Raw genomic sequence first — 193,835 nt, 5'->3', positions numbered from 1 at the left:
CGCGTAGACCGATGCCGGGCGTGGCGGGCGTCGTACGCACCACCGCGCGCGACGGTGCGGACGACGCCGTCTCGACGCCGGCGGTGGGGATCGCCCGGGTGGTGACCGTGTGGCGCAGCGCACCGCGACCGTGTCCTGGGGCGTGGCGCGCCACGTCACGGGGCGGCACGTCACGGTCGCGCCGGGGCGGAGGCCGCCCTCGGGCAGGACGCAGGCGGGATCGATGCCGGTGAACATTGGGTCGTCGACGACGATGCGGGTGTACGTGGCGGGCTCCCCGGTGCGGTGGCTCACGTTCGTCACGGAGACGGTGAACGTCGCGCGTTCGCCGGCGTCGAGGAACCCGTTGCCGTTGCTGTCGACGAGCGTCGTGCGCTGGCGCACGGCGAGGGGGCTCCGCGCGGAGAGGAGCACCGTGTGACCGCTGCGGGCCGCGGCGGTGCGGCGGCCGGCGCGGACCCCGACGACGCTGGCGGTCGTGAGGCGACCGGCGCGGACGTCCGCGGCGCTCAGGGTGCGGGTGAGTCGGCACTCGACGGACTCTCCCGGTTCGATCGCGTCGCTCGGGCAGGGGCGCCCGGTGCTGCGGAACGCGCGGTCGGTGAGCGAGGTGGCGACGACGGGCAGGTCGCCCGTGTTCGTCACGGTGAAGCGGTGCTCGAGCAGATCACCTGCGCCGGTACGTCCGTCGCCGTCGACGTCGGTGATCGACGCGCCGGAGGGGACGAGCCGTGCGGAGACGCTCGGGGCGGCGGTGGGGACGACGTCGGTCGCGGAGGCCCGGACGATGCCGAGCCCGGCGGCGGCGACGACCTCGGCGTCGTTCTGGACGCGTCCGCCGGCGACGTCCTCGCGGGTGACGGTGTGCCCGCCGGTGAGGGTGCACACGAGGCGACGCCCGGGGCCGGTGGAGGGCACCGTCGCCTGCGCGGTCGTACACGGCGCGTCGATGCCGAGGCGGGGGTCGACGATGCGGACCGAGGAGAGCGTCCCGGCGCCGGTGTTCGTCACCGTGTAGCGGTAGCGGATGCGGTCACCGACACGCCGTGCGCGGGAACCGCCGTCGTGCGTGAGGGTGAGCGCGACACCGGGTCGCGGCGTGAGGGTCGTCGTCACGGGCTTCGACCGCGTCGTGCGGTCCTTGCCGTCGGGGCCGGCGACGGTCACCGTGGACGTGCGGACGATGCGGCGGGCGTCGACGTCCCGTCGGGTGAGGACGTACGCGGTCGCGACGCCGCAGCGGCGGGTGGCACCGGGACGGAGCGGGGCGGCCGGTCCGGCGATGCCGGTGGCGCACGGCGTGGCGTCGAGTCCGAGGGCGGGATCGGTGAGGCGGATGTCGGTGACGGGCGTGCCGCCGACGTTGCGGACGAGGTAGTGGTAGCCGAGCGTGTCGCCCGCACTGTCCCCGGGGCGGGTGCCGTGGGCGTCGACGACGGAGCCGGGGACGACCTCGAGGACGACGCGCGGGGCGTTCGGGATGGTCTTGCGGCTGCGGGCGGTCGCGGAGGCGACGACCTTGCCGCGCGGGTCGCGGGCGGTGGCGACGGCCGCGTTGGTGAACGCCCCGGCGCGGAGGTCCGCGGCGGTGATGGCGTGACCGAGCTTGGACAGGCACGTCGTGCTCTCGCCGGGGGCGAGGGTGCCCTGGGTGCACGTGCCCTCGGCGCGGTTGAGCGCGTTGGGGAGTCCGGCGTCGCGAACCTGGAGGAGGTCGAGGGTCTGGGTGCCGGTGTTGCGGATGTCGAAGGCGTACCGGATGAGGTCACCGGGGTCGACGGTGCCGGAGGCGTTGGCGTCGATGATGCCGCCGGGCAGGCTCGTGAGGCTCAGCGCGTTGCGCACGGCAGGTTTCGACCTGAGGAGGTCGAACCGCACGCCGGTACGGGTGGTGACCGGGCGACCGGCGTGGCGGGCGGTGATCGTCGCGGTGCCGCGGAGGACGCCTGCGTCGACGGCCCGCTGGCCGAGCGGCACGACGACGCGGCACGTCGTGCGGGCAGCGGGGCGGAGGTCGGCGTTCGTGCAGGAGAAACCGGTGAGGCCGAGGCCGGGGGCGTCGACGGAGAGGGCACGTACGGTCGCTGTCCCCGTGTTCTGCACGGTGAACGTGTGGGTGGCGAGATCCCCTGCGCCGGCGGAACCGTCACGGTCGGTGTCGGCGAGCGCGACGGTGCGGGTGACGCGCACTCGTGGCGTCCCCGTGGCGGATCCGAGGCCGGGGCGGACGCCGGTCGTCGTGGGGATGCGGGTCGTCGTCGAGGCGCGGGCCGTGCGGGCGGGGAGCCCGGGCGGGGTCGCCGAGACGCGGGCGGTCGAGGTGATCGAGCCGCGGGCGAGGTCGGCGACGGTGAGCCGGTGGGGTTCACTTCGGCACATCGTGCGGGCCCCGACGGCGAGCCGGTCGGCGGCGCACGTCACCGTGCCCGCGAGCGGCGCGTCGACGCGAATGTCGGAGAGCGTGAGTGTGCGGCTGTGGTTCGTCACGACGAACGCGTGGGAGACGGTGTCGCCGACCCCGATGCGTCCGTCGCCGTCGGCGTCGACGACGCCGCCGGAGGTCTGGGTGAGGGCGACGCGCGGCGCCGGCGGCGCAGGCGGGGTGAGACACGTCGCGTTGTTGCGCCGCGTGCCCTTCTCGACGCCGTCGGCGAGGTCGACGGAGGCGTACAGACCGCCGCCCGCACGACCCGAGCAGGGTGCTGCGGGAGTCGTGCTCGTCCACATGAGGGCGACGGCGACCTTGTAGTCGTGGGTGCGCTCGGCGCCGATGGGCCGCTCACCCTCCCCGAGGGTGAACGAGCCGTCCGCGGCGAGCAGCGCCTGCAGGGGGCGGTCCGGCGCGTCGGGCGTCATGTAACGGGCGCCGACGACGCGGAGCCCGCGGGCGAACTGCGGGCGGAACGTCGGGGCCGCGTATGTCGTGCCCTTCTGCCCGGAGTTCCGCACGCGCACGGTGTACGTCGCCTCGAGTCGGCCGGTGGCGGAGTCGGGGCCGACGACGGTGGCGCGTTCGGTGGACGCGTCGAGGGCGGCGGGGGCGACGCGGACGACGGTCTCGACCGGGTCGGCGTTCGCGTCGACGACGTCGGAGGAGACGCCGCCGGCGGCAGTCGTCGACGCGGTGCGGCCGACCGTCCACGAGTCGGGGTCGCCGGGGCCCCAGCGGATGGGTTGGGTGCACGTGTAGACCCAGACCTCGCCGACGTCGAGGAGGCCGTCGCCGGCGGCGTCGCTGCTGCGCCGGAGCATGGGGTGGGCGCACGTGTCGTCGTCGACGGGGCCGGTGGCGTCGCCACGCTTGGCGGTCGTCGTCCCGTCGAGGGAGACGCCGGCGAGCGGCTCGGTGCCGACGTTGCGGACGACGGCGACGTACGTCGCCGCACCCGTGCCCGTCACCGACGAGGAGTCGACGGACTGCGTCACCTGGATGCGGGGGCGGGCGACGAGCGTCGCGGTGGCGTCCTCGCGGCCGGGGCGCGTCGGGTCGTCGGAGACGAACGTGCGGGACTTGTCGACGACGACGGGGCGGTGGGTGATCTCGTCGACGCCCTTGACGTCGCCCACCTGGACGGTGAACCGGACGACGGCGCTCTTGCCGGCGGCGACGACGCCGCGGCGGGCACCGGGACTGTGGATCTCCGTGCGGCCGTGGCCCTCGGCGTCGCGGGCGGTGTACGGCATCGCGCCGTCGACGTCGGCGACGGCGATGCCGTTGAGGGTCGTGGAGCGGGGGACATAGCGGGTGTGGGCGGGGATGGTGTCGAGGAGACGGCTGCGCACGGAGGCGACGCGGCCGATGCTCGCGACGCGCACGGTGTACGTGATGCGGTCGCCCGTGGTCACGGACGACGTCTCGGCGGAGGTCGTCGTCGTCACGGAGAGGTCGGAACGGGGCAGAGCGCAGGAGCCGACGTCGGCGACGGAACCGACGCCAGCCGTCGGCGCGGTGCCGACGACGGTGCGGGAGCCCGTGGCCGGGTCGATGCGGAAGAGCTGGTTGGTGCCCGCGGTGGCGCCGTCGCCGGCGGCGTTCGGGCCGGTCGTCGAGTAGAGGTGCCCGTCGGCGCCGAAGTCGAGGCCGTTGTCGTACCCGCCGTTCGGGGGACTCGCGACGCGTCCGACGACGGTCGCCTCCAGGGCCGCCGTGCTCGACACGTCGGAGGGGAGGGTGAGGACGTAGGTGCGGCGGCTGATCTGGTCGCCGGCGATCATCCACAGTCCGCCGTTGCCGCCGACGGCGATGTCACCGGCCTGGAAGGAGGAGACGTCGAGCTGTCGGCCGTCGACGTCGGTGATCGAGGCGAGGCGGCGTTCCGTCCAGGTGGAGGAGCCGGGTTCGAGGGTGTAGAGGTGACCGTCGACGGCCCAGCTCCATACGCGGCCGACCTTGTCGGCGGCGAGGCGCAGGGTCGACGTCGCCGGGGAGACGCCCGTGACCTGCATCGTCGCGCCGGTGCGGAGGTCGAGGCGGAACAGTCCGCGGGAGACACCGGCGCTGTCACCGACGAAGTAGGCCGAGTGCGGGCGGCTCGCGTCGACGGCGAAGGCCGGGCTGCCGGTGCCGGCACGTCCTCCGGCGAGCGCGCCCAAGCGGAACACGGGGGTGAAGGTGCGCTTGCCCTTGCGGGTGTCGATGCGGCCGATCGTGCCGGGCGAGGTGGGGACGGGGGCGCCGAGCGGCGTCGGAGTCGAGGAGTACCACATCGTGTCGCAGGGGTGCGTCGCCATGCTGATCGGCGTACGCACGGTCGCGACGGACGCCGTGGGGGCGGCGGTGTCCTCGAGGCTCGTGTCGAACGTCGCCGTCGCGACCGCCGTTCCGGCCTCCGTGACGAGGACGTCGCACGAGAACGTCGCGGTTCCGCGGGCAGGGACCCACCAGCGCACACCGTCGGATGCCAGCCCGCCGTGGTTCGGGTCGTCGGGGTCGATGCCGGGGGTGCTGCAGCCGGTGTCGCTGAGGCCGCGGTAGTAGGCGGGGTTGGCCGTCGTGTTCGTCACGCGGTACGTGACCTCGACGGCGGTTCCGCTGATGGGCACGGCGCGCGTGTCGACCGACGGAGTGACGGTGAGCGTGAGACGTCCGTCGGCGCTGCGGCCCGTGCGCGTGAGGCCGGGTGAGGCCGTGGTGCGGGAGGGTGCCGATGTCGTCGGCGAGGCGGGAGCGGTGGCGGGGGTGGCGGCGCGAGCTGCCTCGCCCGTGAGGGGGGCGGCGAGTCCGGCCGCGGCGAGCACCGTCGCCGTGCCGGCGGCGAGGAGGCGCAGGATGCCGGAGCCGCCGGGTCGGGCGACGCTCCTTCGTGCAGGACGTCGATCGACGATCACTCGGGACTCCCTCGGGCGTGGACATGGAACGTCTTTTCATCGGCCCCGCCCGAGGGGTCCTGAGCGGCGTCAGGGGCGGCGTGCCTGTGCGACAACCGAAGAGGCGCGGGCCAGTCGTTGGCGGCGGCGCGCGGTGAGGAACACCGCGAGTGAGGCGGGAAGCACGAGCCCGACTCCGACGAGTCCGGTGGCCTCGCCGCGGAGCAGACGCGGACGCACCGGGGTCGCGGGGGCAGCCTGCGGGCCTGCGGCCTGCGCGTTCCCGGTCGACGGCGCCGGGGCGGCGTCGGCGACGGTGGGCAGCGTCGCGAACGGGTCGCCGGGGCCGTCGGGAGGCACCGGCGGGCCGTCACCGACGGCGACGCCCTTGCCCTTGACGCCCGTCGTTCCTGGGCGCGTGGGTCCCCACGGCGACGCCGGATCGCACGTCCGGCACGTCGTCCTGCCCGGGACTCCGGGGGTGTGGGAGGAGCCGGGCCACGGCGACGGTCGACCGGAGCCCGGCCACGTCACCGTCGGGCGGGTCGACCCCGGGCGCGTGGAACCGGGCCGGGTCGAACCGGGCCGCGTCGAACCGGGCCGCGTCGCGTCGGGCCGAGGCGTACCGGGCGTGTGGGTCGCCGGGGACTTCGGACGGTTCGGACGGGGGGGCGCGCCGGGGCGTACCGGGACCGTCACGGTGTCCTTCGAGGAGGACGGCTTCGTCGGTCCGGCGCCCACGGTGCCGCCGGGGCTCGTCGCCTGGGCGACGGCGGTGTTGAGCACGCTCCCCCGTCGCGCGTCGGCCTCGGTGATCCGGTACGGCGCCGAGGCCCGGCACGTCACGGAGTCGCCGGGGCGGACGTCGCCGCGTGGGCACGCCACGGAGATCCCGAGCGCGGCGAGGCGGGGGTCGTTCACGGTGACGTCGCGGACGGTCGTCGTTCCGCTGTTGACGACCGTGAACGTGTAGAGGATGCCGTCGCCGACGTTCGCCGTCGTGCGGGAGCCGCCGTCGGCCCAGGCGAACGACTTCGTCATGTCGACGCGGGCGACGGGCTTGGGCGCGACGGGGACGGTGACCGTCGCGGAGTCGTCGACGGGGTCGGGGGTGGTGGGCCCCGTCGGCGTCCCCGTGGGTTCGCCGGTGGGCGACGGTGCCGGGCCGGGGGACGTCGTGGGCGGGGTCGTGGGCGGGGTCGTGGCGGGCGGGGTGCCCGTCGCCGTCGCCGTGTTGGAGAGGGCGGTGCCGGCGTCGACGTCGGCCTTCGTCACGGTGCGGGTCGGGCCGGCGCACCGCATCGACTCGCCCACGGCCAGGTCGGTCTTGGGGCACGTGACGGCGCCGAGCGTCGGGTCGGAGACGCGCACGCCGGTGAGCGGCACGTTGCCCGGGTTCGTCACGGTGAAGCCGTAGGTGATGACGTCACCGGTGTCGGCGGCGCCACGCACTCCGGTGTCGGTGGTGAGGGTGGCGGTCTTGACGAGGTCGATGCGGGGGGCCGGGCGCCCGAGGACGGCCGTGTCGGTGGCGTCGACCTTCACCCCGCCGGGGCCGGTGGCGGCGACGGTGGCGGTGTTGGTGACGGCTCCGGCGGCGACGTCGGCCGCGGTGACGGTGTGGGCGGGTGCCGCACACGTCATCGACTCACCGCGGGCGAGCTCGGTCTTCGGGCAGGTCGTCGCCCCAGCGGTCGGGTCGCTGAGCGCGACGCCGGTGAGCGGCGTGGGACCGGTGTTCGTCACGACGAAGGAGTACGTGATGACATCGCCCGCGTCGAGGACCCCCGCGGTGCCGCGGTCGGTGCTCAGGGACGCGGTCTTGCGGAGCGCGATCGCCGGGGTCGGCGCCGCGGGCACGGAGGCCGACGCGGGCGGTGAGGTCACCTCTCCCCCGCTCGCCGTGGCGGTGTTCGTGATGCGGCCGTCGCCCGCCACAGCGGCCGCGAGGTCGGCCGCGGTCACGGTGTAGGGCGCGGCCGAGCACGTCGTCGACGCGCCCGGCGCGAGGGGGCCGCTCGGGCACGTGACGGAGATCCCCGCCGCGGTCAGTCGCGCATCCGACACCGACACCGACGGCACCTCCACACCCGACGGGTTCGTCACGACGAACCCGTACGTGATGACGTCACCGACGTCCGCGACGCCCTGCGCCCCCTTGTCCGTCGTGAGCCGCGCCGTCTTCGTCAGACCCAACGCCCCCGGCTCGGGGGTGGGGGTGGGATCGGTGGGCGGGGACGGAGGCGTGGGCTCCTGAGGACGTGGCGCGTCGGTCGTGGGGACGTCGTCGTCGTCCTCGGCGGTAAGGGTCGCGCCCGCGACGGTGAGCGCCGTCGCCGTCGCCGTGTTGGCGACGCGTCCCCCTGCGACGTCCTCGTCGGTCACCACGTACCGGCCGACGAGGCTGCAGGTGAGGCCGTACGCCGAGTCCGGGGCGTCGTCACCGGTACCCACCGAGGGGATTGTCGTTCCCTCGCTCCCGCAGAAGCCGTCGAGCCCAAGGCGTGGGTCGTTGATGCGGAGGTCCTTCACCGTGCCGGCGCCGTCGTTGCGGACGGTGAAGCGGTACGTGACCACGTCGCCGACACGGCGCGGCTCGTCTCCTCCGTCGTGACTCTTGACGAGGGTCAGGGACGGCATGGGGACCAGTGTCGTGCGCACCTCCGCCGTGTCCGTGGCATCACCCGCGGTGGCCGTCGCGGTGTTCACCACCTCGCCCGCGTTCACGTCGGCGCGGGTCAGGGTGTACGTCGCCGACGACGCCGGGATCGCACAGTCGAGCGTCGCGCCCGGCGCGATGGTGCCGCCGCCGCAGGCCACACCGTCGAGCTTGAGCTTGGCGTCCGTGATCGTCGCGCCCGTCACGGGTACGCCGCCGGTGTTCGTCACCCGGAACGTGTAGGCGATCGTGTCGCCGCGGCTGTCACCGGCAGGGGTGCCCGCGACGTCCGTGACCGGCCCAGCGATCTTCTCGAGCTTGATCGTCGGGGTGTTGGGGATGGTCGACGTCGCCGACGCCTCGTTCGACGTCACGACCGTGCCCTGCGGGGTCTTCGCCTGGGCCGTGGCCTTGTTCGTGTAGGTGCCGGCGATGACCTCGGCCTCTTCCAACACGTGCCCCGTCTTGGAGATGCAGATCGTCGTCTCCGACGGCCGGATGATCGCGTACTCGCAGGTGAGGTGCTTAGTGACGAGCCCGGGGTCGTTCACCTCGAGCAGGTTCAGGGTCTGCGACCCGGTGTTCTTCACCTCGAAGGCGTAGCCGATGGCGTCGCCCTCGTCGGTGATGCCGTTGCCGTTGGCGTCGACGATCTGGCCCGACTTCTTCGTCAACTGCAGGGCGTTCTTGAATCGCGAGTCGGCCGTGAGGTCGAGGGTGGCCGTGTCGCTCGCCGAGACGGTGGTCTTGCTCACCGGGCCGTAGGCGTAGGCCGTGGCGGAGTTGCTCAGCTTCCCCGCGTCCAGCGCCACCTGACCGATGGGGAGGGTGAGCGTCTTGCTGCCCGTGCCGTCGCCGGTGTCGACGCCACACGTCGTGCTCTCCCCCGGCGCGAGGAGTTCGTTCCGACACGAGATGCCGAAGATGTTGAGCCCGGTGTCGTCGGCGTAGATGGTGCGCACCGGGACGTTGCCCGTATTCGTCACGGTGAGGCTGTAGGTGACGAGGTCACCCGCGTCGAGGCCGACCGGCGCAGAATCGGTGATCTCCACGATCTTCTTGGTCAGGGAGATCTCGGGGTTCGCCGGTGCGATCAGCACGGTCGCCAAGGCGTCGGCCGACACGGTCTTTCCGCCCGACGTGGCGGTCGCCGAGGCGATGTTGACCACGCTGCCCGCCGAGACGTCCGCGGATGTCACTGCGTACGTCTTCGAGGCCGTGCACGCGGTCGAGGCCCCCGGGCTCAGGGTGGTGTCGCTACATGCGACCCGTCCGACCTCAGGGTCGGTGACGGCAACGTTCGTGAGGGTCGTGGCCCCTGTGTTCTTCACCGTGAAGGAGTAGGAGATCTGATCGCCCGTATTGGGCGTCGCCCCGGCATGGGTGGTGTTCGTCGCCGTCTTCGTCAGCGTCAGCCCACCGTTCGACGGCAGCGGGGTGGTGGTGGAGTCGCTGGCGGTGACGCGGTCGAGGCCGCCGGGCGGCAGACCGCTCGCCGTGGCCTCGTTGGTGATCGACCCCGCGGCGACGTCCCCCTGGGTCAGGGCGTATTTCGCGGCGGTGCAGGTCGTCGAGGCCTCGACGGCTAGCTCGTCCTGCGCGCAGGTCACCGTGCCGACCGTCGGGTCGTTGACCTTGATGTCCTTGAGCGTCAGCGTCTTGCTCTTGTTCGTGACGACGAACGTATACGTCATCGTGTCGCCCTCGGACACCCCGCCGCTGTGGTCGGCGTCGACCGGTCCGGAGGCGTACTTCTTGAGGTCGATACCGGGATCGGGCTGCGGGCTCGGGGCCGAGCAGGCGGCGTTGTTGCTCGTGTCGGTCTCCTGGCCGGCGGGCAGGGACGTGACGTTGTAGAGGCCCTGTCCCGGGGTGGGCTCAGCGGCGCAGTCGGCCGCCTTCGATTGCGTGGCGGTCTTCGTCCACTCGTAGCGAATGACGACGCGGTACTCGTGGCTCGCGCCCGCGGCGAGCGTCGTCGGGCCACTCGTCAACGCGAACGGCCCAGTTCCCGCAATCGTCGTGTAGTCGGTGGCCCCGGGTGCCATGACCTTCGCCTCGACGACGTTCGCCTCCGCGGGGAAGGCGGGTGCGTCGGTGAGGGGGCCGTAGGTGCCGTCCCTCTGCCCGGAGTTCGTCACCGTTACGGTGTACCGGGCATCCACGATGCCGTTCTCGGAGTCGGGACCGACGACGGGACCCGCGTCCTTGCGGACGTCGATCGTGGCCGGTTTCCGGTCGACCGCGACGTCGACCCCGTTCGACGGAGCCTGGACGGTGACGCCGCTGACGGTGCCGACGCCGGAGGCGGTGGCCATGTCGTGCACGGTCCAGGAGTCGGGGTCACCGGTGGTCCAGGCGAGGGGTTCGGTGCACGTGTAGACCCAGCGTTCCCCGAAGTCGAGAGCCCGTTCCCGTTCCCGTCGGACCCCGCGTTGAGGGTGGGGGCGGCACAGGCGGTCCCGGCGAGCGGCGCGTAGGAGCGTCCCGTGCCGTCCCCGCGGTTGCTCGTCACGGCGTCGGTGAGACGGACGCGCGCCAGGGGCTCGTTGCCGGTGTTGGTCACGACGAACGTGTACGTCACGTCACCCGAGCCGGTGATCCTCGTCGTGTCGGCGGATTTCGTCACCGCGATGCCCGCCTCGGCGATGGGGACCGTCGTCGCGTCACCGTCACCCGGCACGTTGGGGTCGTCCGATCTCACCCTCTCGCTCACGTCGACGACCGTCGCCTGGTTCGAGATCCGCGTGACCGCGGGATCCAACGGGTCGTTCACCTTGACCGTGAACCGCACGGTGGCGGTCGCGCCGGCGGCGACGACGCCGGGATTCGCCCCCGCGCTGTGGACCTCCGTCGCCGGAGAGACCGAGTACGGCATCGCACCCGCCGCGTCGGCGACGGCCACACCGTTGAGGGTCGTCGAGTTCGCCACGTACGTCGTGTTCGCGGGGATCGCATCCGTGAGCGTCGCCCCGACCGAGGCGAGCTTGCCCAGGTTCGCCACCCGCACCGTGTACGTGACGAGGTCGCCCGCCTTCACCGACGGCGTCGCCGTCGACACCGTCTTGAGCACACGCAACTCCGAACGGGGCAGCGCACACGAGCCGAGGTCGCCGACCGAGCCCACGTTCGCCGGCGACGCCGACGACACGAGCATGCTCTTCCCCGTCGCCATGTCCACGTCGTAGAGCTGGTTCGTGCTCGTCGATGCCGCAGGGTTGCTCGTCGCGTTCGGGCCCGTCGAGGCGTACAGATGGCCGTCGGAGCCGAAGTCGATGCCGTTGTAGAACCCGCCGTTGCTCGGGCTCGTCATCTGACCGACGAGCGTGGCCCTGATGCCCGACGTCGAGGCGGTCTGGGCGGCCGGGATGACGATGAGGTAGGTCCTCCTGGTCGTCTGATCCGCGCCGAGGAGCCACAGGTTGCCGTTGCCGCCGACGGCGAGGTCGCCCGACTGGAGGGAGGCCGTACTGAGCGTCTGACCCCTGACGTCGGTGATCGCGGAGATCGGGTGTCGGACCCACTGCGTCGAGCCCTTGGCGAGCGAGTAGAGCGAGTTGTCCGTCGCCCAGCTCCAGACGGTGCCGGACTTGTCGGCGGTGAGGCGGTAGGTCGTCGTGGCAGGGGAGGACGAGGCCACCTTCCTCGCGGTCCTGGTCCCGAGATCGAGCGAGTACAGCCCCAGCAGGGTGCCGTTGCGCTGCCCGATGAAGTAGGCCCTGTTCGGTGTCGTCGAGGAACTCGCCGAACTCGGATCGATCGCGAACGCGGAACTTCCTGTGCTGCCATCGGCCCCCGTGATCTCGCCGAACTTCATGGCCTGGGCGTAGGGCGGGGTCCCCGCCGTCGTGGAGACGGTGCCGATCGTGCCGCCGATCGGGATGCTCGTCTGCGTGTTCTCGGCGGAGTACCAGATCGTCTTGCACGGGTCGTCGGCCACGGCGATCGTCGTCGTCGCGACGGCCGTCGACTGCGTGTAAGCACTCGTCGCGTCGGTGGCGGTGTCGAAGACGGCCGTCGCTGTGGAGGTGGTGTCCTGCGTGACGAGGAATCCGCACGTGAACGTCGCCGTGCCGCCTGCCGGTATCCACCACCGGCTGCCGTCGTTCTGAAGTCCCGACTGCGGCGTGTATCCGGGGGTACTGCAGGCGGAGTCGGTGAGGCTGCGGTAGTACGCGGGCTCAAACGTGGGGTTGTTCACGACGTACGTGAGCGTCACCGTCGATCCCGTTGCGGGCAGCGCGTTCGCCGAGGACGTCACCGTCAGCGTGATCCTGTCGTCGGTGGACGTCCCCCTCCCGGCGACGGGAGTGGCGGCCTGGGCGGGTGCCCCGGAGGAGAGCACGCCGATCCCGACCTGCACCGTCAGCGCGACGAGCACGAGGGCCAGCAGGAACGCACCCCACCGGGGAAGCACACGAGGCACGACGAAGCGACCACGCTGCGTCCACGGACGACCCGACATGCACGACCCCCGGCTTGACGACACGACGCTCCCCTATCGACAGGAACGCGCCGGGTCGGAGAACGCCGGGAGGACGAATCGAGAGCCCTCGGGAGGCAAAACCGTTGCGAAGGGAGTGGATTCGCGAGGGAGGGACGGCACACCCCGGGGCTGCGGGGGGCGACGAGGGGCTCAGTTGAGCCGAGGGTCCTCGGGGTAGGTGGCGAGCCAGGCGAGGGTGCCACCGGCGCGGCGGAGCACCATACTCCACACGATCTCGGGGACGGGCACGAACGGGTCCCCCGGCCGGGCGTCGACGACGAACCAGGCACCGGCCTCGAGTTCGTCCTCGAGCTGCCCGGACGACCAGCCGGAGTAGCCGGCGAAGACGCGGACGGCACTCACGTGGGGCACGACGATCTCCGGCGGCGCGTCGAGGTCGATGACACCGATCCGGTCGAACAGCGGCAGGATCCCGAGGGCCTCCCCCGCATCGTCATGCTCGAGCCGCACGAGGCCGAGGGCCGTGTCGAGCCCGACCGGTCCACCCTGGAACAACCGCCCCGGCGCGACGACGTGCTCCTGCCACGCGGGCAGCACCGTCGACACGTCGGCCTCGATGGGCTTGTTGAGGACGAGTCCGTGGGCGCCGTCCTCGTCGTGGTGGAGCACCAGGACGACGCCGCGGTGGAACACGTCACCGCCGGTCCCGGGCGCGGCGACGAGGAGTCGACCTGCGAGGTTCGTCGAGGGGTTCATGGTCTCCCCATTGTGCCGCCCGGAGCACGACGAACGCCGGTCGCCCCTCCGAAGGGAGTCGACCGGCGTTCGTCACAGTCGTGGAGCACGAGGCTCGACACCGCACGCGTCACGCGCAGCGATCACACGTCCGTCAGTAGCGGGGGCCGCGATCGTCGCGGCCGCGGCCGCCCTGGCCGCCTCCGTGACCGCCCTGGCCGCGGTAACCGCCGCCGCGACCACCCTGGCCACGGCCGCCCTGACGACCACCCTGGCCACGACCGCCGGGACGGAACCCGCCGCGACGCGGGCGGGGCGGCGGCTCCATGAGACGACGCAGACGCTCCTCGGGGATCGGCGCGCCGCTCGGCCGGTGCGCACCCGTGAGCTCACGGAGACGCTCGTCGTTCGGCGCGACACGCTCCGGCGTGATGTCGAGTCCGGCCTGGTCGGCGATGCGCTGCATGAGTCGCTTCTGGTGCGGCAGCGCGAGCGTCACGACCGTGCCCTTCTCCCCCGCTCGGGCCGTACGGCCGGCGCGGTGGAGGTAGTCCTTGTGATCGGCGGGCGGGTCGACCTGCATGACGACGCCCACGTCGTCGACGTGGATGCCGCGCGCGGCGACGTCGGTCGCGACGAGAACGGGCAGCTCACCGTCGCGGAACGCGGCGAGGACCCGGTTACGGGCCGCCTGCGAGAGGCCGCCGTGGAGCGCGGCGGCGAAGACGCCCTGCTCCCGGAGCTGCAGCGCGATGCGGTCGGCGCCGAGCTTGGTGCGCGCGAAGACGATCGTGTGCCCGCCGCGGTTGGCGACGTGGGCGGTGACGACCTTCTTGTGCGCGGGGTCGACGAGGAGGATGTGGTGGTCCATCGTCGCGACGCTCGCCTGCGCGTCGTCGGTGGAGTGCGTCACCGGGTCGACGAGGTAGGACTCCACGAGGGTGTCGATGCCCTTGTCGAGCGTCGCCGAGAAGAGGAGTCGCTGCCCGCCCGCGGGAACCTTGTCCATGATTTCGGTGACCTCGGGGAGGAACCCCATGTCGGCCATGTGGTCGGCCTCGTCGAGGACGACGATCTCGACCGCGTCGAGGGTGCAGGCGCCTCGCTCGATGAGGTCGTTGAGGCGGCCCGGCGTGGCGACGAGGACGTCGACGCCCCGGTCGAGCGCGTCGAACTGCGGCGGGTACGGCATGCCGCCGGCGACGAGCTTGTGGCGCAGGCCCGCCACGTGGACGAGCGGCTGCAGCGCGTCGCCGATCTGCATGGCGAGCTCACGCGTCGGCGAGAGGACGAGCGCACGCGGCAGGTTGGGCTTCGCGCGCCCCCCCTCGGCGAGACGCGCGAGCAGCGGCAGACCGAACGCGTACGTCTTGCCCGAACCCGTGCGGCCGCGTCCGAGGACGTCGCGGCCCGCGAGCGCGTCGGGGATCGTCGCCTGCTGGATCGGGAACGGGGTCGTGATGCCCTCCCGCGCAAGCCGGTCCGCGAGGACCTTCGGGACTCCGAGGTCGACGAACGTGGGCGCCGGGGTGTCCTTTCGGTCCTTCTGGGTCTCGTCCGCGTCCTCGGCCGCCGGGGTGGTCGGCGCGGCGTGGGCGGTGCCGGCCTGCACGACGACCGAGTCCGTGGGCTCGGAGGCGTGGTCGCCGGAGACGTCGCCGCTCGCATCGATGGCGGCGGCATCCGCCGTCGCCGCGGGGGCGGCGTCGGTCAGGTGCCCGGCGTCGCCGGACGGGGTCGCTGCGGACGCCTCCGAGGCGTCCGGCGCGCTGTCGGTGACGACGGTCTCGACGACCGTCTCACGCCGGGGCTCCGGGGCGTCGGGGGCGGCGACGACGTCGACCTCGCGACGTTCCGCGGGACGCGCCTCGGCCGGGGCATCCGACCGGACCGTGTCGACGGGGGCGACGGTCTCGTCACGCTCGGGGCGTTCGACGACGGGCAGCTCCTTGCGGCGGAGACGCTCCGCCTGGGCCGCAGGAGCATCGGCAGGACGCACGTAGGCCGGACGCTCACGGCGCCAACCGCGGGCGTCGCGATCCCCGCGACGGTCGTCACGGCGGTCGAAGCCGCGGTCGTCCCGACGGGGGTAGCGGTCCTCACGACGGTCCGAGTCACGCGCACGGTCGTCACGACGGGGGTACCGGTCCTCGCGACGGTCGAAGCCGCGATCGAAGCCACGGTCGTCACGGCGATCGAAGCCGCGGTCGTCCCGTCGCCCGTAGCCACGGTCGTTACGGCGTTCGTCGCCCCGGTCGTTCCTCGCGTCGCGTGCCGGACCGCGGTCGAAACCACGGTCGTTGCGGCGGTCGTCACGACCCTGGTAGCGGCGGTCGTCACGGCCCTGGTGGCCGCGGTCGTCGTTGCGCTGGAACCCGCGGTCGTCACGGCGCGTGTCGCCGCGGTAGCCGCGGTCGTCGCGACGGTCGCCGCCACGGAAGGAGTCGCGGTCGTCGCGACGCCCCGTCGAGCGGCGGCCGTCGTAGCGTCCGCTCGAACGCTGGTCGTCGTAGCGGCCACCGGAGCGACGGTCGTCCCGCCCCTGTCCGCCGCGGTAACCACCGCGGTCGTCGCTGCGCCGGTCGGTACCGGCACGGTTGCCGTAACGGTCGTCGGTGCGGTCGTCACGACGCCCGTAGGGCCGGTCCTGGGAGCCGCGACGGTCGTCGCGGGCGTCACGACGGGGGCCGCGGTCCTCCCAGCGGGAGCCACGGCGGTCGCCGCCGCGGGGGCCGCGTGCACCGCGGTCGTCGTCGCGACGCCGCGGGGCACGGTCGTCGCGGCCGCGGTCGGTCCAGCCGCGCTGGTCGTCGCGGCGGGTGTCGTCACGACGGTCGTCCCGGTCGAACCGGCGACCCGCACGAGCGGGCGCCCGGTCGGGCCGGACGGAGGTGGTGGGGGTGCGCTTCGCGGCCTTCTTCGCCGCGGACCAGCGCGGCTTCTTGGACGCGTCGGGGTTCTTCGGGCTCATCTCTTGCTTCCTTCTTCAGTCGGATCGAAGGCACGCTCCAGGTATCCGACGTGGTGCGGAGATGAACGAGCCTCGTGTCCCGGCAGCGATGCCGGGGCGACCCCGGTGGTGGCCGGGACGCGGACGGATGCCCGCGCGGGGGCGTGGTGGAGCCCCTCGTCATGTCGTGGTGGTCGCCTCGGACCGAGATGGTCGGGCGGTCGTACGGGCGGCACGTCCGCACCGTGACCGGGGGACCGGAGACGAAGGCGCGCTCGCCGAGGCGAGGCGGGACGGACGTACGAGAGAACAGGCTAGCAGGCATGCGTCGCCGCCTTCGCCGCCGGACCCCACGGGGCCCCTCCTCCTCGTGGCTGCCACCGGCGGCGGAGGCGGTGACGGTGCCCGACGCGACGCCGCGCCCGGGTACCCGATCAGCGTAACGGCATCGTCGTGGAATGCGACGGCACGTCCGAGCGTTGAACGACGCATGACGACCACCGCACTGACCACCGCCAACTTCGACGAGACCATGCAGTCGTCCGAGATCGTCCTCATCGACTTCTGGGCCTCGTGGTGCGGCCCGTGCCGCAACTTCGCGCCCATCTTCGAGGCGGCGAGCGAGAAGCACCCCGACGTCACGTTCGCAAAGGTCGACACCGACGCCGAGCAGGAGCTCGCGGCGGCCGCGAACATCTCGTCGATCCCCACGATCATGGCGATCCGCCAGGGCATCCCCGTCTTCGCGCAGCCCGGTGCGCTGCCCGCCGAGGCCCTCGAGGACATCATCGGCCAGGTCCGCGCCCTCGACATGGAGGACGTGCGCCGTCAGATGGAGGCGGCGACGAAGGAGGCCCAGGTCACGCAGGGCTCGGCCGACCCGACCTCGGTCCCCGGCGGCACGCAGGGCACCCCCGGGGTCGACCACCCCGACGCCAACGGCGCCATCGTCTGACACCTGCCGCCCGACGCCTCGGGCGTCCCTCGGACTCGGCCCCCGTCGCCTCGTGCGTCGGGGGCCGTCCCCTGCCGAGGCGGTCGAGCCGCGCGGCCACCCGTGAGGGCGCGGTCTCCTCGTCGGGGTGCGGTTCGACGTCGACCTGACCGGTGACGTCCTGGTACGGCCACTCGAGCGTCTCCGGCGCGGAGAGGGTGACGTAGTTCGGCCGCTCGTCGAGCGGATGTTCGTCATGATTCCGACCGCGGTCCACCGGAGCACCCCGGTCGCGACGATCGACGCGGGCTGCCACGCAGAAGCGAGGACGAGGTCGTCCGGATCGATCATCCCGGGCGTCGTCGAGGTGCGGAGGACACCGGGCAGCCACGTGTTCAGGCGTCGACGACCCGACTCTGCAGGGCGGGGTCGTCGCCGAGGGTCGCCATGAACACCGTCCATGCGATCGTCAGCGCCGCCGCGATGCCGAAGAGCGCGGAGAACGCGATCCCCCGGCGAGCATCCCCGCCTTCGTCACCGAGTACCGCCGCCAGGCTTGATAGGGCCGCCACTGCTGCACGCGGTCGACGACCGCTCCCGCCTGGTCCACGCGCATGACCACCGATCCCATGCACTCACCCTAGGGTTGCGTCGAGGCCGCGGTCGGCGGCTCGACCGGGCCTCCGGTGTTCCGGCCGGCCCGCGGCCCGCCTCTCCCCCGCCGGTCCTCGCCGGAAGGTCCAGGCATGACTCCTCCGTCCGTCCCGATGATCGTCGCGCGCCTCGTCGCCACCCTCGAGCTGTCCCTCGTCGTCGGGCAGGCGGGGTGGGCGTCGGCCTTCCTCGCCGGGGAGTCGCAGTGCCGACCTCACCACGCGGTCGGCGCGATCCTCACCCTCGTGACGTGCCTGGTCGGAGCTCTCGTCTACATCGTGCTCCGGCAGTGGGTCGGCCGCGTGAACCTCGTCCTCGCCGTCACGATGGCCGTGCTCGCGGGGGTCCAGTACGCCCTCGGAGAGGCGGCGGCCGTCGCCGCGCACATCTTCCTCGGCGTGCTCGTCGCGATGACGGCGACGGCGCTCACCTCCTGGACGTACCGCCACGAACCGACGCCCTCCCCTTCCCGCCAGGTCTCCACGCCCTCGGCGTGAGCACCGTCGCCCGGGCTCACACGACCGAATCCACGACGACACCGGCGGACTGCGCCACGTGCGCACCCTGCCGGCATGTCGGTTCCACCCGCCTCGCAGGCGCGTGGCCGCTCAGGCGAGCGGACCGGTGGCCTTCTCGACGGCGTCGAGGACACGGCCGGTGGCGATGAGTTCGACGGCCGCCTCGATCTCGGGCGCGAGGTAGCGGTCGCGGCCGGGGCCGGGCCACCCGGACGAGCGGAGGAGGTCGACGACGGCACCGGTGGCGGGCGACGGCTCGAGCGGCGCCCGGAGGGCGATGCCACGCGCGGCGGTGAGCATCTCGACGGCGAGGACCCGCCGCAGCCCGTCGACGGCGCGACGGAGCTTGCGCGCGGCGGACCACCCCATGGAGACGTGGTCCTCCTGCATCGCGCTGCTCGGGATGGAATCGACGGAGGCCGGGACGGCGATCCGCTTGAGCTCGGAGACGATCGCGGCCTGCGTGTACTGGGCGATCATGTGGCCCGAGTCGACGCCGGGGTCGTCGGCGAGGAACGGCGGGAGGCCGTTGTTGCGGGCACGGTCAAGGAACCGGTCGGTGCGGCGTTCGCTCATCGAGGCGACGTCGGCGAGGGGGATCGCGAGGAAGTCGAGGACGTAGGCGACCGGGGCACCGTGGAAGTTTCCGTTGGATTCGACGCGGCCGTCGGGGGTGACGACGGGGTTGTCGACGGCGGCGGACAGCTCGTGGCCGGCGACGAGGCGCGCGTGCGCGAGGGTGTCGCGGGCGCCGCCGTGCACCTGCGGGGTGCAGCGGAGGGAGTAGGCGTCCTGCACGCGGGTGCACGAGGCGGGGTCGCGGTGACTCTCGCGGATGGGGCTGTGCGCGAGGACGGCCCCCAGGTTGGCGGCGGAGTCGGCCTGGCCGGGGTGGGGTCGGAGGTTCTGGAGGTCGGCGGCGAACACGTCGTCGGTGCCGAGGAGACCCTCGACGCTCATCGCGGCGGTGACGTCGGCGACCTTGAGGAGGTCGGTGAGGTCGGTGATGGCGAGAGCGAGCTGGCCGAGCATGCCGTCGGTGCCGTTGATGAGGGCCAGACCCTCCTTCTCCCGCAGCGATATCGGTTCGATGCCGGCGGCGGCGAGGGCGTCGGCGGCGGGCATGAGCTCGCCGGAGGCGTCGCGGACCTCCCCCTCGCCGAGGCAGGCGAGGGCGCAGTGCGCGAGGGGGGCGAGGTCGCCGGAGCAGCCGAGGGAGCCGTACTCGCGGACGACGGGCGTGATGCCGGCGTTGAGGAGGGAGGCGTAGGCGCGGGCGGTGGACTCCTGCACGCCGGTGCGGCCGGTGGCGAGGGTGGAAAGGCGCAGGAGCATGAGGGCGCGGACGACCTCCCGCTCGACCTCGGGGCCGGATCCGGCGGCGTGGCTGCGGATGAGTCCGAGCTGCAGCTGCGTGCGCTGTTCGAGGGGGATGTGTTTGGTGGCGAGGGCGCCGAACCCGGTGGAGATGCCGTAGTGCGGGACGGTGTCGTCGGCGAGGGCGTCGACGATCTGGCGGCTGCGGCGGATCTCGGCGAGCGCGGCCTCCTCGATCTCGACACGGGCGTCGTGGCGGGCGACCGCGACGACGTCGGCGATGGTGAGAGGTCCGGTTCCGACCGTGACGGTGGGGTGGGTGTCGTTCATGTGCCGTGGTGCTCCTGACGGGAGGTGGTTCAGAGGACGGGGGCGACGACCTGCTGTCCGGCGCGCCAGACACCCCAGGTGAGGGGCATGCCGGGCCGGTAGGCGAGGTGGATCGCCGCGGGGGCGTCGAGGACGTGGAGGTCGGCGCGGGCACCGACGGTGATCGAGCCGACGGCGGGGGCACCGTCGCGGGCGACCTCACGGCGCAGGGCACGGGCCCCGCCCCACGTCGCGGCGCGGACGGCCTCGACGATCGTCAGCCCCATCTGCAGCACGGCCGTGCCGACGCAGAAGTTCATCGAACTCGTGTAGCTCGTGCCGGGATTGCAGTTGCTCGCGATCGCGACCGTCGCCCCGGCATCGAGCAACCGGCGCGCCGGCGCCAGCGGAGCCCGGGTCGACAGGTCGCAGGCGGGCAGCACGGTCGCGACCGTGTCGGCCCCGGCGAGGGCGTCGACGTCGACGTCGGAGACGAAGTTGACGTGGTCGACGCTCGCGGCGCCGAGCTCGACGGCGAGTGCCACACCGCCCGACTCCCCGAGCTGGTTGCCGTGCACCCGCAGCCCGAGCCCGGCGTCGCGACAGGCCTCGAGCACGCGACGCGACTGCTCGGGCGTGAACGCGCCCTCCTCGCAGAACACGTCGGCCCAGCTCACGTACGGCCGCACCGCCTCGAGCATCGGCCCGCAGACGAGGTCGACGTACTCCTCGGCGTCGACGGGCTCGCCGTCGTCGCCCCGCGGCACGAGGTGCGCCCCGAGGAACGACACCTCGTCGACCGACGCGGCGGCGATGCGCGCAGCACGGGCCTCCTCCTCGACGGTGAGCCCGTACCCGGTCTTCGTCTCGAGGTACGTCGTGCCGCCCTTGACGGCCTCGTGCACGCGGTCACCGACGAGCGCGGTGAGCGTCGCATCGCTCGCCGCACGCGTCGCGCCCGTCGTCACCCCGATGCCGCCCGCGGCGTAGGACTCCCCCGCCATCCGGGCCCCGAACTCCGCCGAGCGGTCGCCCGCGAAGACGAGGTGGGTGTGGGAGTCGACCCAGCCGGGCAGCATCGCGCGGCCCTGGAGGAACGTACGACGGTCGGCCGCGGGCGCCTGCGACGCCTCACCGACCCACGCGATCGTCTCCCCCTCGACGACGACCGCCGCGTCCGCGATCTTGGGACGCTCGGGGTCATTGGTGAGGAGTTCGCCGATGCCGGTGAGGAGTTCGCTCACTTGTGCTCCCCCATGGGGATGCGCACGCCGCGCTCCTTCGCGACCTCGACGGCCCGCTCGTAGCCGGCGTCGGCGTGGCGGAGGACGCCCATGCCGGGGTCGTTCGTGAGGAGACGCTCGAGCTTGCTCGCGGCGAGGTCGGTGCCGTCGGCGACGCCCACCTGACCGGCGTGGATGGACCGGCCGATACCGACACCGCCGCCGTGATGGATCGACACCCACGTCGCGCCCGAGCTCGTGGCGGTGAGGGCGTTGAGGAGTGGCCAGTCGGCGATGGCGTCCGAGCCGTCCTTCATCCCCTCGGTCTCGCGGTACGGGGAGGCGACGGAGCCGGAGTCGAGGTGGTCGCGGCCGATGACGATCGGCGCCTTGACCTTGCCCTCGCGCACGAGGTCGTTGAAGAGCAGACCGGCCTTGTGGCGCTCGCCGTAGCCGAGCCAGCAGATGCGCGCCGGGAGGCCCTCGAACTCGACGTGTTCCTCGGCCGCGTCGAGCCACCTGTGGAGGTGCTCGTTCTCGGGAAACAGCTCCTTGAGCGCGGCGTCGGTGACGCGGATGTCCTCCGGATCGCCCGAGAGCGCGACCCACCGAAACGGGCCGAGCCCCTCGCAGAACAGCGGCCGGATGTAGGCGGGCACGAAGCCGGGGAACTCGAACGCACGGGTGTACCCGGCGTGCCGGGCCTCGTCGCGGATCGAGTTGCCGTAGTCGAACACCTCGGCACCCTCGTCCTGGAACTCGACCATGGCCTGCACCTGCGCGGCCATCGACTCACGGGCCTTCTTCGTGAAGCCCTCCGGGTCGACCTTCGCCTCGGCGTCCCAGTTCTCGAGGTCGACCTCGACGGGCAGGTAGCTCAGCGGGTCGTGGGCGCTCGTCTGGTCGGTGACGACGTCGACGTGCACCTCGCCCGCGCGGTGGCGACGCAGCATCTCGGGGAACACCTCGGCCGCGTTGCCGACGAGCCCGACGGAGAGCGGACGCCGCTCCTCCTTGGCCTTCGTGAGCTGCGCGAGCGCGTCGTCGAGGGAGTCGGTGACCTCGTCGAGGTACCGCTTGCCCTTGCGCCGCTCGAGGCGCGCCCGGTCGACGTCGACGACGAGCACGGCGCCGCCGTTGAGGGTGACGGCGAGCGGCTGCGCGCCACCCATGCCGCCGCACCCACCGGTGATCGTCAAGGTGCCCGCGAGCGTCGGCTCGGGGATCCGGCCGTCGGCGTGCATCCTCGTCGCCACCGCCGCGAACGTCTCGAACGTGCCCTGGAGGATGCCCTGCGTCGCGATGTAGATCCACGACCCGGCCGTCATCTGGCCGTACATCATGAGCCCCTCGGCCTCGAGCCTGCGGAACTCCGGCCACGTGGCCCAGTCACCGACGAGGTTGGAGTTGGCGATGAGCACCCGCGGCGCCCACACGTTCGTGCGGAACACGCCGACCGGCTTGCCCGACTGGACGAGAAGCGTCTCGTCGTCCTCGAGGGTCGTGAGGGTCTCGACGATCGCGTCGAACGCCTCCCACGAACGGGCTGCGCGGCCGGTGCCGCCATAGACGACGAGGTCGTCGGGCCGCTCGGCCACCTCGGGATCGAGGTTGTTCTGGATCATCCGCAGCGGCGCCTCGGTCTGCCAGCTCTTCGCGGTGGTCTCCGTGCCGCGCGGGGCGCGGACCTCTCGGGCTCCGGGCAGTGCCATTCCTGACTCCTTCGTCGGCGTGGTCGTTCGGACGGTCGGCGACGTGTCGCCTGTTCTCGCCCACCATGACACCTCCCGCCGACGATCCGTGCCAGTACCCGCACGGCCATCGGCGTCTGAGATCCCGGACGCCGTGCCGCCGATCAGCCCGTGCGCAGCCGCGCGGCGAGACGGCGCGCCACCGCGGTGAGCTCGGCCGCGAGGCGGGGGTGCCCCTCGGGGCCGACGCGACGGTCCTCGAACGTGAGGGCGAGAGCGGCGGCGGGCCAGCCGAGGTGGTCGTGGACGGGCACCGCGACCGAGGACAACCCGGGCGTGACGTCCCCGGTCTCGACGGCCCATCCACGCGTTCGTGCCTTCCGCAGCTCCGCGCGCAGGCGGGTGGGAGTCCACGGTTCGCCGCCGACCCCCGCGAACGACTCCTTCCCCGGGAAGAGCGCCCTCACCTGCGCCGCGGACAGATCGGCGAGGATCGCCCGACCGCTCGCGGTGAGGTGCGCGGGCAGGCGCACACCGACGTCGGAGACGAGGACGGGGCGGCCGGCGGCACGCATCTCGATGACGTAGACGACGTCGCGCCCGTGGAGCACGGACAGGTGGGCGCTCTCCCCCACCGCGTCGACGAGGGTCGCGAGCGCCGTGTGGGCGAGGCGCGCGAGTGGGGCCTGACGCACGTAGGCGAAGGACAGCTCCGAGGCCGCGGGGCCGAGTCCGTAGAGACGTTCCTCCTCGAGATGGACGACGAAGCCGGCCTCGGTCATCACGGCGAGGAGGTGGTAGACGCTCGAGCGCGGCAGGTCGAGGGCCGCGGCGATCGACATCGCCGTCACCGGGCCACGCCTGCTCGCGAGGTGACGGAGGATCCGCAGCGTGTTCGTCGCCGCGGGCACCTTGGACACGCGCACCTCCCCCTCCCTCCCGCGCCGGTCTCGCGGGGTCCGTCACGACGTCCGTGATCGCTCGACCATCGTGGCATCCGGGAGGGGGTCCTCCGCGGGGCCGGGTCCGTTCCGGCGTCGGGCCCGTCGACGGACGGCCCGACGACGAGGGGGGGCCTGCGGTGTCGCCGCCCGGAGTCGGGCCCCGAGCCGCCGAATCGTCGGGTGCGGTATCTCGGAGACGTGCCCGGCGACCGCCCGTAGAGTCGGGCCATGAGCACGAGGACGTACGAGGACAGCACCTGGCAGGGCCGCGACGACGGGGACGGGGCCGAGCACCGCCGCTGGCACCAGCAGGTACGCCGCACGATGTCGTCCTCGTCGGCGGACGCCGCGGAGCCCCTCGACGGTGCCGTCACGGTGATCGGCTTCGCGAGCGACGAGGGCGTGCGTCGCAACGGCGGGCGACAGGGCGCCGCCGAGGCGCCCGACGCCCTCCGCCGTGCACTCGCCCCGCTCGCCCTCCACACCGACGTACCCCTCCGCGACGCGGGCACGGTCGTCGTCGACGGGGAGGACCTCGAGTCGGGCCATGACGCCCTCGGCGACGCGATCGCGCGTGAACTCGACACGGCCGGCACGCGGTTCGTCGTCGTCCTCGGCGGTGGGCACGAGACCGCCTATGCCTCCTACCTCGGACGCACCCGCGCCGCACGCCTCGAAGGTGCGCGCGTCGGCGTGCTCAACCTCGACGCCCACTTCGACCTCCGGGAGGCCGACCGGCCCACCTCCGGCACCCCGTTCCTCCAGATGGCCGAGGGCGATGCGAGGGCCGACCGGACCTTCGACTACACCGTCGTCGGCATCGCCGAACCCTCGAACACCCGGGTCCTCTTCGACACCGCCGACAGACTCGGCGTCCCCTACGTCGTCGACACCGACGCCCAGCCGTCACGTCTCGACGGGGTGCTCCGCACCGTCGACGAGATGCTCGAGCGCGTCGACGCGGTCCACCTCTCGATCGACCTCGACGTCCTCCCCGCCGCCGTCGCGCCGGGTGTGAGCGCTCCCGCCGCCTACGGCGTGCCGGTCGAGGTCCTCGACGCGATCTGCCGCCGCGTAGCGGGCAGCGGCAAGCTCGCCATCCTCGACATCGTCGAGCTCTGTCCCCGTCTCGACGTCGACGGACGCACCGCGAAGACCGCGGCCCGCCTCGTCACGACGTGCGTCCACGCGGCAGCGGACTGACCCGCTCGCCGGTGGGACGCGCCGGTCGCGGGGCGGGCACGCCCCCTCGACGCGTCCTGCCGGGCCGCCGCCGTGTTCCGACGCGCCGAGCGGCGGGTGTGGAGACACGACGACGGCCCCGACACCGTGAGGTGCCGAGGCCGTCTCTGCAGGATCAGTGATGACATGCCCTCGCCGGGAGTGGAGGTGGCGGGAATCGAACCCGCGTCCGCCGACGCAGAACCAGGGCTTCTCCGGGCGCAGTGCGCTATGGATTTTCTCGGCCTCAGGGCTCGCACGCACACGTCCCCTGACAGGCCCAGTCGAGAAAAAGTCCCACGCAGCGTCCCGACACCGCTGCGTAGCAAGATCTCTAGCTGATGCCAGACACTAGGCCGAGATCACACCTAGGCTGACAGACTTCAGGCTCGCTCAGGCGGCGAGGGCGAAGTCGGTGCGCTTGGAATCGGCACCTATTGGTTTACCGGGAGCGTTAACGAGATAACCCGATATCCTCGGCCCGCTTCCCCTGATCGCACGATCGACGTCGAAACCGATCACCCCCGCGGATGCGAGGGGCATGTCATCACTGTGCAGTTCTCATCGCCGGGCTCGGCCGGCACGATCCGCACTGCTGCGGAAGGACGAGCATACGAGTCAACGCCCTCCGACGTCGAACTCATTCCCGCCCATCCCCGAGCCGACGTGACGGCGACGACCCAGCGGAACGGGACGCGCGGACGGCCGGGTCAGTCGGCGGTGTCGGGTTCCATGTGGAACTGGCGGCCCGTGACCTCGTCGACGTCGATGCGCACGTAGTTGAACTTGTCGGTGGGCATCCACGGCCGCAGCGGCAGGGTCTCCGCCTTCTCGATCTCCTCGGAGGCCTCGAGACGGCGGGCGGTACCGCGCACGATGACGCTGCGGGCGACCTCACCGCGGATCTCGTCGATCTCGAACGCGACGTTCTGGTTGATGGTCACTCCGAAGAGCTTACCGCCGGAGGCAGTGCGGAAGTAGATGGCGCGATCTGCCGCGCAGTAGTTGATCGGCACGATCTCGGGGTGGGTCCCCACCGCGTAGGCGAGGCGACCGAAGTCACGCGCCCCGAGCAGCTCCCAGGTCTCGTCGAGGTCCAGCTCGCGTACGGCTCCGGTCGTGTTCTCCATCGCTGCTCCTCGTGTCGCGGCTCGTCCGTCCGGTCGAGGCCCACCCTAGTCCCCGACCCCCCGGAGGCGTCCCGGGACGGAGGTCACCGATTCATGCGCAGCGACATCGCGCGCTCGGCCTCGCGGCGGTCCTGCCGTTCGCGGAGCGCGTGACGCTTGTCGTACTCCCGCTTGCCCTTGGCGAGGGCGATCTCGACCTTGGCGTGCCCGTCCTTGAAGTAGAGCTGCAGCGGCACGAGGGTGTGCCCCGCCTCACGGCTCTTGATCGCGAGCTTGTCGATCTCCTGCCGGTGCAGGAGAAGCTTGCGCTTGCGGCGGGCGGCGTGGTTGGTCCAGGTGCCCTGGTGGTACTCGGGGATGTGAACGCCCTCGAGCCAGGCCTCGCCGTGGTCGACCGTGGCCCACCCGTCGACGAGCGACGCCCGGCCCTGCCGCAACGACTTGACCTCGGTACCGGTGAGGACGAGGCCGGCCTCGTACGTGTCCTCGATGATGTAGTCGTGACGCGCCTTGCGATTGCGCGCGACGACGTTCGTGCCCTTCTCCTTGGCCATGCGTCCTCACCTCCCCGCCCGGGGTCTCCTCGTTGTCGACGTGACGTCCCAGGATAGAGGACGGGTCCGCGGCCTCACCAACGGATATGGCGCACCGCCGACCGGACGTCGCGAGGAGCGCCGCGCGATGCCCGCCTCAGACCCGGACGTGACGGGAGAGGGCGGTCCACGAGACGACGACGGAGACGACCGCCGCGACGATCACGAGCGGCCCCGCAATCATCCACACGTCGGAGACCCCCACCCACGCGAAGTCCGCGTAACGATCGGCGAAGGAGGCGACGCCGACGTGCACGGCGGCCCACAGCGCGCCGACGGCGACACCGGCGCCGACGAGGGAGGCGAGGAGGATCTCGAGGACGAACGGCGCCCGGATCGCGCCGCGGGAGGCTCCGACCATCCGCTTGATCCCCACCTCCCGGCGCCGCGACCACGCCACCTGTCGGATCGTCGTCGACGTGAGGAGCACCGCGGCGACGAGCATCACCCCGGCGACCCCGAGAGCGCCGGTACGGAGGACGTCGAGGACCCGGATGAGCGGGTCGAGGACCTCCCGGATGTCGTTGACCTTCGCGACCCCGGGCATGGGCGAGAACGTCTGTTCCACGAGGGGGTACTGGGCCGGGTCGGACAGCTTGACGCGGAACGCCGCGGGGATCGCCGACTCGGGGGTGTCGGCGAACGTCGGGTTGTCCTTGAACTGTTCCTGGAACCGCGCGTACGCCTCGTCCTGCGACTCGTAGTAGACGGAGGCGACCGTCGGTTTCATCGAGTCGAGCATGAGCTTCACGGCGTCACGTTGTTGCGCCGTCACGGGCCCCTTCGCGCACGTCGGTTCGTTCGACTTCTCAGGGCAGAGGAAGATCGACACCTCGACCTTGTCGTACCAGTAACCCTTGGCGGCCGAGACCTGTCGGTCGGCGAGGAGACCGACGCCGAGGAAGAAGAGGGACGTGGCCGTGACGATGACGACGGCGAGCGCCATCGAGACGCTGCGGCGGAGTCCGGTCCACACCTCGCCGAGAAGAAAACCGGGGCGGATCATCGTGTGTGTCCTTCGACGGGTGCGGGGCTGGGCATGGCGACGGCGGAACCGCCCGCGCAGGGCGACCCCGTCTCGGGCGCGCGGAGGTACCCGCCGGTGGCCTCGTCGCGGACGATGCGGCCCGCGTCGAGCTGGACGACGCGCCGACGCAACGCGTCGACGATGCGGTCGTCGTGAGTGGCCATGACGACGGTGGTGCCTCCGGCGTTGATGCGTTCGAGGAGTCGGACGATCTCGAGGCTCGCGTCGGGGTCGAGGTTGCCCGTCGGCTCGTCCGCCAGCAGCAGCGGCGGACGCCGCACGAGCGCACGGGCGATGGCGACGCGCTGCTGCTCCCCACCCGACAGCTGGTGCGGCAGGCGTCGTGCGAGGTCGGAGAGCCCGACGGTCTCGAGGGCCTCGGGCACCGCCTTGCGCACCTCCACGGGGGGGGTGCCGAGGACGTGGAGCACGTAGGCGACGTTGTCCTCGACCGTCTTGTCGGGCAGCAGGCGGAAGTCCTGGAACACCGTGCCCACCTGACGACGCAGGTGCGGGATACGCCGCCGAGGGATCCTGCGGAGATCGTGTCCGGCGACCTCGAGCTCGCCGGAGGTGATCCCCTCCTCCCGCAACGCGAGCCGGACGATCGTCGACTTGCCGGAGCCGGAGGGGCCGACGAGGAAGACGAACTCACCCGGCTCGACGACGAGGTCGACGTCGTCGAGCGCGGGCCGCGTCGACCGCGGATAGGTCTTGGCGACGAGCTGGAAGCGGATCATCGGCTGAGGCGTCCTCGACGAGCGGTGGGTGGGCAGGGGGCGCCGACCGCGTCACGCGGGTGACGTCCACGGCCCCCGCTCCCGGGCGTCCGCGTCGGCAGCCCTGCCAGCGTACGGCCGCCCGCCGAGTGCGAGCTGGACGCGAGGGCCCTTGCGGCGCACCTTGACCGAGACCTGACCGCCCCATGGCGCCGAGCATGCCCGCACCCGACCTCCGGGCGCCCCCGCTCCCCCCGCCCCGGTCTTCCTCGGGCCGTGTCCCGCGTGTGCCCTCACCTCCCGACGGCCTCACGCCCACCCCGACGACCATGGATCGGAAGACCTCACCCCGACATCCGCGCAGGCCCGGTGACCTAGGTCCCCTAGTTCTGCGGAGGGTCTGTCAACGGAGGCCACCCTCTGCGAGCATGGGGACATGACCTCAGAGCGTGAGATTGGTGTCACAGAGCTCGCCCTCCGGGACGCGCACCAGAGCCTCATGGCCACACGAATGGCCATGGAGGACATGGTCGATGCGTGCGCGGACATCGACAAGGCGGGGTACTGGAGCGTCGAGTGCTGGGGAGGTGCGACGTTCGATGCCTGCATCCGCTTCCTCAACGAGGATCCGTGGGAGCGTCTGCGCACCTTCCGCAAGCTTCTCCCGAACAGCCGCCTGCAGATGCTGCTGCGTGGCCAGAACCTCCTCGGCTACCGCCACTACGGTGACGACGTCGTCGACCATTTCGTCGAGAAGGCCGCCGAGAACGGCATGGACGTGTTCCGTGTCTTCGACGCCCTCAACGACCCCCGCAACCTCGAGCATGCCATGGCGGCCGTGAAGAAGACGGGCAAGCACGCCCAGGGCACGGTCTGTTACACGACCTCCCCCCTCCACACCGTCGAGGGCTACGTCAAGCTCGCCAAGCAGCTGCAGGACATGGGCGCCGACTCGATCGCCCTCAAGGACATGGCGGCGCTCCTCAAGCCGCAGCCGGCCTACGACATCGTCAAGGCCATCAAGGAGGAGACCGGCATGCAGGTCAACGTGCACTGCCACTCGACCACGGGTGTCACGCTCGTCTCCCTCATGAAGGCGATCGAGGGCGGCGCCGACGTCGTCGACACCGCCATCAGCTCGATGTCGCTCGGCCCGGGCCACAACCCCACCGAGTCCCTCCAGGAGATGCTCGAGGGCACCGGCTTCGTCGCCGACCTCGACAAGACGCTCCTCAACAACATCAAGCACCACTTCGCCGAGGTGAAGCCGCGGTACGCCAAGTTCATGTCGTCCTACACGGTCGACACGGCGATCTTCGACAGCCAGATCCCCGGCGGCATGATCTCCAACATGGAGTCCCAGCTCAAGCAGCAGGGCGCCGGTGACAAGCTCACCGAGGTGCTCGAGGAGGTGCCGCGCGTGCGCAAGGACGCCGGCTACCCGCCGCTGGTGACCCCGTCCAGCCAGATCGTCGGCACGCAGGCCGTGTTCAACGTCCTCATGGGCCGCTACAAGGTCCTCACGGCCGAGTTCGCCGACCTCATGCTCGGCTACTACGGCCTCACGATCGGCGAGATGAACCCCGAGATCATCGCCAAGGCCAAGGAGCAGACCGGCAAGGAGCCGATCACCGACCGCCCGGCCGACCACATCGAGCCCGAGTGGGACAACCTCCGCGCCGAGGCCGAGAAGGTCGAGGGCTTCGACGGCAGCGACGAGGACATCCTCACCTACGCGATGTTCCCGAAGGTGGCTCCCGGCTTCTTCAAGACCCGCCCCGAAGGCCCGAAGAACGTGGGCCAGGACCCGGCCGAGATCGAGGCCGAGAAGGCAGCGAAGGCCGGTGACACGGGCACCGGCCCGGTGCGCAGCCCGATCAAGTACGAGATCACCCTCAACGGCCACAAGCACTCCGTCGCAGTCAAGCCTGCCTGAGTGCGACAAGGAGATACGTACCGATGACCCAGATCGACAAGCCCAAGACCATGCAGGAGCGCATCGAAGAGCTCCGTGCACGTCGCACCGAGGTCGAGGCCGGCGGCGGTGAGGCCCGTCACGAGAAGCAGCACGCCCAGGGCAAGCTCACCGCGCGTGAACGTGTCGCAGAGCTGTGCGACTCCGACTCCTTCGAGGAGGTCGGACTGTTCGCCGAGCACCGCACGACGCTGTTCGGCATGGACAAGGCCGTCATGCCGGCCGACGGTGTCGTCACCGGCACCGGCACCGTGTTCGGTCGCCCCGTCCACATCGCCAGCCAGGACTTCTCCGTCGCCGGTGGTTCCGCCGGTGAGATGCACTCCATCAAGGTCGCGAACGCCCTTCGGTCGGCGCTGCAGACGGGCACCCCGTTCGTCTTCGTCAACGACTCCGGCGGTGCCCGCGTCCAGGAGGGCATCGACAGCCTCTCCGGCTACGGCAAGGTCTTCTACCAGAACGTCGCCCTGTCGGGTGTCGTGCCGCAGATCTCGATCATCGCCGGCCCCTGCGCCGGTGGCGCGGTCTACTCCCCGGCCCTCACCGACTTCATCATCCAGACCAAGGCCTCCCGCATGTTCATCACGGGACCGGACGTCATCAAGCAGGTCACCGGCGAGCAGGTCACCGCCGAGGACCTCGGTGGCCCCGCCGCCCACATGGGTCGGTCCGGTGTCACGCACTTCGTCGCGGACGACGACGAGCAGGCCATCCTCATCGCCAAGAAGCTCCTCAGCTTCCTGCCGAGCAACAACACCGAGGAGGCCCCGTACGTCGAGGGTCACGACGACGTCGAGGACATCCCGGCACTCAACGAGATCATCCCGGACGACGGCAAGAAGGGTTACGACGTCCGCGAGATCATCGGGCAGATCGTCGACGCCGGCGACTTCCTCGAGGTCCAGGCCGGGTACGCGATGAACATCGTCGTCGGCTTCGGCCGCATCACCGGGCGCACGGTCGGCTTCATCGCCAACCAGAGCAACCACATGTCCGGCGTGCTCGACATCGACGCCTCCGACAAGGGCGCGAAGTTCATCCGCTTCTGCAACGCCTTCAACATCCCGGTCGTCAACCTCGTCGACGTCCCCGGCTTCCTCCCGGGTACGGCGCAGGAGTACGGCGGCATCATCCGTCACGGCGCAAAGATGCTGTACGCGTACAGCTCGGCCACGGTCCCGAAGATCACGGTCGTGCTCCGCAAGGCCTACGGCGGCTCCTACCTCGCCATGTGCAACAAGGACCTCGGCGCCGACCGCGTGTTCGCGTGGCCGACCGCGGAGATCGCCGTCATGGGCGCCGAGGGTGCCGCAGGTGTCGTGTTCCGCAAGGAGATCGCGAACGCCGAGGACCCGGCCGCCAAGCGTGCCGAACTCGTCCAGCACTACCGCGACGCGTTCTCGACGCCGTACGTGGCCGCCGCCCGCGGTCAGGTCGACGCCATCATCGAGCCGGCCGAGACGCGGCGCTACATCGCCCGTGCTCTCGAGATGCTCGCGGGCAAGCGTGAGCTGCGCCCGGCCAAGAAGCACGGCCTCATCCCGCTGTGATCGACCCGACGACCAGGAGAAACGCATGAGCAACGAACAGGCGACCATCGAGTCGCTGACCGAGCTCGTCTCCCAGATGTCGGCCCGGATCGACACCCTGGAGAAGAAGTTCAACCACTACCACCCGTACGACGAGGCACCCGAGGAGGTCGTGCTCGCGATCTCAGCGGCCTGCGCGGCGTACCTGGGCAAGCGCGCAGTCGTCAAGAAGGTGCGCGTCCGCCGCGGCAGCACGTGGGCGGCTCAGGCACGGTCCGACATCCACCACTCGCACGCCGCGTTCGGTACGCGGTGACGCGCCCGACGATCACGAGGTCGAGAAGATGAAGCTCAAGGTTACGGTCGACGGCACGGTGTACGACGTGGACGTCGAGGTCGAAGAAGAGAAGGCGCCCTCCCTCGGTGCCGTCCTCGTGGGCAGCATGAGCGCCCACGGGGTCACCCCCACCGCCACGACGAAGTCCCCGGCGAGCGCCTCCAATGCGCTCACCGCCAACCTCGCGGGCACCGTCGTCAAGGTGCTCGTCGGGGCGGGCCAGGACGTCAAGGCGGGTGACACCCTCCTCGTCCTCGAGGCGATGAAGATGGAGACCGAGGTCACCGCCCCCAAGGACGGCAAGATCGGCGCGGTCGAGGTGGCCGTCGGCGACGCCGTCCAGGGTGGTCAGGTGCTCATCGAGTGGGCCGACGAGTAGAGCTGACCTCTCCCCCGCTCCACCGACACGAGGGGCGACACCTGCGAGGAATCGGGGGTGCCGCCCCTCGTCGTGCCCGAGCGTGTGAGGACCGCCGTCCGTGCGAGAGCAGTGAGATTTCCGCTTGGGAGTGCATCGCCCAGGAAGTTCGCCGCGCGCGGCAATCGTCGCGAGGAAAAGTCGTCGCGCGCAGGGGTCGACGTCCATGGAGGGGTCGACGTCCGAGGAGGCCGTCCGTGGAAGTGATCGGCCGACACCCGCGCCGGTCCGGATCTCGAGGCGCCCGTCCCCTTCGGCGTGGGGTGCAGGCTCAGCGGTGGAGGAGCTGCTCGAGCACGGTGACGACGCCCGCCTCGGTGTGGGCGGGCGCAACGTACCGGGCACGGGCGTGCACGTCGGGATGGCCGTTCGCCATCGCGAAGGAGTGCCCGGCGGCGTCGAGGAGTTCGAGGTCGTTGTGGTAGTCGCCGAACGCGACGACCTGCTCGCGGGCGAGACCGAGACGGGCACGTAGGCGATCGAGTCCGGCGCCCTTGTGGACTCCGGCGTTCATCACGTCGATCCAGTGAGGGCCGGAGACGACGACCTGATGCGTGTCGCGGAACCGTGCGAACGCCGGTGCGGCGCCGGCCGAGGAGTCGAAGTCGAAGAACGACACCTTGAGCGCGGCGTCCTCGACGTCGAGGAGGTCGTCCACGACCGCGAGGTCCGCGTAGTAGATCGCCGCCTCGTCGTGGAACGGGGCGTCGTCGCGTTCGATGTACGCCGACCGCACGCCGCAGAGGACGACGCCGAGATCACGGTCCGCAGCGGCGGCACGGGCGGCCTGGACGAATTCGACGACCGCGGCCGGGTCGAGCGAGTCGGTGGTGAGGATCTTGCCGCGGTGGGCGACGAGCGTGCCGTTCTCGGCGATGAAACCCATGCCGGCGGCAGCGTCCCCGAAGAGCGCCCGCAGGGTCGCGAACTGGCGTCCGCTGGCGGGGACGACGACGATCCCCCGCGACGTCATCTCGTCGAGGAGCGGCCAGAACCCGGCGGGCACACGGCCGTCACCGTCGAGGAGAGTGCCGTCCATGTCGAGGGCGACGAGGCGCACGTCGACCGGTTCGTCGGGCATCGTGGGCGACGGCGCTCCGGAGGCGACGCCCACCACCCGGCTCAGTCCTCCTCGCGCTGCTGCGAGAGCTTCCAGCGGATGCCGGCCTCCATGAACCCGTCGATGTCGCCGTCGAACACCGCGCTCGTGTTGCCGACCTCGTACTCCGTGCGCAGGTCCTTGACCATCTGGTAGGGGTGCAGCACGTAGGAGCGCATCTGGTCGCCCCAGCTCGCCTTGACGTCACCCGCGAGCTCCTTGTTGAGCGCGGCCTCCTCGGCACGCTTGAGGAGCAGCAGGCGGGACTGCATGACGCGTAGCGCCGCGGCGCGGTTCTGGATCTGGCTCTTCTCGTTCTGCATCGACACGACGGTGCCCGTGGGGATGTGCGTCATGCGCACGGCGGAGTCGGTGGTGTTGACGCTTTGACCACCGGGGCCCGAGGAGCGGAAGACGTCGATCTTGAGCTCGTTCTCGGGGATGTCGATGTGGTCGGTCTGCTCGATGAGCGGGACCACCTCGACCGCCGCGAACGACGTCTGACGACGTCCCTGGTTGTCGAACGGGCTGATACGGACGAGGCGGTGCGTACCGGCCTCGACCGACATGTTGCCGTAGGCGTACGGCACGTTGATCTCGAACGTTGCGGACTTGATGCCCGCCTCTTCCGCGTAGGAGGTGTCCATGACCTTCGTGGGGTACTCGTGACGTTCGGCCCAACGCAGGTACATGCGCAGGAGCATCTCGGCGAAGTCGGCGGCGTCGACGCCACCGGCACCGGCGCGGATCGTGACGACGGCCTCACGCTGGTCGTACTCCCCCGACAGCAGCGTGCGCACCTCCAGCTCGCCGACGGCCTTTTTGACGGCCGCGAGCTCGGTCTCGGCCTCGGCGAGGGTCTCGGCGTCGCCGCCGTCCTCGGTGCCCATCTCGACGAGGGCCTCGAGGTCGTCGATGCGTGAGTCCATGCCCTCGATGCGTTCGAGCTCGGCGTTGGCCCGCGACAGGCTGCTCGTCACGTGCTGGGCGTTCTCCTGGTCGTCCCACAGGTCGGGGGCGACGGACTGCTTCTCCAGGTCCGTGATCCGCGCTCGCAGGGCATCGAGATCGGAGACCTGCCGCACCGACTCCATGGTCGAGCGGAGGTTCTTGAGTTCTTGCGCGAAATCGATAGCCACGATGCCGAAGCCTACGCGAGACAACCGCGGCGGAGGGCACCCGGTCGAGGAACCTCCTCGTGTCGACGGGGCCCCGTCCGGGGCTCAGAGAAGGGGCCGGAGGGGCTTGAGCACCCGTTCCACGACGCGGGCGAGACGATGACGGCGGGCCCACTCCTCATAGGTGAGCCGTCGGCAGTTCTCGAGGTCCATCTCGAAGATGCGTTCCATCTCGGCGGCCTGGTCGTCGCTGTACATCTCGAGGTTGACCTCGTAGTTGCCGGTGAGGGACAGACGGTCGATGTTCGCGGTGCCGATCGTGCTCCAGCGTCCGTCGACCGTCGCCGTCTTCGCGTGGACCATCGCGTTGCGGTAGAACCAGATGGAGACTCCTCCCTCGAGGAGGCGCCCGAAGTAGCCGCGGGCCACCCAGTCGGCGACGACGTGGTTGCTGTACTCGGGGACGATGACGCGGACGTCGACGCCCCGACGCGCGGCGGCGAGGAGTCCGGCGAGGATCTCCTCGTCCGGGATGAAATAGGCCTGGGTGATGTAGATGCGTTGCGAGGCCCGGTCGATGGCCTTGAGGTAGAGCCCCCGGACGGGGAAGAGCAACCGGCTGGGGGCGTTGCGGGCGGCCTCGGTGCGGGCGTCCCACGAGGCGGCACCCTGGTCGGGCAGCGCGGGGAGGCGACGTCCGCGGTACTGGTTCCAGAAGTCGCAGAAGGCGTTGTCGAGCTCCCAGACCGACGGGCCCTCGACGCGGAGGTGAGTGTCGCGCCAGTGGTCGGCGTAGAGGCGACCGATGTTGTATCCGCCGACGAACCCGATCGCGGAGTCGACGACGAGGATCTTGCGGTGGTCGCGGCCGAGGCTGCGGATGCCCGGGCGGGTGATCATCGAGGAGCGGAACACCGGGAACCGCAGCACGTGGATGGGCTCGGGCAACCGGTAGAACGACGGCGGCACGACGAGGTTCGCGAGCGCGTCGTAGACGACGTAGACGTCGACCCCCCGCTCGGAGGCCGCGACGAGGGCGTCCTTGAAACGCTGGCCGACGTCGTCGCCCTTCCAGATGTAGGACTCGAAGTAGACGGTGTGCCGGGCGCCCTCGATGGCCGTGAGCATCGCGTCGTAGAGGTCGCGACCGGAGGTGAAGGTCGTGATGCGTGACCCGGCGACGTCGACGCTCACCGGCGGCACCGACGGGTAGCCCCCCGGCGGCGGGTTGCGTCGTTTACGGATCTCGTCGACGGCGACGACCCCCACGACGGCCGCGACCTGCGCCGTCGACATCGCCGCCGTGTACCACCCCGCGGCCCGGACGAGCGCACCCGCGCGGCGGCGGAGACGCCCCCCAGTCATGACGCAGACCTCATGGACCCAACGTAACCGACGCCCCCGCACCGTCTGGGAGACCATGGTTCGGCGACCCGGCGAGTCGCCGCCCGCGGCGAGTCAGGCGGGTGTCGGAGGGCGCCGGCGAGTCAGGCGGGTGTCGGAGGGCGCCGGCGAGTCATCGAGCGGAACAGGGGACCACCGTGGGGGTACGAGTGACGCGACGCGACGGGCACGTCGAGGAGTTCGGCCTGCCCGGCGACGGCCTGTGGACCGCGGACCGCGACCCGTACAGCGGCACGCTCAAGGTGTCGTTCCTCCGCGCGGGGCACTGGGAGGAGGTCCGCCGGTTCTACCGGACCGAGGAGTGGTCGCGCGTCGAGATCCGCTGACCCCGCGGCGCAACCCCGCGCTGCCTCGGCCATGCGACGACTCAGCCGAGGGCCGGCTCACGCACCCGGCTGCACAACCACTCCACGGCCTCGCGTGCGGTCCACCCGCCGGGGTGCTCGGCGAGGAGACGACGCGCACCGGCGAGATCCTGCCCGAGCGTCACCGCCGGGGGTTCCACGTAGCCGTCCTTGCGCTCCTGCCCCAGCCCGATGTCCGCCATGAGCCCGTTGCACAGGCACATCCGCCCCACGGTGTCCTCGAGCACGCCGCCCTTCTTGAGGTACGCGTCGACCGGCTCCGAGGCACAGCGGTAGCCGAGGCCGCCACCGGGGCGCTCGTACGGCGTGCGGAGGTAGGACAGGTCGCACAGCCGCGGACGCTCCTCGTGGACGCGGGGGTCGCTCGTCGAGCCGGCCACGTCGGCGATCTTGAACGGGAAACCCGTCGGCGAGGCGCGCGGATCGTTGCGCACGTCGAGCCGGCCCTGGCCCAGCGCCTCGAGAAGCGCCCCACGGACGCTCGGCGCGAGACCCGACGCCGCGCAGAGGGCGAAGACCGTCCCGGCCTGCACCCCGGCTGCCCCGGCCGCCCGCGCGGCCTCCACGCCTTCCGGCGTACCGTAGGCGCCGGCGAGCCAGAACGGCAGACCGAGCCTGCCGATGGCGGCGAGATCGGCGGCGTCACGCGGGCCGTAGACGGGTTCCCCCCGGTCGTCGAGCGTCATGCGCCCCCGCGGGGGCGCCGAGTGCCCGCCTGCGGGCGGCCCCTCGACGACGAACCCGTCGGGGCGGATCTCGGGGTCACGGTGGAGGTAGGTCGCGAGGGAGTGGAGCGAGACGATCGCATAGAACTGCGGTCGACGCAGGGTCGGCAGGGCCGCCCCCATGACGGCGACGGGGTCGATCGTGCTCACGTGACGGCGAGTCGCGCCGGCGACGTCGATCGTCACGCCGGCCTCGCGTCCAGCCTCGAGATCCCGCAGCAGACGCGGGATCTCGCGCGGGATGCCCGCCCCCATGAGGACGCGGTCGACGCCTGCGATCATGGCGCCGAGCGCGGCGATGGGAGTGCCCATCTGGATCTTCTCGAGGAAGTTGATGCCGACGATCCCGTCGTGCCCCTCCTTGGCGAGCCACACCTCGACGAAGTTGCCGAGGACGCCGAGCTCGATCGCGGCCGTCGTCGGCGTCACCGTGAGCGTGGGCGTCGGGCGGTAGGGCCGTCCCTCGCGCCCCTCGGGCCGGTGGTACCGCTCGAGGACGCGGGCCACCATGTCCTGGTCGGGGAAGTGTTCCAGCGCGCGCCGACGGTGGCCGCCGGGGTCGCCGTCCTGGAGCGCGCGGGCGAGGACGGCGTCGAGCGCGGTGCCCGAGACCACGCCGAGATGCCCTGCTCGGGACACCTCGCGGGCGAGCTGCCAGGAGGACACCGCGACACCCATCCCGCCCTGGATGACGAGGGGGTGTGGGCCGCCGAGGGGGGTCGTCTCGGGTGCGTTCATCGTCGAACCTCCGGAACCGTAACTTACGTGAACGTAGGTAACGTAGGAGATGCCGAGCCGCCGGGCGCCCCGGATATCGCGATACGGACCGGTCACTTGGGGCGTCGACCCTGAACAGCGGGTTCGCCGAGGTGCCCTATACTTCCTGTGATGCGCTTGTGCGCCACGTCACCTTGCCCTTTGTGCGCAAAAAGACCGAGCACCCTTGTGTCCAGACGACTTCTCTGTGACGCTTGAGGGAACGAACACCGGACTCGGGACGTTGATCCGTGTGTCACCGACGGGGGGTCGGAGAGCCGACGAGGGCTCCACGACTCCCTTCTTCGTGTCATCACCCCGATACACCCGGCCCCGCCGCTCCCGGCAGGGGCCTCGCGGCCGAGGACGTCGGCCATCAGCAGAGCAAGGAGCATTCCGCATGGACTGGCGTAACCGGGCTGCATGCTTGGACGAGGACCCCGAACTCTTCTTCCCCATCGGCAACACCGGTCCTGCGCTCATGCAGATCGAGGAGGCCAAGGCGGTCTGTCGTCGCTGCGAGGTGCAGGACACCTGCCTCAAGTGGGCTCTCGAGTCCGGCCAGGACGCCGGCGTGTGGGGCGGCCTCTCCGAGGACGAGCGTCGCGCACTCAAGCGTCGCAACGCCCGGGCCCGTCGCGCGGGCTGAGCACGTCGCTGCGACCTCTCGGCCGCCACGAGGCGCACACAGGACACCGCCCGCACCTCACCGCCCCTCCGGGGCCTCCCCGATGACCGGCTGCACCCGCAGACCGGTCATCGTTCGTCTCGGGACCCGCTCGGCCGGTTCGCGCCCGCGCATCCCTCGCACCCGCGGACGACGTCACCCGCCTCAGAGGGTGGCCGCCCGCTCCGCGCCGGAGATCGGCCGCAGCCGCGCCTCGAACGTGGCACGCGTCCCCCCTCCGGGGCGCGCCTCCCAGCGGATGGTCCCGCGCAGATCCTGAACGAGGGCACTGACGATCCGCGTCCCGAGGCCCGACCGCCCGGGGCGGAACCCCTCCGGCAGCCCCGTCCCGTTGTCTTCGACGTCGACGGTGAGGCGCTGCTCCTCCCCCATCCGGCGACGGTCGGCGCGGATCCGCACGATTCCGCCCTCCACACCGGCGAGGCCGTGCTCGACCGCGTTGTGGACGAGTTCGGTGACGACCATCGCGAGCGCGTTGGCGTCCTCCGCGGCGACCATGCCGAAGCTGCCCTCGAACTCCCACACGACCGATTCACCTCGCCCCGTCACCTCGACGATCGACGTGAACGCCTTCGAGACGATCCCGTCGAAGTCGACCGCCTCGTCGATCGTGCGGCTCAGCGTGTCGTGGACGAGCGCGATCGTGCCGATGCGCCGCTCCGCCTCCGCGAGCGCGTCGCGGGCCCGGTCGTCCTCGACCCGGCGGGACTGCAGCCGGAGCAGCGCGGCGACCGTCTGTAGGTTGTTCTTCACGCGGTGATGGATCTCGCGGATCGTCGCGTCCTTGGTGAGGAGCTCCCGCTCCCGTCGTCGCAGCTCGCTCACGTCCCGCACGAGGACGAGCGCGCCCACGCGTTCGCCGCTGTCGCTCAACGGAACCGACCGGAGCGCGAGGTTGGTGCCGCCGCCCTCGACCTCGGCGCGTATGGCCGCCTTGCCCGTGAGGACGAGCGGCAGGGACTCCTCGACGACGCTGCGGTCCTCGAGACCATCGGTGACGATCCGGCTGAGGTAGTCGCCGACGACGCGGCCGTGCTCCCCGAACCGGTGCAGGGAGGAGATGACGTTGGGGCTCGCGTACGTGATGATGCCGTCGAGGTCGAGCCGCACGACGCCGTCCCCGACGCGCGGTGTTCCGCGTCGGTGGTCGGTCGTCACCCCCACCTGGGGAAAGTCGCCGGTGGCGATCATGCCGACGATCGTGTCGGCCGTGGAGCGGTAGGTGAGCTCGAGCCGGCTCGGGCTGCGCATCGTCATGAGGTTCGTGTGGCGCGTCATCACGGCCAGACATCGACCCTCGCGGACGACGGGGATCGCCTCCTCCTGGAGCGGCATGTCGTCCATCCACTCGGCGCGGTCCTCCGCGACGACGCGGCGTTCCGCCACGCACCGGACGAGGAGGCGGGCGCGGCCGGGCTCGGCCTCCCGCCCGACGAGGTCGTCGTAGAACACGAGACGGCCGGTGTTGGGGCGCACGTGGGTGACGCACCGCCACGTGCCGAGGCCCCCCTCGGGCACCCAGAGCACGAGGTCGGCGAACGACAGGTCGGAGACGAGCTGCCAGTCCCCCACGAGGTGGTGGAGCCATTCGGCGTCGAGGGCGGGCATCCCCACCCGTTCGAGGCTGCTGCTCAACGAGGGCATGCGTCCACCCTAGCCAGGACCTGCGGGCGGCCTCGCACGGCTCGTATGCCTCGGCGTGGCACCCTCCGAGGGACACGCGCCGGGCGGGGGCCTGCGATGGGGCGCCGCGGCCTTCACCCGGCCCGGCGCGGGCTCCGTGCGGGGCTCACCGCAGCCCGCCCCCGGAGGCCCGACGAGGCTCGCTCGCGCGGGACGGCCTGGGACGGCGCAGGACGCCCGGGGACGGCCCGAGGGCCCCCGCCGACGACCGGCGAGGGCCCTCGGGGTAGGGCGTCAGTTGCTGGCGCTGCCCGAGCGGACGAGGCTGCGCAGGGTGCGCAGGCCGACCGAGAGGGGCGCGACGCCGGGGTCGTCCAGTTCGGTGATGCCGGAGAGTGCCGTACCGCTGCGCCGCAGGGCGGTGGCGTTGGCGGCGCACCACTCGTCGAGACGCTCGGTCGGGGACTTCCCCGGGTCCGTGCTCTCGTCGACGACCCTCGTGAGGCCCTCGAGGACGGCGTAGAGGTCGTCCCGCATGGCGCCTCGGGCGAGGGCGTCCCAACGGTCCTCGTGCGGGAGGCGGGCCACCCGCGACAGGAGCACGTCGATGTCGAACCGCTCGGACGTCGCGAGGTACAGGGCGGCGATGTCCTCGGGGGACTTCCCGCGTTCCTGGGCCAGCTCGACGATGTCGAGGATGCTGAACTGGTCGAGGAGCGAGGCCGTGAGGGTCGCGAGGTCCTCGGGTACCCCTGCGTCGACGTAGCCCTGGGCGTTGCGCTCGAGGCGCTCCTTCTCCGTCCCGACGAGCAACTCGCCCAGGCGCGGCGCGATCTGTTCGACGGCCCCACGGAACCGCTCGATCTCGGCGCCCACGTCGAGCGGTGAGGGACGGCTCTGGAGGAACCACCGCACCGCCCGGTCCATGAGCCGGCGGAACTCGAGGTAGAGCGTCGTCTGCGTGTCAGTCGAGACCTTGTTGTCGAGGGCCTCGACCTGCCGGACGAACGAGCGCAGACCGAAGACCTCGCGGGCGATGACGAATGCCCGCGCGATCTGCTCGATGGAGGCGTTCGTCTCCTCGATCGTGCGGTAGACGAACGTGATGCCACCGCGGTTGACGATCGAGTTCGCCACTGAGTTGACGATGATCTCGCGGTGCAGCGGGTGCGAGGCGAGACGGTCGCCGAACCGCTCCTGGATGGGCTCCGGGAAGTACTCGGCGAGGGTGCGTTGGAACCACGGCTCGTCGGGCAGGTCACTCTCGAGGAGGTCGGCCTTGAGCGCCAGCTTGGCGTAGGCGACGAGGACGGCGAACTCCGGCGACGTGAGACCGCGGCCCTCGGCGACGCGCTTCTCGATGCGGGCGTCGCTCGGGAGGAACTCGAGCTCGCGGTCGAGCTCACCCCGTTCGGTGAGCCACTGCATGAACCGCTGGTGCATGCCGACCATCTGGTACTCCTGGCGCCGGGCGTTGCCGAGGAGCACGTTCTGCTCGTAGTTGTCGCGGAGCACCTTGGCGGCGACGTCGTCGGTCATCGACGCGAGCAGCTCGTTGCGCTGCTTGAGCGTGAGGTCGTCCTCCCGCATGAGGCCGGTGAGGAGGATCTTGATGTTGACCTCGTGGTCGGAGGTGTCGACGCCGGCGGAGTTGTCGATCGCGTCGGTGTTGATGCGCACCCCGTGAAGGGCTGCCTCGATGCGACCGAGCTGGCTCGCGCCGAGGTTGCCGCCCTCGCCGACGACGCGGCACCGCAGGTCCCGGCCGTCGACGCGGATCGCGTCGTTGGCGCGGTCGCCGATCTGGTCGTTGCTCTCGATCGACGCCTTGATGTAGGTGCCGATGCCGCCGTTCCACACGAGGTCGACCGGTGCGAGGAGCGCCGCGTGGATGAGCTCGTTCGGGGTGAGGGTGGTGACCCCCTCGTCCAGCCCGAGGACCTCCCGCATCTGCAGACTCACGGGGACGGACTTCGCGGTGCGCGGGAACACGCCGCCCCCCTCGCTGATGAGCTCGGGGTCGTAGTCGGCCCACGAGGACCGCGGCAGCTCGAACAGACGACGACGCTCGGCGTGGCTGCGCGCCGCGTCGGGGTCCGGGTCGACGAACACGTGCCGGTGGTCGAACGCGCAGACGAGACGGATGTGCTCCGAGAGAAGCATGCCGTTGCCGAACACGTCGCCGCTCATGTCGCCGATGCCGACGGCGGTGAAGTCCTCCGTCTGCGTGTCGTGACCGAGCTCGCGGAAGTGTCGCTTGACGCTCTCCCACGCGCCGCGTGCGGTGATGCCCATGCCCTTGTGGTCGTAGCCCGCGGAACCGCCCGAGGCGAACGCGTCGTCGAGCCAGAACCCGTACGACTGGGCCACGCCGTTGGCGATGTCGGAGAACTTGGCCGTGCCCTTGTCGGCCGCGACGACGAGGTAGGTGTCGTCGGGGTCGTGGCGGACGACGCGCTCCGGCGGGACGACCTCGCCCTTGACGAGGTTGTCGGTGACGTCGAGAAGGCTCGAGATGAACAGCTTGTACGCCTCGATGCCCTCGGCGAGCCAGGCGTCGCGGTCGCTCGGGTCGGGCAGCTGCTTGGCGACGAAGCCGCCCTTGCTGCCGGTGGGGACGATGACGGCGTTCTTGACCATCTGCGCCTTGACGAGGCCGAGGACCTCGGTGCGGAAGTCCTCACGCCGGTCGCTCCACCGCAGGCCACCACGGGCGACCTTGCCGAACCGCAGGTGGACGCCCTCGACGCGCGGCCCGTAGACCCAGATCTCGAACATCGGCCGCGGCTCGGGCAGGCCCGGGATGGAGCGCGGGTCGAGCTTGAGGCACACGGTCTGCTTGAACGTCGACGTGCCGTCCGCGGCCGGGACCTGCTGGTAGAAGTTCGTGCGCAGCGCACCCCGGAGCACGTCGAGGAAGGACCGGACGATGCGGTCCATGTCGAGGCTCGTGACGTCCTCGAGGGCCTCCATGATCGCGGAGACGACGTCGTCCTGCGCCTTCTGACGGGCCTCGGTGTCGGTACCGCTCGGGTGGTCCGGGTCGAACCGTGCCGCGAAGAACTCGACGAGCAGCCGCGCGATGTGCGAGTTGGACCGCAGCGTGTCCTCGATGTAGCTCTGGCTGAAGGTCGTCCCCGCCTGACGCAGGTACTTCGCGACCGTGCGGAGGATGACGACCTGGCGCCACGTGAGGCCGGCCGCGAGGACGAGCGCGTTGAGCCCGTCGCTCTCGGCGAGTCCGGTCCACACCGCCTCGAACGCGTCCTGGAACGCCGCACGCATGCCCTCCGGGCCCTGGGTCCAGAAGGTCTCGCTCGGGGCCCGGAGACCGAAGTCGTAGATGTGCCAGGTCTCCTCGGCGTCCCGCACCTCGTAGGGGCGCTCGTCGGTGACCTCGAGACCCATGTCGGCGAACACGGGCAGGACGGTGCTCAGGGTGAGCCGACCGCGGCGGTACAGCTTGAGACGACGCTCGCCCTGCGGGGCGGACGTGGGCCGGTAGAGGTTGAGGCGGAAGTCGCCGGCGTTCGTCAACTGCTCGAGATGGCGGATGTCGGAGACCGCGACCCGGGCGGAGAAGTCGGCCTTGTACCCCTCCGGGAACCCCTGACGGTAGCGACCGACGAGCCGGCTGCCCTGCTCCTCGCCGTACTCGGCGCGAGCGGACTCGACGAGGTCCTCGTCCCAGGAGCGCGTCGCGTCGATGAGGCGACGCTCGAGGTCGTCGACGTCGACGTCGGGGAGCTCCTGCCCCGGCTCGACGCGCACGACGAAGTGGAGGCGGGCGAGGTTGGACTCCGACACGCGCGTCGTGTACTCGACGCCGGCGCCGTGGAAGGCCTCCTTGAGCAGCGACTCGATGCGGAGACGGACGGGGGTCGTGTACCGGTCGCGCGGGATGTAGACGAGGCACGACATGAAGCGGTTGTACTCGTCCTTGCGGAGGAACAGCCGGGTGCGGCGCTGCTCACGCATGTGGACGACACCGACGGCTGTGTCGGTGAGGGTCTCGACGTCGGCCTGGAACAGCTCGTCGCGCGGGTAGGTCTCGAGGACACCGAGGAGGTCCTTGCCGAGGTGGGAGTCGGGCGAGAACCCGCTCGCCTCCATGACGGCCTCGACCTTCTCGGCGAGGTAGGGCACGGTGCGGACCGACCACGTGTAGGCGCTGGCCGTGAAGAGGCCGAGGAACCGGTGCTCCCCGGTGACCTCGCCGGACGCGTCGAACGTCTTGATGCCGACGTAGTCGAGGTAGGCGGGGCGGTGGACCGTGCTGCGCGAGTTGGCCTTCGTGAGGATCTCGAGGGTCTTCTCCGGCGCCTTCTGCGCGACCGGCCCGTCGGGCAGGACACTCGCCCGCCCCAGGAGGTCCTCGTTCTCCGTGTCGTCCTGGCGGAGGAGGCCGAGGCCGGTGCCGGGGACGGGCGACTGCGCCAGCCGGCCGTCCTGCTCGGTGAGGCGGTACTCGCGGTAACCGAGGAAGGTGAACTGCCCCGAGGCCATCCAGTCGAGGAGCCCACGGACCTGCTCGACGCGGTGGGGGTCGATCCCGGCGGGCGGCTCGTCGCGCAACGCGGCGGCGACCTCCGCGGCTTTCTCGGCCATGCGGGGCCAGTCCTCCACCGACATGCGCACGTCGTGGAGGACCTTGAGAATGGCCTGACGGAGGCGCTCGCGTGCCTCCACGTCGCTCTCGCGCCCGATCTCGAGGTGCATCCAGGACTCCGCGCCCACGCCCGGCTCGTCCCGGGGGGCGTCCACGTCCTTGTCGAGCACCTCCACGAGGACGCCGTCGGCGTCGCGCCGCACGACCATCTGCGGGTGGACGAGCAGGTTCGTCGCCCGGCCGTGACGCGCGAGCTCGGACGTGACCGAGTCGACGAGGAACGGCATGTCGTCGGTGACGATCTCCACGACCGTGTTGCCCGTCGACCAGCCCTCCTGCTCGACCGACGGCGTGAACACCCGGACCTGCGGGAGACCCGCCTCCCGCCGGTGCGCGAGGTCCCGGTGCGACAGCGCCGCGCCCGCGAGATCCTCGGACCTACGCGTGAGGAGGTCCTCGGTGAGCATGTGCCGGTAGTACCGGGTCAACAACAAGGAGGAGGACTCTCCCCCCTGACGCTCGACCAGCGCAGCGGCCGAGTCGAGCAGTTGCTGCCGAGATTCCTCCATCGAGGTCGCCATCGTCCTCTTCCCTTCGATCACACGTCGTCGTCGTCGTGCCTGTTCCTCGATGCTAGGAGCGGCATCGCCCTCCCGCCCGAGGTTCGGCGGAAACCGGCGGGGCCCTCCCCCCGGCCGGCACGTACGCTGATGACGTGGAGAGCTCAGACGTGCCGGCGGACCCGGCCTCGGCGGCGCGTGCCGCCCTCGAGATGCTCGCCTCGGCCGCGCCCGACGCAGGTGACGACACCACCCAGCTCGTCCTCGACGACGCCCTCGACGCGATCGAGGACCGGCTCCGCGCGCTCGCCTCGACCGGTGGCGGTACCGTCGCCCGGCCGACCTCCGACGGGGAGGGCTGCCCGTGAATGCCTCCCACGACGCTCAGGACCCACCGCGCCCCGTCGCGGCGGGATCCCCAGGGACGGGACACGCGGTCGACGCCGCCTCCTGCGCCGCCCTCGCCTCCGACCTCCTCCACGGCGCCCATCTCCTCCGCCGGTCCCTCACCCCCCACCCCGACGACGCCGCATCCACCGGTGGGGCCCCCTCCCCGCAGGACGCGGCAGAGATCACCGAGCTCGCCGACGCCATGGAGACCTTCGGCCACGCGCTCCGTGACTTCGCCGCCGACGTCAGACGCGACCGGCCGCCACGCCCCGGCCTGCCGCTGCCCCGCACCGCCCTGCGCACGGCGGCCCGCGACATCCTCACCCGACTCGACGCCTCGCCGGACGACACCGGGTCCGCTCCCTCAGCCACCCCGCCGTTACCGTGAGACCCATGCTGCGCAAGACGATGCACTACGACGCCGACCCCGCCACGGTCTACGCGATGCTCACCGACCAGGCCTTCCAGGAGAAGGCCATGGCCGCCACCCACGCGTTCGACCACGAGGTCGAGATCGTCGACCTCGACACCTCCGGCGCCCCCGGCGCATCGCGTCGCGTGACCACCCGCCGCAGCCTCCCGACGACGAGCGCCCCCGACGCGGTCCGGCGTTTCGTCGGCGGATCCGTCGTCGTCGCCCAGGTCGTCGAGTGGGGCGCCGCGGGCGCCGACGGTTCGCGCGAGGGCCGCACCCACGCCGACATCGAGGGAGTCCCCGCGGAGGCCTCCGGCACGATGCACCTGCGCCCCGCCGACGGGGGCACCGACCACGTCGTCGACCTCACGCTCACCTCACGGGTCCCCCTCGTCGGCGGGCGCATCGTCGCCGCGGCCGAACCGCTCGTCGGCGAGGCCCTGGAGGCCGAGCACCGTGTCGGCGCGCGGCATCTCGCCGAGCGCGGCTGACCCGACCCTCGCCCTGGCGACCCGCCGGGACGACGACGACTCCACGCCGGGGTCCGCCGGAGCACCACGCCGCCAACCCCGACGGCCTACTGCTCGGCGCCCTCGTCGAGGTAACGCAGCACGTCGTCGATCTCCGTCGCGTCGTACCAGAGGAGCTCCTCGTCGGCGGGTGCGCCGTGCTCCGCGACGTGGAACGACACGACGGCGGAGGCGGGGACGGGCCCCGGCTCGATGCGGGACGAATCCCCCTGTGGCTCGAACGCGTCGGGCACGTCAGCCGCGACGACGAGGACCGGCTCCCCCGCCTCCCGCAGCGCCTCCTCGGCGAGGAGCGCCGCCTCGTACTCGAGGTCGTCCACGTCGGCCTTCGGATCGGCCGCCCGCATCGCCGCGGTGACGACGTACCCGGGCGCCTCGAGCGTGCCCGTCTCGCGGAGCGCTCGGACCCCGTCGGGGCCTGCTGCCAGATACACGCGCATCGTTCACGTCTCCTGTATCGGGTTCGAGATGGTCCGGCCGGGCCGTGGCCCGCGGCCGAGGGGATCGACGTCGACGAGGGTCGCCGCGAGTTCGGCGAGCGCCTCGGGGATGCCCGCGGCGAGAACGTCGAGGTCGGGCATCGCGGCCCGGTCGGCGTTGAGGCCGACGAAGACCTCGCCGTCGTAGGAGGTGAGCCCGATCGCCACGGTCTGGCCGCCGAGGAGGGGCATGACCGGGTACGTCGCGACCATCCGGGCACCCGCGACGTACAACGGCCGCTGGGGGCCGGGCACGTTCGTCACGACGAGGTTGAACATGCGCCGCGAGACGGCCCCGGCGACCCGCGCGCCGAGGTGGTGCAACGTCGGTGGTGCGAACCCGGCGATGCCCGCGAGCGTCTCCGCCGACAATGCCCGTGAGCTCCGCGCCTGGTGACGCGTCTGATAGGCGATCCGCTCGAGGCGCAGGCGCGCACTCGGCTCCCCCACCGGCAGGTCGACGAAGCAGGGCACGACCTCGCTCGAGCCGACGCTCGGACCGTCGGTGTCCGCGTCGGTGCCGCCCTCCGCGATGCTCACCGGAACCATCGCACGCACGGTCGTCGCCGAGTGAACGGGTTCGCCGCGGGCCTGCAGCCACATGCGCAGCCCTCCCGTCACGGCGGTGAGGGCCACGTCGGTGACCGTCACGTCCACGGGGCGTCGCGCTGCGCCCATCGCCTCCCGGATCGCCCGGTACTCGGCGAGATCGCTACGCACGGTACGGAACCGGCGCGGTGCGCGGACCCGGGACGTCGCGAGCGCCGTCGTCGGGGTGGCGCTGGAGGCGGTACGCGCGAGTCCCGCGACGATCCCACCGAGACCGTCGATCGCACGCTGCGCGAGGTCGCTCGCCCCGTCGACCACCCCGTCGCGCACCCGGTCGACGACCGCGACGGGCCGACGCACGGCCTCGGAGGCGGCGGCGAGGAGCAGGTGCAGATCTCCCGGTTCCGGACGCGGCGTCCACTCGCGAGGTGCGGGGAGGCGGCCGAGCGGTTCGGTGTCGAGAAGCAGATGGGTGAGATCGACGGCCGTGACACCGTCGACGAGCGCCTCGTGCGTCTTCGTCACGAGCGCCTGCCGCCCTCCTTCGAGACCCTCGACGACGTACACCTCCCACAGGGGGTGCTCGCGGTCGAGAGGACGACTCTGGATGCGCGCGACGAACTCGGCGAGCTGCTCCTCCGTGCCCGGCGACGGCAACGCCGAACGCCGCACGTGGTAGCTGATGTCGAAGTCGACGTCGTCCACCCACACGGGACCCGAGAGGCGGCCGGGGAGTTCCCGCACCCGCTGCCGGTACCGGGAGTTCTCCCCGATGCGGTCGGACACGAGGGCGACGAGCTCGTCGTGATCGAGCGCCTGGGCCCGCCGGCGGGTGGGGTGCTCGAGGATCATCACGGAGCCGACGTGCATCGGCGTCGACGGATCCTCCAGGTAGAGGAACGAGGCGTCGAGAGGACTGAGGCGATCGAGCACGACGCCATCGTCGCACGGTTCGCCACGTTGCGGTGGGCCCGCACGGACCGGTCACCCACAGGCCCGCTCCGTGGGCCCGGTGTGGGCACACCACCCGACCCATACTTGACGCAAGCAGCGCTCAGCTGTTCCCTCCCCCTCCAGGAGACCCGCATGCCCCTCGCCGCCACCCGTCCCGACGACGACGACCTCGACTCCCCGGCGTTCACGCCGATCCTCGTCCGCCCGCTCGGCGACCCCTCCTCCCCGATCCCGGCGCCCGGCCCCCAGGGTTCGTATGGTTCCCATGGCGAGAAGACGGTCGCCGCGCCGGCCCCACCCCGCCTGCGTCTCGTCGACGACTTCGGCCCCGTCCACACCGAACTCGCCGCGCTCCCCGACCCCCAACGGTGGCTCCACGGGGTCGCGCTCGCCGTGTACGAGGCGGCCACGGGAGCCCGCCCCGCCACCCAGGTCATGCGATTCCTCGCCCCCGACGTCTACGACTCGATCGTCCGCCGCTCCGGCCGCGCCGCACGGCATGGGCTGGTCACGCGGCGCCCCGTCCGGTTGCGTCGGGTGCGCGCGTCCGTCGTCCCCGGGCACACGTCCGTCGTCGAGGGGTGCGCCGTCGTCGACGACCACCGGCGCGTGCGTGTCATGGCGGTGCGGCTCGAAGGGCTCGACGGACGGTGGCTCCTCACCGCCTGCGAGATCGGCTGAGCCGACGCCCCCTCGGCCGGGGACGCCGGCTCGGCGGTCGTCGGTGAGGATCCTCGCCGGGGATGTCCCCGGGCGGATCGGTGTCGCTCAGCGGCCCTTCTTGCGCTGCGACCGCTTGGCCGCGCGGCGGGTGCGGCGGTCCTGACGGCTGAGGTCGTCGCGCTCCTCGACGGAGCCGTCCTCCGACGGCGCCGAGTAGTGCAACCGTTCCTTGCGCGGGCCGTCGAGGTCGGCCCCGCGGATCGCGACGTCGGAGTCGTCGAACTCCTCGTCCTCCGGCGGGAGCTGACTCTCGTCGACCTGCACGTCGACGTTGAAGAAGTAGCCGACCGACTCCTCCTTGATGCCGTCGAGCATCGCGTTGAACATCTGGTAGCCCTCGCGGGCGTACTCGACGACCGGGTCGCGCTGCGCCATCGCGCGCAGGCCGATGCCCTCCTGGAGGTAGTCCATCTCGTAGAGGTGCTCCCGCCACTTGCGGTCGAGCACCGAGAGGATGACGCGTCGCTGCACCTCGCGGGTGCCACGCGGGCCGAGCTCCGCCTCTCGGGCGTCGAAGGCCCGGTGGGCGTCGCTCAGCAGCTCGTCCTTGAGGACCTGGGCGTCGATGCCGGAGAGTCCGCCCGCCGAGTGGAGCACCTCGTCGAGGGTGACGCCCATCGGGTAGAGCGTGCCGCAGGCCGTCCACAACTCCTCGAGGTCCCAGTCCTCGGCGAACCCCTCGACCGTCGCGGCCGTCACGTACCCCTCGACGACGTCGGTGAGGAAGTCACGCATCTGCTCGGTGAGGTCCTCACCCTCGAGCACGCGGAGCCGGTCGGCGTAGATCACCTTGCGCTGCGTGTTGAGGACGTCGTCGTACTTGAGGACGTTCTTGCGGATCTCGAAGTTGCGTCCCTCGATCTGCGTCTGCGCGCTCTGGATCGACCGCGTGACGAGCTTGGACTCGATCGCCTCGGAGTCGTCCATGCCGGAGGACGCCATGAACCGGTCGACGAGGCCGGCGTTGAACATCCGCATGAGGTCGTCCTGGAGCGACAGGTAGAACCGGGACTCGCCCGGGTCGCCCTGACGGCCCGACCGGCCACGGAGCTGGTTGTCGATACGGCGCGACTCGTGACGCTCGGTGCCGAGGACGTACAGGCCACCGAGCTCCTTGACCTCGTCGTGCTCCTGCGCGACGGCCCGCTCGGCCGCGGCGAGCGCGTCGTCCCACGCCGCCTCGTACTCCTCGGGGGTCTCCTCCGGGGAGAGGCCACGCGCCTTGAGGGCGGCGACGGCCCGGAACTCGGGGTTGCCACCGAGCATGATGTCAGTGCCTCGACCGGCCATGTTCGTCGCGACGGTGACGGCTCCCTTACGCCCCGCGTCGGCGACGATGCTCGCCTCGAGCTCGTGATGCTTGGCGTTGAGGACGGCGTGGACCACTCCGCGCTGCTCGAGCTGGTGGCTGAGGTACTCGCTCTTCTCGACGCTCGTCGTCCCGACGAGGACGGGCTGGCCCGTCCCGTGGTGGGCGACGATGTCCTCGACGACGGCGTCGAACTTGGCCTTCTCCGTGCGGTACACGAGGTCCGGCTGATCGCGGCGGATCATGGGCCGGTTCGTGCGGATGGGCACGACGCCCACCTTGTAGATCTGGTGCAGCTCGGCGGCCTCCGTCTGGGCCGTACCGGTCATGCCGGAGATCTTCTCGTAGAGGCGGAAGTAGTTCTGGAGGGTGATCGTCGCGAGGGTCTGGTTCTCGTTCTGGATCTCCACCCCCTCCTTGGCCTCGATGGCCTGGTGCATGCCCTCGTTGTAGCGGCGGCCCTTGAGGATGCGGCCCGTGTGCTCGTCGACGATGAGGATCTCGCCGTCCATGACGACGTAGTCCTTGTCGCGCTTGAAGAGCTCCTTGGCCTTGATCGCGTTGTTGAGGTACCCGATGAGGGGCGTGTTGACGGCCTCGTAGAGGTTGTCGATACCGAGGAGGTCCTCGATCTTCTCGATGCCCGGCTCGAGGATGCCGACGGTCTTCTTCTTCTCGTCGACCTCGTAGTCGCCCGTCGAGGGGATGCCGCGCATGCGGTCGGCGGCGGTGCCGCGCTCGAGGTGCTTCACGAGCCGCGCGAACTGGGTGTACCACTTCGTCGCCGCGTCGGAGGGTCCCGAGATGATGAGCGGGGTGCGCGCCTCGTCGATGAGGATCGAGTCGACCTCGTCGACGATGGCGAAGTTGTGGCCGCGCTGGACGAGGTCGGAGACCTGCCAGGCCATGTTGTCGCGGAGGTAGTCGAAGCCGAACTCGTTGTTCGTGCCGTACGTGATGTCCTTCGCATACTCCGCGCGCCGCTGGGCCGGGGTCATCTGCGAGAGGATGCAGCCCGTCTCCATGCCGAGCATGCGGTGCACGCGGCCCATGAGCTCGGACTGATACTCGGCGAGGTAGTCGTTGACGGTGACGACGTGGACGCCCTTGCCCGAAAGGGCGTTGAGGTAGCTCGGGAGGGTCGCGACGAGCGTCTTGCCCTCACCGGTCTTCATCTCGGCGACGTTGCCCTGGTGGAGGGCCGCGCCGCCCATGATCTGCACGTCGAAGTGGCGCTTGCCGAGGGTGCGCTTGCTCGCCTCCCGCACGGCGGCGAACGCCTCGGGAAGGAGCGAATCGAGCGACTCCCCGTCGGCGACGCGCTTGCGGAAGACGTCGGTCTCCTCGCGCAGCTGGGCGTCGGTCAGCCTCTCGAAGTCCTCTTCGATGGCGTTGACCTGCGCCGCGATGCCTTCGAGGCGCCGGACGACGGCACCTTCCCCGGCACGCAGGATTCGGTCGACGATCTTCGGCACGTGCTGACTCCTTGCGCAGACGAACGGCGTCCGGACCCCCACCCGTTGTCCGGTGCCGTACTCGGTGGTCTCTCCAGCCTAAACGCATCGCGGCCCCGATCAGGTCACCCCCGGGGCGCGGCGAGACGCATCCGCCCACCTCAGCAGCGTTGTGGGGCGGGCGGATCCGGCGTTCGGCGCCGATCGGCGGCGCCCCCTCACCCGGCCCGGCACGCGGCCGGGGCGGGCAGGGGAACGCTCGCGATCAGCGCTGGACGAGCTCGGCGTAGTCGGGGTGCTTCTCGATCCACCCGGCGTAGAACGAGCACGACGGGATGACGCGAAGGCCCTGCTCACGGGCTTCGTCGAGGCTCGTGCGCGCGAGGGCGGACGCGACCCCGCGGCCACCGAACTCCGGCTCGGTGACCGTGTGGGGGAACTCGATCGTGCCGTCGCCGCGACGGAACTCGGCGAACCCCGCGAGGGCGCCCTCGAGGTACGCCTCGTACCGGTTGCGGTCGTCGTTCCTGCTCACCTGAACATCACTCATGGCTCCACCCTGTCACGTCCCCACGGACTCCCGTCGCGGGAACGGCCCCCACTCCCCCTCGGCCAGGCACCGCCTGGACCACCCTGCGGATGCCCGTCGTCCCGCCCGGACCGCCGGGCACCACACTGGCCCCATGACCGGACCCTCGTCCCTCACCACTCCACGCCTCGTCGGAGAGCGCGTCGTCCTGCGGGCGTGGCGGGAGGACGACGCGCTGCCGCCCGAACGCGACGCCGTGGCCGAACGCTTCCTCGGTGACCTCGTACCCACCGCGGAGGAGTTCCCCACCTGGCGGCAGGAACGCCGGGAGCGCACGGCCACGGGCGAGGGCGTGTTCTGGTGCCTCTCCGAACCCCGCGACGACCGCGTGCTCGGCGCGATCCACGTGTTCCGGCTCGGTCGTCCGCGGCGGCCGGCCGGACGTGCCGGCTACTGGGTGCTCCCCGCAGCACGGGGACGCGGGGTGCTCGCCGAGGCCCTCGACCTGCTCGTCGCCCACGCCTTCACGCCCGCGGCCGAGGGCGGCCTCGGACTGGACCTGCTCGACGCCGACGCCGACACGGCGAACCTCCCGTCGATCGCACGCCTCCGCGGAGCGGGGTTCACCCCCGTCGGGGTGCATCGCCGCGCCCTGCGTGACGGGGGCGGGGCGCACGACATGCTCGAGGTCGAGCTCCACCGCGACCTCGAGCTGCCGGCGTGGCGGTGCCTCCGCGGTGTCGTCCTCACCGCACCGCGAGGACGGACGATGTGTTCCCCGTTCACCGACGACGACCTGGGCGCGATGGTGGAGCTTCTCCGCGAGCCGGACGGGTGGACGCAGGGCCGCCCGGACGCCGACGAGCGTCACGCGCGGGCGTGGCTCGACGAGCTCCGGGCCGACCACGTCCTCGGCCGTCAGACGTGCTGGGCCGTGCGCACGGACGCCGGGCCGGTCGGGACGGTCCGGGCCGTCACCACCGGAGCACCCGAGGACACCGCCGAGGTGGGCGTGTGGATCCGGGCCCGCCACCGGCGGCGGGGCCTCGCCCTCGAGGCGCTCCGGCTGCTCACCGACCATCTGCTCTCGGCGGATCCCGGGGGCGCGGCCCTCGCCCGCGTCCTCGCGACGAGCGACGTGACGAACACCGCCTCCCGGGCGCTCCTCGCCGCGGTCGGGTTCACGAGGTGCGGCGCGGTCGTCTCGCCTCGCGGCGAGACGCACCACTATGCGCTGACGACCCGACCCACCTCGACGGAGTCGAGCCCGAGGAACGAGGCGAGAGAGGAGAACTGACCGTCGAGACGCTCACGATGGTCGCCTCCGCCCGCACCCGGCTCCCAGTGGATCGCGTGCGCGCAGAGGATCCCCGCGGCCCGGTCGGCCTTGAGGTCGACGCGGGCGACGAGGGCGTCGTCGAGGAGGAACGGCAGCACGTAGTAACCGTGGACGCGTTGCGCGGCGGGCACGTAGATCTCGAGACGGAAGTCGAACCCGAAGAGCGCGCGGGTGCGGTCCCGTTGCCACACGAGGGAGTCGAACGGGCTGAGGAGCGCGGCGACGTCGGGACGTCGTCGCGGCACGACGGCGTCGCGGTGGAGGTAGCACGGCCTGCGCCACCCTTCGACGCGGACGGGGAGCAGGGTCCCCTCCTCGACGAGCCGCGTGATCGCGGGAGCGGCCTGGGCGGGCGAGAGCCGGAAGTGGTCGCGGAGGCACTGGGCGCTGCCGACCCCGATCGCGCGGGCGGAGATCTCGACGAGGGCAGCGAGCGCATCGTCCTCCGACACAGGGGTCGCACCGTGGGGTCCGGCGTCGACGACCTCCCGCGGCAGCACCGCCTCCGGCACGGCGTATCGACGTTCGAACTGGGTCGTGCGGCCCGCGCTCGTGACGCGTCCCGTCCAGAAGAGGTGCTCCAGCGCCGCCTTCACGATCGACCAGTTCCACCCCCAGTGGCCCTCCCGTCGCGGGACGTCGTGGGCAAGCCGCGCGTCGAGGGCGCGGGCCGTGATCGGCCCCGAGCGGGCAACCTCGGCAAGCACCGCCTCGACGACCTCGGGATGCTGGTCCGCGGCCCGTTGCATGCTCCCCCACGACTCCTCCGCCCGCCGCATGCGGACCCCGAGGAGCGGCCACGTCGACACGGGCACAAGGGAGGCCTCGTGCGCCCAGTACTCGACGAGGTGGCGTGGCCCACGGTCACGCAACCGGTCGAGCCGTGCGGTGTCGTACGGGCCGAGCCGCGAGAAGAAGGGGAGGTACTGGCTGCGGGTCACGACGTTGACGGAGTCGATCTGGATCACCCCGAGCCGATCCGCGACCGAGCGCAGGTGGGAGGCACGTACGTCGCCGCGGGGCCGGAACCGCGCGCCGAACCCTTGAGCGGTGAGCGCGGCCCGACGCGCCTCGCGCAGCGACAACGTCTCCACCGGCGCGAGGACGGCCTTCGTGCTCACGGCGCCCGGCGCCCCTGACGCACCGCGAACAGGGCCGCCTCCGTGCGGGAGTGGAGACCGAGCTTCTCCAGGAGGTTGTGGACGTGGTTCTTCACCGTGTTCTCGCTGATGAAGAGTCTGCCGGCGATCTCCTTGTTCGTGAGCCCCTCACCGAGCACGGCGAGCACCTCCCGCTCGCGCTCCGTGAGCATCGTCCGCGGGTCCCGCCGCTCCTCCGCGCCGACGAGCGCCGAGAACTCCTCGAGGAGGGCCGACGTGAGCGCCGGGGACAGCAGCGACTCCCCCGCGTGGACGGCGCGGATGCCGTCGATGATCTGCTCGGCCGGAGCGTCCTTGAGGAGGTAGCCCTTCGCGCCGGCACGTAACGCCTCGACGAGGTCCCTTTCGTCCTCCGACGTCGTGATCATGACGACCCGGGCGTCGAGCCCGAGGTCACGGATGCGACGGCAGGCCTCGATGCCGTCCCCGCCCGGCATGCGGACGTCCATGAGGACGACGTCGGGTCGCGTCCCGGCGACGACCTCGACCGCCGCCACGCCGTCCGCGGCCTCCCCGACGATGCGTAGGTCGTCCTCCGTGCCGAGCACCATCTCGAGGCCCCGCCGGTAGAGGACGTGGTCGTCGACGACGACGACGCGGACGACGGCCCCGGCGACCTCCCCATCCTCGGGTTCCGAGGTCTTTTCGCTGGTCACGCCGCCATCATGACATGCGCCCACGAACACGTCCCTATCCCCTTCGGGCGTGCGGGCGGCCGGCGCACGGATCGGGTGGGCCGGCCCTCGCGGTCGACCCACCCGATCCCTCACGGCGCCCGGGGCGGACGCGTCAGGCCTTCGTTCCCTCGCCGTCGGCCCACGGGGGCTCGACCTCGAGGTGGATGACGCCGTACGACCAACCGCGGCGGCGGTACACGACGCTCGGCCGGTCGGTGTCGACGTCATGGAAGAGGTAGAAGTCGTGGCCGACGAGTTCCATCTCGGAGAGCGCCTGCTCGAGGGTCATCGGCGGCGACGAGTGCGTCTTCTCGCGGACCCCGATCGGGGAGTCGCCCTCGGCGGGGATGCGGTGGCTCACGTCGCCCGGCTCGGGCGGCGACGTCTGCTCCTCCTCACCGGCAGCGGGTTCGGGGCCGCCCATCTGGGCGATCTGGAGTCCCGAGACGGCCTCGGCGAAGTCGGGGCCGCCGCGGCGACGGGCGACCTTGCGCCGGTCGCCGACGCGACGCAGCCGCTCCGCGAGCTTGTCGAGGGCCATGTCGAGGGCGACGTACTTGTCCTCGTCGAAGGCCTCGGCGCGCACGACGGGCCCCTTGGCGAGGCAGGTGATCTCGACCCGTTCGCTCCCCTTGGGTGCGCCGCGGGTGGTCTCGTGACTGAGGACGACCTCGACGCGCTGGGTGCGGGGGGCGAGCTGCTCGACCTTCGCGAGCTTCTCCTCGAGCACCTCACGGAAGCGGTCGGAGACTTTGATCTGGCGGCCGGTGACGACGATTTCCACGGGATTCCTCCTGTGCTGGGTGGTGACGGGCCTCTGCAGGCCCCGGTGGGCTGTGCCTCATCACCCCCTTCGTCGAACGACTCCGGCGTGCTCGTGAACGTCGTTGCGCGACAGGGCCGCCGCGACGATCACGGTGGACGCCCCACGATGGGCGTCTGTCTGAACCGTAGACGACGAACCCGTGCCGGAGAAGGATCATCGCCGTCCTTCCTCGTCGTCCATGTGCGCATCCCCCGATTGCCGACCACCCCGAAGGTGCCGGGCGCCGGAGGCGGAGGACGGGCGTCGACACACGAGCGCGCGACGCCGCGCGCGGCACGCGGCCCGGCACCTGCGCTCCGGGCCCCTCGCCGACGCCACCCACGGACGGGGCGACAGTGCCACGGGCCGGGGCGTCGCCCTCACGCCGATCAGGTTCCCCTCTGGGCGGCGGGCGTCGCGGCGAGGGCGACGACGGCCACCGGGCGGGCCCCGATCTCGCGGAGCGCGCGGACGCACTCCCGGGCGGTCGCGCCCGTCGTCACGACGTCGTCGACGACGACCACGTCCCGCCCGACGAGCGGATGGGGCCCCGGCCTCCCCCTGGGACGTCCTCGCCACAGCCGCCCCGTCGACGGGTCGACGACGACGAAGGCGTGGTCGGTGTTGCGGGCGCGCTGCCATCGCGAGAGGCCCGCCTGGTCGTCGACGGCGCGGACGTGGCGGAGCAGTGGCGCCCACACCCAGGTGCGGCCGGTGAGGACGTCGGCCCCGGAGAGGGCCCGCCGCGCGAGAAGGGCGGTAGGGACGTCACCCCGGCGACGCCGGGAGCGGACCGAGGACGGCGCGGGCACGACGACCGGCGTCCGGCCGAGCTCGGGCCGCAGGGCGACCGCTGCGACGAAGGAACTCCGCAACGGCGTGGCGAGGACGTCGAGCAGGTCGCGTCGGCCGTGGTCCTTGTAGGCGACGAGCGCAGAGCGCAGCACTCCCTCGTACCGGCCGGCGGCGAAGACCGCTCCGTCGGGGGCGGCCGCGGTGCCTGCCCGCCCGGCGACGATGCGGGGGTAGGCGGTGGCGTGCGCAAGGGCGTGCGCGCACTCGGGACACCACGGGGTGCCGGCTGTGGCGCATCCGCCGCAGAGGAGCGGGAGGGCGAGATCGGCCACAGCGGCCAGCGCCGACGCCACGGCCCCGAGGCATCGGACACCGATCGCGGACGGGCGTCGTGGCGGCCGGGGGTCCGACGACGCCAGGCGTGGCTGCGGGGTGGGGCGGTCCACGACGCCCATAGTGCCCCGGGGGCGGCCGTCGCCGGGACGCGGTCCCGGCCCTTGTGGACGGAGGCGGTGGCAAGGACCCGGCGGTGGACGCCGGGACGGGGCACGGCCCGAGGACCCGTCTCAGGACCCCGGGACGATGAGGTCGTCGGCCGTGGCGTGCTGCTGCCAGGTGCCGTTGACGCGACGCCACACCCCACCGTCACCGGTGAGGACGATGACGCCGCGGATCCCCCCGGAGGTGATGATCTCGTCGATGTCCTGCACGGGGGGGAGGAATTCGACGGGGCCGCCGAGGGGCAGCATGATCGGACGGACGTCGCTGCCCTCCCACGACGCGACGGCCGCGAGCGAGGCGTCGTCGGCCCACGTGAGGTCGCGCATCGTCGACAGGCCGGTGGCGATCCGCCACGGCTTGCCGAGCGCGTGCGGGGTGCCGTTCTGCCCCAGGGCGATCCCGGTGACGTAGACGGACGTGATCCCCGCGCCGTCGGTGACCGCGACGGCGAGGCGGCGGCTGCCCGGCGAGGTGAGGACCGCGGCGATCGTCCCGGTGATCCACGGCGCGGAGAGCGCCGTGGGCGGTGACGTGGGCGACGACCCGCCCTCGAACCACCAGATGCGTGGACGTCCCCGCGTGTCGGCGCCGCCGACCCAGGTGCGACCGCGCCGGTCGATCGCCGGTTGGGTGAGCGAGGAGCCGAAGGCCGTGGGTGAGCCGGAGCCGCCCCCCGTCCAGCGGCGCAACGACGCCCGGTCACGGCCGACGGCGGCGACCTCGCGCAGGTCCGGGGAGACGGCGACCGACTCCCACCGTTCCGGCACCTGCGGCAGCGTCGCGTCGACCGCCCGCTGGTTCTCCCCACCCCGGAGCCATCCGGTGAAATCGACGGCCTGGAGCCGCTCCCCGTCGCGGATGACGAGGGCGGGTGCCGCCGCGGCCGGGGACTCGTAGCCGAGCTGCGCGAGACTCTTGGGGGCGCCGTCGATCCCGAGGATCTTGAGGGGCGCGCCGGCGACGGTGATCGACACCCCGCTCACGCCGGGGACCTGACGCATCGTCGTGAGCATCTGCGCCCATGCGGCCCGGCGTCCTTCCGTCGAGGCGTCGAGGGCCGCGGAGGTGAGTTCGATGTGGGCGACCTGGTCGATGATCGCGACGGCGTCCACGGCAAGGTCGGTGCCGGGCGGGAACGCGGTGACCGCGGCGCCCTCGAGGTAGGAGGGGACGGGCGCGAGCTGCGCCCGGGCGAGGCTCGTCGCCAGTCCCGTCCATGTGCGTGACGACACCGCGTCGGGACGCATCGGGAACCACCGGTAGTCGGTGAGGAGGGTCCGGTCGAGGGGGTCGGTGTAGGTGAGCGTCATCTGCCGGAACGACCGCTCGAAGTAGAACGAGCTCAACCACGTGCCGAACCCCCGCGGGAGGCGTGAGATCCGCCATTCCCCACCGACCTTGGTAAGCCCGATGGTCGCGGCCGTGACGGCCCCCGGCGAGGAGGCGAGATACCGTCCGGACTTGTCGACGCGGGCGGCGACGGGGACGTTGAGGGAGACGGTGTCCCCCCGGACCTGGACGGTGAGCTTACGGGAGTCGGTGAAGACGGTGACCTGGCGTCGCGGCTCCCACGCTGCCGAGGCGGCCCCGGTGAGGTAGGCACGGGACGCCGCGTAGTCGTCGTCGGGGGACCCCCCGGCGGCGAGGAAGCCCTGGACGATCTGGGCGGGTGAGGCGCCCGGGGTGGGCGGCTCGAACTGGAGCCGGATGGGTTGGTACTCGGGGGCGCGGACCTCGAGCCCCTGCTGCACCCCGCTCTTGTCGGGGAGGCCACCGCATCCGGCGAGCGCGAGGACGGTCGCGGCGGCGAGCAGGCGCCGGACGAGACGGGCTCGGATCATCGATCCTCCTCCGGGAGATCGGCAGGCGGGCCGGAAGGCGTGGGCTCCTCGGGTGGCGCCACGGCCTCCACCTCGGGCGGGGCTGCCTCCGGGACCGCGTCGGCATCCACCGGCGCGTCCATCCCGTCGGGCGTGGGCGCTGAGGGTTCCAGGGGCAGCGGCGAGTCGTCGACGACAGCGCCGGAGACCCTCGGGAGGGTGAGGCGAAAGCGCGATCCCGCCCCCGGCTTGCCCCAGGCCTGCAGACGCCCGTGGTGGAGATGCGCGTCCTCGAGGGAGATCGCGAGCCCGAGACCCGTGCCGCCCGTGGTGCGCTTGCGTGAGGGGTCGGCCCGCCAGAACCGGTTGAAGACCAGATCGGCCTCCCCCGGCTTGAGCCCGATCCCCTGATCGGCGACGACGACGGCGACGGCGTCCTCGTCGGACCCGAGCTCGATCGTCACCGGCCGCCCCTCACCGTGCTCGACGGCGTTGACGAGGAGGTTGCGGAGGATGCGCTCGACTCGGCGGGAGTCGACCGCCGCGACGCGGGGCTCGTCGTCGCCGACGAGGACGATCTCGCTCCCCTTCGCCTCGGAGAGCTGGTCCGTCGCCGACGCGACCCGGGCGACGATCACACGGAGGTCGACGGGGTCGGCCTCGAGCGCCGCACCGCCCGCGTCGAACCGACTGATCTCGAGGAGGTCGCCGAGCAGCGCCTCGAACCGTTCGACCTGCGTGTGGAGGAGCTCGGCGGTGCGTTCCACCATCGGCTCGAAGTCGTGCCGCTGGTCGTAGATGAGCGCCGAGGCCATGTGGATCGTCGTGAGCGGGGTGCGCAGCTCGTGGGAGACGTCGGAGACGAACCGTTGCTGCACTCGCGACAGCGTCTCGAGTTGCTGGATCTGCCCCTGCAGGTGCTCGGCCATGTCGTTGAACGCCGTCGCGAGGCGCGCGATGTCGTCCTCGCCGCGGACGAGCATGCGCTCGTTGAGGTGGCCGTCGCTGAGCCGCGTGGCGACCTCGGAGGCCTGCCGGAGGGGTTCGACGACGAGGCGGGTGACGATGAACGCGAGGAGACCCAGCGCACCGACGAGGGCGATCGCCCCGGCGACGAACACCCGCCACACCATCGCCATGATGTCCTGCTCGCGCTGCATGGGGAACAGGTAGTAGAGCTCGTACGGCCCCGCGTCGGGAATCTGGATCTGCGTGCCGACGACGACCGCGGGCACGCTCCCCGCCCCCTTCGGGTAGGGGACGATCTGCACCTGTTGGTGCGTGGGATCGGCAGCGATGGCCTTGCGCAGATGGGTGGGGACGACGTCGAGGGACACCCCGAAGTGGGCCGTCGGATCGCTCGTCGGCGCGTGGGTGTTGTCGATGGCCCGCGTGAGGATGAGCGTGCGCGTCTGGTCGGGGTTCTGCGACTCCTGCTGGGTGACGACGTCGAACGCGATCTGCTGTGTGCTCACGTCGGTCTCGCCGTTGGGGGCGAGCTTGGCGCGGAGTTCGTGCGCCCCGTTCGCGGCCTCCACCTCGGCGGCGGCGATCCGCGTCTGGACGAGGCCGTCGGCGATCCGCCCGTAGAGGAACGACTGGAGCGCGACGACGACGACGGTGCCGACGAGCAGCGTCGTGAGCACGACGCGGAACTGCAGGCTGGTCCGCCACTGACGGCGGCCGTCGGCGACGAGACCCGCCGTCCGCTCCCGGAGCCGCGCCCACCGGGACGGGGACGTGACGGCCGTCGCGCCCCCGTCATCCTCCCCCGCCGTGTCGGCGTCGGGGACGTCTCGGAGGGAATCCGTGTCGGTGGCGGCCTGTGGAGCGACGACGGACGTGGCGTCGGACGGGATGGGCTCGTCGACCACCGACGGATCGCGCGGGGCGGAGGACGCGACGATGCCCGACGGGTCGGAGGCCGACCAGCCGGACGAGGACGCGTGGGGGCTCAGGCCGGGCCTGCCTTGTAGCCGACGCCGCGGACGGTGAGGACGATCTGCGGGCGCTCCGGGTCCTTCTCGATCTTGCTGCGGAGCCGCTGGACGTGGACGTTGACGAGTCGGGTGTCGCCGGCGTGGCGGTAGCCCCACACCTGTTCGAGGAGGACCTCGCGGGTGAACACCTGCCACGGCTTTCGGGCCAGGGCGACGAGGAGGTCGAACTCGAGCGGGGTGAGCGACAGCGGCACCCCGTCGCGCTTGACGGAGTGACCGGCGACGTCGATGGTGAGGTCGCCGATGACGAGACGCTCGGGCGCCGGGTCGTCGCCGCGCCGCAGCCGCGCGCGCACGCGGGCGATGAGTTCCTGCGGCTTGAACGGCTTGCTGACGTAGTCGTCGGCACCCGACTCCAGTCCGACGACGACGTCGACGGTATCGGTGCGTGCGGTGAGCATGATGATCGGCACGCTCGACTCGGCACGGAGCCGCTTGCAGACCTCGATGCCGTCCATGCCGGGAAGCATGACATCGAGGAGGACGACGTCGGGTCGGGTCTCACGGAAGACGCGGAGCACCTCGGATCCGTCGTCGACGTGGTCGACGTCGAATCCCTCGTTGCGCAGGACGATGCCGAGCATCTCTGCGAGGGCAAGGTCGTCGTCGACGACGAGCACGCGCGCCTTCATGTGGTCCTCCGATTCCCCGTGGCCGGACCCCCTGTGTCCGGCTCTGTCCGGCCCGGCCAAGCCTACCGCCGTCGGGAGAAGCCGAACGGCCGCCCACGCTGTGGTGGGCGGCCGTTCGGAACCGTGCGACCGGCCGGGCACGACGCCCGGAGGCCGATCGGCGCCGCTCGATCAAGAGCGGTGCTCGATCAGTAGCGGTAGTGGTCGGGCTTGTAGGGGCCGGCGACGTCGACGCCGATGTACTCCGCCTGGGCCTTGGTGAGCTCGGTGAGCTCGACGCCGAGGGCGGCGAGGTGGGCGCGGGCGACCTTCTCGTCGAGGTGCTTGGGGAGCACGTAGACGCCGATGGGGTACTGCCCGTCCTTGCCGGCCTTCGTGAAGAGCTCGATCTGGGCGATCGTCTGGTCGGCGAACGAGTTCGACATGACGAAGCTCGGGTGACCGGTGGCGTTGCCGAGATTGAGCAGGCGCCCCTCGGACAGGACGATGATCGAGCTGCCGTTCTCGAACGTCCACTCGTGGACCTGCGGCTTGATCTCGGTCTTCGTGATGCCGGGCGTCTTGGCGAGGCCGGCCATGTCGATCTCGTTGTCGAAGTGGCCGATGTTGCCGACGATGGCCTTGTTCTTCATCGCACGCATGTGCTCGGCGCGGATGACGTCGAAGTTGCCGGTGGTGGTGATGAAGATGTCGGCGGTCTCGACGACGGACTCGAGGCGGGCCACCTGGTAACCGTCCATCGCGGCCTGGAGGGCGCAGATGGGGTCGATCTCGGTGACGATGACGCGGGCGCCCTGGCCGCGGAGGGACTCGGCGCAGCCCTTGCCGACGTCGCCGTAGCCGCAGACGACGGCCGTCTTGCCGCCGATGAGGACGTCGGTGGCGCGGTTGATGCCGTCGATGAGGGAGTGGCGGCAGCCGTACTTGTTGTCGAACTTGGACTTGGTGACGGCGTCGTTGACGTTCATCGCCGGGAAGAGCAGTTCGCCGTCGCGGTGCAGCTCGTAGAGGCGGTGGACACCGGTCGTGGTCTCCTCGGTGACGCCCTTGATGTGGGTGGCGACCTCGGTCCACTTGTTCGGGTTCTCGGCCATCGTGCGGCGCACGAGCTCCTTGAACACGGAGAACTCCTCGGAGTCCTCGTCGGTGGTGGGGGGCACGCCACCGGCCTGCTCCCACTCGCGACCCTTGTGGACGAGCATCGTGGCGTCGCCGCCGTCGTCGAGGATCATGTTGGCGAACTCGTCGTTCGGCCAGGAGAGGATCTTGTTGGTGCAGTTCCAGTACTCCTCGAGCGTCTCGCCCTTCCAGGCGAACACCGGGACGCCCTGAGGGTCCTCGGGGGTGCCGTTCGGGCCGACGACGACGGCCGCGGCCGCCTCGTCCTGCGTGGAGTAGATGTTGCAGGAGGCCCAGCGGACCTCCGCGCCCAGGGCCACGAGCGTCTCGATGAGGACGGCGGTCTGCACGGTCATGTGCAGCGAGCCGGCGATGTTGGCGCCGGCGAGGGGGTTCTTGCCTTCGTACTCCTCGCGCAGGGCCATGAGGCCGGGCATCTCGTGCTCGGCGAGACGGATCTGGTGGCGGCCGGCCTCGGCCAGCTGCAGGTCGCGGACCTGGTGTTCCACAGTCATGTGCACTCTTTCGTGGGTCGACGTCGGCGGGTCGGTGAGATCCACCACCCGCCATGTGCAATCGGCCCCGGCGACGCCCTTCTGGGCCGGGAGACGTGACGGACCCGTCGGGCCCGGTCGTCTCGCGCAGCGGGTCATCACCCACGCCGGAACGCAGGCCCCAGGGTATCGCGTGGCGACGGTGCGGGCGCGGGCGGCCGAGCGTGGCGGGGCTCTGCACCCCGAGTGGTGCGTCGTGGGAGTGGAACGGCAGGGCCCCGTGAGTCCCCCGCGTGCGGGTGGACCGTGACGACGTCCCCTGCGGTCCACCCGAGGTCAGGGCGAGGCGGTAGAGGACGTGGACGCGGCGTCGGCCGGTGCGGAGGGTGCGGTGGCGACGGGTGCGGCTGCGGCGGCGGGCGCCGCCCACACCATGACGTTGTCGCGGTAGCCGCGGCCGTGGGCGGTGTGGACGACGGGTCCGCCGCACGTGACGAGGGCGAGGCGTCGGGGCCCGTCGGAGGGGAACGACGGCAGCGCGTCCTTGTGGCGTACCTTGAGGGCCTCGACCCGCCACGACTCGGTGCGTCCCGCGGCGCCGACGAGGTCGACGACGGCCCCGGGGCCTCTCTTGCGAGCACGGGCCCCCCTCCGGCGGCCCTGACGGGTCGCCTGACGGCCCATTCGGGGCCACGAGAACGAGACTATGAACCGACCTCACGACAGTGGGGCGCGAATAGCCTGGCAGCGTTACGGATTCAGTCAATTCTCAGGATCGACGACGCCGAGGAGCGCGTTCTCGAGCACCTCGGGCAGGGCGGGGTGGATCCACATCTGCCCCCGCGCCGTCTCGGCCGCCGTGAGGCCGAGGTTGAGTGCGAGGATCGCGGGCTGGACGACGATCGAGGCCTCGTGCCCCATGACGTGGACGCCGAGGAGGCGCCCGTCCGGCGCGGCGAGCACCTTGCAGAACCCGACGGTGTCCTCCATCGCCCAGCCGTAGGCGACGTCGGCGTACTCCTGGACCTTGACGCGGTACTCCGTCCCGGCCTCGTCGAGCTCCTCCTGGGTGGCGCCGACCGCGGCGATCTGCGGACGCGTGAACACCGCCGCGGGGACGAACCGCTCGTCGAACGACCGCAGGTCGTCGCCGTGGACGAGGTTGTGGGCGACGACCCGCGCCTCGTGGTTGGCGACGTGCTTGAGCTGGTGCTCGGAGGAGACGTCGCCGAGGGCCCACACGCCGGGGACGCTCGTGCGGCCGTGCTCGTCGACGACGATGCGGCTGTCGTCGTGCTGGGCGATGCCGGCCGCGGGCAGGTCGAGATCGGCGACGCTCGGGGCGCGGCCGGTGCACACGAGGAGGAGCGCGCCCTCGACGCGCGTGGAGTCCGAGAGACGGGCGTCGACGAGCCCCTCCCCCGCCTCGCTCGGAGTGAGCTCCTCGACCCGGGTCTCCAGGCGCACGTCCCACTGCGTCCGTGCGGCCTCCGTGAAACGACGGGCGACGTCGCCGTCGAGGTGCCGGAGCAGGCGCGGGCCGCGTGCGACGAGGGTGACCTCGACGCCGAGGTCGGCGAAGACGTGGGCGAACTCCGTCGCGATGTACCCACCGCCGATGATGAGGACCCGCGGCGGGAGGTCGTCGATGCGCATCACCGTGTCGGAGGTGTGGAACGGGACACCGGACTCCCGGACGACGTCCGGGACCACCGCGTGCGACCCGGTCGCGACGACGATCTGGTCGGCCTCGACGCGGGCCGTGCCGCCGTCGTTCAGCGCCACCTCCAGGGTGCGCTCCCCCGTGAACCGGGCCCGTCCGAGGTAGGCCGTCGTGTTCTCGCCCTCGAGGCGATAGCGCTTGCCGCCCTCCGAGATCGGGTCGATCCGGCCGAAGACGCGGTCGCGGATGTCGCGCCACCGCACCCCGTCGACGTGGGCGTCAACGCCGTACCGGGACGCCTCCCGCACGGCCGCGGCGACCTCGGCGGGGTAGACGAACATCTTCGTCGGGATGCAGCCGACGTTGAGGCACGTGCCGCCGAACGCGCCGGACTCGATGATCGCGACCCGCTTGCCTTCCCAGTCGGGGGTGACGAGCGAGTTGCCCGAGCCCGAGCCGATGACGGCGAGATCGACGTGGTCGGTGGTTCCGGCGTCCACGGTGGTCCTTTCGGCGGCGGGGGGGCGGGATCGGGCCCCCGGTCAGCGGGTCTGGTCGCGAAGGTGGAGGAGGTGACGGGACCGGGCAGGGTCGAGGCCTGCGCCGATCGCGAGGTAGGTGGCGGCGAAGTCGACCCGGGCCATCTGACCGGCGAGCCGCGCGATGGGCGGCCCCGGCTCGGCGACGACCGTCGAGATCCGCACGCCGGCGTCCTCGGCGGTGGCGAGGACCGCGTCGGTGAGGGCCGCGACGTCGGCCTCCTCGGGCCTCGTCGGGTCGACGGGGGCGTCCCGGAGCATGAGGAGGGAGAGGCGCGGCATCGACGGCCCGTCGAGGAACGGGTCGGCGAAGATGTCGGCGACCGCGGGCGTGTCGACGCCCTGGCCGCCGCCGGCGGTGAAGGGCCCGTCGAACGTCGCGACGATCTGGGACGCCGCGTCGGGCAGTTCGCCGTGGGTGGCGGGCACGCGCGCGGTGCGGGTGAGCATCGCGGCCGCCCGGGCGGCCGCCACCCCGCTGAGGGGGCCGTCGCCGAGGACGACGGGGACGGTGCCGCCGAGGCCGAGCGCGAGGAGCTTGGCGGGGTTGACGAACGCCTCCGAGGAGGGTCGGCACGCCTCCGCCTCGGCATCGAGACGGGCCGCGGCTTCGCGCAGCGCGGACTCGGGCACGTCGACGAGCCCGAGGGCGTCCGCCCCGACGAGGACGGGCGTGAGGAGCGACCACAACGCCGTCCGCGACGACACGCGTCCGCTTCCGACGTCGACGTGGACGCCACGGGCCCGTGCGGAGATCGCTGCGAGCGGTGAGTCGGACGCGCCCACGGTGAGGAGCGAGGCGCCGCGCCGGGCGGCCTCGGCCGCGACCGCGAGCGGCCCACGGGCGCGCCCCGAGAGCGACACCGCGACGACGAGGTCGAGCGGACCGACCCACCCGGGCAGCGGCACGTTGCGTCGCGTCGTCACCGGCACGGGCGAGCCCGGCTCGGCGAGCATGCCGAGCACGTCGGCGACGACGGCCGACCCACCGAGGGAGGCGACGAGGACCGACCGGGGCCGGTCGCCGCGCGTGAGGCGCTCCATGTCGGCCTCCGCCGACAACGTCAACGCCTCCCGCACCTGCGCACCCGCCGTCGCGAACGCACGCACCGTCTGTCTGCTGTCACAGGCGGCGAGGTGGGCCTCGTCGTCGAGCAGGGCCTCGTCGACGTAGACCATGTCAGGCGTCGATCGTGCGTGCTTCGTCGGCGAGGAGCACCGGGATCGTGCCCTCGACGCGGTAGGCACGGCGCACGCCGGAGGCGTCCGCCTGCGTGGCCTGCAGCTCGGGCGTACCGTCGGGGCCGACGCCGTCGACGAGCTCGGAGCCGGTGACGGGGCAACGGAGGATCTCGCGCAGCCAGGGGGCGATGCGGGGGGTGGATCCGGCGGGGGCGGTCATGGTCTCTCCTTGGGGTGAGGGGTGAAGAGGTCGGGCAGAGGCGGCGGGGACGGGGACGTCCCCGGTGGTCAGGAGTCCTGACGGATGAGGGCGAGCACCTCGTCGCGCACCCGGCTCATCGTCTCGACGTCCTGCGCCTCGACGTTGAGTCGCAGGAGCGGCTCGGTGTTGCTCTTGCGGAGGTTGAGCCACCACATCGGACCGGTCGACGATCCGAGGGTGAGCCCGTCGAGGTGGTCCTGCGTGGCGTCGTCGGATGCCCAGGCGAGGACGCGGTCGACGGCGGCGGTTACATCCTCGACGCGGGAGTTGATCTCCCCGGAGGCCGGGTAGCGGTCGAACTCGGCGACGAGCTCCGAGAACGGCCGCTCCTGCTCGCCGAGCGCCGCGAGGACGTGCATCGCGGCGAGCATGCCGGTGTCGGCGAACCAGAAGTCGCGGAAGTAGTAGTGCGCGGAGTGCTCGCCGCCGAACACGGCGTCCTCCCGGGCCATCTCGGCCTTGATGAACGAGTGGCCGACGCGGGTGCGCACCGGGTGGGCGCCGTGCTCGGTGACGATCTCGGGCACGGCACGACTGCTGATGACGTTGTGGACGATCGCGACGTCGGCCGCAGGCGTTCCGGCGGCGACCTCCTTGGCGATCTCGCGCGTGGCGACGAGCGCGGTGATGGCCGAGGGGCTCACCGGTTCGCCGCGCTCGTCGACGACGAAGCACCGGTCGGCGTCGCCGTCGAAGGCGAGACCGATGTCGGCGCCGTGCTCGACGACGGCCTTCTGGAGGTCGCGGAGGTTCTCCGGCTCGAGGGGGTTGGCCTCGTGGTTGGGGAACGTGCCGTCGAGCTCGAAGTAGAGCGGGACGCTGTCGAGGGGGAGGTCGGCGAGGACGCTCGGCACCGTGTGACCGCCCATGCCGTTGCCGGCGTCGACGACGACCTTGAGGGGCCGGGAGCCCGACAGGTCGACGAGACCGCGGAGGAACGCGCCGTAGTCGGCGAGGAGGTCCTCCTCGTGGAGGGACCCGGGCGTCACGTCGGTAGCGGCGGGGACCTCCGGCTCGAGACCGTCGAGGATCGACTGCGCCACCGCGGTGATCTCGCCGAGGCCGGAGTCCTGACCCACCGGACGCGCACCCGCCCGGCACATCTTGATGCCGTTGTACTGCGCCGGGTTGTGGCTCGCGGTGAACATCGCGCCGGGCCGGTCGAGGGCGCCGCTCGCGTAGTAGAGGCCGTCGGTCGAGCAGAGCCCGATGAGGGTGACGTCGAGACCGTTGGCCGCCGCCCCCTCGGCGAAGGCACGGGAGAGCTCCGGGGACGAGGGGCGCATGTCGTGCCCGACGACGACGCCGGTGGCATCCTCCGGCAGGGCCACGACGCGCGCGAACGCCGCGCCGATGGCACGCGCCACGGGGGCGTTCAGCTGCTGCGGCACGAGGCCCCGCACGTCGTAGGCCTTGATGAACTCGGACAGAGGTGACTCGTTCACGCAGGCCAGCCTAGTCGGTGGGGCCGTGGACCCCCGCCCCACGTGGATGCGAGGGCGGGTGGTCAGCGCCGCCCTCGGCGTTCGCGCATGACGCGCAGGTGCGCGACCCGGGAACCCGCGGCCCCGTCGGTGCCGTCCGCGGCCATGTCGGAGTGGGACTCCTCGTACGGCTCGACGGCGGGCTTCCGTGAGGCGGGGTCGGGCCGCTCACGGACGGCCTCGGCCACCGCGAGCAGGTCATCACCGGGCGTCGGCTCCTCGAAGTGCGTCGCGAGCCGGACCAGCTCCCACCCCTGCGGCGCGGTGAGTCGCTCGGCATGGAAGGCACACAGGTCGTAGGTGTGCGGCTCGGCGAACGTGGCGAGGGGGCCGAGGACCGCGGTCTGCTCCGCGTACACGTAGGTGAGGGTCGCCACGGCGGGTCGCCCGCAGGCCGTTCGAGAACACCGTCGCATGAGACTCACGAGTGAGAGGGTAGCGCCCTCCACGCCGCCCGGGCCGAGCTGCCACGCCGACATCGGGCCGTGTCGGCGGAGGCTCGCAGCGTGTCGGGACCGGTCCCACGGCGGCGGTTCGAGGATTTGTTCGCCGGTCACACGGCCTGTGGGACGCGCCACCCCCGGCACGCGGGAGATCCCGTTGCGGCATCGACGCGGACGTCGACACGCCCGGATCGTGGACGGTCGACCGTCGCCGGAGCGGCGCGCGGACCGGGAGCGGAGGGCCGAGCCTCGGCGGGTGACGCGTCGTACAGTGGCGGCCATGAGCCGCCGACCCCCCGCCCTCCGCCGCCGAGACCGGCACGGTCGTGGCGTTCGCGGCCCGCTCGTGTGGCCGCCGGTGCCGTCGATGACGTCACGGTCGGAGACGTTCGACGACCTCGTCCTCGACGCCGTCGAGCGCGTGGAGCGCCGCGTCGGTCAGGGCATCGGCGACATCGAGTTCGCCGTCGAGCTGGTCCCCCCGTCGGACCCGACGCCGTTCGAGCCGGAACGGGTGCCGTTGAGCAGGTTGTTCCCGGCCGAGCGGGGCGTCCCCGCCCGCATCGTCCTCTTCCGACGCCCCATCGAGACGCGCGTCGAGGATCCCCGGGATCTCGCCGTCACGGTCAACGACATCGTCGTCGAACAGATCGCCGCCGCCCTCGGCGTCGAACCGACGACGCTCGACCCCGGCTACCAGGGCGACCTCGACCTCTGACTCGTCCCGTCGCCGTGCCGTCCCGACACCTCGCCGACGCGCCCACGGTCTCCGTCCCCACACGCGGCGACGGCGCGGACCCGTGGAGGGGTCCGCGCCGTCGTGCGTGGAAAGTGGAGGGGCTCAGACGGCCTGACGGCGGAGCTTGCGACGCTCACGCTCGGAGAGGCCACCCCAGATGCCGAACCGCTCGTCGTGCTCGAGGGCGTACTCGAGGCATTCGGAGCGCACGTCGCACCCGGTGCAGACGCGCTTCGCCTCGCGGGTGGAGCCGCCCTTCTCGGGGAAGAACGCCTCCGGGTCGGTCTGCGCGCAGAGCGCTCGGTCCTGCCAGGAGAGTGCGGTCTCCTCGACGACGTCCGAACCCGCGATCAGCAGTAGTTCGTTCATGACCCCTCCTGGTTCCTGGTCTGCTGCTAGGCCGTGCCGCCGATCGGCGGCCATCGGCGCCCGACCCCTCCCCCAGGGGTGCCACGGCGAAGGCGGAAACCGGGCCGGATGACTCCGGCCGGCGGCTTCGTCGCGGGACGACGACACGCTGAATTACACGCGTGTGATCCAGGTAAGTCAAGCCGAGTTCTCTTATCCCGTAAGGCTCGTCGAATTGAACGAATGACCTGGTCGAGCGACCTAAACGTCCGCCGCGAACAGATATCCAGGTCGCTGCGGACCGCCAACTGCTCACCCCTCCGTCCGCGTGGATCTCCGCGGTGACGACCTGGACCGTCACCCCCTCCCGTCGACGACACGAGAAAGCGGCCGGCGCGGGCGGAAGCCCGCGCCGGCCGCCGGGCCGTGCCTGATGGACGCAGGACGCCTACTCGATGCTCTCCGCCTTGATCATGTACCCCATCACCTCACCGACATCGGTGACCTCACCGGTGACGGTGACCTTCTGCCTCGGGGAGAACTTGCTGACGATCCCCTTCTGGGAGTCGTCGATGTCGATGCGCACGCCCGCCAGGTCGAACTCGTCGGCCCCCTGGAGGTTGAAGTAGTCACCCGAGGCGTCGATGCTGGACACCGGCCCGGTCACGGTGACCCGCTTCCCCTTGTAGGTCTCGGCCGCCTTGAGCGCGTTGGCGCGCAGGTCCGAACCGAGCTTGGCAGATGTCACGACGATGGGCTTTTCCTGAGACGTGGCCTCGCCGTCGCCCCCCTTCGTCGAGGTGGTGGTGGCGCTCTTGTCGCCCGTCCCCTTCCGAGCGTCGCCACCCCCGCGCGGCAGGAGTGTCGCCAGGAGGAGCAGAGCGAGCAACCCCAACGCCCAGAAGCGCTTCTTCTTGTATCAGGGCCGGGTCGCCTTGGCGTATGCCTTGTCGGCCTTCAGCCGAGCTTTCGCGTCATGATGTTCGGTGGCACCCATGGGATACCATCCCCTCCAACTATTCTTGAACGGTCGACCGAGGAAAACCGGAGGCAGTTCAGGAACCCCCGTCGGCACAGCCATCTCAGAATAGGCGAAATCGCCCGAAGTTCCCCTTCCGACGCATTACCGAGAGGTCTGCCCGGAGATCCATACGAAGTTTTTACTCTACTTTGTCGATCACTGACCTCGGTCGAGCCCCTACCGCCGGGCTTCGGCCTTCCGGACGGTCGCCCTGGAGAGCCCGCTTCGGCCGGCAGGCCGGCCGGCCACCATCGAAGAGGAATCAGGAAGCCCTTTCGAGTCGTCCGGCAGTCGATATGAGAGGCCACCCATCGGCCGGGGATCCATGCCCCCCTCCTCTCCCGTCGCCACCTGCCCCGCCCCGGCGGCGGCTCGCCACGGGGCTGCTCACCACAGGTGCCAGACTGACCGGCATGCACGCCGTTCTCGCCTGCGGTCCCGGGGGCCGCGCCCTCGCCGCCGACCTCGCCCACCTCCTCGCCATCGACACGGACACCCCGCACGGTGGCGACGCCACCCCCGAGGCCGCGGAGATCGCGCTCACGATCGTCGCGGGCGGCGCCGAGGACATCACCCTCTGCGGGTTGCGCTTCTGCCCCGACCTCGACGCCCTCGCCCGCATCCCCGCCCTCGACGACGACACCCCCGGCCACGACGGCCACACGCTCACCACCGCGCTCACGGGATGGGGTGCCCTCCCCTCCTGGTTCACCCCCGACGACCGCGACGTCGCCCGCGCCGTCGCCCGGAGCCGATGGCTCGCCGGTGGCGCCACCCCCGGTGAGATCGCTACCCGCCTCACCCCGCCGCGCCACGGCGTGCAACTCCTCCCCATGAGCGACCGCCCCGTCGAGGCCCACGTCGTCCTCGAACAGGGTGACGACCGCTACGCCCTCCACGCCCTCGAGTGGGCGAGCACCGCCGCCGGCATCACCGACGGCGCCCCCACCCCTGTCCACGTGAGCGCCGCGGGCCTCACCGACGCGACCCCGGCCCCCGGCGTCCTCGACGCCGTGCGACAGGCCACGTCGATCGCGCTGCCCCTCACCTCCCCCGTCACCGGCCTCGGCGTCATGCTCGGCCTCCCGGGCCTCCGCGACGCGCTCCGCGGCACATCCGCCCGGGTCGTCGGCCTCGGCCCGCACCTTCTTCCCGCCCGTGGCGACGAGGAGGCCACCCTCCGTTCCCTCGACCTCCCGTTCACGTCCAGGGACGTGGGAGCCCTTTTCGAGGACGTCCTCGACGTCTACCTCGTCCCCGAGACCGAGCTCGAGGAGACGCGGCGCCGACTGCGCGAGGTCGACGTCCGCCCCGCGCCGGCCGACCCCACCGAGCTCGCCCGCGCCGTCCTCGCCGCGTCGGAACATCCCACGCGATGACCCTCGACGAGAGCCGCCTCCCGGGCGGGTGCGTCATCCATCCGCTCGACCTCGGGGCACGCCCGTTCGAGGACGAGCCGGACGACGTCCTGTCACGGATCCGGGCACGCGTCGCCGACGTCGGTGAGGACTCCGCGGACCCCGTCCTCGTGCTCGACGCGGCACTCCTCGGCCCTCGCGTGCCCGCCGAGCGACGCGTCGTCGAGGTCCTCGCCCGTGCCGACGAGGTCGTCGCCGAACGGTTCGAGGCGGACGGGCTGCGACGTCTCGTCACGGTGGTGTTCCCGGGCCGCCCGGATCCCGTCACGCTGTGCGATGCCGGTGCCCGCACCACATCGGTCGAGCCCGATCACGCACCGGCCGGGGCCCCGGCCCACCGCACGGCGGGTCCGACGGGCGCGGTCGTCGCGTTCCCGCCGAGCGACCCCGCCACGTGCGCCACCGAGCTGGGGGCGGCGCTCGGCCTCGCCGTCGTCCTCGCCTCCCGCGCGGCCACGTCGACCGTCACGCTCGCACGGTCCCCCGCCGTCGGCAGCGACGACCTGGCCCGCCGCGCCACCGCAGCACTCGACGTCGTCGGTGCCGACGCGGCGCTCCTCCTCCCGCCCACCTCCACGACGACCACGGACGAAGGGACCGCCGTGCTCGGGGCCCTCGAGTGGGAGAGCCACGACGGCCGTGGCCGGTACGAGGCGGCGCGACGACTCTTCGGGCTGCGCCCCGGCACGGCCGAGGCCCTCGAGGTCGGACTCCCCCACGCGACACACGACCCGGTCGACGAACGCATCGACCGGGCCTGCCGCCTCGCCCGGCTGCCCCTGCCCGAGGTGGACCGGTGGCATCCCGTCCGTCGCCACGTGCGGACGCACGTCGTCCTCGACGGCGTCGTCATGACGGTGCGGCAGCTCGGTGTCCTCGTCGAGGCGCCCGACGAGTTCGTCCTCGGTGTCGCCGTGGGCCGCCTCGTCCTCGCGCTCGCCGCCGAGGGCGTGCCGGCGACGCCCGTGCAGCACGAGATCGCGATGCGCGATTCCACCGCCGTGCCCACCGTGCTCGTCGCGTTCCTCGGCGACGATCGACCTGCCTGACCCCTCGCCCAAGGCGAGGCCGCCGATCCGACCGCCCTGCGCCGACCCTCATCGACGGGCTCGGCCAGGGCGGCCGGATTCTCGGCACACCGGACGACGTGGTTCGCCCCCTCGGCCCGCTCAGGACACCGATCCGCGCGCGGCCCGTCAGCGGCGTCGCGTCACCGAGGGGGTATGGGTGCGGATCGACATGCGGGGCCCGTGGCGCGGGCGCCGGTGGCCGCCGAGACCGAGGAGACGTTGGACGCGGAACCGGTGCCCCGCGTACGGCTCGAGCAGTTCGGCGAGCGCGTCGTCGTCGATCGGCTCCCCCGTGAGGGCCCAGCCGATGTCGGCGGCGACGTGGTAGTCGCCGAAGCTCACCGCGTCGGCGTCGCCGAGGGATCGCTGGGCGACCTCGGCCGACGTCCACACACCGATCCCCCGGATCGCCCGGAGACGCCGATGCGCCTCCTCGAGGGGCAGGTCGACGCACTCCTCGAGGCGACCGGCGTGACCGACGGCGCGGAGGACCGTCTCGGCGCGGGTGCCGTCGACTCCCGCCCGGGCCCATTCCCACGAGGGGACGAACCGCCACTGCCGCGGCGTCGGTGCGAGGCGGAGGTCGAACGGTCCCGGCGCGGGCTCGCCGTGCCGACGCACGAGGTAGCGATACCCGGCGTAGGCCTCGACGCCGGTGACGAGCTGTTCGAGGATCGCGGGCACGAGCGACTCGACGACGAGCCCCGTGGCGGGCACCCGCCAGCCGGGGAAGCGTCGGAGCTCCTGCGCGACGAGACCGTGACGGGGCACGAACGAGTCGATGTCGTCGTCCTCCCCGAGGATGCGCGGGAGCCGGTCGCACACCCACTCCGCCCCGGGCCCCCAGGCCTCGACGACGACCGCACCCTCGCGAGGCCGCGACGCGAACCGCGCGGTGGCCTCACCCGCGGGGGTGCGCCACGCCGTCGCGAACCCGTCGGGCAGTCGACGCCACGTGGGGTCCCCCGGCCCGCGGCGGAGGCTCCCGAGGGTCGCGAGGAGATCGACGGGCCGTCCCGGCGCCCAGACCCGGGTGCGTCGCGGCCGCGCCTCGGCCCGGCCACCGTCGCGTGCCGTACGTGACTCGGCGCCCCCTCCACGTCGCGCACGCCCGACGACGGGCGGCGCGGGACGCGCGGCGCGTGCGGGGCGGGGACGGGGGTACTCGTTCATCGCCTCGCACCGTAGGTGGTGCGACCGACAGCCCTTCGGTGCGGGTGCGCGATCCGCATCGTCAGTCGACCGCTCCGACCCTCGCCCGCCGCCGACGCGGCCGTGACGCCCACCGCCGCGGACGACGGCGAGGCGTCATGCCCCTCCGGGCGTGCGCCCCGGCCGGGGAGAGGACGACGACGGCGCCCCTGTCGCCCGCCTCCGGCCGTCGCGGTTGCCGAGCCGTGCGGCCCTGGCGTACGAATGCAGGCATGACGCGCCCCGACGACCTCGCCCGGATCCTCCGCAGCGGTGAATCCGCCCTCCCCCGGCTCATCTGGCACGCCCCCGGGGAACGCATCGAGCTCTCGGGGCGGGTGCTCGCGACGTGGACGGCCAAGGCCGCCGACCTCCTCCAGGAGGATCTCGACGGCGGCGTCGGCACGCGGGTCCGTCTCGAGGGCGACCCGCACTGGCGGCTCCTCGTGTGGGCGCTCGCGACGTGGACGGTCGGCGGCACTGTCGTCGTCGGCGGCGGTGCACCCTCCGCAGAAAACCCGGTCGACGTCGTCGTGATCGACGGCGAGCGCCTGGGCGAGACGTGGGAGCCGGGCGCGGCCGAGACACAAGGTGCCGACTGGGTCGTCGCCCTCACCCGCGCCGCCCTCGCACGTCGGAGCCCGGTGCCGCTGCCGGCCGGGGTCGTCGACGAGGCGGCGGTGCTCCTCTCCCACCCCGACGAGATGGACCCCTACGACACGGCGCCCGCGACCGCACCGGCACTCGTCGGGGATGCCGCGAGCGTGACGTACGACGATCTCGTCACCCCCGGCGTCGAGGGGCGCCTCCACGTGTCCGGCACGGCACCGCTCGCCGAGGTCCTCCGCACGGCCGCGTCCGCGTGGGCGGGCGGCGGGTCGATCCTCCTCACCGATCCGCGGTGGGAGGAGGAGCACGGGGGCGACCCGACGCAGGGGTCGTTCGCGCGGATCCTCGAGTCGGAGGGCGTCACCGGGCCTGCTGCGTGATCCCCCGCCACGTCGCCGCGTCGACGACCCCGGTCGTCGGGAGTCCGTAGCGGGCCTGGATCGCCCGCACGGCACGCTCGGTGGCCGGGCCGAAGCTCCCGTCGGCCCGCACCCGCAGCACCTTCTGCAGCGCGACGACGCCGGGTCCGCTCGCACCGCGACGCCACGTCGTCGTCGTGTACCCGAGCCACGGGTACCGGGTGAGCTCGGCACGGTTCCACGTCCGCAGATCGACGGCACCCGTCGGTCGCAGCGCCCACCGGGTCTGGAGCCGCTTCACCGCCGCGGTCGTCGGGGCGTCCATGCGTCCGGTGAGACGCAGGCCGAGCGTTCGCTGGAGCGCCTTCACCGCCGACCCCGTGGATCCGGCGCGGAGCACGGTCTTCTTCCAGGGCGCGAGGGGCCGGACGATCGAGGCGGGGAGCACGGCCGTCGCCGTGGGGCGGGGACGGGTCGTCGTCACGCCGTCGGACCGGCCCGAGGTGGGTGCCGGGGTCGGCGCGGGAGCAGGTGCGGGCGCCGAGGTCGTCGTGCCACCGGGCACGAGCCGGTTCCACGTCGCCTTGTCGAGGACACCGCTCGTGGGGAGGCCCCGCGACCGCTGGTAGGCGAGGACGGACTGCTGCGTACCGCGGCCGAAGACGCCGTCGGCGGTGATGCCGAGCGCCTGCTGGCCGCGGGCGACGTTCGCGCGGTCGCGGGAGCCGATCGCGACGTTCGGGAACGGGGAGGCCGGCGCGGCGGGCAGCGACGACGGGCAGGGCGTCGTCCGGCGTCCGGCGTAGATCGGCGCCGGTTGCCCCGCGTACACGCGGCAGGTGCCGACGTCCTGGGTGTGCACGACCTGGCCGCTCCACCACGAGGTGCGCCCCATCGCGCCGTCCCACGTGAGGGAGAGGTGGATGTGGTCGGTGTGCGGGTTGGGGCCGGAGTAGGGGGCGAACCCGCGCTCGGGGGCGTAGGCGCGCCACATCGTCCGGTTCCAGATGACGTACTGCACGCCGAGCCGCCGGGCCCGCTCGCCGGAGTTCGCCGTGAGCCACGCGAGGAAGGACTCGGCGACGGCCTTCTGGGTGGGGTCGTTCGCGGAGAGCATCCAGTCGACGGCGCGGCCCTCGTGGTGCTCGCTCTGGCTGCCGTCGCAGAACCGGGAGACGCCGAAGACGCCGGTGCCGTACGTGTCGACGAGGAGGCGGCCGAGCGCGGTCGTCCCGGGGCGGTCGACGGGGTCGCAGGAGACGCCCGCCTGGTACCTGGGGCGGGCGTCGAGCGTCGAGGGGAGGGCACGGGTCGGAGCCGGGGCGGGGAGCCGGGCCCCGAGGACGACGGCCCGCACGCCCTCCGACGGGCCGCGGAGGACGACGGAGCCGCTCGTGTGGTCGTCGCCGGCCGCCGGGGCGTGACCGCCCGCGAGGGTGTCGGCCGGGGCGCCCTCGGTGGACGAGACCCCCGACGCGGGTGCGGTGGCGCGGTCCCCCTCGCCCGCGGCGGTGGCGGTCGGGGCTGCGACGCCGAGGAGCGTGAGACCGGCGAGGCAGGTGGCGAGGGCACGGCGCGGGGTCGTGGTGGATGCGGTCATGGCGACCTCCGGGGGCGGTGGCGCTCCGCAGGAGGAGTCGGACCACGGGGTGACGGCGTCGCCGTCGGGCAGGGACGCCCTCCTCGTCGGCGGCTCGCCCGGCCGCCTTGAGCAAAGGTGTGCCCGCGCCGGTCCCCCGTTGTGCACGACGGGCGGCCTCCGACACCGGCACGGTGGCCGCGGTCGACATGCGTCGGCGCCGATCGCGAGCGCACACACGCCCGTTCGGTCCCGCCGACGGCGCGTCCTCCGCCGGTAGAGTCCGCCGCATGGACAAAGTCGTCAGCAGTGCGGCCGACGCGGTCGCCGACATCCCGAGGGGGGCGTCGTTGTCGGTCGGGGGCTTCGGCCTCTGCGGCATCCCCTCCGCCCTCATCCAGGCCCTCCACGAGAGCGGCGTCGACGACCTCTCCGTCGTCTCGAACAACTGTGGCGTCGACGACTGGGGGCTCGGCATCCTCCTTTGCGACAAGCGGATCTCCCGCATCCAGGCGTCCTACGTCGGGGAGAACAAGGAGTTCGAGCGGCAGTACCTCTCCGGGGAGCTCGAGGTGGAGCTCACGCCGCAGGGCACGCTCGCCGAGAAGATGCGCGCCGGGGGCTCCGGCATCGCCGCGTTCTACACGCAGACGGGCGTCGGCACCCAGGTCGCCAAGGGCGGCCTGCCGCTGCGGTACGGCTCCGACGGCAGCGTCGTGAAGGCGTCCCCGAAGAAGGACACGCGTGAGTTCGAGGTCGACGGGCAGACGCGCACGTTCGTGCTCGAGGAGGCCATCCGTGCCGACTTCGGCCTCGTGCGCGCCTGGAAGGGCGACCGGCACGGCAACCTCGTCTTCCACCGCTCGGCCCGCAACTTCAACCCGCTCGCCGCGATGGCCGGCACGGTGACGATCGCGGAGGTCGAGCACCTCTACGAGCCCGGCGAACTCGACCCCGACGAGATCCACCTGCCCGGCATCTTCGTCCAGCGGGTCGTCGCCCTCACGCCCGACCAGGTGCACGACAAGCGCATCGAGAAGCGCACCGTGCAGAGGAAACAGCACACGACCGGGGCGGGCGCCGGCAGCGAGGGCGTCGAGTCCACCGAGAGCAAGGAGTCCTGACATGCCGCTCACCCGGGAGGAGATGGCCGCCCGCGCGGCGCGCGAACTCTCCGACGGCGACTACGTCAACCTCGGCATCGGGCTGCCCACGCTCGTGCCCAACTACGTCGACGACGATGTCGAGCTCGTCCTCCAGAGCGAGAACGGCATCCTCGGTGTCGGCCCGTACCCGCCGGAGGACCTCGTCGACCCCGACCTCATCAACGCGGGCAAGGAGACCGTCACCGTCCGCCGCGGCGCGAGCTTCTTCGACTCGGCGACGAGCTTCGGCATGATCCGCTCCGGCAAGGTCGACGCCGCGATCCTCGGCGCGATGCAGGTGAGCGAGCGGGGCGACATCGCGAACTGGATGATCCCCGGCAAGATGGTCAAGGGCATGGGTGGGGCGATGGACCTCGTCCACGGCGCGAAGAAGGTCATCGTGCTCATGGAGCACAACGACCGCAAGGGCGGCCCCAAGATCGTGCCCGAGTGCACGCTGCCCGTCACGGGCCTCGGCGTCGTGCAGCGCATCATCACCGACCTCGCGGTCTTCGACGTCACCGACTCCGGTCTCGTGCTGCGGGAACTCGCCGACGGGGTCACCGAGGACGAGGTGCGCTCGCGCACGGGTGTCGACTTCGAGGTGGAGCTGCAGGAAACCCCCTGACCCCCTCCCCCGCCCGACGGGCCCCACGGACACCTCGTCCGTGGGGCCCGTCGACGTTCGGGGCTCGTCCCGACCCGGCGGGGCGGGTCAGCGTCCGGCGGAGGTGCCCACCCGGACGACGCGGGCGGTCGACGTCCCCGCGTAGACGACGCGGCGGCCGTTCGAGGTCGTCGCGACGACGTCGGCGTGGTGGTCCTTCGTCACGTCGCGCACCTCGAGGCGGGTGAAGGCGCCCCAGCCCGGGCCGAGCGTCACGGTCTTCACCACGCGGGCGCTGCCGTTCCCGCGGAGGACGACCAGCCGGTCCCGGTCGTCGACGGCGACGACGTCGGCGCGGCGGTCGTGGTCGACGTCACCGACGCCGACGACGCGGGTGAGGGTGCGGGGCGAGCCGGGCACGACGGTCGCGCGGGCGTATCGGCCTCGGCCGAGGCCGCGTTCCATGACGAGCCGACCGTTGCTCACCCGGAGTCGGTCGGGCGTGCGGTCCCCGGTCCACTCCGCGACGACGGCCACGGATCCCCCGGACGGGCGCGGCCCGGCGACGACCGAACCCGACGGGGCGGTGCCGCCACCGGCGGCGGTGACGGTGAACAGCGAGGAGCGCAGACCGAGGACCTGGCGCATCCGGTCGCCGCTCACGTCGACAGTGCGGGTCGTGCCGGTGAGGCGAAGCGAGGTCACCCGGCCACCCCACGGTCCCCGGCCGTCACGGGCGACGACCTGGGCGGAGGTGAGGCGACCGAGACCGAACGCCTTCGCGAAGGTCGCGGCGGGGATGCTCCGGTTCCATGCCCACGAGGGGTTCTTCATCCGCGCGTCGTAGGGGTCGGGCTTGGCGACCTGGGCGAACGCACCGCCGTCGACGGTGTGCCCGCCGTTGGAGGCGGAGAACTCGGCGTGGAGGAAGTTGCCCCCGGGCGTCTCGAGGACGGTGCCGGAGGTGAGGGCGATCGCCGCCGTCGCGCGGGCGTCGTCGAGGACGACCCGACCTGCACCGGACGTCGTGGCGGTCGCGGTGCCGCGGTAGACCTGGCAGCGCACGGTGTCGCAGATGTCCCACACCGACCCGGCGCGGCGCCGCTGGGCACGGTAGGAGGACGCGTAGGTGCGTGCGGCGACGGACTGGGCGGCGACGGCCTGCGGGTGCCAGGAGGCGGGCATCTCGTTGGGGACGACGCCGCGCAGGTACCGCTCGGTGCTCGTCGCGACGACGGTGACGGTGCGCCCACCCTCGGTGAGGGCCATGACCCGGCCGGGGAACTCCTCGACGCGGCCGCCGGGCATCGTCACGCCGATCGTGTCGGTGGGCGAGCTGAAGACGACGGACGCGGTGCGGGCGATCGGCTGGGCGCGCCACGTGCCGTGAGCGTCGCGGTACTGGAGGACGACCGTGTCGCCGGAGCGGAACGCGCGCCAGGCCGTGTGCCCCGCGTCGGCGGGCAGGCCGATGGTGCGCCGGCCGACGGTCGCGCGCAGACCGGGGCGGGCGGGCAGCTCGGTGACGCCGTCACCGTCGCGGGAGATCCACACGCGCATCTCGGAGTCCGGCTGCGACGCTCGGCGCGCCCCCGGGTAGTAGAAGTCGAGGATCCCGGGCCAGGCGAGGCCGGCGTCGGCGGCGCCGTAGGCACCCCACTGGCTCATGCCGCGGCCGTGTCCGAACCCACGGCCGTCGACGACGAGATCCCCGTTTCCCGGCGTCACGACCGGGTCGGCGGAGGCGGCGGGAGCCCCCGTGGCGAGGAGCGCGAGGGCAAGGGCAGGGGCGCTGGAGCGTCTGGCGAGACGGGCGGCAGGAGTGGACATCACGCCGTTCCCATCGGCGCGGTCCGGCAGCTCCTGACCGGCGGCGGGCGCGCCGCGACCGACACCCGGGGGTGGCGCGGCCCGCGCAAAACGCGGGATCCCCGCGGTCCCACGGGAGTTCGCCCAGACGACACGGCGCCCGGAACACGGGCGCCCGTGTCTCAGCCTGCGAGCGACTCCTCGCCGAAGAGGGGCTTGAGCGATCCGGCGGGCAGGTCGCCCTGCACCGTGCTGAGGCGCCACTGGTCGCGGAACACGGCCACCGGGGTGCCGTCGGTGCGGTGGAGGACCTCGGCGCCCATCGTGCGGTTGATCGTGTCGACGATCTCGGGTTCGGGACGCCGGGCGATCGAGTAGGGCAGCGGCTCGAGGCGGATGGGCGCGTTGAACTCGTGCGCCATGCGGTCACTCACGACCTCGAACTGCATCGGCCCCACGGCGGCGAGCACCGGGGAGGCGGTGCCCCGCCGGTCGGAGACGCAGACCTGGACGACGCCCTCCTCGTCGAGCTGGGCGATGCCCTTGCGGAACTGCTTGGAGCGGCCGGCGTCGGCGACGCGGGCGATGCTGAAGTGCTCCGGGGAGAACCGCGGCACCGGGGGGAAGAGCGCGGGCGGGCCGTCGTAGAGGGTGTCGCCGACGCGCAGCGCCGCCGCGTTGACGAGGCCGACGATGTCGCCGGGGAACGCCTCGTCGACGGTGCGCCGGTCGCGACCGAACACGCTCTGGGCGTACTTGGAGACGAACGAGCGGCCGCTCGCCGCGTGGACGAGGGGCATGCCGCGCTCGAACCGTCCCGAGCACACGCGGACGAACGCGAGCCGGTCGCGGTGGGCGGCGTCCATGCCGGCCTGCACCTTGAAGACGAAGCCCGAGAACGGCGCGTCGAGCGGGCGCTCGCCACCGTCCGCGAGCGGCCACGGGGCCGGGGACGGGGCGGCCTCGACGAGGAGGTCGAGCAGCGCGCCGACGCCCATGTTCGCGACGGCGGCGCCGAAGAGCACCGGGGAGGTCTCACCGCGGAGGAACGCCTCGTGGGCGTCCTCGTCCCACGGCTCGACGAGCTCGTGCTCCTCCTCCGCCCGCACCCAGTCCTCGCCGAACCGGTCCAGGGCCCCCTCGGGCGAGAGGTCGTGCTCCTGCGCGAGGGTCGCCCCGCCCGCGGCGCGCGCGTACTCGATCATGCGACCGGTCCGGCGGTCGACGACGCCGTGGAACTCCCCGCCCGGGCCGACGGGCCACGTCACGGGCACGGTGGCGAGGCCGAGGCGCGTGTCGATCTCGTCGAGGATCGCGAGCGGCTCGAGCGCAGGCCGATCCCACTTGTTGACGAACGTGATGATCGGGATGCGCCGGGCGCGGCACACCTCGAACAGCTTGAGCGTCTGCGGTTCGAGCCCCTTGGCGGCGTCGATGAGCATGACTGCGCAGTCGACCGCGGAGAGCACGCGGTAGGTGTCCTCGGAGAAGTCGGCGTGGCCCGGCGTGTCGAGCATGTTGATCCGCACGTCCCCGACCCGGAACTGCAGCGCCGACGATGTGATCGAGATGCCGCGCTCCTTCTCCATGTCGAGCCAGTCGGACGTCACGCCCTTGCGGTCGCCCTTGCCGTGCACCGCGCCGGCGCGCCCGATGGCCGCGGCATGGAGGGCGAGGGCCTCGGTCGTCGTCGACTTACCGGCGTCCGGGTGGGAGATGATCGCGAACGTCCGCCGGCGCGAGGCTTCCTCGAGCACCCTCGCTGGTCGGCCCGCCCCGCCCGTGCTCGTCGTCGAGTCGTTCGTCGTCATGTCGTTCCTCTCCCGTGTCCCGTCCGCCCTTGCGCGGCGGCGACGAGGACGGGGCGCGACCCGGCTCGCCTCCGCGGAGGGCAACCTCGCCCCGCGGGCGTCGTCCACCTCCGCGTCCTCGGCGCGGGTGACGATACCCTCCGCCTCCCCGCTGCCGTCGACGCGTCCGGGCCCGGCCCGCTCACCACGACCGATCCACGCCCGACGGCGACACCCGCCGGCGACACCCGACGGCCACGCCGCCCGCACACGACGAGGCCCCCGCCCGCAGCCGGTGACGGCGCGGACGGGGGCCTCCTCGGAGGCGAGGTGCGTCAGAGTTCGATCGTGCGTCCCGTGCTCGCGGACTCGAGGACGGCCTCGGCGACCCGGACGACCTGGAGACCCTGCTCGAGGGTGACGATGTCGGATTCCTTGCCGAGCACCGCGTCGCGGAAGTTCTCGTGCTCGACGAGGAGCGGTTCGCGCTTGCTGATCGCGTAACGCACGACGTCGCCCTCGGACACCCCGCGGAAGTTCGCGACGTCGTCCCACTCGGTGCGGATGTTGCCGTTGGCGTGGAACGTGAGGTCGGCGGTGAGGGTGTCGGCGATGAACGCGCCCTTCTCACCGGTGATGACCGTGACGCGCTCCTTGAACGGCGACAGCCAGTTGACGAGGTGGCTCGTGATCGTGCCGTCGGCGAGTTGTCCGGTGACGGAGACCATGTCCTCGAACTCACGACCGCTGCGGAACGCCGTGCGGGCCGCGACGGAGGAGAACGGCTGCTGCCGCACCCAGCTCGTGAGGTCGATGTCGTGGGTGGCGAGGTCCTTGACGACGCCGACGTCGGCGATGCGCGCCGGGAACGGGCCCTGGCGCCGCGTGACGATCTGGTACACGTCGCCGAGGTCGCCGTTCTCGATGCGGGCCCGCGCCTGCTGCAACGCCGGGTTGTACCGCTCGATGTGGCCGACCGCGCCGACGAGACCCTTCTCGGCGAACGCGTCGGCGATCTTCTGCGCGCCGGGCGTGTCGGTGGCGAGCGGCTTCTCGATCATCGCGTGGACGCCGGCCTCCGCGAGTGCGAGGGCGACGTCGACGTGGAACGCCGTGGGCACGGCGACCATGCAGTAGTCGAGGTTCTGCTCGATGAGTTCGTCGACGCTGGAGAGGAGCGGACGACCCTTGGCGACGCCGTGGGGGTCCTGCCCGCTCACGTCGGCGACGGCGACGAGGTCGACGCCCTCGAGCCCGGCGAGGACGCGGCCGTGGTGGCGGCCCATCATGCCGAGGCCGATGAGGCCTGCGCGGAGGTTCGCCATCACGCACCCGCCTTCGCGAGCGCGTTGACGGCCTCGACGATGCGCTCGAGGCCGGCCTGGTCGACGCTCGGGTGGACGGGGAGCGACAGGCACTCCTTCGCCGCCCGCTGCGTCTCGGGGAGGTCGGCGTGCGCGTTGTTCGCGAACGGCGCGAGCTCGTGGTTGGGCACGGGGTAGAACATGCCGGAGCCGATGTTGTACTCGTCCTTGAGCGCGCGGGCGAACTCGTCCCGCCCCTCGGGAACGCGGACCGTGTACTGGTGGTAGACGTGCACGGCACCCTCGGCGACCGGCGGCGTGGTGACGCCGGCGATGTTGGCCGAGAGGAACGCGGCGTTCTCCTGACGCGTGCGCGTCCAGGCGTCGACCTTCGTGAGCTGCACGCGGCCGATGGCGGCGTGGATGTCGGTCATGCGGTTGTTCAGGCCGACGACCTCGTTGTGGTACTGCTTCTCCATGCCCTGGTTGCGGTAGAGCCGCACCTTGCGCGCCACCTCGGCGTCCTCGCAGGAGACCATGCCGCCCTCGCCCGAGGTCATGTTCTTCGTCGGGTAGAGGCTGAACATCGCGAACGTGCCGAACGCGCCGACGGGCGTGCCGTTCAGCGACGCGCCGTGGGCCTGGGCGGCGTCCTCGAAGACCATGAGCCCGTGCTTCGTCGCGACCTCGAAGAGGCCGGGCATGTTCGCCGGGTGGCCGTAGAGGTGCACCGGCATGATGCCGACGGTGCGCTCGGTGATCGCGGCCTCGACGCTCTTCGGGTCGAGGCAGAAGCTGTCGGGCTCGATGTCGGCGAACACCGGCGTCGCACCCGTGAGCGCGACCGAGTTGGCCGTCGCGGCGAACGTGAAGGAGGGGACGATGACCTCGTCGCCCGCCTTGACTCCGGAGGACAGGAGGCCGAGGTGCTGGCCGGAGGTGCCGGAGTTGACGGCCACGCACTCGCGGCCGAGGCCGAAGTGCGCCGAGAACTCCTCCTCGAACGCCTTGACCTCAGGACCCTGTGCGAGCATCCCGCTGCGCAGCACCCGGTCGACGGCGGCGCGCTCCTCGTCACCGATGAGCGGTTTGGCGGGTGGGATGAAGTCGGTCATGTCGAGCAAGCCCCTTCCAGGCGTCCTGCAGTTCGTCGACGGCCACGCTCCGCGCGACCTTCCGTCATGCGGGCGACCGGCCCGACACCCCGATCGTCGGAGGCGTCGGGGACTCCGACACGAACCGACCGCTCGACGCCCGTGAGGGCGCTCGGGGCAGAATGGGCGGCGTCAGGCACGACCGTCACCTCGGTCAGCCTACCGTCGCCGCAACTCCACTCGTGAAAGGTCACCCCTATGAAGGTCCTGAGTGTCGTGGGCGCACGCCCGCAGTTCGTCAAGCTCGGGCCCGTGGCCCACGCGCTCACCGACGCCGACGTCGAGCACGTCATCGTCCACACGGGGCAGCACTACGACGCGGTGATGTCGGACGTGTTCTTCGAGGACCTGCGCATCCCCGCCCCCGACGTCCACCTCGGCGTGGGCTCCGGCAGCCACGGGGTGCAGACGGGCGCGATGCTCGCGGGCCTCGACCCGGTGCTCGAGGAGCACCGCCCCGACTGGGTCCTCGTCTACGGCGACACGAACTCCACCCTCGCCGCGGCCGTGTCGGCGGTGAAGATGCACCTGCCCGTCGCGCACCTCGAGGCCGGGCTGCGCAGCTTCAACCGTCGGATGCCGGAGGAGCACAACCGTGTCCTCACCGACCACGCGGCCGATCTCCTCCTCGCGCCCACCGACGAGGCGATGCGTCACCTCTCCCACGAGGGTCTCGCCGAGCGCAGCGTCATGGTCGGCGACGTCATGACGGACGTGTGCCACATGGTGCGTGACCAGGTCGCCGACACCCCGCTCACCGATGCGCTCGACGTCTCCGGCGTCGGCGACATCGACCTCGAGGCACCATTCCTCCTCGCGACGATCCACCGCCCCGACAACACCGACACCAAGGAACGGCTCGGCGCGATCCTCGACGCCCTGCGCGCCGCACCCGCGCCGGTGGTCCTCCTCGCCCACCCGCGACTCGTCGCCAAGGCGAAGGAACACGGGCTGGCCCTCGAGGGCGGGTCGCTCTTCGGCACCTCTCCCCTCGCCTATCCCCAGATGGTCCGCGCCGTCATGGGCTCCGCGGGCGTCGTCACCGACTCGGGTGGCCTGCAGAAGGAGGCGTACCTCCTCGGCGCGCCCTGCACGACGATCCGGCCCGAGACCGAATGGGTGGAGACCCTCCAGGGGGGATGGAACATCCTGGACGACGACCTCTCCCAGGTCGCCGACGTCGCCCTGCGCCCCGCCCCCGAGGCCGACCGCGGCACGCCCTACGGCGACGGCCACACCGCCGACCGCGTCGCGAAGGTCCTCGTCGACCGCGCCCGCTGAGTTCCCCGGCCGCGCACCACGACCGCACCGGCGCGGAGTCACACCGGCCGTCCGTCGACGGCGTGTCGCAGCCCCGAGGCTCCGGCGCGCGTCAACGGGCGGTCGGTGTCGTCTCCGGATCCCGTTCGGGGCCGGGCCCCGACGGTGACGGCACCACGGCCGCGTCGCTACGGTCGAGAGCATGAGCGCCGACCTCGTCATCCTCCACTCCGCGTACGGGCAGACGCGAGGCGTCCGCGCCGTCGCCGAGGCCCTCGCCGCCACGGGACGGCGCGTCCACGTCCCCGACTTCTACCGGGGGCGGGTGTTCACGACGGAGGCGCAGGGCATCGCCCACCGCGACGCCATCGGCTATCAGGCCCTCCTCGACCGGGTCCGGGGCGACATCGCCGGTCTCGACCCGACGACGTCGTTCCTCGGGTTCTCTCTCGGCGCCTCGTTCGCCCACCGCCTCGCCGCGGAACGCCCTGCGATGGGGCATCTCGTCCTCGTCGGCAACACGAACCCCGTCTCCGGGTCATGGCCGGGGATCCCCGTGCAGGTGCACCGCTTCGAGGAGGACCACTGGGTGCGCCCCTCCGACGTCGCCGACCTCCGTGAGGCCGTCGAGGTCTCCGGTGGGATGTTCGAGGACCACGTCCTACCCGGCCACGGGCACCTCTTCACCGAGCCTCACCTGCCCGAGTACGACCCGGCCCGCGTCGACACGTTCGTCGCGCAGGTCCACGAGTTCCTCGACTGGGCCTGACGCGTCTCGTTCCTGCCCGCCCGACCCGGCCCCGACACGCCGACGCCCCACCGGCACCGGGTGCGGGCGGGGCGTCGGGGCAGTGCGTCCCGGGGTGGGCGGCGGCTCAGAAGACGGGCTTGCCGCCGGTGACGCCGACGACCGTGCCGGAGACGTAGCTCGCCTCCTCGGGCGAGGCGAGGAACACGTAGGCGCCGGCCATCTCGGCGGGCTGACCGGGGCGGCCGAGCGGGGTGTCGGCACCGAAGGTCTCGACGTCGGACGCCTTGCGCGTCGCGGGCTGCAGCGGGGTCCAGATCGGGCCGGGGGCCACGGCGTTGACGCGGATGCCCTTCGGCCCGAGGTCGGCGGCGAGGTTGACCGTGAGGTTGTTGATCGCGGCCTTCGTGGCGGCGTAGTCGATGAGGGCCGTGGAGGGGTCGTAGGCCTGCACCGAACTCGTGTTGATGATGCAGGACCCCTCCCCCAGGTGCGGCAGGGCGGCCTTGCACAGCCAGATGACGGCGTGGAGGTTCGTCCTCAGCGTGCGCTCGACGTCGTCGAGGTCGAGCCCCGCGAGACCCTCCTCACCACGGGACCAGTGGAACCCGGCGTTGTTGACGAGGACGTCGAGTCTGCCAAGGCCCTCGACGGCCTCGGTGATCGACCGCTCGCACTCGGCGTGCGTGCGCAGGTCGGCGGGGACGAGCACGGCGGTACGTCCGGCCTCGCGGACGAGGCGCGCGGTCTCCTCGGCGTCGACCTGTTCCTCCGGCATGTACCCGAGGGCGACGTCCGCGCCCTCACGGGCGAACGCGATGGCGACGGCCCGACCGATGCCGGAGTCGCCGCCGGTGATGAACGCCTTGAGCCCGGTGAGGCGGTCACGGCCGGTCCAGGTGGTCTCGCCGTGGTCGGGCACGGGGGTCATCTCGCCGGTGAGGCCGGGCGGGGTCTGCTCCTGCGGAGGGAAGCTCTTGCCTTCCTGGTCGCTGACGAGCTTCTGCGCGTTGCGGACGACGTCGGGGGTGTTCATGAATGCTCCTCGGTGACGGCAGGTCTCGGGCTCACGGTACGACCCCGGCCGAGGCGGCGCCCGTCGGAGTCGAGGAGCGGGGTCACTGCGTGAGCGTGTCGACGATGACCTTCTTGACGAGGTCGGCGTCGTTGCCGATGTCCATGACGTGGCGGTCGGCGTCGCGGAGGTAGGCGTAGGCGTCGGGGATCTCGGGTTCGCGGCCGACGGCCTCGACGATGGTCGAGGCGAACTTGACGGGGAGGGCGGTCTCGAGGACGACGAGGGGGGTGTCGACGTCGCCGCCGTCGAGGACGTCGAAGGCGACCTTGAGGGCGTCGGCGGTGTGGGGGTCGACGAGGACGCCGTACTTCTTCTCGACGGCGGCGATCGTCGAGACACGGTCGGCGTGCGTGGACGTGCCGGAGGCGAATCCGAAGCGGTCCCGGACGTCTCCGAAGACGGGGTCGCCGGAGAGGTCGAAGCCCTCGCCGGTGGAGAGGCCGGCGAAGAGCTCGGCCGTGCGGGCGCCGTCGCGGTGCAGGAGGTCGAAGACGAACCGCTCGAGGTTGCTCGCCTTGGAGATGTCCATGGACGGCGAACTCGTCTCGTGCGTCTCGGTGCTCGTGCGCACGCGGTAGACGCCGGTGCGGAAGAACTCGTCGAGGACGTCGTTCTCGTTCGTCGCGACGACGAGGGTGTCGATCGGCACCCCCATCTGACGGGCGACGTGCCCGGCGCAGACGTTGCCGAAGTTGCCGGTGGGGACGACGAACGAGACCTCACGCGCGTCGGCGTCCTCGAGCCCGTCGGTCGCGCGCAGCCAGCAGGCGACGTAGTAGACGACCTGGGCGAGGAGCCGTGCCCAGTTGATCGAGTTGACCGCGCCGAGGCGGTGGAGCTCCTTGAAGTCGAGGTCCGAGGACACCTTCTTGACGATGTCCTGGCAGTCGTCGAAGACGCCGTCGACGGCCATGTTGACGACGTGGGGGTCGTCGACACTGAACATCTGCGCCTGCTGGAACGGGGTCATACGTCCGGCGGGGCTGAGCATGAAGACGTGGATGTTCGGCCGGCCCTTCATCGCGAAGATCGCGGCGCTCCCCGTGTCGCCGCTCGTCGCGCCGAGGATCGCGAGGGAGGAGTCGCGGCGCCGCAGTTCGTACTCGAAGAGCTCCCCGAGGAGCTGCATCGCCATGTCCTTGAACGCGGCGGTGGGCCCGTTGGAGAGGTGCCCGAGGAAGAGACTCCCGTCGAGCCGGGCGACCGGGACGATCTCCTTCGTGCCGAACTTCTCCGCGGTGTACGCGCGCTCGCAGATGCCCCTCAGGTCTGCATCCGGGATGTCGTCGACGTACAGCGAGAGGATCGCGTGGGCGAGGGCGGCGTATCCCTCCTCCTCGAGCAGCCGTCGCCAGCGGGCGAGGGTGTCGGCGTCCACCTGCGGGTAGGACTCGGGCAGGTAGAGCCCGCCGTCGGGCGCGAGGCCGCCGATGAGGATGTCGCAGAACGAGAGGGTGGCCTCGCCCTGGGGGTCACGGGTGGAGAGATAGCGCACACCTCCCAGGTTACGGGCGAACCGGCCTGCGCCGGTGCATCGTCCGCGCCGGTGCGGTGTCCGGGACACCCGGCCCCGTCCCGCCGTCTGCACGAGGCGACCGATCACCTCCGTCACCCGCCCGGTTTCCTTCCCCGCAGTGGCCCCCGCGACAGCGTCGGAGACGGCGGCAGGGAGGGGCCCGGTCGCGACCGGGACGTGGGCGTCATGGCTGGGACGCTCGACGGCAGAACGGCTCTCGTCACCGGGGGCACGAGATGCATCGGGCTCGGCATCGCCACCGTGCTCCTGCAGGAGGGGCCCCGGGTCCTCGACACGGGGCTCACCGAGCAGGCGTGCGAGGAGGCACGGGCGGCGACGGGTCGTCCTCACGTCGTCGATCACGGGGCCGTTCACCGGCTGTCCCGGGTGGTCGCACCACGGCGCGCCGGACGCCGTGCAGCTCGGGCACATGCGGACGACGGCGATGGAGCTCGCCCCGCACGGCGTCGCGGTCGACGCCGTCCTGCCGGGCGACGTCGTCTGCGAGGGCCTGCGCGCCCTCGGCGAGGAGTACCTCGACCGCATGGCGGTGGCCGCCCCCAGGGGCACCCTCGGCGCCCCGAAGGACATCGGCCACGCAGCGGCGTTCTTCGCCTCCGACGGGGCGCGGTACGTCACCGGTCAGGTGCTCGTCGTGGACGGCGACCAGCTCCTGCCGGAATCGCCCGAGGCCCTGGCCGACCTGCGCGCCCGAGTCCCCCCACCCCGCCACACGCGACGACGCCTGCCCCTCGAGGTGAGGGGCGGGCGTCGTCGTGGGGAACCGGGGTTCCCGGGTGGAGCCGTCAGGCGCGGCCCACGGTGCGGAACGTCACGCCCTCGAACTCGTCGGCGTCGAGGAAGTTGCGGCCGTCGACGACGACGGAGACGCCGGGCAGGTCGGCCTTCGTGAGCTGTGCGTACTCGGCGTGGTCGGCCTGGACGATGGCGACGTCGACGTCCTCGCCCGCGTGGTAGGCGTCCCAGCCGAACTTCGCGAGCTCCTCGTCGGAGTACATCGGGTCGTGGACGAGCACCTGCGCACCCTCGGCCTTCAGCGCGTCGACCGTCGGGAAGACGCCGGAGAACGCCGTCTCCTTGACGCCGCCGCGGTAGGAGGCGCCGAGCACGACGACCTTCTTTCCCGAGAGGTCACCGGCGGCCCCCTTGGCCAGGCCCACGGTGTAGGCGGGCATGTCGGCGTTCGCTTCGCGGGCGGCGCGGACGACGGTGGCCTCCGGGTCGTTCCACAGGTACAGGCGCGGGTAGACGGGGATGCAGTGGCCGCCGACGGCGATGCCGGGGCGGTGGATGTGGCTGTACGGCTGGGAGTTGCTCGCCTCGATGACCTGGTAGACGTCGATGCCGTTGTCGGCGGCGAACCGGCCGAACTGATTGGCGAGGCCGATGTTGACGTCGCGGTACGTCGTCTCGGCGAGCTTGGCCATCTCGGCGGCCTCGGCGGAGCCGAGGTCCCACACGCCGTTGCCGCGCTCGAGGTCGGGGCGCTCGTCGAAGTCGAGGACCGACTCGTAGAACTCGATGCCGCGCTGCACGCCCGCCCCGCGGAGGCCGTCGAGTCCACCGATGAGCTTGGGGTATTTGCGGAGGTCGGCGAACACACGACCGGTGAGGACGCGCTCCGGGGAGAACACGAGGTGGAAATCCTTGCCCTCCACCAGTCCCGAGCCCTCCTCGAGCATCGGCTTCCAGCGACCGCGGGTCGTGCCGACCGGCAGGGTGGTCTCGTAGGAGACGAGGGTGTCGGGCTTGAGGCCGCGGGCGATGTCCTTCGTCGCCGACTCCATCCAGCCGAAGTCGGGCTTGCCGTCCGCGTCGACGAACAGGGGGACGACGATGACGACGGCGTCGGACTGGGAGACGGCCGAGGCGGTGTCCGTCGTCGCCTCGATGAGCCCGGCGTCGACGGCCTCGACGAGCTTCTCCTGGAGGTGCGCCTCGCCCGGGAACGGCTCGGTGCCGGCGTTGACCGACTCGACGACGGCCGGGTTGACGTCCGCCCCGAGGACACGATGGCCCTTCGAGGCGAACTGCACGGCGAGGGGGAGGCCGATCTTGCCGAGGCCCACGACGGTGATGTTCACGCGAGAATTCCTCACTTCGGCGTCGCCGCCGAGATGTTCGATGGTCGAGTCCTCCCTGATCTTAAGTCCTCACCTGCTCGACCGAGCTGCCTCCCTGGCCCGACACCCCGTGGACGAGCGCGTCGAGCACGTCGACGACGCGCGGGTCGTACTCGTGGCCGAGGCCGAGGTAGAGGCGTTCGAGCGCCGCGTCCGGCCCCGGCAGGGGCAACCCGGCGGAGGCCCCGGTGAGGAGGTCGTCGTAGGCGTTCGCGACCTTGATGACGCGGCTCGCGAGAGGCTGCGCCCGGCGGTGGGAGACGTGGTGCCGGTAGGGCACGGCCTGCGCCTCGATGATCGCCGCCTCCTCGTCGAGCACCCCCGAGGCCCGGGCGATCTCCGCACCGTCGAGGGCGATCTCCTCCTGGTCGGCGGGCGCCGCGAGCACGGTGGCGCCCGACGGGACGGGGCGCACGAGACGCACCTGTCCGAGGTCGTGGAGCAGCGCGGCACGCTCGGTCTCGGCGAGGTCGCGACGCCCCATGCCGAGCTCCCGGCCGATCTCCGTCGAGAGGTGCGCGACGCGCGCGGCGTGACCGGGGCGGACGACCCCCATCGCCTCCGGGAGGTGCGAGAGGGCGACGACGCTCTGGCGGGCGTGTTCGCGCATCTCGTCGTGGCGGCGCACGGCGATCTGATTGAAGACGAGGGGCAGGAGGATGAGTGGAAGCGCCGGCGGGCCGAGCAGCGGCTGCGCCACCGCGACGAGCACGGCCGTCGCCGCCGGCACGACACCGAGCGTGAGGCTCTCCTCCAACGCGTCGGCATAGGCGTCCCGACGGCTTCCCACGCGGGGCGTGGAGAACTCCATCCGCAGCGGCACTTCGAGGATGAGCGCCCCGTAGATCATCGCGAGGAGTACGACGGCCCCCGCCTGCGGCGGCGCCTCGAGGAGCGCGGCGCGCAGGGGGCGGGCGGCGCCGAGGTCACGGAGCAGGACCACGAGGCCCGCCACCGTGACGATGCGCGGCAGATACCGCCGGAGGACCGCCGCGAGCGCGCGTCCGGAGAAGGACCGTGCGGCGAGGAGGCCCCCGACGACGAGACCGACCGCCGCCACCGCGACGACGAGGACGGTCGACGGCGCGGCGTGGTGGTCGGTGAGTCCGTGGTCGACGGTGAGCGCGAGCGCCGCCGTGGCCCCGACGTCGATCGTGCGGGAGGGCTCGGCGGGTCCGGGGCCGCGCCCCGGTAGGACCGGCGTCTGCATCGATGCCCCGGCCGTGATCGTCGCGAGGAAGAGCGCGAGCATGAGCCACTCCTGGGCGACGTCGAACGTGTCCGGTCGCGCCACGCCGACCACTGCAGCGCCGACGACGGCCACGAGTAGGAGCCAGATCCCGCCGGTGGCGATGCGGAACCCACGCTCGCGGCGTTCGTGCGCGAAGACGGACGGGTGCGCCTCGATGCCGTGGGACGCCTCCGCGGTGATGTCGACGGCCGGAGGCGGTGTGGTCGCGGAGGTCATCGCCGCCTCCCCCCGACCGTCCCCTCACGCAGACCCGACCCGCGCGAGGCGCGGGCCCCGCGGATCGGCCGCGTCGTACGCCCCGCGGGAAGCGTGCGCGCCACCGGCGCTCCCGCCCCGGCCGCCGCGGAATCGTCTCCGCCGTGGTGTTGCGGGACACCGGCGTCGCCGGCCCCGGCGGACGCGCCCGCGCCGGGCTCGGGGGGTCCGTCGAACTCGTCGACGTCCTCCGCCACGTCGAGGACGGCCGCGAGCGCGGCGACGCCCGCCGGATCGAAGCGACGACCCGCCATCGACCGTAGGCGCCGCACGAGCTCGGCGTCGGCGCGGGACGCGTCCGACGTCGTGACGAGGACGTCCGCCGCATCGGCCACCGCGAGGATCCGTGCATGGACGGGGATCGCGTCGGCCCGCAACCCATCCGGACCCCCCGTACCGTCGAACCACTCTCCCTCGAGCCGGACGGCCCGGGCGGCGTCGGCGAGGAAGTCGATGCGGCCGAGCACCTGGTCGGCCGCCACCGCCGAGGCGACCGCGAGATCGCGCCGCTCACCGACGCGGTGTGCCGCCGTGCACGGGCCCGACATGCCGACGGTGTGGAGGCGCGCCGCGTCGTGCACCGCCGCACGGTCCGCGGGCCGCAGCCCCATCTCGAGGGCGAGGGCGTCGGCGTACCGGACGACCCGCTCGTCGTGGGCGCGGACGCCGTCGTCGCGCCCCGCACCCGCGATCGCCCGGATGAGACCCGTCCGGGTTCGCCGCTCCGCGGAGAACAGGCCGTGCATGTGTCGCGTGAGGACGAGAGGCGCGGTGACGAGGAGCAACGCGATGGCGTCGAGTCCCCCGGGCCCCCACAGGACGACGACGACGAACGCGACGAGCGCCCAGGCGAGGAAGGTGGGGACGGTGCGGAGCATCCCTCCGACGAGGGCGAGACGGCTCGGCGTCGTCGGGTCCCGTGGGGTGACGGTGAGGAGGACGACGAGGTTCGTCGCGAGGAAGGCCGCGTCGGCGAGGAGGAGCGGCACGCCGACGGAGGCGGTGAGCACCCCGGCGGGTTCTTCGCCGAGGAGGAGGGGGCGCCCGTCCACGGTGAGCACCCCCTCGATCATCACGGCACCGTGGGCGAGCTTGTAGACCGACGACGCGACGGCCGCCGACAGCCCGAACATGAGGCCGTTGAAGACCCATGCCTGCCACCACCCCTGGCGGGCGTCGAGCACCGCGGCGCCGATGCCGAGGAGCACCGCCCCGAGGGGACCGACGAGAGGGATCGCGGCGAGGAGCACGACGGCCGTGAACGAGAACGACACGCGCTCCTCCGACCGGTCGAACCGCAGACCCGCGCTCGCCGCGGCGGCGACGAGCAGGAGGGTGAACGTGAAGGCGTCGGAGAGCCCCATGGGGCGCATGTCCGTGGCCCACGACGTGATGACCGCGGTGAGCGCCCCGGCGAGGAGGAGCGGGACGAGCATGCCAGGACGCCCGCTCCGGCGAGGGCCGGAACGGGCGTCCTGTGCGCCTGCGGCCGTTCCGGCCGGATCACCCGTGGGGAACGGCTGATCGGCCGGAGGCGGCGACGTGAGGCTGTTCATTCCCCGATCGTAATCGAGGAATACCGATATTCAGAGGAGGGCCGCCCTCAGAAGGACGGGGTCCACCACCAGCAACGGGAGGCACGCATCGCAATCAACTCCATCCGTGTGGTTCGCCGCCGCACCTCTCCCCCAGGGACTCTCGTGCTGAGCGTCGGAGCGGCCGACGGTGATGACTAATCGAGATTTACTTCTTAGAACCGACCCCCATCGGTTCTTCGAAGTGCTCTGAACATAGCCACCCAGCAAGGTCCGGAGCACGCATCCAGGCCTTTATTTGCCCACTCTTTGCCACTTTTACCGAGTCCAATGAATAGGTCGGACGTCCATTCCGTGACCTGGACGCGCGCCCGTTCCACCCATTCCGTTCCACCCATTTCGACGATGTTGGACACTCCCCCTCGGAGTCGTCGACCCGCGGCGCGAGGCGACGGGGCTCCCCCATCCCCGGCGCACCGCCACGCACCCCTCGCGCCGCGCCGCTTGGGCGCCTCCGGACGCATGTGGGAAGATGCTCCGACGGCACGACACTGCCTCGAAGGAGCACACCATGAGCAAGCGAGCACGCAAGCGCCGCGCCCGCAAGGGCAACAAGGCCAACCACGGCCGCAAGCCCAACGCCTGAGCGTCGGCACGAACGAAGGCCCCGACCACCCTGTGGTGGTCGGGGCCTTCGTTCGTCGTGGAGCCTTGAGACCTCAGTCGGCCCGGGGCGCATCCTCGCGGGTGAGCCCGAACGTCGTGATGCGGGCCATGATCTGCATGCGTAGGGTGCGCGGCGCCGGCTGGCACGCGCAGGACCGCCGCACGAGCGCCTTGAGCACGAGATCACGCTCGTACTCGCTCATGCAGGCCCCGCACTCGTCCAGGTGCGTCTTGAGACGTTCGCAGTCCCCCGCGTCCATCTCGGCGTCGATGTACTCGAAGACCCGCAGCCGGACCTCGGAACAGTCGGTGGGGTGGGTGTCCGCGTCGGCCATCACTTCACCCCCGAGTAGCCGCGCTCGGCGGCGTAGTCGTTGAGGAGCTCACGGAGCTGACGGCGCCCGCGGTGGAGACGCGACATCACGGTGCCGATCGGCGTGTCCATGATCTCGGCGATCTCCTTGTAGGCGAAGCCCTCGACGTCGGCGAGGTACACGGCGAGGCGGAAGTCCTCCCCGAGCTGCGCCAGCGCGCGGGTCACGTCGCTGTCGGGCAGGTGGTCGAGCGCCTCGACCTCCGCCGAGCGCAGACCGGTCGAGCTGTGCGACTCGGCCCGGGCGAGTTGGTAGTCCTCGACCTCCGCCGCGTCGGACTGCAACGGCTGCCGCTGCTTCTTGCGGTAGGAATTGATGTACGTGTTCGTGAGGATCCGGTACAGCCACGCCTTGAGGTTCGTGCCCGGCTTGTACTGGTGGAACGCGGCGAACGCCTTGGCGTATGTCTCCTGGACGAGGTCCTCGGCGTCGGAGGGGTTGCGCGTCGTGCGCAGCGCCGCACTGTAGAGCTGGTCGAGGTAGGGCATCGCGTCGCGCTCGAAGCGGGCGGCGCGTTCCGCCGGGGTCTCCGCGGCGACGTCGATGCCGGGCTCGTCGGCGCCGGGGCGGGCCGCGGCGCCGTCCCGCCCGGAGGCGGTCGTGGCGGCACCCTGCTCGGGGCGTGTCGGGGCGGTGTCTAGGGGATCGGGTGTGGGCCGAGGGGCCGGTGGGGCGGACGACTCGTTCATCACGCTCCAGGATAGAGCCCCGACGTCGAAACCGCGCGTCCCCACCGCGTCGGTGAGACCGAGGAAGCCGGTCTCCGGTGGCGCGGGATGGGTCTGGACGAGCACGTTGTCCTCCTTGGGCCTGGCGTGCGGACTCCGGGGTCAACGACATCGGGGCCGCCGTCCATTCCCGCCGCCGCACGGATCCCGGCCGGCGGCGCCGGACCCGCGGCTGCACGACCACACCCCTCGCCCCGCGGTGGTGTGTCGCCACCGGAGCTGCACGGAAGGGGCGGCCCGACCGCGGGGGTCAGCCGATGATCTCGCCGGTCGTCGGGTCGACGACACCCTCGAGCTCCTCGACGGGCGCCGGGATGCGCAGATCGGGACCGTTGACGCGGGAGGAGCCGACGGCCCGACCCACGGGGCGGGCCTCGAAGCGGCCGGGCCGGGCGAACGCGAGCATCGCGGCGATCTCGTCGCGGTCGTCGACGCGTGGGTCGAGCCAACGCCCCCAGTCCTCCGGTTCGAGGACGAGCGGTTGCCGGTCGTGGACGCGGTCGAGCCCCGGTTCGGCGGCCGTCGTGACGATGGAGACGCTCGCGAGCCACGTCCTCGGGTCGGCGGGATCGCCCGCCGGGTCCTTCCAGAACTCGTAGAGCCCGGCGAAGGCGAGCGGCACGTCGTCGCCCCGGTGGATGAAGAACGGCTGCCGACGCGGCTTTCCCCGCACCGTCACCGTGGGACTCCGCTGCCACTCGTACCAGCCGTCAGCGGGGACGAGCGCACGCCGACGGAGCCCGGCGGCGCGGAACGCGGGCTTCTCGAGCACGGTTTCGGCGCGGGCGTTGAACATCCGGGAGCCGACGGAGGGATCCTTCGACCACGAGGGGACGAGACCCCACGTGAGCAGCCGCAACTGACGTACGGGCTCCTCCGACGCCTCGTCGTCGCCGTCGACGCCCTCCTCAGGACGCGGCGGACGCTCGAGGACGACCCGGACGTTCTTGCTCGGGGCGATGTTGTGGTCGGCCGTGCCCGCGGGCGGGTCCTGCGGTGCCGCGAGGATCGACCGGACGGGCGCGTCGGTCCGGTCGAGTGCGACGTCGAACTCCTCGAGCAGATCGGCGTTGCTCGCCGACGAGGCGTATCTGCCGCACATCGCTCCTCCGTCCCGCACGGCCCACGCCGTCGCGTCTCACGAGCACTCCGCGCCGACTCCCGTCGACGCCCTGGTCGCCCGATCGTCGCCCCTGCACGGGCGCGGGCGCCACTCGGTGCGCGGGCTCGAGCACGATTCGTCGCGCCTCGTGCAGCGACCAGGACACCGACCCTCCCCGTGCGGATGCGGGTCCGCGGGGCGCGCACGGAGGTCGCGCACGAAGACCGTGAGGCCCGTCACCCCTGCGGGTGCGATCGCCACCCCGGACGGACGTGTCCCACTGCCCGCCGGCGCCGGGGCCTCCGACACCGCTCGCCGCCCGCCCACCCCCGGGCGCGAGACGCACCGCCACCGCGACGCGCGGGTGTCGGCGGCGGCCATTACGGTAGGAGCGGGCGCCCTCCCCTCGCGGAGACACGCCCACGACTCGATCCTTCGAAGGAGACACGATGATCCGCCGACTCGCCCGCCCCATGCTCGCTGCCGTGTTCGTCACCGGAGGGATCGACGCGCTGCGTCACCCGGGCGGCCGCGTCGAGCTCGCCGCTCCGCTCACCGAGAAGGCCTCCGAGCTCGCGGGCACCCCGAACGACCCCGAGATGATGGTCCGCGCGAACGGTGCCCTCATGGCGCTCTCCGGCGCGATGCTCGCCACCGGCCGCATGCCGCGCGTCGCGAGCACGATGCTCGCCGCGTCCCTCGTTCCGACGACGCTCGTCGGCCACACGTTCTGGACCGAGCGCGAGCCCGGCGCCCGCAAGATGCAGGAGATCCAGTTCATGAAGAACCTCGGCCTCCTCGGCGGCGTCATGCTCGCCGCGGTCGACACCGAGGGCAAGCCGGGTCTCGCCTGGCGCGCACAGAACGTCGCCAAGAGCGCCCGCCGCGAGGCCCGCCTCGCCAAGGCGCAGGCCAAGCTCGCCGTCTCCTGATCGACGAGGTCTCCCGACCGGTGGCTCCCCATCCCGATCCCTGGCCCGCGCCGTCGCGTCCGACCCCGGTCGACGCGACGGTGCGGTTGCCGGGCAGCAAGTCCCTCACGAACCGCTACCTCGTCCTCGCGGCGCTCGCCGACGGCCCTTCGCGCCTGCGGCTGCCGCTCCGCAGCCGTGACACCGAACTCATGGCCGCCGCGCTGCGGGCTCTCGGCACCCGGGTGATCGACGCCCCCGACGGCGACTGGATCGTCGAGCCGGGCCCGATCCGCGGTGGCGTCGACGTCGACTGCGGCCTCGCCGGCACCGTGATGCGGTTCGTCCCCCCGGTCGCCGCCCTCGCCGACGGCCCCGTGCGCTTCGACGGCGACCCCGGAGCGCGCACCCGCCCCGTCGCGACCGGCCTGCGCGCCCTGCGCGACCTCGGCGTCGAGATCAGCGACGACGGCGACGGCCGCATGCCGTTCACCGTCCACGGCCGGGGTGAGATCCCCGGCGGCCGCGTCGAGATGGACGCCTCGGCGAGCTCCCAGTTCGTCTCCGGTCTGCTGCTCGCGGCCCCCCGCTTCGACCGCGGCGTCACCGTCGTCCACCGCGGCGACCCCCTGCCCAGCGCGCCCCACGTCGTCATGACGGTCGAGGCGCTCCGCGACGCCGGCGTCACCGTCGACGACTGCGAACCCGACCGGTGGACCGTCGACCCCGGCCCGATCCTCCCCCTCGACGTCGTCGTCGAACCCGACCTCTCCAACGCCGCCGCGTTCCTCGCCGGCGCGATGGTCACCGGCGGGCGCATCCACGTCCCCGACTGGCCGCACCACACGACTCAGGCGGGCGATCACATCCGCGACGTCTTCGACGCGATGGGCGGCGACGTCGCCCTCGACCGCGACGGGCTCACCGTCACCGGCCCCGACCGCCCGAGCGGTCTCGACGTCGACCTTCACGACGCGGGCGAGCTCACCCCGGTCGTCGCCGCGGTCGCCGCCGTCGCGGACTCCCCCAGCTGGCTGCGGGGCATCTCCCACCTCCGCGGACACGAGACCGATCGGCTCGCCGCCCTCGCCCGCGAGATCGAGAAGGTCGGCGGCCGCGTCGAGGTCACCGAGGACGCCCTGCACGTCGTTCCCGGCCCGCCGCGCCCCGCGACGATCCACACGTACGCCGACCACCGCATGGCGATGGCCGCCGCCGTCCTCGGGCTCGCCATCCCCGGCGTCCTCGTCGAGGACGTCGCGACGACGGGCAAGACCCTCCCCGACTTCCCCGGCATGTGGGAGGCCATGGTCGCCGGGACGGCCCCCGCGTGAGCCGTCTCGCCGACCGCTACGACGAGAGCGACGTCCGCGTCCGCCCCGGACGCCGCGGCTCCCGCCCCCGCACCAAGGAACGGCCCCGCCACGAGGACGCGGTGATCGGCACCGTCATCACCGTCGACCGCGGGCGCTACACCGTCCGTGTCGAGGGCCACCTCGTCATCGCGATGCGCGCACGCGAACTCGGCCGCAAGGCCGCCGTCGTCGGCGACGACGTCGCGCTCGTCGGCGACATCCGCGGCGGCCCCGACCGGCTCGCCCGCATCGTCCGCATCGAGCCCCGACGCTCCGTCCTGCGACGCACGGCCGACGACACCGACCCCGTCGAGCGGGTCATCGTCGCCAACGCCGACCAGCTCGTCGTCGTCACCGCCCTCGCCGACCCCGAGCCACGACCGCGCATGATCGACCGCTGCCTCGTCGCGGCCTATGACGCGGGCCTCACCCCGCTCCTCGTCCTCACGAAGGCCGACCGCATCGACCCGGAGAACCCGCCGGACGTGCTCGACATGTACCGGCCGCTCGATGTCCCCGTCGTCGTCACGTCCTTCGCCGACGACGACGTCGTTCCCGACGACGCCTCGGACACCACCCACCTCGGGCGCCACCGCATCGTCGGTGTCGAGGAGGTGCGCGAGCTGCTCACCGGGCGGGTGAGCGTGCTCGTCGGCCACTCCGGGGTCGGCAAGTCCACCCTCGTCAATGCCCTCGTCCCCGACGCGGACCGCGCGACCGGCCACGTCAACGACGTCACGGGTCGCGGACGCCACACGTCGACCTCGGCGATCGCGCTCGAGCTGCCGGTGGACGACGAGGGCCGACGCGGCTGGATCGTCGACACCCCCGGAGTCCGCTCGTTCGGGCTCGCGCACATCGACCCCGACCGCATCGTCACCCACTTCTCCGAGCTCGCCGGTGGACTCGACGGTTGCCCCCGCGGCTGCAGCCACGACGAGGAGGAGTGCGGGCTCGATGCCTGGGTGGCCTCCGGGCAGGCCGGGCCCGCGGGGCCGGCACGACTCGACTCGTTGCGGCGCCTCCTCCGTGCCCGCACCGAACCCCGCGAGCACGACCGCCCCGACGCCTGACCCCGGGCGTCCCCTGCCCGGGGCCGGTCCGCCTCCCCGCGGGGCGACCGCGAGGTGCGGTGCCGCGGACCGGCCCAGGATCCGTCGTCCGGCCGAGGGGCACCCGGAAGCGGGAGTGACATCATCGGAGGATGGGTTCACAAAAGAAGATGAAGAAGGGCGTCTACGAGGCCGAACTGCTCCGGCTGCAGCAGGAACTCGTCGACATGCAGCAGTGGATCAAGGAGACCGGGCAGCGGCTCGTCGTCATATTCGAAGGTCGTGACGCGGCCGGCAAGGGCGGCGCGATCAAGCGGGTGAGTGAGTACCTCAACCCCCGCGCCGCCCAGATCGTCGCGCTGCCGGCACCGACGGAGCGACAGAAGACGCAGTGGTACTTCCAGCGGTACGTCGAGCACCTTCCCGCCGCCGGTGAGATCCGCCTGTTCGATCGTTCCTGGTACAACCGCGCCGGCGTCGAGCGGGTCATGGGCTACTGCTCCGCGGAGGAGTACCGCCGGTTCCTCCGCCAGACCCCCATCTTCGAGCGGATGCTCATCGAGGACGGAATCATGCTGCGAAAGTACTGGTTCTCGGTGAGCGACCACGAGCAGCTCAAGCGGTTCGAGTCGCGCCTCACCGACCCGATGCGCCGCTGGAAGCTTTCGCCCACCGACCTCGAATCCCTCACGCGCTGGGAGGAGTACAGCCGCGCGAAGGACGACATGTTCGTCCACACCGACATCCCCGAGGCGCGGTGGAACGTCGTCGAGAGCGACGACAAGCGGGCGGCACGGATCAACATGATCGCCCACCTCCTCCACTCGGTGCCCTACGAGCACATCGAGCAGCCCAAGCTCAAGCTGCCCAAGCGTCCACCGTCGACGGGATACCAGCGTACCGACCGGTCGCTGCAGCTCGAGGTCCCCGACCACGCCTCCACCGTCGGCGAGGAGGCCCACAGCCCCTACGAGGACCCCGAGGACTGACCGGGACCCCGAGGACTGACCAGGGCCCCCGAAGGACCGCCCCCCGCCCCCCGCCCCACCCTCTGCGCGAGGAGACGGGGCGGGTGTCGGCACGGCGTCTCGGACCCCGAGGAACGCCTCGCCCCACGGCAACACGGACACCGCCGAGTGAGGCCTGCGCCCCGTACCCGCGGTTCGGGCGATAGCGTGTCGTCGTGCCCGATTACACCGACGATCTCCGTCTCGCCCACGTCCTCGCCGATTCCGTCGAACGCATCACGATGGCGCGCTATCAGGCCGAGGACCTCGTCGTCGAGACCAAGCCCGACCTCACCCCGGTGAGCGACGCCGACAAGGACGCCGAGGACCTCATCCGGTCCTACCTCAAGCGCGCCCGTTCTCGCGACGCGGTGCAGGGCGAGGAGGGCGGCACCACCGGCCACGGCAACCGCAAGTGGATCATCGACCCGATCGACGGCACGAAGAACTACGTCCGTGGCGTCCCCGTGTGGGCGACGCTCATGGCGCTCGTCGAGGACGACGAGGTCGTCATCGGTCTCGTGAGCGCCCCGGCGCTCAACCGGCGATGGTGGGCGGCGAAGGGCACCGGCGCCTGGACGGGCCGTTCCCTCGCGGGAGCGAAGCGGATGCGCGTCTCCTCGGTCTCGTCGGTGGCCGACGCGTCGCTCTCCCACTCGGAGATATCGGAGTGGACCGAGGCCGGGTTGCGTGACCAGTTCCTCGACCTCGGCGAGGAGGTGTGGCGCACCCGCGCGTACGGCGACTTCTGGTCGTACATGCTCGTCGCCGAGGGTGCCGTCGACATCGCCGCCGAACCGCAGCTCGAGGTGTACGACATGGCCGCGCTCGTGCCGATCGTCACCGAGGCCGGCGGCCGGTTCACCTCGTTGGAGGGCGAGGACGGCCCCTGGGGTGCGGGCGCCGTCGCCACCAACGGTCTCCTCCACGACGAGGTCCTCGAGCGTCTGTGTCCTCGCACCGCCTGAGTCCGAACCGCCTTGCCGCGCACGGTGGTCCACCGACGACACCGCGGCGCCCCTCACGTCCGACGTGAGGGGCGCCGTCGTCGTACCGCCCGCCCTCCGCGGGTCGACGACGTCCCGGCCCGACCGCGGCGTGACCTCAGCTCACGACCTGCACGGGCAGATCGGTCGTGAGGGTGGGGACGACGACCGAGGCGTCACCGACGATCACCACCGTCCACCGGCGGTCGACGTGGGTGCGGTAGGCCTCGGTGAGACGTTCCGGCGTGAGCGTGAGGGTGTCGGCGAGGACCTCCGAGGTGTGCTCGGTGCCGAGCCCGTCCAGCGCCCGCGCGGCGGCCTCGGAGGCGACGACGTCCGCCGTCGCGAACCGGCCCGGCGCGGTGAGCGAGAGGTAGTCGACACCGGCGGTCGTCTCCGTCGCCGTGAAGCCCTCCGCCGCGGGGGCGTCGAGGATCGACAGGGTGAGGTCGAGCGCTTCCGCGGTGACCTCCGTGCGCACCGACCCCGTCGTCATGAACAACCCGCTGCCGCTCCGAGGCCGGGCCATCGACCGCATCCCGTACGTGAAGCCCTTGTCCTCCCGCAGCACCGCGTCGAGCCGGGCGTGCGGGGACCCGCCGAGCAGGTACGCGACGACCGGGAACGGCGCCCAGCCGCCCTCGACTCGCCGGTCCGGTCCGGCGCACCCGAGGTGGAACTCGCTCTGCACGCTGCCAGGGCGGTCGACGACGACGAGACGGTGCGCGTCGTCCGCCCGCACGTGCGGGCCGGACGATGCGGCCGCGGCCGGTCCCGACCATCCCGCGAACGCCTCCTCGACGAGGGCCCGCACGTCGAGTCCGCGCAGGTCGCCCGCGACGACGATCGTCGACCCCACCGGCCCGAGCTGCGCGTGGCGGGCCCGGACGACGTCGGGCGTGATCGCCGAGACGGTCTCACGCGCCCCCGCCGTCGGGCGGGACGCCCGCGTGCCGGGCGCGTAGTACGTACGCGCGAACTCGCGCGCCGCCCGCATCCCGGGATTCGCGTCCTCCTGATCGATCTCGGCGAGACGCGCCCGCACCTGCCGGGCGACCTCGTCCTTGCCGAGCGTCGGCCTGGTGAGGACGTCGACGAGCAACGACAACGCCTCCGGCAGACGCCGCCCGGGCACGTCGAGGTCCACGGCAAGACCCCGCTCCCCCACCCCGGCGTGCATCGACATTCCCGTCCGCTCGAGGAGTTCGACCATCTCCTCGGCGTCCCGGCCCCCGGCGCCCTCGTCGAGCGTGCGGGCCATGATCGACCCGACACCCTCGTACGCCTCGGGCTCGGTGTCGAGCGGTGTCGGGCACGTCACCTGCACCGAGACGACGTGCTGTCCCGGCAGATCGAACGTGAGCAGCGTGGCCCCGCAACTCGTCTCGTGGCGCTCCGGCTGCGGGAACGCCCACGGGCCGGGCCGGGTGACGCTCGGGCGGGTGCTCATGCCTGCTCTCCTTCGTCCGTCGTCGACCCGTCCCTCGTCAGGGAGTCGGCGGCGGTGTCAGTGCTGTCGGTCGTGGGGTGGTCGTCGGCGGCGCCGGACGCGTCCGTCCCTGCCGGGGCGTCCGCGACCGGTTCGTCCGTCGCCCCTCCCGCGTAGGCGACGACGACCCGATGCTTCGGCGCCAGCCATGTCGCCACGGCGCGGCGGACGTCTTCGGCCGTGACGGCGTCGAGGCGGTCGAGGTAGGTGTTGATCCCCTCGGGGTCGTCGTAGAGGGTGGTGAGGCGCCCGAGCTGGTCGGCACGCTCCTCCACCGAGGCGAGCGTCGAGAGCCACTCCCGCTCGTTCTGCGCGGACGCGGCCTCCATCTCCACCGGCGACGGCCCCTCCTCGGCGAGCCTTGTCAGCTCGACGACGATCGCCTCCTCGAGTTCGGTGAGCGTGATGCCCTCGGCGGGCTGGGCGGCGAGGAACCCGAGCGACGTTCCGTCGGCGAGGCCGAGCGGGGCGCTCGAGGCGAACGTCGCGATCTCCGCACCTCGGACGAGGTTCTTCTCGAGCCGCGAGATCGCCGTGCCCCCGAGGATCTCGAGGGCGAGGCCCGCGGCGTCGAACTCCGGGGCATGATCGGCCGGCAGCCGGAACCCGAGGTAGAGGCGCGGGGCGGGAACGTCCTGGTCGACGTCGACGTGCACGGGATCCGGCAGCGGCGGCAACGGCGGGGTACTCGCGGGTGGGACGTCCTCGCCCCGAGCGAGGTCGCCGAAGTACCGCTCGGCCCCGGCGAACCCGGCCTCCGGGGTGACGTCGCCGCACAGGGTGAGAACCGTGTTCCCCGGGTGGTACCAGCGGCGGAAGAACGCGTGCACGTCCTCGAGCGTCGCCGCGTCGAGGTCGGCCATCGAGCCGATCGTCGAGTGGTGGTATGGGTGCCCCTCGGGGAAGACGTTCGCGTACAGGTGGTGGAGCGCCTCCCCGTACGGCTGGTTGTCGTACCGCTGCCGCTTCTCCTCCTTGACGACGTCGCGCTGGTTGTCGAGGTTCTCCTGCGTCACCGCGTCGAGGAGGTACCCGTGGCGGTCGGCCTCCATCCAGAGCGCGAGGTCGAGGGCCCCCGAGGGGAGGGTCTCGAAGTAGTTCGTGCGGTCGAACCACGTCGTCGCGTTGAGGCGCGCCCCCACCCCCATGAGGGCGGAGAAGTGCTCCCCGCTCGCGACGTGTCGCGAGCCCTGGAACATGAGGTGTTCGAAGAGGTGCGCGAACCCCGTGCGCCCCTCCTGTTCGTGGCGCGACCCGACGCCCACCCACAGGTTGACGGCGACGACAGGCGAGGCGTGGTCCTCACTGACGACGACACGCAGACCGTTGGGCAGCGTGGTGGTCTCGACGGGGTAATCCAGCGGCATCGCTCCAGCCTACGACCCACGAGGCACGACCCGTCACCACCCGAGGCACACCCGCGTTCGGTGCTCTCGCACCGTGAGGAAACAGCAGGAACGACGGGTCCGTCTCGTATCCGCGGCGGGAAGACCGACGTCCGCGCAGGTCGGAGGACCGCGCCGGACGCTCGGGCCGAACGAACCCGTCCTTCCGGTCGTTCGTGGTCGGAGGAGTGGCTCGCCCCCTCCGACGTCTCGGCGCGAGATTCCCGGCGATCGCTGCTACCCCCGGTCACGGCTCCCGGAATGCAGCCGTCGACGCATCGGGGCCGGACGTACATGAGGGCCGGCCCCGCACGTCGTGTGCGGCACCGACCCTCCCGGAGCGCGGGTGCTCAGTCCTCGTGCTCGTCGATCCACTTCTGACGATCCGGCGCCTCGTCGCCGATCGTCGTGGAGTCACCGTGGCCGGTGAGGACGAGCGTCTCCCCCGGCAGCGTGAGCAGGCGATCGGTGATCGAGGCGATGATCGTGTCGAAGTCGCTGAACGACCGGCCCGTCGCGCCCGGCCCGCCATTGAAGAGCGTGTCGCCGCTGAAGAGGACGGCGAGGTCCGGGCTGTGGAGGCATACCGCACCCGGAGAGTGCCCGGGCGTGTGGAACACGGTGAGCGGCAGGCCCGCGACCTCGACGACCTGACCGTCGGCGAGCTCGCCGTCGGGCGCGGCGTCGGGGAACTCGGCGTCCCACAGCATGCGGTCGGCCGGGTGGAGCAGGCGCGGCGCGCCCGTCGCCGCCGCGAGCTCGTCGCTCGCGTTGATGTGGTCGTTGTGCCCGTGGGTGAGGACGATCGCCTTGACGGTGCGGCCGTCGAGGGCCTCGACGATGGGCCCCGCCTCGTGGGCGGCGTCGACGACGATCACCTCGGAATCGTCACCGACGATCCAGATGTTGTTGTCGACCTCCCACTCGCCGCCGTCGAGGGTGAACACGCCGCGGGTGATGACGCGCTCGACGCGGATGCCCTCGCGGCTACCGGGGGTGGTGACGATCTCGGAGGCGCTCACAGCTCCACCACCGATCGCAGCACGGTGCCCTCGCGCATCTTGTCGAACGCGCTCTCGACGTCACCGAGGCCGATGCGCTCGCTGACGAAACGGTCGAGATCGAGCCGGCCCTGCTTGTAGAGCGAGACGAGCATGGGGAAGTCGCGGCTCGGCAGGCAGTCGCCGTACCAGCTGCTCTTGAGGGCGCCGCCGCGGCCGAAGATCTCGGCAAGCGGCAGGGTGACCTCTGTGTCGGGCGTGGGCACGCCGACGAGGACCACCCGCCCGGCGAGGTCACGGGCGTAGAACGCCTGCTCGTACGTCTCGGGGCGACCGATGGCCTCGACGACGACGTCGGCCCCGAACCCGCCGGTGATCTCCCGGATGCGTTCGACGGCGTCCTCGGCCGAGGAGTCGATCGTGTGCGTCGCGCCGAACTCGCGGGCCCACTCGAGCTTCTTGGGGTCGACGTCGACCGCGATGATCGTCGTCGCGCCCGCGACGACCGCGCCCGCGATGGCCGCGTCGCCCACGCCACCGCACCCGAAGACGGCGACGGACTCGCCGCGCTGCACGGCGCCGGTGTTGACGGCGGCACCGAAGCCCGCCATGACCCCACACCCGAGGAGCCCGACGGCGGCCGGGTCGGCCTCGTCGACCTTCGTGCACTGGCCGGCGGCGACGAGGGTCTTCTCGACGAACGCGCCGATGCCGAGGGCGGGCGTGAGCTCGGTGCCGTCGGTGAGGGTCATCTTCTGCGTCGCGTTGGCGGTGTCGAAGCAGTACCACGGCTGCCCCTTGAGACAGGCACGGCACTCGCCGCACACGGCGCGCCAGTTGAGGACGACGAAGTCGCCGGGCTCGACCTCGGTGACACCCTCGCCCACGGCCTCGACGACGCCCGCGGCCTCGTGTCCGAGGAGGAACGGGTAGGAGTCGTCGATGCCACCCTCCCGGTAGTGGAGGTCGGTGTGGCACACGCCGCACGCCTGGATCGCGACGACGGCCTCGCCAGGGCCCGGGTCGGGGACGACGACGTCGACGAGCTCGACGCGTGCCCCCTTCGAACGCGCGATGACTCCCTTGACTGTGCTCGGCATTGTCGCCCTCTCTCGGGTCGATGATGGGTTGCGGGCTCATTCAACCAGCCGGATCGATGCCGCGACACCAACGGAGGTCCATGGCATCGAGCACCGGACGGACGGAAAGCCCCGGACAGTGCGAAAGCCGCGGCCCGTGAGGACCGCGGCTTTCGATCGTGGTAGCGGGGGCAGGATTTGAACCTGCGACCTCCGGGTTATGAGCCCGGCGAGCTACCGAACTGCTCCACCCCGCGTCGGTGAACACCACTCTACCCCCTGATGCTCATCAGTCCAAATCGAGCGATCCACACCTCCCGCAGGGCCGCCCGAGCGCCCGCTTGCGGCGGTCGTTCCTCGTGTCGCCCCCGACGTGACACGACCGCCGTGACGGGCCCCGTCAGGCCCCGTCACGGCGGTCGCTCCCGCGGTATCGGATCCGCGGTATCGGGTCAGCGTGCGGGCGTCGAGCTCGGCGAGGAGGCCGGGGCCGACGGCGAGGCCGACGGGTCGCCCTCGACGTGCACCGATCCGCCCTCGGGCTGGAGCGCGACGGCCCGCTGAATCGCCTCGTCGAGCTTCTTCTGCGCCTCGCCGTAGGCCGCCCAGTCGCCCTTCTTCATCGCGGCCTTGCCGGCCTCGTACTGGGCCCGCGCCTGGTCGAGCGCCGTCTTGAGCTCCTGCGGCTTGGTCGCCCCGCCCGACGGCGAGGGCGACGCACCCGGCTTGGGTGCCGCCGCGACGCCCGTGTCACCGGCCTTGGCACCCGAGTCGCCCTTGAAGAGCTGGTCGAGCGCCTTGTCGAGCGTGGACGCCCAGGCGATGTCGTTGCCGAAGGAGACGACGACGGCCTGGAGCCGCGGGTACGTCGACCCGGCGACACCACTCACGTACTCGGGCTGGACGTAGAGCAGACCGCCGCCGACGGGCAACGTGAGGAGGTTGCCCTTGTGGACGCGGGAGCCGCCCTGGCCGTTGATGTTGAGGAACTGGCTCAGGGTGAGGCCGAAGTCGTCGGAGTTCGCGTTCGCGGAGTCGATGCGGTTCTGCACCTGCGTCGGGCCGGGCACGTTCGTCGAGCTCGGCAGGTCGAGGAGCCGCATCCTGCCATACCCCTCACGCCGGGTGCCGGCCTGGGAGCCGGCATCGGAGTCGACGGCGAGGAACCCGGTGAGGTACGGCCGGTCGGTCCCGACGGGCGAGAACGACGTCGTGAGGCTGAACGAGGGCTTCTTCTCCCCCGGCATCGCGATCGAGAGGTAGTACGGCGGCTGGTCGGGCAGACCGGCCTGGCGTGGGTCGCCCGCCGTCGGGTCCTCCGGCACCTTCCAGTACTCACCACCGGTGTAGAAGCCGTTGGGGTCGGTGATGTGGTACTTCGTGATGATGTCGCGCTGCACCTTGAAGAGGTCCTCCGGGTAGCGCATGTGCGACATGAGCTGGCCGCTGATCTCCGACATCGGTCGCACCGTCTCGGAGAACGCCCCGCTCCACGCCTTGAGCATCGGGTCCTCGTCGTCCCACGCGTAGAGGCGGATCTCGCCGGTGTAGGCGTCGACGGTGGCCTTGACGGAGTTGCGGATGTAGTTGACCTCGCCGGAGCGGACGGCCGAGACGCTCTGCGCCCGCGTCGTCACGGCGTCGGTCGTCGCGTTCTCCAGCGGGATGAGCTGGCTGTACGGGTAGTTCGCCGACGTCGTGTATCCGTCGAGGATCCACTGGACGCGACCGTCGACGACCGCCGGGTAGGCGTTGCCGTCGAGGGTGAGCCACGGCGCGACCCGCTCGACGCGCTCCCGGGGGGTGCGGTGGTCGAGCATCGTCGAGTAGTCGCCGACCTGGTCGGACAGGATGATGCGGTACTCGCGGTACTTGATCGCGTAGGCGATGCGCTTGAAGACGTTGTTCATGCGCACACCGCCGCCCCCGGCGTAGGTGTTCTTCTGCTCGCCCTTGGCCGACTGGTAGTCGAGCTCGCGGTCGGACTCCCCCTCGCCGCGCCCGACGATCGAGTACTCCTGGGACCGCTCGCCGAAGTAGATGCGCGGCTCGAAGTCGCCGAGCTCGCCGCGCGGCGGGATGTCGCGGACGTAGTAGTTGGGTTCGCCGTCGCTCGTCTGCTTGTTGCCGTAGGCGGCGACGACGCCGTACCCGTGGGTGTAGACGGTGTGGTCGTTGACCCAGTTGCGCTGGGGGACGCCGTTGAGGTCGAGCTCGCGCGCGGCGATGACGGTGTCGCGCGTCTGATTCTCGACGTCGTACCGGTCGACGTCGAGGACGTCGGGGAAGCCGTAGTAGCGGCGCAGACCCTGCGTCTGTGTGAACGTGCGGGAGACGATCGTCGGGTCGAGGAGGCGGATGCCCGGCACCGTCGCAGCGTCCTGCCGCAGCTGGCCCGGGGAGGCCTGGGTCTGGGCGTTGTACTCCTGCTTGGCGATGCCGTCGATGCCGTAGGCGTGCCGGGTGGCCTCGATGTTCTTGCGGATGAAGTCGGCCTCGAGCCCCTGCTCGGAGGGGACGACCTTGAGGCTCTGCACCGCCGCCGGGTAGAGACTCCCGACGACGACGGAGGTGACGACGAGCATCGCGAGCGCGATCATGGGGAGCCGCCAGGAGTGGCTCCAGATCGTCGCGACGAAGAGGCCGGCGCAGATGAGCGCGGCGATCGCGAGGACGGCCTTCGTGGGCAGCACCGCGTACTGGTCGGTGTACTGCAGACCGGTGATCCACTTGCCGCGCTTGGTCGTGAGGGCGTACCGCTCGACCCAGTACGACACGGCACGCAGGAGGACGAGCACCGCGGCGAGCACCGAGAGGTGGATGCGGGCCGCCCGCGTCGTGTGCGGGCCCGCCGCGCCGAGCTGGAGACCGCCGTAGATGTAGTGGGTGACCGTCGCCGTGACGAGCGCGAGGACGAGCGCCATCGTGCCGAAGGACACGAGGAACTGCAGCAGCGGCAGCGTGAAGACGAAGAACCCGATGTCCATCCCGAACGTCGGGTCCTGCCGGCCGAACGGCTGAGCGTTGAGCCAGAGGAGGATCTTCTGCCACTGCGCGGCGGCGGCGAGGCCGGCGAACGACCCGAAGATCAGCGGGGCGACGACGAGTCCGCCGCGGCGCAGCGGGTCGAGGACCTCGCGGTACCGGTCCATAGCCTCCTGCTGGGGTGTGGACGGCGCGTACACGGGGCGGGTGCGGTAGGCGACGACGAGCGACGCGGCGACGAGCCCACCGACGAGGAGCGCCCCGACGAGGAACGTGCCGAGCTGCGCACCGAGCTTGGTCCAGAAGACCCCCGAGTAGCCCGTCGAGGCGTACCAGAGGATGTCCGTCCAGAAATGGGTGAGCGCCGCGAACGCCGCGAGGACGACGAGGACGATCGCCGCGGTGAGTCCGGCACGGCTGGGGCGTCGGGGCATCGTCGCGGTGGCGCCGCCGAAGCGACGGTTACCGAATCCGCCGGCACCGAACCGACGTGCGCCGTCGTCGTCACCGGGGCCTCCGGGGCCGTCCGCCCCGCCGGGACCACCCGGCCCTCCCGGGCCGCCGGGGCCTCCCGGGCCGCCGGGGCCTCCCGGGCCGCCGGGGGAACCACCGCCCCCGAAGGGGCCGAATCCTCCGAACCCGCCACCGGCGTCGTCGCGTCCTGCGCCGCCGCCCTGCGGTCCGCCGGGGGTCTGCTCACTCACGCCGTCTCCACCTGTCCTGTTCGCCCGTGCGGGCTGTCCTCGATGTGGCCCCCACGGTACCGAGGGGATCCGACAACCCTGTCACCCAACGCGCGCCGGTTGCGGCCGGGTTCCCGACGTTTGGCATGCTGGCCGAGTGAGCGAGATCGTCAACGTCCTCCCGCCCCTCTACGAGTGCGCCCTCGAGGCCGAGAAGTACGTCGCGGCCGGGGGCTGGGACCAGCCCCTGCGCCTCTTCGCCCTCGTCGACGCCGCCCGGTTCGCCGAGGCCGAACCGGGCCTCGCCGGCCGCCTCGAGGAGGCCCGCGGCGAGGAGGTGGAGCCCGGAACGGCGTTCGTCACCGTCGAGCAGGAGGACCTCCCTCCGCACGAGGACGTCGAGGAACTCCTCGCGCAGCTCGCGTGGCCGGCCGAGGTCGACGGGGTCGCCGTCGCAGTCGAGCGCGTCGTCCTCCCCCCGGAGGCCGAGGCCGGCCTCCCCGAGGACCCGGCGGCCGCCGCCCGCGCCTCCCTCGAGCACCCCGACAGGGCCGACATCCGTCTCCTCGCCGCGGTGACCCGCGACGGCGAGCGGGTGTGCCTCGTGCGTCAGCGTGCCCACGACTCCGACGACAAGGTCGCGGTGGGCTCGGAGATCGCTCCGGGCCTGCTCGACGCGCTCGCCGCGACGCTCGAGGACTGACCCGCTCCCGCGCACCCGTCAGCCGGCCGGGCACGCGGGAAGGGTGTTCCCCTTGCCCGCTGCGATCGATTCGACGGCGTCGAGCGCCTCGTCGAAGGTTGTCACCGGGGTGACGACGAGTCCGGCGGGGACGTGGCCGACGACCTCGCCGCAGTTGGTCCGCGGCGCGAGGAACCAGCCGGCACCCGCATCCTTCGCGCCCTGGAGCTTTTGCTCGATGCCGCCGATCGGTCCGACCCTCCCCGTCGAGTCGAGCGTTCCGGTACCGGCGATGCGCCGCCCGCCCGTGAGCGCGCCGGGCGTGAGGGTGTCGTAGATGCCGAGGCCGAACATCATCCCCGCCGACGGGCCGCCGACGTCACCGGCGTGGATGGCGACGTCGACGCCGAACGAGAATGTCGGCTGCACGAGGATGCCGACGAGCCGACGCTTCTCGCGTACGACGGGCGTGAGCGTGAGTGTGCGCTCCTTCCCTCCGCGCAGGACGGTGAGCCGCACCGGTCCGGTCGTCTTCTGGATGTGCGCGGTGATGTCGGCGGCGTGCGCCACCGGCCGCCCGTCGACGGCCGTGACGACGTCGCCCTTCTCGACGACGCCCTCGGCCGGACCGTCGGGGAGCACCCGCGCGACGACGGCCCTCTCGGTGACGGGCCGCCCGACGCGACGCAGCGCGACGGCGACGGCCTCCTGCTGCGAGTCGGTCATCGCGGCGGTGTTCTCGTCGCGCACCTGTTTCTCGGAGACCTGCGGCGGGTAGACGACGGACTCGCGCATGAGCTCGGCCCGTGGGTCGACGAACGCGACGCCGACGTCCCACGCGTTCGGTCGGCGCCCCGGCCCGCCGTACTGGGCGACGGTCGTGAAGAACAACGATCCGCTGGTCGGGTACGTCTTCGCGCCCGCGACGGTGACGACGGGCGCCCCGTCCTCGGGGGTACCGAGGACGTCGACCGCCGGTCCCGGCCGGAGGATGACGAAGGGCAACGTGACGAACTGGGCGACGAGGCCCAGGAGCACGAGGAGGAACAGGAAACCCGACAGCGACCGCCCCACGAGGGGCCGGCGCCGCCGGGGCGCACGCGTCGAGCCGGCACCGATGGTCTCGCCGTGCGTGCCCTCGCGGACGTGGTCGTGCTCGTCCGCGTCGTGGTCGTGGTCGTGGTCGTGGGCGTCGCGGCCCACGTGGGCAGCGGAGTCGTCGGGAGGCCCGTCGGAACGTCCGTCGGGATGCGCGGCACCGGCGTCCTCGGCCGAGGTCGCGCGGGGGCGGCGCCTCACGGGGTGCCCACCCACTCGTCGCTGCCGTCGTCGAAGAGCTGGTGCTTCCAGATGGGGACCTCGGCCTTGAGGTCGTCGATGAGGGCGCGGCACGCCTCGAACGCCTCGCCGCGGTGTTCGGCCCCGACGGCGAGGACGACCGCGAGGTCGCCGACGTCGAGGTGACCGGTGCGGTGGACCGCTGCCACCGTGACGACCCCGTCGCGCCGCAGCGTCGCCTGGACGAGGCGGGTGAGGGCGTCGGTCGCGGTGGGGTGTGCGGAGTAGTCGAGGCCGTCGACGCCCTTGCCGTCGTCGTGGTTGCGGACGACGCCGAGGAACGTGACGACACCACCGACCCGCGGGTGGGTGACGGCGGCGAGCACCTCGTCGACGGAGAGCGGCTCCTCGCGCACCCCGACGAGCGGGCGCGCCGCCCCGTCGGCCGCCGCGGCGGCGTCGTGGCCCTCGGTGGCGTCGGTGGTGGCGGGCATCCCGCCGGAGATCGGCTCGCCCATGATGGCTCCCGTCGTCGCGTGGTCGGCGTGCACGCAGCGGGGCGGGACTCGGCCCCGTGGGAATCGCCATGCGGGACATCGGTGTCGTCGTCGCATCCGATCCGCGGGAACCTCACGGCCCCGTGCGTGGTTGAGTGGAGGAGAACAGTGTCTCAGGCGACAAGGAGTCCTGATGTCCAACCCGTCCCACCCGAACGAGCCGGAACAGCCCGACCTCGGCAAGCTGTTCGAACAGCTGCTCGGCGGCGGGGATCCGGCGATGGCCGACGCGCTCAAGTCGATGGGCCTCGACCGGGTCGACCCGTCGATGATGGCGATGCTCGCCGGTCAGCTCCAGGCGATGTTCGCCGCTCCCGCCGACGGTGGCGTCGATCTCGACATGTGTGCCGACGTCGCCCGCAAGACGGTCGCGGCGGAGGGAGGTGACGCGGTCGTCTCCGAGGCGCAGCGTCGCGCAGCCCAGGAGGCCGGTCACGTCGCGCAGCTGTGGCTCGACGAGGTCACGTCGTTCGCCGCCCCGTCCGGCCCCGTCAAGGCGTGGAGCCGCGCCGAGTGGGTCGCCGAGACGATGCCGATGTGGGGCCGTCTCGTCTCCCCCGTCGCCGAGGGCGTCACCTCGGCGACGACGTCGGCCCTCAAGAGCCAGCTCGACCAGCTCGGCGACGGCGGTCTGCCCGAAGGGATGTCGCTGCCGGGGATGCCGCCCGGCATGGGGCTCCCGCCGGGCATGGACCTCTCGTCGATGCTCGGCCAGATGGAGCCGATGCTCGCCCGCATGAGCAGTTCGATGTTCGGCGCCCAGATCGGCCGCGCCGTCGGCCTCCTCGCCGGGGAGGTCCTCACCGGCACCGAGGTCGGGCTCCCCCTCGTCGAGGGAGGCGTCGTCGTCCTCCCCGTCAACATCGTGGCGTTCGCTGAGGGCCTCGAGGTCGACGAGCCGCAGGTGCAGCTCTACATGGCCGTCCGCGAGGCCGCGCGCGTGCGTCTCTTCAGCGGCGCGCCGTGGCTCGGCCCGCAGCTCGTCACGGCCGTGCAGCAGTACGCCCGCGACATCCGCATCGACACCGAGGGCATCGAGGCGAAGATCTCCTCGATCGACCCGACCGATCCCGCGGCGATGCAGGAAGCGCTCGGCAACTCGCTCTTCTCGACCGAGAAGAGCGACGCCCAGAAGGCGGCGCTCACCCGCCTCGAGACCCTCCTCGCGCTCGTCGAGGGATGGGTCGACGTCGTCACCGAACGCGCGACCTCCGGGCACCTGCCCCAGGCGGCGGCCCTCGGCGAGGCCGTGCGGCGTCGACGCGCGACCGGTGGCGTCTCCGAGCAGATCTTCGGCCAGCTCGTCGGCCTCGAGATGCGTCCCCGTCGCCTCCGCGACGCCGCCAACCTCTGGTCGGCGCTCGAGGGCGCCTCCGACGCGGCCGGACGCGACGCCGCCTGGGCACACCCCGACGTCGCCCCCGGCGCCGAGGACCTCGACGACCCGATCGGGTTCGTCCAGCGCACCCTCGGGCCGGAGCGCACCGAACTCTCCGACGACCTCGACGCCGCCCTCGAGGCGATCCTCTCCGGCGAGGACTCCCGTCGTCAGGCCGAGAGCGCCGACGCCGAGGGCCCCGTCGACGCCGGCCCGTGGCCGACGAACGCGGGCTCCGACGGGCCCGGCACCCGTCCCGCCGACGCCCACGATGCAGACACGGACTCCGACGGGCCCGATGATTCCGGCGACGCCGGACAGGGCGCCCCGGGCTCCCGCGCCTGACGAGGATCACCGTGACCGAGCGCGACGCCCCCGCCTCCCGGCCCACCCGCTCCCCCGCACGCACCCCGCGGGGTGAGGCGGGCCGGGAGGCGGCGTCACGTCCGGCGCGCGTCGACGCCCCCGCCTGCCGAGCCGGGTCGCGCCCCACGCCCCGTGGTGGACCCCGCGCCTCGTCCCGGGCCGCGTGGATCCCCAAGCAGCACGGCGCCTGGGCGATGCTCGCCGTGCCGTTCCTCGTCGGCGTCGTGCGTAGCGGGCTCGCGTGGCCGCAGATCCCCCTCGGCATCGCCTGGCTCGTCGGCTATCTCGGGTTCGCCGCCGCCGGACTGTGGCTCCGCTCCCGGCGCCGCCGCGCGTACCTCACGCCGGTCCTTGTCTACGGCGGCGTGAGCCTCCTCGGGGGCCTCGCCGCCCTGGCGCTGCGCCCCGGACTCCTCCTCTGGGCGCCGATCTACGCACCGTTCGCCGCGGTGAGCCTCTGGTTCTCCGCACGCCGGGCCGACCGCGCTCTCACGAACGACATCGTGACGATCGTCGCCGCGAGCCTCATGACGCTCGTCGCCGCGAGCGCCGGACGTCTCGGCTCCGTCGCCGCGGCTCTCCGCGACGGCCCGTTGCTCGGCGCCACGCTCGCGCTCGCCGTCTACTTCGTCGGCACGAGCCTCTACGTCAAGACACTGATTCGGGAGCGCGCCTCCCACGGGTACAAGGTCGCCTCGATCGCCTACCACGCGACGTCGACGGCCCTCGCGGCGTCGCTCCCGTTCCTCGTCCCCGTCTCCCACCGGCCGCCGGCGGGCGTGCATGTCGGCCTCGTCGTGTTCTTCGCGGTGACGACGGTGCGCGCGGCGGTCCTCGCCGGGCGACGCATCCGCCCGATGAAGGTCGGCCTCGGCGAACTCGCCCTCTCGGCCGCGCTCGCCACGCTCCTGCTCCTCTGGTGAGCCTCAGGGGGTGAGGGCACGCTCCTGCGCGTGAGCGACGCCGTCGAGGAACCCCCGCGCCCGCTCGAGCGCCGGGTAGACCTCGAGCTCGGCCCAGAACTCCGGCCCGTGGTCGGGCACGAGCAGGTGCACGAGCTCGTGGAGGAGGACGTAGTCGAGCACGTCCTCGGGCAGGTTCCGCGCCGCCTCGGAGATGCGGATCTCCCCCGTCGCCGGGGTGCACGACCCCCACCGGCGCTGCTGGCGGCTGCTCCACCGCACCGCCGTCGGCCTGGCACGACCACCGAGATACCGGTCGGCGAGCGCGGTCGCCCTGGCCTCGAGTTCGGCGTCCCCCGCGGGCCCCCGTCGGTCCCGGCTGCGGATGCGGCGCGCGAGCTGCTCGACGAGTCGGCGTTCGTCCGCCCCGCTGAGCGCGTCGGGAACCATGACGACGACCCGTCCCTCCTCGAGGCGGCCGCTCACCGTGCGGCGGCGACGGGTGCTCCGGCGGATCGTCACGGTCTCGCCGTCGACGACCTGCGTGTCGGTCCGCACCCCACGCGTGGGTCGGAGGGCCGCGGGACGGGACGGGGCGGAACCGGTGGGCATGGGCGAACGGTAACGCCCGCGTCCCGCGAGCACGACCCGACGACCCCGCGCAGGCACCCCTCGATCACTCCTGCGCAACGCGCTCACCTGCACGGACGCCACGCCGAACTTTGCCGATACGCGTGCTGGTCCACCGCTGCTCTAGGGTAGGCACCTGGTCCGGGCCGCACCCGCGGCCCCGCACGACAAGGAGACCCCACATGACCGACACCGGCGAGACCTACAAGGGCGAGTTCTACTGCGTCAAGTGCAAGGAGAAGCGCGAGACGGAGGGCAACGTCGTCGAGTCCAACGGTCGCCGCATGGCCAAGGGCACCTGCCCGGTGTGCAGCACCAAGCTCAACCGGATCCTCGGCAAGGCCTGAGGCACGCACGGCAGGACCACCGGTGCGGGGCGACCCGACACCGGTGACGAACGGGGTGGCACGCGCGGGGGGCGCGACCACCCCGTCGTCATGTCCGCACCAGGCCCGCACCGGGTCCTGACGGCGCGATCCAGACGGGTTGTCACGGTGCGATCCAGACGGGTCGCCGCCGGCGTGGCTGTGGACGACGGACACCACGGCGGCCTGCCCGCGGCCGACACTGGGTCCTCCCGCCGACGGAGGATCCGCGCTCCGCAGGCGGGCCATCTGCCGCCGTCCGCGAAGGAGACCGGTGTTCCCGTCACTGCCACCCCACGTCCCCCTCCTCCGGCGCGGCCCCGCCGAGCTCCAGCTCGGCCTCGAACCCGACGGCGTCGTCCTCGACGGGCTCACCACGACCGAGATCTCCGTCCTCACCGGCCTCGACGGATCGTCACCGCTCAAGGTCGCCGCTGCCCGCACCGGGCGGTCGGCCGCACGGTTCTCCGCCCTCGTCGAAGACCTCGCCGCCCGTGGGCTCGTCGACGACGCCCACGCCACACCCGCCGTCGGACGCACGGTCGCCATCGACGGGGAGGGCGCGACGACGACGCTCCTCGCCGACCTGCTCCGCGCCGAGGGCGTCCACGTCGTCCACGGCCGCGCGGTGCTCGACGACCTCGACCTCGCCCTCCGCGGCAGGCGGCCGACGCTCGTCGGGGACCACGTCGACGTCCTCGTCCGGGTCGCCGCAGGCGCGCTCTCCCCCGTCGCCGCCCGGCACGACGGTGTCGAATGTCTGCCCGTCCTCGTCCGGCACCGTTCCGTCACGGTCGGTCCGCTCGTCACGCACGACGGCCCGTGTCTGTTCTGCCTCGACCTCACCCGTGCGGACGACGATCCCTGGTGGGGGCACGTCCTCGCCCAGGTCGAGCACCTGCGCGAACCCGCCGATCCGTCACCGGCGACGGTCCTCGCCGCCTCCCTCGCGTGTGCGCGTCTCCTCGACCGCTTCACCTCCCCGCCCGGTCGCACCTCGGTCGCGGAGTCGACGACCGTCCTCCTTCCCGGCGGACGCTCCCGTCACCGGGAGTGGCGTCGCCATCCCCGTTGCCCCCGACACGACGACGCACACGACGTCGGCGGCTCGTCGCCCCCGCCCGTCGCAGGGGCCGACCCCGGCAGGTGTGGGAGAGGCGGCGCCGACGGTGGCACGCCTGGCACGCCGGGCTGCGCGACGAGCGGCAGCACGGGTGTGGCGGGCTCCACCGCCCGCGACACGCGGCGGGCACCCCATGCGCGCCACCGGTCAGGACGAATCCAGCCGCGGGCCCCACAATGACACCGTGAGCGAACCACCCCGGCGGGGATTCACCCGCACCGCACGACTGGCCTCTCTGCCCCTCGGCATGGCCGGGCGGGCCGCCGTGGGCGCCGGCCGCCGCCTCTCCGGCACCCCCGCCGAAGAGGTCGCCCTCCGTCTCCAGACCCAGGCCGCCGAGCAGCTCTTCAGCGTCCTCGGCGAGCTCAAGGGTGGGGCGATGAAGGTCGGGCAGGCGATGTCGATCTTCGAGGCCGCGATGCCCGAGGACCTCGCCGCGCCGTACCGCGCCGCCCTCACGAGGCTGCAGGACGCGGCACCGCCGATGCCCACCGAGACCGTCCACCGCGTCCTCGGCGAGAACCTCGGCCCGCGCTGGCGCACGAAGTTCCGCGAGTTCGACGACACCCCCGTTGCCTCGGCCTCCATCGGCCAGGTGCACCGCGCCGTGTGGAAGGACGGCCGCGTCGTCGCCGTCAAGGCCCAGTACCCCGGTGCCGGCCCCGCCCTCGTCGGCGATTTCCGCCGCCTCGCACGCGTCACCCGCATGTCGGCCTCGTGGTTGCCCGGCCTCGACCTCGGACCGCTGCTGGACGAGTTCGTCGGCCGCGTCGAGGAGGAACTCGACTACGGACGCGAGGCCGCGAACCAGAAGGTCTTCGCCGAGGTGTTCGACGGGGACCCCGACGTCGCCGTCCCCGCCGTCGTCCACCACGGCCCCACCCTCCTCGTCACCGAGTGGCTCGACGGCACCCCGCTGTCCCGGATCATCGCCGAGGGCACCGACGAGCAACGCGACCTCGCCGCCACCCGCTACCTCGAGTTCCACGTCGCCGCCCCGGCCCGCGCGCGGCTCCTCCACGCCGACCCGCACCCCGGCAACTTCCGTCTCCTCGACGACGGCCGGCTCGGGGTCATGGACTTCGGCGCCGTCGACCGCCTCCCGGGCGGGTTGCCGCCCGTCATCGGTCGACTCCTCTCCCGCGCGCTCGAGGACGATGCCGAGAGCGTGCTCGCCGGGCTCCGCGAGGAGGGCTTCGTGCGTCCGCACATCGACGTCGACGCCGACGAACTCCTCGACGTCATCGACCCGTTCATCGACCCGCTGCGCGTCCCCGAGTTCTGCTTCACGCGGGACTGGCTGCGCACCCACGCCGAGCGGTACCGCGACCCGCGATCCGTCGACTTCCGCACGAGCCTGCGGCTCAACCTGCCGCCGGACTACATGATGATCGAGCGCGTCTGGGCGGGCGGCATCGGCGTCCTCTGCCAGATCGACGGGGTCGTCCCCGCCCGCGCCGTCCTCGCGAACGGCCTCCCCGGCGCGGAGTTCGGCCCGATGCCCTGAGTCGCCGATCCCGCCGGCGATTCCCCCACGCACGAGAAGGCGTCACCGTCCACGACGGACGGTGACGCCTTCTTCTCCCACGATCCGCCTCGGGTCGCTCGGGCGCACGGCGGATCGGCCACGTGCGGGCCGAGCCGGCGCAGCACCTCCCCCCAACGGGCGTCGCGCCGACCGACGGCCGGACACGCGGGCGTCATCGGAGGACCTGGCAGGACGGGCCCACCCCGTGCGGGCCGGGGGCCCACAGGGCGAGCATCGCCCGCTGCTCCCGCACCTCCTCGGAACGGACGGCGGGGGGCCTCGGACGGGCGGCGGACTTCAACCACGACTGCATGACGTCACCTCCTCGGGTGTGTCGGACAGGTGTCGGACGGGTGGTGCGGGACGGGTACGGGTGAACGGGCGTGGACGGACCGGCGGGCACGGACGCCCCGGGCCGAAGGACGGCCACGACCACGCGCGTCGAGGCCCGGTGACGACCGTCCCTGCACCCGGCCGGTCATCGGGGACGGGTGGTCGGACGCCCCGGGGCGGGGACGAAGGCCCGACGACCGGGGCCGGAGTCACGGGTTCAGGCCGCGGCCACGGTCTCGACGCAGGTCACGCCGCGACCTCGGCCTTGCGGGGTCGACCGCGCGGGCGTTTGCGGGCGACGATCCGCCCGGCGACGAGGAGCTGCCCACCCCACACCCCGCAGGGCTCGGCCCGGTCGAGGGCCTCGGCGAGACACCGCTGCGCGAGCGGGCACTCGAGGCAGAGGGCCTTGGCACGTTCGACGTCGTTCGGGGCGTCGGCGAACCAGAGCTCCGCGTCGTGGACACGGCACGGCAGCGAGGAGGAACGGCGAGGGCCGTTGTACTGATGCATCGGAAGAAACCTCGATGGGTCGTCGGGACGTGAGGTCCCGGCAGAGCCTCCGCGGCCGAGCACGGCCGGGGAACTCCGGAAGAACGGGTGCAGAAGGAAGAGCGCGCTCAGTGGCGGGCGCCGAGGAACAGACGCGGACGCACGGCGAGGCCGCGGGGGTCGACGAGACGCGGATGCGCGCCGGTATCGCCGGACGCCGTGGCGACGGCACCGCCGGTGAACTCGACCGCGGCATACTCGGTGCTGCTGAGGATCCAGGTCGTCCTGATGGTGGCGAGGAACATCGTCAACCCCTCCCTTCTGCTCTCGAGGTCTACACATCCGCCCCGGATCGAGGCGTGTCGCTCCGTGGCGACATGACCAGCGTAGGGGGCCCCGTTCGACCCGTGCAACGGAATTAACGCGCAACCTCCGTCCGAGGCCTTCGCAGCCCTCGCAAGGACTCGCGCCGGGCTCGCGCGTAGCCTCGTTCGGCCTCACGCGCGGGCGCCCCCGCGTCGTTCCCGCCGCCCTCCGCGTACGCCGCACGATCCCCCTGATCGCGGGCACGGCGCCCCGGTGGCCGCGCCGGAGGAGGACATCGGACGGCGACACGCGCCACCTGCGAGCGGCGTTCCGCTCCTCCGACCGCCGGCCGGACGCGGACGCGTCGGCCCCTTCCCGAATCGGAATCGGGTCAGTCGCCGGCCGGGTCCTCGCCCGCGACGACGGCGAGGACGTCGTCGCCGTACAACGCGAGCTTGCGCGCCCCGACGCCGCGGATCTTCGAGAGCATCGCACGGTCGGTGGGGCCGTACTGGGCGACGGCCTCCAGGGTCGCGTCGGTGAACACGGCGTACGGGGGGATCTTCACCGCCGAGGCGACGGCGAGCCGCCACTCACGGAGCCGTTCGAAGAGGGCCTCGTCGTACACCGGCGGGCAGTCCTCGCAGCGTCCCCGGGTACGGGAGGTCGCGTCGTGCAGCACCGTGCCGCAGCCTCGGCACACGATGCGGCGGGCACCGGTGCGGGGCGTCCGGCGTCGTTCCGCGGTCGTCGGGGCGGCGCGCGTCCCTCCCCCGCGGGACGCCCGCGCGCCGTCGCCGAGCACCCCGGCAGCGGGCGCGAGGAAGCGTGAGGGGCGCCGGTTGCCGGACCCGCCGGCCGTGCGGGACTGGGCCCACGAGAGGTGCAGCTCGCGCCGGGCACGGGTGAGTCCGACGTAGAGGAGCCGTCGCTCCTCCTCGACCGCTTCGGCGCCCTCGGCCATCGAGATGGGGACGAGCCCCTCGCTCACGCCGACGACGAACACGACGTCCCACTCGAGGCCCTTGGCCGCGTGGAGCGAGGCGAGCGTGACCCCCTGGACGGTGGGGGCGTGCTGGGCGGCGGCGCGCTCGTCGAGGTCGGCGACGAGATCGCGCATCCGGGCGTCCGGATCGGTGCCGACGAGGTCGACGGCGAGCTGGACGAGCGCATCGAGGGACTCCCACTGCTCGCGGACGGCGCCACGCCCCACCGGCGGCTCCGGCGACCACCCCACCGCCGACAGCACGTCGCCGACGGCGTTGGGCAGGGAGACGGCGGGGTCGTCGGCGCGCACGGCGCCGCGGAGGAGGAGGATCCCCCGCTTGACCTCGGGCCGGGAGAAGAACCGTTCGCCACCCCGGACGAGGTAGGGGATACCCGCGTCGGAGAACGCGTCCTCGAGCGCCTCGGACTGCGCGTTCGTGCGGTAGAGCACGGCGATCTCGGCGGCGGGGGTGCCCGCGTCGATGCGACGCTTCGCGGTGGCGGCGACCGCGACCGCCTCTGCCGCGTCGTCGGAGTACGTACTCAGGGTGGGCACCGGCCCCGCCTCGCCCTGCGCGACGAGCCGCCGTGGCGGGCCTCCCGCCCCGGCGAGCACCCGGTTGGCGAGGTCGACGACCTGCGGCGAGCTGCGGTAGTTGCGCGTGAGCTGGACGACCCGGGCCGTCGGGTGCCGGCGGGTGAAGTCCGTGAGGTGCGTCGGCGAGGCGCCGGTGAAGCTGTAGATCGTCTGCGCGGGGTCGCCGACGACGCACACGTCGTGCCGCTGCCCCACCCACAGGTCGAGGAGCCGCTGCTGCACGGCGTTGACGTCCTGGTACTCGTCCACGACGAAGTGGCGGTACTGGCCGCGCACCTCGCGGGCGATCTCCTCCGACTCCGAGAGGATCCCGACCATGAGGAGGAGGACGTCCTCGAAGTCGATGACGCCGCGCGCCGTCTTCGCGTCCTCGTACCGGGTGAGCAGACGTGCCATCGTCTGCGGGTCGACCCCGGCGGTCTCCCGCCCCTCCCGGGCGGCGACCTGCGCGTACGTCTCCTCGGTGAGCATGCTCACCTTGGCCCACTCGATCTCGGCGGCGAGGTCGCGGACGACGGCCCGATCGGTGGCGATGCGCAGCCGGCTCGCCGCCTCGGCCACGATCCCGGCCTTGTGCGACATGATCTCGGGCGCGGCACCCCCGACGGCCCGCGGCCAGAAGTAGTGGAGCTGCCGCAGCGCGGCCGAGTGGAACGTGCGGGCCTGCACCCCCTCGACGCCGAGCCCCCGCAGACGCGTGCGCATCTCGCCCGCGGCCCGCGCCGTGAACGTCACGGCGAGCACTTGCGTGGGTCGATACGCCCCCGAGGCGACCCCGTAGGCGATGCGGTGCGTGATCGCCCGGGTCTTGCCCGATCCGGCACCCGCGAGCACGCACATCGCACCGAGCGGGGAGCTCGCGACCTCCCGCTGATCGGGGTCGAGGGCCGCGAGGACCTCGTCCGGCGAGGCGGGCCCGGCGGGGTGCGGAGGCGGTACGTCGTTCATCATCAGCGATCTTGACAGACGCCCCCGACAGCCCTTCCCCACCGTCCCCACACCCGCTCCCGTCCGGATCAGTTCGCGCCCGTCCGCACCCGCCCGCGCCCGTCCGCCGCCCCCCGCCACCGAGGGACGAGGCCGCGTGCCGGTGTCGGTCGCGCCCACTACAGTGACGGCGTTTCGCCCGGTCCCGGGCGTCCGTCACCTCCCGAGGAGAAGTCATGTCGACGCACCCGGTCGCCCCCGAGCCCGGTTCGGTCACCGTCTACGCCACGTCGTGGTGCCCGTACTGCTCCCGGCTCCTCGCCGACCTCGAGGCAGAGCCGGTGCCGCACACCGTCGTCGACGTCGACACCGCCCCCGACGCGGACGAGGCCTCCGCCGCCGTCGAGCGCATCAACGGCGGCAACCGCGTCGTGCCGACGGTCGTGTTCCCCGACGGCACGACCGCGACGAACCCCTCCCTCGACGACGTCCTCCTCCGCCTCGCGCGCTGAGGCCGGGCGGCCGTCGTCCGCCCGGCCGGGGTCGCGTCCCGCGCGGCCCCGACCCTCGTGAGCCGCACGGCTCACTCACGAGGGGCGGGCCCAGGCCTCGCCGCCGAGTTCGTCGACCCCGGGCACGAAGAGGCGCTCGCCGTACCAGTCCTCGACGAGTCGTCGGGCGATCGACATCCGTCCCGGTAGAAGCAGGGTGCCCGCCTCGACCCCGGCCCGCACCTCCTCACGGGTGTACCACTCGGCCTCGGCGATCTCCCCCGGGTCGCGTTCCAGCGCCGTGCCGTCGGCCCAGCCGGCGAACCCGAGCATGAGGGACGCCGGGAACGGCCACGGCTGGCTCGCGACGTACTCCGTGCGCACGACCCGCAGGCCGACCTCCTCGGCGACCTCGCGCCGCACCGCGTCCTCGAGGGACTCCCCCGGCTCGACGAACCCCGCGAGCACGGAGCGACGGCCCTCCGGCCACATCGGCGACCGGGCGAGGAGGAGACGGTCCTCGGCGTCGCGGATGCCCATGATGACGGCGGGATCGGTGCGGGGGTAGCTCTCCCGCTCCTCCTTCTCACAGACGCGCATCCAGCCCGCCGACGCGACGCGCGTCGGTGATCCGCAGCGCGAGCAGAACCGGTGCGTGCGGTGCCACAGGACGAGCCCCTGCGCCGTCATCCACCAGGCGACGTCGGTGGCGTCCATCCACGGCCCGACCTCGCGCAGCGCCCGCCACGCGACCGTCGCGCCGTCCTCGTCCGTGATGTCGTCCGTGATGTCGTCCGTGGTGTCGTCCGTGGCGACTCGCCCGCCGGGGGCGTCGTCACCGGTCGGAGGCGCGGGCCGCACGACGGCGACGAGATCGGCGCCGCGCCCTGCATGCACCCCTGGGGTGCCGCCCGACGGGTCCTGCCCCGGCGCCCGACCGAGGAGGACGACGAGCTCTGCCCCGGCGTCCTCCGGCCGAGGCGCACGCCACCGCAGCACCGGACCGGATCCGTCCCGGGCGACCTCGACGGGGCCCTTGTCGCCGATAATCTCGAGCACCCGGGTGCCGGGATCCGCGAGCGCGGCCGACGCGTCCCATGCGGCACGCTCCAGCCCCACCCGCTCCTGGATCGTGCCCGTACTGCCCTGACCGCCGGTCGGTTCGATGCTCATGGACCCACCGTAGGGGCGCACCCGTGACGCGCCCACGAGGAGGGGGCCTCTCCCCGCGGCCGGCGCGGGCTACCGTGTGCGGGTGAACAACACCCCCCACCACCTCGCCGCCCTCGCCGACGCCGCCGTGCCCGGCCTCAGGCCCGTGGATCTGCACATGGTGGCGGAGAACATCGGCGAACGGTTCCACGTCGGGTTCGTCGTCGACGACGAGGAACGCGCCTGGGTGGTCCGTCTCCCCGCCGACCGCGTGTCCGCCGCCCTCCAGGAGGCGTCGATCCCGTTCCTCCTCGAGGTCGGACGGCACCTCCCCTTCGACGTGCCGCAGCCCGCGGGGACCGCGGCGCTCGGGGACGGCCGCCCCGCGATGGTGTACCCCTACCTCTACGGCCGGATCGTCGACTTCGCGCTCCTGCCGCCCGGCCCCGGCATCGCCACGGGCATCGGGGCCGCCCTCGCGGCGCTCCACGACGTCCCCGTCGGCGCGCTCGACGACACGGGCGTGCCGGTTTACGACGCGCAGGAGTGCCGCCACCGACTCGTGAGCGACGTCGACCGCGGCGCCCGCACCGGCCTCGTCCCCACCCAGCTTCTCACCCGATGGGAGCGCACCCTCGACGACGCGTCGTGGTGGGACTTCACGACCGTCCCCGTGCACGGGTACCTCTCCAACGCGCACCTGCTCACCGACTTCCCCACCGAGGACACGAGCTCCGGACGGGTGTCGGCGATCGTGAGCTGGGAGGGCGCGAAGATCGGCGACCCCGCCGAGGACCTCGCCGCCATCGCCCGCTCGGCACCGCCGGAGGCCGTCGACACCGTGTTCGGCGCCTACGCGCAGCACCGTCGTGGCACCGTCGACCCCCACCTGCGGGAACGGGCGCGGCTCCTCGGCGAACTCCGCCTCCTCAGCCGTCTCCTCGCCGCGCACAGCAGCGGCGACGAACCGGCGGTGGCCCACGTCGTCCGCACGATGCGGCGCCTCGTCGACCTCCTCGCCGACGACACCCTCGCCCCCTCGACGTCGACGGTCCGCACCGCGGTGCCGGTGACGTTCGAGGATGAGCCGGTGGACGAGGACTGGTATTCCTCCGGCGCCACCCTGCCGGGCGGGAACCCCCGCATCGACGTCACCGGCGCCGGCTCGGACGCCGAGGACGGCGGCCGTTCCTCGACCGGGGAGACGACGTACGCCGGGGCCGTGCCCGAGGAGACTCCGCACGGCTCCGGCGGCGACGGCGACCTGCGCGGCCCCGACACGTACCGCGGCTGAGTCGACCCGCGTCCGACGGGGACGACCGGCGCCACCCCGACACGCGCCGCCGCCGAACCGGCGTGTGTCGACCCCGAGCGACTGACGCAGGCCCGACCCGTGCGGCGGCCGAGCCGCCGCGCGTCGCGCGTGACCGATCCGGACGACGCCGGCCGATCCGCGTCTCACGGTCTCCGGTCGTCGTCTCCGCTCGCACCGTCCTCGCCCTGCGGGGAGTCGGTGAGGCTCGCGACGAACGCGGCGAGCGCGGACTCCTCGGGCAGGGTCGGGTAGACGGTCGTGCCCGTGGACGCGTAGTAGAACGCGGCGTCGACGTCGTCGGGCGACAGCCCCTTCCACCGCGCGTAGGCGAGCCGGTAGACGGCGAGCTGGACGCTGCGCTCTGCGAGGCGCGACGGGGAGGGCGGCGAGCCCGTCTTCCAGTCGACGATCGTCACCCCGCCGTCGCGGCGGGGGAACACGGCGTCGATGCGGCCACGCACCGGGACGCCGTCGATGACGGTCTCGAGCGCGACCTCGACCTCGATCGGCGTCGCCTCGGCCCACGGGCTCTCGAGGAAGAGCTGCCGCGCCCGGTCCAGGTCGGGGATCTCGCCGACGTCGTCGGCGTACCCCTCGAGGTCGAGGTCGTCGACGAGACTCGCCCGCCGGTAGTGCTGTTCGATCCACGAGTGGAACGCCGTGCCGAGTCGCGCCGCCGTGGCGGGTGGACTTGGCATCGGTCGACGCAGCCTGTCGGCGAAACCTTGTGCGTCGGAACGTAGTTCGACGAGCGCGGAGGTCGACAGGTGCCCGGGGAGACGGACGGCTCGGGCGCGCTCGACGGTGGCGGCACGCTCGGCGAGGAGGAGGTCTGTGAGTTCGACGAGCCGGCGGAGCTCGTCGCGTTCGGCGTCGTCGACGAGTGCGAGGAGCCGTTCGAGTTCTTCGCGCTCCTCCGACGCCACGCGGGCGTGGTCGGCGCCGGCCGTGGCCTCCTCACCGGCGAGGTCGACCCAGGTCGCCGCGACCCGCTCGGCCCGGTCCCGAGGGTCGTCGCGGACGAGTGGCCAACGCCCGGCGGGGGTGTCGGCGAGCGCCGGATTCGTCGCGTCCGGCTCGGGGTCGGGCTCCCACGTGAGCGTCGTGACGACGCCGGGGAGGTCGCGGAGCTCGGTGACGAACCGCGAGGTGACACGCGGCTTCTCCCCGTCGAGCCAGACGCTCGCCGAGAGGAGGAGACGGTGGCGGGCGCGGGTGAACGCCACGTAGGCGAGCCGGCGTTCCTCGTCGAGGGCGTGGCTCCCGCCCTCCGCGGCGAACGTCTTGACGGCGGCGGCGAGCTCGGTGAGGTCCTCGACCTCGTCCCAGGGCAGGCGCGGGAGCCCTTCGCGGTCGCCCCGCAGGTCGTACGGGATCGACCCGAGGCCGGTGATCCACCCCTTCGACGTCGGCGCGGGCAGCCCGCCGTCCGGCGGCGCACCGTAGGTGCGGTGGGAGGGGAACGCCGCCTCGACGAGGCCGGGCACGGCGACGACGTCCCACTCGAGGCCCTTGGCGGCATGGACGGTGAGGATCTGCACGGCACCCTCGGTGACGTGCGACGCCGGGGAGTCGAGACCGCGTTCCTCCTCGCGGGCCGCGTCGAGCCAGTCGAGGAACCCGCCGAGGGTGGGGCGGTCCGCGCCGAGGGCGAACCCGGCGGCGGCGTCCACGAAGGCGTCGAGGTGGCGCCGGGCCGTCTCGGGAAGGGTGTCGAGGGAGGCGCTCACCTCGACGTCGACGCCGAGGGTACGTTCGGCGAGGACGACGAGCTCGGGCAGAGGGTGCCCGACTGCGGCTCGGACCGTCGCGAGGGCCGCCGACAACCGCTGCAGACGTTCCACGGCGACTGCGGAGAGCCGCTCGCCCTGACCCCCCTGCCACCCCGGCGGGGGAAGGGCGTCGACGGCCTCGGCGAGACTCGGCCGGTCCGTGTCGTCGTCCACGGCCGTGGCCTGCGCGGAGCGGTCCGCGCCGGGGGCGCCCGACGCGGAGACGGACACAGCACCCGGCCCGTCGTCCCGATGCCGGTGGAGGTATCTCGACCACGCGCCGAGGGCGTCGAGGTCTGCGGCTCCGAGACGCACGGAGGGACCGACGAGGAGCCGCATGAGGGCGTCGCCGCGCGTCGGGTCGTGAACGACCCGCAGGAGCGAGACGACGTCACTCACCTCCGGGCGGGTGAGCAGGCCCCCGAGGCCGACGACCTCGACGGGGATCCCCCTCGCCCCGAGCGCGTCGGCGACGGCGGCGAACTGGGCCCGGCGACGGCACAGCACGGCGGCCGAGACACCGCTGTGTCGTCGTCCCCCGCCGGGCGTCCACCACTGCGACGCGATCCAGTCGGCGACGTAGTCCGCCTCGTCCGTGGCCGTCGCGAGGCGCGCCGCCTCGACGAGGCCCGTCCCCGCGACCGGGGACGGCCGCAACTCCCGGACGGGCACCGGGCTCGCCGCCGAGAGCGGCGCGGCCGTGGCGTTCGCGACGGCGAGGACGGCGACGTCGTTGCGCCAGCTCGTCGACAGGGGCAGCACCGGCGGGACGAGCGGCGCGGCGGTTCGACGCCCGTCGACGGCGCCGACGCCGACGGTGGCGGAAACGCACGCGCCGTCGACGTCGGGCCCGTCCGGCAGAGGAAGGCCCGCCGCGGTCACGGCGTCCCGCCCGAGGGGGTCCTGCTCCGACGACGTCTCGTGCCCCTCCCCCGTCCCATGCCGGTCGGGAACGGCTGCAGTGGATGCCGCGTCGGCGGCGGCTGCCGCGTCGGTCGTGGACCCGGTGGCCGAGGGAGTTGCCGCGGCCCTCCCGACCGCGGTCGGTTCGGACGGCGTCCGCCCACCGTCCGCTCCCTCGGGCGCGGCTCCCGGAGCGGAGACGTCGAGGGGGGCGTCGACGGCGAGGGAGCCGGCGGGGACGGTGAACCGCTGGGGGAAGGCGGCGAGCGTCGTCGAGCTCGCGCCCCGCCAGCCGTAGATCGACTGGTGCGGGTCCCCGACGGCGGTGACCGAGCGGGTCGCCCCGGCGCGCGGATCGGCGAACAGGGCGTGGAGGAGGCGCATCTGGGCCTCGCTCGTGTCCTGGAACTCGTCGAGGAGGACGACGGAGTACCGGTCCCGTTCGGCGCGGGCGACACCGGGGTCGAGCTCGGCGAGGGTCGCGGCGAGCGCCATCTGGTCGGCGAAGTCGAGGGCCTCAGCGCGGCTCTTCGTGCGGGCGTACGCCTCGAGGAGGGGCAGCACCCGGCGCTGTGCGTGGACGTGGGCGAGGAGCTCCTTGACCGGGGCGGGCATGCCCTTGAACCGGCCCGACCCCTGGGGCAGACCGGCGACGTGCGTGTCGAGCCGTTCGAGGTGGGCCGCGAGATCCTCGACGGTGCAGAGGTGTTCGGCGAGCTGCCCGGCGAGGTCGCGCACGGCCGCGGTGACGGTGGATTCGGCCTTGTCGACCTCCGTCATCGGCCCGTCGTAGCGGACGACGATCTCGTGGGCGTACTGCCAGGCGGCCGCCTCCGTGAGGAGCCGCGCGTCGGGTTCGATGCCGAGGCGGAGTCCGTGCTCGCGGACGATCGTGCCCGCGTAGGAGTGATAGGTGGCGACGGTGGGGAGGGCGTCGGCCTCGAGGACGGCCGCGGAGGTGACGTCGGCGGCCGGGGGAGCCTCCGGCGAGGACGGTTGCGTCCAGAGACCGGTCGCGGCGAGCCGGCGCAGACGTCCGCCGATGCGGTCGGCGAGTTCGCCGGCGGCCTTGCGGGTGAACGTGAGTCCGAGGATGCGTTCGGGGGCGACGAGTCCATTGGCGACGAGCCAGACGACGCGCCCGGACATCGTCTCGGTCTTGCCCGAGCCGGCACCCGCGACGACGAGCATCGACGTCGGCGGCGCCTCGATGACGGCGCGTTGCTCGGGCGTGGGGGTCGGTAGCGAAAGAGCGTGCGCGATGGCGACCGCGGAGTACCGCGCCGTGGGGGCGGCCTCCCGCGCGGGGGCCGGGGTCGTCGAGTCGTGTGCGTCTGCGGTGGCGGTTCCCGCGGCGGCACGGGGTCGGGCCGGGGAGGACCCCTCGGAGGTGGGCCGGGTCATCGGAGCATCTCTCCCTCGGGTTGGATCGGGCAGCTGAACCGCGATTCGCACACGCGACACCACGCGCCGGCGTTGGCGCGGAACGTCGCGCCGGCCATGCCCTCGGCCGTCGAGTCGAGGAGCTCGCGGGCCCAACCGGGGTCCTCCTGGGCGGCGAGGGGCTGCTGTTCCTGGAGCGCGCCCCGCACCCCGCCACCGCGACCGATCTGCATGAGGGCGGCTCCGGCGGAGTCGGTGCCGTGTTCGGCGAACGCGCCCTCCTCGACGGCGACCTGGTAGGCGCCGAGCTGGGGATGGGTCGGCAGATCGGCGGCCGGCGGCTTGCTCGATCCCGTCTTGAGGTCGACGACCCGGAGCCGCCCCTCCGCGTCGCGTTCGAGGCGGTCGACCCGACCCCGGACGACGGCGCGGCCGAGGGGGACCTCGACGTCGATCTCGGTGCCGACGACCTCCCACCCGGCGGCGAGGGCGGCGCGGTGCTGGCGGTGGAGACGGTCGATCATCGCGACGGCCTCCTCGTGGCGGCGGCGGGAGAGCCACCCCGGCGGGAGGTCGAGTTCGGGCCATCGACGCTCGAGTTCGGCGAGGAGTGCTGCGTGGTCGCCGTTGTCGGTGGTGGCGGCGATGTCGTGCACGAGCGTGCCGATGGTGGAGGCGACCGTGCCCTCCCCCGCCTGGCCGCCGGAACCGGCGAGGAGCCACCGGAGCTCGCACCGGGCGAACGCCTCGACCTTGGAGGGGGACACGGCGACGCGGTCGTCGTCGGCGCGTCGGGGGCGGTCGTCGCTCACGTCGCGCAGCCCCCACCAGTCGTCGGGGTCGGCGCCAGCGACGCCGGAGTCCGCGAGGCGGGCGAGGAGTCGGGCGGCCACCCGGTCGGCCGGTCGCGCAACCTCCCGGGGAGGTTCGTGCGCGTCCGCGGCGTCGGGGCGTTCCCCTGCCGACGCCGGGGTGGGGAGCGTGGCGAGGGCACCGCCGGTGACACGGCGGCGCAGCGTCGCGACGAGATCCGACGCCGTCATCGGGGGCGGCGGCGTCGCGAACGGGCGCGCCTCCTCGAGGGGGTCGACGAGGTCGAGGAACGGCGAGGGCGTCTCCTCGTCGTTGCGGACCGCCGTGCACAGGAGGCGGTCGCGGGTGCGGCTCACGGCGACGAGGAGGAGACGCGTCTCGTCGGAACGGATGGCGCTGCGCGCGCCCTGCGGCGTGAGACCGCGGCCGGTGAGGGTGTCGACGAGGGCGGCGGAGCCGAGGACCGATCCCCGCAGGCGGAGGTCGGGCCACACACCCTCCTGGAGGCCGGCGACGACGACGAGGTCCCACTCGGAACCTGCCGCGCCCGCGGGGGTCGTGAGCGTGACGCACTCGTCGGCGGGGGCACGCGCGACGAGGGTGTCACCTGCGACGTCCTGGCCGCGGACGTGTTCGAGGAACCCGTCGGGTCCCCGGAGGGGCAGCCGGTCGACGTAGCGGGCGGCGGCGTCCATGAGGGCGACGACGGCGTCGAGGTCGCGGTCGGCACGTTGGCTGCCCGCGAGCGCGGCGCGACGCCACGGCTCGGCGAGGCCGCCGGCCTCCCACATCGCCCACAGCACGGTCTCCGCGGTGACGCCCGGAGCCCACCCGTCGTGGTGACGGGAGGCCGCGGCGACACCTGCGGCGAGGACGCGTCGGATCCGCCGGAGCCCGGCGGCCGGGGCCTGGGCGTCGACGTGGTCGATGACGGGGTCCCCGGTCACCGCGGCGACGAGGAGTTCGTCGGTGCTGCGTATCCTCGGGGGCACGACGAAGGGGAACGGTGCCGCCGACGCCGACGGGTCCGCGGCGGACGTGCGCGCGTCGGCGTGAGGCGTGGCGGAGCGGGGCGCGCGGAACTCCGCGTCGCCGGTCGCGGAGGCCCCCGGGCCCGCAGGCTCGTCCGCCCCCGCGTGGGGGACGGCGCCCCCCTCGAGTGGGGAGCACACGGTGGAGGTCGTGCCGGAGGACGTGTCGGACGAGGTCGCCGCGGGGCCACCGAGGTCGGACGCCGACGTCGTGACGGACTGGGGCGCGGGCGCCGAGGACGCCGGGTCGGATCCCTCCGGAAGGACGGACTCGGACTCGAGGCGGCGCACCTCGGCCTGGCGCAATGCGCGGAGCAGGCGTCGGACGGCGAGGGAGTCGCTGCCGCCGAGGGGCGAGGCGAGCAGGTCGAGGACGGTCTCGGCGTCGAGTCCGGTCTCTCCTGCTCCCGCCACGGCCGGGGGCCTCGCCCCGTCGTCCGTGGCGCCCGCCGTCGCCCGTGCGAGCGCGATAGCGAAGCTGGTGAGGAGCGGACGGACGGCGGGCTCCTCGCGCAGCGGCACCCGGGCGCCGGGGACGTCGACGGGGATGCCGTCACCGGCGAGGACGCGCCGCATCGTCGCGCTGCGCCCGGCGCCGCGGACGACGACCGCCATTCGCGAGTACGGCATCCCGTCGACGAGGTGCGCCTGGCGCAGTCGTGCGGCGACGTAGCGGGCCTCGGCCACCGCGGTCGCGAGGACGGCGACCTCGACGTCGCCCTCCGTCGGGGTCTCCCCCTCGGCGGTGGCGTTCGGCGAGGGACCCACGTCGGTCGCGGTGGCCGGGTCCGGTGAGGCGTGTGCAGAGTCCCCCGGCGGTCCCGCGGACGTGGCGGAGATGTCGGCGGACGGGACCCCCGAGCCGACGGAACCGACGGAACCGCCGGGGCCGACGGGCGCGCCGCCCTCGCCCGCCCGATCCGTCGGCGGGGTGACGGGGGCACCGTCGGCCGGACCGGCGGGGCCCGTCACGGCGTCGGCGTCGGCGTCGGCGTCGTCAGACCAGTCGAAGAGGGTCGCCTGCTCCGGGACGGACGTGCGCGCCGCATTGGCTCGACCCCGTGCTGCGGCGAGACTCGTGACGGATCGTCGTGCGGCGACACCCCCGTCGTGTCCCGGCGCCTCGGTGCCCGCGGCGACTCCCGTGGCCGCGTCGCTTCCACCCGCGTCGGCCGGAAGCGGTGCGGACCCCGGCGAGGACGGCGGGGAGACGAGGCCGACGACGCCACCGTCCCCCAGGGGCCGCCCCAGACGATGGGCCACCGAGCCGACGGAGCCGACACGTTCGGCGACGCGTGACACGACTTCACCGACCCGCGCGGGCAGACGCCAGGAGCGCTCGAGCACGCAGGTGACGGTCGCGGGCTCGGACATCATGAGGCGCGGGTCGGCACCACGGAAGGTCTGGGTGGCCACATCGGGGTCGCCGACGAGGACGACCTCGCCGACGGGGCTGCGGAGGAGCGCGAGCAGACGCGCGGCGGGCGCGGTGAGCTCCTGCGCGTCGTCGACGACGACGACACGCACCTCGTCGTGGACCCGGGCCCGCACGGCCGGGTCGTCCTCGAGGAGGTCGGCGGCGGCCGTGAGGATCCACGCCGGGTCGTAACCGCCCGGGGAGGAGAGGGCGGTGACCTCGTCGTACTCGGCGAGCACCTGCGCCGCCGCGCCCCACACGTCGTTGCCCTCCCGAGCGGCGAGCGCGGCGAACCCCTCGGCGTCGAGCCCGTACTCGACGGCCCGCATGAGGAGGTCGCGCAGTTCGGCCCGGAAGCCGCGGGTGCGGGTGGCCTCGGCAAGCGCCGCCGGCCAGTCGGGTCGACGCCCGAACCCACTCTCGTGACCGGCGAGGAGCTCCCGCAGGACGACGTCCTGCTCGGGGCCGCTGAGGAGGCGCGGCGTGGGCTCACCCCGCTCGGCCGCGTCACGGCGGAGGAGCCCGAAGGCGAAGGCCTGCACGCTGCACACGAGCGGGGAGGCGGTGGTCGCGGCGAGCTCGGCGGTGAGGCCGTGCCGGAGGCGCGCCGCGGCGACGCGCGTGGGCGCGAGGACGAGCGTCTCGTGGGGCCGAACCTCCCCCGATCGCACTCGGTCGAGCACGGCGTGGACCGCCACCGTCGTCTTGCCCGTGCCGGGGGCGCCGAACGCCCGCACGAGCGACCCGCGCGCCCGCACGGCCCGACGCTGGGAGGCGTCGAGACGTTCGACCGGGACCACCCGTGTCGACCGGTCGCGGAGGAACCGTGGTCGTCCGCCCCGCGCCGCCCGCACCCCGCCGTCGACGCGGGCACCCTGGGACTCCCCCCGGGTCGGGGCGGCACCGGCGGCGAGCACGTCTCGGGCGTCCTCTGGGCGGGGTGTCGCGCTCATGACGCCATTGGACCAGAGGCCACCGACAACCGTTCGCCTCCGCCACCGACGGTCGTCGACGGTGGACCCTGCGCCCGTCACGACGCACCCGGGACGGCGCCGACGACACCCCCGAGGGGACGGGAACCGACGACCGCGCCCCGTCACCCGGGACCCGTGGACGGCCGGGAGGGAAGCACGGCACCCCGACGAGCCGAGGATGCGGGACTCCCACGGACGCAGCGGATCCCGATCGAGCCACGCCGCCGCCGGGCCCCGAGTCGCGCCTCTCCGCACGCGAGGAGGGAAACGTCCTGCGGGTCGACGGTGCGTCGACGCGGAGCCCGCCGGAGCCCGCCGGAGCCGTCCTGCCCGGTGTGCCGTGGGGAGCGCGGAGGCGCGACTAGGATGCCTGTTCTCGGCGTCGACCGATCGCGCGAGCACCTCTACCCCGGAAGGAGCCGGATCGATCGTGGTCACGACCCCCGGTGGAACCCCCAGCGTGCCGCGCGGCACCCGTCTGCCCCGCGAGGAGCGTCGGACGCAGCTCCTCGCGGCCGCGCAGGCGGTCTTCGTCGAGTCCGGGTACCACGCCGCCGGCATGGACGAGATCGCCGACCGGGCCGGGGTGTCCAAGCCGGTCCTCTACCAGCACTTCCCGGGCAAGCTCGAGCTGTACCTCGCGCTGCTCGACGCGGCCTGCGAGCAGCTCCTGGACTCGGTGCAGGCGGCGTTGAGGTCGACGAGCGACAACGAGCAGCGGGTCGTCGCGACGATGGAGGCCTACCTCGGGTTCGTCGCCCGCAACGGCGGCACCTACCGGCTCGTCTTCGAGTCGGACCTCCGGCAGGAGGCGCAGGTCGCCGATCGCGTCCGCACCGTCGAGCGGGTGTCGGCCAAGGCGGTCGGTGACCTCGTCGTCGACCAGACGGGTCTCTCGGAGTCCGAGGCGGGCCTCGTCGCCACGGGCGTCGTCGGCATGGCGCAGACCGCGGCCCGGCGCTGGGTCCGACAGGGCTCCCAGATCCCCCTCGAGCAGGCCGCGCGGCTCCTCGCCGAGGTCGTGTGGCGCGGCATCCGCAGCTTCCCCGTCGTCGACGGCGTCGCCCAGACCCGCTGACCCGTCGGGGGCGGCGCCACGGCCCCCACGCGTGCGAGGCGGGAAGAACGGCCCGTCCCCCGTGGTTAACCTGGACGAGAACCCGATCGTGCCCGCCGGGCGCGGTCGTCCCGCTCGCGTCGCCTCACCGCGGCGCCTCCCGAAAGGAGACCTCGTGGAGGTCAAGATCGGTGTGCAGAACACGAGCCGCGAGATCACCATCGAGTCCGACGAGTCGCCGGAGGAGATCGAGAGCACGGTGACCGCCGCCTTCACGAACTCCACCCCGCTCCGCCTCGTCGATTCCAAGGGCAGTGTGGTGCTCGTCCCGAGTGCCGCCCTCGCCTACGTCGAGATCGGCGCTCCCCGTCGCGGCGGTGTCGGTTTCGGGATGCTCTGATCCACCCGGTGCCGCCCACGGCCCGGTCGCCTCCGCGCAGCCGGGCCGTGGCGCGTCTGGGGCGGATGTGCCCCGGAGGTAGACTGCGGGTGACCATCCCGGTGCCCGGTCGGCACGAACGTGACCACGACGGCGGTTCGACTCCGCCTCCTGCGCCCCCTCGCGGCGCCATGAATGACCTCCGATCGGCCCGACACCCACCCGTGTGCGCCCTGCGCCGCAGGCCGATCGAAGGATCTCCATGACCAGGAACGACCCCGCTCTCACCGCCCCGCCCGTCTCGGACGCCGTCGTCGAACCGACGATCGACGCGTCGGCCCAGGCCGCGGGCGCCGACACCACGATCGAGGCCCACCCCGAGGCCGTCGTCGAGAAGACGTTCGCCGACTTCGACGTCCACCCCGACATCGTCGCGGCCCTCGCGGACGCCGGCATCGTCACGCCGTTCCCGATCCAGGCGATGACCCTGCCGGTCGCGCTCGGCGGGTACGACATCATCGGGCAGGCCAAGACGGGTACGGGCAAGACGCTCGGCTTCGGCGTGCCTCTCCTGGACCGCGTCGTCGCCCCCGGTGACGAGGGGTTCGAGGACCTGCCGCACCCGGGTCGCCCGCAGGGCCTCGTCGTCGCTCCGACGCGTGAGCTCGCGAACCAGGTCGCCGGTGACCTCACCCGTGCCGCCTCGCGTCGCGGCATCCGCGTGACGACGATCTACGGCGGCCGCGCGTTCGAGCCGCAGATCGAGGCCCTCCAGAAGGGCGTCGAGGTCGTCGTCGGCACCCCCGGTCGCCTCATCGACCTCATGCAGCAGGGTCACCTCAATCTGCACGCCATCCGCACGCTCGTTCTCGACGAGGCCGACGAGATGCTCGACCTGGGATTCCTCCCCGACGTCGAGAAGCTCCTCGCGCAGACGCCGGCGTCGCGTCAGACGATGCTCTTCTCCGCGACGATGCCGGGCGCCGTCGTCACCCTCGCCCGCCGCTACATGACGCGCCCGACGCACATCCGAGCCATCAGCGACGACGACGAGGGTCAGACGGTCGCCGCGATCGACCAGTACGTCTACCGCGCGCACGCGATGGACAAGGTCGAGATGGTCGCCCGCATCCTCCAGGCGGAGGGCCGCGGCCTCACGATCATCTTCAGCCGCACGAAGCGCACGGCCGCGAAGGTCGCCGACGAGCTCGCCGACCGTGGCTTCGCCGCTGCGAGCATCCACGGCGACCTCGGCCAGGGCGCCCGTGAGCAGGCGCTGCGGGCGTTCCGCAACGGCAAGGTCGACATCCTCGTGGCCACCGACGTCGCGGCCCGCGGTATCGACGTCGAGAACGTCACGCACGTCATCAACTACCAGTGCCCGGAGGACGAGAAGACGTACCTGCACCGCACCGGCCGCACCGGCCGCGCGGGTCACAAGGGCGTCGCGATCACGCTCGTCGACTGGGACGACATGCCGCGCTGGGGCCTCATCGACAAGGCCCTCGGCCTCGGCATCCCGCAGCCCGTCGAGACGTACTCGTCCTCGCCGCACCTCTACGAGGACCTCGGCATCGATCCCGAGGTCACCGGCCGCCTGCCCAAGTCGGCGCGGACGCGGGCCGGGCTCGAGGCCGAGAAGCTCGAGGACCTCGGTGAGACCGGCGCCTCGGCCGGCAAGGGTCGTGGTCGCGGTGGTCGTGGCCGTTCCGACTCCGGTCCCGACGGCCGTGGTGGCCGTGGTGGCCGAGGTGGCGATCGTGACGGCCGCGGTGGCCGCGGCGAGCGCTCCGACCGCGGGCGCGAGGCGCGCACCGAGGAGGCCGGCGACCGCCCGGCGCGGAGCCGCCGTCGTCGCCGCACCCACGGCGGATCCAGCGGCGCCTCGGCCGACTGACCGTTCGTCTTCGTCCGGCCTCGGGGGCCCTCCACACCGTGGACCGGCCCCCGTCGCCGTCCCGGCTGCGGGCCGTCGTCCGTGACGCCGCCGCGCCCTCTCGTGCCGCAGACCCCTGGCGCCGTCGACCCGCCGTCCCGCGGGCGGGACCTCGTGCCAGCCCGGGTGTGGAGCCGCGTCCGTATCGTGGATGGCTCGTCACGCCAGTTGGACGCTCGTCCGGTCGGGTCCTACTGTGACGTGGTCGCAGGGTTCCGGGGACCTGCGACGTCGGGGGTCACGACGTCCGGGGCTGCGACGTCCCGGGATCCGTGGAGCATCGGGGGTTCTGCACCGACGACCGACGACCGACGACCGGCCTCGACGCCGGCGTGATCCGTCGACGTCTGCGGCGCCCACGACGCACGTCCCCCTCCCGAGGACCGACGACCTGCCGCCCACCCCTTCGGGTGGCAGTTCGCCTCGGCGCGTCCCCGCGCGCCCACGCCCCGCACCGCGTCTCGTGGTGCGGGGCGTGCTCGTTCCCCGGGAGCTCCCCCCTCATCACTCCTTCCTCGACGGCGGAAGGGGCCGTCGCTCAGGGGCGCACGATGCCGCGGCTCGTCGGCTCGGCGAGGAGGGCGTCGAGCACGTCGGGGTGGGTCGTGCAAGCGGCGAGGCCCTGGGGTTTGCCGGTGCCGTGGTAGTCGCTGGAACCCGTGACGTGGAGCCCGAGATCGGCGGCGACGGCATGGGCCTTCGCCCGCTGGGCCTCGTCGTGATCGGGGTGATCGGCCTCGAGCGCGAACAGTCCCGCGCGGGTCATCTCCTCGATGACGGTGTCGGGCACGAGGCGCCCCCGCTTCGCCGCGAACGGGTGCGCCATGACGGGCACCCCCCCGGCCGCCCGCACCAGCCGCACGGCGTCGACGGGGTCGGGCGCGTAGTGCGTGACGTAGTAGGGCGATCCGGTGTGGAGGTAGGTCTCGAACGCAGCCGACCTGTCGGGGACGACCCCCCGGGCGACGAGGGCGTCGGCGATGTGCGGGCGACCCATGGTCGCCCCCTCCCCGACCTGCGCGACGACGTCGTCCCACGTGACCGGGACGTCGCGGGAGAGGAGGTCGACGATGCGTCGTGCACGCACGTCGCGGCTCTCACGGGCGGCGTCGAGCTCGGCCGCGAGGTCGGGGTCCGCCGGGTCGAGCAGATAGGCGAGGAGGTGCACGCTGATCCCGTCCCAGGAGCACGAGATCTCGATGCCCGGCAGCAACCCGACGCGGAGTCGCTCGGCGGCGTCGATGGCCTCACGCCACCCGGCGGCGGTGTCGTGGTCGGTGAGGGCGACGACGTCCAGCCCTGCCGCCTCGGCCTGCTCGACGAGTTGCGCGGGGGTGTCCGTGCCGTCGGAGACGAGGGTGTGGGCGTGAAGGTCGATGATCATCCACCCAGCCTACGGAGCGGCCGGACGGTCGCGTTCGGGACGTCCGGCCGTTCCGTCGTCGTTCGTCGCGTGGGGCGTGCGGGACCCGCCTCGGCCCCGCCGGGGACGACTCCAGAGGGCCCCGTCCCTCTCGCCCGGTCAGCGCGGCATGAGCACCGTGTAGTCGAGGTCGAGGACGACGTTCGGGAGGTACTTGCCAGCCTTCTCCCCCTCGGTCGCCGTGTAGGGGAACTCGCCGCAGGGCAGGTCCTTGGTCGCGACCGTACGCAGACGCAGCGCGCCGACGTCGTCGCGGCCGGGCATCTGTATCCGCTCGAGAACCTCCGACCAGGCGTGGATCGTGTCGCCCGCGAACGTCGGGTTGCAGTGGGATCCGGCGTTGATCGCGGCGATCGTGAACGCGTTGGCGAGGCCGTTGAACGAGAGCGCGCGGGCGAGGCTGATGATGTGGCCGCCGTAGACGAGGCGACGCCCGATCCTGCTGTCCTTCTGGGCGAACTGGTTGAAGTGCACCTTGGCGGTGTTCTGGTAGAGGCGCGTGGCGAGCATGTGATCGGACTCCTCGATCGTCATGCCGTCGACGTGGTCGATCTTCTCGCCGACCTCGTAGTCGCCCCAGAGGTAGGGGCTGCCGGAGAGCTCCACCATGCGGTCGTCGTAGCTGAGGCGGTCGACGGGGACGACGAGGTGCTCGGCGGCGACGGCGCCCGGCAGGTCGGGGATCTGCGCCTCGCCGATCTCGTCGGTGGCTGCGCGGCGGTTCACCATGACCCATCGGACGTACTCGACGACGGTCTCGCCGTCCTGGTTGACGCCGATGGAGCGGACGTACACGTTGCCGTTCTTGCCAGAGGAGTTCGGCTTGAGCCCGATGACCTCCGAGGTGGTGCTCACGGTGTCGCCCGGGTAGAGGGGCACCCCGAAGCGCCCGCCCGCGTAGCCGAGGTTGGCGACGGCGTTGAGCGAGATGTCGGGGACGGACTTGCCGAACACGAGGTGGAACGCGAGGAGCGCGTCGACCGGCATCCGCGGGTAGCCGAGGTCACGGGCGTAGGTCTCCGCGCTCGTCGCGGCGAACCGCGACCCGTAGAGGCCGGTGTACAGCGCGATGTCGCCCTCGGTGACGGTCCGCGGCGTCGCGTGGACGATGCGTTGCCCGATCTCGAAGTCCTCGTAGAAGTTTCCGGTCGCGTTCTTCGATGCCGTGTCGGCCACGTCGCCTCTCCGTCCTGTTCGGGGCCCGCGTGGGCTCGTCTCCTCGGCATCGTCGCATCCGGCGTCGCACGCCGGGGGCTCCGCGGCTGTGTCGCGCGCCTCACCGGCGGCCGGCGGCGGACACGGGGAGGCTCACGCTCGGAGCTGTCGCGGCGGCCCGCAGGGCACCCGTGGGGGGGGGTGGGACACGGCACGCGACGGCACCGCAGCGGCGAAGGCCGGTCAAGGCGCCGCATACCCGAAGCCGCGCCAGGGCGGTGCCGGTACGCTGACCCCCATGGCTGATCACTACGACGTCGTCGTCCTCGGTGCTGGTCCCGGTGGGTATGTCGCCGCCATCCGCGCCGCGCAACTCGGCAAGTCCGTTGCCGTCATCGAGAAGCAGTACTGGGGCGGGGTCTGCCTCAACGTCGGGTGCATCCCGAGCAAGGCGCTGCTCAAGAACGCCGAACTGGCGCACACCCTCACGCACGAGAAGAAGAAGTACGGCATCGAGGGCGACGCCACGATGTCCTACGGCCCGACGCACAAGCGCAGCCGCCAGGTGAGCGCGGGCATCGTCAAGGGCGTCCACTTCCTCATGAAGAAGAACAAGATCACCGAGATCGACGGGTGGGGCACCCTGCAGGGGGGCAACAAGATCGCCGTCGAGGGTGACAAGGGCACGACCGAGGTCACGTACGACGACCTCATCATCGCCACCGGCGCCACGGTGCGCACGATGGGCATCGAGCTCAGCGAGAACGTCGTGAGCTACGAGGAGCAGATCCTCGACGAGAACCTCCCCAAGAGCATCATCATCGGCGGCTCGGGCGCCATCGGTGTCGAGTTCGCCTACGTCATGGCGAACTTCGGCGTCGACGTGACGATCGTCGAGTTCGTCGACCGCATGGTGCCCACCGAGGATGCCGACGTGTCCAAGGAGCTCGCCAAGCACTACAAGCGTCTCGGCGTCAAGGTCATGACCGGCACGAAGGTCGAGTCCGTCGAGGACACCGGCTCGGGCGTCAAGGTCACCGTCTCCCCCGCTGCGGGCGGCGACAGCCAGGTGCTCGAGGCCGACCGCATGCTGTGCGCGTTCGGCTTCCAGCCCCGCACCGAGGGCTACGGCCTGGAGAACCTCGGCGTCGAACTCACCGAGCGTGGCGCGATCGAGGTCGACGACTACATGCGCACGAACGTCGAGCACGTCTACGCGATCGGTGACGTCACCGCCAAGCTCATGCTCGCGCACGTCGCCGAGGCGATGGGCATCGTCGCGGCCGAGACGATCGCCGGCGCCGAGACGATGCCGGTCGACTACGCGAACATCCCGCGCGCGACGTACTGCCACCCTCAGATCGCGTCGATGGGCATGAGCGAGCAGCAGGCCAAGGACGCCGGTCACGACGTCAAGGTCGCCTCGTTCCCGTTCACCGCGAACGGCAAGGCCCAGGGTCTCGGCGAGGGCGTCGGATTCGTCAAGGTCATCGCCGACTCGCAGTACAACGAGATCCTCGGCGTCTCGATGATTGGCCCCGACGTCACCGAGCTGCTCCCGGCGGTCAACGTCGCGAAGCAGTGGGACCTCACGGCCGACGAGGTCTCCCGGACCGTGTTCGCCCACCCGACGCTGGGCGAGGCGGTCAAGGAGGCCATGCACGGCATCGCGGGTCACATGATCAACTTCTGACGTTCGCACCTCCGTCGACGGCCCACCCGGGCGACCTCTTCAGGCCGCCCGGGGGCCGTCGACGTCCCACCCGGACACGGAGGACCTCGGTGTCCCCTTCCCGGTCCTCACTCGGCAGCGGCGGTGCTGCGGCGCAGCGCATACTCCTTCGCGCGGCCTTGACCGCCACGGCCCGACCGGGCGAGCTGGCGGCCGAAGTAGGAACCGAGGCTCACACCGCCCGCGATGGCGAGACCCGTGGCACCCGCGGAGAAGAGCAGGAACCCCCCGTCGGTCTCCGGCGTCGTCACCGGGGCCGGTTCGACGATGTAGTAGAGCCCGCGATAGACCATGCCGCCGGGGAGGAACGCGACGATCCCGGAGGTGCTGATCGCGAGGGAGGGGACCTTCGCGATCCACGCGGCCGGCTGGGAGAAGAGGCCCACGGCGAGACAGGCGAAGGCCGTCGACGGGATCGGGCCGAGGCCGGATCGGAGCAGCGCGACGTAGACGACCCACCCGAGCACCGCCATGAGGACCGACACGATGATCGTGCGGGAGCCTGCGTAGCAGCCGATGCCGAACGACAACGCGATGATCCCGACTGCGACGAGCTGGACGGCGAAGGAGGTCGCGAGGGCCGACTTGGGGATGAGGTAGGCGGGGACGCCGAGCCAGGAGGCGACGGTGATGGCCGAGAGGACACCGACGAGGATCCCGAGGGTGAGGGTGAACACCTCGAACGCGCGGGCGCCCGCCGTCACGTAGTACCCGTCGATCGCGTCCTGCGCGGCGCCGACGACGGACAGCCCGGCGAGGAGGACGACGATCCCCGTCGCGACGAGGACCGACGGTCTCATCGCGAGCGCGAACGGCATTCCGTGCCCCTGGGCCGCGACGATCGCCATCGCGACCGCGGTGGGGATCGCCCCGCCGAGCATCTGCCCGAAGAACGTCGCGAGTCGGCGGCGCCCCGCCCACAACATGGCCCTGTCGACGACACCGGAGATCACCGTCGCGAAGAGGATCTCGTAGAGGTGTCCGCCCATGAGTGCGGCGACGCCACCACCGAGGAGGAGGAAGGAGAACGTGATGACGCCCCGCCGGTACATATGGGGGCGCTTCATGATCTGCACGAACCGCTCCTGTGCCTCCTCGAGCGGCAACGCGTCGTCGGTGATCTCGCTGATGAGTTCGTGGGTGGCGGCGAGGCGTTCGTAGTCGGGCACGCGTGTCCGCACGATGCGGATCATCGTCACGGGATCCTCGAACGCACCCCGGTGGTGGGTGACGGCGATGGACGTGAACGTCACGTCGACGTGGACCGAGCGGAGGCCGTACGCGGCGGTGACGGCGAGGACGTAGGACGTGACGTCCGCCGCCGAGGCGCCCGTCGAGAGCGTCGACTCGGCGATCCGCATCGCGAGGTCGATCACAGTGCGGGAGCGTGCCTTCTCGATGCCGCCTTCGATCTCGCTGAGGTCGAGGCCCCACGTGGGAGCGTCCGCGGCCCGGACGGCGTTCTTCGCGATCCGGAGGATGGAGGACGCCTGCGGCACGCGCTGGAACGGTTTGCTCGTCGCGGTGTCCTTGACCGCCGAGTCGAGCAGTGCCTCGTCGACGACGGCGAAGACCTGGGACGGCGGGTCGTCGGTGACACCGACGAGTTCGGGGTTGACGTGCGGTTTCGACGTGGGCGGGGCGGCGGGGAACTCCTCGGTCACCCCACCCACTGTGGGCCATCGGCCGGGGGCGGGCAAACACGCTCGACCACAGCCCGGTCCGTCCCAGATCACCCGCCGTGTCACCCGATCGGGGGTCCACCCTCCGGGTCGTCCCCTCTCCGGTGGGGCCAAGTCGCACCTCGCCCCACCGGCGCCGCGGTCATCCCACGTGACACGATGACGGGGTGAGTGAGAAGCAGCCGACCAAGCCCGACCACCGCAGCCGTCCGACGAACGAGGAGTTCCGCGCGTTCATCGCCTCCGGGTGGGCGCCCCGCGGGGACGACCTGCCGCAGGAGGCCGAGGTCGCCCGGTGGACCCCGGCACGTCGCGACGTCGTCTCCCAGGCGTTCCCCGGCGAGCGCCTCGTCGTCCCGGCGGGTGGACTCAAGGTCCGCAGCAACGACTGCGACTACGTGTTCCGCCCCCACACCGCGTTCGCGCACCTCACCGGCCTCGGCGCAGACCGTGAGCCGGACGCCGTGCTCGTCCTCGACCCCCGCGAGGACGGCGGCCACGACCCCGTGCTCTACTTCCGTCCGCTCGCGTCCCGCGACTCCGACGAGTTCTTCGCCGACTCCCGCTACGGGGAGTTCTGGGTCGGGTCCCGCCCCACCCTCGAGTCGATGTCCGCCGAGCTCGGCATCGAGACCCGTCACATCGACCAGCTCGGTGACGCGCTCGCGAAGGACGCCGGGCAGATCGGCCTGCGCGTCATCGCCGACGCCGACGCCGACGTGGCCGCCCTCGTCGAGAGGGTCCGATCCGAGGCGGGCCTCACGACGACGGAGGAGCAGCAGGTCGCCGCCGCAGAGGCGGACGCCGAACTCGCCCGCACGTGTTCGACGATGCGCCTCATCAAGGACGACTGGGAGAAGGACCAGATGCGTCTCGCGTGCGAGGGCACCGCCCGCGCGTTCGACGCCGTCGTCGCCGACCTCCCCGAGGCGAAGAAGCGCGGCCGCGGCGAGCGCTGGGTCGAGGGCGTCTTCGGCCTCCACGCGCGCCACCACGGCAACGGCGTCGGCTACGACTCCATCTGTGCCGCCGGCGACCACGCGAACACCCTCCACTGGATCCGCAACACGGGCGACCTGCGCGACGGCGACCTCCTCCTCCTCGACGCCGGCATCGAAGTCGACTCCCTCTTCACCGCCGACGTCACCCGTACCCTGCCGATCTCCGGCACGTTCACCGACGTCCAGCGCCGCATCTACGACGTCGTGTACGAGGCGCAGCAGGCGGGCATCGCGGCGTGCCGCCCCGGCAACCACTTCAGGGACGTCCACGCGGCCGCGATCCGCGTCATCGCCGAGCACCTCCACTCCTGGGGTCTGCTCCCCGACGGCGTCGACGTCGAGACGACCCTCGACCCGGAGAAGGGCCAGTACCACCGCCGGTGGATGGTGCACGGCACGAGCCACCACCTCGGCATGGACGTCCACGACTGCGCCCAGGCGCTGCGCGAGGACTACATGGACGCCGAGCTCCGCCCCGGCATGGTCCTCACCGTCGAGCCCGGCCTGTACTTCAAGGCCGACGACGTGATCGCCCCCGAGGAGTTCCGCGGCATCGGCGTCCGCATCGAGGACGACATCCTCATCACCGAGGACGGCTGCGAGAACCTCTCCGCGATGATCCCGAGCCGCTCCGACGAGGTCGAGGCCTGGATGGCGAGGATCCTCGGCATCTCGGACTGACCGCCCGGGCCGCTGACGCCCTCGACGACGTCACGGCCTGCGCACGAACGACGGACGGGCCCCGCACGCTGCGGAGCCCGTCCTTCGTCGTTCGTCGGAGGAGACGGCTCAGAGGCGGCCGGTCTCGTCGGTCGTGGGGGTCCGTTCCGGTCCCCCGCTGCGGCCGAGCTCGTCGTCACGGCGCGGACCGGTCGGCTGTTCGTGTGTACCGGCGGCACCGGCGCCACCCGTCGGGCCGCGGAGGATGCGGTCGGCGTCGGCAAACGTGGCCTGCTCGACGAGGATCTCGTAGCGGGTGGCGACGACCTGGCTCACGGAGGTGAAGTCACGCTTGCCCTGCGTGACGGCGTAGCCGATGCCCGCCCACACTGCGAGGAAGAACGCACCGGCGACGACCGACGACGTCACACGGGCCATCGTGTCGGCGCCGCCGCCGAACATCGACATGAGCAGACCCACCATGAGGCCGACCCACATGCCGCTGAGGGCGCCGCTCCCGACGGCCTTGCCCCACGACATCCGCCCCGTGACCCGCTCGACCTGCTTGAGGTCGGTGCCGACGATCATGACGTTCTGCACCGCGAAGCCGTGATCCGAGAGGTAGTCGACCGCGCGCTGGGCGTCCTCGTAGGAGTCGTAGACGGCGAGGCTGCGCGGATTCGTCAGCTGCAGCTTGGCCATCGGCAGGTGGCCGGGCATTCCAGGTTGCGTCCCCATGCCCCCATCCCATCACACGAGATCCCTCGTGCGGTGCCCGGATCCACGGCCGCTGATACCCGCCGCACCCCCGGCGGCCCGTCTTCGTCGGCACGTACGTCGTCGGGCGCCCGGATACGGACGACGGGGGCGGTGTCGTCACCGCCCCCGTCGTCCCGTGCTCGGCCGCCGTGTCGGCGGCGCGGCGTCAGCTGCGGATCTTGTAATCCTTGAGCAGCGCGCGGCCGATGATCATCTTCTGGATCTCGGCGGTGCCCTCACCGATGAGGAGCATCGGGGCCTCGCGGTAGAGCCGCTCGATCTCGTACTCCTTGGAGTAGCCGTAGCCGCCGTGGATACGGAAGGACTGCTCGACGACGTCGGCGCAGTACTCGGCGGCGAGGTACTTCGCCATGCCGGCCTCGACGTCGTTGCGCTTGCCGGAGTCCTTGAGGCGGGCGGCCTTGACCATCATCTGGTGGCAGGCCTCGACCTTGGTGGCCATGTCGGCGAGGCGGAACATGATCGCCTGGTGGTCGGCGATCTTCTTGCCGAATGTCTCACGCTGCTGGGCGTAGTCGATGCCGAGCTCGAACGCGCGGCGGGAGACGCCGCAGGCGCGGGCGGCGACGTTGACGCGGCCGACCTCGACGCCGTCCATCATCTGGTAGAAGCCCTTGCCGGGCTCACCACCGAGGAGTTCGGCGTCGGTGGTCGTGTAGTCCTCGAGGACGAGCTCGGTGGTGTCGACGCCCTTGTAGCCCATCTTCTCGATCTTGCCGGGGACGGTGACGCCGTCGCCGACCTTGCCGAAACCGGGCTCCTTCTCGACGAGGAACGTCGACATGTTCTTGTAGACCGACTCGGCGCCCGTGTCGGTCTTGACGAGGACGGCGACGAGGGTGGAACTGCCACCGTTGGTCAGCCACATCTTCTGCGCGTTGATCGTCCACTCGTCACCGTTCTTGACGGCGCGGGACTTGATGCCGGAGACGTCGGAGCCGCAGCCGGGCTCGGACATCGAGAACGCACCGCGCACCTCGCCGGTGGCCATGCGGGGCAGGTACTTCTGCTTCTGCTCCTCGGTGCCGTGCTGGAGCAGCATGTACGCCACGATGAAGTGGGTGTTGATGATGCCGGAGACGCTCATCCAGCCGCGAGCGATCTCCTCGACGCACAGGGCGTAGGTGAGGAGCGACTCGCCGAGGCCGCCGTACTCCTCGGGGATCATCAGGCCGAAGATCCCCATCTCCTTCATCGCCTCGACGATCTGGGTGGGGTACTCGTCGTCGTGCTCGAGTTCGGTGGCCACCGGGATGATCTGCTCCTCGACGAACTGCCGCACGAGTGAGATCAACTCGGCCTGTTCCTCGGTGAGCCCCTCGGTCTTCTGCAGGCGTGACATGGCTGCCTTTCGGTCGTCGTCGGCCGGATACTGCGGTCCACTATGCCGTTCCGCGTCCCCTCCTGCCCCGGACATCGCTGTGAGCCCGCCCACGCCCGCCCACCCGCCGGCGACTCCGCCCCACCGCACCGGCGACTGCCGCACCTCACCCTGCGGCACCCGACCGATGCGCGCCGCGCCCGAGGATGCGCTCCGGTGGGACACGAGGCGGCCACTCCCCCAGGGGGGTGGCCGCCTCGTGCGGAACACTCGCCGTCGACGAGCGCGCCGTCAGTAGACGAGCACCTTGTCGCCGTTGCGCAGACCGCCGCGGCCCCACAGCATGTCCATCGCGGCCGTGCTCACCCGGGCGCACCCGTGGGAGGCCGGGACGCCGGGGATCCCGCCGTCGTTGACTCCGTGGATCGCGTAGCCCCGGTGGAAGTACTTGGGGCGGTAGAGCTTTCCGAGGGGCGCGGTACGCCAGCCCGCGCCGTACCCGCGGTGGATGCGGTAGGTGCCCTTCGGCGTGGGCGTCTTGGCGGTACCGGTGCTCGTGTTGAGGACCGTCCGCACCCGGCCGCCGTCGACGATGACGACGACCTGACGACGCAGGTCGATCTCGACGGCGCGACCGGACTTCGTGCGGGCCGCGGGCCGCACCCCGCGCTCGACGGCCGCCCGCGTCGCGGGACCGGCGACCCCGTCACGGTCGAGACCGGCGACCTTCTGCACCGCCATGACGGCCTGGGTCGTGCCGTGGCCGTAGTGGCCGTTGGGAGTCCCCACCCAGTAGCCGAGCGAGGACAGCCGCTTCTGCAGCGCGAGGACCTGCGGACCCTTCGACCCCGGGGCGAGGGTGGTGCGCGACGTGCTCCGCCGGGCGACCGCCGTCGTCGACGTCGTCGACGACGTCTTCTTCGTGACGGTCCTCGTCGTGGCGGCCTTTCGGGTCACCGACGCCGTCCTCACGGCCGGCTTCTTGGCGACGGTCTTCTTCGCGACCGGTTTCTTGGCCGTGGCGCGGGTCGGCGTGGGCGTGGTGGCGGCCCGGACCGATGCGGGTGCGGCGGCCGGGGCGGCGACGGCGGGTGCCGCAGGCGCGGCGAGCGCGCCGACGGCGAGGACTACGCCGATGAGACGACGGGACACGGTTCCCCCTCTGGAACGATGACGAGCGGACGGGCCCCCCTCGGGCCGGCCGCGACCTGCCACGCGGATGCCTCCGCGTCCGATCAGGTCTATCGTCCAACCTAGTACACCCGGCTCACGCGCGGCCCGCGGCCCGGGAGCCGACGAGGGGAGGCCGCCCGACGGCCGGCCCGCGGTCGCACGGCGCGGACCGGGTGCCCCTCGACCGCCACGACGCCCCGCCTCCTGCGTGCGCGCGGCGCACGACCCACGTCCCGCCCCGCGCGCGACCCGCTCGTCGCGCGAATCCCGCGATTCCGGACACGAACGTGCCCCCGAGGCGCCTACTGTTGCGCCGAGGCCCACGAGGCCCCCGGCACGGCCGCACCACCCCCGCGGCCCGCCGACGTCGCACGAGAGGACACAACGACGTGACCACCACCGACCAGCCACCGGCCCACGGGCCGAGGTATCACGACCGCTGGCGCCCCGCCACCGTCCGCACCGGCCCGTCGAGCGAGGACGTCGGCCTCTTCGGTCAGCCACGCGGACTCCCCTGGATGCTCCAGGTCGAGATGTGGGAGCGGTTCAGCTGGTTCGGGATGCGCGCCATCCTGCTGTACTTCATCACCGACACGTTCGCCAACGGCGGTCTGGGCCTCGACAAGAACACGGGCCAGGTCATCATGGCGACCTACCAGGCCTCCGTGCTCTTCCTCACGATCCCCGGCGGCATCTTCGCCGACCGCGTCGTGGGTCCCTGGCGTTCCACCCTGTACGGCGGCATGGTCATCCTCTTCGGCCACGTCCTCCTCGCGGTGCCCACGCCGACGACGTCGTGGATCGGCCTGTTCCTCATCGCGTTCGGCACGGGCTTCATCAAGCCGAACCTTTCGACCATCGTCGGCGGTCTGTACGACGAGAAGGACCCCCGCCGTGAGGCCGGGTTCCAGCTTTTCTACATGTCGATCAACGTCGGGTCGCTCATCTCGCCGCTCATCACGTACGGCCTCCAGCAGCGGTTCGGTTACCACGTCGGCTTCATCGCCGCCGCCATCGGCATGGCGTTCGGTCTCGCCGCGTTCGTCTACGGCCGCGGCCGGCTCTCGCAGTTCGCGTTCGACGTGCCGAACCCGCTGCGCCCCGGTGAGGGCAAACGCCTGGCCCTGCTCGCGTTCGGCTTCGTCGTCGCCGTCGTCGTCCTCACCGCTCTCTACACGCCGATCTTCGGTGGTCTCGCCCAGGGCATCGCCTACGTCGTGTTCACGATCGCGACGCTCGCGTCGGCGTTCTACTTCATCACCATGTTCCGCAGTCCCAAGGTGACCCCGCACGAGCGCCGCCACCTGTGGGCGTTCCTGCCGCTGTGGGTCGGCAACATGCTCTTCACGATCATCTTCGAGCAGGCGTCGGGCAAGATGGCGTCCTTCGCCAAGGACAACACCGACGGCCTCATCAGCGGCGGCTTCGGCCTGTCGGCGGGCGCCTACCAGTCGATCAACCCGGCGGCCGTGCTCATCCTCGCCCCGATCCTCGGCTGGATCTTCACGCGTCGTGCCGGCAAGTTCCCGAGCACGGCGATGAAGTTCGCCATCGCCGTCGCGATCATCGGCTTCACCGCCCTCATGATGGGCTGGGGCTACGCGCAGTACCCGGCCGGGTCCGGCAACCTCGCCCCGTGGTGGTTCCTCGGCGTCGTGTTCATCGTCCAGACGGTGGCCGAACTGTTCATGAACCCGGTGGGTCTCGCCGCCACGACGTCGCTCGCGCCCAAGCAGTACGCCTCGCAGACGATGACGCTGTGGCTCCTCGCCGCCGCCACCGGCCAGGGCTGCGCCGCCGTCGTCATCGACCGGACGAAGGACCTCGGTGACGTGGCGTTCTACTACGGACTCGGGTTCGTCACGATCGGCGTCGCCGTCGTGCTCGCCCTGCTCGCGCCGTGGACGCAGGCCCGCATGTCCGACGTGGGCCGGGGCGCCATCCCCACGGCCGACTGATCACGCACGACATCGGGCCCCGCCCCGACGTACAGGACCCCCGGACGCGAGAGGCGTCCGGGGGTCCTGTACGTTCCGCTGCCTGAAGCCGCGGTGGGGGCTCACCCCTGGTCGAGATCAGTCCTGCCCGAGCGCCTCGATCGCGTCGTGCATCGTGAGGGTGCGCTGCGCGGACTCGACGTGGAGATTCTCGATCATCTTGCGGTTGTAGGTGACGACACCGGTGCCCTTGCCCTGCTCCCACGCGTCGAGGATGCCGCGGGCGTCCTCGACGGCCGCGTCGGACGGGCGGAACGCGATGTTCGCGCCCTCGACCTGGCCGGGGTGGATGAGGGTCTTGCCGTCGAAGCCCATCTGGCGGCCCTGCTCGCACTCGGCGAGGAAGCCCTCGACGTTCTTCACGTCGTTGTAGACGCCGTCGAGGATCGCCTTGCCCGCGGCACGAGCACCGAGGAGCGCGAGACCGAGCCCGGCGAGAAGCGGCTGACGGCCGGGCACGTGCTCGGCGTAGAGCTCCTTGACGAGGTCGTTCGTGCCCATGACGAGCACCGACAGGCGCGGGCTCGCCTCGGCGATCTCCTCGCAGTGGAGCATCGCGACGGGCGTCTCGACCATGGCCCACAGCGTCGTGCGCTCGGGCGCACCGGCCTTCTCCATCGCGGCGACGAGCTGACGCACCTCCTCGGCGGAGTTCACCTTGGGTACGGCGATGGCGTCGGGACCGGCGGCGCAGGCCCCGGCCATGTCGTCGTCGTGCCAGGGCGTGCCGATGCCGTTGATGCGGATGACGAGCTCACGACGGCCGTATTCCCCGCTGCTCACCGCGGCGCACGCGGACTCGCGGGCCTCGGGCTTGGCGTCGGGCGCGACGGCGTCCTCGAGGTCGAAAATGATGCCGTCGCACGCGATGGACTTGGCCTTCTCGAGCGCCCGCGCGTTCGAGGACGGCATGTAGAGCACGGACCGGCGCGGCCGGAACGTCGTCCGGGAGTCGGTCATCACTTGCCCTCCGCCTTCGCGATGCCGGCCTTCTTGGCCTCCGCGTACTGCTCACCGAGCTCGGGGTCGGTCTCGGAGAGCGCCTCGGCGAGGTCGACGACGACCTGGCACTGCTTGCAGGAGGCGTCGTCCTCCATCTTGCCGTCGACCATGACGGCACCGGTGCCGTCGCCCATGGCGGTGACGACGTGCCAGGCGTGCTCGACCTCGGCCGGGTCGGGGCTGAAGACGCGGCGGGCGATGTCGATCTGCTTGGGGTGGAGGGTCCACGTGCCGACGCAGCCGAGGAGGAACGCGTTGCGGAACTGGTCCTCGCAGCCGACGACGTCGGTGATGTCGCCGTACGGGCCGTAGTAGGCGTAGATGCCGTGCATCGCGCAGGCGTCGACCTGGCGGGCGATCGTGTAGTGCCACAGGTCCTGCTGGAAGACGGCGCGGTCGCCGTGGATGTCGTACTCGCCCGCGTCGTTCTTCGTGGCGTCGGCGCGGACGAGGTAACCGGGGTGGCCGCCACCGACGCGCGTCGTCTTCATCCGACGGTCGGCGGCGAGGTCGGCCGGACCGAGCGAGATGCCCTGCATACGCGGCGACGCGCCGGCGATCTTCTCGACGTTGGCCATGCCGCGGGCCGTCTCGAGGATCGCGTGGACGAGGACTGGCCGCTGTAGGCCCACCTTGGCCTCGAGCTGCGCGAGGAGACGGTCGACGTAGTGAATGTCCTCGGCGCCCTGCACCTTGGGGATCATGACGACGTCGAGCTTGTCGCCGATCTCGGTGACGAGTGTCGTGATGTCGTCGAGGAACCACGGGCTGTCGAGGGCGTTGAGGCGGCTCCACAGCTGTGTGGGCCCGAAGTCGGTGTTCTTGGCGATCTCGACGAGACCGAGACGCGCCTTCTCCTTGTTCTCGGCCTTGACGGCGTCTTCGAGGTTGCCGAGGAGGACGTCGACAGTGCCGACCATGCCGGGGATCTTCGCCGCCATCTTGGCGTTGCTCGGGTCGAAGAAGTGGATGGCCCGGGAGGGCCGAGCGGGGATCTCCCGCAGGGGGGCCGGGGCCCCCACCGCGAGCGGGGTGAAGAAGTCCTTGGCGCTGCGCATGTGCGTATGTCCTCCCACGTCGTCGTGTTGGGGTGCCCTTCGCCGACGCACCCGGGACGGGGGCCGCGGTGTCGGCGGTGCCGACGCCGGGCGAGGCCCGCGGGGTGGGTGCTCGACCTGTTTTCGAGCCTAACAGCGGGTCCGCGCACGGCTCCCGAGCGAGCTGAGACGCTCATCACGCGGCCACGGCCCACCGTCGTGCGCCGGGGCCGGGAACTCCACCCCCGGCCCGTTCGTCCGCACGGAGGACATACGACGTCGTCTCCACGCTTGCCCCCGGGTCCCCGACCCGACCGCTCACCGGCATCGCCCCCCACCCGTCGAGAGGACCGCCCATGCTCGTGCCCACCCCCGCCGCGGCCCCACCCACGGACGGCGTCGCCGGATGGGTCGTGCAGGTCATGGACGCGGTCGGCGCCCCCGGGGTCGGTCTCCTCGTCGGCGTCGAGAACCTCTTCCCGCCGCTGCCGAGCGAGGTGATCCTCCCCCTCGCCGGGTTCTCCGCGAGCCTCGGCACGCTCTCGCTCGTCGGCGCGATCGTGTGGGCCACCCTCGGCTCCGTCGTGGGCGCCTGGGCCCTCTACGGCCTCGGACACGTCCTCGGCCGCGAACGCATCGTGCGCCTCCTCGAGAAGATGCCGCTCGTCGACGTCGACGACATGCTCCGAGCGGAGGAGTTCTTCGTCCGGCACGGCTCGACCGCGGTCCTCGTCGGCCGGGTCGTCCCCGTCGTCCGTAGCCTCGTCTCGATCCCCGCCGGGCTCGAACGCATGCCGCTGTTGCGGTTCACCGTGCTCACCGGCCTCGGGAGTCTCGTGTGGAACGCCGCGCTGGTCCTCGCCGGGTACGCCCTCGGAGAGCAGTACGGGCTCGTCGCGCACTACCTCGAGTACGTCCAGTACGTCGTCCTCGCGGCCGTCGCCGTCGGCCTCGCCTTCTACGTCCGCACACGCCTCCGCCGGCGCCGCGCCGGGGAGAGGGAGGCGTCGCGGGACGAGGGCGAGTCGCACGGGCGGGACGACACGACCCGCGAGACCGCCCGACGCTGACGCGATCCCGCAGGCCGATCGCCGGAACGGCCCCTGACGTGCCGGGTTGTACGCTGCGGACGTGAGTCAGAACACCCGGGTCTTCCTCGCGCGCCTCGCCGGCCTTGCCGTGTTCGACCCCCTCGGCGATCAGGTCGGCGTCGTCCGCGACGTCGTCGTCACCTTCTCCGCCACCCGCCGCAAACCCCTCGCCGTGGGTCTCGTCGTCGAGGTCGCCGGGCGCCGCCGCGTGTTCGTCCCCCTCACCCGGGTCACGAGCATGGAGGCGGGCCAGGTCATCACGACCGGCCTCGTCAACATGCGCCGGTTCGAGCAGCGACCCACCGAGGTCCGCGTCGTCGCCGAACTCCTCGACCGCACCGTCACCGTCCACGAGCACGACGAGGAGCCGTACGCGGCCACCGTCGAAGACGTCGCCATCGAACGCGTCCGCGCCCGCGAATGGTCGGTGGAGAAGGTCTTCGTCCGCAAGTCCGACCCCCGGGAGAAGACGTCCCGGTTCCGCATCACGCGGCGCCGCGGCGAGACCGCCCTCGTCGACGTCGAGAACGTCATCGGCCTCCGCGAGCAGGAGCCCGACCAGCGGGCCGACCTGTGGCTCGACAGCTTCGACGATCTCAAGGCGGCCGACCTCGCCGAGATGATCCGCGACCTCCCGCGGCAGCGCCGCATCCAGGTCGCCGGTGGCCTCCACGACGAGAAGCTCGCCGACGTCCTCGAAGAGCTGCCCGAAGACGACCAGGTCGAGATCCTCGCCGCCCTCGAGTCGAACCGCGCCGCCGACGTCCTCGAGGAGATGCAGCCGGACGACGCCGCCGACCTCCTCTCCGAGCTCAGCCCCGAGGCGCAGGAGCGGTACCTCGAGCTCATGGAGCCCGACGAGGCCGAGGACATCCGCCGCCTCCTCACCTACGACGAGGACACCGCAGGTGGTCTCATGACGACCGAGCCGGTCATCCTCCCCCCGGAGGCGACGATCGCCGAGGCCCTCGCCTCGGTCCGCCGCACCGAGCTCTCCCCCGCGCTCGCGGCGATGGTCTACGTGTGCCGGTCCCCCATGGAGACCCCGACGGGACGCTTCCTCGGCGCCGTCCACATCCAACGGCTCCTGCGCGAGCCCCCGCATCTCGCCGTCGGCACCATCCTCGACAAGGACGTCGAGCCCCTCGCCCCCGACGCGACCGTCGGCGAGATCACCCGCGAGCTCGCGACGTACAACCTCGTGAGCCTCCCCGTCGCCGACGAAGACGGGCACCTCCTCGGTGCCGTCACCGTCGACGACGTCCTCGACCACCTGCTGCCGCAGGACTGGCGCGAAGACCGACACGAGGTGACCCATGGCTGACCCCCGCACCCGGCTCGACCAGCCGTTCGAGGGCAGGCGTCGACGCATCCGCATCCCCCGCATGGACCCCGAGGCGTTCGGGCGGGGCAGCGAGGCCTTCGCCCGGTTCATGGGCACGCCGCAGTTCCTCATCTACATGACGATCTTCGTCGCCGTGTGGCTCCTGTGGAACACCTACATGCCCATCGATCGGCAGTTCGACCCCCGCGAGCTCAACTACACGCTGCTCACGCTCATCCTGTCGCTCCAGGCGAGCTACGCCGCGCCGCTCATCCTCCTCGCGCAGAACCGCCAGGACGACCGCGACCGCGTCGGCCTCGAACAGGACCGCACCCGCGACGAACGCAACCTCGCCGACACCGAGTACCTCACACGCGAGGTCGCGGCCCTCCGCATCGCCCTCCGCGACGTCGCGACCCGCGACTTCGTCCGCTCCGAGCTGCGCGAACTGCTGGACGAGATGGAGGAACGCCGCGCCGAGGAGGCCGACGAGGCGGACGACCCCGAGAAACGCCCCCGCAAGAAGAAGAACCGGGGCTAGGCCGCCCGGGGCGGCCGGTGTGAGGAGCACACCCGCTCGCCCATAGAGTGGGCCCCATGTCTGCACCCACCCAGGAGGTCCTCCTCCAGGCTCTCGCCGGGGTCGAGGACCCCGAGATCCACCGTCCCATCACCGAGCTCGGCATGGTGGAGAAGGTCGCCGTCGACGACGCCGGTCGCGTCGCCGTGACGATCCTCCTCACGGTCGCCGCCTGCCCGCTCAAGGACACCCTCTCCCGCGACACCGAGAAGGCGCTGCGGGCCGTCGACGGCGTCACCGACGTCGAGGTCACGCTCGGCGTGATGAACGACGAGCAGCGCGCCGCGCTCAAGGAACACCTGCGCGGCGGCCAGGCCGAGCGGGAGATCCCGTTCGCCAAGCCGAACTCCCTCACCCGCGTGTACGCCGTCGCCTCCGGCAAGGGCGGCGTCGGCAAGTCGTCGGTGACGACGAACCTCGCCGTCGCGCTCGCCGACCAGGGGCTGCGCGTCGGGGTCGTCGACGCCGACATCTACGGCTTCTCGATCCCCCGCATGATCGGGGTCGAGTACCCGCCGACGCAGGTCGACGACATGATCATGCCGCCCGAGGCCAAGGGCGTGAAGGTCATCTCCGTCGGCATGTTCGTGCCCGGCAACTCCCCGGTCGTGTGGCGCGGCCCGATGCTGCACCGCGCGCTCAACCAGTTCCTCGCCGACGTCTTCTGGGGTGACCTCGACGTCCTCCTGCTCGACCTCCCGCCCGGCACGGGTGACGTCGCGATCTCCGTCGCGCAGCTCCTGCCCGGCGCGGAGATCCTCGTCGTCACGACGCCTCAGCAGGCCGCCGCCGAGGTTGCCGAGCGCGCCGGGTCCATCTCGACGCAGACGCATCAGCGCATCGTCGGTGTCATCGAGAACATGTCGTGGCTCGAGCTCCCCGGCGGCACGCGTCAGGAGATCTTCGGCTCCGGCGGTGGTCAGGCCGTGGCGGATTCGCTGTCGCGCATCGTCGGCACCGACATCCCGCTCCTCGGCCAGATCCCGCTCGACGTCACCATGCGCGAGGGCTCGGACAACGGTGACCCCGTCGTCCTCTCCAACCCGGACGGCCCGGCGGGCGTCGCTCTCCGCGGCATCGCCAAGGGCCTCGCGACCCGCTCCCGCGGTCTCGCCGGCCGCAAGCTCGGACTCACACCGCAGAACCGCTGAGACCGCGACGGTACGCTCCCGACGACACGACACCCCCGACACGGATCTCCGTGTCGGGGGTGCTCTGCGTCGTGGGGGTCCGTACGGATCGGGCCACCGCAGGCGGCGTCGGCGGGCCCGTCCCGTCTCCCGTCGGCGGCGCCTGCACCTCGTGGGCGTGCCGCGCGTGACCGACGGGCCAGGAACACGTCAGGTCGCGTCGGTGTCGAACGGGACGGGTTTGGCCGGGTCGAAAACGGCCGGCGGGCGGTAGCGCGGTTCCTCCTCGACACCGGGGTCGTCGCCCGGAGAGGACGGACCCGCCGGATCGTCGAACGGCTCGGTGAGCGCCTCACGGACGATGCGGCGAGGGTCGTACTGGCGCGGGTCGTAGGCCTTCCAGTCGATGTCGTCGAACTCCGGGCCCATCTGTTCGCGCAGCTGGCCCCGGGCGCCGTCGGCCATGCGCCGCGCCTCTCGGATCCAGTGCCTCGCCTTGGCGAGCACCTCCGGCAGCCGCTCGGGGCCGATGAGGAGGAACGCCAGCACGAGGATGACCACGGCCTCCGGTCCACCCACGTACGTCACCCCTCGTCTGTGCCGACGCCCTCCGGAACGAGGGCACAGCCATTAAACATCGACGCCGCGGCCATGGCCGCATCGCATCGCCCGACGGACGGGCCGATCGGGATTCAGCCGCCGTGGCCGGCCGCCGCCGACTCGGGCAGACGCGTCGCCCGCGACCGTGCCGACGTGGGCGCCCGATGGGCGAGCTCGCGACGCAGGATCGCGCGACCACGGTGGATGCGGGACCGCACGGTGCCGAGCTTGACGCCGAGCGCCTCCGCGGTCTCCTCGTACGTGAGCCCCTCGATGTCGCACAGCACGACCGCCGCCCGGAACTCCGGTGAGAGGGAGTCGAGGGCGCGCTGCACGTCGTCGTCGAAGTGGCTGTCGTCGTACCGCTGCTCCGGCCCGCGGGCCGGGCTCGGCAGGCGACCGGCGGCGTCGTCGGCGAGCGCGTCGAAGCGGATGCGCTGCTTGCGCCGCATCCGGTCGAGGAAGAGATTGGTCGTGATGCGGTGCAGCCAGCCCTCGAACGTGCCCGGGCGGTAGGTGCCGAGGGAGCGAAACACCCGGATGAACACGTCGTGGGTGAGGTCCTCGGCGTCGTGCTGGTTGCCCGTGAGGCGGTACGCGAGCCGGTACACGCGGGCGGAGTGCTCCCGCACCACCTCGTCCCACGACGGCGGCGTCCACTCGGCCCCCGCGACGTCCCCGTCGACGCTCGCCGCGCCGGGCGCGGCCGTGACCTCGCGCCCACCCCCCGCGATGGGGTCGGTGGGTCGGGCGACACGCGATGAGGCGACCACGTCGGTCCTTCGGCTGGGCATCGGCCCCGGCAGGGGCATCCTGACCTCCCCATCGTCCCGAGTCAACCTGGGGAATCGCTGGACATCGCATACGAGAGTGCCGGGATCGGGGCGTTCCTCCCCGACCGGTGACGCCGCGCCCCGCCGACTAGGCTGCCCCCATGAGCGTGCAGAAGCCGGCGAGCTGGATCTACACCGAGGAGTTCCTGGCCGAACCCCCCGCCCTCGAGGCGGCCCGCCGCCGCGGCGAGGAGTTGGGCGCCACCCCCGTCCTCCCCGGTACCGGCGCGGCGCTGCGCCTCCTCGCGGCGTCGGTCCAGGCGCACACCGTCGTCGAGATCGGCACGGGCGCCGGGGTGTCGGCGCTGTGGCTCCTCGACGGCATGCCCGAGGACGGCGTGCTCACGACGATCGACATCGAGGCGCAGCACCACCGCGCGGCCCGGCAGTCCTTCTCCACCGCGGGGATCGCACCCCAACGCACCCGCATCATCACCGGGCAGGCGCTCGATGTGCTCCCCCGCCTCGCCGACGGCGCGTACGACATGGTCGTGGTCGACGGCGATGCCCGCGAATACCCGGCCTACGTCGAACAGGCGCTCCGCGTCGTCCGCGTCGGCGGTGTCGTCGCCCTCGACGACATGCTGTGGCACGACCGCGTCGCCGACCCGGCCGCGCGGGACGAGACGACGACGATGCTCCGCACGCTCGGCAAGCAGCTTCGTGACGACGAACGTCTCCAGACGTCCCTGCTCCCCGTCGGTGACGGCCTCCTCGTCGCCGTCCGCAAGTCCTGACGCTCCTGCGCGACGACCCCGCATACACGAAGGAGCCCCCGGTGACGGATGTCGTCGGGGGCTCCTTCGTGTATGCGTCGAGGCACGCGGGTGATCAGCGGGAGGGGACGGCCTCGCACCCGTCGATCGCGGCACCGAGGTCGGCGGCCTCGTCGGGGGGTCATCTCGACGACGAGGCGGCCACCGCCCTCGATGGGCATGCGCAGCACGATGCCACGGCCTTCCTTCGTCACCTCGAGCGGACCGTCACCAGTACGCGGCTTCATCGCGGCCATGGGTAACCCTCTTCCTTCTGAACCGGAGCGCGGATGTGAGGGAGATCGCACACGACCTCGGGCCCCACTCCCCCCAGTATCTCTCAGCGGGGCGGTCAGCGCGAAATCACCTGGCCGAGACGACGGCACGGAATCGGCGCCCGATGCGCCCGTGCGCCCCGCCGGCCTCGGCCCACGACGGGCGTGTGGCCGGGCCGCAGCGGTGGCCGCGACCCGTCACGGCGGGGTGTCGGCGGGTGGGGTGAAGTGCCAGATGACGTCGACCCACCAGTACTGGAGGACGAGGTTGAGGACGACCCCGGCCGCGAGGACCCACCACAGTCGACGGTCGTGGACGTCGGCGACGGTGCTGCCGCCCGGGCCCTCCGGCGCGTCGACGCCGGGGATGGGGCGCGGCGGCCTCCACCCGGCGCCGAGGAGGACGACGGCGAGGGGGAACTGCATGATCATGTACCGGAAGATGCTCGTCGACGGATCGAGCGAGGCGAACAGGTAGAGCGAGTAGCCGAAGCTCCATGCCCGCAGCTCGGGGCCGAGCGCGCGGGCCCACGGGCCGAGGACGAGACCGAACGTCACGACGACGAGCAGCGCGAGGGCGAGCGCGGCGACGACGGGGCCACCGCCGACCGTGGCGCCGATCATCCAGCGGAAGAGGTTCCACCACGGCTGGAAGGGCTGGATCTCGGGGACGGCACGCCACGCGGCCATCGTGTCGGTGTAGGCCGTGGGGACCCCGGTGCCGAGCCACGCGAGCGCCGGCCACATGAGACCGGACAGGCCGCAGCACACGAGGGCGGTGAACATCCGCACCCACTCCCCGACCGAGACGGGGCACTTCGCACGGTTGCGCCATCGGAAGAACACGCACACCACGCCGACGAACCCGAGGGGCAGGGCGATGGGTCGAGCGATCCCCGTGAGGAGCGCGACCGCACCGGCCGCGAGCCAGCGTTGCCGCGCGAGGAAGTAGAGGACGCCGCAGAGGAGAAACGTCGCGATCGACTCGGTGTAAGCGACCTGGAGGACGGGGGTCGCCATGAACGTCGCCCACAGGGTGACGCCCGCGACGGCGATGCGGGGCCCCACCCGGTCACGCAGAAGGATCGCGATGAGCACCGCGGCCGCGGCACCGACGAGGAGGGACAGCGTCGACCCGACGACGGCGAACCCGCCGCCGGTGAGCTGCATGAGGAACTTCGTGAGATAGGGGAAGAGCGGGTAGAACGCCCACGGGTTCTGCCAGAGTCGACCGCTGTCGGGGTCCTGCGGCATGACGGCGGGATAGCCGTCCTCGACGATCTGGCGGTACCAGAACGCGTCCCACAGCACCGTCATGCGGAAGTAGCCGTGCTCCTCCGACGTGATCCACGTGACGTCCTGCTGCCACGTGCCGACGATCGTGAGGACGATCGCCGAGAAGAGCCGGGCGAGGAAGTAGATGGCGAGGACGCCGACGACGAACGCCTTGGGCCGCGCGTACCAGTGGTGGAGCGCCCCGCGGAGTCTGCCGACGGGTCGTGCGTCGTCCCCCGTCCCCGGGCGCCGTCCCTCGCTCACCCCGTCGGGCTCGTGAGCGGCAGGGCGAGCGACGACATCCGCCATCAGCGCGGGATTCCTTCCATCCGGAGGCTTCTCGGTGGCCACGGCGCGCACGGGGTCGCAGCGTCGGCCGGTGTGGGCCCCCTGCTCCCCGAGGGCGCCGGACCGGGGCGACACGCGCCACGTTCCGACGAATCGCGCCCACTGTACCCCGGCCGCGTCGACCACCCGTCAGGCCGAACCGCAGCACGAGGAGCGCCCGTCCCGGGGGCCACACGGCGAGGACGACCGCGGGCTCGCCGACGGCGGTCAGACCTCGCGGGGCCTCGGGGCGTCCCCCTCGCCGGTGCCGGGCGCACGACCGAGGTCGCCGTGGTCCTCATGCGCATGTCGGCGCACGACCGGGAACAAGGCGACCGTCGCGCCAGCCCCCTCCTCCACGGAGTCCTCCCGGTGGTCGGTCGTGCCCACGAAGGGCCCGGCGTACCCCCCGACCGGGACGGGGGCCGCCAGGTCGTCCTCGAGTTCGGCGAGGCGGGCCTGGAGCCGGTCGATCACGGCGTCGACCTGATCCATGCGGTAGCCACGGAATGCCGTGTCGAACCGCACGAGGGACAGGTCGTCGGACCGCACCTCCCCCGGCGGCAGCGGGACCCCACCGGCGGTGGCGACGGGTTCGGAGGCGAAGACCGACACGCGGCCGGCCGCGCCGAACGCAAGCGCGGCCGCGAGTCCGACGACGAGGAGCGCGGCGGAGGCGATGAGGACGATCACCCGTCGATGGTGACATGTCGGCCGCGCTCCGGGGAGCGGCGCTGCGCGCGGTGGCGCATCGCAGGTGGATGCGCCGCGGGAAGGGCACTCTCCCACCGGCGTCCGGCATCACTCCGGTCGGCGGGCGTGCCGCTCGTCGTCGGCGGTACGGATGATGCGGACGGCCTCGGCCGGGTCGTCGGTGACGTGGATGAGGTCGACGTCCGCGGCGCCGATGGTGCCCGCGGGGACGGCGACGTCACGGAGCCAGTCGAGCAGGCCCTGCCAGTACTCCGTGCCGATGAGGACGACGGGGAAGGAGGTCACCTTCTTCGTCTGGACGAGCGTGAGCGCCTCGAAGAGCTCGTCGAACGTGCCGAATCCGCCGGGGAGGACGATGAACCCCTCGGCGTGCTTGACGAACATCGTCTTGCGGATGAAGAAGTACCGGAAGTTGACGCCGATGTGGACGTAGGGGTTGAGGCCCTGCTCGAAGGGCAGCTCGATGCCGAGGCCGATGGAGGTGCCACCCTTTCGGTCGGCCCCCTTGTTGACGGCCTCCATCGTGCCCGGCCCGCCGCCGGTGATGACGGCGTACCCCGCCTCGACGAGACGCTCGCCGACCTCCTCGCCGAGGGCGTACATCGGATGGCGGGGAGCGAGTCGTGCCGAGCCGAAGACGCTCACGGCAGGACCGAGCTCCGCGAGCGCTCCGAATCCCTCGACGAACTCGGCCTGGATGCGGAGGACCCGCCAGGGGTCGGTGTGCAGCCAGTCGTTGGGGCCCGTGTTGTCGAGGAGTCGCTGGTCGGTGGTCGTCGAGGGGACATGCGCACCCCGCAGGGTGACCGGGCCGCGGTGGTAAGCGTTCATCGTTCGAGCGTAGAGGAGGAGCGGCCCGCCCCGACAACGTCCTGGAATGCGGGGGATCAGCCGTCGTCGATCGTTCATCGTCGGCTCCCTCCCGGGACGCCGGTCATTCGTCGACGCCACGACGCCACGACGCCGCGACGCCGACGCGAGGATGCGGGACTGCGGGCTGCGGGATCACGGGCCGCGCGCAGCCGCGTCCGGCCCGTCGAGACACGTGGGCCCCTCGGGGTGCGCGGGTCGCGCGGGTGGTCAGCCCTCGACGGGTGTGGCGACGGCGGGGTCGACGGGCGACAGGGCCCGGAGCCCGTCACCGGCGGCGGTGCCGACGAGGCCGCGGAGGATCGCGGCGAGTTCGGTCATGAGTCCGGCGTGGACGCCGCCGCGACGCCACACGAGGGCGATGTCGCGGTACGGGGCGGGATCGGCGAACCGGCGCAGGACGAGGCCGTCGGAGGCGGGCACCGGTGGGGAGACCGACAGGTGCGGCAGGAGCGTGATGCCGACGCCGCCCGCGACCATGTGGCGCAGGGTCTCGAGGCTCGTCGCCCGGAACCCGTCGCGCTCTGCGGCCCCGGCGAGGGAGCACACCTCGAGCGCCTGGTCGCGCATGCAGTGCCCGTCGGCGAGGAGGAGGACGTCCTGGCCTTGGAGGGCATCCGTCGTCACGGGTGGGGCGGACTCCTCGTCCGCGCCCGTCCCGCCCGCGAGGTCGTGGCCTGCGGGGACGGCGAGGACGAACTCCTCCCGGAAGAGGGGCGCGTGGTCGAACGTCTCGTCGACGGGCATCGCGAGGACGGCGGCGTCGAGCGTCCCGGCCTGGAGCATCCCGACGAGGTCGGGGCTCTTCTCCTCGACGAGGAGGAGCCGCAGGTCGGGCAGTTGCGCCTTGACGAGCGGCAACGCGTGCGGCAGGAGATACGGGCCGAGCGTCGGGAACACCCCGAGCCGCAACGTGCCCGACCGAGGGTCGGCGGCGTAGCGGGCGATCGTCCGGATCTCGTCGGCCCCGGCGAGGACGGAGCGGGCCCTGGCCAGGACGGACTCCCCTGCGAGGGTGAAGATGACCCCCCGGGAGCCCCGCTCGATGAGCGGGGCCCCGAGCTCGGACTCGAGCTTCTTGATCTGCGTCGAGAGCGTCGGCTGGCTCACGTAGCAGGCCGCGGCGGCCCGGCCGAAGTGGCGGTGTTCGGAGAGCGCGACGAGGTACTCGAGGTCACGGAGGTTCATCGCGCCCTCTCCTCTCCGCCGGTCCCCGGCCGAGGCCGCGGGGTGGTCGTCGTCACGGAACGCCTCACGCAGGGGCGCTCGTGCGGATGAGGTGGTCGAACGCCGAGAGGGCGGCGGTGGAGCCGGCACCCATCGCGACGACGATCTGCTTGAAGGGGACGGTCGTCGCGTCGCCGGCACCGAAGACGCCGGGGACGTTCGTGCGGCCCTTGTCGTCGACGACGATCTCGCCACGCTCGGACAGCTCCACGGTGTCCTTCAACCACTCGGTGTTGGGCAGCAGACCGATCTGGACGAAGACGCCCTGGAGCTCGAGGGTGTGGCTCTCGCCGGAGGCCCGGTCCTCGTAGGTGAGGCCCGTGACCTGCGAGCCGTCGCCGAGGACCTCCGTCGTGCGCGCACCGAGGATCACGTCGACGTTGTCGAGGCTGCGGAGCTTGCGCTGGAGGACGGCGTCGGCGCGCATCTCGTCGAGGAACTCGACGAGGGTGACGTGGCCGACGAGACCGGCGAGGTCGATCGCGGCCTCGACGCCGGAGTTGCCGCCGCCGATGACGGCGACGCGCTTGCCCTTGAAGAGGGGACCGTCGCAGTGGGGGCAGAACGTGACGCCCTTGTTGCGGTACTCGTCCTCGCCGGGGACGCCCATCGTGCGCCAGCGTGCGCCGGTGGCGAGGACGACGTTGCGGGCGGAGAGCTCACCGCCGTTCTCGAACTCGACACGGTGCAGGCCGTCGTCGCCCGCCGGGTGGAGCGCGGTGGCGTGCTGCCCCTTGAGGACGTCGGCCTCGTAACCGCCGAGGTGTTCCTCGAGGGCGGCCGCGAGCTTGGGGCCCTCGGTGTAGGGGACGGAGATGAGGTTCTCGATCGCCATCGTGTCGAGCACCTGCCCGCCGAAGCGCTCGGCGACGAGGCCGGTGCGGATGCCCTTGCGGGCCGCGTAGATCGCGGCCGAGGCGCCGGCGGGGCCGCCGCCGACGACGAGGACGTCGAAGGGCTCCATGCCGCTCATGCGCTCGGCGTCGCGGGAGGAGGCGCCGGTGTCGATCCTGCCGACGATCTCCCGGGCGTCCATACGGCCCTGGCCGAACAGCTCGCCGTCGAGGTAGATCGTGGGGACGGCGAGGACGTTCTTCTCGGTGACCTCGTCCTGGAAGAGCGAGCCCTCGACCGCGGTGTGCGTGATGTTCGGGTTGAGCGCGGCCATCGTGTTGAGCGCCTGCACCACGGTCGGGCAATTCTGGCAGCTCAGCGACATGTACGTGACGAAGTGGTGGGGTTCGTCGATGCCGCGGATCGCCTCGAGCACCTCGATGTCATCCTTGGGCGCGTGCCCACCGACGTGGAGGAGCGCGAGGACGAGCGAGGTGAACTCGTGGCCGAGCGGCAGCCCGGCGAACTCGACGCGGGCGGTGTCGCCGACGCGGGCGATGCCGAACGACGGGGTGCGGTCGGCGGTGCCGTCTGTGCGCACGCTCACCTTGTCGGACTGCGCGGCGATGTCCTCGAGCATCTCCGTCATCTCGCGGCTCTTGGGGCCGTCGTCGACGGTGGCGACGAGTTCGATGGGCTCGCGCACCATCTCGAGGTAGGTCTTCAACTGGGTCTTGAGGTCGGCGTCGAGCATGGGCCGTCCTTTCCTCATGGACGAGGGGCCGTCTGCGCGAGCGAAGGCAGGCGCGGGCCCGGGGGTGGCGGATGAGTCCTCGTGGACGTCGAGGGGGCCGGCGCTCTCCTCGACGTTCGCGACGCCCCATCCGGGGCGGGACCTCGCCCTCGGCCCGGTGCGTCTCAGGGGAGGTACGACGCACCGGGACGGGGACGAGGAGTCATGGAATCGGTCGGAACCGATCCAGGTGTCGGGATCGATCAGATCTTGCCGACGAGGTCCAGACCCGGCTTGAGCGTGCCTTCGCCCTCTTCCCACTTCGCGGGGCAGACCTCACCCGGGTGGTTGCGGACGTACTGGGCGGCCTTGACCTTGCGCATGAGCTCGGAGGCGGAGCGACCGATGCCCTCGGCGGTGGTCTCGATGTACTGGATGACACCGTCGGGGTCGACGAGGAACGTCGCACGGTCGGCGAGGCCGGCACCCGGGCGCATGTTCTGGAAGTTGTTCGTGATGACGCCGTTCGCGTCGCCGAGCATGTAGTAGTCGATCTTGCCGATCGTGTCGGAGGCGTCGTGCCAGGCCTTGTGCACGAAGTGCGTGTCGGTGGAGACGGAGAAGACCTCGACGTCGAGCTTCTTGAGCTCCTCGTAGTGGTCGGCGAGGTCACCGAGCTCGGTGGGGCAGACGAAGGTGAAGTCCGCCGGGTAGAAGAAGAAGATCGCCCACTTGCCGCGGACGTCGGCGTCGGAGACCTCGACGAACTCGCCGCTCTTGAACGCGGTGGTCTCGAAGGGGAGGATCTCGGTGTTCATCAGGGACATGCGTTGCGCTCCTCGTGTGGTTGAGCTGCGTGACCGGGGGAACCCCCGAACACATAAGCACTCTATATGGGATGCGCGGTTTTTCAAAGCCTTCGTCGATGAATCCTCGGTATCCTCGCGATAGCTGCGGCCTATCCGCATCGCGACGCGACGGCGGCATGGGAGGGCGCGTGCTCGCGCTCAGGCCTCGTGCGAGAGCCAGCGCAGGAGAGCGTCCTCGGCGGCGCGGAGCTGGGCGGTGGGACAGCGCTCGTCGTCCTTGTGGGCGAGGAGCGGGTCGCCGGGGCCGAAGTTCACCGCGGGCATACCGAGCGCGGAGAAGCGCGCGACGTCGGTCCATCCCTGCTTGGCCGAGACCTCTCCCCCGATCGCGTCGACGAACGCCTTCGCCGCGGGCATGTCGAGGCCCGGTCGTGCACCGCCCGCGAGGTCGGTGACGACGACGTCGAAGCCGTCGAAGAGTTCGCGGACGTGCGCCTCGGCAGCGGCCTCGTCGACGTCGGGTGCAAACCGGTAGTTGACGGTGACGACGCAGCTGTCGGGAATGACGTTCTTCGCGGCGCCGCCACGGATCCCGACCGCTGACATCCCCTCGCGGAAGAGGAGCCCGTCGACGTCGACCTCGCGCGGATCGTACGCGGCGAGCCGATCGAGGATCGGCGCGGCGGCGTGGATCGCGTTCTCCCCCATCCACGGTCGGCCGGAGTGGGCGGCGACGCCGGTCGTGCTCACCTCGACACGCAGAGTGCCCTTGCAGCCGCCCTCGACGAGTGCCCGCGTGGGTTCGAGGAGGACGGCGAAGTCTCCCTCGAGGAGCTCGGGGCGGGTGGCGGCGATGCGGGTGAGGCTGTTGCGTTCGGCCTCGATCTCCTCGCAGTCGTAGAACACGAACGTCACGTCGCGGTTCGGCTCGGGGAGGAGGTGGGCGAGGCGGAGCTTGACGGCGACGCCACCCTTCATGTCGACGGTGCCCCGCCCCCACAGCTCCTCGCCGTCCGGGCCACCCTCACGGCGGGTGGGTAGGTTCGGCGGGTCGGTGAGCGGCACCGTGTCGAGGTGGCCGGCGAGGACGATCCGCTCAGCCCGTCCTAGGTGGGTACGGGCGATCACCGTGTTGCCGTCGCGGATCACCTCGAGGTGGGCACAACCCCGCAGCGCCTCCTCGACGGCGTCCGCGAGGCGGGCCTCGTCCCCGCTCACCGACTCGATGTCGCAGAGCGCGGCGGTGAGGGAGACGACATCGGCGTGGAGATCGAGGGCCATGCCCCCACCGTAGGCCGTCGCCGCCGCCCGTCGACACGACGAACGGTCTTCGGGACGCGAGTTGCCCGCCGTCGACTCAGTTTCGCCGGAAGCGGGACGACTGGGCCGATGCAGGCGCCGTCCCGTCCCCCTGGGGCTGCGCGCGGCGCGTACGACTCCGCCCACGCCCCGAGAACGGTGATCCCATGAGCAGCTCAGCCCACACGGTCCCTGCCGACCCCGTCGACCGAGCCGACACACCGCGGGGCCGACGACTCGGCATCCGGGGCAAGATGCTCGCGATCGGCCTCCTCGGCCTCGTCGTCGCGACCCTCACCACCGGGATGAACCTCTGGTCGCTCGGTCGACTCACCGCCGCGACCGCGGAGCAGGGCGCGGCCTACCGGGTCCTCGTGCTCACGAACGGGATCCACACGCAGGTCGCCGAGGTCAACGGCCAGCGGAACGGCTACCTCGTCGAGGCGACGTCGACGGGCGCCGCCGCCGTCGAGCCCTCCTCCCCCAGCCGCAAGGCCTACCTCGAGGCCCTCGACGGGCTGAAGAAGGACATCGCCGAGACGACGCCGATGCTCCGGACCGACAAGGGCAAGGCCGCGATGGCCGACCTCACGAAGAGCGTCGAGGAGTGGGAGGCGGTCGACGCCGAGATCGTCGGGTACGTCACGGCGAACCAGCGGGCGAAGGCCAACGACGCGGCGCTCGAGAGGGCCGTGCCGCTCATGGCGAAGATCGACGACGACGCGGACGCCGTCGCCGAGACGGCCGAGGGCCGTGTCGCCGCCGCGCTCGCCAACGTCGAGAAGACGCGAAAATCGGCGATCGTCGCCGCGCTCGTCACCCTCGGTCTCGGCGCGCTCGGTCTGCTCCTCCTCTCCCAGCGCGTGAGCTCGGCGGTCCTGCGTACCGTCCGCACGGTGCTCGACAGCGTCACGGCGATGGGCAAGGGCGACATGCGTGTCCCCGCCCACGTCGAGGCGAACGACGAGATCGGTGACATGGCGCGGGCCCTCGACACGAGTCGGGAGTCGATGCGGGCGGTACTCCAGGAGGTCGGCAACGCCTCGGCCACGGTCGCCGCCGCCTCCGAGCAGCTCACGGCGACGGCGACGCAGATGCGTTCGACGGCCTCCCTGAGCGCCGAGCGCGCCGGTTCGGCCGCCTCGGCCGCGGGCGACGTGTCCTCGAACGTCCACACCGTCGCGGCCGGCACCGAGGAGATGACGGCCTCGATCCGCGAGATCAGCAAGAACGCCAACGACGCCGCAGGCGTCGCCGCCTCCGCGGTGCAGGTGGCCGACCGCACGAACACGACCGTCGCCCAGCTCGGCACGAGTTCGGCCGAGATCGGCCAGGTCGTCAAGGCGATCACGTCGATCGCCGAGCAGACGAATCTCCTCGCCCTCAACGCGACGATCGAGGCGGCGCGTGCCGGGGAGGCGGGCAAGGGCTTCGCGGTCGTCGCCAACGAGGTCAAGGACCTCGCGCAGGAGACGTCCAAGGCGACCGAGGACATCGGTCGCCGGGTCGAGGCGATCCAGGTCGACACCGAGGCCGCGGTCGCCGCGATCAGCGAGATCGGCTCGATCATCGCGCAGATCAACGACACCCAGGCCACCATCGCCAGCGCGGTCGAGGAGCAGACCGCGACGACGAACGAGATGGGCCGCAACGTCTCCGACGCCTCGACCGGCGCCACGCAGATCGCCGCATATGTCGGCGAGGTCTCCCAGGCCTCCGCCGAGACGACGCAGGCCGCGACCGACACCTCCCACGCCGCCCAGGAGCTCGCCGGCCGCGCCCACGAGCTCCAGACCCTTGTCGGCCGCTTCAGCTACTGACCCACCGGCGGGCGCCCCCGTACGCCCCATCCGTGCGCCCCGCCCGCCCGATCACCACGTGCCGCCCATGCGCCGACCCGCGCGTGGGCGGCACGGTGCGTGGTGCGCTCCCCCGTTACCCTCGTCGGTATGACTTCGCGTGCGGCTTGGGGATTCGGACTGGTGACGACGACCGTCGGCGACGGCGAGGACGTCGTCCTCGACACGTGGTACCCGGAGCCGAGGCTCGGGGAGGCGCCCGCCGACCGGCAGGAGCCCGCCGAGCTCTCGGCGCTGACAGGCGAGGACGAGCGCCGCGGCGTTCGCCTCACCGTCGAGTGCGTCGAGATCGACCTCGACGCGGCGCCCACCTCCGCGCAGGACGCCTACCTGCGTCTTCATCTGCTCTCCCACCGCCTCGTGCAGCCCAACACGATCAACCTCGACGGATTGTTCGGTGCGCTCACCAACGTCGTCTGGACGAACCACGGCCCGTGCGCCGTCGGCGGCTTCGAGCGCACGCGCCTGCGGCTGCGCGCCGCAGGCCCCGTCCAGGTGTTCGGCGTCGACAAGTTTCCCCGCATGACGGACTACGTCGTGCCCTCCGGCGTCCGCATCGGCGACGCCGACCGCATCCGCCTCGGCGCCCACCTCGCCGAGGGCACGACCGTCATGCACGAGGGCTTCGTCAACTTCAACGCGGGCACGCTCGGCCACTCGATGGTCGAGGGCCGCATCAGCCAGGGCGTCGTCGTCGACGACGGCTCCGACGTCGGCGGCGGCGCCTCGACGATGGGCACCCTGTCGGGCGGCGGCACCGAGCGCGTCCGCATCGGCAAGCGCTGCCTCCTCGGCGCCGAGGCCGGTATCGGCATCGCCCTCGGTGACGACTGCGTCGTCGAGGCCGGTCTCTACGTCACCGCCGGCACCAAGGTGACCCTCGGTGACGGCCGCGCCGTCAAGGCCGCGGAGCTCTCGGGCCAGGACGGCCTCCTCTTCATCCGCAACTCCGTCACCGGTGCCGTCGAGGCGCGCACCCGAGACGGGCACGGCATCACCCTCAACTCCGAACTGCATGCCAACTGACGCACGACGCCGCACGCGACGGCGGGGGCACGGTGGGCGGCGACGGCGGGGGCGCGGAGGCCGGTCGCAGGGCTGCCTCGTCACGGCGGCCCTGCTCGTCGTCGGCCTCGTACTCGGCGTCTACGGCGTGGGCCGGTACGTCGTGCCGAGCCTCACCCCGCCCGTCTGCACCGTCGAGGTCGGCGGCGACTCGACGTCGCTCGCCCCCGACCAGGCGCAGCACGCCGCGACGATCGCCGCCGTCGGCATACGCCGGGGCCTCCCCCGCCGGGCCGTGACGATCGCCCTCGCCACGGCGTTGCAGGAGTCCAAGCTCCGCAACCTCGACCACGGCGACCGAGACTCGCTCGGGCTGTTCCAGCAACGTCCGAGTCAGGGATGGGGCACCCCCGCCCAGTTGCAGGACCCCGTGTACGCGACGGAGGCGTTCTACGACCACCTCGTCCGCGTGCGCGGCTACCTCGACCGACCCCTCACGGAGGTCGCGCAGAAGGTTCAGCGCAGCGGATACCCCGACGCGTACGCCCGCCACGAGGACCGCGCCGCACTCCTCGCCGCCGCCTTCACCGGCGCCGAGCCGACCGCGGTGACGTGCACGCTCCCCGAGCCCACCTCCCGAGTTCCCGCCGACGACCTCGCCGCGAGCCTGAAGCGGGAGCTCGGCATCTCCCCCGCCGTCGAGGGCGACCGCCTCACCGGCGTCCTCAGCTCCCGCGAGCTCGCCTGGGCCGCAGGCAGTTGGGCCGTCGCCCACGCGGGCCGCACGGGCGTCACCGAGGTCGTCGTCGCCGATCGGACGTGGACGCGCGGCCGCACGGCACGCGCGACGAAGTGGGTGGACGGCGACGAGACCGGCGCCACCGCCCTGCGCATCTCGACCGACGCCCGCTGAGGACCTCCGGCGGCGCGAACAGGAGCAGGCCAGGCGCGTCAGAGTCGCGCGTCGGCGAGCCGCGCGGAGGCGGCATCGATGCGCTCGTCGGTCGCCGTGAGGGCGATGCGGACGTGGTCGCCGCTGCGGCTGCCGTAGAAGGTACCGGGCGCGACGAGGATGCCACGCTCGGCGAGGGCGTCGACGGTGTCGAACGCGCCACGACCGAACATCGTCCAGAGGTACAGACCGGCGTCGGAGTCGTCGATGCGTCCGCCCGCGGACTCGACCGCCGCCGACAGCACCGCGCGGCGACGGCGGTACACCTCGACCTGCGCCTCGACGTGGGCATCGTCGCCGAGGGCCGCGAGCATCGCCCGCTGCACCGGCCACGGCATCATCATCCCGGCGTGCTTGCGCACCTCGAGGAGCCGCCCGACGAGCGCGGTGTCACCCGCGGCGAACGCGGCGCGGTACCCGGCGAGGTTGCTCTGCTTCGACAGCGAGTAGCAGACGAGCAGGCCGGTGTGGTCGCCTTCGCAGACACGGGGGTCGAGAAGACTCGGCACGCCTGCGAACCCGGAACCGCCAGCCTGCTCGGTACGCGTCGCGTCGTCGCGCCAGTCGATCTCGGCGTAGCACTCGTCGCTCGCGACGACGACGCCACGCTCACGCGCCCATTCGACGATCTTGCGCAGGTGCGCGACGCCGAGGACCTTGCCCGTCGGGTTGCTCGGGGTGTTGACCCAGATCAGCGCCGGTGCGGCGTCGCCGCGGACGGGGCCGAGCTCGGTGAGTCCCTCGAACGGGACGGGCGTCGCCCCCGCGATGCGGGCGCCCACGTCGTACGTCGGGTAGGCGACGGCCGGGTGCGCGACACCACGGCCGCGGAGGCCGAGGAGGGTCGGCAACCAGGCGACGAACTCCTTGCTGCCGATCGTCGGCAACACCGAGTCCGGGTCGACGTCGGGCACGCCACGGCGACGGGCGAACCATGCCGCGACGGCCTCGCGCAGATCGGGAGCGCCCCATGTCTGCGGGTAGCCGTGTGCCTCGGAGGCGTCGGCGAGGGCCTCACGGACGAGGGGCGGCGTGGGATCGACAGGGGTGCCGACCGACAGGTCGACGAGCCCGTCGACGTGCGCCGCCGCCCGCGCCTTGGCGGGGGCGAGGCCGTCCCAGGGGAAGTCGGGAAGAGAGAGACCCACCGGGCTCACTCGTCGTGGCTCTGCGGGGGCAGAGCGGCGACGATCGGGTGGTCCTTGTTGATGAGGCCCATCTTGGCGGCGCCGCCGGGGCTGCCGAGGTCGTCGAAGAACTCGACGTTGGCCTTGTAGTAGTCGGCCCACTCGCCCGGCACGTCGTCCTCGTAGTAGATGGCCTCGACCGGGCAGACCGGTTCGCAGGCACCACAGTCGACGCACTCGTCGGGGTGGATGTAGAGCGAACGCTCACCCTCGTAGATGCAGTCGACGGGGCACTCCTCGACACAGGCCTTGTCCTTGAGGTCGACGCAAGGCTGGGCGATCACGTACGTCATGGAGAGTTCCTTCTCTGCGAGCCGTGGCTGGGGCCCCCAGTATGCCCCTCGGCCCGACCGGGCGCCCACGCGGTCCACCGCGTCCCGGGGCGTCGGCGGCGCGGGTCGGGAGGCGAGGTCAGTCGCTGCAGGTACGGAACCCGCCGCGGAAGCTCACGAGGGGTCCGCGCGGGTCGTCGTCGCCCGCGGGGCCCGCGGCGGCGGGGACGTCCCGATCTTCCACGGGCCCCACCGAGGTGGAGAGGACCTCTCCCACGACGATGTCGTGGTCGCCGCCGGGATGGATCGCGACGGTGCGACACTCGAGCGTCGCGAGCGCGTCGTCGAGGAGCGCCGCACCCGTGACTCCCGCGCGGTGCGGGATGCCGGCGAGGACCGGCCCCTCCGGCCCGCCCGGCTTCGCGAGGCGGAGCGCGAGGTCCGCGGCATCGGCGGGCAGGAGGCTCACGGCCCACGTGCCGCTCCCCCGTACCGGCGCACCGAAGCGGGAGACGCGTCCGATGCACACGAGGACGAGTGGGGGGTCGAGGGAGACGGACGTGAAGGAGTTGACGGTGACGGCGTGGTCTCGGCCGTCGTGGAACGTCGTCGCGATCGCGACGCCCGCGGCCCAGTTGCGCATCACCGCGCGGAGATCGTCACCGGTCGCCGTCGCGGCGGGGACGCCCTCGGGCGTCGTCCCGGCGGTCATCGGGGATCCTCGAACGGGCCGGGTTCCGCTTTCCCCGGGTAGGGGGTGCCCGTGCCGGGCTCGACGCGGACGAACGCCTCGGCCTGCGGCAGCCGTGTCGCGACGTCGTTGCTCAGCGCGTACCAGCCGTCGCGGACGACGACCTGCGTGCGGTGCTCGGCGAGCGCGGCATCGCGGACGTCGAGGTCGCCCGGCGCGGGGCGGACGACGTGGGTGACGGCCTCGTCGTCGACGACCGAGGGAATGAGCTCGTCGTCGAGGGCCGGGACGTGGAACCGGGCCTCGCCCGCCCGATGACCGACGTTGGCGAGGACCCAGCGTCGGTCACGCTCGATCCACGAGCGGGGCGTGACCCGCGTGTAGAGCGCGGGTGTGCGGGGAAGGCGCGCGGCGGCGGCGACCGTCGCGTCGTGGACGCGGACGTGGTCGGGGTGGCCGTAGCCGCCCGCCGGGTCGTACGTGACGACGACGTCGGGGTCGAGCGCCTCGAGCGCAGCGGCGAGGCGCCCCACGACCTCCTCGATCTCGACGTAGGCGAGGGCGCCGGGACGCTCGTTCGCGGGCGTGCCCGCCATGCCGGAGTCGCGGAAGAACCCCGGTCCCTCCCCCGGCGTCGGCGTCTCCTCGTCGGCGAGGAGGACGCTGCGGGCACCGAGACGGAACGTCGCCGCCCACAGCTCACCGCGGCGGTACGCCCCGAGACGGTCCTCCGCGTCCGCGGCGAGGCGCGCGAGTTCGGCGGGGATGACCTCGCCCTCGTCGCCGAGCGTGCACGTGAGGACGGTGACGACGTCACCGGCACGCACGTGGTGCGCGATGCTCACGCCGGTGGCGAGGGTCTCGTCGTCGGGGTGGGCATGGACGAAGACGAGGCGACGGGCCCGGCCGAGGCCGCCGCCGTCGGACGGGGCGGTGGCGGGGACGGGGTTCACGGGGTGCGACGTTTTCTCGGGGTGCTCGGTCATGACCGCCTCACCGTATCCGTCGCGCCGTCGAACCGCCGCCGGGGGACCCTGCCGACCTCCCCGCCCGCGCCACGCCGTCGCGTCGTCGCCGCCACCTCGTCGCCGCCGCCTGCCCCGGCCGGTCCTCACGGTTCCCGTTCCCCGCCGTCCCGGGTCGCCCGCCGTCCACGTGCAGACGTCCACGTGCAGAACGCGACGGCGTGCAGGACGCCGGTCGTCGGAGGTTTCCTGGGCGTGCTGCCCGAGGAACCGTCCATCGGGGGTTCATCTTTGCGACGATGGGAGTTCACCGGCCGCCCGCAGGATGACCGCGCCGCCGGGTCACCGGCTCGCCGAAGGCGCCGGGAGCCGGCGTCGCCGCCGCGCGCGTCGCCGGATCCCCGGCGGAGGAGGAACCGACATGCAGATGGGTCTGCGCGAACACATCGACAAGATGCGTGCCGAGGGGTACACGGTCCGCGGCGACGAGCACGGCTCCGACCCCGACCTCATCGACCCGGGTGGCCGCGCCGTCGACACGTGGCGGGAGTCCTACCCCTACGACGAGCGTCTGCCGCGCGATCGCTACGACGACGAGAAGTACCGGCTCCAGGTGGAACTCCTCAAGTTCCAGTACTGGACGCAGGACGTCGGCGGGCGGCACGTCATCCTCTTCGAGGGCCGCGACGCCGCCGGGAAGGGCGGCACGATCAAGCGGTTCACCGAGCACCTCAACCCGCGCTCGGCCCACGTCGTCGCCCTCACCAAACCCACCGAGAAGGAACGCGGGGAGTGGTACTTCCAGCGGTACGTCGAGCACCTGCCGACGGCCGGTGACATGACCCTGTTCGACCGGTCCTGGTACAACCGCGCCGGCGTCGAACGCGTCATGGGGTTCTGCACCGACGACGAGTACGAACTCTTCATGGACCAGGCCCCGGTGTTCGAGAAGATGCTCGTCGACGCGGGCGTCACCCTCACGAAGTTCTGGTTCTCCGTCACCCCGCACGAGCAGCGCACCCGCTTCGCGATCCGCCAGATCGACCCCGTGCGCCGGTGGAAGCTCTCGCCCATGGACATCGAGTCCCTCGACAAGTGGGACAAGTACACCGAGGCCAAGGAGGAGATGTTCCTCCGCACCGACACCGACTGGGCGCCGTGGATGACGATCAAGAGCAACGACAAGAAGCGCGCCCGCATCAACGCGATGCGGTACTTCCTGGACCAGTTCGACTACGAGGACAAGGACACCTCGATCGTCTACCCGGCCGATCCCAAGATCGTCCGTCGGGGCCGCGACGCCGTCGACGACTGACGCGGTCACCCTCGGCCCCGGCAGCCCCGGGACGAGACGATGACGGGACGTGGGGGTGGCGCGGCTCCCCCCTCCCGCGTCGGTACCCTGAGGCTCGACCCCGACCGCTGTCCGGCGTCCCGGGCCGTCGACGAGAGGGAGACGCCGATGGAGACCGCTGCGACGATCCTCGCGGTCACGTTCGCCCTGGGATACCTCGCGCTGCTGCTCCGCCTCCCCCCGCTCGTCGGGTTCCTCGCCGCCGGGTTCGCCCTCGGCGGGCTCGGTGTGCAGGCCGAGGAGATCCACACCCTCGCCGACCTCGGCGTGACGCTTCTCCTCTTCGCGATCGGTCTCAAGCTCGACGTGCGCACCCTCCTCGCCAAGGAGGTCTGGGTGACGACCGTCGTCACGTGCGTCGCCGGCACCCTCACGGGCATGGCCTGGCTCTGGTGCCTCGGCGTCATGGGGTTCACGCTGCTCCAGGGGGCCGGCGTCGGCGCACTCACCACCGTCGCCCTCGGACTCGTGTTCTCGAGCACCGTCTTCGTCATGAAGCTCATCGAGGAACGCGGTGACGAGCACGCCTTCTACGCGCGCATCGCCATCGGCGTGCTCGTCGTCCAGGACGTCATCGCCGTCGTGTTCCTCACCGCGACGACCGGCCACCTGCCGAGCCCGTGGGCGTTCGCGCTCGTCCTCCTCTGGCCCGCGGTCCGCCTCTTCCGCTCGGTGTGGGGGCGGCTCGGCCACGGCGAGATGCAGTCCCTCTTCGGCATCCTCATGGCCCTCGTTCCGGGCTACCTCCTCTTCGAGTCCGTCGGGCTCAAGGGCGACCTCGGGGCGCTCGTCGTCGGCGCGATGCTCGCCTCCCACCCGTCGGCCTCCGAGCTCTCGCGGTCGCTGTTCCACGTCAAGGAGCTGCTCCTCGTCGGGTTCTTCCTCTCCATCGGGATGTTCGGCGGGTTGCCGACCGCCGGGGAGATCGGCCTCGCCGCGCTCCTCCTCCTCATCCTCCCGGTCCACGCCCTCGGCTACGTCCTCGTCCTGCGGGCCATGCGGGTGCGGCACCGCACCGGCTGGCTCGTCGCGTTCGCCCTCATGCAGTTCTCCGAGTTCGGGCTCATCGTCGCGGCCATCGGGGCCGACTCCGGGATCCTCGACCAGCGGTGGGTCGTCGTCCTCTCCCTCGCCGTGTCCTTCGCCTTCGTCCTGTCCTCCTTCGTCAACGGCATCGGACAGCCCCTCGTCGAACGCCTCGCGGGTCGCATGCCGGCGCAGGACCCCTCGAGGCTCCACCCGGAGGACCGGCCCGCCGACGTCAGCGGCGCCGAGGCGCTCGTCGTCGGCCTGGGCCGGGTCGGCCGCAGCGCATTCACCCAGCTCACCGACACGTACGGCCTCCACGTCGTCGGCATCGACAGCGACCACGGCCGCGTCCGCAAGCTCACCGCCGCGGGTCTCCAGGTCGTCGAGACCGACGCGAGCGACGAGGAGTTCTTCTCCCGCCTCACCGGGCGGGAGAGGGTCCGGATGGTCGTCCTCGCGCTGCCCGCCCACAACGCCGAGGCCGTCGCGATCCTCCGCGCGTCCGGGTTCGGCGGCGTCATCGCCACCGCCGTCCGTTACGAGGAGGGCGTCGCACGATCGCTCTCCGCCGGTGCCGACGCCGCGTTCAACGCCGCCTCGGGTGCGGGCCTCGAGCTCGCCGACCAGGTCGCCCGCCTCGACTCCGGCGCCCCCGCCACCGGCCCCATGCCGGCCGTGCGTCCGCCGGACGCGTCGTAGGTACGGCGTCACGGCTCGGACCGTCTGCGCCGCTCGCGACCGTAGGGCGCCCTCCCCCGCCCACAATGAGGCATGACCCTCACCGAGATGCTCACCCGCAGCGTCGAGTCGTCCGCCACGTCGATCGCGCTCAGCGACGACACCCGCACCGTCACCTACGCCGAGCTCGGCGAACGCGTCGGTGACGTCGCCGCGGCCCTCGTGGCGCGCCGCGTCCGTCCCGGCGACCGGGTCGCCCTCGCGGTCCCCAACGTCGTCGAGTTCGCGTACCTCTACCACGGGATCGCGTGGGCGGGCGGCGTCGTCGTCCCCCTCAACCCGGTGCTGCGCGTCGCCGAGCTCCGTCGGCTCCTCGACGACTGCGACCCGGTACTCCTCGTCGCCTGGGCGGGGGTCCCGGCCCTCACCGAGGCGGGCGACGCGGCGGCGGCCGGCGAGGCCCTCGGGGTCGAGGTCGTGGTGCTCGACGCGGCGACGTTCCCCGAGTTCGCCCCCTCCCACCCGGATGCACCGCTCGTCCCACGCCGCGGAGACGACCTTGCGGTCCTCCTCTACACCTCCGGGACGACGGGCGAGCCCAAGGGCGCGATGCTGACGCACGACAACCTTGTGGTCAACGCGGAGGTCGACCGTGACCTCGTCGACATGGGCCCGGACGACGTCGTCCTCGGTGCACTTCCGCTCTTCCACGCCTTCGGGCAGACGTGCTGCCTCAATCTGCCCCTCCTCGCGGGCAGCCACGTCGTCCTCCACCCCGTCTTCAATCCGCGCCACACCCTCGCGTCCGTCGGCGAGAAGGGCATCACGGTGTTCCTCGCCGTGCCCGCGATGTACACGGCCCTCCTCCACTTCCTCGCCCGCTCCCCCGAGGACTACGACCTCTCGACGCTGCGCATGACGATCAGCAGCGGTGCGCCCCTCGCCGTGGAGCTGCTCCACCGGGTCGAGGAACGCTTCGGCGTCCTCGTCCTCGAGGGGTACGGGCTGTCGGAGACCTCGCCGACGGCGACCCTCAACGTCGAGGGGCGCTGCCGCCCCGGCACGGTCGGGACTCCTCTGCCCGGTGTCGAGGTCCGCGTCGTCGACCAGGAGACGGGCGAACCCGTCGAGATCGGCGCCGTGGGCGAGGTCGCGATCCGCGGGCACAACGTCATGCGCGGCTACTGGAACGCGCCCGAGGCGACCGCGGCCGTCCTCTCCCCCGACGGGTGGCTCCGCACCGGTGACCTCGGAACCCTCGACGACGACGGGTTCCTCACGATCGTCGACCGCAAGAAGGACCTCGTCATCGTCGGCGGCGAGAACGTCTACCCCCGTGAGGTCGAGGAGGTCTTCTACGCCCACCCGGCCGTCGCCGAGTGTGCCGTGCTCGGCGTGCCGGACCCGGTGCGCGGTGAGGTCGTCGGAGCCGCCGTCGTCCTCGCGGAGGGTGCGGACGCAGACGAGGCGGAGCTGCGGGCCCACGTCCGCGCCCACCTCAGCGGCGCGAAGGTTCCCCGTCACGTGTGGTTCGTCGAGGGCCTCCCCAAGGGCGGCACGAACAAGATCCTCAAGCGGGCGATCACCCTCCCCGAGTCGTTGCGTCCCCACCTCGACTGATGTCCATGCGTCGTCGCAGGTGAGGAGGCTGCCGCGAGAGGCACCTCGAAACGGGTCCGTCGTTCCGGTCGTTCGCCTCCGCGGGAGTCGCGCCCCGTCCGCATGAGATGGGACGGACGGGTCCTGCCCGTGCGGGTCAGGAGGGGTCGCGGGCGACGCGGGCGGCGTGGGTCCGGTACCGCTCGCGGACGGCGTCCTGCGGAGGGTCGTCGTGAGGCTCGGGCGCGTCGAGAGGCCAGTCGAGCGGCCGGTCGGCACCGGCGAGTGCCGTCGCGGCCTGGAGGGCGGCGCCGTCGGCGACGTACTCCCCCGGCGTCGGCACGGCGACGGGCACACCGAGGCACCCCGAGGCGAGATCGACGACGGCACGAGACCGCACCGCACCCCCGACGAGCGTCGCCCGTTCGACGGGGAGGCCGAGACCGCGGACCGCGTCGACGCATTCCCCGAGGTGGTAGAGGAGCCCCTCGACGGCGGCGCGGGCGAGGTTCTCCCTGGTCGTCGAGGCGAGGGTCATCCCGAACAGCGATCCGGTCGCGTCGGGGAGGTCGGGGGTGCGTTCGCCCTCGAGGTAGGGGACGTGGACGAGGCCGCCGGCGCCGGGTTCGGCGGCGAGGGCAAGGCGGTCGAACTCGGCGTGGTCGACGCCGAGGAGGCGACGGGCGGCGTCGAGGACCCGGCTCGCGTTGAGCGTGCAGGCGAGCGGGAGGTACCGGCCTGATCCGTCGGCGAATCCCGTGACGGTGCCGGTGACGTCGCCGGCCGGGGCGCAGGTGACGGCGGCGACGACCCCGGAGGTGCCGAGGGAGACCATCGCGTCACCCACCCCGAGGTGGAGCCCGAGCGCGGCGCCGGCGTTGTCGCCGCAACCGGGGCCGAGCGCGATGCCGCCGGGCGTGCGTCCGACGACCTCGAACGGTGCGGCCACCCGAGGAAGCGCGACGTCGTCCGCCGTGACGTCCCGGCGCAGCGCGAGGGAGAGGAGGTCGTACCGGTAGTCCCCGCCGACCGGATCCCAGTAGCCGGTGCCGGAGGCCTCGCTGCGGTCGGTCGTGAGGTCATGCAGGTCGGTCGAGCCCGAGAGCTTCCACGTGAGCCAGTCGTGCGGGAGGACGACCGCGGCGACGCGGGCGGCGGCCTCCGGCTCGTGATCGGCGAGCCACCGGAGCTTGGCGACGGTGAACGCGGCGACGAGCGCGCTGCCGCAGGCGTCGACCCACGCGCGTCGCCCGGCGTCCTCGGAGTCGCCGAGTTCGCGGGTGAGCGCACGGGCGGCCTCGGCGGAGCGGGTGTCGTTCCACAGGAGGGCCGGGCGCACGACCTCGCCCTCGGCGTCGAGGGCGACCATCCCGTGCTGCTGCCCGCCGACGGACAGGGCGGCGACGTCCCCCGCGGAGTCCCACGCGACGTCGGCGTCGGTGAGCGCGGCATGGAGCGCGTCCCACCACGCCTGCGGGTCGACCTCCGTCCCGTCCGGGTGCGGTGCGGTGGCCTGTCGCACGAGGGCACCGGTGTCGGCGTCGCGGACGAGGACCTTGCACGACTGGGTGGAGGAGTCGACTCCGACGACGAGGGTCACCGTCGGGCCGCCCAGGCGCAGGCGGCGCAGGCCGCGTGGGTGGCGTCGACGCAGGTCACCACGGGAGTTCCTCGTAGCCGCCGTCACCCTCGCGGGTCGACCGGCAGCGGTAGAGGGTGCCGGCGGGACCGCCGTCGGGGAGGGTCGCGAGGTGGGCGCTCGGCTCGGCGCCGGCATGGACGGCCCGGATGCCGACCTCGAGCGGCACGGTATGGGCGTCGATCCCCTGCTCGCGCAGGGTGCGTTCCGCCTCGGTGTCCCGGCCGACGTTCCGCGAGCCGAGCAGCACCGTCATCCCCCGCGCTCCGAGCTGTCGGGCCGTCTCGAGACCGATTCCCTTGTAGGCGCCCGTGATGAGAGCGATCCGCGTTGACATGCGGCGCACTCTACGCCCGCCCACCGGTGTCGGGGCCGGACGACGAACGGCGCACCGCCCCGGGTGATCCGGGGGGGTGCGCCGTTCGGGGCGCCGGTGCGTCAGGCGTCGAGGAGCGCCTCGCCCGCGGCGAGGATCACGCAGGTCGTGAGCACCTGGAGGGCCGTGTCGAGCTCCTCGGTGGTGGGGTAGCTCGGCGCGATGCGGATGTTGCGGTCCTCCGGGTCGTCGCCACCGGGGAACGTCGCCCCTGCGGGGGTGAGGGCGACGCCCGCATCCTTGGCGAGCTGGACGATGCGCCTGGCCGTGCCGGGCACGACGTCGAGGCTCACGAAGTACCCGCCGTTGGGGTCGCTCCACGAGGCGATGCCGAGTGGGGTGAGGTCGGCGTCGAGGGCCGTGGCCACGGCGTCGAACTTGGGCTCGAGGATCTCGCGGTGCTTCTCCATGTGCGCCTCGACCCCGGCGGTGTCGCCGAAGAACCGGACGTGGCGGAGCTGGTTGACCTTGTCGGGGCCGATCGAGCGCATCGAGTCGCGGGCGAGGAACCACGCGACGTTCGCCTGGGAGGAGCCGAAGAACGAGACGCCGCCGCCGGCGAAGGTGACCTTGGAGGTCGAGGCGAAGACGAACGCACGGTCCTCGTTGCCGGCCTTCGCGCACGCGTCGAGGATCGAGGCGAGGCGGTCGTGCTGGGCGCGGACGTGGTGGATCGCGTAGGCGTTGTCCCAGTAGATGCGGAAGTCCGGTGCGGCGGTGGGCATCTCTGCGAGGCGGCGGACGACCTCGTCGGAGAACGTGATGCCGGTGGGGTTGCTGTACTTGGGAACGCACCAGATGCCCTTGATGCGGGCGTCCTCGGCGACGAGGCGCTCGACCTCGTCCATGTCGGGACCCTCCGGTGTCATCGCGACGGTGCGGAGCTGCACGCCGAGTTCCTCGCACACGGAGAAGTGACGGTCATACCCGGGGGCGGGGGCGAGGAAGACGACCTCCTCACCGGCCCAGGGCTTTTCGCCACCGGGGAGGGCGCGGAAGAAGCTGCTCGCGACGCAGAAGTGCATGAGCGACAGCGAGGAGTTGTCGCGGGCGACGAGCTGGTCGGCGGGCACATCGACGAGCGGCGAGAACATCTCGCGGAGCGCGAGGACGCCCTTGGCGGCGCCGCCGTAATTGCGGAGGTCCCCCTCGGCCTCGGTGCTGTGGTCACCCGGCTTCAACGCGACGAGCAGGTCCTCGGCGAGGTCGAGCTGCGCCGTGCACGGCTTGCCGCGCGTGATGTCGAGCTTGAGCCCGGAGGAGCTGAACTCCTCGTAACGCGGACGGGCGGACTCGCGTGCGGCGGCGAGGGCCTCGCGGTCGATGCTGTCGGTCATCTGCACTCCTCGGCTCGGGTCTGCGGCAGTGCGAGATTATCCCGCCGATGCACGCGGGCCCCGAGGCTTCCCGCGGTGTGGGCGGGAGACCTCGGGGCCCGGTGTCGTGGGCGGGGCGCCTCAGAGCAGACCGGACTCCGTGACGAGGCGGCCCACCTGGGTGTGGGCGAGCTTGTCGACGACACGCGTGGGCACGAACCGGGTGAGCGGCAGGTGGAGCTTGTCCCCGTCACGCAGCCGGGAGGTGGCGGCGAGGAGGGTGCGCACGTCGTACGTGGAGTTGAACGTCTCGGGCACGCCGCGTTCGACGCCGAGGAGGGTGTAGACCGCCTCCATGCCGGTGCGCACCGAATACTCCGTGGTGAAGATGCAGTCGCGCCCCGTCTCGGCGAACTGGCCGAGGAAGGCGAAGTTCGTCGCACCCGCGGGCACGACCTCGGGACGGTCGCCGGCGTGACGCGGCATGAAGAACGACGTGACGTACGGCATCATCACCGGCACGCACTTGGCGCCGTTCGCGGCGAGCTCCGGGATGTCCTCGACGGGAACACCCATGTGGTACAGCCACTCCGCGGTGATCTCCTCGCCGGTGCACTCCTGCATCGTCTTCTTGACGTAGTCGCCGGGCCGGTCGGCGAAGAGGCCGTAGACCCACACGACGATCTGGTCGGGCTTCTGCGCCTTGAAGTGCGGCTGACGGTTGACCGTCCACGACATGAGCCAGGAGGAGTCCTTGGCGGTGACGATGCCGCCGGTGACGACGCGGCCGCTGAACGGGTCGCGCTTGGCGATCTTGCGGATGTATTCGGGGATGCGCGCGTCGAGGGTGGTGACGGTGGCGGACTCCCACTTGGTCTCGTCGATGTTGCTGCAGAACACCTCGGGGCGGCCGAAGCTCGGGTCCTTGCGGGCGATGCGCTTCCACAGATCCCAGGCGGAGGCGGGGCCGCGGTCGAGTTCGGCCGGCGTGTGCTGGTCGCCCAGGTCGGAGTTGTCGACGAGGGAGCCGATCGTCATGAAGACGTAGTCGTGCTCGCCGAGGTCGACGGTGCGCTTCTCTCCCTCCTGGGTGAAGTGGATGCGGGTCGCGGTCTTGCGCGACCCGGCGAAGGCGAAGTCGACGTCGGTGACGTCGGCGCCGTAGGTGAAGTTGACGCCTTGGTCGATGAGCCAGCTCGTCATGGGGAGCACGAGTGACTCGTACTGGTTGTACTTCGTGAACTTGAGCGCGGAGAAGTCGGGCAGGCCGCCGATGTGGTGGACGAAGCGGTGGAGGTAGAGCTTCATCTCGAGCGCCGAGTGCCACTCCTCGAACGCGAACATCGTGCGCCAGTACATCCAGAAGTTGGAGTCGAGGAACTCGCGGCCGAAGACCTCGTCGATCCGCTTGCCCTCCATCTGCTCGCGGGTCGCCATGAAGACCTTGACGAGTTCCTTCTGCGCCTTGTCGGTCAGGGTGAACATGTTCCGCGTCTGGGCGTCCTGACCGCGGTTGACCGTGGCGCGGCAGAGGCTGTAGTTCGGGTCGTCCTTGTTGAGCCAGTAGAACTCGTCGAGCACCGAGGCGCCCTCGACCTCGAGGGAGGGGATGCTGCGGAAGCAGTCCCACAGGCACTCGAAGTGGTCCTCCATCTCGCGGCCGCCGCGAATGACGAACCCGCGCTCGGGCTCCTCGATGCCGTCGAGGGCACCGCCGGCGAGCTCGCTCTTCTCGAGGATCGTGATGTTGCGGCCGGGCACCCCCGCGTCGCGGATGAGGAACACGGCGCTCGACAGGGACGCGAGTCCGCCACCCACGTACCAGGCGTGGACGTCTTTCGCATCCTTGACGGGGCGGGGTCGGGCGAAGGCCTCGTAGTTTCCGCTGCTGTGGAACATGACTCTCCCTTTCCAGGATGCCGGACGTATCGTCCGGACCTGTGATTGAGCGTACTCACTTTTAAAGTCGAGTCAATATCGTTAGGATGTCGCCTATGACACAGCTGGAGAGACCCGTGAGCAGGCGGGAGAGGAACAAGGCCGAGAAGCGCGCCCGCATCCGGGAGGCCGCCTCCACGCTCTTCGCGGAGCACGGCTACGAGAAGACGACGATGGCCCAGGTCGCACGCGACGCCGACGTCGCGATCGGCACCGTCTTCCAGTACGCCGCGACGAAGCCCGAACTGCTCATGATGGTCGCCGCCGACCGGTGGGGTCAGGTGCTCGACGAGGTCCGCACCCGCCTCGCGGGGTGCGACGACCCGGTCGAGGCGATCGTCACGCTCGTCGACCCGGTCATCGACACCGCGCACGCCGAGCCGGAGCTCTCCATGGCGACGGCGCGGGAACTCCTCTTCGGGGCTGCGGGCCCCCACCGCGACGAGGTCGCGCACATCGTCGGTGAGGTCGAGTCGGCCGTCGCCGACCTCCTCCGTCGCGCCGGGGCGGGCGACCTCGCACCGTCCGCAGCGCGGCTCGTCGTCTCGGGGGCGCTCCTCGAGATCAACCGCACCCGCACGGGCCGCGCCGATCCGGCGTCCGCGCGGGCGCGTCTGCGCAACCTCGTCAAGGTCGCCGTCCGCGGCGCGTGCTCCCCCGCCGGACTCTGAGCGCGCCGACCCCGCGTACGCCGGGCGCGTGTCGCCTCCAGCACACCGCGGCGGCGCCACGACCCGGCGCCCGCAGGGGGCGTGATTCCCCCACTCCACGGCGGACGCCGGTGCTCAGAGCGCGTCAGCGTCGGTGGTTCATCGAACGGACGAGCGCGTCGCCGAGCGTCTGGACGACCTGGACGACGACCACGAGGACGAGCACGGCGCAGAGGAGCACGGGGGTGTTGAAGCGCTGGTAGCCGTAGCGGATGGCGAAATCGCCGACGCCGCCACCGCCGATCGCCCCGGCCATCGTGGAGTAGCCGATGAGCGTCACGAGGGTGAGGGTCGCGCCCGCGATGAGCCCCGGGAGTGCCTCGGGCAGCAGGACCTTGCGGACGATCTGAGCGGTCGTCGACCCCATGGACGACGCGGCCTCGATCTTGCCCGTGGCCACCTCCCGAAGTGCGGATTCGACGACTCGCGCATAGAACGGGATGGCACCGACGGCGAGGGGCACGATCGCCGCGGTCGGGCCGTAGGCAGTGCCGGCGATGAGGCGCGTGGCGGGGATGAGGACGATCATGAGGATGAGGAACGGCAACGATCGGGTGAGGTTGACGAGGCCCCCGAGAACCTGGTGGGTCAGGGTGTGAGGGCGGAGGCCGTCGGGCGCGGAGAGCCGCAGCCACACACCGAGCAGAAGGCCGAACACGAGCGTGACGAGAAAGGCGCCGAGGGTCATCCAGGCGGTCTCACCGAGGGCGGTGAGCAGCTCGGGCAGGGCCTCGATCCACGTGGTCCTGGTCATGCCGCCGTCACCGTCACTCCCGCCGCGCGGAGGTAGTCGACGACATCGTCGTCGGTGACTCCGTCGCGTGAGTCGTGGGCGACCCGGAGGCGGCCGACCTGATGTCCGGCGACCCGTTCGAGGGTCCCCCCGAGGATGGAGATCTCGACGCCGAGGTCGCGGGTCAGGCGCGACAGGATTGGGTCGACGGCCCTTTCGTCGGCGAACGCGAGGGTGAGATGCCGCCCGGGAATCGTCCGGTCGGGGTTACCCGTGGGTAGGAGGATCTCGGCCAGGCGCGACTCGGGGTCGCCGACGAGACGCAGCATCGTGCCGGACTCCACGAACCTGCCCGCCTCCATGAGCGCCGCGGAGTGACAGATGCGCCGCACGACCTCGGCCTCGTGAGTGATGAGGACGACCGTGACGCCGGTGCGGGCATTGATGTCGGCGACGAGGTCGAGGATCTGCTCGGTGGTGGCGGGGTCGAGGGCGCTGGTCGCCTCGTCGCAGAGGAGCACTGCGGGGTCGGTGGCGAGGGCCCTGGCGATGCCGACGCGTTGCTGCTGGCCACCGGAAAGCTGGGAGGGGTGGCTGTCCCCGCGGTCCCCGAGCCCGACGAGGTCGAGCAGCTCGGCGACGCGTTCGGCACGGCGACGCGCGGGGATGCCGGCGATCTCCAGACCGAACGCGATGTTCTCGGCCGCGGTGCGGCTCGACAGGAGGTTTCCGTGCTGGAAGACCGTGCCGATGCGGCGCCGGGCCGCCCGCAGGTCGGCCTCGCCGAGGGAGAGCAGGTCGACACCGTCCACGGTGATCGTGCCCGACGTGGGGCGTTCGAGGAGGTTGAGGCAGCGCAACAGGGTCGATTTCCCGGCTCCGCTCCGACCGAGGATGCCGAAGATCTCGCCGTCCTCCAACGCGAACGACACGTCGTCCACGGCGACGATCTCACGCGGCGTGCGATACACCTTGCGTAGCGAGTCGACGGCGATCACGACCGCGCCGTCCCCGTGGCGGGGGTGGGCGTCGCCGAACCCGCGGCGGAATCCGTGGCGCTCGTGGGGGATGCCGGGGTCGCGGCGGTGCCGGGCTGCGTCGCCGGCAGCACCGAGCCCTTGAAGGTGGTGGTGATGAATCGGGCGATCTGGGGGTCTGCGAGCGCCTGCGCGACCTTGCGGACGCGGGGGTCGTTCACGAGTTCGGGGCGGGTGACGAGGCCGTTGGCGTAGGGGTTGTTCTCCACCTCGTCGAGGACGAGGGCGTCCTCGGAGGGCACGAGTCCGCCTTCGAGCGCGTAGTTGCCGTTGACGATCGAGAGGGTGACCTTCGGGTCGTCGAGAGTGGCGGCGAGCTGGGGCCGGTCGACGGTGGTGAAGATGAGCTTCTTGGGATTCTCGACGATGTTCTTCTGCGTCACCTGGGCGTAGTCGAGTGCGGGGTCGTCGGCCTTGACGTTCAAGGTGAGCAGGCCGGCCTGCTGAAGCAGGAACAGGGCTCGCGCCTGATTCACCGCATCGGCGGGAATGGCGATGTTCGCGCCGTTCGGGGTGGCGGCGACGCTGTGGACCTTGCGGCTGTAGAGCCCCAGGGGTTCGACGTGGACGAGTCCGACGAGCTGCAGGTTTCCCGAGTGCTCTGCATTCCAGTTCTTGAGGTACGGCGCGTGCTGGAAGTAGTTCGCGTCGACGTCGCCGGAGGCCACGAGCTGGTTGGCGTCGACGTCACCCGCGATCTCCTTGACCTCGATGGTGACGTCGCCGAGCAGGCCGAGCTTCTCGGCCTGCTTGAGCAGAGTCGAATGAGGTTCGGAATCCGCCATGATCGTGAGCGGCGCCTTGGGGTCGGCGTCGGCACCTCCCCCGCCGTTCGCGAGGCCGCACGCAGAAAGCGTCAGGGGCAGGATCGACGCGAGCGCGAGCACGGAAAGGGCAGGGCGGGGCATGGCGAATTCCTTCATGGTGGGATGGGGGCACCGTCGTCGATGTCGGTGACGTGGGGCGCGGGAGGTCACGCGCACCCCGGATTACTATCACAAAATGAGCGCCGACGTAAAAGTCGGCGTTATGGATCGGTCGACATTGCCGGATCCCCCACCGTGCCATCCGACCGAAAGTTCTATGATCTCTCGACGATGCGGCGACCGAACCGTCGTTCCTGCCCCTTTTCCCTCACCTCACAAAAGGATCTTCGGTGAAGCAGCGCCTGCACCCCTCCCGCACCCTTCTGCTCGGCTCGCTCGTGTTCGGGTTGTTCTTCGGGGCGGGGAACCTCATCTTCCCGGTGCAGCTCGGCCGGGAGGCCGGTCAGGCGGTGCTGCCCGCGACGCTCGGGTTTCTCCTCACCGCGGTGGGTCTCCCCGTCCTCGGCGTCATGGCCTCGGCCCGCGCGGGTGCGAGCAGCCTGTTCACGATGACGCGGCCGCTGTCGCGGCGGTTCGCCCTGGTGTTCACGTGCGCCCTCTATCTCACGATCGGCCCGCTCTTCGCGATCCCGCGGACGGCGACGGTGTCGTTCGAGATCGGCGTCCGCCCGCTCGTCGGCGACCGCCCGGCATGGCTCGTCGCGTTCGCGGCCGTGTTCTTCGTCGTCACGGCGCTCGTCGCGCTGCGCCCGGGCCGGCTCATGGACATGATCGGCCGGTACCTCACGCCGGTGTTCCTCCTCCTGCTCTCCCTCCTCGTCGGGGCCGCGTTCCTCGTGCCGATGAGTGCGACGACGGCGCCTCCCGTCGCGCCGTACGACGGCCACGCCCTCACGGCAGGTCTCCTCGACGGGTACAACACGATGGACGCCCTCGCGGCCCTCGCGTTCGCGATCGTCCTCGTGGACGCGACCCGGCGCCTCGGCGTCACCTCGCCGCGACGGACGGCGGCCGAGCTCGGCAAGGCCGGTCTCGTCGGCGGTGCCGCGATGGCGATCGTCTACAGCTCGCTCGCCTACCTCGGCGCGACGAGCGCCGGCGCGGTGGCCGACGCCGACAACGGCGGCGTCGTACTCGCCGGCGCGGCACACCACTACTTCGGTGCGGCCGGGCAGTACCTCATCGCCGCGATCGTCCTCGTCGCCTGCCTCAAGACGGCGATCGGACTCACCGCCGCGTGCGCGGAGATGTTCGACGGTCTCTTCGGGGCCCGCACCGCCACGGTGGCCGAGGTCGGCGAGGTCGGCGCCGGGGATGCGACCCAGGCGCACGGGGGCGGCCGTTACCGCTGGTGGCTGCTCCTGTTCGTCGTCGTGTCGTTCGCGATCGCCACCCTGGGCCTGGAGACGATCATCGGGATCTCGCTGCCGGTGCTCATGTTCCTCTACCCGCTCGCGATCGTCGTCGTCCTCACGGGGCTCGCCTGGGAGCACGTCGCGCACCGGCTCGCGGTCCCCCGAGCCGTCGTCGCGTTCACCGCCGCCGCGGCGTTCTTCGACCTTCTCGCCGCGCTGCCCGAGGGCGCCGCCGCCCACCCGACGGTGCAGGCGCTCACCGGGTTCGCCGAGCGCCTGCTGCCGGGATACGCGATCGGGTTCGGCTGGGTACTGCCCGCCCTCGTCGGTCTCATCGTCGGCATCGCGATCCACGTCCTCCTGCGCCGCCGGGACGGCGTCGCGCCTGCCACGACCCGTTCCGAAGGAGCTGCGCGCCCATGACCACCCCTCCCGCGATCGTCGCCGTCGACATCGACGGCACCCTCCTCTCCCGCAGCGGCGAGGTGCTCCCCGGCACGCGTGCCGAGTTCGCGCGGGCCCGCGCCGCCGGGGCGAGCGTCGTCCTCGCCTCGGGGCGCCCTGTCGCGGGGCTGCGTCGCCTCGTGCGGCGGGTGCAGCTCGACCCGAGCGGGCTCGTCTACGCCGGATCGAACGGGTCGGTCGTCGTCGACGCCGACACGGGCGAGACCCTCGCCCGGCACAGCGTCGAGGAGGACCTCGTCCGCGAGATCGTCTCCCTCACCGGCGAGCACGGCGTGCTCACGCTCCTGTGCGACGCCGACGATCTCGTCACCGACGTGCCCGACGACCCGCAGGTGGCGATCGAGGCCCGCGGCAACGACCTCACGGTGCGGCCCGTCGCCGATCTCACCGCGCTCGCGCCGGGGGAGGTCCACGTCGACAAGATCCTCATGTACGGCCCGCCCGCGCAGCTGCGGCCGTTCTCCGAGGTGTTCGTCGCCCGCTTCGGCGACCGCGTCGAGCACGCCTTCTCGGCCCCGTTCTACTTCGAGGCCACCGCGCGTGGCGTCGACAAGGGCTCTGCCCTGCGCGACGTCGCGGCCGCGCGTGGGGTGGACGTCGGCGACTCGGTGGCGTTCGGCGACAACGGCAACGACGTCCCGATGATCCGCGCGGCGGGCGTCGGCGTCGCGATGGGCAACGCGATCGAAGCGGTCATGCGCGTCGCCGACCGCGTCACCGCGAGCAACGACGACGAGGGCATCGCCGCCGTCCTCGCCGACCTCTACGGCGACGGTGAACCCGCCCCTGCCGTGGAGATCCCCGACGTCGCCCCCATGTACCACCGCCCCGTCGACCTCACCGACGACACCGCGACATTCGGCGGCGAGGACCACGAGAGCGGCGGGGACACGACCCGCGGCACGTCCCTCTGACCCCGTCTGACCCCGTCGGGGTGATCTGCCGTTCCGAGCTCCGCACGGCGATGACCTGCGCCAAGCACCGATCGGCCACCCCGACGCCGTGAGCTGCGGATCCCCCCTGCCCCCGTCACCTTCTTCGCGCCCCGATGACGAGGGGTGCTGGTCACCAGGCCCGGCATGACTGATCGCCCTGTCGCATGGATGATCCGGGGGGTGTTGTCACCGGGCCTGGTGGCGTCGGCGTGACCGCTGATGGGGACGGGGCCCGCATCTGTGAGGTCTCTTCGAAGGCGTGGCAGCCGGCTGCTGACTCCGTATCGGAGGTTCATCATCGGATCCTGAGGCAAGAAACACGACTCCGCCCTCATCTGCCTGGCCCGCCGCCGCTGCGACGTCCTCTACGCCATGCTCCGCGACGGCACCCTCTACCATCCACCGACACCAGTTGCGGCTTGACGAAGACCATAGGCCCCCGACCCGGGCACTCGCCATGGTCGCATCGGTATGCGGAGTTCAAAACCGCCGAGACGAACGACGCCCCCCGGGGCCGAAGACGCATCGAGACCGCACCCCGGGAGGGCACGGTCTCGACGTCGTGGGTGAGGAGGGCGTCAGCCCTTCTTCGCGTCGCTGCGGGCGCGGGCCGCGGTGCGGGCGCGGGTGGTCTGGTCGAGGTCGACCTTGCGGATGCGCACGGCCTCCGGCGTCACCTCGACGCACTCGTCCTCGCGGCAGAACTCGAGGCTCTGCTCGAGGGAGAGCTTCTTCGGCGGGATGACCTTCTCGAAGTTGTCCGCGGAGGAGGCGCGCACGTTGGTGAGCTTCTTCTCCTTGGTGATGTTGACGTCCATGTCGTCGGCGCGGGAGTTCTCGCCGACGATCATGCCCTCGTACACCTCGGTGCCCGGGTCGACGAAGAGGACGCCGCGCTCCTGGAGGTTGACCATCGCGTACGCGGTGACCGGGCCCTGACGGTCGGCGACGAGCGAGCCCGACTGACGGGTCGAGATCGGGCCGAACCACGGCTCGTACCCGTCGAACACGTGGTGGGCGATGCCCGCGCCGCGGGTCTCGGTGAGGAACTCGGTGCGGAACCCGATGAGGCCGCGGCTCGGCACCTTGAACTCCATGCGGACCCAGCCGGTGCCGTGGTTCGTCATCTGCTCCATGCGGCCCTTGCGGGCGGCCATGATCTGCGTGACCGCGCCGAGGTGCTCCTCCGGCGTGTCGATCGTGAGGCGCTCGACCGGCTCGTGGATCTTGCCGTCGACCTCACGGGTGACGACCTGCGGCTTGCCGACGGTGAGCTCGAAGCCCTCCCGACGCATCTGCTCGACGAGGATCGCGAGCGCGAGTTCGCCACGGCCCTGGACCTCCCAGGCGTCGGGACGCTCGGTGGGGAGCACCTTGAGCGAGACGTTGCCGACGAGCTCACGCTCGAGGCGGTCCTTGACGAGACGCGCCGTCACCTTGGAGCCGCGGACCTTGCCGGCCATCGGGGACGTGTTCGTACCGATCGTCATGGAGATCGCCGGTTGGTCGACCTTGATGACGGGCAGCGGGACGGGCTTCTCGGCGTCGGCGATCGTGTCGCCGATCATGATCTCGGGGATGCCCGCGATCGCGATGATGTCGCCGGGGCCCGCCGCGCCCTCCTCGAGCGGCTT

At 72.1% G+C, this 193,835-nt stretch carries 155 protein-coding genes, 1 tRNA gene, 1 other RNA gene and 1 pseudogene; 57 read left to right on the top strand and 101 right to left on the bottom strand.

Annotation, left to right across the window (positions count from 1 at the left end):
- The 5 genes from MOPEL_RS08170 to MOPEL_RS08155 form a co-directional block, all read right to left on the bottom strand.
- Window positions 1-5,328 (bottom strand): CLIPPER-2 domain-containing protein (locus tag MOPEL_RS08170; protein WP_009482411.1); only part of this gene is annotated, 5,328 nt, incomplete at its 3' end.
- A 69-nt stretch (window positions 5,329-5,397) separates the two neighbouring features.
- Complete coding sequence (locus MOPEL_RS18480) at window positions 5,398-10,014, bottom strand: CLIPPER-2 domain-containing protein (protein ID WP_444542956.1); 4,617 nt, start codon at window positions 10,012-10,014, stop codon at window positions 5,398-5,400.
- 95 nt (window positions 10,015-10,109) lie between these two features.
- Window positions 10,110-12,431, bottom strand: a complete 2,322-nt coding sequence (locus tag MOPEL_RS16630) for a CLIPPER-2 domain-containing protein (RefSeq protein WP_009482409.1) — start codon at window positions 12,429-12,431, stop codon at window positions 10,110-10,112.
- Window positions 12,432-12,602: 171 nt separating this feature from the next.
- Window positions 12,603-13,169, bottom strand: coding sequence for a YqgE/AlgH family protein (locus tag MOPEL_RS08160; protein WP_009482408.1), 567 nt, complete (start codon window positions 13,167-13,169; stop codon window positions 12,603-12,605).
- A 133-nt stretch (window positions 13,170-13,302) separates the two neighbouring features.
- Entirely contained in the window at window positions 13,303-16,119 is a 2,817-nt protein-coding gene (locus MOPEL_RS08155; protein WP_009482407.1) for a DEAD/DEAH box helicase, read from the bottom strand.
- Between the two features lie 469 nt (window positions 16,120-16,588).
- On the opposite strand from MOPEL_RS08155, the gene trxA reads away from it, so the two are divergent.
- A complete protein-coding gene (gene trxA, locus MOPEL_RS08150; RefSeq protein WP_009482406.1) occupies window positions 16,589-17,053 on the top strand; it encodes a thioredoxin in 465 nt (154 codons plus the stop codon).
- A 374-nt stretch (window positions 17,054-17,427) separates the two neighbouring features.
- On the opposite strand, the gene MOPEL_RS17680 is transcribed toward trxA, so the two are convergent.
- A complete protein-coding gene (locus MOPEL_RS17680; protein WP_009482405.1) occupies window positions 17,428-17,604 on the bottom strand; it encodes a hypothetical protein in 177 nt (58 codons plus the stop codon).
- A 174-nt stretch (window positions 17,605-17,778) separates the two neighbouring features.
- On the opposite strand from MOPEL_RS17680, the gene MOPEL_RS17215 reads away from it, so the two are divergent.
- Window positions 17,779-18,183 (top strand): hypothetical protein, encoded by a 405-nt coding sequence (locus MOPEL_RS17215; RefSeq protein WP_009482404.1) that lies wholly within the window; start codon window positions 17,779-17,781, stop codon window positions 18,181-18,183.
- A 111-nt stretch (window positions 18,184-18,294) separates the two neighbouring features.
- Here MOPEL_RS17215 and hutH read toward each other — a convergent pair whose 3' ends face one another.
- From hutH to MOPEL_RS08125, 4 genes are all read right to left on the bottom strand, one after another.
- Window positions 18,295-19,851: a histidine ammonia-lyase gene (gene hutH, locus MOPEL_RS08140; RefSeq protein WP_009482403.1), complete on the bottom strand. Its 1,557-nt coding sequence runs from the start codon at window positions 19,849-19,851 to the stop codon at window positions 18,295-18,297.
- A 29-nt stretch (window positions 19,852-19,880) separates the two neighbouring features.
- Window positions 19,881-21,074: an imidazolonepropionase gene (hutI, locus tag MOPEL_RS08135; protein WP_009482402.1), complete on the bottom strand. Its 1,194-nt coding sequence runs from the start codon at window positions 21,072-21,074 to the stop codon at window positions 19,881-19,883.
- Window positions 21,071-22,765: a urocanate hydratase gene (hutU, locus tag MOPEL_RS08130; protein WP_009482401.1), complete on the bottom strand. Its 1,695-nt coding sequence runs from the start codon at window positions 22,763-22,765 to the stop codon at window positions 21,071-21,073. Before hutU ends, hutI begins: the two co-directional genes overlap by 4 nt.
- A gap of 143 nt (window positions 22,766-22,908) precedes the next feature.
- Window positions 22,909-23,670, bottom strand: a complete 762-nt coding sequence (locus MOPEL_RS08125) for an IclR family transcriptional regulator (RefSeq protein WP_009482400.1) — start codon at window positions 23,668-23,670, stop codon at window positions 22,909-22,911.
- 246 nt (window positions 23,671-23,916) lie between these two features.
- On the opposite strand from MOPEL_RS08125, the gene hutG reads away from it, so the two are divergent.
- The gene (hutG, locus tag MOPEL_RS08120) at window positions 23,917-24,891 is read left to right on the top strand and encodes a formimidoylglutamase (protein ID WP_009482399.1); all 975 of its coding nucleotides are present in this window, start codon (window positions 23,917-23,919) and stop codon (window positions 24,889-24,891) included.
- A 178-nt stretch (window positions 24,892-25,069) separates the two neighbouring features.
- Here hutG and ssrA read toward each other — a convergent pair.
- From ssrA to ftsE, 5 genes are all read right to left on the bottom strand, one after another.
- Window positions 25,070-25,435: a transfer-messenger RNA gene (ssrA, locus tag MOPEL_RS16615) on the bottom strand.
- Between the two features lie 184 nt (window positions 25,436-25,619).
- Window positions 25,620-26,039, bottom strand: a complete 420-nt coding sequence (locus MOPEL_RS08115) for a pyridoxamine 5'-phosphate oxidase family protein (RefSeq protein WP_009482398.1) — start codon at window positions 26,037-26,039, stop codon at window positions 25,620-25,622.
- A gap of 83 nt (window positions 26,040-26,122) precedes the next feature.
- A complete protein-coding gene (gene smpB / locus MOPEL_RS08110) occupies window positions 26,123-26,593 on the bottom strand; it encodes an SsrA-binding protein SmpB (protein ID WP_009482397.1) in 471 nt (156 codons plus the stop codon).
- Between the two features lie 136 nt (window positions 26,594-26,729).
- Complete coding sequence (gene ftsX / locus MOPEL_RS08105; RefSeq protein WP_009482396.1) at window positions 26,730-27,638, bottom strand: permease-like cell division protein FtsX; 909 nt, start codon at window positions 27,636-27,638, stop codon at window positions 26,730-26,732.
- On the bottom strand, window positions 27,635-28,399 hold the full coding sequence (ftsE, locus tag MOPEL_RS08100) for a cell division ATP-binding protein FtsE (protein ID WP_009482395.1): 765 nt from the start codon (window positions 28,397-28,399) through the stop codon (window positions 27,635-27,637). The genes ftsX and ftsE overlap by 4 nt, the downstream gene beginning before the upstream one ends.
- Window positions 28,400-28,814: 415 nt before the next feature.
- Here ftsE and MOPEL_RS08095 point away from each other — a divergent pair, with 415 nt between their 5' ends.
- The 4 genes from MOPEL_RS08095 to MOPEL_RS08080 are packed head-to-tail and all read left to right on the top strand — an operon-like array spanning window position 28,815 to window position 32,598.
- Window positions 28,815-30,314: a methylmalonyl-CoA carboxytransferase subunit 5S gene (locus MOPEL_RS08095; RefSeq protein WP_009482394.1), complete on the top strand. Its 1,500-nt coding sequence runs from the start codon at window positions 28,815-28,817 to the stop codon at window positions 30,312-30,314.
- Window positions 30,315-30,337: 23 nt separating this feature from the next.
- Window positions 30,338-31,903: an acyl-CoA carboxylase subunit beta gene (locus tag MOPEL_RS08090; RefSeq protein WP_009482393.1), complete on the top strand. Its 1,566-nt coding sequence runs from the start codon at window positions 30,338-30,340 to the stop codon at window positions 31,901-31,903.
- A 25-nt stretch (window positions 31,904-31,928) separates the two neighbouring features.
- A complete protein-coding gene (locus MOPEL_RS08085) occupies window positions 31,929-32,198 on the top strand; it encodes a hypothetical protein (protein ID WP_009482392.1) in 270 nt (89 codons plus the stop codon).
- A gap of 28 nt (window positions 32,199-32,226) precedes the next feature.
- A complete protein-coding gene (locus MOPEL_RS08080; RefSeq protein ID WP_009482391.1) occupies window positions 32,227-32,598 on the top strand; it encodes a biotin/lipoyl-containing protein in 372 nt (123 codons plus the stop codon).
- 310 nt (window positions 32,599-32,908) lie between these two features.
- Here the strand turns inward: MOPEL_RS08080 and MOPEL_RS08075 are convergent, their stop codons facing one another.
- The 3 genes from MOPEL_RS08075 to MOPEL_RS08065 form a co-directional block, all read right to left on the bottom strand.
- Window positions 32,909-33,718, bottom strand: coding sequence for a Cof-type HAD-IIB family hydrolase (locus tag MOPEL_RS08075; RefSeq protein WP_040633593.1), 810 nt, complete (start codon window positions 33,716-33,718; stop codon window positions 32,909-32,911).
- 41 nt (window positions 33,719-33,759) lie between these two features.
- On the bottom strand, window positions 33,760-34,875 hold the full coding sequence (gene prfB / locus MOPEL_RS08070) for a peptide chain release factor 2 (protein WP_040633591.1): 1,116 nt from the start codon (window positions 34,873-34,875) through the stop codon (window positions 33,760-33,762).
- Window positions 34,876-34,959: 84 nt separating this feature from the next.
- Entirely contained in the window at window positions 34,960-36,219 is a 1,260-nt protein-coding gene (locus MOPEL_RS08065; protein WP_009482388.1) for a phospholipase D-like domain-containing protein, read from the bottom strand.
- Between the two features lie 188 nt (window positions 36,220-36,407).
- On the opposite strand from MOPEL_RS08065, the gene MOPEL_RS17675 reads away from it, so the two are divergent.
- Window positions 36,408-36,584 carry a hypothetical protein gene (locus tag MOPEL_RS17675; protein ID WP_009482387.1) on the top strand — a complete coding sequence of 59 codons (177 nt, stop codon included), beginning with the start codon at window positions 36,408-36,410 and terminating at the stop codon, window positions 36,582-36,584.
- A gap of 41 nt (window positions 36,585-36,625) precedes the next feature.
- Here the strand turns inward: MOPEL_RS17675 and MOPEL_RS08060 are convergent, their stop codons facing one another.
- On the bottom strand, window positions 36,626-38,086 hold the full coding sequence (locus MOPEL_RS08060) for a nitronate monooxygenase (protein WP_009482386.1): 1,461 nt from the start codon (window positions 38,084-38,086) through the stop codon (window positions 36,626-36,628).
- A gap of 418 nt (window positions 38,087-38,504) precedes the next feature.
- Between MOPEL_RS08060 and MOPEL_RS08055 the strand changes: the two genes are divergently transcribed.
- Entirely contained in the window at window positions 38,505-38,753 is a 249-nt protein-coding gene (locus tag MOPEL_RS08055; RefSeq protein WP_009482385.1) for a WhiB family transcriptional regulator, read from the top strand.
- A gap of 183 nt (window positions 38,754-38,936) precedes the next feature.
- Here MOPEL_RS08055 and MOPEL_RS08050 read toward each other — a convergent pair whose 3' ends face one another.
- A complete protein-coding gene (locus MOPEL_RS08050) occupies window positions 38,937-40,436 on the bottom strand; it encodes a sensor histidine kinase (RefSeq protein ID WP_009482384.1) in 1,500 nt (499 codons plus the stop codon).
- 273 nt (window positions 40,437-40,709) lie between these two features.
- The gene (locus MOPEL_RS08045; protein WP_009482383.1) at window positions 40,710-45,605 is read right to left on the bottom strand and encodes an NAD-glutamate dehydrogenase; all 4,896 of its coding nucleotides are present in this window, start codon (window positions 45,603-45,605) and stop codon (window positions 40,710-40,712) included.
- Window positions 45,606-45,739: 134 nt separating this feature from the next.
- On the opposite strand from MOPEL_RS08045, the gene MOPEL_RS08040 reads away from it, so the two are divergent.
- From MOPEL_RS08040 to MOPEL_RS08030, 3 genes are read left to right on the top strand one after another with little or no spacing between them, the layout of a single operon-like run.
- Window positions 45,740-45,952 (top strand): hypothetical protein, encoded by a 213-nt coding sequence (locus MOPEL_RS08040; protein ID WP_141631244.1) that lies wholly within the window; start codon window positions 45,740-45,742, stop codon window positions 45,950-45,952.
- Window positions 45,949-46,362 (top strand): hypothetical protein, encoded by a 414-nt coding sequence (locus MOPEL_RS08035; RefSeq protein ID WP_009482381.1) that lies wholly within the window; start codon window positions 45,949-45,951, stop codon window positions 46,360-46,362. Before MOPEL_RS08040 ends, MOPEL_RS08035 begins: the two co-directional genes overlap by 4 nt.
- A 5-nt stretch (window positions 46,363-46,367) precedes the next feature.
- Entirely contained in the window at window positions 46,368-46,880 is a 513-nt protein-coding gene (locus MOPEL_RS08030; protein ID WP_009482380.1) for a DUF2505 domain-containing protein, read from the top strand.
- 86 nt (window positions 46,881-46,966) lie between these two features.
- On the opposite strand, the gene MOPEL_RS08025 is transcribed toward MOPEL_RS08030, so the two are convergent.
- Together MOPEL_RS08025 and MOPEL_RS08020 are read right to left on the bottom strand one after the other, a co-directional pair.
- The gene (locus MOPEL_RS08025; protein WP_009482379.1) at window positions 46,967-47,359 is read right to left on the bottom strand and encodes a DUF6912 family protein; all 393 of its coding nucleotides are present in this window, start codon (window positions 47,357-47,359) and stop codon (window positions 46,967-46,969) included.
- A 3-nt stretch (window positions 47,360-47,362) separates the two neighbouring features.
- Window positions 47,363-48,880 (bottom strand): WS/DGAT/MGAT family O-acyltransferase, encoded by a 1,518-nt coding sequence (locus MOPEL_RS08020; protein ID WP_009482378.1) that lies wholly within the window; start codon window positions 48,878-48,880, stop codon window positions 47,363-47,365.
- 153 nt (window positions 48,881-49,033) lie between these two features.
- On the opposite strand from MOPEL_RS08020, the gene MOPEL_RS08015 reads away from it, so the two are divergent.
- Complete coding sequence (locus MOPEL_RS08015; RefSeq protein ID WP_009482377.1) at window positions 49,034-49,582, top strand: Rv3235 family protein; 549 nt, start codon at window positions 49,034-49,036, stop codon at window positions 49,580-49,582.
- 87 nt (window positions 49,583-49,669) lie between these two features.
- Here the strand turns inward: MOPEL_RS08015 and secA are convergent, their stop codons facing one another.
- Both secA and MOPEL_RS08005 read right to left on the bottom strand, forming a co-directional pair.
- The gene (gene secA / locus MOPEL_RS08010; protein WP_009482376.1) at window positions 49,670-52,408 is read right to left on the bottom strand and encodes a preprotein translocase subunit SecA; all 2,739 of its coding nucleotides are present in this window, start codon (window positions 52,406-52,408) and stop codon (window positions 49,670-49,672) included.
- A gap of 244 nt (window positions 52,409-52,652) precedes the next feature.
- Window positions 52,653-52,937 carry a GNAT family N-acetyltransferase gene (locus MOPEL_RS08005; RefSeq protein WP_009482375.1) on the bottom strand — a complete coding sequence of 95 codons (285 nt, stop codon included), beginning with the start codon at window positions 52,935-52,937 and terminating at the stop codon, window positions 52,653-52,655.
- A 133-nt stretch (window positions 52,938-53,070) separates the two neighbouring features.
- On the opposite strand from MOPEL_RS08005, the gene MOPEL_RS15940 reads away from it, so the two are divergent.
- Window positions 53,071-54,213, top strand: coding sequence for a GNAT family N-acetyltransferase (locus MOPEL_RS15940; protein WP_009482374.1), 1,143 nt, complete (start codon window positions 53,071-53,073; stop codon window positions 54,211-54,213).
- Here MOPEL_RS15940 and MOPEL_RS07995 read toward each other — a convergent pair.
- The 14 genes from MOPEL_RS07995 to MOPEL_RS07930 form a co-directional block, all read right to left on the bottom strand.
- A complete protein-coding gene (locus tag MOPEL_RS07995) occupies window positions 54,144-55,376 on the bottom strand; it encodes a winged helix-turn-helix domain-containing protein (RefSeq protein ID WP_009482373.1) in 1,233 nt (410 codons plus the stop codon). The genes MOPEL_RS15940 and MOPEL_RS07995 overlap by 70 nt on opposite strands.
- Window positions 55,373-56,071 (bottom strand): response regulator, encoded by a 699-nt coding sequence (locus MOPEL_RS07990; RefSeq protein WP_009482372.1) that lies wholly within the window; start codon window positions 56,069-56,071, stop codon window positions 55,373-55,375. The genes MOPEL_RS07995 and MOPEL_RS07990 overlap by 4 nt, the downstream gene beginning before the upstream one ends.
- A gap of 133 nt (window positions 56,072-56,204) precedes the next feature.
- Window positions 56,205-56,876, bottom strand: coding sequence for a ribosome hibernation-promoting factor, HPF/YfiA family (gene hpf / locus MOPEL_RS07985; protein WP_009482371.1), 672 nt, complete (start codon window positions 56,874-56,876; stop codon window positions 56,205-56,207).
- A 410-nt stretch (window positions 56,877-57,286) separates the two neighbouring features.
- Complete coding sequence (locus tag MOPEL_RS07980; RefSeq protein WP_217994525.1) at window positions 57,287-58,045, bottom strand: ComF family protein; 759 nt, start codon at window positions 58,043-58,045, stop codon at window positions 57,287-57,289.
- Window positions 58,046-58,258: 213 nt separating this feature from the next.
- Complete coding sequence (locus tag MOPEL_RS07975; protein ID WP_009482369.1) at window positions 58,259-60,034, bottom strand: LpqB family beta-propeller domain-containing protein; 1,776 nt, start codon at window positions 60,032-60,034, stop codon at window positions 58,259-58,261.
- Entirely contained in the window at window positions 60,031-61,887 is a 1,857-nt protein-coding gene (gene mtrB / locus MOPEL_RS07970; RefSeq protein ID WP_009482368.1) for an MtrAB system histidine kinase MtrB, read from the bottom strand. Before mtrB ends, MOPEL_RS07975 begins: the two co-directional genes overlap by 4 nt.
- Window positions 61,888-61,967: 80 nt before the next feature.
- Window positions 61,968-62,645, bottom strand: a complete 678-nt coding sequence (gene mtrA / locus MOPEL_RS07965; protein WP_009482367.1) for an MtrAB system response regulator MtrA — start codon at window positions 62,643-62,645, stop codon at window positions 61,968-61,970.
- A 188-nt stretch (window positions 62,646-62,833) separates the two neighbouring features.
- Window positions 62,834-64,279 (bottom strand): adenosylhomocysteinase, encoded by a 1,446-nt coding sequence (gene ahcY / locus MOPEL_RS07960; protein WP_009482366.1) that lies wholly within the window; start codon window positions 64,277-64,279, stop codon window positions 62,834-62,836.
- A gap of 315 nt (window positions 64,280-64,594) precedes the next feature.
- Entirely contained in the window at window positions 64,595-64,942 is a 348-nt protein-coding gene (locus MOPEL_RS15935) for a class F sortase (protein WP_009482365.1), read from the bottom strand.
- 78 nt (window positions 64,943-65,020) lie between these two features.
- Window positions 65,021-66,421 (bottom strand): mycothione reductase, encoded by a 1,401-nt coding sequence (locus MOPEL_RS07950; protein WP_009482364.1) that lies wholly within the window; start codon window positions 66,419-66,421, stop codon window positions 65,021-65,023.
- 42 nt (window positions 66,422-66,463) lie between these two features.
- The gene (locus tag MOPEL_RS07945; RefSeq protein WP_009482363.1) at window positions 66,464-67,639 is read right to left on the bottom strand and encodes an SIS domain-containing protein; all 1,176 of its coding nucleotides are present in this window, start codon (window positions 67,637-67,639) and stop codon (window positions 66,464-66,466) included.
- Window position 67,640: 1 nt separating this feature from the next.
- Window positions 67,641-67,862, bottom strand: coding sequence for a Trm112 family protein (locus MOPEL_RS07940; protein WP_009482362.1), 222 nt, complete (start codon window positions 67,860-67,862; stop codon window positions 67,641-67,643).
- A 68-nt stretch (window positions 67,863-67,930) separates the two neighbouring features.
- Window positions 67,931-69,349, bottom strand: coding sequence for a phosphomannomutase/phosphoglucomutase (locus tag MOPEL_RS07935; RefSeq protein WP_009482361.1), 1,419 nt, complete (start codon window positions 69,347-69,349; stop codon window positions 67,931-67,933).
- Window positions 69,350-69,411: 62 nt separating this feature from the next.
- Window positions 69,412-69,804 (bottom strand): DUF3499 domain-containing protein, encoded by a 393-nt coding sequence (locus MOPEL_RS07930; RefSeq protein WP_373279734.1) that lies wholly within the window; start codon window positions 69,802-69,804, stop codon window positions 69,412-69,414.
- Between the two features lie 307 nt (window positions 69,805-70,111).
- Between MOPEL_RS07930 and MOPEL_RS07925 the strand changes: the two genes are divergently transcribed.
- Window positions 70,112-70,549 (top strand): metallopeptidase family protein, encoded by a 438-nt coding sequence (locus MOPEL_RS07925; RefSeq protein ID WP_141631242.1) that lies wholly within the window; start codon window positions 70,112-70,114, stop codon window positions 70,547-70,549.
- A gap of 123 nt (window positions 70,550-70,672) precedes the next feature.
- On the opposite strand, the gene MOPEL_RS07920 is transcribed toward MOPEL_RS07925, so the two are convergent.
- Both MOPEL_RS07920 and MOPEL_RS07915 read right to left on the bottom strand, forming a co-directional pair.
- Complete coding sequence (locus tag MOPEL_RS07920) at window positions 70,673-70,939, bottom strand: WhiB family transcriptional regulator (protein WP_009482358.1); 267 nt, start codon at window positions 70,937-70,939, stop codon at window positions 70,673-70,675.
- Window positions 70,940-71,366: 427 nt separating this feature from the next.
- Complete coding sequence (locus MOPEL_RS07915; protein WP_281023905.1) at window positions 71,367-71,807, bottom strand: OB-fold protein; 441 nt, start codon at window positions 71,805-71,807, stop codon at window positions 71,367-71,369.
- A gap of 545 nt (window positions 71,808-72,352) precedes the next feature.
- Here MOPEL_RS07915 and MOPEL_RS07910 point away from each other — a divergent pair.
- Entirely contained in the window at window positions 72,353-73,318 is a 966-nt protein-coding gene (locus MOPEL_RS07910) for a 2-phospho-L-lactate transferase CofD family protein (protein WP_009482356.1), read from the top strand.
- On the top strand, window positions 73,315-74,406 hold the full coding sequence (locus MOPEL_RS07905) for a hypothetical protein (RefSeq protein ID WP_009482355.1): 1,092 nt from the start codon (window positions 73,315-73,317) through the stop codon (window positions 74,404-74,406). The genes MOPEL_RS07910 and MOPEL_RS07905 overlap by 4 nt, the downstream gene beginning before the upstream one ends.
- Window positions 74,407-74,553: 147 nt before the next feature.
- Here MOPEL_RS07905 and MOPEL_RS07900 read toward each other — a convergent pair whose 3' ends face one another.
- On the bottom strand, window positions 74,554-75,600 hold the full coding sequence (locus tag MOPEL_RS07900; RefSeq protein ID WP_009482354.1) for a DNA-3-methyladenine glycosylase family protein: 1,047 nt from the start codon (window positions 75,598-75,600) through the stop codon (window positions 74,554-74,556).
- A 251-nt stretch (window positions 75,601-75,851) separates the two neighbouring features.
- On the opposite strand from MOPEL_RS07900, the gene MOPEL_RS07895 reads away from it, so the two are divergent.
- On the top strand, window positions 75,852-76,607 hold the full coding sequence (locus MOPEL_RS07895; protein WP_051992256.1) for a TIGR03089 family protein: 756 nt from the start codon (window positions 75,852-75,854) through the stop codon (window positions 76,605-76,607).
- Here MOPEL_RS07895 and MOPEL_RS07890 read toward each other — a convergent pair.
- Window positions 76,588-78,186, bottom strand: a complete 1,599-nt coding sequence (locus MOPEL_RS07890) for a peptidoglycan-binding domain-containing protein (RefSeq protein ID WP_009482352.1) — start codon at window positions 78,184-78,186, stop codon at window positions 76,588-76,590. The two genes, MOPEL_RS07895 and MOPEL_RS07890, sit on opposite strands and share 20 nt — an antisense overlap.
- Before the next feature lie 269 nt (window positions 78,187-78,455).
- Here MOPEL_RS07890 and MOPEL_RS07885 point away from each other — a divergent pair, with 269 nt between their 5' ends.
- Window positions 78,456-79,289, top strand: coding sequence for a CoA transferase subunit A (locus tag MOPEL_RS07885; protein ID WP_009482351.1), 834 nt, complete (start codon window positions 78,456-78,458; stop codon window positions 79,287-79,289).
- 1 nt (window position 79,290) lies between these two features.
- A complete protein-coding gene (locus tag MOPEL_RS07880; protein WP_009482350.1) occupies window positions 79,291-79,938 on the top strand; it encodes a CoA transferase subunit B in 648 nt (215 codons plus the stop codon).
- Window positions 79,939-80,025: 87 nt separating this feature from the next.
- Here MOPEL_RS07880 and MOPEL_RS07875 read toward each other — a convergent pair whose 3' ends face one another.
- The 4 genes from MOPEL_RS07875 to MOPEL_RS07860 form a co-directional block, all read right to left on the bottom strand.
- Complete coding sequence (locus MOPEL_RS07875) at window positions 80,026-81,747, bottom strand: SpoIID/LytB domain-containing protein (protein WP_009482349.1); 1,722 nt, start codon at window positions 81,745-81,747, stop codon at window positions 80,026-80,028.
- 161 nt (window positions 81,748-81,908) lie between these two features.
- A complete protein-coding gene (locus tag MOPEL_RS07870; protein WP_051992255.1) occupies window positions 81,909-83,537 on the bottom strand; it encodes a peptide chain release factor 3 in 1,629 nt (542 codons plus the stop codon).
- Between the two features lie 314 nt (window positions 83,538-83,851).
- A complete protein-coding gene (locus tag MOPEL_RS07865) occupies window positions 83,852-84,841 on the bottom strand; it encodes a Gfo/Idh/MocA family protein (protein ID WP_009482347.1) in 990 nt (329 codons plus the stop codon).
- Window positions 84,841-85,935 (bottom strand): DegT/DnrJ/EryC1/StrS family aminotransferase, encoded by a 1,095-nt coding sequence (locus MOPEL_RS07860; RefSeq protein ID WP_040633488.1) that lies wholly within the window; start codon window positions 85,933-85,935, stop codon window positions 84,841-84,843. The genes MOPEL_RS07865 and MOPEL_RS07860 overlap by 1 nt, the downstream gene beginning before the upstream one ends.
- 237 nt (window positions 85,936-86,172) lie before the next feature.
- On the opposite strand from MOPEL_RS07860, the gene wecB reads away from it, so the two are divergent.
- Window positions 86,173-87,255, top strand: coding sequence for a non-hydrolyzing UDP-N-acetylglucosamine 2-epimerase (gene wecB, locus MOPEL_RS07855; RefSeq protein WP_009482345.1), 1,083 nt, complete (start codon window positions 86,173-86,175; stop codon window positions 87,253-87,255).
- A gap of 181 nt (window positions 87,256-87,436) precedes the next feature.
- Window positions 87,437-88,003 carry a dienelactone hydrolase family protein gene (locus MOPEL_RS07850; RefSeq protein WP_009482344.1) on the top strand — a complete coding sequence of 189 codons (567 nt, stop codon included), beginning with the start codon at window positions 87,437-87,439 and terminating at the stop codon, window positions 88,001-88,003.
- Between the two features lie 106 nt (window positions 88,004-88,109).
- Here the strand turns inward: MOPEL_RS07850 and MOPEL_RS07845 are convergent, their stop codons facing one another.
- Together MOPEL_RS07845 and thrC are read right to left on the bottom strand one after the other, a co-directional pair.
- Window positions 88,110-89,018 (bottom strand): SDR family oxidoreductase, encoded by a 909-nt coding sequence (locus MOPEL_RS07845; RefSeq protein WP_009482343.1) that lies wholly within the window; start codon window positions 89,016-89,018, stop codon window positions 88,110-88,112.
- Between the two features lie 82 nt (window positions 89,019-89,100).
- Window positions 89,101-90,555 carry a threonine synthase gene (gene thrC / locus MOPEL_RS07840; protein WP_009482342.1) on the bottom strand — a complete coding sequence of 485 codons (1,455 nt, stop codon included), beginning with the start codon at window positions 90,553-90,555 and terminating at the stop codon, window positions 89,101-89,103.
- Between the two features lie 34 nt (window positions 90,556-90,589).
- Between thrC and MOPEL_RS16610 the strand changes: the two genes are divergently transcribed.
- Window positions 90,590-91,489, top strand: a complete 900-nt coding sequence (locus MOPEL_RS16610; RefSeq protein WP_083841791.1) for an SDR family oxidoreductase — start codon at window positions 90,590-90,592, stop codon at window positions 91,487-91,489.
- Here the strand turns inward: MOPEL_RS16610 and MOPEL_RS07835 are convergent.
- The 3 genes from MOPEL_RS07835 to MOPEL_RS07825 form a co-directional block, all read right to left on the bottom strand.
- Window positions 91,383-92,681 carry a nucleotide sugar dehydrogenase gene (locus MOPEL_RS07835; protein ID WP_009482341.1) on the bottom strand — a complete coding sequence of 433 codons (1,299 nt, stop codon included), beginning with the start codon at window positions 92,679-92,681 and terminating at the stop codon, window positions 91,383-91,385. The genes MOPEL_RS16610 and MOPEL_RS07835 overlap by 107 nt on opposite strands.
- A gap of 61 nt (window positions 92,682-92,742) precedes the next feature.
- Window positions 92,743-94,188, bottom strand: a complete 1,446-nt coding sequence (locus MOPEL_RS15930) for an HD-GYP domain-containing protein (RefSeq protein WP_009482340.1) — start codon at window positions 94,186-94,188, stop codon at window positions 92,743-92,745.
- Window positions 94,185-95,783 carry an HD-GYP domain-containing protein gene (locus MOPEL_RS07825; RefSeq protein ID WP_141631241.1) on the bottom strand — a complete coding sequence of 533 codons (1,599 nt, stop codon included), beginning with the start codon at window positions 95,781-95,783 and terminating at the stop codon, window positions 94,185-94,187. Before MOPEL_RS07825 ends, MOPEL_RS15930 begins: the two co-directional genes overlap by 4 nt.
- A 550-nt stretch (window positions 95,784-96,333) precedes the next feature.
- Between MOPEL_RS07825 and MOPEL_RS18970 the strand changes: the two genes are divergently transcribed.
- Window positions 96,334-96,408: a 50S ribosomal protein bL37 gene (locus MOPEL_RS18970; protein WP_373279733.1), complete on the top strand. Its 75-nt coding sequence runs from the start codon at window positions 96,334-96,336 to the stop codon at window positions 96,406-96,408.
- Between the two features lie 73 nt (window positions 96,409-96,481).
- Here the strand turns inward: MOPEL_RS18970 and rsrA are convergent, their stop codons facing one another.
- The 3 genes from rsrA to MOPEL_RS07810 all read right to left on the bottom strand — a co-directional run bounded on the left by rsrA (window position 96,482) and on the right by MOPEL_RS07810 (window position 98,632).
- On the bottom strand, window positions 96,482-96,763 hold the full coding sequence (rsrA, locus tag MOPEL_RS07820) for a mycothiol system anti-sigma-R factor (protein ID WP_009482338.1): 282 nt from the start codon (window positions 96,761-96,763) through the stop codon (window positions 96,482-96,484).
- The gene (locus MOPEL_RS07815; RefSeq protein WP_009482337.1) at window positions 96,763-97,596 is read right to left on the bottom strand and encodes a sigma-70 family RNA polymerase sigma factor; all 834 of its coding nucleotides are present in this window, start codon (window positions 97,594-97,596) and stop codon (window positions 96,763-96,765) included. Before MOPEL_RS07815 ends, rsrA begins: the two co-directional genes overlap by 1 nt.
- 184 nt (window positions 97,597-97,780) lie before the next feature.
- Window positions 97,781-98,632 carry an SOS response-associated peptidase gene (locus tag MOPEL_RS07810; protein ID WP_009482336.1) on the bottom strand — a complete coding sequence of 284 codons (852 nt, stop codon included), beginning with the start codon at window positions 98,630-98,632 and terminating at the stop codon, window positions 97,781-97,783.
- A 449-nt stretch (window positions 98,633-99,081) separates the two neighbouring features.
- On the opposite strand from MOPEL_RS07810, the gene MOPEL_RS07805 reads away from it, so the two are divergent.
- The 5 genes from MOPEL_RS07805 (at window position 99,082) to hisN (ending at window position 103,925) form a co-directional block, all read left to right on the top strand.
- On the top strand, window positions 99,082-99,564 hold the full coding sequence (locus MOPEL_RS07805; protein WP_009482335.1) for a DoxX family protein: 483 nt from the start codon (window positions 99,082-99,084) through the stop codon (window positions 99,562-99,564).
- A 20-nt stretch (window positions 99,565-99,584) separates the two neighbouring features.
- Window positions 99,585-100,877 (top strand): 3-phosphoshikimate 1-carboxyvinyltransferase, encoded by a 1,293-nt coding sequence (aroA, locus tag MOPEL_RS07800; RefSeq protein ID WP_009482334.1) that lies wholly within the window; start codon window positions 99,585-99,587, stop codon window positions 100,875-100,877.
- Complete coding sequence (gene rsgA / locus MOPEL_RS07795) at window positions 100,874-101,971, top strand: ribosome small subunit-dependent GTPase A (RefSeq protein ID WP_009482333.1); 1,098 nt, start codon at window positions 100,874-100,876, stop codon at window positions 101,969-101,971. The genes aroA and rsgA overlap by 4 nt, the downstream gene beginning before the upstream one ends.
- Window positions 101,972-102,102: 131 nt before the next feature.
- On the top strand, window positions 102,103-102,939 hold the full coding sequence (gene ppk2, locus MOPEL_RS07790; protein WP_009482332.1) for a polyphosphate kinase 2: 837 nt from the start codon (window positions 102,103-102,105) through the stop codon (window positions 102,937-102,939).
- Window positions 102,940-103,133: 194 nt separating this feature from the next.
- Entirely contained in the window at window positions 103,134-103,925 is a 792-nt protein-coding gene (gene hisN / locus MOPEL_RS07785; RefSeq protein WP_009482331.1) for a histidinol-phosphatase, read from the top strand.
- A 136-nt stretch (window positions 103,926-104,061) separates the two neighbouring features.
- Here hisN and MOPEL_RS07780 read toward each other — a convergent pair whose 3' ends face one another.
- From MOPEL_RS07780 to MOPEL_RS07755, 6 genes are all read right to left on the bottom strand, one after another.
- A complete protein-coding gene (locus tag MOPEL_RS07780; RefSeq protein ID WP_009482330.1) occupies window positions 104,062-105,393 on the bottom strand; it encodes a M16 family metallopeptidase in 1,332 nt (443 codons plus the stop codon).
- The gene (locus MOPEL_RS07775; RefSeq protein WP_009482329.1) at window positions 105,390-106,799 is read right to left on the bottom strand and encodes a M16 family metallopeptidase; all 1,410 of its coding nucleotides are present in this window, start codon (window positions 106,797-106,799) and stop codon (window positions 105,390-105,392) included. Before MOPEL_RS07775 ends, MOPEL_RS07780 begins: the two co-directional genes overlap by 4 nt.
- Before the next feature lie 368 nt (window positions 106,800-107,167).
- Entirely contained in the window at window positions 107,168-107,839 is a 672-nt protein-coding gene (locus MOPEL_RS07770; protein WP_009482328.1) for an MBL fold metallo-hydrolase, read from the bottom strand.
- Window positions 107,836-108,918, bottom strand: coding sequence for an S-(hydroxymethyl)mycothiol dehydrogenase (locus tag MOPEL_RS07765; RefSeq protein WP_009482327.1), 1,083 nt, complete (start codon window positions 108,916-108,918; stop codon window positions 107,836-107,838). The genes MOPEL_RS07770 and MOPEL_RS07765 overlap by 4 nt, the downstream gene beginning before the upstream one ends.
- Before the next feature lie 159 nt (window positions 108,919-109,077).
- A tRNA-Met gene (locus MOPEL_RS07760) sits at window positions 109,078-109,154 on the bottom strand.
- A gap of 195 nt (window positions 109,155-109,349) precedes the next feature.
- The gene (locus MOPEL_RS07755; protein ID WP_009482326.1) at window positions 109,350-112,586 is read right to left on the bottom strand and encodes a UPF0182 family membrane protein; all 3,237 of its coding nucleotides are present in this window, start codon (window positions 112,584-112,586) and stop codon (window positions 109,350-109,352) included.
- Between the two features lie 136 nt (window positions 112,587-112,722).
- Here MOPEL_RS07755 and MOPEL_RS07750 point away from each other — a divergent pair, with 136 nt between their 5' ends.
- Window positions 112,723-113,268 carry a PPA1309 family protein gene (locus tag MOPEL_RS07750; protein WP_009482325.1) on the top strand — a complete coding sequence of 182 codons (546 nt, stop codon included), beginning with the start codon at window positions 112,723-112,725 and terminating at the stop codon, window positions 113,266-113,268.
- An 18-nt stretch (window positions 113,269-113,286) separates the two neighbouring features.
- Here MOPEL_RS07750 and MOPEL_RS07745 read toward each other — a convergent pair whose 3' ends face one another.
- Both MOPEL_RS07745 and MOPEL_RS07740 read right to left on the bottom strand, forming a co-directional pair.
- Window positions 113,287-114,546 carry a YlbL family protein gene (locus tag MOPEL_RS07745; protein ID WP_009482324.1) on the bottom strand — a complete coding sequence of 420 codons (1,260 nt, stop codon included), beginning with the start codon at window positions 114,544-114,546 and terminating at the stop codon, window positions 113,287-113,289.
- Window positions 114,543-115,043, bottom strand: coding sequence for a molybdenum cofactor biosynthesis protein MoaE (locus MOPEL_RS07740; RefSeq protein WP_083841790.1), 501 nt, complete (start codon window positions 115,041-115,043; stop codon window positions 114,543-114,545). Before MOPEL_RS07740 ends, MOPEL_RS07745 begins: the two co-directional genes overlap by 4 nt.
- A gap of 172 nt (window positions 115,044-115,215) precedes the next feature.
- On the opposite strand from MOPEL_RS07740, the gene MOPEL_RS07735 reads away from it, so the two are divergent.
- The gene (locus MOPEL_RS07735; RefSeq protein WP_009482322.1) at window positions 115,216-116,805 is read left to right on the top strand and encodes a zinc-dependent metalloprotease; all 1,590 of its coding nucleotides are present in this window, start codon (window positions 115,216-115,218) and stop codon (window positions 116,803-116,805) included.
- A gap of 11 nt (window positions 116,806-116,816) precedes the next feature.
- Window positions 116,817-117,749 carry a YwiC-like family protein gene (locus tag MOPEL_RS07730; protein WP_009482321.1) on the top strand — a complete coding sequence of 311 codons (933 nt, stop codon included), beginning with the start codon at window positions 116,817-116,819 and terminating at the stop codon, window positions 117,747-117,749.
- A 3-nt stretch (window positions 117,750-117,752) separates the two neighbouring features.
- On the opposite strand, the gene MOPEL_RS07725 is transcribed toward MOPEL_RS07730, so the two are convergent.
- Entirely contained in the window at window positions 117,753-118,340 is a 588-nt protein-coding gene (locus MOPEL_RS07725) for a SprT-like domain-containing protein (RefSeq protein WP_040633541.1), read from the bottom strand.
- 200 nt (window positions 118,341-118,540) lie between these two features.
- Between MOPEL_RS07725 and MOPEL_RS17205 the strand changes: the two genes are divergently transcribed.
- The 3 genes from MOPEL_RS17205 to MOPEL_RS07715 all read left to right on the top strand — a co-directional run bounded on the left by MOPEL_RS17205 (window position 118,541) and on the right by MOPEL_RS07715 (window position 121,353).
- Window positions 118,541-118,705: a DUF5679 domain-containing protein gene (locus MOPEL_RS17205; protein WP_009482319.1), complete on the top strand. Its 165-nt coding sequence runs from the start codon at window positions 118,541-118,543 to the stop codon at window positions 118,703-118,705.
- Between the two features lie 292 nt (window positions 118,706-118,997).
- Window positions 118,998-120,026 (top strand): hypothetical protein, encoded by a 1,029-nt coding sequence (locus MOPEL_RS07720; RefSeq protein WP_009482318.1) that lies wholly within the window; start codon window positions 118,998-119,000, stop codon window positions 120,024-120,026.
- A 4-nt stretch (window positions 120,027-120,030) separates the two neighbouring features.
- A complete protein-coding gene (locus MOPEL_RS07715) occupies window positions 120,031-121,353 on the top strand; it encodes an ABC1 kinase family protein (protein WP_040633486.1) in 1,323 nt (440 codons plus the stop codon).
- Window positions 121,354-121,546: 193 nt separating this feature from the next.
- Here the strand turns inward: MOPEL_RS07715 and MOPEL_RS17665 are convergent, their stop codons facing one another.
- From MOPEL_RS17665 to MOPEL_RS07700, 4 genes are all read right to left on the bottom strand, one after another.
- The gene (locus MOPEL_RS17665; RefSeq protein ID WP_169316296.1) at window positions 121,547-121,687 is read right to left on the bottom strand and encodes a hypothetical protein; all 141 of its coding nucleotides are present in this window, start codon (window positions 121,685-121,687) and stop codon (window positions 121,547-121,549) included.
- Between the two features lie 266 nt (window positions 121,688-121,953).
- Window positions 121,954-122,220 (bottom strand): WhiB family transcriptional regulator, encoded by a 267-nt coding sequence (locus MOPEL_RS07710; protein ID WP_009482316.1) that lies wholly within the window; start codon window positions 122,218-122,220, stop codon window positions 121,954-121,956.
- A gap of 107 nt (window positions 122,221-122,327) precedes the next feature.
- Window positions 122,328-122,504, bottom strand: a complete 177-nt coding sequence (locus MOPEL_RS17660) for a hypothetical protein (protein WP_009482315.1) — start codon at window positions 122,502-122,504, stop codon at window positions 122,328-122,330.
- Between the two features lie 392 nt (window positions 122,505-122,896).
- Window positions 122,897-125,041 carry an ATP-dependent DNA helicase UvrD2 gene (locus MOPEL_RS07700; RefSeq protein WP_009482314.1) on the bottom strand — a complete coding sequence of 715 codons (2,145 nt, stop codon included), beginning with the start codon at window positions 125,039-125,041 and terminating at the stop codon, window positions 122,897-122,899.
- Between the two features lie 212 nt (window positions 125,042-125,253).
- On the opposite strand from MOPEL_RS07700, the gene MOPEL_RS07695 reads away from it, so the two are divergent.
- Entirely contained in the window at window positions 125,254-125,529 is a 276-nt protein-coding gene (locus tag MOPEL_RS07695) for a glutaredoxin domain-containing protein (RefSeq protein ID WP_009482313.1), read from the top strand.
- Window positions 125,530-125,604: 75 nt separating this feature from the next.
- On the opposite strand, the gene nudC is transcribed toward MOPEL_RS07695, so the two are convergent.
- On the bottom strand, window positions 125,605-126,681 hold the full coding sequence (nudC, locus tag MOPEL_RS07690) for an NAD(+) diphosphatase (protein ID WP_009482312.1): 1,077 nt from the start codon (window positions 126,679-126,681) through the stop codon (window positions 125,605-125,607).
- 82 nt (window positions 126,682-126,763) lie between these two features.
- On the opposite strand from nudC, the gene MOPEL_RS07685 reads away from it, so the two are divergent.
- A complete protein-coding gene (locus MOPEL_RS07685; RefSeq protein ID WP_141631240.1) occupies window positions 126,764-127,954 on the top strand; it encodes a phosphotransferase in 1,191 nt (396 codons plus the stop codon).
- A 164-nt stretch (window positions 127,955-128,118) separates the two neighbouring features.
- Here the strand turns inward: MOPEL_RS07685 and MOPEL_RS15920 are convergent, their stop codons facing one another.
- Together MOPEL_RS15920 and MOPEL_RS15915 are read right to left on the bottom strand one after the other, a co-directional pair.
- On the bottom strand, window positions 128,119-132,054 hold the full coding sequence (locus tag MOPEL_RS15920) for an ATP-dependent DNA helicase (protein ID WP_009482310.1): 3,936 nt from the start codon (window positions 132,052-132,054) through the stop codon (window positions 128,119-128,121).
- The gene (locus MOPEL_RS15915) at window positions 132,051-136,247 is read right to left on the bottom strand and encodes a UrvD/REP family ATP-dependent DNA helicase (protein WP_083841789.1); all 4,197 of its coding nucleotides are present in this window, start codon (window positions 136,245-136,247) and stop codon (window positions 132,051-132,053) included. The genes MOPEL_RS15920 and MOPEL_RS15915 overlap by 4 nt, the downstream gene beginning before the upstream one ends.
- Window positions 136,248-136,698: 451 nt before the next feature.
- Between MOPEL_RS15915 and MOPEL_RS07665 the strand changes: the two genes are divergently transcribed.
- From MOPEL_RS07665 to MOPEL_RS07655, 3 genes are all read left to right on the top strand, one after another.
- Complete coding sequence (locus MOPEL_RS07665; RefSeq protein ID WP_009482308.1) at window positions 136,699-137,346, top strand: TetR/AcrR family transcriptional regulator; 648 nt, start codon at window positions 136,699-136,701, stop codon at window positions 137,344-137,346.
- A 154-nt stretch (window positions 137,347-137,500) separates the two neighbouring features.
- Window positions 137,501-137,725: a DUF3107 domain-containing protein gene (locus MOPEL_RS07660; protein ID WP_009482307.1), complete on the top strand. Its 225-nt coding sequence runs from the start codon at window positions 137,501-137,503 to the stop codon at window positions 137,723-137,725.
- A gap of 241 nt (window positions 137,726-137,966) precedes the next feature.
- The gene (locus MOPEL_RS07655) at window positions 137,967-139,601 is read left to right on the top strand and encodes a DEAD/DEAH box helicase (protein ID WP_009482306.1); all 1,635 of its coding nucleotides are present in this window, start codon (window positions 137,967-137,969) and stop codon (window positions 139,599-139,601) included.
- Window positions 139,602-140,178: 577 nt separating this feature from the next.
- Here the strand turns inward: MOPEL_RS07655 and MOPEL_RS07645 are convergent.
- Together MOPEL_RS07645 and MOPEL_RS07640 are read right to left on the bottom strand one after the other, a co-directional pair.
- The gene (locus MOPEL_RS07645) at window positions 140,179-141,024 is read right to left on the bottom strand and encodes a PHP domain-containing protein (protein ID WP_009482305.1); all 846 of its coding nucleotides are present in this window, start codon (window positions 141,022-141,024) and stop codon (window positions 140,179-140,181) included.
- A 138-nt stretch (window positions 141,025-141,162) separates the two neighbouring features.
- Window positions 141,163-142,239, bottom strand: a complete 1,077-nt coding sequence (locus MOPEL_RS07640; RefSeq protein ID WP_009482304.1) for a MaoC family dehydratase — start codon at window positions 142,237-142,239, stop codon at window positions 141,163-141,165.
- A gap of 277 nt (window positions 142,240-142,516) precedes the next feature.
- Between MOPEL_RS07640 and lpdA the strand changes: the two genes are divergently transcribed.
- Window positions 142,517-143,911 (top strand): dihydrolipoyl dehydrogenase, encoded by a 1,395-nt coding sequence (lpdA, locus tag MOPEL_RS07635; protein ID WP_009482303.1) that lies wholly within the window; start codon window positions 142,517-142,519, stop codon window positions 143,909-143,911.
- Between the two features lie 107 nt (window positions 143,912-144,018).
- Here the strand turns inward: lpdA and MOPEL_RS07630 are convergent, their stop codons facing one another.
- Complete coding sequence (locus MOPEL_RS07630; protein WP_009482302.1) at window positions 144,019-145,614, bottom strand: threonine/serine exporter family protein; 1,596 nt, start codon at window positions 145,612-145,614, stop codon at window positions 144,019-144,021.
- A 185-nt stretch (window positions 145,615-145,799) separates the two neighbouring features.
- Between MOPEL_RS07630 and MOPEL_RS07625 the strand changes: the two genes are divergently transcribed.
- Entirely contained in the window at window positions 145,800-147,314 is a 1,515-nt protein-coding gene (locus MOPEL_RS07625; protein WP_009482301.1) for an aminopeptidase P family protein, read from the top strand.
- Window positions 147,315-147,422: 108 nt separating this feature from the next.
- Here the strand turns inward: MOPEL_RS07625 and MOPEL_RS07620 are convergent, their stop codons facing one another.
- The 3 genes from MOPEL_RS07620 to MOPEL_RS07610 all read right to left on the bottom strand — a co-directional run bounded on the left by MOPEL_RS07620 (window position 147,423) and on the right by MOPEL_RS07610 (window position 150,546).
- Complete coding sequence (locus tag MOPEL_RS07620; RefSeq protein ID WP_009482300.1) at window positions 147,423-148,031, bottom strand: YflT domain-containing protein; 609 nt, start codon at window positions 148,029-148,031, stop codon at window positions 147,423-147,425.
- A 187-nt stretch (window positions 148,032-148,218) separates the two neighbouring features.
- Window positions 148,219-149,415 (bottom strand): acyl-CoA dehydrogenase family protein, encoded by a 1,197-nt coding sequence (locus tag MOPEL_RS07615; RefSeq protein ID WP_009482299.1) that lies wholly within the window; start codon window positions 149,413-149,415, stop codon window positions 148,219-148,221.
- Between the two features lie 270 nt (window positions 149,416-149,685).
- Window positions 149,686-150,546 (bottom strand): L,D-transpeptidase family protein, encoded by an 861-nt coding sequence (locus tag MOPEL_RS07610; protein ID WP_245544741.1) that lies wholly within the window; start codon window positions 150,544-150,546, stop codon window positions 149,686-149,688.
- Between the two features lie 410 nt (window positions 150,547-150,956).
- Between MOPEL_RS07610 and MOPEL_RS07605 the strand changes: the two genes are divergently transcribed.
- Window positions 150,957-152,525 (top strand): peptide MFS transporter, encoded by a 1,569-nt coding sequence (locus MOPEL_RS07605; protein WP_009482296.1) that lies wholly within the window; start codon window positions 150,957-150,959, stop codon window positions 152,523-152,525.
- A 117-nt stretch (window positions 152,526-152,642) separates the two neighbouring features.
- Here MOPEL_RS07605 and MOPEL_RS07600 read toward each other — a convergent pair whose 3' ends face one another.
- Both MOPEL_RS07600 and MOPEL_RS07595 read right to left on the bottom strand, forming a co-directional pair.
- Window positions 152,643-153,524 carry an HpcH/HpaI aldolase/citrate lyase family protein gene (locus MOPEL_RS07600; RefSeq protein ID WP_009482295.1) on the bottom strand — a complete coding sequence of 294 codons (882 nt, stop codon included), beginning with the start codon at window positions 153,522-153,524 and terminating at the stop codon, window positions 152,643-152,645.
- On the bottom strand, window positions 153,524-154,624 hold the full coding sequence (locus MOPEL_RS07595) for an HpcH/HpaI aldolase/citrate lyase family protein (RefSeq protein WP_009482294.1): 1,101 nt from the start codon (window positions 154,622-154,624) through the stop codon (window positions 153,524-153,526). The genes MOPEL_RS07600 and MOPEL_RS07595 overlap by 1 nt, the downstream gene beginning before the upstream one ends.
- Before the next feature lie 335 nt (window positions 154,625-154,959).
- On the opposite strand from MOPEL_RS07595, the gene MOPEL_RS07590 reads away from it, so the two are divergent.
- The 4 genes from MOPEL_RS07590 to MOPEL_RS07575 all read left to right on the top strand — a co-directional run bounded on the left by MOPEL_RS07590 (window position 154,960) and on the right by MOPEL_RS07575 (window position 158,749).
- Window positions 154,960-155,673, top strand: coding sequence for a DedA family protein (locus tag MOPEL_RS07590; RefSeq protein WP_009482293.1), 714 nt, complete (start codon window positions 154,960-154,962; stop codon window positions 155,671-155,673).
- 61 nt (window positions 155,674-155,734) lie between these two features.
- Window positions 155,735-157,018, top strand: coding sequence for a magnesium transporter MgtE N-terminal domain-containing protein (locus tag MOPEL_RS07585; RefSeq protein ID WP_009482292.1), 1,284 nt, complete (start codon window positions 155,735-155,737; stop codon window positions 157,016-157,018).
- Window positions 157,011-157,559 carry a DUF1003 domain-containing protein gene (locus MOPEL_RS07580; protein ID WP_009482291.1) on the top strand — a complete coding sequence of 183 codons (549 nt, stop codon included), beginning with the start codon at window positions 157,011-157,013 and terminating at the stop codon, window positions 157,557-157,559. The genes MOPEL_RS07585 and MOPEL_RS07580 overlap by 8 nt, the downstream gene beginning before the upstream one ends.
- Before the next feature lie 56 nt (window positions 157,560-157,615).
- A complete protein-coding gene (locus tag MOPEL_RS07575; RefSeq protein ID WP_009482290.1) occupies window positions 157,616-158,749 on the top strand; it encodes an Mrp/NBP35 family ATP-binding protein in 1,134 nt (377 codons plus the stop codon).
- Between the two features lie 189 nt (window positions 158,750-158,938).
- On the opposite strand, the gene MOPEL_RS07570 is transcribed toward MOPEL_RS07575, so the two are convergent.
- A complete protein-coding gene (locus MOPEL_RS07570) occupies window positions 158,939-159,316 on the bottom strand; it encodes a twin-arginine translocase TatA/TatE family subunit (RefSeq protein WP_040633478.1) in 378 nt (125 codons plus the stop codon).
- A 104-nt stretch (window positions 159,317-159,420) separates the two neighbouring features.
- Window positions 159,421-160,101: an RNA polymerase sigma factor SigE gene (sigE, locus tag MOPEL_RS07565; protein WP_009482288.1), complete on the bottom strand. Its 681-nt coding sequence runs from the start codon at window positions 160,099-160,101 to the stop codon at window positions 159,421-159,423.
- A 161-nt stretch (window positions 160,102-160,262) separates the two neighbouring features.
- Here sigE and MOPEL_RS07560 point away from each other — a divergent pair, with 161 nt between their 5' ends.
- Window positions 160,263-160,898 (top strand): O-methyltransferase, encoded by a 636-nt coding sequence (locus MOPEL_RS07560; protein ID WP_009482287.1) that lies wholly within the window; start codon window positions 160,263-160,265, stop codon window positions 160,896-160,898.
- A gap of 94 nt (window positions 160,899-160,992) precedes the next feature.
- On the opposite strand, the pseudogene MOPEL_RS16605 reads toward MOPEL_RS07560, so the two are convergent.
- The 8 genes and pseudogenes from MOPEL_RS16605 to dapE form a co-directional block, all read right to left on the bottom strand.
- A pseudogene (locus MOPEL_RS16605) lies at window positions 160,993-161,173 on the bottom strand (DUF3117 domain-containing protein).
- 216 nt (window positions 161,174-161,389) lie between these two features.
- Complete coding sequence (locus tag MOPEL_RS07550; protein ID WP_245544740.1) at window positions 161,390-162,730, bottom strand: putative hexosyltransferase; 1,341 nt, start codon at window positions 162,728-162,730, stop codon at window positions 161,390-161,392.
- 291 nt (window positions 162,731-163,021) lie between these two features.
- Window positions 163,022-163,486, bottom strand: a complete 465-nt coding sequence (locus MOPEL_RS15910; protein WP_009482285.1) for a DivIVA domain-containing protein — start codon at window positions 163,484-163,486, stop codon at window positions 163,022-163,024.
- 108 nt (window positions 163,487-163,594) lie between these two features.
- Complete coding sequence (locus MOPEL_RS07540) at window positions 163,595-164,338, bottom strand: LOG family protein (protein WP_009482284.1); 744 nt, start codon at window positions 164,336-164,338, stop codon at window positions 163,595-163,597.
- A 249-nt stretch (window positions 164,339-164,587) separates the two neighbouring features.
- Window positions 164,588-165,565 carry a LysR substrate-binding domain-containing protein gene (locus tag MOPEL_RS07535; protein ID WP_009482283.1) on the bottom strand — a complete coding sequence of 326 codons (978 nt, stop codon included), beginning with the start codon at window positions 165,563-165,565 and terminating at the stop codon, window positions 164,588-164,590.
- A gap of 64 nt (window positions 165,566-165,629) precedes the next feature.
- Complete coding sequence (gene ahpF / locus MOPEL_RS07530) at window positions 165,630-167,192, bottom strand: alkyl hydroperoxide reductase subunit F (RefSeq protein WP_009482282.1); 1,563 nt, start codon at window positions 167,190-167,192, stop codon at window positions 165,630-165,632.
- 242 nt (window positions 167,193-167,434) lie between these two features.
- On the bottom strand, window positions 167,435-167,998 hold the full coding sequence (gene ahpC, locus MOPEL_RS07525) for an alkyl hydroperoxide reductase subunit C (RefSeq protein WP_009482281.1): 564 nt from the start codon (window positions 167,996-167,998) through the stop codon (window positions 167,435-167,437).
- Window positions 167,999-168,178: 180 nt separating this feature from the next.
- On the bottom strand, window positions 168,179-169,261 hold the full coding sequence (gene dapE, locus MOPEL_RS07520; protein ID WP_009482280.1) for a succinyl-diaminopimelate desuccinylase: 1,083 nt from the start codon (window positions 169,259-169,261) through the stop codon (window positions 168,179-168,181).
- Window positions 169,262-169,446: 185 nt separating this feature from the next.
- Between dapE and MOPEL_RS07515 the strand changes: the two genes are divergently transcribed.
- From MOPEL_RS07515 to MOPEL_RS17950, 3 genes are all read left to right on the top strand, one after another.
- Window positions 169,447-171,099: a methyl-accepting chemotaxis protein gene (locus tag MOPEL_RS07515; RefSeq protein ID WP_009482279.1), complete on the top strand. Its 1,653-nt coding sequence runs from the start codon at window positions 169,447-169,449 to the stop codon at window positions 171,097-171,099.
- A 129-nt stretch (window positions 171,100-171,228) separates the two neighbouring features.
- The gene (gene dapD, locus MOPEL_RS07510) at window positions 171,229-172,164 is read left to right on the top strand and encodes a 2,3,4,5-tetrahydropyridine-2,6-dicarboxylate N-succinyltransferase (RefSeq protein WP_040633474.1); all 936 of its coding nucleotides are present in this window, start codon (window positions 171,229-171,231) and stop codon (window positions 172,162-172,164) included.
- Window positions 172,154-173,056 (top strand): hypothetical protein, encoded by a 903-nt coding sequence (locus MOPEL_RS17950; RefSeq protein WP_174270591.1) that lies wholly within the window; start codon window positions 172,154-172,156, stop codon window positions 173,054-173,056. Before dapD ends, MOPEL_RS17950 begins: the two co-directional genes overlap by 11 nt.
- Window positions 173,057-173,094: 38 nt before the next feature.
- On the opposite strand, the gene dapC is transcribed toward MOPEL_RS17950, so the two are convergent.
- The 4 genes from dapC to mshB form a co-directional block, all read right to left on the bottom strand.
- Complete coding sequence (gene dapC / locus MOPEL_RS07500) at window positions 173,095-174,243, bottom strand: succinyldiaminopimelate transaminase (RefSeq protein ID WP_009482276.1); 1,149 nt, start codon at window positions 174,241-174,243, stop codon at window positions 173,095-173,097.
- 5 nt (window positions 174,244-174,248) lie between these two features.
- Window positions 174,249-174,575, bottom strand: a complete 327-nt coding sequence (fdxA, locus tag MOPEL_RS18125; RefSeq protein WP_009482275.1) for a ferredoxin — start codon at window positions 174,573-174,575, stop codon at window positions 174,249-174,251.
- A 118-nt stretch (window positions 174,576-174,693) separates the two neighbouring features.
- Entirely contained in the window at window positions 174,694-175,266 is a 573-nt protein-coding gene (locus tag MOPEL_RS07490) for a flavin reductase family protein (protein ID WP_009482274.1), read from the bottom strand.
- The gene (mshB, locus tag MOPEL_RS07485) at window positions 175,263-176,231 is read right to left on the bottom strand and encodes an N-acetyl-1-D-myo-inositol-2-amino-2-deoxy-alpha-D-glucopyranoside deacetylase (protein WP_009482273.1); all 969 of its coding nucleotides are present in this window, start codon (window positions 176,229-176,231) and stop codon (window positions 175,263-175,265) included. The genes MOPEL_RS07490 and mshB overlap by 4 nt, the downstream gene beginning before the upstream one ends.
- A 400-nt stretch (window positions 176,232-176,631) precedes the next feature.
- Here mshB and ppk2 (MOPEL_RS07480) point away from each other — a divergent pair, with 400 nt between their 5' ends.
- The 3 genes from ppk2 (MOPEL_RS07480) to MOPEL_RS07470 all read left to right on the top strand — a co-directional run bounded on the left by ppk2 (MOPEL_RS07480) (window position 176,632) and on the right by MOPEL_RS07470 (window position 180,891).
- Window positions 176,632-177,525 (top strand): polyphosphate kinase 2, encoded by an 894-nt coding sequence (gene ppk2 / locus MOPEL_RS07480; RefSeq protein WP_009482272.1) that lies wholly within the window; start codon window positions 176,632-176,634, stop codon window positions 177,523-177,525.
- A 147-nt stretch (window positions 177,526-177,672) separates the two neighbouring features.
- Window positions 177,673-179,292, top strand: a complete 1,620-nt coding sequence (locus MOPEL_RS07475) for a cation:proton antiporter domain-containing protein (protein WP_141631238.1) — start codon at window positions 177,673-177,675, stop codon at window positions 179,290-179,292.
- A 72-nt stretch (window positions 179,293-179,364) separates the two neighbouring features.
- Window positions 179,365-180,891, top strand: coding sequence for a long-chain-fatty-acid--CoA ligase (locus tag MOPEL_RS07470; RefSeq protein ID WP_009482270.1), 1,527 nt, complete (start codon window positions 179,365-179,367; stop codon window positions 180,889-180,891).
- 136 nt (window positions 180,892-181,027) lie between these two features.
- Here the strand turns inward: MOPEL_RS07470 and MOPEL_RS07465 are convergent, their stop codons facing one another.
- From MOPEL_RS07465 to MOPEL_RS07450, 4 genes are all read right to left on the bottom strand, one after another.
- A complete protein-coding gene (locus tag MOPEL_RS07465) occupies window positions 181,028-182,470 on the bottom strand; it encodes a xylulokinase (protein WP_009482269.1) in 1,443 nt (480 codons plus the stop codon).
- Between the two features lie 55 nt (window positions 182,471-182,525).
- A complete protein-coding gene (locus MOPEL_RS07460) occupies window positions 182,526-182,846 on the bottom strand; it encodes an SDR family NAD(P)-dependent oxidoreductase (RefSeq protein ID WP_009482268.1) in 321 nt (106 codons plus the stop codon).
- 101 nt (window positions 182,847-182,947) lie between these two features.
- The gene (locus MOPEL_RS07455; protein WP_009482267.1) at window positions 182,948-184,222 is read right to left on the bottom strand and encodes an aspartate aminotransferase type Ic; all 1,275 of its coding nucleotides are present in this window, start codon (window positions 184,220-184,222) and stop codon (window positions 182,948-182,950) included.
- Window positions 184,223-184,342: 120 nt separating this feature from the next.
- Window positions 184,343-186,100: an oleate hydratase gene (locus MOPEL_RS07450; protein ID WP_009482266.1), complete on the bottom strand. Its 1,758-nt coding sequence runs from the start codon at window positions 186,098-186,100 to the stop codon at window positions 184,343-184,345.
- A 95-nt stretch (window positions 186,101-186,195) separates the two neighbouring features.
- Here MOPEL_RS07450 and MOPEL_RS07445 point away from each other — a divergent pair, with 95 nt between their 5' ends.
- Window positions 186,196-186,810, top strand: a complete 615-nt coding sequence (locus MOPEL_RS07445; RefSeq protein WP_009482265.1) for a TetR/AcrR family transcriptional regulator — start codon at window positions 186,196-186,198, stop codon at window positions 186,808-186,810.
- A gap of 124 nt (window positions 186,811-186,934) precedes the next feature.
- Here the strand turns inward: MOPEL_RS07445 and MOPEL_RS07440 are convergent, their stop codons facing one another.
- From MOPEL_RS07440 to MOPEL_RS07430, 3 genes are read right to left on the bottom strand one after another with little or no spacing between them, the layout of a single operon-like run.
- Window positions 186,935-187,603: a methionine ABC transporter permease gene (locus MOPEL_RS07440; protein ID WP_009482264.1), complete on the bottom strand. Its 669-nt coding sequence runs from the start codon at window positions 187,601-187,603 to the stop codon at window positions 186,935-186,937.
- A complete protein-coding gene (locus tag MOPEL_RS07435) occupies window positions 187,600-188,580 on the bottom strand; it encodes a methionine ABC transporter ATP-binding protein (protein ID WP_009482263.1) in 981 nt (326 codons plus the stop codon). Before MOPEL_RS07435 ends, MOPEL_RS07440 begins: the two co-directional genes overlap by 4 nt.
- Window positions 188,577-189,527 carry a MetQ/NlpA family ABC transporter substrate-binding protein gene (locus tag MOPEL_RS07430; RefSeq protein ID WP_009482262.1) on the bottom strand — a complete coding sequence of 317 codons (951 nt, stop codon included), beginning with the start codon at window positions 189,525-189,527 and terminating at the stop codon, window positions 188,577-188,579. The genes MOPEL_RS07435 and MOPEL_RS07430 overlap by 4 nt, the downstream gene beginning before the upstream one ends.
- Window positions 189,528-189,775: 248 nt before the next feature.
- Here MOPEL_RS07430 and brnQ point away from each other — a divergent pair, with 248 nt between their 5' ends.
- Window positions 189,776-191,224: a branched-chain amino acid transport system II carrier protein gene (gene brnQ, locus MOPEL_RS07425; RefSeq protein ID WP_009482261.1), complete on the top strand. Its 1,449-nt coding sequence runs from the start codon at window positions 189,776-189,778 to the stop codon at window positions 191,222-191,224.
- The gene (locus MOPEL_RS07420) at window positions 191,221-192,180 is read left to right on the top strand and encodes a Cof-type HAD-IIB family hydrolase (protein WP_009482260.1); all 960 of its coding nucleotides are present in this window, start codon (window positions 191,221-191,223) and stop codon (window positions 192,178-192,180) included. The genes brnQ and MOPEL_RS07420 overlap by 4 nt, the downstream gene beginning before the upstream one ends.
- 599 nt (window positions 192,181-192,779) lie before the next feature.
- On the opposite strand, the gene MOPEL_RS07415 is transcribed toward MOPEL_RS07420, so the two are convergent.
- A partial coding sequence (locus MOPEL_RS07415; protein ID WP_009482259.1) for a large ribosomal subunit assembly factor BipA occupies window positions 192,780-193,835 on the bottom strand: 1,056 nt, incomplete at its 5' end.

The organism is Mobilicoccus pelagius NBRC 104925 (genome assembly GCF_000247995.1).
GTDB classification, from domain to species: Bacteria; Actinomycetota; Actinomycetes; order Actinomycetales; family Dermatophilaceae; genus Mobilicoccus; species Mobilicoccus pelagius.
This window is presented reverse-complemented; position numbering and strand designations above follow the sequence as displayed.

Coding starts and splice junctions, on each gene's coding strand:
- MOPEL_RS07825 (WP_141631241.1), bottom strand. CDS start 95,783: ATGAACAGCCTCACGTCGCCGCCTCCGGCCGATCAGCCGTTCCCCACG.
- MOPEL_RS07540 (WP_009482284.1), bottom strand. CDS start 164,338: ATGAACGCTTACCACCGCGGCCCGGTCACCCTGCGGGGTGCGCATGTC.
- trxA (WP_009482406.1), top strand. CDS start 16,589: ATGACGACCACCGCACTGACCACCGCCAACTTCGACGAGACCATGCAG.
- MOPEL_RS07945 (WP_009482363.1), bottom strand. CDS start 67,639: ATGGTCTACGTCGACGAGGCCCTGCTCGACGACGAGGCCCACCTCGCC.
- MOPEL_RS07870 (WP_051992255.1), bottom strand. CDS start 83,537: ATGACGACGAACGACTCGACGACGAGCACGGGCGGGGCGGGCCGACCA.
- MOPEL_RS08015 (WP_009482377.1), top strand. CDS start 49,034: ATGCCCCTCGCCGCCACCCGTCCCGACGACGACGACCTCGACTCCCCG.
- MOPEL_RS08005 (WP_009482375.1), bottom strand. CDS start 52,937: ATGAGTGATGTTCAGGTGAGCAGGAACGACGACCGCAACCGGTACGAG.
- MOPEL_RS07900 (WP_009482354.1), bottom strand. CDS start 75,600: ATGAACGAGTACCCCCGTCCCCGCCCCGCACGCGCCGCGCGTCCCGCG.
- MOPEL_RS07765 (WP_009482327.1), bottom strand. CDS start 108,918: ATGCCGAGCACAGTCAAGGGAGTCATCGCGCGTTCGAAGGGGGCACGC.
- hutH (WP_009482403.1), bottom strand. CDS start 19,851: ATGAACGACACCCACCCCACCGTCACGGTCGGAACCGGACCTCTCACC.
- MOPEL_RS07875 (WP_009482349.1), bottom strand. CDS start 81,747: ATGTCCACTCCTGCCGCCCGTCTCGCCAGACGCTCCAGCGCCCCTGCC.
- MOPEL_RS07975 (WP_009482369.1), bottom strand. CDS start 60,034: ATGATCCGAGCCCGTCTCGTCCGGCGCCTGCTCGCCGCCGCGACCGTC.
- MOPEL_RS07695 (WP_009482313.1), top strand. CDS start 125,254: ATGTCGACGCACCCGGTCGCCCCCGAGCCCGGTTCGGTCACCGTCTAC.
- fdxA (WP_009482275.1), bottom strand. CDS start 174,575: ATGACGTACGTGATCGCCCAGCCTTGCGTCGACCTCAAGGACAAGGCC.
- nudC (WP_009482312.1), bottom strand. CDS start 126,681: ATGAGCATCGAACCGACCGGCGGTCAGGGCAGTACGGGCACGATCCAG.
- MOPEL_RS07590 (WP_009482293.1), top strand. CDS start 154,960: ATGCTCGTGCCCACCCCCGCCGCGGCCCCACCCACGGACGGCGTCGCC.
- MOPEL_RS07805 (WP_009482335.1), top strand. CDS start 99,082: ATGATCCGCCGACTCGCCCGCCCCATGCTCGCTGCCGTGTTCGTCACC.
- MOPEL_RS07775 (WP_009482329.1), bottom strand. CDS start 106,799: ATGCCGCTGGATTACCCCGTCGAGACCACCACGCTGCCCAACGGTCTG.
- ahcY (WP_009482366.1), bottom strand. CDS start 64,279: ATGACTGTGGAACACCAGGTCCGCGACCTGCAGCTGGCCGAGGCCGGC.
- MOPEL_RS17660 (WP_009482315.1), bottom strand. CDS start 122,504: ATGTTCCTCGCCACCATCAGGACGACCTGGATCCTCAGCAGCACCGAG.
- MOPEL_RS07645 (WP_009482305.1), bottom strand. CDS start 141,024: ATGATCATCGACCTTCACGCCCACACCCTCGTCTCCGACGGCACGGAC.
- MOPEL_RS08080 (WP_009482391.1), top strand. CDS start 32,227: ATGAAGCTCAAGGTTACGGTCGACGGCACGGTGTACGACGTGGACGTC.
- mshB (WP_009482273.1), bottom strand. CDS start 176,231: ATGACCGAGCACCCCGAGAAAACGTCGCACCCCGTGAACCCCGTCCCC.
- MOPEL_RS07910 (WP_009482356.1), top strand. CDS start 72,353: ATGCACGCCGTTCTCGCCTGCGGTCCCGGGGGCCGCGCCCTCGCCGCC.
- MOPEL_RS17205 (WP_009482319.1), top strand. CDS start 118,541: ATGACCGACACCGGCGAGACCTACAAGGGCGAGTTCTACTGCGTCAAG.
- lpdA (WP_009482303.1), top strand. CDS start 142,517: ATGGCTGATCACTACGACGTCGTCGTCCTCGGTGCTGGTCCCGGTGGG.
- MOPEL_RS07845 (WP_009482343.1), bottom strand. CDS start 89,018: ATGAACACCCCCGACGTCGTCCGCAACGCGCAGAAGCTCGTCAGCGAC.
- MOPEL_RS08090 (WP_009482393.1), top strand. CDS start 30,338: ATGACCCAGATCGACAAGCCCAAGACCATGCAGGAGCGCATCGAAGAG.
- rsrA (WP_009482338.1), bottom strand. CDS start 96,763: ATGGCCGACGCGGACACCCACCCCACCGACTGTTCCGAGGTCCGGCTG.
- MOPEL_RS08045 (WP_009482383.1), bottom strand. CDS start 45,605: ATGGCGACCTCGATGGAGGAATCTCGGCAGCAACTGCTCGACTCGGCC.
- MOPEL_RS07810 (WP_009482336.1), bottom strand. CDS start 98,632: ATGTGCGGCAGATACGCCTCGTCGGCGAGCAACGCCGATCTGCTCGAG.
- MOPEL_RS15940 (WP_009482374.1), top strand. CDS start 53,071: ATGACCGGACCCTCGTCCCTCACCACTCCACGCCTCGTCGGAGAGCGC.
- smpB (WP_009482397.1), bottom strand. CDS start 26,593: ATGGCCAAGGAGAAGGGCACGAACGTCGTCGCGCGCAATCGCAAGGCG.
- MOPEL_RS08030 (WP_009482380.1), top strand. CDS start 46,368: ATGCTGCGCAAGACGATGCACTACGACGCCGACCCCGCCACGGTCTAC.
- MOPEL_RS07655 (WP_009482306.1), top strand. CDS start 137,967: ATGACCAGGAACGACCCCGCTCTCACCGCCCCGCCCGTCTCGGACGCC.
- MOPEL_RS16630 (WP_009482409.1), bottom strand. CDS start 12,431: ATGTCGGGTCGTCCGTGGACGCAGCGTGGTCGCTTCGTCGTGCCTCGT.
- MOPEL_RS07455 (WP_009482267.1), bottom strand. CDS start 184,222: ATGACCGACAGCATCGACCGCGAGGCCCTCGCCGCCGCACGCGAGTCC.
- MOPEL_RS07620 (WP_009482300.1), bottom strand. CDS start 148,031: ATGGGGACGCAACCTGGAATGCCCGGCCACCTGCCGATGGCCAAGCTG.
- MOPEL_RS08095 (WP_009482394.1), top strand. CDS start 28,815: ATGACCTCAGAGCGTGAGATTGGTGTCACAGAGCTCGCCCTCCGGGAC.
- wecB (WP_009482345.1), top strand. CDS start 86,173: ATGAAGGTCCTGAGTGTCGTGGGCGCACGCCCGCAGTTCGTCAAGCTC.
- ftsE (WP_009482395.1), bottom strand. CDS start 28,399: ATGATCCGCTTCCAGCTCGTCGCCAAGACCTATCCGCGGTCGACGCGG.
- MOPEL_RS07445 (WP_009482265.1), top strand. CDS start 186,196: ATGACACAGCTGGAGAGACCCGTGAGCAGGCGGGAGAGGAACAAGGCC.
- MOPEL_RS07850 (WP_009482344.1), top strand. CDS start 87,437: ATGAGCGCCGACCTCGTCATCCTCCACTCCGCGTACGGGCAGACGCGA.
- MOPEL_RS07885 (WP_009482351.1), top strand. CDS start 78,456: ATGGACAAAGTCGTCAGCAGTGCGGCCGACGCGGTCGCCGACATCCCG.
- MOPEL_RS08085 (WP_009482392.1), top strand. CDS start 31,929: ATGAGCAACGAACAGGCGACCATCGAGTCGCTGACCGAGCTCGTCTCC.
- MOPEL_RS07925 (WP_141631242.1), top strand. CDS start 70,112: ATGAGCCGCCGACCCCCCGCCCTCCGCCGCCGAGACCGGCACGGTCGT.
- MOPEL_RS07930 (WP_373279734.1), bottom strand. CDS start 69,804: ATGCGACGGTGTTCTCGAACGGCCTGCGGGCGACCCGCCGTGGCGACC.
- MOPEL_RS17950 (WP_174270591.1), top strand. CDS start 172,154: ATGCCAACTGACGCACGACGCCGCACGCGACGGCGGGGGCACGGTGGG.
- MOPEL_RS08050 (WP_009482384.1), bottom strand. CDS start 40,436: ATGCCCTCGTTGAGCAGCAGCCTCGAACGGGTGGGGATGCCCGCCCTC.
- hutG (WP_009482399.1), top strand. CDS start 23,917: ATGAGCACGAGGACGTACGAGGACAGCACCTGGCAGGGCCGCGACGAC.
- MOPEL_RS07615 (WP_009482299.1), bottom strand. CDS start 149,415: ATGTCACGCCTGCAGAAGACCGAGGGGCTCACCGAGGAACAGGCCGAG.
- ahpC (WP_009482281.1), bottom strand. CDS start 167,998: ATGTCCCTGATGAACACCGAGATCCTCCCCTTCGAGACCACCGCGTTC.
- MOPEL_RS08065 (WP_009482388.1), bottom strand. CDS start 36,219: ATGACTGGGGGGCGTCTCCGCCGCCGCGCGGGTGCGCTCGTCCGGGCC.
- MOPEL_RS08055 (WP_009482385.1), top strand. CDS start 38,505: ATGGACTGGCGTAACCGGGCTGCATGCTTGGACGAGGACCCCGAACTC.
- MOPEL_RS15915 (WP_083841789.1), bottom strand. CDS start 136,247: ATGAGCGCGACACCCCGCCCAGAGGACGCCCGAGACGTGCTCGCCGCC.
- MOPEL_RS17665 (WP_169316296.1), bottom strand. CDS start 121,687: ATGCAGTCGTGGTTGAAGTCCGCCGCCCGTCCGAGGCCCCCCGCCGTC.
- MOPEL_RS07700 (WP_009482314.1), bottom strand. CDS start 125,041: ATGATGAACGACGTACCGCCTCCGCACCCCGCCGGGCCCGCCTCGCCG.
- MOPEL_RS07860 (WP_040633488.1), bottom strand. CDS start 85,935: ATGACCGACTTCATCCCACCCGCCAAACCGCTCATCGGTGACGAGGAG.
- MOPEL_RS07735 (WP_009482322.1), top strand. CDS start 115,216: ATGTCCAACCCGTCCCACCCGAACGAGCCGGAACAGCCCGACCTCGGC.
- MOPEL_RS08060 (WP_009482386.1), bottom strand. CDS start 38,086: ATGAACGCACCCGAGACGACCCCCCTCGGCGGCCCACACCCCCTCGTC.
- MOPEL_RS07905 (WP_009482355.1), top strand. CDS start 73,315: ATGACCCTCGACGAGAGCCGCCTCCCGGGCGGGTGCGTCATCCATCCG.
- ppk2 (WP_009482272.1), top strand. CDS start 176,632: ATGCAGATGGGTCTGCGCGAACACATCGACAAGATGCGTGCCGAGGGG.
- dapE (WP_009482280.1), bottom strand. CDS start 169,261: ATGGCCCTCGATCTCCACGCCGATGTCGTCTCCCTCACCGCCGCGCTC.
- MOPEL_RS07490 (WP_009482274.1), bottom strand. CDS start 175,266: ATGACCGCCGGGACGACGCCCGAGGGCGTCCCCGCCGCGACGGCGACC.
- MOPEL_RS07560 (WP_009482287.1), top strand. CDS start 160,263: ATGAGCGTGCAGAAGCCGGCGAGCTGGATCTACACCGAGGAGTTCCTG.
- MOPEL_RS07420 (WP_009482260.1), top strand. CDS start 191,221: ATGACCACCCCTCCCGCGATCGTCGCCGTCGACATCGACGGCACCCTC.
- MOPEL_RS07740 (WP_083841790.1), bottom strand. CDS start 115,043: ATGGGCGAGCCGATCTCCGGCGGGATGCCCGCCACCACCGACGCCACC.
- MOPEL_RS07600 (WP_009482295.1), bottom strand. CDS start 153,524: ATGACCGACTCCCGGACGACGTTCCGGCCGCGCCGGTCCGTGCTCTAC.
- mtrA (WP_009482367.1), bottom strand. CDS start 62,645: ATGAAGGCGCGCGTGCTCGTCGTCGACGACGACCTTGCCCTCGCAGAG.
- MOPEL_RS07595 (WP_009482294.1), bottom strand. CDS start 154,624: ATGCGCAGCGCCAAGGACTTCTTCACCCCGCTCGCGGTGGGGGCCCCG.
- MOPEL_RS07780 (WP_009482330.1), bottom strand. CDS start 105,393: ATGAGCACCCGCCCGAGCGTCACCCGGCCCGGCCCGTGGGCGTTCCCG.
- ppk2 (WP_009482332.1), top strand. CDS start 102,103: ATGGGTTCACAAAAGAAGATGAAGAAGGGCGTCTACGAGGCCGAACTG.
- MOPEL_RS07450 (WP_009482266.1), bottom strand. CDS start 186,100: ATGTTCCACAGCAGCGGAAACTACGAGGCCTTCGCCCGACCCCGCCCC.
- MOPEL_RS07890 (WP_009482352.1), bottom strand. CDS start 78,186: ATGACCGCATCCACCACGACCCCGCGCCGTGCCCTCGCCACCTGCCTC.
- MOPEL_RS07470 (WP_009482270.1), top strand. CDS start 179,365: ATGACCCTCACCGAGATGCTCACCCGCAGCGTCGAGTCGTCCGCCACG.
- MOPEL_RS07865 (WP_009482347.1), bottom strand. CDS start 84,841: ATGGCGAACCTCCGCGCAGGCCTCATCGGCCTCGGCATGATGGGCCGC.
- MOPEL_RS08075 (WP_040633593.1), bottom strand. CDS start 33,718: ATGCCCGACGAACCGGTCGACGTGCGCCTCGTCGCCCTCGACATGGAC.
- MOPEL_RS07575 (WP_009482290.1), top strand. CDS start 157,616: ATGTCTGCACCCACCCAGGAGGTCCTCCTCCAGGCTCTCGCCGGGGTC.
- MOPEL_RS15930 (WP_009482340.1), bottom strand. CDS start 94,188: ATGACCTCCGCGACCACACCGCCTCCGGCCGTCGACATCACCGCGGAG.
- MOPEL_RS07515 (WP_009482279.1), top strand. CDS start 169,447: ATGAGCAGCTCAGCCCACACGGTCCCTGCCGACCCCGTCGACCGAGCC.
- MOPEL_RS07940 (WP_009482362.1), bottom strand. CDS start 67,862: ATGACCGCCCCCGCCGGATCCACCCCCCGCATCGCCCCCTGGCTGCGC.
- MOPEL_RS07895 (WP_051992256.1), top strand. CDS start 75,852: ATGACGCGCCCCGACGACCTCGCCCGGATCCTCCGCAGCGGTGAATCC.
- MOPEL_RS07430 (WP_009482262.1), bottom strand. CDS start 189,527: ATGCCCCGCCCTGCCCTTTCCGTGCTCGCGCTCGCGTCGATCCTGCCC.
- MOPEL_RS07920 (WP_009482358.1), bottom strand. CDS start 70,939: ATGAACGAACTACTGCTGATCGCGGGTTCGGACGTCGTCGAGGAGACC.
- MOPEL_RS08025 (WP_009482379.1), bottom strand. CDS start 47,359: ATGCGCGTGTATCTGGCAGCAGGCCCCGACGGGGTCCGAGCGCTCCGC.
- MOPEL_RS08155 (WP_009482407.1), bottom strand. CDS start 16,119: ATGAGCCCGAAGAACCCCGACGCGTCCAAGAAGCCGCGCTGGTCCGCG.
- MOPEL_RS07725 (WP_040633541.1), bottom strand. CDS start 118,340: ATGCCCACCGGTTCCGCCCCGTCCCGTCCCGCGGCCCTCCGACCCACG.
- MOPEL_RS07880 (WP_009482350.1), top strand. CDS start 79,291: ATGCCGCTCACCCGGGAGGAGATGGCCGCCCGCGCGGCGCGCGAACTC.
- MOPEL_RS18480 (WP_444542956.1), bottom strand. CDS start 10,014: ATGGCACCCGGGGCCACCGACTACACGACGATTGCGGGAACTGGGCCG.
- dapD (WP_040633474.1), top strand. CDS start 171,229: ATGACTTCGCGTGCGGCTTGGGGATTCGGACTGGTGACGACGACCGTC.
- MOPEL_RS08160 (WP_009482408.1), bottom strand. CDS start 13,169: ATGAACCCCTCGACGAACCTCGCAGGTCGACTCCTCGTCGCCGCGCCC.
- MOPEL_RS07710 (WP_009482316.1), bottom strand. CDS start 122,220: ATGCATCAGTACAACGGCCCTCGCCGTTCCTCCTCGCTGCCGTGCCGT.
- MOPEL_RS15935 (WP_009482365.1), bottom strand. CDS start 64,942: ATGGGCCGTCAGGCGACCCGTCAGGGCCGCCGGAGGGGGGCCCGTGCT.
- MOPEL_RS07440 (WP_009482264.1), bottom strand. CDS start 187,603: ATGACCAGGACCACGTGGATCGAGGCCCTGCCCGAGCTGCTCACCGCC.
- MOPEL_RS07475 (WP_141631238.1), top strand. CDS start 177,673: ATGGAGACCGCTGCGACGATCCTCGCGGTCACGTTCGCCCTGGGATAC.
- MOPEL_RS07535 (WP_009482283.1), bottom strand. CDS start 165,565: ATGAACCTCCGTGACCTCGAGTACCTCGTCGCGCTCTCCGAACACCGC.
- MOPEL_RS07460 (WP_009482268.1), bottom strand. CDS start 182,846: ATGTCAACGCGGATCGCTCTCATCACGGGCGCCTACAAGGGAATCGGT.
- MOPEL_RS15920 (WP_009482310.1), bottom strand. CDS start 132,054: ATGACCCGGCCCACCTCCGAGGGGTCCTCCCCGGCCCGACCCCGTGCC.
- hutU (WP_009482401.1), bottom strand. CDS start 22,765: ATGGCACTGCCCGGAGCCCGAGAGGTCCGCGCCCCGCGCGGCACGGAG.
- MOPEL_RS17215 (WP_009482404.1), top strand. CDS start 17,779: ATGACTCCTCCGTCCGTCCCGATGATCGTCGCGCGCCTCGTCGCCACC.
- MOPEL_RS07580 (WP_009482291.1), top strand. CDS start 157,011: ATGGCTGACCCCCGCACCCGGCTCGACCAGCCGTTCGAGGGCAGGCGT.
- ahpF (WP_009482282.1), bottom strand. CDS start 167,192: ATGCTCGACGCCGACCTCAAGACCCAGTTGAAGACCTACCTCGAGATG.
- MOPEL_RS08115 (WP_009482398.1), bottom strand. CDS start 26,039: ATGGAGAACACGACCGGAGCCGTACGCGAGCTGGACCTCGACGAGACC.
- ftsX (WP_009482396.1), bottom strand. CDS start 27,638: ATGATCCGCCCCGGTTTTCTTCTCGGCGAGGTGTGGACCGGACTCCGC.